Origin of the sequence: Ligilactobacillus acidipiscis (assembly GCF_900116935.1) — a bacterium.
Lineage (GTDB): Bacteria > Bacillota > Bacilli > Lactobacillales > Lactobacillaceae > Ligilactobacillus > Ligilactobacillus acidipiscis.
In genome coordinates this window covers 1,268,772-1,499,457 of sequence record NZ_LT630287.1, presented here as the reverse complement: position 1 = coordinate 1,499,457, position 230,686 = coordinate 1,268,772, and the positions used below count along the sequence as shown (strand labels likewise).

Genomic DNA, 230,686 nt, shown 5'->3' with positions numbered 1-230,686 from the left:
GATTTAGAAACTGTCGAATTGCCAAATGGTAAAAATGCTCAAAGAGAAATTGTCAGACACCATGGTGCAGTCGGAATCGTAGCATTGACACCTGCTGATAAGATGATATTTATTCGACAATGGCGTACGCCTTTAGGTAAAGAGACCTTGGAGATACCAGCAGGGAAAATTGAGCTTAATGAGAGTAACGATCCTTTATTGACTGCCCAAAGGGAAATGAATGAGGAAACTAGATATCAAGCACAAAATTATGAGCTGCTTTCAACTTTCTATAGCTCGCCTGGTTTTTCTAATGAATTGATGTATTTGTATCATGCAAGTGGGTTAAGCCCAGTTAAAACAAAGCTCCCGCAAGACAAAGATGAATTCTTACAAATCGAAGAACTTTCTTCAGCTGAGATCGATTCTGCGATCCAGAATGGCGAGATCTGTGATGCAAAAACAATTATGGCAGTTTTGTTTTGGAAGTTAATGGAGTAAATCGTTATGGATGAAAAAAAGCTCAGTCGTAGAAAAAAAGCACAGGAAAATGAACAACTTCCTTGGTGGAAAAAATTTATTAGGAAGTTTCAGCACACTTCGGACTCAGCACAACTGGAAAGTTCTGAATCTGACCAGCAACAAGACATTTCAGAAACAAACCAGCCTCTTTCACGTAGCCGGACTCGTTTTAATAGGGAGACAACGAATGAGGATGAAAAAAGGAAAAGATTGGGCAGACGTTTGAATCTGGTAATTTTGGTTTTAGTAGTTTTAATAGTCTTAGTCTATCTGTTTATGAGGTTTGTAAATTTTTAAGTAATAGTTTAGGATCGACAAGGGGCGAGCTGGACATCACGGATAAAGGAGAAAGAAATATAATGAAGTATGGCATTATTTGTGCGATGGAAGAAGAAATAAAAGAACTCTTAGACCATCTAGACGGGCGGCAACAGACATCAATTGGCGGTACAGATTTTTATGAAGGAACTATTAGCAATCATCCAGTTGTCCTGGTTCGTTGTGGTATCGGAAAGGTTCAAGCTGCCATTACAACAGCATTCCTAATCGTTAATTTTAAAGTTGATGCGGTTATCAATTCTGGCTCTGCAGGCGGTATCGGTGAAGGGCTGCAGGTTGGTGAACTTGTTTTGTCTACCGGGGCGGCCTATCATGATGCAAATGCTACAGCTTTTGGTTATAAGATGGGGCAATTACCACAACAACCGCAAATTTATCAAGCAGATAAATCATTGGTCGCTAAGATCGGACAAGCGGCCGCTAAGACCGGGCTGAAAACTAAGAAGGGATTGATCGTTTCAGGAGATCAATTTGTTTCTGACAGTCACGAGATAACTCGAATCAAGAAAATTTATCCTGAGGCCTTATGTTGTGAAATGGAAGGTGGAGCTGTTGCCCAAACGGCTTACCAGTTTAAAGTACCATTTGCAATTATCCGCGCGATGTCAGACGTGGGCGATGAAAATGCGGGACAAAGTTTTGATGAATTTATCATTGATGCGGGTCGCCGCTCAGCACAGATGCTTTTGAACTTTTTAAAGTAGGTATAGTTTAGACAGAAATTAGAAGGTGTACAAGAAATTGAAATATATATATCTTGATAACGCAGGTACCACACCTATGGCAACTGAAGTTATTTATAAGATGAAAGAGACAATGAAAGATACATTCGGCAATGCTTCTGCGACTAATTATTATGGCCGGCAAGCCCGGATGGTGTTAGATAATTGCCGACACGTGATCGCACGATCAATTAATGCTCAAAATGATAATGAAATCATCTTTACTAGCGGGGGCAGTGAAAGTGATAATACTGCCATAATAGGAACTGCAGCAGCACGACAAAACGTTGGCAAACATTTGATCACGACTTGTATTGAGCATGAAGCTGTCTTAAAACCAATGCATTTTTTGGAAAGCAGGGGCTTTGAGGTTACTTATTTACCGGTCGATCAAAACGGGGAGATTTCTTTATCCGATTTAAAACAGGCTTTGCGTGATGATACGATCCTGGTTTCAATCATGACAGGAAATAATGAAGTTGGTTCAAAAATGCCGATTCACGAGATCGGTGAAATCGTGGCTGAATCAAATGCTTGGTTTCATACTGATGCAGTCCAGGCGTATGGTCTATTAGATATAGATGTTCAAGCAGATCAGATCGACTTATTATCAACTTCAGCGCATAAGTTGAATGGGCCAAAGATGACGGGCTTTTTATATTGTCGGACAGATCACAACTATGAAGCGTTGATCAAAGGAGGAGACCAGGAATTAAAGCGGCGTGCGGGAACCGAAAATATTCCAGCAATTGCTGGTTTTGCCGAAGCAGTCAAAATTAATTCTTCAGAGAAAAAAGCAGCTCATCGCAAAGCATATTATGCATTTAAGCATCAGTTGGTTGATGGGTTGAGACAAAACGGAATTGAAGTTGAGGTGAATGGGAAAATAGACGAGGGAGAATTGCCGCATGTTTTGAACTTATGGTTCAAAGGAAAAAAATCTGATGCATTATTGACAAACCTTGACTTAAAAGGTATTTCTGCTTCAGCAGGTTCAGCTTGTACTGCTGGATCTTTAGAACCGTCCCATGTCTTGACTGCCATGTATGGTGAAAAGGATCCGCGGATCAGTGAATCATTACGTTTCAGTTTTGGAGCTTTCAATACGTCTGCAGATATTTCTGCCGTAATTCAAGCATTAACTGAGATCATTACAAGATAATAGATTTTGGAGGTAAATAAGACGATGGCAACAACTGACAAGGTACGGATCCAGGGTGATCAACGCACATATGGTTTATCTGAAAATATTAAAAAATATTCGTTAAGAGATGCTGGGTTTACCGAAAAAAAATCAGGGAAATTTCAATTAGAGCGAAATTTAGATCCTAATGTTTCTTCTAATGTTAGCATGAAATTAAAGGTTGTCGTGGATCAAGACTTGAAAAAATTCAAGATGTCCACGACTACAGCCAATGGCTTGAAAGAGGTCAACATCTTTAAAACTGGAGATGTGACAGCACAAAGTGAACAACTGAATTATTTGTTAAACGATTTAGTCGAGCGTGGGATTTTACGACAAATATGAGCTTTGCAGTATTAGAATTTATTGTCTTACGAGATGATGAATTCTTTTTTGTTTTGATTTTAAGAAGTCTAGCTATTTTTCATCACTGAGATCTAAAATTTTTCGGCGGTTTGCTTGTTTTAGAATGTTTCGCTTAATTAGCTTGGACATAACGACAAGAAACACTTGTCATAATGTCCTAAGCTTATTAGTGCTCACTTTTTCTTAGTTTATTTTACCTTGTTTTTTAAGGGGGTAATCTTTAAAAAGTGTTTTGCTTGTGCTAGACTTAAGTTTACTGGATAAAACGACCTTCAAATCGTGTAGATTCAGAATCTAAATGAATGATGGTGATAAAAAATGGCAGATAATAGCCATACCCGTGTTGTTGTTGGCATGAGCGGTGGGGTCGACTCATCAGTTTGTGCTTATTTATTAAAGCAGCAAGGTTATGATGTAGTAGGTGTTTTCATGAAAAACTGGGACGATACAAGTGATAGTGGTGTTTGTACTGCGACACAAGACTATCAGGATGTAGCTAAAGTTGCCAGTGAGATCGGCATTCCATACTATTCAGTTAACTTTGAAAAGGAATACTGGGATCGTGTTTTCACTTACTTTTTAGACGAGTATAAGAATGGACGGACGCCTAATCCGGATGTTATGTGCAACAAGGAAGTGAAATTCAAGGCTTTTTTGGATTATGCATTAGAAATTGACGCCGATTTTGTTGCGATGGGACATTACGCGCAAATATCTAAGGATCAGGATGGCACGATTCATTTGCTCCGTGGAGCTGACGATAATAAGGATCAGACTTACTTTTTAAGTCAGTTAAGCCAAAAACAGTTAGAAAAAGTAATGTTTCCTATTGGTGGGATGCAAAAAACAGAAGTGCGTCGAATTGCTGCTGAAGCTGGTTTAGCAACTGCAAAGAAGAAAGATTCTACGGGTATCTGTTTTATTGGCGAAAGAAATTTCCGTAAGTTTTTGAGTGAATTTTTACCAGCGCAACCAGGAAAAATGGTGACGATCGATGGTGAAGTTAAGGGTGAACATTACGGCTTGATGAACTATACGATCGGACAGCGTCGTGGTTTGGGTATTGGCGGCAATGGTCAAAGTAATGATCCATGGTTTGTGATCGGGAAAAATCTGGATAAAAATGAATTGTTGGTTGGTCAGGGATATGAGAATGAGCATTTGTACGCAACATCCTTAGACGCAACTAAGTTAAACTTTATTGCACCAATTGATGAATATGGGACGGACTTTCACTGTACAGCTAAGTTCCGGTATCGTCAAAAAGACGAAGGAGTTAGTGTGCATTTGAATGACGATTTTTCTAAGGTCATTGTTGAGTTTGACCGCCCAGTACGTGCTATTACACCTGGACAAGAAGTTGTTTTTTATAATGGCGAGGAATGTATAGGTAGCGGGACAATTGATCATGCCTATCAGTCAGATCGAGTGTTACAATACGTTTAAATAAAACAAAAAGGAAAATGGGGGGTATCCCGTTTTCCTTTTTAGGTTAAGCTATACTTTAAGGTGCAGCAAGGCAAAACTCTTTGTTATTTAGAATTTTTAATGAGATAATAGAACTATTATTTTGTAAGGGACGACAAATATGACGAAATTATTTTTTATTAGACATGGAAGAACAAAATGGAATTTAGAGGGCAGGTACCAAGGTGCACATGGTGATTCTCCCTTATTGACTGAAAGTTTACATGAAATTGAAGAGTTGGTAGTTTTTTTAAATCAGTATGACTTTGCTAAGATTTATAGCAGTCCGATCAAACGTGCTAGGGTCACCGCCCAAAAAATTGAAGCACAACTAAATCAGTCTTTGAATATTGTTGAAGATGAAGCTTTTGCCGAATTTGATCTTGGAAAGATGGAAGGAATGTTGTTTAAAGATGTCGAAAAACAGTATCCTAAGGAACTGGATGCTTTTAGACACCATGCAGAACAATACGATCCAACTAGTATCGGAGCAGAATCGTTTCACCATTTGTTTGCCAGAATGACTCCTAAGATCCAGGAGATCTGTCGCAGATATCCTGACAAAAATGTAATCATCGTTTCTCATGGTGCAGCTCTTTGTGCAGAGATCCGATATTTGCAAGGTATACCTTTGGAACGGATCCGTAGTCGTGGAGGGTTGACGAATACTAGTACCACAATTTTGCAGACCCTTGATAAGGGACAGCATTTTAAGTGCCTAGAATGGAACAAAACTGACTATCTATCGCGGAAGCTAACTGAAAATGATACAGTTTAAGAAATCTGACCACCTTTTATGATTGAGCTAGAGGAGGGTTATTAGTGTCAAAAAGAAGAAAATTACAAGATAAAAATACGCAGATCGTTAAAGAAATGGTTGCTGCACTAGATCGAGATCCATATGATCCTAAACGTTATTATGACCTTGGCAGCATGCTGACGACTATGCAAAGTTTTCAACAAGCTGAAGAATTATTTCTTAAAGGGTTGAATGTTTTTGAGAAAGAACAACAAAAACAAGAAATATTACACTATGGTTTAGGAAACGTTTATTATTCGGCCGGCTTATATGAAAAGGCTATCTCTGAATTTTCCAAAGTTAAGGAGCAAAATTTGCATGCGGATGCATTGCTAATGATAGCTCAGGGTTATTTTGCTCAAAATGAATATCAACAAGCAATGGTTTTTGCCTTAACAGCTAGTGAAGAGTTACCTACAGATCTTGCGGCCAAATCTTTATTGGGAGACTGCTTTTTAGCAACTGGAGATTTTAAGAATGCTCAAAAATTCTATGATCAGGCTTTGTCGTTGAAATCGGATAATGTTCACGTAAATTTTCAAAGAGGGTTAACGGCCATGGTTTTGGGGCAGGCTCCTGATGATTTTTTTGCTAAGGTTAAGAAACTAGACCCTGAGTATTTTGAAAAACATAAAGAGCGTTTGAATGATATTGCTTCAGTTGTTAAAGATAAACATGATAAGGAAACTAAGGAGTAAAAATGGTACAACAAAATATTGAGCTCTTTGGCACTCCGCAGCTTCGGGATGAAGCCTTTGTTGTTGGCCAGGTCGCTCAGGTCTTTTTTCAATCTTCAGCAAATTTTTATAAGGTCTTACTTGTTAAAATCAAAGATAAGAATTTTGATTGGTCAGAAAGTACGATCACTGTAACTGGAAATTTTGCAGATATTAAGGAAGAAACTCCCTATCGTTTTAGTGGCAGGTTAGTTAAACACCCAAAATATGGGCAACAATTTCAAGCAGACAACTATCAGACAGAAATCCCCAGTTCCAAGGAGGGGATCGTTACTTATCTTTCTAGTAGCCAATTTCCTGGGATCGGTGAAAAGACGGCTGAACGGATCGTTCAAAAGTTAGGCAATGATGCTGTTAGCGTGTTGTTACAAGATCCTAACAAAGCCAAGAAATTAGGATTAAATGAAAAACAGCAAAAAAGTTTGCTTGATAATTTAGAGGCTGATCAAGGGATCGAACAAATAATTATTGGGTTGAATAGCCTCGGATTTTCAAGTAATATGGCTGCTCGTATTTATTCTTATTTTCAAGAAGATACTTTAAATACGATCCATGATGACCCTTACCAGCTTTCGATCCATATTAATGGTATTGGTTTTTATCGCGCAGATCAAATAGCCGAGCAGTTAGGATTTAAACCAGATGATAGTGGCAGACTTCGAGGGGCGATTTTCCATGTTTTATTCGAATATAGTTCCTCTGAGGGAAATACTTTTGTTCCAGGTAATATTTTACTGCAAAAAGTTCAGCAATTATTGGAAGAAGGACGCAACGTTGAAATTGATCCGAATAAGATAGCTGATGAGCTTATCAAGTTAGTTGATCAAAGAAAACTAGCAGTCGAAAACAATAATTTTTATTTAAAGAAATATTTCTATGGTGAATGGGATATTGCCACCCAATTAGCTCGGCTTATGCAAGAGGACAGCGAGCAGCCGTTAGCAGATGAAAAACAATTAACTGCTGATTTAAGCCAGATTGAAACCCAAATGAATATCGAATATGATTTATTTCAGAGAGATGCGATCACTAAAGCTTTGACCTCTAAAGTATTTTTGTTAACGGGAGGTCCAGGTACAGGCAAAACTACGATCATCAATGCAATTGTAGCTTTGTACGCTTATGAAAACGATATTGACCTAGAGGCAAAGCGCTTACCTATCCTTTTAGCGGCTCCTACTGGGCGTGCGGCTAAAAGGATGAGTGAGATGACTGGGTTACCTGCTAGTACCATTCACCGTTTGTTGGGGATCAATGGGCATGAAGAGCAATTACCTGAAGAAGTGGACGAATTAGACGGAACGTTGCTTATTATTGATGAGACATCGATGGTTGATACTGATTTAATGAAGATATTACTTAAAAGTATCCCGGATGCCATGCAAGTTATTTTTGTAGGAGACCGTCATCAGTTGCCGTCTGTTGGCCCTGGACAAGTTTTTGCAGACATGCTCGCTAGTGATTTGTTGCCTAAAAAAGAATTGACTAAGATTTATCGGCAAGGAGAGTACTCTTCTATTATTTCACTGGCCCATGCAGTCAACCAGGGAGAACTTCCGGTAGATTTCAGTCAACAACAAAATGATCGATCATTTATTCGGTGTACTGCTAAACAAGTTCCACAGGTCATAGCACAGGTGATCGAAGTTGCTTTGAGAAAAGGAAACTCAAAAGATGATATTCAAGTTTTGGCCCCTATGTATCGTGGGCCGGCAGGAATAGACAGCCTTAACGATCTTTTGCAGGAAATAATGAATCCACACCATACGAGACAAAAAGAAATCGAAGTAAGGGGGCATCATTTGCGGATCGGTGACCGCGTTTTACAGTTAGTCAATGATCCTGAAAAAAATATCTATAATGGTGACATTGGAAAAATTGTCACTATTGATATTGGTGATAAAGGGCAAAAGGCTGGACCAGATAGTGTGACGATCTCTTTTGAACAAAATGAAGTAGAAGTTGAAAAGAAAGATTGGAATAATTTAACGCTGGCATATTGTTTGTCGATCCATAAGTCACAAGGGGGAGAATTTCCAATTGTGATATTACCGATGGTCCCACAATTTGCCCGAATGTTTGCGAGAAATCTTTTATATACGGCGATCACGCGCGCTAAAGAAAAATTAATTTTGGTCGGTGACCTTGAATCGTTTCGGCGAAGTATTTCTAAAGTTGCCCAGAACCGGTTAACTACATTGAAACAGAGGCTGGAAACAGAGCTAGGAGACGAAAAACAGGTTGGTGCTAATGATGATAGCACTCAACTGACACAGCCTGCAGTTCAAGTTGAGAGGGATGGCAGCCAGCCGAAAAAAACAAAGCAAGACGGTACTTTGGGTAAGAATACTGCAGAAGAATTTAATCAGCGTCAAGTATTGAATGAATCATATACTTTAACTTTGCAGTTGATCGAATCTCAAAATATTGATCCTATGATCGGAATGGATGGAGTAAGACCCATTGATTTTATGTCTCAAAAATGAATAAATAAAAGGGTCTAAACTTTTTAGTGTTGATGAGCGTTCATCAGCACTATTTTTGTACAAAAAAGGACATCATTTGTCCTCATATGCTACGATTAAAGCGATAAAACCAAATCAAAGCGAGGTATAAATGATGTCCCAAACTGATTCTATCCTAAATTTACTCAATATCCAAGACCCAAATATCAAAATTTCAGCTTGTACTGATTTTTCACAGGCCGGAGTTCACGAAAAACTGCTTTCAGCTACGCTGACTTACCCCGTCGAACGCTGTGTTAATTGTGGTTCCACGAATCTTGTTCAGAATGGGACCCGCCTGACCAAGATGAAACTGCCCAGCCTAGGTGAACAACCGCTCCGCATGAACCTGCGCAAACAGCGTTATCTGTGCCGAACTTGCCACCATACTTTTAGCGCGCAGACGCAGCTCGCTCCGCCTCGGCACTCGATCACCCGCCAAGCAGTCCACGAAATCGCGACTTTAGCTAAGAACTCACTGCCAGTCAAGACGATCAGCCAGGCCGTGGGGATCTCAGCTTCCTCGGTTCAACGGATCTTGTATAAGGATCAGCGGGCTTTAGTAACGCCAAAAGAGCTGCCGACAGCTCTCAGCTTTGACGAATTTCGTTCAACTAAGAACTGCTTTTCTTTTATCTGCATTGACGCAAAAACACATGATTTGGTCGCCTTATTGCCAGATCGTCTCTCGCAGACGATCCGCGAGTATTTCACCAATACTTATACACTTTCTGAGCGTCAAAAAGTTCAACTGGTGACCATGGATCTGAATGCACAGTATCAGACTTTCGTCCGTCGTCTTTTTCCTAACGCACTGATCGTCTTTGACCGTTTCCATCTTGTTCAGTTAGCGGGTCGGGCACTTGACCATGAACGGCTGCGTGTTTTAAAAGGGATCAACGACCACCACGACCGCAACTATAAAGTTTTAAAAAGCAACTGGCGCTTATTCCACTTAGCTGAAAATCAACTTGAGACCTCCCAGGTTAAATATTATCGGGGATTAAATGAATACACGACTGCCCAAAATGTGGTCGATCTGGGACTCAAGAATTTTCCACAGTTCGCAGAAAACTATCAGACCTATCAAACGATCTTAACCTTTATTCGCAACCGCGATCGGGCTACTTTACAACAATTAGTTATGAACTACCGTCCCAATGGTACTGAAATGGATACCGTCATGAGGACCATTCAAAAGAACTACTTAGGGATCAGGAACGCTTGTCTCTATGACTACTCTAATGGGCCGTTAGAGGGGATCAATCGCAAGATCAAAGAACTTAAACGTAGCTGTTACGGATTCAGTAACTTAAGGCATTTCTTTATCCGCATCAAATTGATCCATGCCTAAGATAAAAAATTTAGGTCAACACTGTGGGAGGCAGGTGCGGGCCCATTTCGCTACGCTTCGGACCCGCACCTGCCTCCCAACCCAAACACTTTAATCTAGCTATGGCAGTAAAAAAAGAACCCTACCATAAAGATAGAGTTCTATGGACCATCAACACTATTTGACAAAGTCCCAAATAAAAAAGGTTTCAGTGCTAATGAGTTGGTTGATCGCTACTCGTTGAAACTGAGACCTTTTTTAATGTCTTTCTTTGACAGGGATACTTTGAACATCGACCCAAAATGGATATTTGCTTACTTTAAAAAATAAATCATAATATTGATTAGGCAATTCTTCGCCATCCACTTGGCCAAACTCTAATGAATTAATGACGATATGAATTTCTTTAGCTTTGTAGTGGTGAATTCCTGGGAAACGTAATTGTTTTCTAAAGTAAACTAGGATACCCAAGAGACAAAACTTAAAGAAATTCATGTTATCAGCAACGATCAAATCTAGTTGCCGATCCGTGGCATCTGCTTCGGGAGATAACATAAATCCTCCAGCAAAGTATGGCTGATTTGAAATATTCACGATGTAAGTATGTTGGAAAAATTCATATTTATCGCCGATTCGAAGTGTTACTGGAAATGATTCTTGATCCATGTATGCTTTAAATAATGCTACAAAATAACTCAAAAAACCAAGATGTAATTTTTCAGCTATTTTTGATGGCTTGCGATGGTGGAGCATACTAGTCAGGTAAGCATCTTGTCCCGCACTATAATCATTTAAAAAATAGCCTTGTTTATTATGAGTCATTTCTTGGTAATAACCTACATCATAATGGACAGATTCTTGGGCATTTAAAGTTTGTTTCAAAGCAAAAAGGGGTGCTTTTGCCAAACCGATCCCACGTGCAAAACTGTTGTTATTGCCTGAAGGAATAAAACTGAGTGGAAGGTCCACCGTTTTTGCATCTTTAATACCATTTAAAGTGTCATTTAGTGTGCCATCACCACCAACGACCATAATTACGTATTTACTCTGATCGGATAAAGTTAGTTTAGAAACAAAATTTTTAGCAATTTCTCGTGCATCTTCCGGATGACGGGTCAATTTGAAAGAATATTGAACCTGCTGGGTATCAAGCTCGTTTTTGACTGAAGCCCATATCTTTTTGGCTTTTCCGTGATTCGCATAACAATTAACAATGAGAAAAAATGTCCGCAAACTCATGTCCTCCTTTCATTCAAAAATAAAAACGTTAATAAACAAAAACCGGAAATACCACGAGGTAGTCCCGGTCTTTTTTGGTCAATTTTAGACAGTGACAAACATTGGTAAAATCATCGGATGTCTTTCAGTTTGTTCATATAAAAATGATTGTAATTCTGAAGTTACAGCCTCACGAATCATTGCTTCATTCACATTTTCATCTTTTAAGGTTCGTTTGATCGTTCGGTTTAAAAGACGACGTCCTTTATTGATCAATTCTCCAGATTCGCGCATATATATAAAACCGCGCGATAAGAGATCAGGTCCAGCTAAAACTTGTTTTTTATGCATATCGATCGTTGCTACGACTACTACTATCCCGTCTTTTGAAAGTGTACGCCGGTCGCGTAAAACGACATTGCCGATATCACCAACTCCAGATCCGTCAACATAGACATCACTTGCATCAAAATGACCTGCAATGCGAGCCGAATCTTTTGTTAGTGCAAGCACATCTCCGTTTTCTAGGATGAAGGTGTTTTCCTTAGGAACATCACATTTTTGTGCCAACTCAGTATGAATTTTAAGCATCCTATACTCGCCGTGCACAGGCATAAAGAATTTAGGCTTCATCAAGCGCAACATCAACTTTTGTTCTTCTTGACCACCATGTCCAGATGCGTGAATGTTATTGACTTTTCCGTGAATTACTGTTGCTCCAGCTTCTTCTAATTCATTTATTACTCGGTTAACACTCAAAGTATTACCAGGGATAGGGGAACTGGAGAAGACCACTGTGTCATTAGGTTGAATAGACACTTGACGATGAGTCCCATTGGCAATTCGGCTTAAAGCGGCCATTGGTTCACCTTGAGAACCCGTACATAGGATCATTACTTTATTTGCAGGTAAACGGTTGATTTCTCTAGCGTCTACTATAGCATCATCAGGAATATCTAAATAACCTAATTCTCGTCCGTTTGCGATTGCAGCTTCCATACTACGACCAAAAACTGCAATTTTACGGCCACGGTTAATTGCTGCGGTAGCAGCCTGCTGGACACGTGAAATATTGGAGGCGAACGTTGCAAAAATGACTCGACCATCTACTTTTTCAAAAATTTGTCGGATAGATTTACCGACCCAACGTTCAGATTTTGTAAAGTTAGGAATTTCAGCGTTTGTACTATCTGATAACAAACATAAAACGCCTTCCTCACCTAATCTGGCCATTTTTTGCAGATTAGGCGGTTGATTGGTGATCGGTGTCAAATCAAATTTATAGTCACCTGTGCAAACAATAGTTCCAGAAGGAGTTTTTATTGCCACACCCAATGTGTCTGGGATCGAGTGAGTCGTACGGAAAAAAGAAACACTCGTTTTCCTAAATTTTAAAACTGTATCTTCATTAATCTCGTGCAGCTCTGTCGTTCTTAACAAACCATGTTCTTCTAATTTGCTTTTGATCAATGCTAAAGCTAGAGGGCCTGCGTATACTGGGACGTTAACTTGCTTTAAAAAGTAAGGGATCCCTCCGATATGGTCTTCATGGCCGTGTGTGATCACAAGAGCTTTTATTTTTTGCTTATTAGCTACTAAATATTGGTAATTTGGGATGACATAGTCAATTCCTAAAAGGTCATCTTCAGGAAATTTGATTCCAGCATCAACGACGATGATTTCATCTTGAAATTGGATACCGTAAGTATTTTTACCAATTTCATCCAAACCACCAACTGCAAAAACAGCCGTTTCGTTATTTCTGACATTCAGCTTTTTCATTTACTAAACTCCGTTAATTGGTAGTTTACACTTTGTTGCTCATATTCAAGTGCGGCCCCATCAAGTTGTTCGATAAACTCAATGTTGTGATTTGTTTGTTCTTCGACCAATGCACGTGCTTCAACTTCTGAATCTGCTTCTAGATACAGGCATTCAGTGTTTTCACGACGCGGACTGATCCCTTTAGTTGGTTGATAATATACTTTAAAAATCATTTTAGTATTCTCCTTTATTACATAATCGACTGCTTGCGTTTAGAATAACGCAAAAAATAAAATTCCGAACATGGATCGTTTACACGATATTTAGTACTATCTTAGCATAGAAAACTTATCAAGTATAGAATTGGAAGCTAACGTTTAAGATTAAATTATATTTCACCGATGTTTTGATTATATTAACTACGCGTGGTGCTAGTTCGTAATAATTCTATTTTCTGTAAAATCAAAAAAGCCTAAATTATAAATAAAGACGGTCAATTCGATTTTTAACCAAAAGCCTACCACTGACCGCGTGAGGTTTTTTTCGATCCCATAATCTTCAACTAGGATCGAGAAACGGGATTCGATCGTGCGCCGGAGATCTTTCAAAGCCGGAACATTGTGCTGTTTGGCTCCTTTCATGTTTGAACGGTAAGGTGTCCAGAGCTCATAACCTAGCTCGCCAAAATCTTCTTGTAAGGGCTGTCCCACATAACCGACATCCGCTAAAACAAAGGGACACGGACAGCCTGCGATCAAAGTTGACGCCGCTTGGGTGTCATGTTTAGAGGCCTCGGTGACAGTGTAATTTAAGATATAACCGCTGAGCGAGGTCTCAAAATGAGTCTTAAACCCGTAAAAATACATGTCTTTGGTCGCATTGTAGCCTAGGTCAGCTATGCCGCGGAAAACCTTGGCCCGCTTATTTCTAACTTTTTGGCATAAAGGGTTAGGCAAACTATCAATGATCGCAAACTGTCCTGTTTGCGCATAGTCGCGAGTCAACCCCTGCCGCATGGCCATGACCACTGGGAGAAGACGTTGTGCTCGTCGGTTAAAACGGGAGCGCTCAATGTTCAATTGATGTGGGATGAAGGTCTGTGCCCAGGCAAAGAATTTACGCTGGGAGTGCATCTGTGTAATGACCTGTAAACACAGTAAGGCTAAGATCTGCACATCAGAAACACGAGAATTAGTGGTGTTACGGCGTTGCGAAATATAGCGCGGGCAGTATTTTTGATAAAGCTCAGCACAAAGAACTTTAAGTTGAGCTAAATTGACTTGTAAATTATGTCGTTTTTGTTTAAACTTTAAGTGGTCCAACAAGATCAGGTCTCCTTTGTTTAAGTCACTTAAGAGTCTAACCTTGTTGGGCTTTTTTTGTAAAATTTTGTACTAAATAGTTGAATGTTACGAACTAGCACCACGCGTATATTAACTTAATGAACTATAGATAAGTATATAATTATTGGAAACTATTTAGTATGTTAAAATAATAATGAGACAGAAATTATGCTGTTTAAGCGAATTAAGGGAGCAATTTTTTATGAAAACATTCTTGGGTATTATAGCGCTACTTTTAACTATCGCATTAATAATTTGGGTTATAAAAAAAATACGAAATCGCAGTTTAAAAGCAAAGCAAAAGACATATGAAACGTTAGTGACAGATGCTGTAAAAACAGCTTTGAAGGGAGTGAAATTGTCAGGTTTTGATGGTACAAATGATTCCTTTGGCCCGCTTAAGATCGTTCCAGTGTCAAGGGTGTGGGGGCTAAACGTGGTAGTGTTTGGTTTTTCGTTTTACTTTATCGAACTTGATAAAAAACAGGTTCGTCAAGTTAAAAAAGAAATATCTTACCAATTGAGCTTGTACGCAAAGCAAAAGGGGTTAGTCACTGTTAATGATAAAAGTCCTTTAGTTATTTCAGATATTTGGTTTCGTGAGGGCAAGTTAAATATTGAGATCGCCTATCTTGTTAATCAACAAACTATCGGTTATGTCAATGATATAGAAAAATTAGAAAAATAAAAAAACTGACAAATATTGTCAGTTTTTTTCTGTAAGGCCTAAATTAATGTAGTGTATCTCTTTACCCGATCAAAACTCCACCATCAGGAGATTTAAAACGAGCGTCCTTATTAATATGGTCATAGAATAAGACACCATTTAGGTGATCAAATTCATGTTGGACCACGATTGCTGGATAGTCTTTCAGACGAGAGATATGTTTATTTCCATCTAAATCGTACCAGCGTAATTTGATGCGGTCATGGCGCCAAACATATCCTGGAATATCTTCGTCAACTGAAAGGCAGCCTTCGCCAGTTCCCAGAGCTGCCCCCTGCACAGATTCACTGAGAATAGTAGGATTAACGAGTATTTCTTTAAATGCTGGCGGTTCTTCTTCATAGTCACTTGGTACTAAAACAGCCGCCATACGAGTTGGAGAACCAACTTGAGGTGCAGCTAAACCCACACCGGCACGTAGATGGTATTTTTCAGCTAGTTTTTCATCTTGACTGACTTCCAAGTACTCCATCATTTTTTTACCCATTTCGATTTCTTTATCAGAAAGGGGAAAAGTTAATTCTTTAGCTCGTGAACGTAAAACAGGATTTCCATCACGAGTAATATCGTCCATTAATATCACGTGTATATTGCCTCCAAAAGATAATATAACTTAATCTTAACATAATTAATACTGCCATGGCTAAAAAGATGAGCTGTTTTTATTATATTTACTGGTTTTGCGGGATTTTGAATAAAACATTATTTTACCTTAATTTTCAAATCAAGTGCAACAAGTGTAAAGCTTAAACTATAAGTAAATATGTTAGTGCAGTGAGAAGGCAGGCCAAGAAGCGTAGCGAGTGGCCTGCCTCCTCACTAGCCGCTTATGTTGTTTGGTTTAATTCGTTCGCTAACGCTTCTTTGGCAGAATGATAACCTAGGATGCGGCGATACTTATTATTCAAGGCATCCTCCGCCATTTGGACTTCTGTTGTCGTTACTTGTTTCAGTGAATGTCCTTTGGGGAAGAACTCACGTAAAAGTCCGTTAGCCCGTTCGTTACTTCCACGTTCCCAGGGCGAAGAAGGATGGGCGAAGTAACTGGTGATCTTACTTAATTTACTTTGCTCGGCAAATTCAGCACCATTGTCAAAGGTGACCGTTTTAAAAAGTTCTGGGAATTGCTTAATGGTCCCGTCAACTGCCTTGAGGCAAGTTTGCGCATGGTAATTAGGCAGCTTGAGTATCATTTCATACCGAGTTTTACGCTCAGTTAAAGTTAGTAGGGCGGGCTCACTTGCCCGCCTAACTCCCTTGACCAGATCAGCTTCCCAATTTCCAAAGGTTGACCGCGTCTTAACTTCTGCTGGCCTTTCCTCGATCGACAGACCTAACTTTTTCTGGTTCTGTCTGGTATGCGTGTGGGTGTTGGACTTTGTTCTGCGACGTAATTTTTGCGGCAGATCAATATTCCTTAAGCTCAGCAAACCTTGATCTATATAGCGATAAACAGTCGTGACTGAAGGCACCGGCTTATCGGGGTGGATCCTTTTAAAATAAGCAGTAAAACTCGCCACACTTTGCGCACGAAAGGGTTTCTTTAGCTCTTTCTTGAGCATTGAGAAATACAGCCAGCAGTTGCGTGTCATCGGTTTTGAATGACAGCGGCTCCGATGTTTAAGATAATTTGCTTGTCCAGTCTCAGGAAAATACTGCTGATAAAACAGGTAATTTGAGTGGCGTTGTAAAGTAGTGCCGCGTTTGATTTCACGGCAAATAGTACTAGGCGAACGTCCCAAAATACCTGCGATCTGATTAGCACTCAGGCCAACTTTCAAATAAGCTCCGATCGCTCCTCTTTCTGTTTCTGACAATTGTTTATAATGTTTTCTAGTGCTAGACTGTATTTGAGTCATAAAGATCTGCCTTTCTATATTTTTTGACTGAGACAATTAAGAAAATTTTCAGATATAATAGTTTATGTTAGAATAAAAAGACAGAAATGGTCAACGTTGTTAACGTGGGAGGCGTGAGTATGTCAAGAAACGTTTTGATCTGTGGGAATGATTTGTTAGTGGAAGCAATTTTGCAGCATAATATCGTTCAAGATAAAGAAATTAGTTTTATTTGGTACCAAAAAGATGTTGAGTTTCCGCATTCTGTTCAGGATATTTTGAATTCTGCCGTAATGGCTAAAAATCTACGGCTAACTGCAACGAATACTCCAGAGTGGAATGATATTGATCTTTTGTTGATCGGAAAATCAGAAAGTGCAAGTGAAAAAGATTTGACATTTGAAGAAAGTTTACGTGCTGAAATTCACTGGACTCAACTTCTTATTAATCAGGCTATGGCTAATAATTTTGCCGGCAAAGTTTGCTTTTTAACTGAACACGGTGAGGAACAAGTTTTTTCTGCATTGCGTTTTTCAGGCTTACCTGATAATGCTATTTTTGGTTTAGGGACGTTGCCGTTATCGATGCTGGTTGAAAAAATGATCAGTAATATTTTAAAAATTGATGTGCGTCAGATCCATGTCAGTGTTTTGGGAACATTTGCAGATGCAGTTCCAGCATGGAGTAGAGGGTTAGTGGCAGGAACACCGTTACTGTCTTTGATCGCCCAAGAAAACAGTTTGTTTACTCAAAATGAACTTGCAAAAATCGAGGAGCGACTGAAAGAAAGTTCAGAAAAAAGTTTGTTGCCGGTGATTTTAGCTAGTATCGACTGTGTTTTTGAGGCGCTATTTTCATCTTTTGCACAAATTATCCCATTAACACACCAAGTTCAAGTGGATGAGCAAAAAATTGCGATCAGCGAACCGGTTTTATTGTCAACACAAGGAGTTTCACAACTTCCAACTCTTAATTTGTCGGAAGATGAAAAACAGAAATTGGTAGATATTAAAGATCAGGTTTTAAGCCAGATTCAAAGTTTGATGAGTGGAAGATGAACTAATGAATACAGAAAATTATGAATACCCTTTAATGCCGGAATGGGATATTTCTGAAGTTATTATTGCGACAGATTTTTACCAGGCCGTAGAAAAGCTATATACTATTGGTATCAGTCGCGTTGAATTTTTAACAAAATACCAAAGGTTTCAGGAATTAGAGCCGGCAAAAATGACTCAGAAGCAATTAGACAAGAGGTTTGAGACGGCCTCAGGGTATAGTATCTATGCTGCAAGTCAGTATGTTTTGAAAAACGAACAAAAATTTCAGCGTTTCAAAACAAAAAAGGAATGAGTACAATGACTGAACAACAAAAGGAAATTTATCGACAGGTAACAAAATGGTTTCATGAAGCAAGAAATAGAATTTTGGAAGGAAGAGCACGTGGTCTGGATGTACAAAACAAAACGTCACGGCTTGATTTAGTAACAAACATTGATAAGGAAATAGAACGTTTTTTTAGAGAAAAAATCAACGAGAATTTTTCTGATTCAGCTATTTTAGGCGAGGAAGGTAATAAAGCCGACTTTAAATCGTCAAAGGGACTTTTTTGGGTGATCGATCCGATCGATGGTACAATGAACTTCGTTAAACAAGCGGCTGATTTTGCTAGCATGATCGCAATTTATCAGGATCAAAAACCATTATTAGGTTTTATTTATGATGTTATTCATGATCGCTTGTATTGGGGAGGACCGGGGATCGGAGTATATTGCAATAAAGAGCAGTTGCCGGCACCCAAAAACATTCAGTTAAAGGATGGACTGTTAGGTGTCAACGGACCAATGATGCTTACTAATTATCATAATTTACAGGAAGTTATTCGTAAAAGTGCGGGTGCACGGATCTATGGTAGTGCAGGGATCGAATTTATTCATGTTTTGACGGGTCAGTGTGTTGGCTATTTGTCACATTTACGTCCTTGGGATTATGCAGCAGGAAGTATTTTAGCAGAAAGTCTAAATTTGAGTGTGAAAACGATTGACGGCAAGCTCTTAGACGTGGTACCATCAGAAGATGTACTGGTAGCAACAAAAAATGCTTATATTGAAATATCGGCATTGATGTCTGCCAAATGATAGCCGATGACTGTGGCTTCATTGTCACAGCTTTTTTTATGCCAGGTTATGAAAATAATGTCAAAGTTTTCACAAAATCATGAAAAAACAATGATATTTTACCGTAAAGCCTATGAATGAAAGGGAGAACAAATTTTGAAAACACGTGATGATATTCGTAATGTTGCTATTATCGCCCACGTTGACCATGGTAAGACGACTTTAGTTAACGAAATGTTAAAACAATCCGATACACTTGATGAGCATACTCAGATCGGTGATCGTGCGCTTGATTCCAATGATATTGAAAAGGAACGTGGAATCACGATCTTGTCTAAAAATACTGCTGTTCGTTATAAAGACAAACAGATCAATATTTTGGATACACCAGGACATGCCGATTTCGGTGGTGAAGTAGAACGGATCATGAAAATGGTCGATGGTGTTGTCTTAGTAGTTGATGCTTTTGAAGGGACAATGCCACAGACACGTTTTGTTTTAAAGAAAGCTTTTGAGCAGCATTTGACACCGATCGTTGTTATTAACAAGGTTGACCGTCCAGGTGCTCGTCCAGACGAAGTAGTTGATGAAGTTTTGGATCTCTTTATTGAACTCGGAGCGGATGAAGAGCAACTTGATTTCCCAGTGATTTATGCTTCAGCTATGAATGGGACATCTTCATTAGATTCTGATCTTGATACTCAAAAACACACCATGGATCCAATTTTTGATACGATCATTGATACGATTCCTGCACCAATCGATAATTCTGATGAACCATTGCAGTTCCAAGTTGCTATGCTTGACTATAATGAGTTTGTTGGTCGTGTTGGTATTGGCCGTGTCTTCCGTGGAACTATTAAAGTTGGTGATCAAGTTACAGTTATGAAACTGGACGGAAGTCAGCAGAACTTTAGAGTTACTAAACTTTTTGGTTATTTCGGTTTACAACGATTAGAAATAAATGAAGCTCGAGCAGGTGATTTGGTTGCTATTTCAGGAATGGAAGATATTTTCGTTGGTGAAACTATCTGTCCTGTTGATAAGCCAGACGCTTTACCAATTTTACGGATCGACCCACCTACACTACAGATGAACTTTATTACTAATAACTCGCCGTTTGTTGGTCGTGAAGGTGATAAGGTTACTGCACGTAAATTAGAAGATCGGTTGAAATTACAATTACACACTGACGTTTCGTTGCGTGTTGAAGATACAGAATCTCCAGACACATGGGTCGTTTCAGGCCGTGGAGAACTTCACTTATCTATCTTGATCGAAACTTTGCGTCGTGAAGGTTTCGAATTGGCCGTTTCGCGTCCAAGGGTTATTTTGCGCCAGGTCAATGGCAAGTTATCCGAACCATTTGAAAATGTCACGATCGATACGCCTGATGAATATTCTGGTTCGATCATTGATGCTCTTGCTCAACGTAAGGGCGAAATGACTAACATGGAAACAGGTAACAATGGGCAAACTCGTTTGACATTTTCAACACCTACTCGTGGATTGATCGGCTTTGATTCACAATTTCTTTCAATGACGCGTGGATATGGGATCATGAATCATACATTTGCTGAATACAAGCCAGTGATCCGCAACTGGGAGCCCGGTCGTAGAAATGGTGCCCTTGTTTCTATTAATCAAGGTAAGGCAACCACATACGCTATCATGGGTGTTGAAGGTCGTGGGACTATTTTTGTTGATCCCGGTACTGAAATTTATGAAGGTATGATTATTGGTGAATCTTCTCGTGAACGTGATATTTCAGTTAATATTACTAAAGGTAAGAATTTGACCAACGTTCGTCAATCAAGTAAAGATCAAACTGCTTCTATCAAGATGCCAATTCATTTAACTTTGGAAGAGTCTTTGGAATTCTTAAATGAAGATGAATTGTTAGAGATCACACCAGAATCAATCAGATTGCGTAAGAGTATTTTAAATACCAATGCACGTGAAAAAGAAGCAAAAAAAGCAAAAAAAGAAACTAAATAGTCGTTTTTTAAGAGACTGGAATAATTCCTAGTCTCTTTTTTTGTTTCTAAATAGTGTTAAGTTTTACAAAACGTTTAAGAATTAAAAACGTTGATATATAACACGCGTGGTGCTAGTTCGTAACATTCAACTATTTAGTACAAAATTTTACAAAAAAAGCCCAACAAGGTTAGACTCTTAAGTGACTTAAACAAAGGAGACCTGATCTTGTTGGACCACTTAAAGTTTAAACAAAAACGACATAATTTACAAGTCAATTTAGCTCAACTTAAAGTTCTTTGTGCTGAGCTTTATCAAAAATACTGCCCGCGCTATATTTCGCAACGCCGTAACACCACTAATTCTCGTGTTTCTGATGTGCAGATCTTAGCCTTACTGTGTTTACAGGTCATTACACAGATGCACTCCCAGCGTAAATTCTTTGCCTGGGCACAGACCTTCATCCCACATCAATTGAACATTGAGCGCTCCCGTTTTAACCGACGAGCACAACGTCTTCTCCCAGTGGTCATGGCCATGCGGCAGGGGTTGACTCGCGACTATGCGCAAACAGGACAGTTTGCGATCATTGATAGTTTGCCTAACCCTTTATGCCAAAAAGTTAGAAATAAGCGGGCCAAGGTTTTCCGCGGCATAGCTGACCTAGGCTACAATGCGACCAAAGACATGTATTTTTACGGGTTTAAGACTCATTTTGAGACCTCGCTCAGCGGTTATATCTTAAATTACACTGTCACCGAGGCCTCTAAACATGACACCCAAGCGGCGTCAACTTTGATCGCAGGCTGTCCGTGTCCCTTTGTTTTAGCGGATGTCGGTTATGTGGGACAGCCCTTACAAGAAGATTTTGGCGAGCTAGGTTATGAGCTCTGGACACCTTACCGTTCAAACATGAAAGGAGCCAAACAGCACAATGTTCCGGCTTTGAAAGATCTCCGGCGCACGATCGAATCCCGTTTCTCGATCCTAGTTGAAAATTATGGGATCGAAAAAAACCTCACGCGGTCAGTGGTAGGCTTTTGGTTAAAAATCGAATTGACCGTCTTTATTTATAATTTAGGCTTTTTTGATTTTACAGAAAATAGAATTATTACGAACTAGCACCACGCGTATATATAACCTTTTTAATACAGTTGAATTCAGATATAGTGTATAATAAGTAAGTCAAGTTAATGTTTTTTTAGCAACTATAATTAATTAAACTGAACTTTTTTAAGATATAATTGTATGTGATATAATTGCCCAAGTGGTGAAAGGAGAGAAGAAATGAAGCAGGCGGTAAGTAAAAAAGATGCATTAGCTATTTTACAAGAAAGTGCTGATAGTATTCGTCAGTTGATCGGCAATCAAAAATACGCTTTGTGTTTAACTGATTGTCCCGCGTTTGATGATGTTGCTGACACTCGTATTTATGGTTTTTCTTGTCAGGTTCAATTTGCTGTTTCTTGTGGTTTGTTGACTAATGACGAAGGGGAGCAAATGGTGACCACTTTGGAAAATGACCTCGAGATGATCAAACAAGAAGCTGTCGATCGTTCTGCTCAGTGATAAGTATGAAATGAAAAAAATTAAAGAAAAAATACAATACTTTGATAATTATCTTTTTATCCCATACATTATCCTTTGTGTAGTTGGGATCATAATGGTTTATTCGGCTAGTTCGATCAATCTTTCCTATGGGGGATTAAAAGCGGATTCCTATTTATGGAAACAGTTGATTTTTGTGATAATTGGAGTTTCAGCTTTATTGGTCGTCTGTCATTTGAATCCGCGCTGGTGGGCTAATTCTAAGTTTATATTGATCAGTTATGTTATTTTGATACTTTTGTTGGGATTTGCATTGTTTTTTACAAATCCGATCAATGGCGCTCGTGGGTGGATCAATTTTGGACCTGTTAGTTTACAACCAGCTGAGTTTTGTAAATTATATTTTGCTTTGTTTATGGCTCGCCTGATGTCCTTGCGAGAAAAAGGCTTTGAAAATGGTGTTTATTACAGTACTGGTTCTAAAATCAAACCTTACCTCTTAGTCGGCTTGATGTTGTTCTTCATTTTGGTAGCTCCGGATTTTGGCGGTTTTACTATTAATTTGATGGTTATTCTAGTCATCGCTACAGCATCTACCAATAATGGCCGATTATCGTATAGGAAAAGAACGGCTATTTGGTCTGCAATTGCTCTAGTATTATTGGGTGCAATTCAGCTTTTACGTCTGGGTAATCCTCTTGGCGGTACAAAATATGCGTATATGTACGCGCGCTTCCAAGCTTTCTTTGACCCGTTTTCGGTAGCGGATTCGTCAGGTAAACAACTGGTAAATTCGTATTACGCTATTAGTAACGGCGGTCTTTTGGGGCTTGGATTGGGTAATAGTATTCAGAAACGCGGATACTTACCAGCACCGTATACGGATTTTATTTTGTCAGTGATCAATGAGGAGCTAGGCTTTGTGGGTACCGTAGTGATATTAGGTTTATTATTTTTTATAATTGCAAGGATCTTTTTAATCGGGATCAGGTCACAGAATACTTATAATACTTTGTTTTGTTATGGTATTGGTTCTTTTATGCTGGTTCAGTCTTGCTTTAATATTGGCGGTGTTCTAGGATTATTGCCGATCACCGGTGTTACTTTGCCGTTTATCTCCTATGGGGGTTCAAGTATGATAGTTTTGTCGTTATCCGTTGGAATGGTCATGAATATCGCTGCTAACCAGAATCGTGGCATGGAGATCGATATTACTGAAAAATAGGTAGTTCGCTTGAATGAGTGTCGACTACATGAAAATTTAATTATGAAAGTGGTGGGAATAAATGGAAAAAGTTTTAATAGCCAATCGTGGTGAAATTGCTATTAGGATCATTCGTGCTTGTCACGAACTGAAGTTAAAAACTGTTGCTGTGTATGCCAAGGAAGACGAGTATGGGGTACATAGGTTTAAGGCTGATGAGGCTTATTTGATCGGGGCCGGGAAAAAACCGATCGAAGCCTATCTAGACATTGCTGACATTATCCGTGTTGCAAAGATGACTGGGGCGGACGCTATTCATCCTGGATATGGTTTTTTAGCTGAAAATGAAGAATTCGCACAGAGTTGTCAAGAAGCAGGCATTACATTTATCGGACCGACTGTTTCGCAATTATGCATCTTTGGTGATAAGGTGACTGCAAAACAAATTGCGACTAAGTCTGGACTACATACGATCCCTGGTACGACAGACCCTGTGACTTCTTTAAATGAAGTTGCAGAACTGGCAAGAAAGTTTGGTTATCCGATCATGTTGAAGGCTGCCTTAGGCGGTGGTGGACGTGGAATGCGGATCGTCCATAACGAAAAAGAATTAGAGACCAATTACAATCGAGCAAAAAGTGAGGCCAAACAAGCTTTTGGCAGCGATGAACTTTATGTAGAAAAATATTTAGATCATCCAAAGCATATTGAGGTCCAAATTTTGGCTGATCAACATGGACACGTTATGCATTTATTTGAACGTGATTGTTCTGTACAAAGAAGACATCAGAAAGTGATCGAATTTGCTCCAAGTTTGACTCTTAGTGAGCAAAGGCGACAAGAAATTTGCAATGCCGCAGTTGAATTAATGAAATCTGTTGACTATCAAAATGCGGGAACTGTCGAATTTTTGGTGACAGACTCGGATTTTTATTTTATTGAAGTTAATCCGCGAGTTCAGGTAGAACACACTGTTACTGAAATGATTACGGATATCGATATTGTCCAAACTCAAATTAAAATTGCTGCAGGTCAAGATTTGTTCTCAGAAATCGGTTTACCTCGACAAGAAGAACTGACAATGCATGGTTCGGCTATCCAATGTCGGATCACAACCGAAGATCCAGAAAATAACTTTTTACCCGATACAGGAAAAATTGAAACTTATCGTTCACCAGGTGGCTTTGGAGTGCGTTTGGATGGAGGAAATGCATATGCAGGAGCGACTGTCACACCGTTTTTCGATTCTTTATTAGTAAAGGCCTGTGTTCAGGCACGAACTTTTAAAGATGCGGTTAAAAAGATGACTCGCGTTTTGAATGAATTCCAGATCCGTGGTGTTAAAACTAATATTGGTTTCATGCTTAAAGTTTTGGCCCATCCAATTTTTTATACAGGCCAGGCACATACAACTTTTATTGATGATACTAAAGAATTATTTATTCCTGAAAAAGAACTAAATACAAGTAATATGCTGCTGAAATATGTTGGTGATATTACTGTCAATGGTTATCCAGGAATGCAAAGACACAAAAAAGTATATTTTCCAGAACCTCAACTCGATACTTCTTTGATCACAGGACAACCGCATAAAAATGCTAAAACTGTTTTAAAGACCTCTGGGGCTAGTGCAGTAGTTGATTGGATCAAACAACAGCCCAACTTGTTATTGACTGATACTACGATGCGTGATGCGCACCAAAGCTTATTTGCTACACGGATGCGGACGAAAGATATGGAACCGGTGATTGCTGCTTATGATCAGGCTTTTCCAGATATCTTTTCTGCAGAAGTTTGGGGTGGAGCAACTTTCGATGTTGCTTACCGTTTTTTGCATGAAGATCCATGGGAACGTTTAAAGCTAATGAATAAGAAGATGCCTAATACCTTATTACAAATGTTATTTCGCGGCTCGAACGCTGTGGGATATAAGAATTATCCCGATAACGTTTTGCAGGAATTTATTACGGAAAGTGCTCAGCAAGGTGTTGATGTTTTTCGGATCTTCGATAGTTTGAACTGGGTCGATCAGATGGAAAAAAGTATTCAGTACGTCAGAGATGCAGGAAAAATTGTAGAAGGTACGATGTGTTATACTGGTGATCTTTTAAGTCCTAATGAAGATAAATATGATTTAAATTATTTTGTTTCTTTGGCAAAAGATTTAGTTTCTGCTGGTGCTCAGATCGTGGCTGTCAAAGATATGGCGGGGCTATTGAAACCTAATGCTGCTTATGAATTGATCAGTGCTTTGAAAAATGAAATTGATGTGCCGATCCATTTGCACACGCATGATACAACCGGAAATGGTGTTGCTACGTATTTGCAGGCAACTAGAGCCGGTGTCGATATTGTAGATGTTGCCAGCAGTGCCTTGTCTGGTACGACAAGCCAGCCATCAATGACTAGCTTGTACTATGGGCTGACAGGAAATGAAAGACAGCCGAAACTCGATGTTACAGCTGCCGAAGCTGTTGATCGCTATTGGGCAGGGGTCAAGCCTTTTTATAAGGACTTTATGAAAAACTCAGATTCTGTACAAACTGACATCTATCAGACAGGTATGCCGGGAGGCCAGTATTCGAATTTGCAGCAACAAGCTAAAGCCTTAGGTGTTTCAGATTTTGAAGAAGTCAAAAAAATGTACCGTACAGTAAATGGGCTGCTAGGAAATATTATTAAAGTGACACCGAGCTCTAAGGTTGTTGGAGATCTGGCTTTGTTTATGATACAAAATAAATTGAATGCCGATAATATTTTAGAGAGGGGCCAAGAACTTGATTTTCCACAATCAGTGGTTGACTTTTTTGCCGGAGATATCGGTCAGCCAGTCGGTGGTTTTCCACCAGCTTTGCAAAAGGTCGTTCTGAAGGGAATAAAGCCTTTGACGGTGCGCCCAGGGAGTTTAGCAAAGCCAATCGACTTTGAAGCGATACAAAAAGAACTGGCAGAGGTCATTAAGAGACAACCTAGTCGATTAGAAGTTTTAAGCTATGTTTTATATCCAGATGTCTTTAAAGAGTATGAGCAATCAGCCAAACAATATGGTGCTGTTTACCACTTGGACACTCCCACTTTTTATCAGGGAATGCGTTCTGGTGAGACTGCTGAAATTTCTTTTGGTCATGGTCAGAGCATTATTATAAAACTTGATTCTGTTTCAAAACCAGATGATGTTGGTAATAGGACGCTCTTTTTCTCGGTAAATGGAGAAACTTCCAGGATTTTGATCAAAGATCAGAATTCTGCAAGTTCGAGTGTTACTGTGCCTAAAGCAGAGCCAACGAATCCTGAACATATTGGTGCGACGCTTAGTGGATCGGTACTTGAATTAATGGTTGAAAATGGACAAAAAGTCAACCAGGGTGACGAATTAGTAGTTACAGAAGCCATGAAGATGGAAACGACGATCAAAGCGCCGTTTGATGGCACTATTAAGCATACTTATGTTAAAAAAGGTGATTTGCTTGAGACAGGAGATCTTTTGTTAGAAATCAGTCAAGATAAGCAAAAAGGAGACCGTGAAATGCCTGAAATGTAAGTAATGTATGCAGTGTGAAAGGAGGAGTGCAGTTGCCTTTTGAAATTAAGCAACGCCAAAGTATTGTAGTATATTTGTATCATTTAAAGCAAAGCAAGATATTACGCAAATACGGTACTATTCAATATGTCTCCCGAAAGATGAAATATGTTGTTTTATATCTTGATCAGGATAAAGTGGCAGAAACCATGGAAAAAGTTGCAAAATTAAAGTTTGTCAAAGCAGTCGTCAAATCACCACGCCCAGAAATTAAACGGGATTTTCAAAATGGAGAGATTTATAAGATGACAGAAGAAGATCAAGATAAAAATAATTAATAACTTGGAGAAAAAGATGAGAGTAGTTGCAGGAAATTATAAGGGCAGAAGGCTAAAAGCCGTCAATGGAATGAAGACTAGGCCGACTACCGATAAAGTGAAGGAATCCATGTTTAATATTATTGGCCCTTATTTTGATGGCGGACATGTGTTAGATGTTTTTGCTGGCAGCGGTGCACTTGGGATCGAGGCAGTTTCGCGTGGGGCGGACCACGCGATTTTGATAGATCGTTCTTATCAGGCAATCAAAACGATTAATGAAAATGTTGCACTAACAAAAGAACCTCAGCGCTTTTCTGTAGTGAAGGGCGATTCTTTCAAAATCATAAATTCTTTGGCTGAAAAGCAGGAGAAATTTAGTTATGTTTTTTTTGATCCGCCATATCGTGAGCAAAAGATTGTTAAAATGATCCAGACATTAGTCAAGCTGCAGTTATTAGCGAAGAATGCTGTTATTGTGTGCGAAACTGATCAGAATGCTCATTTGCCAGTTGAATTAGCCGATTTTGATTTACTCAAGCAAGTTGATTATGGAATAACAGAATTGACATACTATGAATATAATGGTGGTGAAGATTTAAAATGATAGCTTTGTTTCCTGGAAGTTTTGATCCTTTAACCAATGGTCATTTAGATTTAATTTTCAGAGCTTCTAAAATGTACGATAAGATCATTGTTGCTATCATGACAAATACCTCGAAGAAACCTTTGTTTTCATCAGACGAAAAGCTGCGTTTGATTCAAGAGGATGTTGCTGAGATAGATAACGTTGAAGTCGTTGCTGTGGAATCAGACTTGACTGTTAACGTTATGCGTCGTTTAAATGCTTCTATTTTGGTTCGTGGTGTGCGTGATGTTAAGGATTTTGAATACGAACGTGAGATTGCTGCAATGAATAGTCGCTTGGATCCAGAGATAGAAACAGTCTTATTGTTGGCTCGACCTGAATATTCGTTTTTGTCATCGAGTATGATCAAAGAAGTCGGTCAATTTAATGGGAACATTTCTCAATTTGTTCCGGCTAATGTTGCTAAGTCTCTTCAAAAAAAGTGGGCTCATGAATAAAAAAATAAAATTTAAACTATGGCATCTGCTTGCTGTGAGCGCGCTTTTGATAGCTCTTTTTTTGCCATTGCCAGTATACATTGATGCACCAGGAGCTGCCCAGGATACTTCTTCTTATGTCAAGGTCAAAGGACACAGAGATAATACGCCAGGAAAGTTTATGTTGGTTTATGTCAAACAAGTTAAGGCAACTCCAGTCACGTGGGTACTTAGTTTTGCCAATAAATATGCCGACAGAGTGCCTGCGCAACAAGAAGTCGGTAATTATAGTGATAAAGAAATGCAACGTATTCAAACTTATTATATGTCATCTTCTATCGCTGAAGCTAAATATCGTTCGTTAACGATGGCAGGGGCTGATGTTAAAAGACGGTATATAGGACTTTACGTAATGTCGGTACTTAAAGATTCGAATTTTGCAGATAAATTAAGAGTCGGTGATGTAGTCACACGGGTAAATGGAAAACATTATAATAATTCATATGAGTACATTCAAGCAATCAAACAAATCTCTCCAGATCAGAAGGTCCGGCTAACTTATCTTCGGGGCAAAAAACAAAAAAATACTGCAGGCAAGTTGATTCGCTTACCGAATAGCAGCAGACATGGTCTGGGGATCACATTAACTGACAGGGTCAAGACTTCAAGTGATGTACCGATCACTGCTAATATGGAGGGGATCGGCGGACCATCTGCCGGCTTGATGTTAACGTTGCAAATGTATACTCAGCTTAGTCACAAAGACTTGCTTAGAGGCAGACAAGTCGCTGGAACGGGTACGATCGAGTCTGATGGCAGCGTTGGGCAAATTGGTGGTATTGAGCAAAAAGTTGTGTCCGCAAATAAAGCTAAAGCAGAAATATTTTTTGCTCCTAACAATCAGAAGTTAGGCAAACAAGATAACTATTTGGTGGCAAAAAAGACTGCGACAGAAATCAATTCTAATATGAAAATTGTTCCTGTTAAAAATGTGAATCAAGCAGTGTCTTATCTGCAAAATAACAAATAAATACGTAGAAAAAAGAGAAATTTGTAGCACAAATTTCTCTTTTTTGCGTATTTATGTTTGGAAAGGACAATGCCTATGGAAAAGATAAATGAAATTTGGGAAGAGCACAAGGACAAGATATTTCTCATAGTTATTAGTATTGTAATTTTATCAGTTTTGTTGTTGCCCAGGATCAAGGCAACTTCGTCCATTAATGGGGGTGACATGCAAGTACAAGGTCAGTCACAATCGAATTATGAACTAGGAGAAAATAGCAGTTCGAGTCAATTGGTATCTACAATGTCGGTTAATGAAGAGACAAATAGTCAACAAAAAATCAGAGTGGACGTTAAAGGAGCGGTAGTTCACCCCGGAGTGGTCACGATCAAGGCAGACCAAAGAGTAGACGCAGTGATTGAAAAATCAGGTGGAGTCACTAAAAATGCTGATCTCGATCAAGTGAATCTGGCTCATAAATTAACTGATCAGATGTTGATTTATATACCTGCTATCGGAGAGCAAGTTCAGGTCAATAGTCCAGTTTTAATTCGACAGAGCCAAGAAAATGAAGTGGATGAAAGTGAGAGATCTGCAGCAGAGACAACCGACGCAAATGAGGATCTTGCTGGAAAATCGGGCTCAAAGGTCAATCTAAATTCTGCGACTAAAGAACAATTGACAGAGTTGAATGGTATTGGAGATAAAAAAGCAGATCAGATAATTGCTTATCGGCAACAAAATGGTAACTTTAAGACAATTGATGACCTAAAAAATGTTTCAGGGATCGGGGATAAGATATTTGAAAGCTTAGCCGATCAAATTACTGTCAACTAATGCTCGTATTTTTAATCAATTTAAAGTGAGATATAAAAAGTTACTTTAAATTTGTCAAAAATTAAGAAGCCGGTATGTTATAATTGTTTCAAAAATAATTAGGAGTGCTTTGCTATGGTTAAAGTTAAAGAGAGGATCCCCTGGGATCAGTATTTTATGACACAGGCTGTTTTGCTATCTACAAGAAGTACTTGCAAGCGACTTTCAGTAGGTGCAATCTTGGTCCGAGACAAGAGAATAATTGCTGGTGGATATAACGGTTCTGTTTCGGGCGATGTACATTGTATAGATGAAGATTGCTATTTGGTCGATGGACATTGTGTCCGGACGATCCATGCGGAAATGAATGCTGTTTTGCAATGTGCAAAATTTGGTGTAGCAAGTGATGGAGCAGAAATATATGTAACTGATTTTCCTTGTTTGCAATGTACAAAGATGCTATTGCAGGCTGGTATTCGTAAAATTTATTATTTACGAAACTATCATAATGATCCATATGCAGTTTCATTATTAGAAAGAAAAAAGGTTGCAGTTCAGCATGTTGAAATCGATAAAAAATACTTGAATGATCTTTTTAATAATGAGCATTTTAACGAGCAGGAGAGTTAATAACGCGCCAGTATTGTTTCTTTCTTTTCAGTCTTGATGTTTTATTTTTGACTTTCGCTTTTTTTGCGCATTCTATTTTATGGTTTTTACTATTACTTTTATTGCAGTACCGAATTTGGAAAACAAAAGTCACAAAAATGTTTGTGTTTAGTCTGATTATTTGCTTGACTTCGTTTTGTTATCTTAATTTGTGGCAACAAAAGATACAGCAGCAAACTGAAAAAGAACAGATCAGTGTAGTAAATTCCAAGTTATTTGTAGAACCTGACGAGTTTACAATAAATGGTGACCTTTTAAAGTTTTCAGCCAAGCGGCTGGGACAAAATCAGGATATTTTAGTCTATTATCGTTTTCATTCCAAAAAAGAAAAAGAGGAATTTGAAAAAATACAAGTTCCTTTTGTGGCTGAGACCACAGGAAATGTAGATTCAATCAAAGGACCCACGAATGAGAATGAATTTGATTTCCGGCGTTTTATGTTAACCAAAAATATCTCAAATGAGTTGCAAGCTAAAAAGATGACTGTCTTACCGGTTTTAGGAAATGTGGGGATCAAGTACAGATTTAGCTCTTACCTACATGTTTTACGTAAAAAAATGATCGACCATTTAGAAAAGATTTCCCAGCCGCTAGGGTGGTTTACTCAAGTTTTATTGATTGGCTATCAAAGTGAAAGCTTCCAAGAGTCCATGGATCAAATCAACAAACTAGGCCTTTTATATTTATTTACTTTGTCTGGGATGCATGTTTACTATTTGGTCAATCTTATCAGATATTTAACTCGAAAGATGAGGGTCACTCAGGAAAACACAGATATCTTATTACTGTTCATTTTGCCGATCTATGGGATCATTGGCGGCGGGTCACTAGGCCTGTTACGGTCACTTTTAATGTCATGGTTACACATTTTTAGTCGTCGCTTTAGCTCGGTACCCTTGACTGGTATTGAAACATGGTCGTTGGTCTTGCTGTTAAATTTAATAGTGACTCCTGCCGCCATTTTTTCACTTGGCGCCCAGCTCAGTTATTTATTGACACTGATATTATTACTTGATCATCATAAAAATCAATTTATAGTTGGGCTAAAAATGGGCGGGTTTACGATCCCATTAGTTTTATGGCACACTTATACTTGGAATATTTGGACAATACCGTTGTCGATCATGATCGGACCAATTTTTGATTGGTTTATTTTCCCAGTTGTTATTATAGGAACATTTTTTTCGCCTTTAAGGGGTGTCTGCAATCAAGCATTGATCGTTTTGCAATGGTTTTTCGGTTGGAGCTCTGATTTACCAGGTACAATAATTTTTGGTAAACCACCGGTTTTATTTGTCTTTATCTGGCTGACTTTGATGCTATTTTATCAAATAACTGAACAAAAAATTAAACTTACTGTCTGTTTAATTTTGTCATATACTATTGCTTTTTGTGTGATTCATTTTCCAATTGAAAATGAAGTTACTTATTTTGATATCGGTCAAGGCGATTGTTCACTAATAAAAACTCGCTTTAACAAACAAATATATCTAATAGATACAGGTGGTAAATTAACCTTTAATACGGAAAAATGGCAAATTAGAAATAGCAGGACGAATGGTGAAACGGTTGTGGTAAACTATTTACACAGTAAGGGAATTTCTCGGATCGACCGACTATACTTGACCCATCAAGATACCGACCATGTAGGTAATTTTCCTAGTATTAGTAAAAATATTACGGTTAAGCAGCTGATGATCCCGGCTGGAATGGAAAAACTGGCTAGTTTTCAAAGACGGTTGCTTATTTCTAACGTTGATCCGCATGTTGTCAAGGCGGTCACAGATCAAGCATATCCAGGAAAAGGGCTAGATTTGATCCAAATTTTACATCCCTTTCAAAGCGGCGCTGGAAAAAACGAGGACTCTCTAGTTCTTTTATATCAGCTTTATGGCAAGAAGTTTTTGTTCACAGGTGATTTGGACCAAAAAAATGAACTAAAAGTTATTCAAAAGTATCCATCGTTAACCGCTGATATTATGAAAACTGGTCACCACGGAAGTAAGACAGCTAGCGCACCAGATTTTATTGAACATTTAAAACCAAAATTGGCTATAATTTCAGCTGGAAGAAATAATAGGTACGGCCACCCAGATCAAGAAACATTGCTTACTTTACAAAAATCTGCGGTACCTTATTTGGTGACTGCTAAAAGTGGTATGATCAAAATCAGAACTACTTTTAAAGGAAATTTTAGTGTGCAAACATTTAATAACAATAATAACGAAGAGAAGAAGGTCAAACATGCAAGTTGAGGAAGCCATTAAAAATATCAGTAATGGGAAAATAGCCCCGGTATATGTCTCCTTAGGAACTGAAAACTATTTACAAGACAAGTTCAAAAACTTCTTATTGAGTTTGATTCCTGCTGATCAACAAGAATTTAATATAGGACGCTATGATATGGAAGTCGTTAATTTATCAGTGGCTTTAAACGATGCCATGTCCTTGCCCTTTTTTGGTGAATATCGGTTGGTGATCATTGATCGACCATATTTTTTAACTGGTATGCGACAAAAGAATTCACTTGATCATGACCTTAATGGATTGCTTAAATATTTGAAAAATCCTGAAACAGCAACCATTTTGGTTTTTACTGTCCCTTATCCAAAATTAGACGAACGTAAAAAATTGACCAAGCAATTACGGAAAGTTGCTGAATTTGTTGATTGTCAGCCTTTAAAAGAAAGAGAGGTCAGGAGTTTTGTCAGTTCTGTTTTACAAAAAAAGGGTTATCAACTGAACTCAGACGCACTTGACCTGTTGTTAGAGAGAACTGGGGCAGAATTGACTTCTATAATGAATGAGCTGCCAAAATTGTTGTTAGCAGCACAAGAAAGTAAAATAATTTCTTGGAGTGACGTTGACGGGTTGGTTGCGCGGTCATTTGAGCAAAATGTTTTTGACTTGGTAGATTTGGTCTTGAAACGCAATGTCAAGGATGCGTTGTCAATGTATCGGGATCTGCTATTGCAAAAAGAAGAGCCTTTGAAGATCAATGCGATTTTAGAAGGACAATTTAGATTGATGCTGCAAGCAATGATTTTGCGTGAGCACGGCTATGATCAAGGTAGTGTTGCCAAAGAGTTAAAGGCACACCCATATCGAGTTAAGTTGGCTTTGCGCAAAAATCGCCAATTCAAGCGAAAAGACCTGCAGGATGCTTATATAGGACTAGTGCATGTTGAAGAAAAAATGAAGTCTTCTTCGATCGACCCAGAATTATTATTTCAACTTTTTTTGTTGAACTTTAGTCAACATCGCAGTGTGGCATGACGGCTGATCAAAGCATATAAAAAACGTTACTCAACTTTGAGTAACGTTTTTTACAGTTTTATTTAGCTAAACGAGCAGCCATTCTTGATTTATCACGGGCAGCTTTATTAGCTTTGATCAAGCCTTTTGAATAAGCCTTATCAACTGCAGAAACTGCTTGGTTGAATAATTCTTCAACATTATCAGCCCCTGCTGTCTTGGCAGTTTCAAACTTTTTAACTGCACTACGCATTTGGCTTAATTGAGCAGAATTACGAACACTAGCTTTTTCGTTTGTTTTAACACGTTCCATTGCGGATTTAATAATTGGCATCGAAGTCACCTCACTTGTTGTGATTCCATTAGGTAATCATTTAAATTTAACATCAATAATTATACAAGGGCAATAAAGACTTTGCAATAAAAATCGTCAATATCAAGTAAAAAACCTTGACAGTCTTTGAATTTTTCAAGAAAATTCGTGGTAAATTATTATTTAAACATACAAAAATAACGTATTTTTTTAGAAAATGACTTGCAAATAAACGGTTTTTTTAGTAAGTTAATAACAGTGCTATTCAAAGCACTTGCCTTGGACTGAGTTTTCACGGTGCTCACCGCCGGTTGACACGGTTTAGGGGATAAAAAAGTGAAAGGTGGGAGATCACAATGGCAATTTCAAAAGACAAGAAAAATGAAATTATGCAGAAATATGCTCGTCATGAAGGCGATACAGGTTCTGCTGAGGTTCAAATCGCAGTGTTAACAGCTGATATCAATGAACTGAATGAACATATCAGTCAACACAAGAAGGACTATGCATCACAACGTGGTTTGCTTAAGAAAATTGGTCATCGCCGTAACTTGTTAGCTTATTTGCGCAATGAAGATATTCATCGTTACCGTGACTTGATCAAGAGTCTTGGTTTACGTCGTTAATATATTCTCAAAGGGTCGAAAATCGTTTTTTGGTTTTCGCTCTTTTTTTGTTCAAAAATTTTTAGCATAAAAAAATAAATCGGCAACATAGACTGCAAAAGCGTTTCCAAAAATGTATACTGTAAGTATAATTTTTATAATTTACTGACTTAAATTTGGGAGGAACTCAAGTATGGTGAAAAGTACATACACGATCAAGCTAGCAGGACACGATTTAACAATTGAAAATGGCGAAGTTGCTAAGCAAGCCGATGGAGCAGTTCTCGTTCGTTTTGGCGACACAACAGTATTGTCGACGGTAGTTAGTAAACCGGCTGCTATTGATGCGGATTTTTTTCCGTTAACTATTTAATTATGAGGAAAAGAAATACGCAGCAGGCAAGATCCCTGGCGGTTTTATTAAACGTGAAGGTAAACCTAGTGACGGCGCAACTTTAATAGCGCGGATGATCGATCGACCACTTAGACCGCTGTTTCCAGAAGGATTTAAAGATGAAGTTCAAGTAACCAATTTAGTTTTAAGTGCAGAGCCCGACTGTTCTCCTGCTTTGGCTGCAATGATAGGTAGTTCGCTTTGTTTGGGTATTTCAGATATACCCTTTGGTGGGCCAGTAGCAGCTGTTGAAGTTGGGCGCGTTGCCGATCATTTTGTTATTGCACCGACAAAAGAACAGCAGGGGGCTTCTGACTTAGATATTACTGTTGCCGGAACTGCAGCTAGTATTAACATGGTTGAAGCTGGCTGTGATCAAGTTGAGGAAAGCGATGTTTTAGATGCTTTAGAATTTGGCGAACAAGAAATTAAAAAACTTTGTGCTTTTCAACAACAAATTATTACTGAAATAGGGCAGACTAAACGGAGTTTCGTTGTCGAAAAACCGGATAAGCAACTGGAAAGTGAATTAGCTGATCAAGCGACAGATGCGTTGAAAGAAGCAATTTTGACGAATGATAAACAAGAACGCGATCAAAATATTGCAGCTGTTAAAAATATGATCTTAGAGCACTACGATGTTGCTGGAGAAGATGAACTCCTAAAAAATGGTGCTGATTTAGCAGAAGTCAGTGATATTTTAGACGATCTTGAAAAGAAAATCGTCAGAAAATTGATCACAGTAGATAAAGTTCGTCCAGACCATCGAGCATGCGATGAAATCCGCCCACTTACTGCTCAAATTGATTATATTCCGCGAGTTCACGGTTCGGGGTTGTTCACGCGAGGGCAAACTCAAGTTTTATCGACGTTAACCTTAGCTCCGATGTCTGAGGGACAAACGATCGATGATTTAGAAGAAGAAAAAATCAAGAACTTCATTCATCAGTATAATTTTCCCCAATTTTCAGTAGGTGAAACGGGTAGAATGAGAGCACCCGGCCGTAGGGAAATCGGTCATGGTGCTTTAGGAGAACGGGCGTTGAAGCCGGTTATACCTGCGACAGCTGATTTTCCATATACGATCCGCTTGGTGGCCGATGTTTTGGAATCGAATGGCTCTTCCTCACAGGCTAGTATTTGTGCGGGCACTCTGGCGTTAATGGCTGCAGGTGTACCTATCAAAGCACCGGTTGCCGGGATCGCAATGGGTCTGATCAAAGACGAACAAGACTATACCATTTTGACAGATATTCAAGGGATAGAAGATCACTTAGGAGATATGGACTTTAAAGTTGCTGGTACTAAACAGGGAATAACTGCTTTACAAATGGATATCAAGGTCGATGGTGTAAATCGGAATATTTTAAGTCAAGCATTACAACAAGCTAAAAAAGCACGCTTAGAGATATTAGATGTGATAGAAACAACGATCCCTGCACCAAGAAAACACCTTTCTTTGTATGCCCCTAAGGTTGAAACCATGCAGATCGATCAAGATCAGATCAAGGTAGTTATCGGTAAAGGCGGCGAAACGATCAATAAGATCATTGATGAAACTGGAGTCAAAATTGATATTGATGAAGATGGTACTGTTCGCATTATGTCAAGCGAACAAAACAAGATCGACCGCACTGAAGACATTATTCGGATATTAACTAAGAAAGTTAAGGTCGGTGAGATTTACGAAGCGACAGTTATACGTATTGAAAAATTTGGAGCAATCGTGGAACTATTCCATAATAAGCAGGCCTTGGTTCATATTTCACAACTAGCAAAACAACATGTTGATAAAGTTTCAGATGTTGTCTCTGTGGGAGAAAAAATGGAAGTTAAAATCACTGAAGTTGATATGCATGACAGGATCAAAGCCTCTCACAGGGCTATTATTGAAAATAAAGCCGTAGCTTCCGATTCTTCGCAACCTAGCAGTCGGCGAGATGTCAGGAATAAAAACAAGCAGTCCTTCCAGCATACTCAACATAAAAAAGCTCCGCAATTTGTAATCAAACAAAAAGATAAGTGATAGGAAACTACGCAGTTTTTTCGAAGAAATCGTTTGTAGTTGTGATTTTGCCCTTTTAGTACAAAGAATGCCTATAAGTATGCTATAATAGGAGCTTAAATAAGACAAAGAGGGGATAACTTGTGACTGGATATAATATTGCTATTGTTGGAGCGACTGGTGCTGTTGGAACAAGGATCATAAAAATGCTAGAACAATCTAGTTTACCAATAGCGGATGTTAAATTGTTAGCCTCTCAGAGATCTGCTGGGAAAGTGCTTAAATTTGCTGTTAAAAATTTGCAAGTTCAAGAAGCAGTTCCGGCTTCGTTTGAGGACGTGGATTTAGCTTTTTTTTCGGCAGGAGGCAGTGTTTCTAAAAAACTGGCACCCGAAGCTGTTAAAAGAGGTGCGGTAGTAATTGATAACACGAGCGCTTTTAGGATGGACCCTTCCGTTCCCTTAGTTGTTCCTGAAGTTAATGAACAAGCTTTGACCAAGCACCAGGGATTGATCGCTAATCCTAACTGTTCAACGATCCAGATGGTCGTGGCATTGGAGCCGCTTCGCCAAGAATTTGGGCTAAAAAAAGTTATTGTTACGACTATGCAGGCTGTTTCTGGCGCGGGTAATCGGGCTATCCAAGAACTGTACACGCAAACCAAGGCAGTTTTAAATGGTGAGGAGCCCAAGGCTGAGATCTTACCTGTCGCAGGGGCAGACAAACATTTTCAAATTGCGTTTAATCCTTTAGCTCAAATCGATGTTTTTGAAGATGGTGGATATACCCATGAAGAATGGAAAATGATCCATGAAACCAAAAAAATCATGGATGATGAGGATATTCAGGTCACAGCTACTTGTGTTAGGGTCCCAGTTGCTATTTCGCACTCAGAATCAGTTTGGTTTGAATTGAAACAGGATGGAGCAACAGTTGCTAAGTTGCAGCAACTGTTGTCTGAAGCACCTGGAGTTATTTTACGCGATGATCCAACAAGGCAGATTTTTCCACAGGCAGTTCAAGCAGCAGGCCAAAAGGAGACATTTGTCGGCAGGGTCCGGGCCGATGGTGAGCAAAAGAACGCCTTTCATCTGTATTGTGTTGCAGATAATTTATTGAAGGGTGCTGCTTGGAACTCTGTTCAAAGTGCAGAGTCGTTAGACCGGATGAATCTTTTGCAGATCCCGCATAATTGAGAGGAAGATATAATGAAAAATTTAAAACTTGCTCAAATTATTACCGCTATGGTCACCCCCTACAATGAAAACGATGAACTTGACACTACACGTTTAAAATCTCTGCTTGAATATTTGTTGAAAAATGGTACACAGGGCGTTTTGATCAATGGTACGACCGGAGAAGGGCCAAATCTGAGCGTGGCTGAAAAAGAAGAAATGATTCAACAAACTATAAAGATCGTTAACGATAGAGTTCCTATCATTGCCGGTGTTGGCAGTAATAGTACTTCCGCAACGGTAGCTGATGTCCAAAAAATATCGAATTATTCAGACTTGTCTGCTCTTTTGGTAGTCGTGCCTTATTATAATAAGCCTGATCAGGCTGGAATGATCGCACATTTTACCATGGTCGCTGATGCAAGTAAGATCCCGATCGTGATTTATAATATTCCAGGGAGAACAGGTGTTAAAATGAGTGTGGACACAGTTCTGAAACTAGCTGAACATCCCAATATAATCGGTGTCAAAAATTGTACGGGAGCAGCTGACCTGGCCGTATTGATCCAAAATGCACCAGAGGGTTTTTTGGTTTATTCTGGTGAAGATGAGGATGCTCTAACAGTCAAGGTTCTCGGTGGGGCAGGTATTATTTCAGTTGCGAGTCATATATTTGGTAATGAAATGGCTCAAATGTATCGGGATGTCGACTGTGGAAACGTTAGTGAAGCAGGCCAGAATATGCGAATTTTAATTCCAAAGGTCGCGGCTCTTTTCCGCCTGCCTTCACCTGCACCCGTGAAAGCTGCCTTGAACGAGCGAAATATTTTGGTAGGTGATCCAAGATTGCCGATTTTACCATTGGATGATGAACAACAAGATTTTTTAGAAAAAGTTTTAAGTCAAGAATAATTAAGTGAGGTGAAAAAATGAGTGAAATAAAGATCTCTGCACTAGGTGGTGTCAGAGAAAACGGAAAGAATATGTATATCGTTGAAATTAAAGATGAAATCTTTATTTTGGATTGTGGTTTAAAATATCCCGAAAATGAATTGCTTGGGATCGATACCGTGATCCCCGATTTCGATTACTTGCGCGAGAATTCAGAGAAAATCGTGGGTGTTTTTTTGAGCCACGGTCATGCAGATGCAATTGGTGCTTTGCCGTACTTTCTGAGTGAATTTAATGTTCCTGTTTTTGGCTCAGAATTTACGATCGCATTGGCTAAGATCGTATGTGAAAATGAGGATAGTTCAAAGAAATTTAATGATTTTCACGTAACAAATGCTGATACTGAAATCGATTTTGAGAACGCAACGGTTTCATTCTTTAGTACCACTCATTCAGTTCCCGAGTCTTTGGGAATAGTTATTAAAACAAATAAAGGAAATATAGTTTATACAGGTGATTTTAAGTTCGATCAAACAGCTACTGACAGTTATCGGACTGATTTTGGCAGGTTAGCTGAAATCGGTAAAGAAGGAGTCATTGCTTTATTAAGTGATTCAGCCAATGCGGAAAATCCATCTGAACCTGTTGATGAACATGTTATTGCTGATTTGATCAGTGAAACGTTCGAATATCACAAGGGGCGCGTAGTTGTGGCTTGTGTCGCATCTAATTTAATGCGTGTGCAACAGGTTTTGGATGCTGCCGCTGCTAATGAACGTAAGGTCACGCTAACAGGATTTGATGCCGAGAAAGTAATTAATACTGCCTTGAAGATGAAGAAGCTCCAATTACCCAAAAAGGATCTATTGATCAAACCTGCTGATATGAGTAAGTATGCTCCTGAGCAATTAGTCATATTGGAGGCTGGTCGTGCTGGAGAACCATTGAAATCCTTGTATCGGATGGCAACTGGTAAATATAAGGGCATCAATCTGTCTGATGGCGACTTAGCGTTTATCACGACAACGCCATCACATGCAATGGATACAAAAGTCGCTAAAACTCGTGATATGATTTATCGTTCTGGCGCAGAAGTAAAGGCTATTTCAGATGAATATAATTCCTCTGGCCATGCAAGTAAGCGTGATCTACAGTTGTTGATCAACTTACTCAAGCCTAAATATGTTGTACCAATTCAAGGTGAATATCGCTTGTTGGTTGCACATGCTGAATCTGCCGAGCAAGTCGGTATCAAGCCACAGAATATATTTCTGCTAAAAAACGGTGATCTTTTGGAGTATGACAAGGGTAAAATGATCATGGCATCGTCTATTGAAGCTGGTAATACAATGATCGACGGCAGTGGAGTTGGCGATATTGGCAATATTGTGCTGCGTGATCGAAAGGTTCTTTCTGACGATGGGATCTTTATAGCTGTGGTCACGATCGACCGTAAAAAGCATCGGATCATTGATACACCTAAAATCACTTCTCGCGGCTTTGTCTTTGTTAAAGCAAGTAAAGACTTAATGACTGAAAGTGGCGAGATTGTTAAAAAGGTAGTCCAAAATAATTTAGATAATAAAGAATTTGATTGGAGCCACCTGAAACAAGATATCAGGGAAAACTTAAACCACTATCTTTATGAACAAACGCATCGCCATCCAGTGATATTGCCAATCATCATGGAGGTTAATCAACACCGTCATTATAAAAAGAAAAAGCAAGCTTCCAAGTAAACGAATGTTTGGGTGACAGAAATTAATGAAGGATGACAGAAAAAAACTGCAAATTCAAGCCGAGACAGCGCTGCATGAAAAAAATTACCAACTTGCAGTAGATCTTTTTTCCAAACTGTACTTGACTAAAAAGTCTGCGCGTGGGAATTTTTTCTTAGTTCAAGCTTTAGCAGGTTTGAAAGATTATTCAGTTGCATTGGAATTTGCACAAGAATATATAAATAGTTATTTAGCTGAAGACGAACGACTGGTTTTTTATATTCACGTGGCAGTTTTTGCTGGAAAAAGTCTTAAGGTCTACCAATTACTTGAAAGCTTAAAGCCTTATTTGACTGCTAGTGAAAGTCAGTTATTCTATTCGACACTATCTTTCGAATTTGAACTTTTTGAGCAACAAGGAATAGTTGATATTGCGCAGTTAAAAAAGCAACTGCATTATTTGGGAGCTTTGGAGCCGCTTAAACAGCGGACTGTGGCAAAAAAGGCAGCTGCATTATCGTATCAAGATTTTGTTGTGGTAGTTAAAGATGTACTAGTAGATAAAAATGTCCATCCAATAGTGCGGACATCGTTTTTAAATGATTTACGTTTACTAAACGTTCGGGAGGAATTTGACTTTCAGTCTTTTTTGAACGGTAAGATGAGGCTTATTCCACAACAGCTTAAGGGTCTTGAGCAAACTGAAGCTTTTCAAAGTTATGCTGCGCTGATATTAGGCGATACTTCGCGTCCAACAAATCTTTCACAGCAGATTTTAGATGAGATAACTTTAAAACTAATGATACTCTATCCTAATTTTTTAGAAGTAGAACAAAAGCAGGACCTTTGGTATCACGTTTTATTAAACGAGCAGCAGTTTTTAAAAGCTACCGAAAGTTATGCACAGATCGCGACAAAGTTAGAAAAAAGTATTGCCGAATGGGGTCCAAGCTCAAAATAATTTAAAAAAGATAAAAAATCTTGAATATTTTCGATTTTTAGTGTTTACAAATAGATATTGTATCTATATAATAATTCAAGGATTCTTCAATATCTTCGGTTGCTAGTGTCTCTTGATGCTTGGAATTAGAGGGAAGAAGTAGTATAATTAAAATCAAAGGATTATCGGCAAATTATTGCGGGTTTTCTTTGTAAAATCACAGGAGGTTCGTATTAATGGCAAAAGAACATTACGAAAGAACAAAGCCGCATGTTAACATTGGTACTATCGGACACGTTGACCATGGTAAATCAACTTTAACAGCTGCTATTACTAAAGTTTTATCTGAATCTGACAAAGGTGTGGCAGAATTCCAGGATTATGCATCTATCGATGCTGCTCCAGAAGAGCAAGAACGTGGAATCACAATCAATACTTCACATATTGAATATGAAACTGAAAAACGTCATTACGCTCATATTGATGCCCCAGGACATGCCGATTATGTTAAGAACATGATCACTGGTGCCGCTCAGATGGACGGTGCTATCTTGGTAGTTGCCGCTACTGATGGCCCAATGCCACAGACACGTGAACATATCTTGCTTGCTCGTCAGGTTGGTGTTGAATACATCGTTGTCTTCTTGAACAAGACAGACCTTGTTGACGATGACGAATTACTTGACTTGGTTGAAATGGAAGTTCGCGATCTTTTGAGCGAATATGACTTCCCTGGTGACGATATTCCTGTTGTTCGTGGTTCAGCTCTTAAAGCATTACAAGGCGACCCAGAAGAACAAAAACATGTTCAAGAATTACTTGACATCGTTGATGAATATATTCCAACTCCAGATCGTCCAATTGACAAACCATTCTTGATGCCTATTGAAGACGTATTTACGATTACTGGTCGTGGTACTGTTGCTTCTGGCCGTATCGATCGTGGCCAAGCTAAAATTGGTGATGAAGTTGAAATCGTTGGTTTAAGAGACGACGTTATCAAGACAACTATCACTGGTGTTGAAATGTTCCGTAAGACACTTGATGTTGGTGAAGCTGGCGACAATATCGGTGCTTTGCTACGTGGTGTTGACCGTGACCAAGTTATCCGTGGCCAAGTTTTGGCACAACCAGGTTCGATCCAAACACACAAGAAGTTCAAGGGTGAAGTTTACGTCTTATCTAAAGAAGAAGGCGGACGTCATACACCATTCTTCTCAAATTACCGTCCACAATTCTACTTCCATACGACAGATGTTACTGGTGTGATTGAATTGCCAGAAGGTGTTGAGATGGTTATGCCTGGTGATAACGTAACATTTACTGTTGAATTGATTTCACCAGTTGCTATTGAAAAAGGTCTTAAATTCACTGTTCGTGAAGGTGGCCATACTGTTGGTGCCGGTGTTGTTTCTGAAATTGACGACTAAAACAGTTTTAAGGGGTTCGGGCATTGCTCGAACTCTTTTTTTGTTTTTAAATGTGGTTAATATTATTACTTTTTGCGTTGAAACATTTACATTTCGGCTTTTGTAGGTTACACTAATTTAGTATGCAATTAACATATTGTACAAACTTATTTGCTCGGAGGGAAAATAATGTCTGCAAAATGGGAAAAAGAAGAAGGCACAAACAATGGTAAACTTACCTTTGATATCCAGCCTGAAAAAATTAAGGAAGGTTTAGATACTGCCTTTAATCGTGTTAAAAAATCTTTGAATGTGCCAGGGTTCCGTAAGGGAAAGGTTCCTCGCCAGATTTTCAATAAAATGTATGGTGAAGAATCATTATATCAAGATGCATTGAATGCAATCTTGCCTGAAGAATATTCAAAAGCTGTTCAAGAAAGTGATATTAAGCCAGTTGATCAGCCTGAAATTAATGTTGAATCAATGGAGAAAGATTCTGCTTGGGTTTTAAGTGCTAAAGTGACTGTTGAACCAGAAGTAGAATTAGGTCAATACAAAGATCTTGAAGTTGCTCCTCATCCAACACGTGTCTTAAAAGCTGATGTTGAAAAGGCTTTGGAAGACAAACGCCAACAACAAGCTGAACTTGTCTTGAAGGAAGATGAACCAGCCGCTGATGGCGACACAGTTGTTATCGACTATGAAGGTTCCGTTGATGGTGTTCCTTTTGATGGTGGCAAGGCTGACAACCAATCATTAGAACTTGGTTCAGGCCAATTCATCCCTGGTTTTGAAGACCAACTTGTTGGTCATAAATCAGGTGACGATGTAACTGCTAAAGTTACATTTCCAAAAGATTACCAAGCAACTGATCTTGCTGGTAAAGAAGCGGTCTTTGCTACAAAGATTCATGAAGTTAAAGAAAAAGAACTTCCTGAACTTGACGACGAATTTGCTAAAGATGTTGATGAAGACGTCGATACTTTAGAAGAATTAAAAGCTAAGATCAAGGAAGATTTGAAGTCCAAAAAGGTTTCTGAAGCTAAGAGTGCTATCGAAGACGAAGCAATTGGCTATGCAGTTGACAACGCTAAAATCGGTGAAATTCCAGATGCGATGATCGAAGAAGATGTTCATCGTCAAATGGATCAGTTTATGTCAAGCATGCAACAACAAGGCATTACTGCTGACATGTATTATCAACTAACAGGTTCTTCTGAAGATGATCTGCATAAGCGTTTTGAAGAAGGCGCCGAAAAACGTGTTAAGACTAATCTCGTCTTAGAAGCTATCGTTAAAGCAGAAGACGTTAAAGCTAGTGACGAAGAAGTTGCTAAAGAAATTAAAGAATTGGCTGATCAGTATGGTTTAGATGAAAAGGCTGTTCGCTCCGCACTTTCTGACGATATGTTACAACATGACATTGCTATCAGAAAAGTTGTTGACGAAATTGCTGATTCTGCAAAGCAAACTCGTAAGCCTGATGACAAAAAAGACGCTGAAAAAGACGAAAAATAATTTTTCGTTTAGTAAACAAAAAATCACGGTGATCCATGTTGGACAACCGTGATTTTTTGGTTATAGTCGTATGAATTTTGGCTATAGGCCAACTATTCGCCTTTTTAACTCAGATTTGATAGAATGGGCGTAACTAGTAAACAAGGGTGATATTTAATGTATGAAAACATGGATGGTAATGGACCAGTAACTTGTTCTTTTTGTGGAAAATCAGAAAATCAAGTTAAGAGTATGATTTCAGGCCCAGGTGTCTATATATGTAATGAATGTGTAGCATTGGCGGAATCTATTATTAATGAAGAAGCTAAATCTGACGTAAAAAATGATTTAGGTGAAGTTCCAACACCGCAACAAATCGTGCAAATGTTAGATGATTATGTGATCGGACAAACAGAAGCTAAGCGAACTTTAGCTGTTGCTGTGTACAATCATTATAAGCGTGTCAGTGCGTCATTGAACGCTGCTGATGACGAAACTGAATTACAAAAAAGTAATATTTGTTTAGTCGGGCCAACTGGTTCTGGTAAAACATTTTTAGCACAAAATTTAGCTAAGATCCTGAACGTTCCCTTTGCAATTGCGGATGCAACAACATTAACTGAAGCGGGTTATGTTGGTGAAGACGTTGAAAACATTTTACTGAAATTATTGCAAAACGCTGATTACGATGTTGATCGTGCGGAGCATGGGATCGTGTATATTGACGAAATTGATAAGATCGCTAAGAAAAGTGAAAATGTTTCGATTACACGCGACGTTTCGGGTGAAGGTGTACAGCAGGCTTTATTGAAAATCTTAGAAGGAACTGTCGCAAGTGTACCGCCTCAGGGGGGGAGAAAGCACCCACAGCAAGAGTTGATACAAATTGATACAACCAACATTTTGTTTATCGTTGGTGGTGCCTTTGATGGTATTGAAACGATGGTCAAGAATCGTTTAGGAGACAAGACTATTGGCTTTGGTGCAGATTCTAAGCAACTTTTCGATGAAAGCAAAAGTTTGATGCAGCAAATTATCCCAGAAGATCTGCTAAAATTTGGTTTAATCCCAGAGTTTATCGGACGTCTGCCTATTTTGACTGCTTTAGAAAAACTGGATCAAGATGATCTTGTACGTATTTTGACTGAACCGAAAAATGCCTTAGTGAAACAGTATCAAAAATTACTAGAACTTGATAATGTTGAATTAAGCTTTGCACCTGCAGCTCTTAAAGAGATTTCGCATCTCGCGATTGAAAGAAACACTGGGGCTCGTGGCTTACGTTCGATCATTGAGGCAACTATGCGTGATGTAATGTTTGATATCCCAAGTCATAAGGATATTAAAAAAGTTTCTATTACAAAAAACACGGTACTTGGAAAAGAGAAACCCAGGATCGAAAAAAAGGATGCTAAAGCATCATAATGCACTACGACCCATAGAATAATGGGTCGTTTTCTTTTTGAGAAGTGTAAGTTATTTGTTAAATTAAAAAAATTTTTGATATTGACCATGTATACTTTATTTAATTTTTCATTTTTGCTATCATTTGAAGGGAACATAAATTTAAGACTATTTAGGAGGCTAAAATGATGGATAAACCACAAATTGGTGTAATCGGTATGGCCGTCATGGGTAAAAACTTGGCTTTAAATATAGAAAGCAGGGGGTATTCGGTTGCAATTTTTAACCGAACTGCTTCTAAAACTGAAAAAACCGCTGCAGATCATCCAGATAAAAATTTAGTGCCATCATATTCACTCAAGGATTTTGCTTCTTCGTTACAGACTCCTCGTCGAATCATTTTAATGGTAAAAGCCGGACAACCGACGGATGAAACAATCAAGAAATTATTACCCTATTTAGAAAAGGGCGATGTTTTGATCGATGGTGGCAACACATTCTTTGAAAATACAATCAGACGTAACAAGGAATTAGAGGATTCTGGTATTAATTTCATTGGCATGGGAGTTTCTGGTGGTGAAAAAGGTGCTTTAGAAGGCCCTTCTTTAATGCCTGGTGGTCAAAAGGAAGCATATGACCTCGTTAGCCCGATCCTTGAACAGATCGCTGCTAAGGCCAAAGATGGCCAACCTTGTGTGACGTACGTTGGTCCTAATGGTGCTGGACATTATGTCAAGATGGTTCATAACGGTATTGAGTATGGCGATATGGAATTGATCGCAGAAAGTTATAATTTAATGCGTAACGTTTTGCAAATGAGTACTGAAGAAATTGCTGATACTTTTAATGAATGGAAACAGGGAGAATTGAGCAGTTATTTGATAGATATCACTGCAGATATTCTTACTCGTAAGGATGACTTAGGTTCTGGTGAACCAATCGTCGACAAAATTTTAGATCGGGCAGGCAACAAAGGAACTGGGAAGTGGAGTTCTCAGAGTGCACTCGAACTCGGTGTTCCTCAGTCATTGATCACTGAATCAGTTTATGCTCGTTATATTTCTGCTTTGAAGGATGAACGTGTTGCTGCAAGCAAAGTTTTGCATGGTCCCTCATTTGATGCTGCAAAGGTAGATAAGAAGGATTATATTGAAAAAATTCGTCAGGCTTTGTACTTCAGTAAGATTATGAGTTATGCGCAGGGATTTGAACAATTACGTGTTGCTTCTGAAAATTACGATTGGAACTTAAAATATGGCGACATGGCTAAGATTTGGCGTGAGGGATGCATTATTCGTGCTCAGTTCTTACAAAAAATAACTGACGCTTTTGAAAATCAACCTGATCTGAAGAATCTGATGCTTGATCCATACTTCAAAGATATTGCAGAAAAATATCAGGGTGCTGTTCGTGACGTTACTTCACTTGCCGTTCAAGCCGGAGTCGCTTCACCTGGTTTTACAAGTGCGATCACATATTATGATCAATATCGTGCAGAAGTATTGCCAGCTAATATCATTCAGGCTCAACGTGATTACTTTGGTGCACACACCTATGAGCGTAATGACAAGGATGGAATCTTCCATTATGAGTGGTATCACGAAGAATAATGGGACTTTGTCAAATAGTGTTGATGGTCCATAGAACTCTATCTTTATGGTAGGGTTCTTTTTTTACTGCCATAGCTAGATTAAAGTGTTTGGGTTGGGAGGCAGGTGCGGGTCCGAAGCGTAGCGAAATGGGCCCGCACCTGCCTCCCACAGTGTTGACCTAAATTTTTTATCTTAGGCATGGATCAATTTGATGCGGATAAAGAAATGCCTTAAGTTACTGAATCCGTAACAGCTACGTTTAAGTTCTTTGATCTTGCGATTGATCCCCTCTAACGGCCCATTAGAGTAGTCATAGAGACAAGCGTTCCTGATCCCTAAGTAGTTCTTTTGAATGGTCCTCATGACGGTATCCATTTCAGTACCATTGGGACGGTAGTTCATAACTAATTGTTGTAAAGTAGCCCGATCGCGGTTGCGAATAAAGGTTAAGATCGTTTGATAGGTCTGATAGTTTTCTGCGAACTGTGGAAAATTCTTGAGTCCCAGATCGACCACATTTTGGGCAGTCGTGTATTCATTTAATCCCCGATAATATTTAACCTGGGAGGTCTCAAGTTGATTTTCAGCTAAGTGGAATAAGCGCCAGTTGCTTTTTAAAACTTTATAGTTGCGGTCGTGGTGGTCGTTGATCCCTTTTAAAACACGCAGCCGTTCATGGTCAAGTGCCCGACCCGCTAACTGAACAATATGGAAACGGTCAAAGACGATCAGGGCGTTAGGAAAAAGACGACGGACGAAAGTCTGATACTGCGCATTCAGATCCATGGTCACCAGTTGAACTTTTTGACGCTCAGAAAGTGTATAAGTATTGGTGAAATACTCGCGGATCGTCTGCGAGAGACGATCTGGCAATAAGGTGACCAAATCATGGGTTTTTGCGTCAATGCAGATAAAAGAAAAGCAGTTCTTAGTTGAACGAAATTCGTCAAAACTGAGAGCTGTCGGCAGCTCTTTGGGCGTTACTAAAGCTCGCTGATCCTTATACAAGATCCGTTGAACCGAGGAAGCTGAGATTCCCACGGTCTGGCTGATCGTTTTGACTGGCAGTGAGTTCTTAGCCAAAGTCGCGATTTCGTGGACTGCTTGGCGGGTGATCGAGTGCCGAGGTGGAGCGAGCTGCGTCTGCGCGCTAAAAGTATGGTGGCAAGTCCGGCACAGATAACGCTGTTTGCGCAAGTTCATGCGGAGCGGTTGTTCACCTAGGCTGGGTAGTCTCATCTTGGTCAGGCGGGTCCCATTCTGAACGATATTCGTGGAACCACAATTAACACAGCGTTCGACGGGGTAAGTCAGCGTAGCTGAAAGCAGTTTTTCGTGAACTCCGGCCTGTGAAAAATCAGTACAAGCTGAAATTTTGATATTTGGGTCTTGGATATTGAGTAAATTTAGGATAGAATCAGTTTGGGACATCATTTATACCTCGCTTTGATTTGGTTTTGTCGCTTTAATCGTAGCATATGAGGACAAATGATGTCCTTTTTTGTACAAAAATAGTGCTGATGAACGCTCATCAACACTAAAAAGTTTAGACCCAGAATAATTAAAATTGAAAAAGAAAGCTAGACGATGGTTTTGCGTCTAGTTTTTTTTATGAACGTTGTTTTTATAAAGAATACCGGCATTTATGATGAACTTCTTTGTTAGATATGTAATTCTAAGGAATAAAATGTTAAAATTGCATTTGTAGACAATTGGAGTTTTAAAAATAAAGTCTGGAGTACCAGATTAGGAGAGTGCGACTTAATGAGTAATATTTTAATTGTGGAAGATGAAAAAAATCTTGCACGCTTTGTAGATTTAGAATTACAACATGAAGGTTATACAACTAAAGTTTGTAAAAATGGGCGTGAAGGACTTGATTCTGCATTACAAGAAAACTGGGATGCTATCTTATTAGATTTAATGCTTCCAGAGTTAAACGGCTTGGAAGTGTGCCGTCGAGTGCGCCAAGTTAAAAATACGCCGATAATTATGATGACCGCTCGTGATTCAGTGATCGACCGAGTTTCGGGATTAGATCATGGAGCAGATGACTATATCGTCAAACCGTTTGCAATTGAAGAATTATTGGCTCGTTTAAGAGCACTATTACGTCGAATTGACTTAGAAAGTGAACAAAACTCTTCCAAACAGACAACAGTCAGTTATCGCGATTTAACGATCGAAAAAGAAAATCGTGTTGTTCGTCGTGGTGATGAGATCATTGAGTTGACTAAGCGTGAATATGAGCTCTTGTTGGCCTTGATGGAAAATGTAAATGTTGTTTTGGCTCGCGATGTTTTGTTAAAAAAGGTCTGGGGTTATGAATCTCAGATCGAAACTAATGTCGTTGATGTATATATCAGGTATCTGCGCAATAAAATAGATCGACCAGGTGAAGATAGTTACATTCAAACGGTGCGTGGAACTGGTTACGTTATGCGATCGTAATGGACGAGCAAATTGTAACTGGCAAAGATGGCGAACAGGGTGTTAAAAACGACAAACGTTTCGTTTCATTAAAAGTTAAATGGTCGGTCGGAATGGGACTTGGAGTTTTAATAATTTTTGCTATTTTTGCTGTTTTGTTATTTCAAAGCTTTTCAAGTATTTTGTTACGACAAGAAAAAACTTATTCTTACAATGCTTTGTCTACTGCTTCCGAACGGTTGGAAAACCAGGATTCTGAATTAGACGCTAAGCATGTTAAACAGGTCTTAAGTTATGATGTGGCTCCTACCGAAGAAAAAGGGCAAAATACTCCTGCTCCTTATACGGACGCGGCGTTTACCTCGTTGGCACGTAAGAATTTAGCTGTTAGTGTATATGACTTATCTGGAGATTTGATTTTTGCTTCACGTAATGTTCCATATCATTTCAAAAAGGCCGGTTCAAATAAAGATGCTGTGATCCGTGATGGTTCACATCATATTTTCGTTACTAGTCGAGCGGTTAGATCGAATTCAACCAACCAGGTGATCGGATATGCGCAGGTCACAAATACTCTTAAAGATTATGATCAAGCCAGAAGCAAGTTTATCCTAATTTTTATTGTATTCGGTATTACTGCTGGGTTAGCAATTGCTCTGCTTAGTTTGGGCCTATCTTCTTGGTTATTAAAACCTATTGAATCTTTAAACGAGGCAATGCGCAAGCTTAGCACAGGAAACGAAGGACGAGCAATTGCAACTGTTAGGGTGCCCCAACTAAAGCAACGGGATGAATTATCAGAATTAAGTGAATTATTTAATGATATGTTAGATCAAATGCAAGGCTATATTGAACAACAATTACAATTTGTTGAGGATGTTTCTCATGAATTAAGAACACCAGTTGCTGTTATCAAGGGGCATATGGATTTGTTAAATCGTTGGGGGAAAGATGACCCAGAAGTTTTAACTGAATCTATTGATGCTTCTTTGCAGGAAATTACACGTATGGAAAGCTTAGTTCAGGAAATGTTGGATTTGTCACGTGCGGGACAAGTCAATGTTCAGTTTGGCAACGAAACTAGTGATATTCGGGAAGTAGCATTACAGGTCTTCTCAAACTTTGAAATGATCCACCCTGATTTTCATTTCAGTTTAGATAATGAACTGAAAGAAAAAACTGAAGTTAAAATGTATCGTAATCATTTAGAGCAAATCATGGTTATTTTGATGGATAACGCTGTTAAGTATTCTCAAGAAAGAAAAGAAATCTACGTTACTTTGTCCAAAACAAATCGTTTTGCAGAATTAGTTGTTCAAGATTTTGGTGCTGGTATTCCTGATGAAGAAGTAAAAAAAATCTTTGGACGTTTTTATAGGGTCGATAAAGCACGCAGTAGAGATCAAGGAGGAAATGGCTTGGGCTTGTCTATCGCCCAACGTTTATTAGAAGGATACCGTGGTAAGATAACTGTAGAAAGTGCGGAGGGGCAAGGTTCACTTTTCAAAGTTTCTATTCCCCTGTATGTTCATAAAACTAACAAACAAGAGCAAAATAAGAATTTAGACTAATTTTGATCATAAAAAAAGCGTGCTGTCTTTGTGAACTTCACATCGACAGTGCGCTTTTTGAAATCATTATTTATGATGTTGTTGTTTGCCGGTGTTACGCTGACGGTTCTTATTATGCATTTCTTGTTGTTGTTTTTCTTTTTGGACAGTTTCTTGTTCAACAACAGGTCTAGGTTTTTTAGCAGGAGCTTTAATAGGATTATCTTTAAGATCCGCTGCGATCTGTTTTTTGATCCGTGGACGCATAAACAAGATGATCAATGTCTGTAAACAAGCAAAGATACCACCGACAAAAAAGTAAAGTCCGAGCCCGGCAGGAGAAATATAAGTGATCCCTGCTGTCATGATCGGGCTGATTATGAGCATGGATTGCATCTGTTTTTTCTGTTGAGGTTCTAACCCGATCAAGGACATATAACCTTGTACCGCATAAATAATAAAGGTTAAAGCAGTTAAAGCAAAACTTCTGTTCCCTAAATTGATCCCAAAGAAATAGGAACTGGATAATTCGGGCGAATACCGAATGGCAGCATACAGAGCAGCAAAAATCGGCATCTGGATCAAAAGTGGTAAACATCCGATTCCACCAGTCATGGAGATATTATTATCCTTGTATAAGGCCATCATTTCTTGATTGGCTTCCATTTGTTCTTCTTGAGTCTTTGCTTCTTTAGAACGTTTCTGAATGTCTGTCATGTAAGGCTGGATCGAAGCCATTTTTTCTTGCTGGATCGTAGACTTACGAGATTGATTTATCATCAATGGCATTAAAATTAACCTGACAATAAATGTGATCAAAATAATTGCCCAACCTAGATTATTTCCTAGCTGTTGTGAGAGCCACATTAACAAATGCTGAGTTGGGACAGCCAAATTGTCATAAACCCAACCATATGGTTTCCCACTTTTAGTTCTTTGGACACAGCCGCTTAGAAAAATAACTAGGACCATAAAAAGGGGAAAAAGCTTGGTTATTTTTTTTCTATTCATTTCTAAGTCCTTTCGCATTGTAAATTACACAATTGATATCTTACCATATTCTAAAAATGTATTCTATAAACACCAAGCTTTTTTTATATTAAATCAAACAAATAAGAAAAGTTTTCCATATAAAAACCACCATACTTTTTTATTATGGTGGTGAAGGTTGTTAATAAACTACAGCAAAGCCATTATAGTTTTTTTGAGGAATTTCAGTAACTTCAACATGATCAACACGTGCTGCAGGGGAAGGGGAATCTTTGATCCCCGCTATGAATTTTTCGAGTATTTCCTTTTCTGCCTGAGCTTCGATATAGACATCACCGTTCATTAAATTGCGAATGATCCCACTTACTTTCAACCGGTCAGCTAGCATTTTGGCGGTGTATCTAAAGCCAACTCCCTGGACCAGGCCAGAAACCGTCATTTTAATTGTTTTCAAACAAGTCACCTCCTAATTGATCATGTTTATTATACTACAAGAATTTTAATGTTTGCATCTTTTGAAATTCGCCAGATAACTTAACCGCCTGATTTACAATCCAAGTGCAACACAAGTCAAAATTAAACAAAAAAGCCATAAAGGCCTAAACTATAAGTGTCTAAACTAAATAGAAAGGCAGACCTTTATGACTCGAATATATTCTAACACGCCAAAGCACTATCAACAATTATCTGCAGCTGAAAGAGGACAGATCGAAGCCTCTTTAAAAGACGGTCTGAGTGTCATGCAGATCGCACAACGTTTAGGTCGGGCACGAAGTACTATTTATCGTGAGATCGCCCGTGGGACGACCTTGCAGCGTAACTCTGATTATTTATTTTACCGCCAATATTTCGCAGAGACCGGCCAGATAAATTATCGGAAAAATCGTAGTCAGTGTCATTCAAAACCGCTGACACGTAATTGTTGGTTATATTTTGCAATGTTAGCAAAAGAGTTGAAGCGACCTTTTCGTTCCCAAAGTGTGGCCAGTTTTACGGCCTATTTCAAACGGATCCATCCTGACAAGCCGACACCGTCGGTAACCACAGTTTACCGTTATATAGATCAAGGGTTATTGCAGCTCAGGAATATTGATTTGCCACAAAAACTCCGGCGGAGAATAAAAACGACAAAACATACCCATGTCAGGCAGAATCAGAAAAACTTGGGCCTCTCGATCGAAAAAAGGCCGGCAGACGTCAAGCAACGCTTGACATTTGGTAATTGGGAAGCTGATTTAGTTAAAGGGGTTAGAAAAGCTAGTGAGCCGGCACTTTTGACTTTAACTGAGCGGAAAACCCGGTATGAAATCGTGCTTAAGGTCCCTAATTATCACGCACAAACTTGCTTAGCAGCTGTGCAAAAGGTTATTAAACAAGCCCCCACACTTTTTAAGACACTCACTTTTGATAATGGAGCAGAGTTTTCGGAGCAAAGTCGTTTAAAAAGAACTACAAGTTACTTTGCGCATCCTTCTTCGCCCTGGGAACGGGGTAGCAATGAGCGTGCGAATGGGCTTTTACGTGAATTTTTCCCTAAAGGACACTCACTGAGGCAAGTCACACCAGAGGAAATACAGCGGGCGCAAAATGCTTTAAATGGCAAATATCGCCGGATTTTAGGTTATCACTCCGCCCAAGAAGCATTAGAAAATGAATTAGCCCAGCCAAATAAGTAGTGGCTAAAGTTCGACAGTGGGAGGCCGGCCATTTGCTACGCTTCCTGGCCGGCCTCCCACTGAACTAACATCTATCTTCACTTATAGTTTAAGCTTTACACTTGTCGCACTTGATTTGACAATTGGGGAGATAACTTAACCTCGCCTAAGCATTATTATTTTTCCTAGTTCTTTGAAAGTAAGGTATAATATTAAGGTCAGTTAAAAAATCAGTGTTTTTTATTTTTAAGTATGAATTAGTGATATTATCTAATGTTGAGGATAAGAATAAATGTTATGAAATAGGAGTTATCTTTTATGAAAATAGGAATCGATAAGATTGGTTTTGCTACATCTCATTTGTATGTTGATATGGCAGAATTAGCAAAAGCCAGAAATGAAGAACCTGGTAAGTATTTAGTAGGGTTGGGTCAAAGTAAAATGGCTGTGATTCCACCTTCTCAAGATCCAGTGACCTTAGCTTGTAGTGCCGCAGCACAGATTTTAACACCTGAAGATAAAGGTGAAATTGGTTTAGTGATTTTTGGTACGGAATCAGGAATTGACAATTCTAAGGCCGCATCTATGTATGTTACTGAGCTTTTAGATTTACCAGAAAACATCAGGTCGTTTGAAATAAAACAGGCGTGCTATGGTGCAACTGCTGGTATTGCCATGGCTAGGGGATACCTAGCTTTGAATCCTAAGAAAAAAGTTCTTGTATTCGGCGCTGATATAGCTCGCTATGGTATTAAAACTCCTGGTGAATCGACTCAAGGTGGAGGAGCTGTTGCTTTACTTTTGAGTGGTGATCCTTCCATATTGGAATTTGAACCGCAAACGTCATATTTAGCACAAAATGCGATGGATTTTTGGCGACCTTTAGGCCATTCTGAAGCCCTAGTTCAGGGAAAATATTCTTCTCAGATTTACTTGGATTTTTTTGAGAAAGTTTATCACGATTATTTAAGTAGGACGCACTTGTCGCTAGCGGATTTTAGTGCTTTGGTTTTTCATTTGCCATATACAAAATTGGGACTTAAAGCTCTTAGAAAAGCCACAGAAAATGCTACTCCAGAACTTTCTGCTAAACTTGAGGCACAATTTGAGGCTTCACGTGAATATAGTCGAAACGTTGGCAATCTTTATACGGGTTCACTTTATTTAAGTTTATTGTCGTTGTTGCAAAACAGTGAGGATCTGGTTGCTGGACAACGAATTGGCCTGTTTAGTTACGGTTCAGGTGCTCAAGGAGAATTTTTCTCTGGAAAATTACAACCTGGATTTAAAGCATTGGCTGCTGATAAGGCAATTTCTGAAATGTTGCTGCAACGCAAGCAAGTTAGCGTGAAAGAATATGAAGAAATTTATCGTTCTTCCTTAGAGATAGCAGATAATGTTTTGATCAAACATGATGATGATCCGGCTTCGTTTGTTTTAACTGGTGTTAAAGATGCACAAAGAAAGTATGCTTACAAGCTGGCACAATAATTACTACAAGTCGTTTTGCAACGGCTTTTTATTTTGCAAATTAAAAATCAAAATCACAATTTTTTTGCGTATTTATGTGTAGCTAGAAAAAAATAGGAGTGAAAAGCACATGGAAATAGCAAAGGAATTTTGTGATTTAAAAATCTATCCGCAAGCAGAACAGATCAAGCAGATCCAAAAATGTTTGGAACTTAGTAGGAATGTGATCCGTGAGTTAGACAAATGTCAATTGAATACCAATGCAGATACCGTGATATTAAAAAAAAGCAGAGAAATTGCCCAGCGTTTTTTTAATAGAAGTAACCATCATTTAAATCGTTTAGCACTGAACACAGTAATTGGTTCACTGTGTCAATATCGTTTTAACTGTAAAGCTTTGGCATGTACTGAAGAACCGCAACAACTTGGATTTTCAGCTGATTTTATAGCTAATTTTGGCTTGTGCTGTTTGTTTACGAAGGAATCAGGTGAAGCATTGTTATTGAACAATTTATTGATGCTGCCTATTTTAGGAACGGTTCCTATAGATTGTCCATGGGATCATTGTTTTAATAAGATCACTTTTATGTTTATTTACCGGTTAGGAAAATCTTACCGTGCAAGGATCTATAGTAACTGGCCTTTTGAAAAGCCCCAAAAGCAGGAAGATTCTTGGTTAGGGCTTAACTTTGGCAAACACAAGCTATTATTCTTGAGTAATGGCAGCAGTTTTTCTTATTATCATTTACTTGATGATAGGAAGAAACAAAACCAACAGTTTAAAAGACTTGATGCATTTATGTATTATAACGAGATTTTTCAAAAATTGTACCAGCCTACTTTAAATGGATTGGTCATATTGCGTTCACAAATACCAACAGGAGTACCTACAAGTGTGTCTCTTTTTGAGAGATATCATTTTTTAATTTTTTTATTGGAAAAAGCTAACTCAGTCGGGTTAAAGGTTAGGATCGCTTCAAAATTTCCAATGGCTGGTAAAAATGATTTTGAAAGGGCGCAATCTATCAGACATGCTCCTGAATCCAAAGAAATCAATGATATAGAAAAAATAATTAAGTTTTTAAGACATAAATTGAGCGATACTTCCAGAAACGGAAAAGCGACACAATTTGTTTTGAATTTTTGATTTTTTTTCGTTGTTTAGTTTTGCAGGCCATAGCTATGATGCTCACATTATAAAACGAAAAAATTTAATTAAATAAGTTGGCGGATTATCAAGCGACCAACAAGGAATCACATTAAGGCTGATTTGTTTTTTTATATAAATATTTAGCTTATTTCAACTTGTCGTTCAGAAAACGCGGGTATATCAACGATTCAATACAGTTGAACTTAAAGAATTTATATGGGAAAATAAAGTCATTAGATTAATGATGAATTATAAATGCATCGTTTTATTAGGGGAGATTAACATGGCGAACACAAATGAATTTGTTTTATCCGATCATGGTGAGGCGACTGCAGCGGTTATTCAGGCCGTAGTCAATAAAAGCCGCTATCTTCAAACGCTTCATGAAGCTCTTGAAGATCAAGATGATCGTTTGGTTTATCAATTGATCAATTCTGAAAAATACGCTCGTGAGGTTCAACAAGCTCGACACATATCGGCTGATCCGGGGAATGAGTCATTAGTTGAAGATCTACATGATCAGTTGAGTGCCTTTTTAAGTCAAAAATTAATTATATTTTTGCGTAATAGGTATCCCTTTTTTTATTTTGAAGAGATTGGCGAGGGACAGTATCAGTTCTATTTTGGAAACTGGTGGGGTCGTCGCTTATTTGGGACCCTTGATGTTTTAAATGTTTCTTTTGATTTTGACGAGGTAGAATATCAAAAATTAGCACGGACATTTGCTTTAGAAACACAGCAAAAAAGATTAAATAGCGATCAAATCGAACAAATCTCATTAGAAAATGATAAATTACAAGAGTTGATCGACTCTCAAGAAGAACGAGATAATCAAAAAGCAGAGCTGCGTTCTCAGATCAAGCAAATCTCCCAAGAAAAAGTCATGCCATGGGAAGCTAATCGCCAAAAGGAAGAAAAACAAGCGTTGATCGATAAATTGACGGAACTAACTGAGATTGATGAATCTTCAAATAATGCTTTCCAGCAGATTAGACAAAATGAAAATCGCATCTTAGAATTGTCAAAGGAAGATACTTTATTGAGTTATGAAAAGCAAAGTATCATCGCAAAATTTGGCAGTTTTGAGAACTTTGAGGCGCAAAATAATGTTTTATATCGTGATTATATTGCAAATTTAATTGCTACTAGAGGGCGGGTGAGCGCTGATGAATAAAGAAAGCCAAAACGAAACGATTGTCTTTCAACCTGATGGAACAAGTACAGGAGTCAAACAAAAAGCAGTTATCAGCACTTCAGCCCGTTTACAAAATTATAATGATCAACTTAAAGAAGGATTGCAACACGGTATTTCTTTTACTAAGTTACTTGATCAAATGGTCAGCACTAATGATCCACATGAATTATTAGATGCTGCTTCAAAATTGATTTCTTTTCGTTTGAACACTGCATTTTTGGTCTTTCCGCAACAATACAGTCAAGCTGATTTTTATTTAATTTTTTTAAGTAGGTTATTGCAACAACATAGTAGTGATCAATTGATTTTGCAATCGAGTGATCGCAACCGGGAGTTATATCATGAATTTCCAGGAATCAATACTGCTGGCTATTTTATTTTCCAAATTGATCCTGTTAATGAAGGTGGAGCTTATTATGTTGAAAAACAAACTGGTGAAAAGCTGTTTTATTTGAATTTTTCAAAGCATATTTTAAAATTTAATGCAGCGGCGATCACATCTCTTTTGGTTGTTAATTACCAAGAAAAATTTGTTTACTCAACTATCAAAAAGTTCATCTTATTACTTATTAAGATAGGAGATTTCTTTAAGGAAGATTATGGATTTGATGTAGACTTTAATATTTTGGATCCTTCTAATTCTGCCGTTTACCCGATCATTAAAACAGATCTTCCGAACGGAGCTTTGGATAAATTGTTTGTTGTGGCTTCTCAGGCTGGTTACATGTTAAAAGCAGGAAGCAACGGAGAAGCTATCTTGGAATTAAAAGCAGATTTGGTGGTTACTTTCGGTGATGAAAATCAGTTGATTGGTAATGGGCGATCTCAATGGGCTATCAATGTTAAGGATAAAGAAGAAGACTTGTCTTGGTTTGACATAATTTTTAATTATGACTTTATCCGTGATTGGTATTTGAATAACTTAGATGTGTTGGAAATTCAAACTGATCGTAGATATTTTAACTAAAGAAGGATATTTTTGTGAAAGTTAATGAAATGAGTGTTATTGCGCGGCATGCAATGTTGCCGTCATATATAAGCATGGCAAATTTCTCGGAACGGGAACGTCAAGCTGCATTGTATACAGATCTGTCATTATCAGTCAGTGAGCTTTTTTTGGAGGTGCAATCTGATAAGTCGCAAGTAATTTTGGACAAATTTTGTAATAGTGTCTGCAGGTTCTTGCTTGTAGCAAGCAGTCAAAACTTGTTAGATAAATTCTTATTAGATAAAATACAATTTGCTCAATTTAAAAATAAGTGGGCAAGCAAGTCATTCAATACAGTTTATTTGATTATGGAGCAGCAAATATTAAATGCTTATTTTAAGCATCAAATGGATGATTTGATTCATGCTTGGCATATGTTATTAAAGTTTGGGGCAGTAGACTTGCGTTTTTCAGAAGAAGAAATCGAGGACAGGTTTTTTCAGCTTTTTTCAAAGTAAAGTTGAAAAATAGTTTAAAAAGGAACTCGAGTCTGTAGATTTGAGTTCTTGTTTTTTAAAACGATCATTCACTATATATACAATCATTCAAAATAGCTCACTCTTCTTTTAGGGTGAGCTATTTTGAATACAAAAACATATAGGATGGTGGATTTAAAAAGCTTTTAATAAGAAAAATAATTGACAAAATTTTTAAAAATATATTTTGTAGTCTGGCAATACAAAGTATTAATCAGTATTAATATTAGCCGATCCAATAGTTGTGTGCAATTTTTTATCTAATAAATTTTATGCTAGTTTGGAAAAAGATGGTTTGGCTCACATTTATAATTTTGATTTAAGCAATCAGTAGATAAAATTATCTTTTTATTTTTACAGAGTATCTTTTTTGTAAGGTCCAGGGTAACTTAGGAGGAAAATATGGAAGAAAAAGAACAATTATTAGCGGAAATATCGGGATTAGAACCTAAAGTTAAAGAATTTATTAACAAAGGTCAAGCATCTGAAGCGGTAAAATGCCAACAGCAAATTTTAAAAAACAAAATGGAATTGGCAAAATTTAAAAGTTTTGAGTCACGTTAGTTAAGAAAGGAACATAATGTTTTCAAAAGGAAAAATGCAAAATATCAGCGGAATTATCGATCGAATTTATAGTGGCGAAGATGGAAGATCGCAAGAAATAATTGTTAATGGTAGAAGAGTTTTACTAAAAAGTGATCAAAATGCACATGACAAAAGATTTATCTTTTCTGGTGTTTTTACTGTTAATGAAAGTGAAAAGAACGATTATGATGCATATATATTTTGTGTTAAAGCAAAGTTGCCTGAAGTTTTCATATTTAGTGGTGACTCTTATCTTACATTAGTAGATACAAACAAAACAGAAGAGTATCAGCCTTATATTTTGGCCGTACTAAAGAAGAGAGTATAAAATAGTTTGTGTAAATAAATAAAATCCTATTGAAAAGGGAATCCCTTCCCCGTATGATTAAATCGTCAAACCAAACCAAAACGGAGGGATTCCCCATGGAACAGTTTACCAAAGATTTAACCAAAACTCTATTATCAAATGGCGATGTTAAAGAACTTTTTCGCCAACAACTTGAAAAAGCTATTAATCAAATCTTACAAGCTGAGTTAACTTCGTTACTCGGTTATGATCCTTATGAACGTAATGGTTTTAAGGCTAACAATTATCGGAATGGTCAATACTTTCGGTTAATTGATTCCGAATATGGTAAGTTGAAAATTGCTGTGCCGCGTGACCGACAAGGCAAGTTTCATAATCATTTACTTCCAGCTTATTCTCGTCGTCAAGATGCTTTAGAAACTACAATTATTCAACTTTACTCTAAAGGTGTTACCACTCGTGAAATCGCTGATTTGATTGAGAAAATGTATGGTTCTTATTATTCAGCTACAACTGTTTCTAACATTACTGCTCAAGTAACTGAGCAGATTGAAGCTTTTCATCAACGAACCATTAAAGCAAACTATGTTTGCTTATTCTTAGATGCAACTTATTTACCTTTGCGTCGTGACACAGTTCAAAGAGAAGCGGTTTATATTGCCTTAGGAATTACACCCACTGGAATTAAGGAAGTTCTTGATTATCGCATTGCACCCAGTGAAAATGCTGAAGTCTGGTCGGAAATGGCAGCAGATCTTAAGCAGCGAGGGCTTAAACAGGTTCAATTAATTATTGCGGACGGAATGGTCGGACTTCAACCAGCGCTGTTACATGCTTTTCCTAAAGCAAAATTTCAAAGATGTTTAGTTCATGTTATGCGTAATATTAGTACACATGTCCGTTTAAAAGACCGTGAGGTCATTTTAAATGATTTCAAACAGCTTCATTCGGTAACTAATAAAACTGAAGCTCATAAAATGCTTGCCGATTTTTATAGTACTTGGGAAAAGCAATACACAAATCTGATTAGTCACATTAGGTCAATTGAAAAGGAATTATTAGCTTTTTTGGCTTTTCCAGCCGCAATACGCCCAACCATTTATTCAACAAATATTATAGAATCGCTAAATAAAAAGATTAAACGCAAGACTAAAGCAAAAGAACAGTTTCCCAATGAAAAATCATTAGACAATTTCATTGGAGTGCAAGTAATTAGTTACAACGAAAAGAACTTTAATCGAATTCATCGTGGATTCGGACAAGTTAAGGATACATTAGAATCACTTTTCGACTGAAAAGATTTAATTTTATGGAGAAAGGGCAATCCCTTTTTACACAAACTTCTTGACACTCCCCTAAAGAAGGATCATTGGTCGACTATAAAGACAATAAAGAAATAGATGTAAGCAAGTTTTATAATAATTGGAGTATTTTACAGGCTTAGGTATTGGAAATTTAGATGATAGATAGAATAACAAAGTTTATGAGGTTGAGGGTAACTGAACTTTTTTGAAAATTGTTGGCTGAAATTCGTTAAATTAATGTGTTGAATAATGAAACATTATTTAATCCTGAATTATTCATACTTTTCCCTTAAGGACTACTTTTTGTTGTTGTCATGCTAGTTCGCATCTTTTTCGTTTTTCACCTGTTGGGTGTACAAAAAGAGCACATCCTGTGCTATTGTAAAGTCGATGAAAACCACAAAGAACAGGAGTGCTCCTTATGTCAACTTTACATCATGAAAAACTTTTATTCAATGACCAGATCAACATTTCTAATGACGGTGGTGAGTTAGCGAACGATGCCGGAACTTTATTAATTGCTGAATTTCTGCACCAAATTCACTTTGACCAGCTCTTAGAAGATAACTTGCATTTTAAAGATGACCGTAAATATTGTACCTTTCCCTTGAACAATTTATTTAAGCAGTTGCTGTTGCAATTGCTGGCAGGATACTGCCAAGATCAGTCGGCTAATACCTTGTCACACGCCGTTGATTTTAAGCTGGTCTTGTCTCAAGCGGTCGCTTCCCAGCCGACACTTTCACGCTTTATCAATCACATTTCAGCGTCTGGGCTCTTTTCAGTCAAATCATTGCTCGGCTCGGTAGCTCACTTTGTTCTTGGGCAGCTAAATCAACATCAGCTGATCCTTGATCTAGATTCGACACATGCCGATACGTTTGGTGACCAAGAAAAGAGTGCTTATAACGGTCACTACCAGACCAACGGTTATCATCCTTTACTAGCCTTTGATGCTTTATCGGGCTGCTTGTTGAATGCTCAATTACGCCCCGGCAATCGCTATACTTCCCAAGGTGCGACTAAATTTTTATTACGGAGCTTACGGGCCTATGACGGATCTTCCCTGGATGTCTTAGTGCGGGGAGATTCTGGTTTCGCAGCTCCAGGGATCTACCATGCGTGTGATAAAAAGCAGGCTAAGTTCGTGATTCGTTTAAAAGCGAACTACCAGCTCCAAAGTCGGGCTGAGCACCTGATCCAAGTGGGTGACCAGGACTTCACCGAAGCTGAAGTCCAATGGCATGTCCTGCGAGACTATTGTCCTCAAAGTTGGTCACGACCTTATCGTGTGATTATTAAATCAACGCGGCCGGCGGGCAACTTTCTGTTTGACCATGAGTTTATCGTGACCAACTTGGAAGAATTAAGCGGTCCACAAGTCTTTGCCCTCTATCACCAACGCGGTTCCATGGAAGACTTGATCAAAGAAGTTAAACGTGGCTTTCACTTTGATAAAACGGACAGTTCTAGTTTTGAGGCCAATGAGTTCCGGATGCTGGTAGCTGGGGTCGCTTATAATATACTGCAAGCCATGAAGAACTTAGTTTTACCAACAAAGCTTAAACACGCTCAGGTCGGGACGATCCGTTTTAAATTACTCCATGTGGCAGCTAAGGTCACGCACCATGCGCGTCAAGTCTGGGTCCATTTATCTCAGACCAATGTGTTCGATAAATTATTTTGGCAGACACTGTTCAAGATTCAAAATCTAAAAATATATCCGCTGTGAACTCACAAAATAAAAAATGTTTTTCTTAGGGAAAGGGTGAAGTCTGTCCTTTTTTAAACAGTCCGACAACAAAACTAACAAAAAGCTGCTTTTTTTACACACTAAAGTAACTTTGCACAAAGTTTTAACTGCAACGAAAAGTATGAATAATTCAGGTTTAATGGTAATTTTTAATCAAAAAGTCTTTTCGAACACTAAGCCATACTACTTGGAAATCGATCAAGCTTGTAAGCGCTTTTTAACTAAGAACATCATTAAATCATCTTAATCCAATTTTTAGTAGAAAAAAATGAATTAACGTTTATAATAATTTTGGGAGAGAGAAATGATCACTATGTTCTCTACATTACACAGGCTTAGCGGCCTGTGTTTTTTGGTTTTACACAATTATCTATCTAAAAAATTTTATGTTAAAGTTAAAAGGTTGGCAACTCCTAGCTAACATAATGTAGTTTGATACATTAGTCACTTGATATCAAGAGGATAGGCTAATTATTTTCATACAGACAAGCTCATTCTTCTGGAATGAGCTTTTTTCAATGTTTGGAGGCAGAATTAAGTTTGATTTAAATTTTTTAACTTATAGTGGAAATGAGGAATCAATGTAGTATTATCAGACAAACTACAAGGAGGTTCAATTATGATATATAGATATGTCAGATTTATCTTAGGTATTTGCCTAATGATTTACGTTGGCCGGATCATTGTTAAAGGGATCGAAAACTTGCCCAAAAGTGGTTCATACATTATCGTAGCACCACATCATCACTTTATTGACGCTATAGTATTTGCCACACAAATCAGAGCTACAGACTTTTTCTTTATTGCAAAAAAGGAATTATTTAAAAATAAGATTTTTTCCTGGTTTTTAGGCAAACTAAATGCTTTTCCGGTCGACAGAAAAAATCCCTCTTTAGCTACTCTTCAATTTCCGATTAAAAAACTGACTGAAAATCAGCAATCATTTGTAATTTTTCCAACTGGTTCACGTTATTCTAGCCAGCTAAAATCAGGTTATCTGTTGATTGCGAAGAGCAGTAAAAAGCCTATCGTTCCAGCAAAATTTGAATTTAACAGTTGGGGTAGATCTAGATTGACTATTGGAAAACCCTATTTTATTGCTAGTGATGAAAGGTTAAGCAAGAAAGAGAAAAAGATTTTGAACGAAGAACTTGAATTGAAATTTGCAGCTTTGTAATTCCAAATAAAATGAAAAATACCCTTTGAATTGTTTAGCAAGAACAAACTAACTAGGAGAGAGTCTGTTAGACTTTGTGGTAGTACGAAAGGATGGTTTTTTCATGTTGTACAAGTATTTATGGAAACAGGTGCATGCTACCATATAATAGTTGGCATTCCCTAGTGTTAACAACTCTATATTTCGTTTTTCAACTGAATAAAATAAGCTCGCTCCCAAATGGAACGAGCTTATTTTTGAAGTCAAATTTGGGTTCGAACTAAAATTGTAAAGATAATGATTAAAATTGTGTTGATCTAGAACTTGCAATAAACGATTTTTAATTTAGTTTGGTGCGGTTAATGCTTGAAAAAAGGTTCTTTTTTACAAGTTACTTATATTCAAAACTATCGCACCCATCATCTTTAAAGTTTTCTACCTATATAGTAGGATAACGAGCAGTGACAAACTATAACAATATTCGTTTAATAAAATGGTAGAAAGCAAAGAACAAAAGAAAGAGTCTGTAAAATGGAACAACGATAATCGGCCACATCGTTCATATTTGTCTGGTCGTAGTCGCAAGCACGCAGTTTTATTCGTAATATGGCTACTGTAGATGACCTAAACGAGTTACAATAGAGTTCATTGATGAAAAAAATTAATCCACAGTTTCGAGTGATCGGAGCTGTTTTTATGTCCATTTTTGTCCATCACTCTAAAAGTTTTTAGTGGTTTTTAATGGTTTTTGTATCAAATCACAAAAAAAGAACGCCGGTATAAAGGCATTCTTACATTTTTGATTCGTTCTAATTTGATATATAATGATTCGGGAGAGATTCGAACTCTCGACAATCCGCTTAGAAGGCGGATGCTCTATCCAGCTGAGCTACCGAACCAACAACAAGGTATATTATAGGCTAGATATGTAGATTATGTCAAATACAATTTTTGCTCTTAATTAAAAGCTTTTTAACGAATAAATATTGACACGTAGTTTCTTTTCTGCTAACATTAACACGTTGTATTTGTGCATGTCACAACTACAACCGCGCGTTTTAAGTTTTTAAGTACTCAGGTAAATTGAGTCACTACATTACGGCGAGTCTAAGTCAATTACAAGGAGGTGCACATTGATGTACGCAATTATTAAAACAGGTGGTAAACAATACAAAGTTGAAGCCGGTGAAGCAATCTACGTTGAAAAGTTAGCTGCAAACGCAGGTGACAAAGTTACTTTTGACCAAGTTGTTCTTGTTGGCGGTGAAAAAACTGTTATCGGAACACCAGTTGTTGATGGTGCTAGTGTTACTGGTACTGTTGAAAAACAAGGCCGTGAGAAAAAGGTTGTTACTTTCAAGTATAAGCCTAAGAAACATTCTCATACAAAACAAGGTCATCGTCAACCATACACAAAGGTTGTTATTGATGCTATCAATGCCTAACCAGATTTAAGGAGTTGCATGTTGCATGATCAAAGCGCATTTTTTGTCTAATAATGATACTTTTTGTGGTTTTTTGTTAAAAGGACATGCTGATTCCGGCGAATTCGGTTACGATATTGTTTGTGCTGCGGTTTCTGTTTTAGCAATTAATACTGTTAATAGTTTAGAACAGTTAGCATCTGTGACACCTCAAGTTGTCTCGGATGACGATAATGGCGGGTATCTTAAAGTTTCACTTGAAAAGGATGAAGCTAAAAAGCCTGCAGTTCAATTATTGTTAAAAAGTTTTAAACTAGGGATCCAAAGTATTATAGATAATTATCGAGATTATATAACTATTGAAAATGAATGATCAACCAGGAGGTGTTCGTGTTATGTTAATGAATTTACAGTTCTTCTCCCATCATAAAGGGGGCGGTTCGACTTCTAACGGGCGTGACTCAAAGGCTAAGCGTTTGGGTGCAAAACGCGCCGATGGTCAAACTATCACAAGTGGTTCAATTTTGTATCGTCAACGTGGGACACATATCTATCCAGGTATGAACGTTAAAATTGGCGGAGATGACACATTATTCGCTACTTCTGCAGGTGTCGTAAAATTTGAACGTAAGGGCCGTGACAAGAAACAAGTTTCGGTTTATCCTACAGCAGAATAATTTTTACGTGCTCAGTGCCGGGATTCCACTTGTGGGGTCCCGGTTTTTTAAACGCAAAATACACACAAGTTAGTTATGATCCGAGTCCAAACCAAATTTAGTAAATGTTCTCTGGACCAACTATTTGCTATACTAGTAGTAATAGTTTTAAGAAAGGTATGATGGTAATGGCTTCGAGTCGAGTAAAAAAGTTGCAGGATAAGTTTTCAGGATTAAAAATTGATGGATTCCTAGTGACAGATCCGTTGAATATATATTATTTAAGTGGTTTTACTGGTGACGCAGGTGTCTTGTTAATTACAGAGGAAAACAAGTACTTAATTACTGATTCTCGGTTTGAAGAACAGATCAAGACTGAAAATCCAGATTGGGGTTCGGTGATCACTAGAAATTATCTAAAGAATGCTTGCGAGATAGTAGCTAAAGAGCATGTAACTGTTATTGGATTTGAAAATACGATCGATTACGCTTCTTACGATTTTTTGGATGAAACTGCACTCTGCGATATCGTTCCTTTCGACGGATTAGTTGAACAATTAAGATCTATCAAAGATGAGCAGGAAATTGCTTTAATAAAAAAGAGCTGTGCATTGGCGGATGATGGTTTTCGTTTTGTCGTGGAGCAGTTACAAGCTGGGCAAACAGAACTGGACATTGCTAATGACTTAGATCATTATATGAAAAAGCATGGGGCCTCAGCTCAGTCGTTCGAAACTATCGTAGCTAGTGGAGAGCATACTACTTGGCCCCATGGTACTGCTACTTCCCGTCAAATTATGACTGGTGATCTGATAACTTTAGATTATGGTTATTTTGTTGATGGCTACACTTCCGATGTTACGCGGACTTTTAGTTTGGGTGAACAAAATGAACAAGTTAAAGAAATTTATCAGTTAGTGCTTGAGTCTCAGCAAGCAACAATTGAAGCAATCAGTGCCGGAGTTAGTGGTGCACATTTAGATGAGGTCGGGCGTTCATTGATAGAAAAAGCTGGGTATGGCAAATACTTTAATCATGGCATGGGCCATGGTATCGGTTTGGATATTCATGAATTGTCCAATGTTGGTCAAAGATTTGTCGATATAATGCAGCCTGGTCAAATTATTACGATTGAACCTGGCGTTTATGTTCCCGGTGTTGGCGGAGTCAGGATCGAAGATGATGTTTTAGTGAACGAAAGTGGTTATGATGTTCTGACACATTCTGATAAGAATTTGTTGGAGCTATAGTTGTTTGTCAACTTGACAAAGCTGTAGATCCACGTGAAAATGAAGTGTAATAACTTTTGATTAAACAAGTATTAACTATGTATACTTTAATGGTATTTGCCAAGGAGGATTATATTAGATGATTTCAGTAAATAACTTTAAGACAGGCTTGACTGTCGAAATTGATGGTGAATTATGGCGCGTTGTTGAATTTCAACACGTTAAACCAGGTAAGGGTTCAGCTTTCGTTCGTTCTAAACTGAAGAATTTACGGACTGGTGCGATTCAGGAAAAAACATTCCGTGGTGGTGAAAAAATCAACCAAGCACAAATCGACCGTAAAAAGATGCAATATTTGTATGCTGATGGTACCAACCATGTCTTCATGGATACAACAACGTATGAACAGTTAGAACTCCCAGAAGAATCAATTAAAGATGAGTTGAAATTCTTGAAAGAAAACACCATCGTCAGTGTCATAATGTATGGCTCTGAGACGTTGGGCGTTGAATTGCCAAACACTGTTGATTTAGTAGTTTCTGCAACAGAACCTGGTATCAAAGGTGACACCGCTTCTGGTGGATCAAAACCTGCGACAATGGAAACAGGTCTTGTTGTGCAAGTTCCATTTTTCGTAAATGAAGGAGATACATTGACTATTAATACGGTAGACGGAACGTACATTTCGCGTGCCTAATTAATAAGGGGGTTTAGTAATGTCTGACGAAAACAATATTGTTTTGACCAGCAACCAGCCAGACCTAGGAGAAATCAAGATCGCACCTGAGGTTGTCGAAGTGATCATTGGGATTGCTGCCAGCCAAGTTGAAGGTGTTTACTCAATGCATGGTTCTATTGCAAATAGTTTTTCGAAATTATTTGGACGTCAAGACCGAAAGCAAGGTGTTAAACTTGCAGCAGCTCAAAATGAGTTAAAAGTTGATGTTAATGTTTTCCTAAATTATGGAGTTTCTGTCCCTAAAGTAGCTTCTGCAATTCAGGATAAAGTTGCACAGCAGGTTTTGTTTATGACTGGTTTGAAATTGGCATCAGTCGATGTTCATGTCCAGGGAGTAGTTCCCGAAAAGGTTGAAGCGACGGTTGACCCAAATAATATTTTTGGAGAAGAAAAAGAGGGTAAGAAGTAATGGCTACTACAAGACATCAGGTACGCCAGGGTGCTTTTCAAGTTTTATTTGCCCTACAGAGCAATTTGGATGCAGATCCTGATTTGGTTTGTCAGCAAATTTCAGAGGAAGAATTCGGGCTTGAAAGCGTTCCAAAATATATGCAAACTTTGGTCCATGGTGTTTTGGAACACCAAGCGGAAATTGATAGTTTTCTAGAAACACATCTTAATTCAAAGTGGTCACTGGATCGTTTGAGCAAAACAGATCTCTTGATTTTAAGAATTGCTGTGTTTGAAATTAAGTTTGAAAGTGAAACTCCCGACAAGGTTGCGCTAAATGAAGCCTTAGAGCTTGCAAAAGCGTTTAGCGACGACAAGTCACGACGTTTCATCAATGGAGTTTTATCTAACCTCTTATAATATTAAAAGTCTGAAGCAGTTATTGTTGCTCAGGCTTTTTAATTTATGTTTGATAAATGATTGGATTAGTTTTGCATTGGGCAATGTGCTAAAATTGAAAGTAAATAATTTCTGTTGTGAGGTAGTAGCATGGTAGTTTTAATGGATGGAAAGAAGCTTTCTCAAAAATTTCAGATATCTTTGTTAAGCCAAACGACTTATCTCAAAGAGCATGGGATCGTTCCAACATTGGCGGTTTTGGTAGTGGGTAATGATCTTGCTAGTCAAATTTACTTTCGGAGTAAGAAAAAACTGGCTAATAAGTTGGGAGTTAATGTTCACGATCGGCTCTTACCTGAGAATTCTTCTGAGCAAGATATTATCAAGATCATTCAAAATTACAATGAAGACCCGCTTGTTCATGGTATTTTGGTCGAATTGCCGCTCCCAAAACATTTGGATGAGAAAAAAATGATAGAGTCGATTTCTCCCGCTAAAGACGTTGACGGTTTTCATCCGTACAACATTGGGAGTTTATTTATGAATGATCCGGGCCCTATTCCGTGCACGCCAGCTGGGATCATGGCATTATTTAATGAATATCACATCCAGCTCGCGGGCAAACAGGTGGTGATAGTTGGTCGCAGTAATATTGTTGGTCGTCCTTTGGCTGCAATGCTACTCAACGCGGATGCCACTGTTACTATCGCGCACAGCAAGACTGTCGATCTGGAAGAGGTCACTAAGAAAGCCGACATTTTGATCGTTTCAATTGGGCAGCCCGAAATGATCACAGCCAAGTATATCAAACCAGGTGCAGTGATCATTGATGTTGGGATCAATCGTTTGTCTAACGGCGAAACTGTAGGAGATGTCAACCAAAACGATGTGAAAAAAGCAGCTGATTATCTGACCCCAGTTCCGGGTGGTGTTGGCCCCATGACAAGTGTGATGCTAATGAAACAAACAATTGGCTTTGCAGCAAAGGAGTTGAAAATTTGACTACAGATAAATATTTAACGGTTACTGCTTTGACACGTTATCTGCACAAAAAGTTTACTGTCGATCCCTATCTTCAAAGAGTGTTTTTGACAGGTGAAATTTCAAATTTTCGTTTACGTCCTAGACATCAGTACTTTAGTATAAAAGATGATAATGCTAAAATAAGTGCGGTAATGTTTCAGTCTAATTTTAAACGTGTGAAATTTATACCTGAAGAAGGCATGAAGGTCTTGCTCGTTGGCCGGATAGATTTATATGAGCCTAATGGTACATATCAAATAAATATTGAAAGTATGCAACCGGACGGTGTAGGTGCTTTATATGAGGCATACGAACAATTAAAGAAGAAACTTGCTGCTGAAGGGCTCTTTTCTGTAGAAAAGAAGAGGATCCCTCGTTTTCCGCAAAAAATAGCTGTGATCACAAGCCCATCAGGTGCAGTCATTCGTGATATTATGACAACTGTTAAACGGCGCTATCCGATCGCTCAACTTGTTTTGTTTCCTGCAGTTGTTCAAGGAGAACAAGCCGCAGATTCTTTGGTCGGCAGATTAAAAGAAGTTACGCAACATGAGGATTTTGATACTGTGATCATTGGTCGTGGCGGCGGCTCAATTGAGGATTTGTGGCCTTTTAACGAAGAAAAAGTTGCACGCGCGATCGCAGCTGTTAAGATTCCAGTGATTTCTTCTGTCGGACATGAAACTGATACTACAATTGCCGACCTGGTGGCTGATTTACGTGCCCCAACACCAACTGCGGCAGCAGAGTTGGCTACACCGCTCCTTTCAGATGAGATATTAAAATTAAAGCAGCAAAGATTACGGTTAGTGCAAGCGATGAAGACAGTCTTAGATCGCAATGAACGTCAAGCAGCACGGCAAATCGATTCATATATATTTAAAACGCCGGCTCGTTTGTACGAAGGCTATTTACAGAAACTTGACTTTTTGAATTCTAAACTTGAAGCAGCTTTTGGACAAGAACTATCGCGTGTTCAGCGAGAACAATTAGAGTTGAATAGTCGTTTGAAAATGGTAGATCCTAAACCGCGTCTTAAGAGATCAGGGTCAATTTTGGCTACAAATAAGCAGCAATTACAGCGAAATATGCAACTTTATTTAGTTGCAAAGAAAAATGAGCTAGCGCAACAGGTGAGCAATTTGGATGTACTCAGTCCTTTATCTGTTATGGGACGTGGATATTCTTATGTCAGTCATGCTGGTAAGATCACTAAAAGTGTTAAAAATCTAGATGTAGATGATAAGGTAGTTTTGCATATGGCAGACGGAATTGCGGATGCGCGCATCATCGATACCAAGGAGGAGCAAGGCAATGAGTGAAGATACAAAAGAACCAACATTTGAAGAAAATTTGGCTGAACTTGAAAAAATCGTTTCTAAATTGGAACAGGGGGATGTCCCTTTAGAGGAAGCGTTAGATTCTTTTCAAAAGGGAGTTAAGCTCAGCAAAAAGTTACAGGGTACTCTAGAAAATGCTGAAAAAACTTTAACCAAAGTGATCGATGAAAATGGTGAGGAACAGGTTTTTGAGCAGGAGCAAGATGATAATGAGTAATAACAGTATTTCAAAGCTGCAAGCAAGTGAGATCAATGAACTAAATCGGCAGATGGAAGCTCGTCTGAATTCCTTGGATAACCAGGACACTTTGCGTGCTGCAATGCGTTATTCAGTAATGGCTGGCGGTAAGAGGATCAGGCCTTTGATCGTCTTTGCAACGTGTGCGAGCTTTCAAACGCCAATTTCTGAGGCTGTCTTTGCTGTTGCTGGCAGTTTGGAATTTATTCATACTTATTCGCTGATTCACGATGATTTGCCTGAAATGGATAATGACGATCTTAGGCGGGGGAAGCCAACTAATCATAAAGTTTACGGTCAGGCTATGGCAGTTTTGGCCGGTGATGCTTTATTGACGGAAGCGTTTGAGTGGTTAACTGAAGCAGGGATTTCACCAGTTGATAATTTGAAATTAGTCCATAAGTTGGCAAAAGCGGCTGGTCCTAAAGGAATGGTCGATGGTCAGTCTCGTGATATTCTCGGAGAAAAGCAGCAATTGACTTTAGAACAGTTAAAAGTCTTACATGCTGGGAAAACTAGTGCTTTGATCACTTACGCTTTTGAAGCGGGAGGAATATTGGCCGGCGTTTCCGACCAACACCAAGCACTATTGCGAGAATTCGGTTTGCTTTTTGGATTAGCTTTCCAAATTTATGATGATATTTTGGATGTAACTTCAACACAAGAAAAGATGGGAAAGGCTGTTCACAAAGATAGTTTGGAGCACAAAAATACTTACCCGGCTTTATTAGGTCTCAACGAGGCTAAACGATCACTTGAACACACATTGTCACAGGCTGGCAATGTGTTAAAACAATTGAATGACTTGGGTGTGCAAACAGAACTGTTTGACGAATTACTAGGATATTTTAAAATATAAGGTAGGAAAATGAAAAAAGAACGAATTGATGTATTATTAGTACAACAAGGCTTGTTTGATAGTCGTGAACAAGCAAAAAGGGCTGTGATGGCAGGAGAAATTTTAGGGGAAAACGAAGAACGTTTGGATAAACCCGGTATGAAAATCGATTCTTCTGTCAAACTTCATTTTAAAGGGACAAAGATGCCTTACGTTAGTCGTGGGGGCTTAAAACTTGCAAAAGCCTTAAAGGTGTTTAAAATTGACCTGACCGGACGTACAGTGCTGGATATTGGGTCTTCTACTGGCGGCTTTACGGATGTAGCCTTACAAAATCATGCGCGCCTTAGTTATGCTCTAGACGTGGGAACAAATCAACTGGTTTGGAAACTTCGTCAAGATAAACGCGTGATAGTGATGGAAAATACTAATTTCCGCTATAGTAAGTTAGCAGATTTTAAAGAGGGACAGCCAAATTTTGCCTCGATCGATGTTTCCTTCATTTCTTTACGCTTGATTTTACCGACCTTGTATTCAATTTTAGAAACTGGACGCGATGTTGTTGCCTTGATCAAGCCGCAGTTTGAAGCAGGTAGAAATAAAGTCGGGAAACACGGCATAGTGCACGATGAGCAGACTCATTTGGAAGTTTTAGATGATGTTTTAGGATTTGCCCAAAAAAGCGGGTATAATGTTAGCGGGTTAGATTTTTCACCGATTACTGGAGGAACGGGTAATATTGAATTTATCGTACATTTAGTGAAGTGTCCTGAAGGTGAGAAGGGACAAAATCTTCTCCAGGTTTCGCCGGTTGAAGTGGTTAAAAAAGCTCACCAGACTTTACTGCATTAATTTTAGGATTTTGAACTGTCAAGCCGGCAGGATTATTTAAAGTGTGGGGTAAGTGGATTATATGAAGAAACATGAACGACATAAATTGTTGAAACAACTACTAGTGGAAAATAATGTGTATCGGCAAGAAGACCTAGTTGATCTCCTTGCTAAACGCGGTATTGAGGTCACTCAAGCGACGATTTCACGGGATATCAAGCAGTTACAGCTTATTAAGGTCCCTTTAAATGATGGTAGTTATCGTTACACCCTTCCTTCTGAAAAAGAAGTAGATGCAGCTGTCAAACTAAAAAAGACGCTGCAAGATGTATATGTGAGTTCAGATATTCACAATGAAATGTGTGTCTTGAAAGTTCAACCTGGTAATGGGCCCACAGTTTCTGGTTTGTTCCAACAAATGAATTATCCTGAAGTTTTCGCATGTATTAGTGACGATGATACGATTATGATCTTCAATCGTTCAACACAAGCTGCAAGTAAGGTACAAGAAAAAATACGAAAGTTGACAAATGAAGATTAAGCAATGAAGCACTTGTTCTTTAACAAGATTCAATTGTCTACATAGATAGACGCAATTAGGTTTCATCGGAGGCGAAAGTATTTGCTAAGTAGTTTAACTATTAAAAATTTTGCAATTATAGATAAAATTCAAATAGACTTTCAACCTAAAATGACGGTACTAACTGGTGAAACTGGGGCGGGTAAATCTATCGTGATCGATGCTTTAGGGTTATTGGCCGGTGGTCGCGGGTCCGCAGACTATATTAGAAAGGGAAAGAAGAAGGCGTTATTACAAGCTCTCTTTATTTTACCCAAAAATGCTCCAGCCTATCGGATTTTAGACGAGGTAGGTATCAGTTACGATGATAATGGGTTGATCTTGCAGCGTGAGTTGTACCGTAATGGGCACAATATTTGTCGGATCAACGGAGAACTGGTCAACTTGACGAATATGAGGCGAGTCGGTGAGACTTTGATCGATATTCATGGTCAAAATGAGCATCAGGAGTTGATGCGTCCAGACAAGCATTTGTCATTGTTGGACAGTTTTGATAATAAGCAGTTGCGAGCACTTAAAGATAAATATTCTGAGAGCTATCAACAATATCGCAAAGAAAAGGCCAGTCTGGAAAAGAAAGAAAAGAATGAAAAAGACTGGGTTCAGCGGTTGGATATGTTGCAATTTCAAGTTCAAGAGATTAAAACCGCCCAGTTACAGCCTGAAGAAGAGGAGCAGTTGGCTGAAGAAAAAGAGCAGCTGGATAATTATCAAGCGATCCATAATGCTTTAGAAAACAGTTATCAGTTACTTTCAGGGGAAGAAAATGATGCTTTAGGACAAGTTGGTTCTGTGATGGAACAAATGCAGCGTGTTGCAGAGTTTTCTCCTGATTTAGGACAAATTAGCCAGCGTATAACGGATGCCTATTATGGTTTATCTGATTCAGTGCGTGATGTTTCAAATCAACTTGCAACGATGGAATGGGATGAAGACCGGTTAGACCAGATCGAACACCGGTTGGATGATATTCATCAACTGAAGAGAAAATATGGGAATTCAATTTCCGAGATCTTAAATTATTATCAAAAGATTAAAAGTGAACTTAAAGGTATGCAACAAACAGATGCGGACTCCGATGAACAAAAAGAGCGCGTAGATGAACTGTTCAAAAAATCTAAGCAAATTGCACGTCAACTTTCCAGTGAGCGGAAAAAATCTGCTGTCCAGCTCGAAAAAGCTGTTCATAAACAACTGAAAGCTTTGTACATGGAAAAGGCAGTTTTTAGTGTTAAGTTTTTACAGGGAACAGATGAACGGCTCAATTCTGAGGGCCTTGATCAGGTTGAATTTTATATTCAAACTAATCCGGGTGAATCGATGGGTCCTTTGGCAAGAATAGCTTCTGGCGGTGAATTATCACGAGTCATGCTGGCGCTTAAGACCATCTTTGCTCAACGTCAAGGTGTAACAAGTATTATTTTCGACGAGGTAGATACTGGAGTTAGCGGACGAGTGGCCCAGGCAATTGCTGAAAAAATCAGTTTGATCGCCCAAAGCTCTCAAGTATTATGCATTACTCACTTGCCACAGGTTGCTGCTGTAAGTGATCACCACTATCTTGTTACCAAACATGTTCAAGATGGTCGGACAGAAACAAGAGTTGAACGACTGAGGCAGTCTGAAAAAATTGAAGAATTGGCTAGGATGCTTGCGGGAACGGAAATTACAGATCTTGCTCGGAAGCACGCTGCTGAATTGTTAAAAATGGGTCATTCTTAAAAACTTAGCAGAAGAACAGGAAAAAATTAAGTACCGTTTGGCCCTGTCATTAAAGTATGTTTTAGCGCAAAGAGATGATGGAATTGGGTCGGCAAAACTCTTTATTTGCTGGAACTTAACTAAAATAGTAAATAAAAAATGGGTCTACACTTTTTAGTGTTGATGAGCGTTCATCAGCACTATTTTTGTACAAAAAAGGACATCATTTGTCCTCATATGCTACGATTAAAGCGACAAAACCAAATCAAAGCGAGGTATAAATGATGTCCCAAACTGATTCTATCCTAAATTTACTCAATATCCAAGACCCAAATATCAAAATTTCAGCTTGTACTGATTTTTCACAGGCCGGAGTTCACGAAAAACTGCTTTCAGCTACGCTGACTTACCCCGTCGAACGCTGTGTTAATTGTGGTTCCACGAATATCGTTCAGAATGGGACCCGCCTGACCAAGATGAGACTACCCAGCCTAGGTGAACAACCGCTCCGCATGAACTTGCGCAAACAGCGTTATCTGTGCCGGACTTGCCACCATACTTTTAGCGCGCAGACGCAGCTCGCTCCACCTCGGCACTCGATCACCCGCCAAGCAGTCCACGAAATCGCGACTTTGGCTAAGAACTCACTGCCAGTCAAAACGATCAGCCAGACCGTGGGAATCTCAGCTTCCTCGGTTCAACGGATCTTGTATAAGGATCAGCGAGCTTTAGTAACGCCCAAAGAGCTGCCGACAGCTCTCAGTTTTGACGAATTTCGTTCAACTAAGAACTGCTTTTCTTTTATCTGCATTGACGCAAAAACCCATGATTTGGTCACCTTATTGCCAGATCGTCTCTCGCAGACGATCCGCGAGTATTTCACCAATACTTATACACTTTCTGAGCGTCAAAAAGTTCAACTGGTGACCATGGATCTGAATGCGCAGTATCAGACTTTCGTCCGTCGTCTTTTTCCTAACGCCCTGATCGTCTTTGACCGTTTCCATATTGTTCAGTTAGCGGGTCGGGCACTTGACCATGAACGGCTGCGTGTTTTAAAAGGGATCAACGACCACCACGACCGCAACTATAAAGTTTTAAAAAGCAACTGGCGCTTATTCCACTTAGCTGAAAATCAACTTGAGACCTCCCAGGTTAAATATTATCGGGGATTAAATGAATACACGACTGCCCAAAATGTGGTCGATCTGGGACTCAAGAATTTTCCACAGTTCGCAGAAAACTATCAGACCTATCAAACGATCTTAACCTTTATTCGCAACCGCGATCGGGCTACTTTACAACAATTAGTTATGAACTACCGTCCCAATGGTACTGAAATGGATACCGTCATGAGGACCATTCAAAAGAACTACTTAGGGATCAGGAACGCTTGTCTCTATGACTACTCTAATGGGCCGTTAGAGGGGATCAATCGCAAGATCAAAGAACTTAAACGTAGCTGTTACGGATTCAGTAACTTAAGGCATTTCTTTATCCGCATCAAATTGATCCATGCCTAAGATAAAAAATTTAGGTCAACACTGTGGGAGGCAGGTGCGGGCCCATTTCGCTACGCTTCGGACCCGCACCTGCCTCCCAACCCAAACACTTTAATCTAGCTATGGCAGTAAAAAAAGAACCCTACCATAAAGATAGAGTTCTATGGGCCATCAACACTATTTGACAAAGTCCCTAAAAAACGAGCAAACTTATCAAAGTTACTCGTTTTTTTATTTATCTGGCTGTTTTTAGCTAATGAAGTCTCGGTATAAGCCCACAACTTTACCAAGTACGGTAACTGAATCTAAAATGATCGGGGCCATTGTGTCGTTTTCAGGCTGCAATCGAAAATGATCTTTTTCTTTGAAGAATCGTTTGCAGGTTGCTTCGTTGTCATCTGTCATAGCGATAATAATATCACCATTATCTGCGGAACGTTGTTGTCTGACGATCACTTCGTCGCCGTCGAGAATACCAATGTTGATCATGCTTTCGCCTCTGATAGTTAACATAAACAAGTCTTGAGCGGAGTCATAATTAGGTGGCAAGGGGAAGTAGTCTGTTGTTTCTTGAACTGTTAAAATTGGATTACCAGCTGTAACCGTTCCTAGAACTGGTATTTTAGCAGCTTTTTCACTGATACCGAGCGCTTCCATCCCAGCAAGGGTTATTTCAAGGGCACGTGGTTTAGTAGGATCTTTGTGAATATATCCGCGCTTTTCTAAACGTGCAATGTGTCCATGGACAGTTGAGGTCGAAGAGAGATCGACTGCTTCGCCAATTTCACGGACAGTAGGCGGGTAACCCTTTTCATGTACACATTCGTAGATGAATTTTAAGACGGAGATTTGTCGTTCTTCGATTATTTTGGACATCACGAACACCTCATTTAATTTTTTATAGTTCAAGCGTATCATATTATTGTTGCTATTTCAAACTAATGTTCGGATAAAATACTTGAGTTTTTAGTATTAATTGTTTAAGATAGTTTGTATTGGAATTAAAGAGTCTCGTTGTATGAAAAGAGGTCGTAGAAGATATGGATAATGGGATCCCACAAAACTTATTAGATAGGATCAACGAACTGGCTCACAAAAAAAAGGCAAATGGTTTAACAAAAGAAGAACAAGAAGAGCAGCAGCGCTTACGTGAAACCTATTTAAGCATGTTTCGCGAAAACTTTCGCAGTCAGATCGAGATGACGCAGGTTTTTGATAAAAAGGGAAAAGAAGTTACCCCTGAAAAGGTCAAAGATATCCAAAGAAAACGTGGTTTACGTGACGATTAAAAGTTAATAAAAAGTGGAGAAGTTTGTGTAATTTTTGACGACCACTTTATTTTTCACAGTTAATTGTGTAAACTTAACTAAGTAAGCAAAAGTTAAGGAAGGGAGTAGTTGATGATGTCCACACCAGTATGGATAATTATCGTCATCATCGCGTTGGTTTTAGGACTCGTAGGCGGTTTCTACGGTGCCCGCAAGTATATGGAGAGCTATTTACAAAAAACCCCGCCAATCAATGAACAGATGTTAAGACAAATGATGTTGCAGATGGGCCAGAAGCCTTCGGAAAAGAAACTTAACCAAATGATGACGTCCATGAAAGCTAATTATGGGAAGAAAAAATAAAGTCATTTTTAAATAAAAAAGCCGGGTGATCACCCGACTTTTTATTTATCCTTATTTTGTTGAATGTTTTGAAACATCAACGTATTTAAAATTAGGATCGACCTGCTGATCCAACTTTTCAAACTCTGCTTCCATTTTTGCAAATAATTTGTTTTGCTTTTCATCAGTCATTTTTGCTTTGCGGTCAAGATAAATCGGGTCACCAAATGCCACTGTAACACGTTTTCGTGAAAAAAGAGATTTGAAAGTTAATGGTCCCTGGTAAACTGTTGGTACGATCGGTACTCCTGAAAGCTTGGCGATCAATGCGACACCGCCCTTCATTTCTTGTGAGTGTCGTGTCCCAGAAGGAAACATGATCAGCGAGATATCTCGCTTACGTAACCATTTGACGGGTGTTTTGATTGCAGAGGGTCCCGGGTGTTCACGATCGACGGGAAAAGCATTTGCGTGATCCAAGATATAGCGGAGAACAGGGTTCTTAAATAACTCCCTTTTAGCCATAAATGAAAAACGTTTCGGGGATGCAGCCAAGGCAAAATAAATCATATCAAACCAGGCACGATGAGGCCCGACTACAATATAGTTGCCTTCAGGAAGTTTTTCTTTGTTAAGGTAGTGGCTGTTGCCATTAATGATAGCAACTACTATTCGAGCCACAACTCGAATAAATGAGTAGAACATCGCAGTGACATTCCTTTCCAAAATAGTATTGTCAAGAATAATATTACATAGTTATTATACCAGTTGCAAGTTTTGATGAAAGAAAGTGTTTAAAATGAAATTTGATCCGCAATTGAAAAGTGGAGAAAGAGTAGACGAATTGTATGCTAATAATATCAAGATCATTCAAAGTGCAGATGTTTTTTCGTTTTCTTTGGACGCGGTCTTGTTGGCGGATTTTGCGCAGCCAATTTTAAAACAAAAAGGAAAGATCATTGATCTTTGCTCAGGTAACGGGGCGGTTGGTTTATTTTTGACTAAAAAAACGAAAGCCCACATTACCCAAGTTGAGGTTCAAACAAGATTAGTAGATATGGCCAGACGGAGCATTGAATTAAATGATCTGAATGAACAAGTTTCAGTTTTAAATATGGACCTTAAAGATATTTTACAAGAAATAAAAAAAGATTCGGTCGATACGATCACGTGTAATCCACCATATTTTGCTGATCAACCATCTAGTAAAAAAAATCCTAATCCATACTTAGCGTTGGCTCGACACGAAAGCACAGCCTCACTGGCTAATATTATAGTAATTATCAGTGCTTTACTGAAAATGGGCGGTAAAATGTATATGGTGCATCGTCCTGATCGACTTCAAGAAATCTTTAGCTTATTGGAAAAAAACCGCCTTGTTCCTAAAAGGATCCGTTTGGTTTATCCTAAAAAAGGACGTGAAGCTAATATGGTTTTGATAGAGGCAATCAAGGATGGTCGCCCCGGGGGATTGAGATTTGTTCCTCCTGTAGTTGTTTATGACGAACAGGATCAATATTTGCCAGAAGTAAGAAGGATTTTATATGGTGAAGAATAAACACTATTTTTTTTATGTACTTTTTTGCGCTGATGGGACCTTGTATGGAGGATTTACAACTGATTTAAAACGGCGCTTAGAGCAGCATAATTCGGGACGAGGGGCTAAATATACGAGGGTCAGAAGACCAGTTAAAATGATCTATCATGAAGAATTTGACAGTAAGTCTCTGGCCCTAAAAGCAGAATATGCGTTTAAACATCAGCCACGTTCTAAAAAAGAAAGCTTTTTGTCGGCTCATGGAGTCGATCTTGAATCAATTAAAAAAAATTAATGAATTTATTTTTGTGTAGTCAATGATGTGTTGTGTCACGTATAATATAAGTCATGCTATATTTCTCTAAGAATTTTAGCTATATAAAACATGAAGGAGTTTTAGTAATATGAAAATGATTGCTTTTTCAGTGAGAGATGACGAAGAACCATTCTTTAGGGAATGGTCAACCAAAAATAATATTCAAGTTGATTTAATTAAAGATCCTTTGACAGACGAAACAATGGATAAGATCAATGGTCATGATGCAGTTTTAGCCTTACAAACTGGCGAGTATCCTAAGTCATTATTTAACAAAGCACAGAGTTTAGGGATCAAAGTTTTTTCGATCCGCAATGTCGGTGTTGACAATGTTGATCTCAAAGAAGCTTCAGCGAATAATATTGCAGTAACTAATGTGCCAGCATATTCGCCGACTGCGATTGCTGAATTTTCTGTGACTCTATTATTGCAATTGCTTAGGAAAATTGATAATTTTAGAAAACGCAGCGAACAACAAGACTTTCGCTGGGAAGGAAACGTTGGCCAAGAAATTCACGATAAAACTATCGGTGTGATCGGAACCGGCCGAATCGGTAAGGCTGCTATTTCTATTTATCGTGGTTTTGGTGCCAAAATCGTAGCTTATGATCCTTATACGGACTCTAAATTAGCAGCAGAAGGTATCTATGTTGACAGTAAAGAGGAATTATATCAAAAGGCTGATATAATCACTTTGCATATGCCAGCTTCGTTAAAAGATAAGCATATGATCGATGCCCAGGCTATTTCAGAAATGAAAGACGGTGTTTATTTGATCAATACTGCACGGGGGCTTTTAATAGACACAGCAGCGTTGATCGATGGACTTAAAAGTGGAAAAGTTGCTGGTGCTGGTCTTGATACCTATGAAAATGAAAGCCCCTTATTCAACCATGATTTGAGGGGAAAAGAAATCAAAGACCCGCTTTTCAACGAATTACGTGAATTAGAAAATGTAATTGTGACACCACACGTTGCATTTTATACTGATACGGCTGTCAAGAATATGGTTAGACTATCTTTGAACAGTGCAAAGTCAGTCATTGAGACAGGTACAGCGGATTCAATCGTGAATGCTGAATAAAAAGAACTGAGCGTCACTGTTCAATTATCCAGTACTAAATAATTTTTAGGCGATCAGGTCAAATGTTATTGCAATTAACAACGTAATCATTTACAATAAAAATGGTGCCTTTTTAGGTGCCTAATTCACACTCTGTATGCTGAGCGAGTGGTGCTTATTAGATATAAGTTCTCGCCAAATGAATGCAGGGGAGGAAAAAAACTATATTCGGAGGTATTTAGTAATGGCAGTTATTACTATGAAACAATTGCTTGAAGCTGGTGTGCATTTTGGACACCAAACACGTCGTTGGAACCCTAAGATGAAGAAGTATATCTTTACAGAACGTAATGGTATCTATATCATTGATTTACAAAAGACAGTTAAGTTGATCGATAAAGCTTATAACTTTATGAAAGAAACAGCCGAAAATGATGGTGTTGTTCTTTTCGTTGGTACAAAGAAACAGGCACAAGATTCGATCGAAGAAGAAGCAACTCGTGCTGGTCAATACTATGTTAACCATCGTTGGTTAGGTGGTACTTTGACTAACTGGAATACTATCCAGTCACGTATCAAACGTTTGAAAGACTTAAAGAAAATGTCTGAAGATGGCACATTTGATATCTTACCTAAGAAGGAAGCTGCTCAGTTGACCAAACAAATGGAAAAACTCGAGAAGTTCCTTGGTGGTATTGAAGACATGCCTCGTATTCCAGATGCAGTCTTTATTGTTGATCCACGTAAAGAAAGAATTGCAGTTAAGGAAGCTCAAAAATTGAACATTCCGATCGTTGCTATGGTTGATACAAACGCTGATCCTGATGAGATCGACGTTAAGATCCCATCAAACGATGATGCTATTCGTGCCGTACGTTTGATCACATCTAAGATGGCAGATGCTATCATCGAAGCAAACCAGGGCGAAGAAAATGATCAAGTTACCGAAGAAACATTCGTCAAAAAAGATGAAAAAGTAGATTCCATCGAAGATATCGTTGAAGCTGTTGAAGGCAACAATGGTCATAAAGATGCTGAATAGTTAATTTCAACTTAGGCTGTCTTAGATGTTGGGTAAGTTTGCCTAATGGTCTGAGGCAGCTTTTTTAAAGAAAATATTTAATAAGGAGGCCATTGAGTTATGGCAAAAATTTCTGCTTCTCAAGTAAAAGAATTACGTGATAAAACAGGTGTTGGTATGATGGACGCCAAAAAAGCATTAGTCGCAACAGAAGGTGACTCGGCAAAAGCCATTGATTTCTTACGTGAAAAAGGAATAGCTAAAGCTGCTAAGAAGAGTGATCGTGTTGCTGCTGAAGGTTTGGCCAGTGTTACTGTTTCAGGCAATACTGCAGTGATCGTTGAAGTTAATGCAGAAACTGACTTCGTTGCACAAAATGCTAAGTTCAAAGACTTAGTTAAGCATATCGGTGAAGTTCTCTTAGAAAGCAAACCTGCTGATGTTAAAGCAGCATTAGCTGTGAAAACAGACAAAGGGACTTTGAACGATGAATTGATCGAAGCAACACAAGTTATTGGTGAAAAAATTAGCTTGCGTCGTTTCCAAATCGTTGAAAAAGAAGATAGTGACAATTTTGGTGCATACTTGCATATGGGTGGTTCTATCGCTACACTGGTAGTTGTTGCCGGTGCCGATGAGTCAACAGCTAAGGATGTTGCAATGCACGTTGCTGCTATCAATCCTAAGTTTGTGAGCCGTGATCAAGTTCCTGAAGAACAAGTTGCTCATGAAAAAGAAGTTTTGACTGAAGAAGCTAAAAATGAAGGTAAACCAGAAAAAATCATCGAAAAGATGGTCAGTGGCCGTTTGAATAAGTACTTTGCGGAAATTACCTTGGATGATCAAGACTTTGTTAAAGACTCAGACCAAACAGTTGCTAAGTATGTTGCATCTAAAAATGGTAAAGTTAAGAGTTTTGTTCGCTTCCAAGTTGGTGAAGGTATCGAAAAGAAGCAAGAAGATTTTGTTTCAGATGTTATGAGCCAAATTAAGTAAGAACCGAAAAAAGAAAGCCAAGCGGCTTTCTTTTTTTTGGGTGCGCCCGGCATGGGCAGTAACTAGGCGGTGTAAGTCCGCTGTGAGCCGTAGTGGCCGGTATCACGAGTCGAAGACAAGGGTGTCTATCGTGAGGTAGAATCTGAAGGAAGTCCTAGACGAAACATCGAATCGATGAACAAGAAGTGGCTAAAAGGCTGGAAACGGTGGGATGAGATTGCCTAACAAATCGAAGTCCCTGACCACTCGAAACCGTCACAGTAAAGCCAACGGTTTGATGCGAAAGCTACTGCTCTTACCCGGGGAGGTCTGTCATGGTAGTTCTCTCAAGCTGGAAGTTATTTCTGGCAGGAACAGGCTCAATAGTAATGTTGAGTTGTCCATGACAGAAGTCAGCCGAGGCCATAGTAGCCAGTAATGGTGAAGGGCTGAACAACAATAATTTTGATTCATCCTGGAGGTGGAAACAATACGACAATCGCAGAAAACAGAAAATAAAGCTGACTACCTGCGGAGGGTAACCCTGGAAGGGTCAGAGCAAACAGGAGCGCGTAGCGTTGTTTCTGGTGAAAAGAGAACTCAAAATGGCTTATTACGTGAGAAGGTCTTAGACCGGAATAATTTAAATCGGGCCTTTGTCCATGTCAAGCGTAATAAAGGGGCTGGAGGAATTGACGGCATGTCCGTTGAGGAACTTGGCCCATACTTGAAAGAGAATAACGTAAAACTAATCGAGGCCTTGCGAACCGAAAGCTATGAACCCCAACCTGTCAAACGAGTTGAGATTCCTAAGCCAGATGGTTCGAAACGTCAGTTAGGAATCCCAACGGTCGTTGACCGTGTGGTTCAACAGGCGTTACAACAGCAACTGTCTCCTATTTTTGAAAAAGTATTCTCAGATAATAGTTATGGTTTTCGACCACACCGCAGTGCACAAAGTGCTGTGAAAAAGGTGGTTGCTTATTATAATCAGGGTTATCACTACGTGGTCGACCTTGATTTAAAGTCCTATTTTGACAATGTGAACCATGATTTACTAATTAAATTTGTTGAAAATTACATTAGTGAGCCATGGGTCTTGCATTTGATTCGTAAGTTCTTGACGAGTGGTGTGATGAATGGTCGATTTTTCGAGAAGTCCGCTAAAGGTACACCGCAAGGTGGCAATATTTCACCATTACTAGCAAATATTTATCTGAACGAGCTGGACAAAGAATTGACCAGAAGAGGACATAAATTTGTACGCTATGCGGATGACTGTAATATCTATGTTAAAAGTAAGCGTGCGGGTGAACGGGTTCTCAAAAGCATCACCCAGTTTTTAGAAAAGGAACTCAAAGTTGAAGTGAATGCAGAAAAGACGCAAGTCGGTTCTCCACTAAGACTGAAGTTTCTAGGTTTTTCTCTGGGTGTGGGACGCAATAGCGCCTACCCGCGTCCTCATCAAAAACCTAAACAGAGAATTAAACAGGAATTGACAAGAATCACCAAGAGAAGCCGAGGCGTCAGCCTTGATAGGATTCTGCATGAAATTAAGCAGAAAATGCAGGGCTGGATCCAATATTATTCCATTGGGAAGATGAAAATCTTTCTCCAACAACTAGACAAATGGTTGCGCTCGCGCATCCGCCAGTATATCTGGAAACAGTGGAAGAATATCGGAACCCGTTATAAAGCATTGATTAAACTAGGCTTGACACCCAAACAGGCGAAAATCTACGTCAATACTCGTAAGGGATACTGGCGCAACGCGCACAGTAAAACACTGTTGATGACCATAACTAATAAAAGACTGGCACAGCGTGGGCTAATAAATCTGTCCAAACTGTACCAGTCTATTCAAGCAAAAGCTTAAGTTGTTGAACCGCCGTATACGGTTCCGTACGTACGGTGGTGTGGGAGGTCGATAGTGTGAACTATCTCCTACCCGATTTTTAAATCGTTAATTCCAAGGAACGTAACCATTTTTGCGGGATCGAATGATCTTGTGCTAAGCTGCGATCTTCTTTCATGATCACTTGGCCGGGATCAATATATGACACGAATTCATTTAGTTCGGCTAATGTAAGAGCGCACAGATGTTTTTGGTAGATCAAGCCAGCAATATTTACAGCATTCGGGTGAAGTAAAGCGGGGTCCAAGAAAGTATTCATATGTTTCAACTGTTGGCTTTGTTCGACCTGAACGATAATACTTTGAGCTGTGGTCGGTAAATTTTTAGCACTAAAGAATTCAGCGAATGGATAAAAAGACTCAAGTAACTGCAGATAATTTTTATCCCAGACGATCGGACGCTGGTTTTGTTTAGCCGTTTTATCATAGCGGTATAGGCGTTCTGGGTCAAAAGGAGATAGTAAGGCGGTTAAAGGCTGGTCTGCTGGATTTTTAGTGATAAACTTCAGCAACATTTCTTGCATCCCGTTTTCTGATAGGATGTTTTTTTGCTCGGAGATCGGCGCAATTTTGGAACCCAAGATCAAGGTGTCCAACTGCTTTTCTCGGAAGGCCTTTTTCCACTTTTTGATTCTTTTTTTGTGATTTCCGTGGCTGTAAAATGAGTCGCAATACCCGATCGTACTATGACTTCCTCTGGCAATTAGAGTGAAACTGCCAAATTGGCCATCGTCATTTTTAAAGGCAGCCATTTGAATACCACCTAATTTCACAGAATAGTTATAAGGTAAAATTTTCAAATTTGCTTGAACTGGTTCCAATAAATCAACTCTGACTAGTTTCTGAATTAATTTAAAAAGCTCAAATGATAAATAAATTGGTTTAGAACCAACATAATTATCTAATAAATCTAAAGTATCAAAATCTATGTGAGTCAATATGATATAGTCATGTTCCCCTAAGTCGGTATCATCAGTCAAGATCGGGTCGCAAAGGATCCGCGTTTGTTCAGAGTTTAAAGTTAGATAATTGTCAGGCAAATGATTCACCACCCTTAATAAAATTTACAGGTTTGCGTCAGTTTTAAAGTTCAAAACTGATAGGTCTGTTGATGCAGTTACTAGTTCGCTGATCAGCTGTTGCATATTTTCCAAGCCTAGTTGCTGCATTTTAATGCTTTGCTGAGTTAGATACTCAGTGCATTTCGTTCCAGTTAATTTCAAGGCTTCTTGGTCGCTGTGGTGCAATAAGTTGCTGAGTGCGATATTTGTATTTTTTTGAGCATCTTTCAAGAATTCTTGGAGTTCGGTATAATGTCCGTCAACTAAGACACCAACAAGTTTATATACCCAATAAGCTGAATCATTGCTATATTTTTGCTGACCGACTTTGTAGGCTGGATGGACATCTGTCGTTCCGGCGTATGTTGGGATGAAAATGCTTTCGGCAGTGACGCCCATAGCCAACCAGTGAATTCCAGCGATTTCAGTAGGAAGCTCAGGACGGAGCTGCAAAATATGAGATTCTTGAGTTTTTGCCAGGCTGATCGGGCGGAATTTATGCTTCTGTTCCTCTGTTCCAAAGCCGAGCGGATCATAAGGCGTATCTTGAAAATGTGAGCCCAAGACATATTTGAAGTCGTCTAGGCCTAATAAGCGGTCAGCTTTTCTAATAAAAGGCAAATCTTGACTCATAGGTTCTTGCTTTATTTCAGGATTGAATACTTTTTGACCATACCACACCCGTGGTGTACTATATATTTCATCTGAAAGATCGTGAGTGCCAAAAATATTGCGAAAATTGAAACTGTTTGGTTGGGGGTTCAAATGATTCTCAGAAACAAATGTCCGTATATTTTTGGCATACATAAAATTATTTGGTTGTGAAAAATCGATTTCTTGGATGGCTAATTGATTAGCCACTATCGCATAAGAATCATCTGGAATTCGTTGTGCGACCCACTGGTGGCCACTCCCTGTTTCGAGATACCAAACTTCATTTTGGTCAGAAAATAAGACACCATTGCTTTCGCTGGTACCATATTTTTCTACTATTTCTCCTAATCGATTTACACCTTCACGCGCAGTGTGGACATACGGTAAAATAACTGTCAGCATAGCTTCTTCACTGATACCGTCCTTAACGAGCGGATCATAGCCCAAAACACGTTCGTTGGCGTAGGCGCTTTCTGTAGCACTCATGGCTACACCGTACTCATTTATTCCATCTTCTTCGAAGACACCAAATTTATCGGTCCACTCCGGTGTCGCAGAATATTTTGCACGAACAGTCGGCAAAGAAAGTTTGAAACCATTGTCTGGTGAAACGAACTTTTGGGGTTCACTATATTCTTTGTGGGCATGGATCTGCATATGCTTAGGCCAAGCACTTTTAGAATCTTCGTTTCTTGCAATAATTGTTGAACCATCGATTGTGGCCTTTTTACCGGCTAGAATGCTGGTACATGCTGAAAAATCATCTTTATTAAATGGCATTATTTTCTCCTTTGATAACTAGTAGGTAGTTTTTGGATGTTTGCAAAAATCTCTTATTTATAGCTATCTTATCATAAATTTTCTTAAATTATAGTAGGCTGGATATCTATTTTTGTTTTTAGATTGGAGATATTGCTTTTTACCGCTACTTTAAGTAAGATACTGATTAAAGAATTTAATTTATTTGAGAATTTGCTATTTAGTGGAGGTCTTTAATTTGCCTGACAATGTACAAAAAAATCAAGCTGGTCACTTACAAATCGGCGGAGTAGACAGTATAGAATTGGCCCAAAAATATGGTACACCAGTAATTGCCTATGATACGAGTGTCATAAAACAAGAAATTGCGGCGTTTAAAAAGACTTTTTTAAATGCCGGCATCAAGCATCGAATTGTGTACGCTAGTAAGGCTTTTTCTTCTTTAGCTATGTATCGTCTTTTGTCAGAATACGATGTTGGTTGTGATGTAGTTTCCGGTGGAGAACTCTATGCCGCGTTAAAGGGCGGAATGGACCCAGAAATGATCGAATTTCACGGAAATAATAAAACACCGGCTGAGTTAGAATATGCCGTCCAAGAAAATATTGGTTGTATTGTTGTTGATAATTTTTATGAGATCGAACTCTTAGATGAGATCTGTTCCGCGCAAAATAAGAAGGTAAGTGTAGTTTTGCGAGTAGCCCCAGGGATCGAAGCTGAGACACATAAATATATTTCAACAGGACAGTCTAACTCTAAATTTGGTTTTGATTTGGATTCTGGTCAAGCCAAAAAAGCATTGACGATGTTGCTGGATGCTGATAATTTAGAGGTGCTGGGTGTTCATTGCCACATTGGTTCACAGATTTTCGCAGTTGCTGGGTTTGAAATGGCAGCCGTTAAAATGGTTCAATTGTTGAAACAGTGGAAAGATGAGTTTAACTTTGATGCACAAGTTTTAAATCTTGGTGGGGGTTTTGGCATCAAATATAATGAAGATGATCATCCGTTAGGACCCGCGCAATTTGTCAAAACTATCGTGCAAACAGTTCAAGCGGAGGCACAAAAAAACGACCTTATGTTACCTGAGATCTGGATCGAGCCGGGGCGTTCATTGGTCGGTGAAGCTGCAACAACTCTCTATACAACTGGTTCGACTAAGAAGGTCCCAGGGATCTGTAACTTTATCGCCGTCGATGGCGGGATGGGGGATAACATTCGGCCAGCGTTATATGGGGCAAAGTACACTGCCTTTTTAGCTGCTGCCCCCAATGCTCGGACTACTCAAAAAGCTACTATTGTGGGTAAGTATTGTGAATCTGGAGATGTTTTAGTCGCTGATCAGGATCTGCCAGAGGTCCATCCGGAGGATATTTTGGCAATACCTTCTACGGGTGCTTATGGATATTCGATGGCTTCTAATTATAACCGAAATGGGCGTCCCGCCGTCGTTTTTTGTGAGAATGGCCATTCACAGTTAGTTCTTAAAAGAGAAACTTATGCAGATATGTTGCATCTAGAAGTTGAATAATGAGTGAAAAAAAGCAAAAACTGCGGAGTTTGTGGAAAACCACAGCTTCGCAGTTTTAAATTAATATTAATTATTGAATAAATCACAACGCAAGATTTTGTTCTAAATATTGCGCAATTCCATCATGATCGTTATCGACCGGTGTGATATTGTCGGCAATATCACGGATCCATGGAGCAGCATTTTGCATAGCAACACCAGTCCCAGCATAACTTAACATTTCAACATCATTTTGTTCATCACCAAAAGCGATGATATCTTCGCGGGGAATGCCGTAGTATTTAGAAAGAGATTTAAGTCCGACTTTTTTATTGATATTTTTGGGTGAAAGCTCCAAGACTGGTGCTGGGCCGCCCCAGACGCTGACTGTCACGTCTGAATCATAAGTCTGTTGAAGCTGATGAGTGATCGTTTCTTTTTTATATGGATCGACTAGCATTGTGATCGCAGACGGATCTTTTGTCAGGTTAATTTGGTTTAATATTTCCTGGGAACGCGAAGCTGCAGGGAAAAAAGGCGAAATTGAACTATCAGTCGAATCTGTTAATGTAAGTCCTTGTCCATGTGCCGCAATAGCTTGGATCCCCAATGTGCTTTTAGCTGCAAGTATTTCTAATACGATCTTTTTTTCAAATGTGATCTCATAAGCATCCTTCCAGTGACGATGCGGCATATGTCCAAGGGCACCATTGAAATTGATCATAGGTGTATCCAAATTTAATTCATCATAATAATCAATGGCCATTTGATCTGAGCGACCAGTTACGATAGTAACGACATGTCCCATATCTGTGGCTTTTTGTAAAATTTGTTTAGTTTTAGGTGAGATCTTTTTGGTGGAAGTCAGGGTCGTTCCGTCTAAATCAAGTGAAATCAATTTTCTTTGCATGTTTTAAGCCCCCTAAATTTAATGGTAATAGGTTAAAATTAGCATAATCAGACAAAATTTGCCAGCTAAAGTTTGAAATGAGCAATTTAGTGGTCCCAAAAGTTTATTTTGGGAAAGGTAATGCGTGGATGCATGCGGTATCAATTAATGGCAGAGACAGCTATGAGAAGAAAGTTTTAAGACCACACAAATTCATGCAGAGTAAAAGTTTAGCTATACTAAAATTTAACGGAGCTTTAAATCAATAAGGATGTATAATCTAGCCTATCTTTGCTATAATTTAGTTTGTTAAGTAATTGGAGGGAATCAGATGATCAGCGTTAGTGAAAAACAGGTTGCTAGTCTACCGGTCTTGGAAGTAGTCGATGCCGTTAGCACCAGCGAAAAGCTGCCTTTAATAGTATTTTATCATGGTTGGACTAATTGCAAAGAAGTCGTTTTAACTCAAGGGTATGAATTGGCCAAGCGCGGATTCAGGGTAATTTTACCTGAGGCTTTGTATCATGGGGTACGGGCTGAAGGAAAAGTTACGGATCATTTCCTTTCATTTTGGGAGGTCCCTTTAAAGTCTGTCCAAGAGTTTACACAACTTATTAATTATTATCGAGAACATGATCTGATACTAAATGATCAAATCGGTGTTGGCGGCTTTTCTATGGGAGGTATCACGACTTGCATGTTGATGGCTGCAAATGATGAAATTAAAGCAGGGGTCGTTTTGTCAGGCACACCACACCCTGTGGAATTTTGTCAACAGATCCTGTCTGCACTGCCAAGTGATGTTGAAATTTCTCCAGCATATAAAAAGAATCAATTGAAATTATTGACAAAATATGACCTCTCGTTGCATCCGGAAAAGATCATGCAACGACCACTACATTTTTGGCATGGTGATGCTGATGAGAAAGTACCATGTGATCTTACTGAAAATTTTGGAAAATCAGTCAAAGATATCCCGGCGGCACAAAATGTGTCGATCCATATTAGTCATGGTGCAAAGCATAAGCTATCGTATGATGTAACACAAGAAATGGTTCAAAAATTTATTAACTATCTTCAATAAAGGAGTCTGAAGGATATGCAAGAGCAAGCAAGAACTACTCAAGAGATCAAAGATGATATTATAGCGCACTTGCAAACAGTGATCGATCCGGAATTAGGAATTGATATTGTTAATTTGGGGTTGATTTACAATGTGGATTTAGAAGATGATGGGACGTGTTTGATAGAAATGACGTTGACAACTATTGGTTGTCCACTGACAAATATATTGGCGGATATGGTTGAATCTGCTTTAAAAGATGTGCCTGAAATTAAAAAAGTCGATGTGGAATTTATTTGGGAGCCGGAATGGACGATCGACCGCATGACACGGTATGCAAAAATGGCTTTAGGTATCCATTAATATTAGAAGGAGTTAACTGATTTGTTTAGAAATAAAACTTTTTTGACATTTTTGAACGCTTGTCTAGCCTTTTTGGCCGTGTTTATTTTTTTTCAGATCCAGCAACGTGACGTCGTAATTAAATTAAATGATCATAATTTGTCAATGGACGCGTATCAAGTTCGGCTTAAAAAGAATTGGACCGCTGCTCAGATCGATCAGAAGCTAAATGATGCAAAAAAAATCGATGACATCCAAGTTCACTATCGACCACGTGGTTCTAAAAAGTTGACCTATTTTTATGGAAAAGGGTCATTCGCGACGCCGCCAATGGTGTCTGGCAACTTTTTTTCTAAAAATGATTTTGTTTCTGATTTAAGTGTGGCTGTCGTTGGACAAAAATTGAATCAAAAGTTATATAAACCCAAGGATCAGCAATATTTAAAACTTAACGGAAGATATGTGCCCGTCATAGGTGTCATGGGCGAAAAGATCAGTTCTAATTTAGATCGGCAAATTTTTATTGCACCTTCACAAAAGAAGTTACAACAGATGAAGGCATCACAGTATGATATTATGATCGATGGCGACAAAAATTTGCAGGCTGCTGAGATCAAAGCCATTTTGCCGATCAGTGAGATTCAGAAAAGCCATTCACAACAGTTTGTAATGACTAGATGGGAATGGGCAACTACGCATTGGCTTGAATTGATAGGTCTTTTGGGAATTTTCGCTGTGATGGCAATTGAGATTTTTTTGTGGCGTTTTTCTTCACACAAATTTTATACTCATATACTCAAAGCAGGTGCTAAGGTCGCACAATTGGCTTTGAATGAATGGTCTAGTTACTCATTGTTTAGCGGATTGGGCATCTTAGCGGGCACTTTTATTGGTTGTTTGACTTTTAGTATTCAAAACTATGCTGCGTTAATTCTTTATTTAATATCATGCTTTGGAGCAGTTAGTTTATTATTTAAATTTTTTGTAAAAAGGGGTATTAAAAAAAGTAAATGAAGTTACCGCAAGAATTTATAGATAAATATCGTAATTTACTAGGTGAGGAATCTGACGCTTTTTTCACTACTTTTGATCAGCCTTCAGAAAAAGGCTTTCGAATCAATCCACTTAAATCAGATCCACAAAAAATTCAATATGCCCTAAATAAACCAGTGGAATATACCAAATATGGCTATTACGGTTCAGTTAGTGGCAAGTCTTTAGAACATCAGAGCGGTTATGTTTACAGTCAAGATCTGAGTGCGATGTATGTTGCAGAAAACGTGACTGTTGCTCCTAAAGCTAGGATCCTTGATCTTTGTGCTGCGCCTGGCGGTAAATCGACTCAGGTGGCTTCATTGATGAATAATCAAGGATTGTTGGTCTCAAATGAGATCAATCATGCGCGAGCTAAGATTTTGGCAGAAAATGTTGAACGGATCGGTGCTAAAAACGTCATTGTTTTAAATGAGTCGCCAGCTAGATTAGCCGAAGTTTTTCAAGATTATTTCGACCAGATCCTAGTAGATGCACCATGTTCAGGTGAAGGCATGTTTCGCAAGGACCATCAGGCAGTCTCATATTGGAATAAGGATTATCCTCAGCAGTGTGCCGGAAGGCAAAAAGAGATCCTTACCTCGGCTTATCAGATGTTAGCCCCCGGAGGCTCGATAATCTATTCAACTTGCACTTTTGCACCAGAAGAGGATGAACAGGTCGTTGAATGGCTGTTAGAGCAATATCCTGCTTTACAGATCCAACCTATAAAAAAGTACCCAGGGATGGATGATGGACGACCGGAATTTGCTGATTCTAACTCAGATCTAAGCGATGCAGTTAGATTGTGGCCCCATCATTTCAAAGGTGACGGCCATTTTATTGCGAAGTTGACTGATACGCGTCCGAAAAAAGCTGCAGTCTCAGTCAAAAAAGTCAAAAAGAAACGAATGAACCAACGACAAAGTTTGACGAAAGAACAACTAGCACTTTGGGAGGATTTTTCTGCTGTTTTGACTGATGGATTTCACTTTTCACTGGCAGACTTAAGATGTTATGGTGATCATTTATACTTTTATCAGCATTCTTGGCCAGACATCTCACATTTGAAATTTATGCGTCCAGGATTGTTATTGGGACAATTTAAAAAGAAACGATTTGAGCCTGCATATACTTTAGCATTAGCGTTGCAGCCGCAAGATTGTAGTCAGATTTTAGAAGTTTCACATGATGATTGGGCGAAGTATGTCCATGGTGAAACGATTTTAGCTGGAGGCTCGTCCTTGAGAAATGGTTGGAAACTACTAGTGTGTGAGGGTAAGCCGTTTGCATTTGGCAAATTAGTTAATGGTACAGTGAAAAATTTCTTTCCTAAAGGATTAAGGTTTGAAGCCTGACTTTTAGTTGTATAATACAAAATATTTAAAAAGCCACAAACCAAGGTAGTTGATTTGTGGCTTTTTGCTATATGCAAATTAATTATAATTGATTTCGAAAAGCTTGTAATTCGGCTGATAAGATGACTTTTTGCTCATGTAGTTCAGCAATATTTTTGCATCCCAGTAAAAGCATTATTTTTGCTATCTGTTTTTTTAAGTCTTTGACCGTTCGATCTAATCCTTCATCACCTTGTTTGATCAAAGTATGCAAAAAGAAACCTGATATGCCGACATTATCTGCGCCCAAAGCTAAGCATTTTACAATATCCAAAGCGGTCCTGATCCCACCAGATGCGGTGATCGAGAAATCGTTGGAAAACTTTTGCGCTGCTAATAATGATTTAGCTGTTGAAAGGCCGACATTTTTTAAAAAAGAATATTCTTTTCTATGGCGACGTTCGTTTTCGATCTCTATAAAGTTAGTTCCACCATAACCAGCAACATCAATATACTGGACTCCGATTTTTTGCAACTTGGCTAGAGTTTTGGGGGATAAACCCATTCCAACTTCTTTAATGATCACGGGAACAGGGCTTTGACGGATCAAACCAGTTAATTGTTCCAGCCAATAAAATTCACGATCTCCTTCTGGCATGACTAATTCCTGAGCAGGATTTAAATGGATCTCAAGTGCTTGGGCTGCTGTCATTTCAATTGCTTTTAAGGCGTCTTCGATACTATGAGATGCGCCTAAGTTCGCAATTATAAAACCTGTCGGGTCATTTTCACGTACAACTTTAAAAGAGTGCACGGCTTCTTTATCATGCAAAGCGACACTTTGCGATCCAGTAGCTAATGCTAAATTATTGACTTGCGCGATTTTTGATAAACGACGGTTGATTTTTCCAGTTTCAGGACTTCCTCCGGTCATTGCGTTTATAAAAAAAGGAGCCGAAATATCTCTTCCGGCTAATTTGGTTGAAATGTCGATCTCCTCAAGAGACAGCTCAGGAAGACTATCCAAGAGCAATTGCACTTCGCCAAGATCATTCGAAGCACTTTCTTGGTACAGCTTTTCGGCGATGATGACATGTTCGTCTTTGCGATGTGCTTGAATATCCATGCTGGAACTCCTTTCAGTCTAATCGACTACGTAATGTACTTTTAAATTTAATGGTTCTATTCCTTCAGCCTGCCATTTATTGTAGACCTTTTGCGGATCGATAACTTTGTTTAGTGCTACGATCCCACAATCGCCGCCTCCGGCACCAGAGGACTTAGCCACACCGCCAAAAGATTCAGCAATTTTGATCAAGCGCTGTAACTTAGCTGTTTCAAGGTTTAAGTTACTGAATTGTGCCATTTTCTGCAAACTTTTATGATTTTGCTGTAAGCCTTCTTGAACCTCTTTGAGGGATCCGTGATGAAAACCGGCAATGATTTTTTGTAGACAAGCGTCACTTTCTTTTAAGAAAAGGTTGTATTTAGCTTTTTTCTCTGCCTTTTTTAGACCAACAACATCGACCAGTTGTGAAGTCGAGGCAGGTGAGCCAGTCCAACCAATTAAAAGATTAAGATCCGTTGGAGGATCTAAGAGTTCAATTTTTAACTGTGGCCATGTTAGCTTTACCAGTTCATTCAATGAATACTCTTTTCGTGCGAGAGTCAACCATTCTCTGTCAAATGAGTGATATGCGATATATCCGCCATAAACACTGGCCGCAATATCGCCTAGTGAGCCATTTCCTTGAACTTCGAAGTGGGCGATAGCCGCTAATTTAAATAGTCCATCCTTTGAAACTGGTAATTCATAAAAAGCACATAATGCTTTAACGGTTGCGACAGTTACAGCAGCCGAAGAACCTAGACCATATTTTTTGCCATCTAGACTGTCAAGTTCGCTGTCGATCTTTAGATGATAGCACTGCATTTTTTTGCCCAAAGTCTGAGCATATTGTTCGGTAATTTTAATTCCAGAAAGAATGTAGTGGAATGGATTATCGCGGTTATCAAATATCATTTGATTACCTTGTCTTTTCCAATACAGAGATTCTTCCTGGTATTGCCGCGAAATAATCGAACCATAGTCATGGCTTTCTTCGACCGACACATGGACGAATTGGTTTAATGCTACTAAAATCGCGGGATAACCGGTCTCAACGACGGCGTATTCACCCGCTAGGTAAAGTTTGCCGGGGGCTTTGACCTTAATCAAATAAATCAGACCCTTTCAGGAAATTATTTCTTAATTGTTTAATAATTCAACTCCAGGCCCAGGTGCTGCCACGAGCAGGTGGTCACTGGGAAAATAACGGTGCAACTGTTCTAATATAACATCAAGATCCTTGTTTTTACAAATGACTTTCACATTTGGACCAGCATCCATCGTGTAGTAACATTGTACACCTTGTGTTCTCATATCTTCTACAGCATTCATTGCTACCAGGCTTTGGGGTTCAAAGTAGTTAAAATGAGGCGAAGCACTCAAATTTAAAGCATGCATTTTCAAAGCATTGCTTTCAGCAATAGTGCCAAATGTTTCAAACGAGCCATTTTTCAGTGCTTTTTTAATATTCTTCAAGTCTTCGTTAGCTGTTTTGACCCACGAATGATAAAAGGGTGAGGTCTCTACCACAGTTTGCATACCTGAACGCGATGAAATCTTTTTGGGACGAGAATCGACGACGATCGCCACCATCCTAATGTCCCAGTCGTTCATTATTTTGACTGGGCGCGCATAAGAGCTTTGATCGTCGTTTCCGGCAACCCATTCAACAAAGTTGCCAAAGACTGAACGTGTGGCAGAACCGGACCCGCGACGTGCAATTCGTGACAGTTCAGTTTTGCTATATATTTTACCTGCGGCTGCAGTCGCTGCTAACGATAAGGCTGCATAGGCGGATGCGGAAGAAGCTAAGCCTGCCGCAGTAGGAACATGATTAGTTGATTTGATTTGTGCGTAGACGTTCAGTCCAGTGACTTGACGAATGAGGTTCATGAAAATTTTGATTTTAGGGTCAACTTTTTGTTTACCATTTAAAAAAAAGATATCTTCATGTAAATTAGGCAAATATTCAACAAAAGTATCTGTATAAAATTTATCCAAAGTCAATGATAGAGAGCTGTTCATTGGCAAAATCAAGTTTTGGTCTTTTTTGCCCCAATATTTGATCAACGCGATATTGGTATGTGCACGAGCAGCAGCTTGCAAATGTTGCATTATAAACCTCCAATTTCAGATGACAGTGGTTGGATCCAACTTTTTGTAACACCGTGCTTTTGTAAAACAGCTGCTAACTTTTCAGCAGTTGCCCGATTTTTGGTCAAATTGATGAAACAACCGCCACGACCACCGCCAGTTAATTTACTGCCAAGTGAGCCATTTTGTAAAGCAAGGTGGATCAGATCTTCCAAGTTTTGGCTGCTGACGCCGATCGCATTCAAATGCTTTTGCGCTGAATTTAAGGATCTGCCTAAGCCAAAAACGTCATTTTTTGCTAATTGTTCCCTGACCTCAATTGACAATTGACCTAAGTGGGCCAGGTGGGCCTTAGTTTTTTGCGGTTCATTAGTCAGATTGTTTTGCACGATCTTGATTGCTTTGCCCGTCTGCCCCTTGACCCCACTGTCGCAAATCAAAATGTAAGCATTCATGGTGATAGGTAATGGCACTAGCTCCTGGTCTCTGATCAGCCAGATCGGATTTTCACTGGCAGCAGTAGCAGCATCCAGCCCACTAGGATTTTTATGGGTGTCAGTTTCGGAGATGTTTGCTAGACGTAGTGTTTGGCTATGTGTTAACTTAAGGCCAAATGCATCATATAAGCAGCGAATGATGGAGATCGCGACCGCCGCCGAAGATCCCATGCCGCGTTCAGCAGGTAATTGACTTCTTATTTTCAAAATAAAACTGCTTTTTTCTTGATGTGCCTGTGCTAAGATATTTTTTAGCAAGTGTGATATTCCCAACATAGCGGGAGGCATCTCGTTAACAGGTCCATCAAAATACGAACTTTGTATAAGTTGTTGGTCATCATTTGTAAAAAACAATTTTGCTTCTGTTTGAATCGTTGTCAAAGGAAGAGCAATTGCCGGCTGTCCGTATACGACCGAATGTTCACCTATCAAAATTATTTTAGCGTGACTATGGCCGATACCGTCTGCTTTTTGTTTCATGGTTAATTAAACTTCCTCTCACTGTTATTTGTAGCAAATTTTTGGTCCTTTTCATTGGACTCCGTGATTAGATTTAATTGCTAAGCAACATAATTATACATTTTAGCACCAAATCAGACAATGAAAATTCTTAGTCGAATCGTATTTTCAAAAAAACAACTTATTCGAACAGCACGAATAAGTGTTTAGTGTAACTAGTAGAAGTGGACAAAAAGCGCCAATACTGGTAATATCAACGATTGTAATATACACTTTTGATTTGATCAATTTGTAGAAGTGGTGAAAAAATGAGTAGTCGAAAAACATATGCCGTGGTGGACCTTGAAACTACGGGAACTGCCATCAATGGGACTAATCGAATCATTCAATTTAGTTGTACTTTCGTACAGCATAAACGGATCGTTAACGAGTTTTCAACGCTGATCGATCCTAAACAACCGATCCCCCCAGAGATTTCGCAATTAACCAATATCAGTGATAAAGATGTCAAGAAGGCCCCAAGCTTTGAAGAAATGGCAGGGACCATTTATTCTTTGTTACAAAATACGACCTTTGTCGCACATAATATTGCCTTTGATTATAATTTTTTGAATAGTGAATTGGTACGTGTAGGTTATCCAGAGCTAGATCTTAAAGGGATCGACACAGTTCAATTAGCACAAATCGTTTTACCGACTTTACCATCGTATAGATTATCAGATGTCAGTCACTTTTTGTCTTTGACACATGAGCAACCGCATAATGCAGCAAGCGACGCGCGAACAACGGCAGCGCTTTTTATTAAACTCCGGGAACGGATCGCTGATTTTCCATTAACATTATTAGAAGAATTAAGTCTTAGAGGAAGGCAGTTAGAGTTAGATACTGTTGATTGCTTTAAAGAAGCGTATGAGCAAAAAAGTAAACAAGAAACTAAACTGCCCGCTGACTTAATGTCTGTTGCCGGGTTGATCATTCAAAGACCGATTTTTTCAAAAGACACTCTGGCTCCACTTGATTATCCATTTGAATTAGTCGAAAAAGAAAAGCTTTTTACAGGCCTGATCGATGTTCGTTTGCAACAAGTAAAAATGATGGATGAAACGTTTGAATTTTTTAACGGCTCAGATTTGGTACGGGTGATAGATGCACCAACAGGGGCTGGTAAGACATTAGGTTACTTGTTTCCCGCTGCTTATCAAACTGGACAGGGAAAGCAGGTAGTGATCAGCACTGCAACCAATGTCTTACAAACTCAACTCCAAGAAAATGCGTTTTCTCTTTTAAAAAAAATACTGCCATTTGGGTGCTCTGTAGTTTCTTTAAAGGGTAACTACCATTTCATCGACTTGGCTCGTTTTGCACAGTCTTTGAAACGCACGCAAAATTCTCACACAAATCTATTACAAATGAGGATCATGGTTTGGCTGATGGAAACAAAAACTGGTGATTTTGATGAGTTGCATTTGACTAAATTACAAGATCCATTGTTTAACGAGATCCACCATCGTGGCGTTGAAGAATTGGATAGCGACAACCCTTTTTATTCCGTCGATTTTCTGAGAAGAAAGAAACTGGCTGAAAAAAATGCTGATTTTGTTTTGACTAATCATGCGTATTTAAGCAGCCATATTGAGGAATTGAGTGGGCCAAACAGCTTATTAGTCGTTGATGAGGCACAGCACTTGGCACCAATGACAATTAAAAATAATAGGAAAACTTTAGATTTTGATGAGATCAAGATCTTAGCAGATTCACTACTTGTCAAAATTAGATCACATGAATCGTATTCCTTCATCGATCTTGTTGGGTCGGGTTTTATAACTAGCTCGGAGTTTAAACATTTGTTGCAAGTTATTAGGGTGATCGATTCGCGGGTACCTCAATTAAGAAATGATCTTGCTGCGACTTTTGTCGGTGGTAATGCTAGTCAAAGTGAGTACTATGAACAATTGTTGCGCCCCAAAAAAATACGTGGTTTTATCAAGGGACACTTAGCTGAGTTTGTAACAGTCGCTAGTGCTTATAGGAAATTAGTCCAGGTTGATCGTGAGCTATATAAGAAATTTATGACACAAAGTACGACATTGCACTTGAGCTCGGTTCAAAATAAATTGTTGAATGATTATTTCACACTAGCTCGCTCTTTGACTAAGGAGCTAAAAAATTGGAAATTATTCGATTTGGATCAGTTGGAAGAATTATTTGAGAGTCAAATAATCTGGTTGACTAAGTCCAATGTGAAAGGCGCTCACTTGCGGATCCATAGTGGTTTAATGGAGACCAAGAACTTTTTGAAAAATCATATTTATGAATCTTTTCAGCATACATTATTAACAGGAGCAGAGCTTTCATTACCAGAAATCAAAAACTTTATTCCAACTAATCTTGATCTACCTGCAAAGACACAGATCTCGCAGTATGATTCATCTTTTGATTATCGAAAGCAGGTCGCAGCTATGGTTGCTATGGATGCTCCTGATGTTGGGGTCGTCGATCAGCAAGAATACTGTAAATATCTGGCAGACACTATTTCTGAGATATGTAGTAAGGTACCACGACAGACTTTGATCTTGTTTAATTCGCTTCAGACAATTGCTGATGTTTATCAGTTGTTACAGCAAAAGGGGCTGACTAGGACCAAGAATGTTTTGGCTCAGGGAATCTCTGGTGGGGTAGAAAAAATTAAAAAACGCTTTTTAATGGATCATGAACATCAGGCTATTTTACTAGGGACCGGTAGTTTTTGGGAAGGTGTCGATTTGCCGCATGATGATCTGGAGTTGCTGGTCGTAACGCGCTTACCTTTCCAAGCAGTTGATTCAGTAATTAATCAGGCCAGGTACCACAAAGCAGAAAAACTAGGAGAAAATCCTTTTTCAACAATAGCTTTACCTGAAGCAGTGATCAAATTAAATCAGGGTTTTGGACGGTTGATCAGAACAAAGACAGATATTGGCGCGTTTGTTTTACTTGATCCACGGATCTTGACTAAAAAATATGGGGTCGTTTTTGAAAAATCATTTCCTGCAGGCGTTAAACTAGAAAGGCGAAAAACAGCCGAACTAGGTGATAATTTACAAAATTTTTTTAAAAACATTTAGCTCAATCTTTAAAGAAGATCGCAGGATTGGTATAATTGATTAGTGTCTGATAAGATTTTTAATGTGTGAGCAAGGAATAGGGTAAAAAATGAGAAAAAATAATGGATCAAAAAACAAAATCATTTGGTCAATTTTGATAGCATTGTTGTTATTGATATTTGTCTTTTTTCGTGGTGCGATGAGGCCATATGAGTCAAACGAGCAAAAAGCAGCTCTGCTAGCTGAAAAATATGCCCACATTACAAAGAAAACGAACTACTTTGAATTTCAACGTGAAGGAAGAAGCTATCGTACCGTTGAAGGTAACAATAAGCAAGGCGAGAGGCTCTATGCGATCATTTCTGGCAATAATAAACGGATCAATGTCTATGCAGCTAACAAGGGGATCTCGGCCAAACAGGCACGTGCTTTGATAGTTTCAAACAGAAAACCTAAGAAGGTCTTAAACGTTGCTTTAGGAATGGATTCGGCCAAAAAACATCCAGTCTGGGAAGTAACTTACTTGAATCAAAAAGGAAACCTTTGTTATTCACTGTTAACTTTTAAAAACGGAGCAGTGATCAAGGAAATACAAAACTTATAATAAAAGGGGGTTATCAAATGAAATTATCGCAACGCGTCCAAAATTTACAGCCTTCTGCAACGATCGCTTTGTCTGATCAGGCTAAGCAATTAGCTGCTTCGGGGGTCGATGTGATCAATTTGACAGCTGGGGAGCCCGATTTTTCGACACCACAGACTATTAGGGACAAAGCAATTTCTGCGATCCAACATGGAAAAGTTGATTCTTATACAGCTGCCAGTGGGATCTTGCCCTTAAAAAAGGCGATCGCAGCTAAAATTAATCAGCAATACCAAACTGATTTCTCAGCCGCTAATGTTTCAGTGACCACAGGTGCTAAATTTGCTTTATATTTATTAGGTCAAGCATTATTAGATCCTGGCGATGAGGTACTTATTCCCGTGCCTTTTTGGGTCAGTTACGGTGAACAGGTCAAACTTGCAGGTGGCAAACCAGTCTTTGTATATCCAACTGCTAAGTCAGGTAAAGTTGGTGTAAATGACTTAGAAAAACAATTAACTGCTCACAGCAAAGTGCTGATCATAAACTCGCCACAAAATCCTGCTGGTCTAGTTTATTCTAGAGATGAGTTATTGAGAATTGCCCAATGGGCTGCTGATAATGATCTAACTTTGATCACTGACGATATTTATCGTGATTTGGTTTACGACCAGACTGAATTTCATTCTGCTTTTGAATTTGACGGCCGTATCAGAGAACATACTGTCTTGGTCAGCGGGTTCTCTAAGTCATATGCGATGACTGGTTGGCGTGTCGGTTTCATTGCTGGTCCTATTCCGCTGATTTCAAAAATCAATGCTCTGCTTGGCCAAACGACAAGCAATTTAACAGCAGTCAGTCAGTATGCTGCACTAGCGGCGATTGAATTATCGGAAAGCGAGATAGAAAAAATGCGCTTGACCTATGAGGAGCGTTTGAATCGTTTCTATCCTAAATTGATGGAAATTCCTGGGTTTTCATTTCCTGTTAAACCACAGGGGGCATTTTATTTCTTTCCAGATATTACTGAAGCTTTGAAACTGACAGGGATAACGTCAACGACGGAGTTTACTAAGCAGTTGTTGGATGAAGTCCATGTCGCTTTGGTACCAGGAGAAGCATTTGGACAATCGGGGTTTGTTCGTTTAACTTATGCTGCCAGTGATGATAGCTTGGAAGAAAGTATTCACAGGATCAAGAAGTTTATGAAATTACATATGTAGGAGGAAAATTCGTGGAAACTATTAGTATTATTGACTCAAAAAATCATGTTGATCAGAAAGTTAAAATCGGTGTCTGGTTGACAAATAAACGTTCGAGCGGAAAGATCGCTTTTTTACAATTACGTGATGGCTCAGCTTATTTTCAGGGAGTAGTTGTCAAAAACAATGTTGAACCTGAAGTGTTCGAATTAGCTAAGGAAGTAAAACAAGAGACTAGCATGTACGTTGTTGGAACGATACATGAGGATTCTCGCTCTCATTTTGGTTATGAAATTGAGATCGAAGATATTACTGTTGTAGGTGAAAGTGAAGATTATCCGATCACCCCTAAAGAACATGGGACTGATTTTTTGATGGATCATCGTCATCTCTGGTTACGTTCCAAGAAACAATTTGCAAACATGCAAGTTCGTAATGAAATTACACGGGCGACCTTCGAATTTTTCAATCAGGAAGGTTTCATCAAATTTGATGCACCGATTTTAACTGGCAGCGCACCGGAGGGAACGACTGAACTCTTTCATACTGAATATTTTGACAAAGATGCCTATCTTTCTCAATCAGGGCAGCTTTATGCAGAAGCTGGGGCAATGGCTTATGGTAAAGTGTTTACTTTTGGTCCGACTTTCCGTGCTGAAAAGTCCAAAACACGGCGTCATTTGATCGAGTTTTGGATGATCGAGCCGGAAATGGCATTTATGTATCAAGAAGAAAGTTTAGAATTACAGGAGCGTTACATTGCTTATTTGGTACAAAGTGTTTTAGATCACTGTGATTATGCTTTGACACTTCTGGGTCGGGATAAAGGATTATTGAAAAATTATACTAAGTTGCCTTATCCTCGTATTTCTTATGATGAAGCTGTTAAATTGTTACAAGATTCCGGTGAATTTGATGGATTAGAATGGGGCGCTGATTTTGGTTCTCCAGAAGAAACTTACCTGGCCAATCATTTTAACCAACCGGTGTTTGTTGTTAATTATCCTAAGGCTATTAAGCCGTTTTATATGAAGCCGCATCCTACACGGGAAGACTTGGTAGTTTGTGCTGATTTGTTAGCTCCTGAAGGTTATGGAGAAATTATCGGTGGTTCAGAGCGTGCAACAGATGCCGCTTACTTGGAAGCTCAAATTAAAAAGGCTGGTCTAAATGAAAAAGACTATCAGTGGTACTTAGACTTGCGTAGATACGGCAGTGTACCTCATTCAGGTTTTGGTTTGGGGCTAGAAAGAATGGTTACTTGGATCACTGGAGAAGAACATATTCGTGAAGCTATTCCATTCCCACGAATGCTTAACCGGATCTACCCGTAAAATATTAATTTAATTAGGAATGGTACCATGATATGATTATGGTTATCATTCTTTTTTGTTTTTGTACTAGCTGAAATTTAGGTGATAAAGAGGATATAATAGAACTGATAATGAAGACGGAAGGAGGACACGATCTTGGACCCAACATTTGCAAAATTTATCGAGCAAGGACAGCTTAGTGTGTCTAATATGGTCTTGCATAAATACTCTCAACTTGGTTTAACTAATGAGGAATTTATCTTGTTTTTACAGATCTCCAGTTGTCTACAAGCAGGTAAAGACTTTCCTGACCTTGAACTGATTGCTGCTCGAATGGGTGTTAAAAACACGGAAGTTTATGATCTTGTTCATCAACTGCTAGCCAAAAAGATGTTAACGATCGTGCCTGTCAGTGATGTTGACGGAAAGAAACATGATCGTTATAGTTTTGAATTACTATATCGTAAATTAACAGCTTTAACAGAAAATGATGAAAAAAAAGAGGTTGACCAAAGTTCTTTGTTGGCAACTGAACAAGTTTATAATTCGATCGAAGAAGAGTTTGGACATCCGTTATCTCCGATCGAAATGGAAACTATCGATTCGTGGCTGAAGGAAGATCATTATGCGCCTGAGTTGATCAATGCTGCTTTACGCGAGGCAGTATTAAGTCGTGCATATAGTTTGAAGTATATGGATAAGATATTGCTGAACTGGGAAAAACAAAACATTAAATCAGCTGCTGATGTGGAAAACTTACAAACAAACCGGCGCAAAAGTTTTACTGGTCGAACTAATGAAACAAAGAAAAAGGGAAATAATAGCAAACCTCATATCCCGTTATATCGTTGGTCAGACAAGCCTGATCCTAAGAAAAAATAATTTTTAACAATAATAGAGGTCAAAATATGTTGAATAAATCTCAAACAGTTGCAGCAATAGAAACGATGATGACTGAATTTCCAGACGTAAAATCTGAATTAAAAGCTGATTCTGACTTTCACTTTTTATTGGCAGTGATCTTAAGCGCACAAGCGACAGATAAATCAGTTAATTCAGCGACACCGGCTTTATTTCGGCGTTTTCCCCAGCCCGAAGATCTTGCTGTGGCAGACGTCAAGGAGGTGGAACAATATATTAAAAATATTGGTTTGTATAAGAACAAAGCGAAGTACTTAGTTGCCTGTTCTCGTTCTTTAATGGAAAATTACCACTCACAAGTCCCGCAAACCATGAAAGAGCTGACTTCCTTGGCCGGTGTTGGCCGTAAAACTGCTGATGTAGTCTTGGCTGATTGTTTTAATATTCCGACGATTGCTGTGGATACTCATGTTGCAAGGATTTGCAAGAGACTAAGGATCGTTTCTCAAAAAGATACTCCTGCCCAAATCGAACAGATCTTGATGAAAAAACTACCACGCTCAATGTGGATCCGCGCTCATCATACGTTGATCTTTTGGGGACGTTATCGGTGTCAAGCACGCAAGCCGTTGTGTGAAACTTGCCCCTTGTTTTCGGTGTGTCAGGAAGGACAAAATCGTTTGAAACAGGATATTAACTAGGACCTAAATTAAACAAATAAAAACCACGAATTCTTACATGCGAATTCGTGGTTTTTATTTGTTTTAAGCTATTATTGATCTTTTGGCGAGCCTTCTTCATCTTTGGGCTTGCTAGGCTGGCTGCTGCTTTGAGTGCTAGTGCTCGAAGATGGCGTCTGTGAAGGAGACTCAGAGCCTTCGGATGAAGAAGGCTGTTCCTCACTACTTGAGCTTGATTCTTCTGAGCTGTTTGAGCTGCTTTGTTCTGAAGAACTTGAACTTGAAGATGAGCTGCTTTCCTCAGAAGAAGTAGATTTGCTTGAGCTGCTGCTATCCTCGCTGTTTTCTTTGACAATGTCTTGATCAGGTGAACCTGCCAGATAAAGCTCACGGACACCGTTGACTTCTTTAGTTAAAACATTACTCGGTCGTGACCAATCTGAATTGGTTTTTCCCTGAGAAATGTAAGACATGATAGCTTTATAAACTAACTGGGATATTCGCTCAGAAGCTGTATCCAGGTAGTTGTTATCTTGATATGGATGGTCATAGCCGGTCCAGACTGAGACTGAGTAATTTTTAGTATATCCGTTGAACCATGAATCCATCGACACGTCGTCTGGAAACTTATCAGCAATATCATCTGGGTATGCATTTGTACCTGTCTTACCAGCCTGATACAGACCAGGGATCTGTGCGCGTGTACCAGAACCCATTGGAGAAGTGATAACACCTTTTAAGACATCAGTGATCATATAAGCAGTTGAAGACTGCATAACATGTTTACCTTTATTAGAATAATCGTTGACCTGGCCATCTGCAGTTTCGATGCGATTGATATAGGATGGCTTGTAATATGTCCCACCGTTTGCAAATGCTGAATAAGCAGCCGCATTTTGCAAAGTTGAAGACGGCAAACCGATCCCATTTTGATATTCTAATTGTTTCTTATAATGAAAACCTAACTTACCAATAAAGTTTTGAGCTTTATTGATCCCCACAGCTGCTAAAGTCTTGATCGCAGGAACGTTTCTTGATTGCACTAAAGCCTCACGCAATGTCATTGTGCCCTTATATTGGTTGTCAAAATCATTCAACTGTGTGTTAGTGCCTGGATAAGTGTATTTTTCATCTTTTAGTGAATGATAAGTTGCCCAGTTCAAATATTCGAACGCAGGGGCATAGTCCATCAAAGGCTTAGCTGTCGAACCGTTAGTTCGATCGGTTTGTACAGCACGGTTCAAACCATACGTAACATTGCCTGTTTTTCTTCCGCCCAACATCGCTACAACTTTGCCGTTATTTGGATTGATGATCGTTGAAGCAACCTGAACCTTATTATCAGGGAAATAGACGTAATTGTCGCCATTTGCAATATTATAGAGCCTCTTTTGGATCCGCATATCAATATTGGTATATATCTTCAGATTGGAAGCGTAAGGATCATATCCCTTTTTTTTGACCTCAGTAATAACTTGCTTAATATATGGATCAGCAATTTTGGCTTTTTCATTTTTTTGTTCATTTTGATGATAGGGAAGCAAACCATCACTGATACTTTGGCTTTGTGCAGCGTCATGCTGAGCTTGTGAGATCTTTTTATTATTTAACATAGCGTCTAAAACTTCATTTCGTCTTGCTAAGGCTAATTTAGGATTAGAGTATGGATTATATTGTGATGGAGCATTCGGGATACCTGCAATCAAAGCGGTTTGCGCCAAGTCTAGATTTTTGACTGATTTGCCGTAGTAGAATTTAGCGGCCGTTTGCATACCGTATGAGCTATAACCCATAAAAACCTTGTTAATGTAAAAAGTTAAAATTTGGTTTTTAGAATAGGTTTTATCCAATTTCCGTGCCAACCAAGCTTCCTGTGCTTTTCTTTTTAACGTTTGATCTGACTTCTTAGTTGAGAAAAATGATAATTTAATTAATTGCTGGTCTAAAGTACTACCACCTTGAAGGCCGGAAGATGAATGGAAAACGTTTGAAAAAGCGGCACCGATCGTTCGTTTAATATCAACTCCTTGATGTTTATAAAAACGCCGGTCTTCGATAGAGATCACGGCATCTTTTAATTGCTGCGGAACTTCGTTTTGCTTTAAAGCTTCAGCATTTTGCGAACCAAGGTCTAAGATCTTATGATCTGAGGAATCGTAAATCTTAGTAGCGCCCGGGTTTTTGAGATTGGACTCATTTAAAGCAGGGGCACTTCTAGCATAAGAAAAGAACAAAGTCGCGCCGCCAGCAATGGCCACGACCAATAACAATACTAGGGACCAAAAAATCTTGGAAAAAACATGACTCTTTTTACGCGGATGTTTTGGTCGTTTATTTTTTTGTTCTTGTTCACGACGATCAACGCGTGAATATTTTGAATCTTGCTTACTCATGATGGACATAAACTCCTTTATTACGGCATTTTTAATTTATTGATCAACTGGTCAACGCCCTTGAGATAAGGAATTCGCGGGTTGATGTGATAATTGATCAAATAGCTTTCCTGTTTGATTTGCTCATATGGAATAGATTTTCTGCCCTTTTCTCGACCATCCCAATAGTGGAATAGTAAGTGTGAAGGCATTAAGTAGGTCTCCTGCCGGACCACAAACTTGACAATCGTAAAACATATTCCCTGTTGTTTTTCACATGCTTTCATATGTTTGATTTGATGGTCATGGAAATTATTGAGCGGGAAAGATGAACGATTGCGAGTTTCTTTTGCTTCAAAGTCGATGTAATGCCCCCGATAGACGCCATTGTAATCTGTTGTGGAAGCTTGTTTAAAATAAGCTTCTTTGATCACAGCCGCACTTCTTTTAGGGTAGCAGACATCAACGATTTGAATTGGGATTGGTTTTTTGTGGATCACAGCTATTCCGGATTCCAAATAATATTTGTTACTGAGATTGATCTCTTGTTCAAGCGACATACCACGATTGCCATAGATGATATTGTCATGTGCAGGAGCAGTGTTAAAGCTTGATTTGTGATCTGCAGTAAATTGTTCCTGAAAGGGAACTCCATTTGGATAGTGTTTGATCATTTTTCTCACACTCCTATGCGCTTAATTATAACAACTCAACTTACTAATGGCAAAGTTTGAAAAAAACCTTTCAGCAGAATATACTAATTTAAAGACTAAAAGTATAAGAGTGTTCATATTAGAAGCAGTAGAACGGGTTTATGAAGTCGTGCTATGTAAAAATCGTTTAAACACCACATATTATAGTAGAATAGTTTAATTTGATAATTTTGAGAGGCGGAAAGTATGCGGTTATGGGTCACGGGTTATCGCAGCTATGAGTTGAATGTATTTAATGACAAGGACCCAAAAAAAGATGTGATCAAAGCGGTCTTAAAAAGTAACTTAAAAACAAGGGCCGATAATGGATTAAGCTGGATAATAACTGGAGGACAATTGGGAGTCGAACAGTGGGCAGTTGAAACAGCCCTAGAATTGAAAAAAGAATATGCAGATTTAAAAGTCGCTCTTATGCTGCCATTTGCCGATTTTGGTCAAAATTGGCAGGAAAATAAGCAGCAGTACTTGTTAAAACTAAAGCAGGCTGTTGATTTTTCTGCATCAGTCAGTAAACAACCGTATCGTTCGCCACAGCAATTGAAAAACTACCAAAAATTTATGTTGGGGCACACAGATGGCGCATTGCTGGTTTATGATCCGGATTACCCAGGCAAAAATAAATTCGACTATCAAGCAATTAAACGACAACAAGAAAAAAGTGAATATGCTACTGAATTATTGGACATGTTCGACTTGCAGGATGCAGCTGCAGAGTTGGCTGAACAGCAAAAAGAACGAAATGATGATGGTGAATGATCAGGGTCATTTGAATAGTTTGTTTTTAAAATTTCTAGGACAAAATTAGATGAATGTAAAAATAACTTGAAATTTCAGGATTAACTGATATAATAGTATTGTTATAATTTAAGTTCCTTTCTTGGATGAGGTGCAATGCAATGGAAAACATAAAACTAACGCCTAAAGATATTGTCAATAAGCATTTTAAGCCAAAGATGCGTGGTTATGATCCGGCAGATGTTGATGAATTCTTGGATGATGTTATTCAAGATTATGAGATGTATGCTAAGGAAAACCAACGTTTGCAGGCTGAAAATGATCGTTTGGTCAGTAAAGTTGATGAATTGACTAAACAGGTGGCAGTTGGTAAATCCGGACAAACATCGCGTCCTGCTTCTAATACGACAAACATGGATATTTTGAAACGTTTGTCCAACCTAGAGCGCCACGTGTTTGGTGCCCAACTTAACGATGATGATCAAAGCAATCAGTTTTAATAAAGAAGTGTAGTTTTCTGGTAATCGCGGTCTGCATTAAGCAGGCTGAGGAAAGTCCAAGCTTACACAAGCTGCGATGCTTGTAGTGTTCGTGCTTGCTGAAAAAATAAGGCAGGAGACCTGTTATTACAGGTTATGGCAGATAAAAGGGCTAAAATTTCGATCATGCCTGAGTAGTCTTGAAAAGTGCCACAGTGACGAAGCAAACAGGGAAACTTGTTTGATGGAACGCGGTAAACCCCACGAGTAGGTAACCCAAATTATGGTAGGGGCGCTTCATGACGGAAATGAACAAATCATGGGGGCGAGTGTTGATTCACTCGGAGATAGATGATTACCACCGATTTCGATTCCTGGATCGAATGACGTACGGAACGTGGCTTATAGAGGACTACATGACAGGGGTCGGGGTAATTTTTAATTATCCCGACTTTTTTAAGTGCGCCCGGCATGGGCAGTAACTAGGCGGTGTAAGTCCGCTGTGAGCCGTAGTGGCCGGTATCACGAGTCGAAGACAAGGGTGTCTATCGTGAGGTAGAATCTGAAGGAAGTCCTAGACGAAACATCGAATCGATGAACAAGAAGTGGCTAAAAGGCTGGAAACGGTGGGATGAGATTGCTTAACAAATCGAAGTCCCTGACCACTCGAAACCGTCACAGTAAAGCCAACGGTTTGATGCGAAAGCTACTGCTCTTACCCGGGGAGGTCTGTCATGGTAGTTCTCTCAAGCTGGAAGTTATTTCTGGCAGGAACAGGCTCAATAGTAATGTTGAGTTGTCCATGACAGAAGTCAGCCGAGGCCATAGTAGCCAGTAATGGTGAAGGGCTGAACAACAATAATTTTGATTCATCCTGGAGGTGGAAACAATACGACAATCGCAGAAAACAGAAAATAAAGCTGACTACCTGCGGAGGGTAACCCTGGAAGGGTCAGAGCAAACAGGAGCGCGTAGCGTTGTTTCTGGTGAAAAGAGAACTCAAAATGGCTTATTACGTGAGAAGGTCTTAGACCGGAATAATTTAAATCGGGCCTTTGTCCATGTCAAGCGTAATAAAGGGGCTGGAGGAATTGACGGCATGTCCGTTGAGGAACTTGGCCCATACTTGAAAGAGAATAACGTAAAACTAATCGAGGCCTTGCGAACCGAAAGCTATGAACCCCAACCTGTCAAACGAGTTGAGATTCCTAAGCCAGATGGTTCGAAACGTCAGTTAGGAATCCCAACGGTCGTTGACCGTGTGGTTCAACAGGCGTTACAACAGCAACTGTCTCCTATTTTTGAAAAAGTATTCTCAGATAATAGTTATGGTTTTCGACCACACCGCAGTGCACAAAGTGCTGTGAAAAAGGTGGTTGCTTATTATAATCAGGGTTATCACTACGTGGTCGACCTTGATTTAAAGTCCTATTTTGACAATGTGAACCATGATTTACTAATTAAATTTGTTGAAAATTACATTAGTGAGCCATGGGTCTTGCATTTGATTCGTAAGTTCTTGACGAGTGGTGTTATGAATGGTCGATTTTTCGAGAAGTCCGCTAAAGGTACACCGCAAGGTGGCAATATTTCACCATTACTAGCAAATATTTATCTGAACGAGCTGGACAAAGAATTGACCAAAAGAGGACATAAATTTGTACGCTATGCGGATGACTGTAATATCTATGTTAAAAGTAAGCGTGCGGGTGAACGGGTTCTCAAAAGCATCACCCAGTTTTTAGAAAAGGAACTCAAAGTTGAAGTGAATGCAGAAAAGACGCAAGTCGGTTCTCCACTAAGACTGAAGTTTCTAGGTTTTTCTCTGGGTGTGGGACGCAATAGCGCCTACCCGCGTCCTCATCAAAAACCTAAACAGAGAATTAAACAGGAATTGACAAGAATCACCAAGAGAAGCCGAGGCGTCAGCCTTGATAGGATTCTGCATGAAATTAAGCAGAAAATGCAGGGCTGGATCCAATATTATTCCATTGGGAAGATGAAAACCTTTCTCCAACAACTAGACAAATGGTTGCGCTCGCGCATCCGCCAGTATATCTGGAAACAGTGGAAGAATATCGGAACCCGTTATAAAGCATTGATTAAACTAGGCTTGACACCCAAACAGGCGAAAATCTACGTCAATACTCGTAAGGGATACTGGCGCAACGCGCACAGTAAAACACTGTTGATGACCATAACTAATAAAAGACTGGCACAGCGTGGGCTAATAAATCTGTCCAAACTGTACCAGTCTATTCAAGCAAAAGCTTAAGTTGTTGAACCGCCGTATACGGTTCCGTACGTACGGTGGTGTGGGAGGTCGATAGTGTGAACTATCTCCTACCCGATTAGTAAATTTTAGGAGTATGAAGCATTTTGTGTTGATTTTAACGGCTTACTTCTTTTTGAATGAATATGGAGGTTCTTTAATAATGGAAGAATACAATTTGATCGCAACCTGTGCTTCGGGGATCGAAGCATTAGTTGGTAATGAGTTGCGTCATTTAGGATATGAAACACAGATCGAAAACGGTCGAGCCAGGTTTAAGGGTACGTTTGAAGATATCTTTTGGACCAACATGTGGTTACGAACTGCAGATCGAATCAAAATCGTTTTGGCGGAATTTGAAGCTAAAACTTTTGATGATCTTTTTGAACAAACAAAGGCGATCACCTGGGATCAATTCTTACCAATGGATGCTGAATTCCCGGTAAATGCCAAATCACAAAAGTCAACCTTGCATCATGTACCAAGCATTCAGTCGATCGTTAAAAAAGCAGTCGTTAAACAAATGTCAGCTGCTTACCACCGGCGCACTAAATTTCCTGAAAGTGGGGCTAAGTTTCAAATCGAAGCAGTCCTGAATAAGGATCATGTGATGTTGTTACTAGATACAACAGGCGATAGTTTGTTTAAGCGCGGTTACCGGGTCGAAAAAGGAGCAGCACCATTAAAAGAAAACATGGCTGCGGCTTTGATATTATTAGCTCGCTGGTATCCAGAAATGCCATTTGTTGATCCTGTCTGCGGTTCGGGTACTTTACCGATCGAAGCAGCATTGATCGGACGTAATATCGCTCCCGGGTCTTGGCGTAGTTTTGCCTGTGAGTCTTGGCCATTATTCCCCCAGGAGATTGCTGAAAAATTAAGAGTCAAAGCCAAAGCCGCTCAAAATAAAGAGCAGCAGTTAGGCATTCATGGTTACGATATCGACGAACAGATGATTTCGATCTCACGGTTAAATGCTAACAAAGCAGGTGTCTTGCATGATATTGAATTTAAGCAACTGGCCGTTAAGGATTTTAAAACCACAGCTAAAAATGGCGTGATAGTAGCAAACCCGCCATATGGAGTACGACTGAGTGACCAAAAAGAAGCCGCAAAACTCTATCAGCAAATGGGCGAGTTATATCGTCCACTGAAAACTTGGAGTAAGTATATATTATCCAGTGATTTGAATTTTGAAAAAGAATATGGGCAAAAAGCCACTAAGCGACGTAAACTTTATAATGGAGCTTTGAGGACAGATCTTTTTCAATATTGGGGGAAAAAAGACAGAAGTATCACTACTGAATAGCAGTTTTAAAAGGCAAGGTGAATTCAAAGGATGGACAAGAAATATTGTTATCAACCTGATGTTGCGACAAGCGTGATTTGTTGGTCATTTACGTTTATGATTTTTTTGTTAAGCATGTTATTATGGTTAGAAATCACTGTACTGCAGCCATGGACTATTGTTACTTTTATTATCTTTATTGTAGTTTTTGCGTTGCAGGTTGGTTCTCGACAAATAAAGTTAGGACCAGACAGATTATTGCTTAATAAAGTGATCAAAACTAATAACGAAAGTATTTCTTACGCAGATATTTCGGCTGTTGCAACAGCAGGACACAGACTGCTGGTTAAAACTAAGCACAATGAATATGAATTATTAATGAAAAAAAGCAATGTTCAAGAAGTTGCCCAACTGCTCAGAAATAAGATTGCTGTAGTGTAACTGAGAAAGAAACTATCGTCATCAAAAAGTGGAGGCTGGTTGTAATGAAAGATATTGAGATCGCACAACAGGCTGAGTTATGGCCAATAAATAAGGTTGCTCAAGATGCGGGGATCCCTTTGGAAAAAATTGAACCATATGGACACTTCAAAGCTAAGATCGCCCTGCCATTAAATGTTAAACGAGTGCCAAAGCGGTCAGGCAAGTTGATCTTGGTCACTGCTGTAAGTCCAACTCCAGCTGGTGAAGGTAAATCAACCATAACTATTGGCCTAGGAGATGCTTTGAAAGCTGCTGGTAAAAAAACAATGATCGCGTTGCGTGAACCATCAATGGGACCTGTAATGGGGGCCAAAGGAGGAGCTACTGGGGGAGGTTTTGCTCAAGTACTCCCGATGGAAGATATAAATTTGCATTTTACGGGAGATATGCATGCTTTAACTAGTGCTAATAATACCTTGGCAGCGTTGATAGATAACCACATTTACCAAGGAAATGAACTAAACATTGATCCACGACGTGTTGTCTGGAAGCGAGCTTTAGATATCAATGATCGAGCTTTAAGAAATATCGTGATCGGTCTTGGCGGTACTACTTCAGGGATCGTGCGCCAAGATGGTTTTGATATTACGGTGGCTTCAGAACTTATGGCAGTTTTGTGTTTGGCGACAGACATAGAGGATCTCAAAGAGCGGATCGCAAAGATCTTAGTCGGCTATACATATGACGGTCAGGCAGTTACAGTTGGGGACCTTCAAGTCCAAGGAGCGATCACAACTATTTTGAAAGATGCACTTAAACCAAATCTGGTCCAAACGCTTGAACATACACCGACTTTGGTCCATGGTGGACCGTTTGCTAATATTGCTCATGGTTGTAACAGTGTTTTGGCGACTAAAACGGCTTTGGAATTAGCTGATTACACGGTCACCGAAGCAGGTTTTGGTTCAGATCTGGGTGCAGAAAAATTTCTTGACATCAAGACTCCGGTTTTAGGGAAAATGCCTGATACTATAGTGATAGTGGCTACGGTACGTGCACTAAAAATGAATGGTGGACTCTCAAAAAATGAATTGAATGAAGAAAACATTGCAGCTTTAAAAGCAGGTTATAGTAATTTGGCTCGTCATATTCATTCTATGCAACGTTATGGTGTGCCAGTGGTGGTTGCGATCAACCGCTTTGTGACCGATACTGATCAAGAATTAGATTGTTTGCAAGAACTATGCCGTACGCAAGGAGTAGTTGCACAATTGGCTAATGTGTGGGAACAAGGGGGCGCAGGTGCACAAAAATTGGCACAGGCGGTTATTGCTAGTTGTGACGAGAAGAGTGAGTTTACGCCGTTATATTCACAGAAAATGACTTTGGCTGAAAAAATCACCACGATCGTTACTCAAATTTATGGCGGCAGTGATGTTGTTTATGCTCCAAAAGCCCGCAAGCAGTTAAAAGAGTTTGCAAAACACGGCTGGGATCAATTGCCGGTATGTATGGCAAAAACACAATATTCATTTAGTGATGACCCCAAGCTTTTAGGCGCACCTCAAGGTTTTTCGATCCATGTTCGTGAATTTGTGCCTAAATTGGGTGCAGGTTTTATCGTAGCCTTAACGGGGAACGTCTTAACAATGCCGGGTTTACCGGCTAAACCAGCTGCTGATCAAATAAATATCGATTATTTAGGGAAGATCTCAGGTCTCTTTTAGTCTGTGTTGGACATAAGGTTTTGTATAACCATTAGGGAGTGAGCAGGCAAATATTAGGTTGATATTTGTTTGTTTTAATTCATATTAGAAATAAAGGACGTCGATTTTATGCCGATTTATGTATTATTAGTTTTTGCTGTTGTCCTACTTGATCAGTCGGTCAAGTTTTTTGTACTAGGTCATATTCCCTTGAATCATAGTGAGGTTTTAGTTAATAATGTTTTTTCACTGGCTCATATACGAAATTACGGAGCGGCGTGGAGTATGTTACAGGGCCAGCAATGGTTTTTTACACTGATTTCGATCATTGCGATCGTAGTAGTGATCTATTATTTCATTAAATTATGGAAGAACTGGGGTTACGCCTTAGGGTTAACATTGATCCTTGGCGGCACTATTGGTAATTTTGTTGATCGGTTACGTCTGGGTTATGTGATCGACATGTTTGAATTGGATTTCATTAACTTTCCGATTTTTAATGTTGCTGATTGTGCTTTAACTGTTGGGGTGATCATAATTTTGATCGTCATGTTAAGGGATGATTCGTTATGAAAAAGTGTAATGTTACAAAGCAAAAGGGTCGCTTAGACCAGGTTTTAAGTGCTGCTTTTCCGGAATTTTCACGTTCTATGATCAAGAAACTGTTACTCGATGGCAAGATTTTAGTTAATGGCCAACAGGAAAAACCGCGTTATCAGGTCAAAGATGGAGATCAAGTTACTATCAACGAACCTGAAGTTCACAAACTCGATTTAGTGGCACAAGATATTCCCTTAGATATCGTCTATGAAGATGATGATGTTTTAGTAGTCAATAAACCTGCAGGAATGGTTGTTCATCCTGCTCCTGGACACCCAGATCAAACTTTAGTCAATGCTTTGCTTTACCACTGTCCGTTGTCTAAGATCAATGGAACATTACGTCCCGGAATAGTTCACCGGATCGACCGGGATACGTCAGGGTTGTTAATGGTTGCTAAAAATGATCATGCTCACCATAGTTTGGCACAACAATTAAAGGATAAAACGACCAGTCGTTATTATATAGCTTTGGTTCATGGGATCATCAAAGAAGATCATGGGACTGTCAATGCCCCATTGGCACGAAGCCCTAAAGATCGTAAAAAGCAGGCTGTTGTTGCTGGAGGTCGTCGAGCAGTGACGCATTTTGAGGTATTACGAAGATATCAGAATTATACTTTGGTAAAATGTCGGTTAGAGACGGGAAGGACCCATCAAATCAGAGTTCATTTGAAATATATCGGGCATCCTGTCGCTGGTGATCCAGTATATGGCCCTAAAAAAACTTTAGCTGGTCCAGGACAATTTTTACATGCTGCAGAACTTGGATTTACTCATCCTGTAACCAAGAAAAGATTAGACTTTAAGGCACCTTTACCGAATTATTTAAAAAAAACTATCGATGACCTTGACAAGCAGAGCAGTAATTAGTAGAATAATTAACAGTTAAGTTCCTTTTAAAACTTAGTCCAGAGAGGCTAGTAAGGGCAGCATTGAAGAAAAGTTAGCAATGCCATTTTTTGGCAAGCTCGACTGTAACCTCAAAAGGCTGCGGTCGGGCTTTTTTAATAAGTTCTTAACTGCACAACTCAGATTTTGTTTTGTTTGGGCCAAAAATTTTAATTCAAAGGAGAACTTTCGATGTCAAAGCAAATTTTTGATGAAATTGCAATGAAAAGGGCACTGACCAGGATCACTTATGAAATTATCGAAAACAACAAGGGTGTCGATAATTTAGTTTTAGTGGGGATCAAGACGCGTGGGGTATTTTTAGCACGTCGCATTGCTCAGCGTTTGAAAGAACTTGAAAATTTTGAAGTTGGAGTAAATGAACTGGATATTTCACTTTATCGTGATGATATTAGCAGTCATCGCCCCGGCGCTGCTAAACAGGTTGCTGAATTCAAAAATGATGTGACCGATAAAAATGTTGTTTTAGTTGATGACGTTTTGTTCACGGGTAGGACTATTCGGGCAGCTCTTGATGCCATTATGGATCAAGGACGGCCACGAAAGATTAGGTTGGCAGTTTTAGTTGATCGGGGACACAGACAGTTACCGATCAGAGCAGATTTTGTCGGAAAAAATATTCCAACTTCTTGGGATGAAAAAGTAGCAGTCTATATGACAGAAGTCGATAATAAAGATGATATCGAGCTGATCTGATTTGTTGAAGCTGCTTTTTAAAAAATAATTATTATTGTAATGAACCATTTAAATGACTCCAGTGAGGGCACAACGGTTTGAGTTGCAGGTTGCAAGTAAGTCTACCAGACTAGTTATTTGCAGCAGTGTATTTGCCTAGGTCATTTAAACGATGACCTAGGCTTTTTTTGTGGAAATTTAACAAAAGCTGCTTTAGTTTTAGTGAATTCCACGCTCTAAAACAAATTTTGTTAATTTTCATAATTGTTTTTGATAATGAAGGGAAGAGATCACAAGTGTCAGATAATAATAACAATGAATTTCGTAATGAAGAGGCTATTTTGGATATCAAAGATAAACCGAAGTTTGGTCAATGGTTAGTCTTGTCGATCCAGCATCTTTTTACAATGTTTGGTGCCACCGTTTTAGTACCATTATTGATCGGCATTAATCCAAGTATTGCGTTATTTGCTTCAGGTGTTGGGACATTGGTTTACATATTATGTACAAAGGCCAAGATACCAGCATACTTAGGCTCAAGTTTTGCTTTTGTTGTTACAATGCAGGCCTTGATGCATCAGTATGGTTATCCTGCAGTGGGCCAAGGTGCGATTGTTTCTGGCTTAGTATATGTAGTTGTGGCCTGTCTGATCTCCAAGTTTGGTTCGGCTTGGATGGATCAAGTTTTACCACCGGTAGTGGTCGGACCGATCATTATCGTTATTGGACTTTCCTTAGCAACCACCGCAGCCAATGATGCAATGTTAAATAATTCGCATTATGACATTAAGTTTTTTGGGGTTGCGATGTTTACCTTATTGATCACGATCATTTTTAATATGTTTCTCAAAGGGTTTTCCAGCATGATCCCCGTTTTATTAGGGATAATTTGCGGCTACTTATTGGCGTTGACAGTGGGTATCGTGGACCTTGAGCCTGTTAAAGCAGCCAAATGGTTCAGTTTGCCCGCATTTAATGTGATGTTTTTGAATTATGATTTTAAATTTTATCCAGCAGCCATCATCGGAATGGCACCGATCGCTTTTGTTACGATGACAGAACATATGGGACATATCATGGTTTTAAATAAACTGACCAAAAGGAACTTTCTAAAAGATCCTGGTTTGCACAGAACACTGCTAGGTGATGGATTATCTACGATCATTGCAGGTTTTGTTGGTGGTCCTCCAACAACATCATATGGTGAAAATATTGGGGTTTTGGCAATGTCCAAAGTTCATAGTGTTTGGGTACTGGGTGGAGCGGCTTTCTTCGCTGTTGTCTTTAGCTTTTGCGGTAAAGTTTCCGCGCTGATCCAAACCATACCTGGGCCGGTGATCGGCGGGATATCATTCCTTTTATTTGGGATGATCGCATCTAATGGCTTACGGATCCTAGTTGATTCGAGGGTAGACTATGAAAAAAAGCGGAATCTGATCATTACTTCTGTGATCTTAGTGATCGGGATCGGTGGAACATATCTCCAACTTGGTAATTTTCAACTAACCAGTATTGCACTTTCAACTGTTTTTGGAATCGTATTAAATCTGCTCTTACCCGCGAATGCTGCAAGTGAAGAAAATTAAACGATTTAAAAGTTAAGTAAGTAACTGTTAAATAATTGTTGTCCAATAAATTCCAAAAATGTAAGGAGATAATTCTATATGACACAATTGATGTCCCAAATATTATTACCACACTTTGTGACTGTTGAAGACTTGAATTCAAAACAAGTTTATAACCTACTTGAGCGTGCAGCGTATTTCAAAAATGGTGGGCGCAAAGAAAACTTCAAACGTCAAATCAACGTTGCAAATTTATTTTTTGAGAATTCTACCAGGACCAAGCTGAGTTTTACGATGGCAGAAAAAAAGCTGGGCTTAAATGTTTTTCCTTTCGCGGCGGAGACCAGCTCCGTTCAGAAAGGAGAGTCTTTGTACGATACCTTATTGACTATGTCCGCTATCGGAATTGATTTAGCAGTGATCAGGCATCCGCAAAATAATTATTATCAGCACATACTTGAACAGCCTGGCTCGAAACTAAATGTTGGTCTGCTTAATGCCGGAGATGGCTCTGGTCAGCATCCTTCGCAGTGCTTGTTGGATTTAATGACAATTCATGAGGAATTTGGTCATTTTAACAAACTTAAGATCGCGATCGTAGGTGATTTGAAAAATTCACGCGTGGCGCGTAGCAACATGCAATTATTAAAAAAGTTAGGTGCCGACATTTATTTTTCTGGTCCTAGCGAATGGTTTACGTCTGAGTTTAATGAATATGGTCAATATTTGCCGCTTGATGAACTGATTCCTAAAATTGATGTTTTGATGCTCTTAAGAGTTCAACATGAAAGACATGAGGAAACAGAGGCCGAAAAAATTTCAGTGAGATCAAATATCATCAGCAATTTGGTTTAACGGTCGCTCGTTACCAGAAAATGAAGTCAAGTGCGATCGTGATGCATCCTGGACCGATCAATCGCGGGGTCGAAATGGCATCTGAATTAGTTGAGGCTCCCCGCTCAAGATTTGTTAGGCAAATGACTAACGGTGTCTATATGCGCATGGCAATGCTTGAAGCTGTGATCAATGGCAGACATATCGGAGGTTGAGGCAATGGAAAAAATCGTTATTAAGAATGGAACAGTGTTGGTCGATGAACGTTTTCTTAGGACGGATGTTCTAGTAGAAAATGGCCGGATCACTGCGATAGGACAAGACCTTTCAGGACAAAAAGAAATCGATGCCGCAAATATGATAGTAGTTCCAGGACTAATTGATGCACATGTTCATTTAAGAGAACCGGGGCAAACTGCTAAAGAGGATATTGCCTCAGGAACTAGAGCAGCAGCACATGGCGGTTATACCACAGTTTGTGCGATGGCTAATGTTTCACCAGTCCCTAATTGTGCCGCGGAAATGAAAAAAATGTGCCTTTTAAATGCACAACATGGTCAAGTCAGGGTTTTACAGTATGCGCCTGTAACTGAAAATTTAATTGGTGAGCGTTTGACCGATTTTAGTAAATTACAAAAAGCCGGTGCCTTCGCGGTAAGTAACGATGGACATGGGATCCAATCTAGTTTGACGACATATCAGGCTTTTAAAAAGGCTACTGCTGCTCACATGATGATCGCTGTCCATGCACAAGATGATGAGCTTTTTGACCATGGCGTGATCAACCAAGGTCCAAGTGCACGAGCATTAAACTTGCGGGGGATCCCAGCGGTCAGTGAGACTTCTCAGGTGGCAAGGGATCTGGCTTTAGCTCAGCAAACTGGGGCCCATTATCATGTTTGCCACGTGTCAACTAAAGAAACAGTGGAATTGATCCGTGCGGCAAAGTCACAGGGAGTTAATGTAACTTGTGAGGTAACACCGCATCACTTGTTATTAAGTGAAGAGGATATCTTAAGCGACGATTCAAATTACAAAATGAATCCTCCTTTACGGTCCAAGGAAGATCAACAGGCGTTGATCGCAGGCTTGTTAGATGGGACGATCGATATTATCGCCACTGACCATGCGCCTCACACTAAAAAAGATAAAGCTGGCGGATTTGCCCAAGCCGCTTTTGGGATCACTGGCAGTGAGACGGCTTTTTCCATGCTCTATACTAAATTAGTGAAAACAAGGCGGTTGACTTTAGAAAAATTGGTACACGCCATGAGTATCACGCCAGCAGACATTTTAAAGATCGATGATGCTGGGAAGATCCTTCCGGGTATGCGAGCTGATTTGGCAATTTTTGATTTGCAAAAAAAGCATGAGTTAATAACGGATAATTTCCTTTCCAAGGCTGTCAATAGTCCTTTTGCAGGGCAAAGTGTGTGGGGTGAAACGGTGTCCACATTGGTCAAAGAAAAAATTATCTATCAACGGTAAGCAAAAAAATATGTGAGAAGGGTGAAAGGCAAAATGAAACGTTATTTAGTTTTAGAAGATGGCACGGTCTCCCAGGGACAAGCATTTGGAGCAGCACGAGTTTCTGTAGGCGAGTTGGTTTTTACAACTGGTATGACAGGTTACCAAGAAGCGATCACGGATGATTCATATGCTGGACAATTGCTGGTATTTACTAATCCCTTATTAGGAAATTATGGCGTTTCTTTGGTGGATAGTGAGGATTTGAATTCATCATGTGCGGGAGTTGTTTGTCGTCAGCTGGCTCGAGTAGTTGATAGTTGGCGTTCGAGTGAAACCTTGGATCATTTTATGCAACGCCAAGGAATTCCAGGCATCAGCGGGATAGACACTCGTGCATTGACAAAGAAATTGAGAAATGCAGGTACGATGCAAGCTGAATTAGTAGATGGATTACCAGCAACAGCGAACGTAGTAGATAATTTAGTTCGCTCTGAAAAAAAAGAGCTGCTGTTTCGTGATAATCAAAAAGCACCGTTCATGATCCCGGGAAGTGGGTTTAACGTCGTCTTAGTTGATTTTGGTGCCAAGCAGAGTATTTTACGAGAATTGATCAAAAGGCACTGTAATATCGTTGTTGTCCCCGAAACAGCTAATGCTGAGGAAATTTTGCGCTTTGAACCGGATGGGGTTTTGCTTTCAAATGGCCCTGGCGATCCGCAAGATCATCCAAATGCGATCAAGATGATCCAAGAGATACAGTCAAAGACCGTCATTTTTGGGATATGTCTAGGACACCAATTATTTGCACTGGCAAATGGTGCCAAAACATACAAAATGAAGTTTGGACATCGTGGTTTTAATCATCCTGTGATAGAGATAGCGAGTCAAAGATCGATGTTTACCTCACAGAATCATGGCTATGCGGTTGCTGCAGATTCGATCGACCATTCAGTCCTAACGGAAACTTACGTTGAATTAAACGACCAAACGGTTGAAGGATTGCGACATAAAAAGTATCCTGCAGCTTCAGTTCAATTTCATCCAGATGCAAGCCCCGGTCCACATGATGCTATAGATGTTTTTGATGATTTTATTGCAATGATCACATCGCAACAGGAGGAAAAAATTGCCAAAAAGAAATGATATCTCTAAAATTATAGTTCTTGGTTCTGGTCCGATAGTAATTGGTCAAGCTGCCGAATTTGACTATTCGGGGACTCAAGCATGTTTGGCTTTGCGAGAGGAAGGATATCAAGTAGTTTTAGTTAACTCTAATCCCGCAACTATTATGACTGACCATGAAATTGCTGATCAAGTTTATCTTGAACCTTTGACTGTAGAAACAGTTACCAAGATAATCAGGCAGGAAGCTCCAGATGCTTTGTTACCGACATTAGGAGGACAAGTAGCGCTGAATTTGGCCGTTTCGTTATTTGAACAAGGTATTTTGCAAGAAATGAATGTTGAATTGTTAGGTACAGGGCTTTCTTCCATTGAGCAAGCAGAAGATCGTGAAAAATTCAAACAACTAATGCAAGACTTGGGTGAACCAGTTCCAGCTTCCAAAACAGTGCAGCACGTCAATGAAGCTCTGGATTTTGCGAATGAAGTCGGTTATCCAGTGATCGTCCGGCCCGCGTTTACTATGGGAGGAACTGGAGGCGGGATCTGCCATGATCAAACTGAGTTATCAGAAATAGTAGCCAATGGTTTAAAATTATCGCCTAGCAGTCAGTGTTTGATAGAACAGTCGATCGCTGGTTTTCGCGAAATCGAATTTGAGGTAATGCGCGATGCAGCTGACAATGCATTAGTCGTTTGTTCGATGGAAAATTTTGACCCGGTGGGTGTTCATACGGGTGATTCGATTGTTTTTGCTCCCACACAAACGCTTAGTGATAGCGAATATCAGATGTTAAGAGACTGTGCCCTAAAATTGATTCGTGCTTTACGTATCGAAGGCGGCTGTAACGTGCAATTAGCTCTTTCGCCACAGAGTATGCAATATTATGTCATTGAAGTTAATCCCCGAGTCTCACGTTCATCGTCATTAGCTTCCAAAGCAACGGGTTATCCGATCGCTAAAATGGCTGCAAAAATTGCTGTTGGATTAAACTTGACGGAGATCAAGAATCCTGTTACTAAAACCACTTATGCTGAGTTTGAGCCAGCCTTAGATTACGTTGTTGTTAAAATACCGCGTTGGCCATTTGATAAATTTACTCAGGCTGATCATTCGATCGGTACTCAAATGAAGGCAACTGGCGAAGTGATGGCAATCGGCAGAAATTTGGAAGAAGCTTTATCAAAAGCAGTTCAGTCTTTGGAAATCGAGCCGCAAGATCTGTATTGGCCCAAAATCAGCCAGGTAGATGATGAAGTGCTAGCTAAATTCTTAGTACATGCTACGGATGAGAGATTGTTTTATATCGCCGAAGCTTTGCGCAGAAATTGTTCGTTAGCTGATGTTGCAGCTTTTACTAAAATAAATAAATACTTCCTAGATGTTGTGCTACATTTGATTGAACTTGAAAAAAAGGTAAGCAGCGGGCTTTTGACGCCGATTACTTGAAAGAAGCAAAATACTATGGGCTTAGTGATATGACTATAGCTCGTTTATGGCAAAGTGATCAGCAAACAGTGAGAGAATTTCGTTTGGAAAAACAAGTTTTACCTGCTTATAAGATGGTCGATACTTGTGCAGCTGAATTTTCTTCAGATACACCATATTTTTATAGTACGTATGGCGAAGAAAATGAAAGTCGAAAAACTAAAAAACAGTCGGTTTTAGTCATTGGTTCGGGGCCGATCAGGATCGGCCAAGGAGTCGAATTTGATTATGCAACGGTCCATTGTGTAAAAGCATTGCGAAAAGCGGGTTATGAGGCAATTGTTATGAACTCGAATCCAGAAACAGTCTCAACTGATTTTTCCGTGTCTGATAAACTTTATTTTGAACCCTTAAATTTAGAAAAAGTTTTGGATGTCGTTGAACTCGAACAGCCATTAGGAGTCATCTTACAGTTTGGAGGGCAAACCGCGATCAATTTGGCTGAGCCGCTTGCCGCTAATGGTGTAAAGATATTGGGGACTAGTTTAGCATCTTTAAATCAGGCTGAAGACCGTGACGAGTTCGATCAGTTGATTAAAAAACTACAACTAAATCAACCTCGGGGTAAGATCGCTTATTCGAAAGACGAAGCAGTAACTGGTGCGTCAGAGATCGGTTATCCAGTGTTGGTTCGCCCCAGCTATGTACTGGGCGGACGTGCAATGCAGATAGTTACCACTGAAGAAGAGTTGTTAAAGTATTTAAAAGAAAATACTTCTCTAGTTGGTCAGCATCCAATATTGATCGATCAATATTTAGAGGGACGAGAATGTGAAGTTGACGCATTATGCGATGGTTCTGCAGTATTATTGCCGGGAATTATGGAACATATCGAACGTGCGGGTGTGCATTCAGGTGATTCGATGGCCGTTTATCCTCCGCAACATCTGAGTGCCAATGTCAAGCAGCAGATCGTTGATATCACAGAAAAACTGGCCCGTGAATTAAAGTGTATCGGTATTATGTATGTTCAGTTTATCGTTGTGCGAGAAAAAGTCTACGTTCTAGAAGTTAATCCGCGGGCAAGCCGTACAGTTCCATTCTTAAGTAAAGTTACGGGCTTAGAAATGGCGCAGATCGCGACGCGAAGTATTTTGGGAGAGTCCCTGAAGAAACAAGGTTTGCAGACAGGATTACAAGCAGAACCACTGACCAAGTATGTAAAAGCACCGGTTTTTTCATTTAATAAATTAAATGATAGTGATAGTTTGCTTGGCCCGGAAATGAAGTCTACGGGTGAAGTGATGGGAAGTGATACCCAGTATGCCAATGCTTTGCTAAAAGCTTTTGTCGGTGCAGGACTATTGTTGCCTCCGAATGGGAATATTTTATTAACGGTTAGCGATGAAGATAAACAAGAAGTTGTTAGTCTCGCTCGTCGTTTTGCTAGGATTGGATATCGAATTTATGCAACATCCGGAACTGCAGACCTTTTAAGACAAACCGGTACTTATCCAATGGAAATTGCCAAGATCAAGGAAGAGCCCGAGCAAAAGAAAGATGGAATTTTGGAAGTGATCTCAGCTGGAAAAGTTGATTTGGTAGTCAATACTATAGGTGAGGATGTAGCTAAGAATTCAGATGGTTTTTTGATCAGGAAAACTGCCTTGGCACACAATGTGCTTTTATTAACATCTTTGGATACAGTCCAAGCCTTGCTTGTTGCTTTAGAAGGACAGTATTTAACCACGGCTCCTTTATAAAAGTAAAATTAGAGTTAACGTTGCTAAGATGTGTTAAAAAAAGGAGAGCTTATGAGCACAAATCGGTTACAAGTAGAATTACCCGGGCTTTCTTTAAGAAATCCTATTATGCCGGCTAGTGGCAGCTTTGGTTTTGGGGATGTTAAGGCTGCTAGGTTAAACGATTTAAACAGATTAGGTGCAGTTGTTTTAAAGACGACAACCAAAATGGCAAAAAAAGGCAATCCTCAGCCACAGATCGTTTCTTTTAAAGAGGGGATCATGAATTCAGTCGGTTTGACAAATCCAGGAGTAGATAAAGTAGTTGAACATAAGTTACCGCAACTTCGAACACATTATCCGAATTTACCGATCATTGCCAGTTTAGCTGGTGCAAGTATTTCAGACTATTGTGTGGTGGCGGAGAAACTAGACAATTCTGAACTGGTTGACGCTTTAGAAGTAAATGTTTCTTGCCCTAATGTTGCTGCCGGCGGGATGCAGTTCGGTGTTGATCCCCTGGTCATTCAAAAGCTGACTAGTGAGATCAAAAAGAGGGTTGCAGTTCCTGTTTATGTTAAACTAACGCCAAATGTGACTGATATCATCGAGTGTGCTCAAGCTGCCAAGGACGGCGGGGCAGAGGGCTTGACAATGATCAATACTCTTTACGGTTTGAGGATCGACCCTCAAACTAGAAAACCAGTTCTAGGTAATAAATTTGGCGGTTGGTCTGGTCCAAGTTTAAAGCCCACAGCTATTCGGATGATTTATCAGGTTGCCCATCAAGTTGATCTGCCTATCATTGGTGTTGGGGGTATTTCAAATGCACAAGATGTGATCGAAATGTACCTAGCAGGTGCAAGCGCAGTGCAGATCGGTAGTGCACAGTTTAATGATCCCGCAGCTTGTTGGCATATTCTAGACGAACTTGAACCTGAAATGGATCGGCTAAATATTGAATCACTGTCAAAATTAATAAATGAAGTAAAAGAGGGATTTCAAGATGAGAGCTGATAGACCAATAATTGCACTGGATTTTCCAGACAAAGCCAGTGTAGATAACTTTCTAACACAATTTCCGAAAAAAGAAAAGTTGTTTGTAAAAATTGGGATGGAACTGTTTTATAGCTGTGGTCCAGATCTGATCAAGGAGATGACTGCACGCGGCTATGATGTTTTTCTTGACTTGAAGTGTCATGATATTCCACACACGGTCGAAGCAGCAATAAAAAGTATTTTAAAGTTAAATGTTACTTTAACTACTATTCACGCAAGCGGTGGTCTTCAAATGATGAAGGCTGCAAAGAGTGGTTTAGTGCAAAGTTCTGCAAACACCAAAATTTTGGCCATCACTCAACTAACTTCAACTTCGGAAGAAATGCTTCAGCAAGAGCAGCTTGTCAAGGCAAGTATGGAGCAAAGTGTGGAAAATTATGCCAAACTGGCAGCACAAGCTGGACTTGATGGTGTTGTCTGCTCTGCTTTCGAGGCTCGCAAAATCAAAGAAGTTACTGGGCAAGATTTTCTGGCTGTCACACCTGGAATTCGCTTAGAAAGTGATGCGCATGACGATCAAAAAAGGGTGGTTTCTCCTGGTCAGGCAGCGCAGTACGGGGCATCTATGATAGTGGTCGGAAGAAGCATTACTCAGGCAAAAGATCCATATCAAACATACCGTGACATAAAAAAATCTTGGAAAGAAGGAATTTAATTGAGAAAAATTGCTGAAGCTCTACTTGACATTGAAGCTGTAAAGTTATCACCTGCAGCTCCATTTACATGGGCAAGTGGGATCAAAAGCCCCATTTATTGTGATAACCGACTAACCATCAGCTATCCTGCTATCAGAAAAGAAATCGCTAATGGGATAGCAGATCTGATCAGACAAAATTATCCGTCTGCGGAAGTGATCGCAGGAACAGCAACTGCTGGTATCCCACATGCTGCTTGGGTTGCAGATATACTTGAATTACCGTTGATTTACGTGCGTTCAAAGCCTAAGGATCATGGTAAAGGGAAACAAACAGAGGGTGTTTTACGAGAAAACCAAAAAGTTGTTTTGATCGATGATTTATTGTCGACTGGAGGCAGTGTACTCAAAGCAGCAACTGCCTTAGAAAATGAAAACGCGGTTGTTTTGGGTGTTGTAGGGATATTTAGTTATGAGCTGAGAGATCTGCAAGAAAATTTTGCGAAAAGAAATTTGACTTTCCATACGTTAACCAACTTTTCTGAACTTATCGAAGCAGCCCAACAAAAAAGTTCATTCACCCAGGCTGAAGTTGACTCGATGTTTGAATGGAAAAAATCACCCAAAAATTGGAAGTAACGGCATAATAAAATAAAAAGATATACCTGTTTTAAAGCTTTGTCTGACAGAGCTTTTTAAAACAGGTGTTTTTAGTAAGATATTTGAAATGTGAAAGTAATTGACTTTTTAGACCTGATTGCGAGACTTTAGATATTTCTTGATCCACGCCAGTCAACAATGAAACCGATATTTGCGAAAAAATCATTTAAAGTGTAAACTTATTGTATGTATCAGATTATCTTTATTTTTACTGGTTATTTCGTGCTAATAAAATGCCGACTCAGTTTTCAAGGATACATTTTTATTAATGTTAGGTTATTATTTTCTTGCTATACTTATAATCAAGGAATAGATATTTTTGCCAGATCAGCAAGGTAAAAATAAGATAATTGTGGGACAACCACTTTTACCTTAAAAACTACACAACCTTTATTTAAAAAAAGTAATTTTTCCGGAGATTTATGGTCTTGGTTTTAAATTAAGTGCGAGCGGGTGTTGTTTACGAAAAATGTTTTAGTTATGCGAGAGAAAACAAAAAGGGGGTCGTATTTATGAAAACACAGCATGAAAGTATTTTTTCATCTAAAACGTTAACTTATTTTCTTCAATTAGCGGAAACTATGAGTTATACTCAAGCTGCTCAAATTTTGGGTATTACCCAACCAGCACTGACTCAACAGATCAAAAAGCTCGAAAAAAATGTTGGGGCACCATTGTTTTACTCGGTTGGGAAAAAATTACATCTTTCTGATGCAGGCTATACAATGTTAGATGCAACTCACCAAATCTATGAAACTTTGAACAAGGCTACCGATGAAATTCAACAATCCACTAGTCCGGATATTGGTGAGATCAACATTGGGATTTTGGCTTCTATTGATACAGGTGTCTTTTTTGATTTTGTGTCTGATTTTTATCAAAGACATCAAAATATTAAATTAACTGTTTATTCTTTGACTCGTAAAGAGATCTGGGAAGGGTTGGAAAATAATCAATTAGATATAGCAATCATGTATCTTCCAGATGAAAATATTAAAAATTGGAAAACATATGAAGCAAAGAAAATATTTACAGAGAGTTTGGTATTCGTTCATCAAAGCGAAAAACTGAAGAAAAGAAGAAAAATCAAGTTAAGAGATACTTTGGCTTGTCCATGGGTCGGATATCCAACTGATTTCTATGTAAATACGCAATTGCGGGAAGCTTACAGAGATGATAACTTGGATTCACCTGAATTTGCGGCACGCTTTACCCAGCCAAACCAATTACTCAAATTTTCAAAGAAGACTGGAAATTATACTGCATTACCAGCGTCTTTCATCACAGCACATGAAAAAGAAACTGGCGGACTGTACACTGCAACGTTTGATCCGGTGATCAGTTTTGAAATGTCCTATGTTTATCGTAAGGGCAAGTCTGAAATTCCTCGGATCGCAAACTTTTTTAAAGAGTTTGAACAATATCTAGTTGAAAAAGACTACATTTCTCGCTTGACAGATTCTACTCTTGAGCAATAAGCTAAGTATATGAATATTTAATTACCCGGTGTTTTAGTTTGTAGTGAGACTAACAAGACTGGTCATTATAAGGAGATATGAATTAACATGAAAGAATTAGTTTTTGGACACAAAAATCCAGATACCGACGCTATCGTCGCTGCTAAAGCATATTCATTTTTGTTAAATCAGCTAGGATCGGATACTGAAGCTGTTGCTTTAGGCGAACCCAATGATGAAACAAAATTTGTACTTAATCATTTTTCAGAACCATATCCTCGTATTATTTCAGAAGCTGGTGCAGAGACGAAAGAAGTCGTATTGGTTGATCATAATGAAGCACAGCAGAGTGTAGACGACATTTCTGATTTAACAGTAACGCATGTGATCGACCATCACAGGATCGCTAACTTTGCAACAGCGGCTCCGCTATATTATCATGCAGAACCAGTTGGCTGTTGCAGTACGATCATCTTTAAGGAATTCAAACAACGGGGAGTTGAAATTCCGCAAAATTTAGCTGGTTTAATGTTATCTGCCATTATTTCAGACACATTATTATTCAAGTCACCAACAACAACTGATGTTGATGTTGCGGTTGGGAAAAAATTAGCCGAAATTGCTGGAGTTGATTATGAAGAGTATGGCTTAGCAATGCTGAAGGCTGGAACTAATTTGGCAACTAAAACTGCAGAGGAGTTAGTTACTTCTGATGCTAAATCCTTTGAAATGGGGGGCAAAACCGTTCGTGTGGATCAGGTAAATACAGTTGATCTTGCTGAGGTATTTGCGCGTGAAGATGAATTGCGTTCAGCTATTGAGGCTCAAAATAAAGATAATGGTTATGATCTTTTCTTATTAATGGTCACAAATATCTTAGATTCCAATACTCGCTTATTAGCGATTGGAGCAGGCCAGGATATTGTTGAAACTGCCTTTGGCCATGGCTTAGAGAACGATAAAATGGACCTTCCTGGCGTCGTTTCACGTAAAAAACAGGTTGTACCGCCGTTGGAAAAAGCTTTCGAATAAAAGATAAATAATATTCTTAAGAGAAAATAGTCTCCTAATATTTGTCAGTAATGGCAATTGGGAGTCTTTTTTTTGCATAGCATAATAATAAGTTACTTTAACTATGGCTTCAAAATCAAAATCAGAAACAAGTGAAAGGTAATCATTATAAATACTTTCAATTACGTATATAAAAACATATAATAAAGATTGAAAACATTATTTTGAGGTGATCAAGTTGAGTCAGGAAAAAAGAATTAAACTTATCAAACAATTATTGGAAGAGCGGCAGGAGCTATCAACTAAAGATATTATGAATGAATTTGGTATTTCACAGGACACAGCACGTAGGGATATTGTCCTTTTGAATAAACGAGGAGAGGTTCGTCGAACTCACGGAGGGATCTTGCCCCTTGATTTTGGCAGAAGTGTCCCTAATTATGAAAGTCGGTTAGCACATTTCACCAAGTCTAAAACCCAAATTGCACTTGAAGCTTTAAATTATTTTAAACCACACCATGTTTACTTTGTTGATTCCTCTACTATTTTATTAAAAACTTGTCAGAACCTAAATATTCCCTTAACAGTGGTCACTCACTCGTTAGACAATTGTATTGCTTTAGCACAAAATAATAAAGTTACTGTTAAAAGTTTGAGTGGGACTTTAGATCATGACAATCGTTTTTTCTATTCTCATTTAGCCATAGAAGAGCTACAAGATATTATGTTCGATACAGCTTTTATAGCTGCTTCTGGGATCGATGAAAATGGTGTTTATCTGTTAGATCAAGATGATGCTGAAATTGTTGGTATGGCGGCTAAGCGTGCGCGTAAGGTTATTTTGGTCGCAGAGCACCAGAAGTTTGTAAATAAATCGTATTACAGAATCTGTTCTTTAGACCAAATCTCATTATTCATTACTGATAAAATTCCAACCAAAGAACAGCGTGAATTATTTTCCCCAGAAACTGAGATCAAGATAGTAAACGGTGATAATAAATAACAATTATTTTGTAAATTTTTATAATTATGATAGCATTACCTGCTTCGTAGTTGGTATAATAATGTCAATTTGATGAAAGGGGCGTGAGAAAATGGTTTTAAAACATAAATTTAATCAAGAAGTAAAACAAGTTGCAATTTCAGATATTCGCCAATTTGACATTGATGTCAGTAATATTCCGGACATCATTAAGTTAACTTTAGGTGAACCGGACTTTAATACGCCTGAACATATTAAACAAGCTGCAGTTGATGCAATAAATGACGATCAGTCTCACTATACGCCTAATCCTGGGATTCCAACTTTGCGTCAAGCAGCGGCAGATTATTACAATTCAAAATATCATTTAAACTATGAACCGGAGCAGGTCATTACAACTATTGGAGCCACCGAGGGGATCGCAGCAGCTTTACAAACCATTTTAAACCCAGATGATGTGGTTCTTGTCCCAACACCTGTTTTCCCGATCTATATTCCAATTACTCAAATCAATCACGGCAAATGCATAACTATAGATACTAATGCTGATGGGTTTCTTTTAACTCCAGAAAGGTTAAAAGAAACTATTAAAAACAATCAAGAACGTAATATTAAAGCGCTAGTCTTGGTTTATCCAAGTAACCCAACTGGAGTAAATTACTCGAGAGAACAATTACGAGAATTGGCTGAAGTGATCAAAGAAAGCGGTATGTGGGTTTTGTGCGATGAGATCTATGCGGAATTGACTTATGGAAAAACACATACCAGTTTAGCTGAGTTTTTACCTGACCAAGTATTGCTTGTTACAGGTTTATCCAAGTCCCATGCAATGACTGGGTGGAGAGCGGGCTTTCTTATGGGTCCAAATGATTTCATCGAACAAGCGATCAAGGCGCATCAGTACTTAGTAACAGCACCAACAAACAATGTTCAGTTTGCTGCACTTGAAGCTTTAACTAATGGACAAGAAGACAGTAAACAGATGAAGAATGAATATATCAAAAGACGGGATTTCTTTTGTCAAGAACTTGAACAATGCGGTTTTGAGGTTGCGAGTCCGGATGGAGCGTTTTACTTATTCGCTAAGATCCCTACCAAATTTGGAACAGATTCATGGAAATTTGTAAGGGACTTGGCACAAAAAGCACAAGTTGCTTTGATCCCAGGTGCATCATTTGGACCTGGCGGAGAAGGGTATGTGCGTGTCAGTTATGCCGCATCCATGGATAAATTAAAAGCTGCTGCTAGCAGGATCAAGGATTATGTCAAAAATAATTAGTTTAAGGTGCAACGGAGGCAAAATATTTTGAATTCTAATGAAAAAACTAGACCTATTGGAGTTTTTGACTCGGGGGTCGGTGGTATCAGCGTTTTAAAAGAATTATACAAATTAATGCCAAACGAAACATATTTGTTTTATGGTGATTCGAAAAATGCTCCGTACGGAGTTAAAGATAAAGAAGAAGTTTTTAGGCTGAGCCATGATATTGTTGAAAAGTTTATTCAGCTTAATGTAAAGGCGATAGTAATTGCTTGTAATACTGCAACTAGTGCGGCCATTGATCGTTTAAGAAAAGAATTTTCAGAAGTTATTTTTGTTGGGCTGGAACCGTCTGTTAAACCAGCTATTCAGCATAAAAGTAATTCTGAGGTTGTAGTTATGGCAACCAAATTAACTTTACGAGAAAAAAAGTTTGCTGAGCTGATCTCGCAGTATGAAGACCAGGCAAATATCATTCGGTTACCTGCGTCTGATTTAGTAGAGTTCATCGAACATGGTGATACAAATAGTTCCGCATTATATAAATATTTAAATGGACTATTGGAACCTTATAAGGGAAATGTTGATTCAATTGTTTTAGGCTGCACTCATTTTCCGTTTGCACGGGCTGCTATCCAAAAAATTGTTGGTCCTAACGTTTTCATCACAGATGGTGCTTTTGGAGCGGCAGCTCACTTAAAAAGCCAATTAGATAAATACGCGCTGCGAAATGATTGCTCAAAAAAAGGAAAGGTCCAATTCTTTAATAGCAATCCAGATCCGCGCGAAATTCAGTTAAGTAAAAAACTCTTTCTTGCTCAATGATACTTATTTAGTGATCGGTAGGGATAAATGTTATGTTACAACTTAGATTGGCAACGTTAAATGATTTACCAGCGGTTATGGAAATTTTTGATCAAGCACGTTTATTTTTAAAACAAAATAGTATACCGCAATGGCAAGATGGTACACCGAACAAGAACACTTTTTTTGAAGATATCAAACAAGAAGACCTGTTTTTATTTGTAAACGAAACAGAAATTTTAGGGATCGCAGCTCTAAAGTTAGGACCGGATCCTTTTTACGATGTGATAAAGCAAGGAGAATGGCTTTCTGATGCTCAATATTATACTATCCATCGTTTTGCGATGAGTTCTAAATATCGTGGAGAGCATTTAAGTGAACCTTTTTTTAAAGAATTGTTTGAAATAATAGTAAAAAGGGGAATCTACCATGTACGTATCGACACTCATCCACAAAATGCCGGTATGCAACATGTGATCAGCAAGCTGGGATTTCAATACTGCGGAATTGTTGAAGTTAAGCAAGAACAAAGTGACCCAATAAGAAAAGCTTATGAATTAAAGATTAAACAGGAGTAGATAATTGACTGATAAAAAATATCAAACATTTATTTTTGATTTAGACGATACGTTGCTCGACTTTAAATCAGCTGAACAACAAGCATTACAATTGTTATTTTCTGATTTAAAGTTGAAATTAGATGAACCAGCTAAGCAAGCATTTAGCAATTTTAATCAAAGTTTATGGAAGAAATTGGAAAAAAAAGCAAATTACTCGTGAGCAGCTTTTTGAAGAAAGATTTCATACTTTTTTCAAAAACTACTATCAGTTGGAAATCAATGGTAACAGTTGTTCTGACCAATATTTGTCATATTTAGCTTATGGTCATGAAGAAGTGGATGGGGCCATAGAACTTTTGACGGACCTATTTTCAGCCAAAAAGTAGTTATATTTAGCAACTAACGGTGTGTTTAAGGTACAAATTCAACGCCTTAAAGAGGCTAAAATGGCTGAATTTTTCGAACAGGTTTTTGTTTCCGAGAAAATAGGCAGTGAAAAACCAGATCCTGAATTTTTTAAGTATTTTTTTAGTCATTCTAACGCTGACCCTGCTCAGACGCTGATCGTCGGTGATTCCCTAAGTTCAGATATCTTGGGAGGTATCAATGCAGGAATCGATACCATGTGGTTTAATCCAGAAAGGACTACCAACTTCTCACAGATAAGCCCAAGTTATCAAATTGATTCTTTAAGTGAAGTAAAGAAGTTTGCTTAGAAGTTCAAGTTGTACAAATTACCTAAATCTTGTATGTACTATTATGTAGTTAAAGTTTTATTGACCTTGATTCAGCAAAAAAAGAATGAAAAATATGTTGTGGTGATCATATGAAAACTTGGAACTTTTGGCTGAAGAGTTTATAATTAAATTGAAGTTAAATCATTAGGTCAAGCTTAACTCTGTGCAAACTTGAATATAGTTAACAGGGAGGTGCAACTATGATCGAGAGTATTCGCTTAAAAAGAAAAGAGGAATCACCGGTTTCTATCGGAGATGTAGTTCAGTATCATGGTGGAACATTTGTAATAATCAATATCTTAGGGATCGATGTCAAATCGTTTCGTGAGAATGATAATAACATTTTTTATTATTGCCTCGGACAACTTTACGGTTCTCCAGATCTGGCTGCAAATTATTTGACCACCGAAAATGAATTAAATTTCTCACCTGATCAATATTACAATATTCCTCAGGTAGGGGATATTTTCTTTGATAATACAATTGGTATCTGGATCAGGATCCTTGAAATCCGCAAGGTCAACTTTAACGATGAAGGTATGCAAGTTCAGTTCAAGTTTTCACCTGTTAAAGAGTGGTCAAGCGAAAAAATTGAAAAAGCATTTACCGCATCAAGAGCACGACATATGAAATTAGTCAAAAATGATTCTGTTGGTTTATAAAAAAAGTCTTCATCTATTCGGCACATACTGCCATTGATAGATGAAGACTTTTTGTAAGTTACACTCTGTTATTTATTTCAATTTTTCTATTTCTTCTTTTTCAGGAGTGACATATATAGTTTTTTGACCTTCATAAATGACAAAGCCAGGTTTTGCTCCGTTAGGTTTACGGATATTCTTTACTGGAACATAGTCAACCGCTACGTTAGCCGAGGATCTGCCTTTAGAAAAGTAGGCTGCAATTTGTGCTGCTTGAGTAAGTGTTTCATCGCTTGGTGAACTACTATGCACAATAACGTGTGAACCAGGAATATTCTTAACGTGAAGCCAAAAATCGCTTTTTTTTGCGATTTTCATGGTCAAATGATCATTTTGTTTGTTGTTTTTACCAACAGAAATTCTAGTTCCATCATTACTGGTAAATTCAGCTGGCTTGCTCAAACTTTTGCGTCTCTTGTTTTTTGCCGCCGGGCTATTTTTTTGCGATTTCAAATAACCTTGTTCCTGTAACTCGACTTTGATCTCTGGAAGGTCGCTTGGATCTGCCAGTTCAATAGTGCTAGCCAGTGATTCAAGATAATTGATTTCTGACTTTGTGTGCCGAATCTGTTCACCTAAATATTTCACAGCATTTTTGAGCTTCTGATAACGTTTAAAATACTTCTGTGCATTTTGTGAAGGGCTTAGTTGATTTGACAAATTGATTTTTTCAGGTTGCTCATTATTATAGTAGTTAGGCAACGTGACGGAGGTCATTCCTCTCTTGACCTTATATAAATAAGTGGTCAGCAGTTCACCTTTGATACGGTAAAAATCAGCATTTTCTGTTGCTTTAAGCTCTTTTTCTTGCTTTTTTAACTTTCTTTCATTTTTACGCAGATTATTTTTGACAACTTTGATCAGATCAGCACCTTGTTGCTTGACTCGGTCGTGTTGGGCTTTTTCTTGGTAAAATTTATCCAATAACTCACTTAAAGTTTCCCAGGTTGATTGAACTTCCATTTGACCAGAGAAAAAGCTGAAATCAATTTTATCATTATGTGTGATAATAACTGGAGTAGGATTTTCAGTTTTTTCGAGGAAAGATTTGTATGCCTCGTTGACAGTTTTATACTCGGCTGAATGTAATGTATCGGCTAAGAGTAAGCCTGACAATTTTGAGAACCCTTGATAAGCTTTCATTAACTCGGAAGCTAGAACATCTCTATTGGGGAATTGCTTATTTAACTCTGAAAAGAAGTCCTGTTCAGAAAAAGGATCTGTTTTTTCTTGCTTTGGTGGAGTTCGATAAGTCGAACCAGGCAGTAGAGTTCTATAACGATCTTGTTGTACCGGGACATGCTTGATCGCGTCTAAAACTTTATTTTCTTGAGAATCAATCAAAATCACATTACTGTGTCTTCCCATGATTTCGATACTTAACAGTAGAGTGATTTGATCTCCAAGTTCGTTTCTACGGGTAAAACTTAAATAGATAACACGATCAGTTTGTAATTGCCAAATATCCTGAATTTTTGCGCCATCAAGATATTTGCGCAACATCATGGTAAAATTCGTAGGAGTTTGGGGGTTCTCATAAGGTATCTTTGTGATCTGTATCCGTGCATAATTAGGGTTTGCTGATAACAACAAAGGATAATTATGGCGGTTAGCCCTAATTGTTAAAATCACTTCATTGGAATAGGGCTGCGATATTTTTGCCACACGACCGCCAACTAGTGTATTTTTTAATTCATTAACCATCGCATGTGCGAATAAACCATCGAAAGCCATTATTGAACACTCCTTTTTATTGTTTACAGTAGTTACATTTTAACCTTTATTTATCTTTTGAGCAAAAGCTATTTGTAGTTTTTCTTTCTGTAATATGTTAAATCCTATACTATACGAAACTTAAACTTGTTTGTTTTTGAGTTAAGTTGTAATATACAATTATAGTTCATTTTATGGAGGTGAAACATTGAAAGCAAGTTTAGACGTCTTGTTAGATGTTCAAAAAAATTATAAGCAGTTATTAAAAAAGATGACTCGCATACATACTTTGACAATTGCAGAATGGCAACTACTTCAAAATGTGTTGGACGGTAATGATACTCAAACAGAACTTGTCAAAAAGACTAAATTAGATGTTTCGACCCTTAGTCGTCAGTTGAGCAAATTGGTTGAAAAGAATTTATTATCTATTAAAAAAATGGGTAAAAAGCCAATGGCTAGAAAAAAATATCTTTATCAAATAACTGATCAAGGTAGAACTGCTCTAAATGAGATGAATGCTGATTTTGAAAAAATGAGTAGTGAATTATTTTCTCAGTGGACAAACGAGGAACAAAATTTACTAAAAATCTTGTTAAATCGTCTCAATACAAGTTTTGAAAGGATCGAAAGCTAGCTAAGGTACCATGAGTATGTTACGATTAAAATCGCAATTATTTTTTAATTAATTTAAGTAAACAATGATCAAAGTAGGTGTAATTTTATGAAAATAGCTGTTGTTACTGATAGTACGGCTTATCTTTCACCAAAACAAATAGAAAAATATAATATTCATGTGATCCCGATACCAGTTATAATTGACGGAAAAACATATCAGGAAGATGTCGACATCACAACCGATCAATTTTTTGAAAAGTTGAGGTCTTCAGAGTCTTTTCCAAGTACATCACAACCTCCGATCGGTGAGTTGGTAGAGATGTACGAAAATCTTGGGGAACAGGGTTATGATACTGTGATCAGTATCCATTTAGCGGCAACAATTTCTGGTCTATATAATACTTTGAAGACAGTTGTTGCTCCACAAGTCAAAAATGTCAATGTTATTCCATTTGATTCGCAGATCACGGTTATGCTAATGGGAAATATGGTGGTCGAGGCTGCTCGAATGGCACAACGTGGCGAAACAAGTCAGCGGATCATTGATCGTTTAGAGCACTTAAGAAAAACAGTCGATGAATATTTTGTCGTCGATGATTTACAAAATTTGGTTCGTGGCGGGCGTTTATCTAATGCATCTGCTTTTATTGGCAGCGTCTTAAAAATCAAGCCGATTCTAACTTTTGATGAGCAGTCAGATAAAATTTTAGCCTTTGATAAAGTTCGTTCTTCTAAACGAGCATTGAAGCGTGTCGAAAGTTTATTTGATGAGAAACTAAAAAATATCGACTATCCTGTAAGAATGATCATTATTCACGCCAACGATAAAGAAGCAGCTTTAAACTGGAAACAAAAACTAGCAAAACAATACCCTGATTATCCAATTGATATTAGTTATTTTGGACCGGTCATTGGGACTCATTTGGGGGAAAAGGCACTCGCTTTAGCATGGATGGAAGATATAGATCAGTAAAAGAGGTAATCTAGAATTTATGATAGATTTAGGACTGAAAGCCAGCACATCAGCTAGTCAAATTAAGGACCGCTTACAGTACCATCCGGATGTTTTTGAGTTTTTTACTGATGAAAATGATTTTACGGCAGAAGGATTGAAACGCTTGGCATATGATATTGAATGGGTCAAAAGTGAAGCAACGGATAAGATCGTGCTTCATCACCCAATGAAATATCGTGGAACTGCAACTGAAATTATCGCGCCAGAACGTAGGTGCCCGAGTTTGTATGCTTTTGTTGAACAATCAGCTTTAGATTTATTACAATTAGCGGATGATCACGAAGTCCAAGTCTTGATTCATGGCGCTTATGCCCGGCAAACACAGCATTTCATTGAGATGTATGCTTCTTTTGCGGAAGCTGAAGCGGCGGCTTTTGCCCGTCTAGACCATTTTCAAGAGCTGGGCGGTCGCCATGTTATGTTTGAAAACTCTATCTCACAACTTTTCGCTTATGGCTTACCAGCAGATGAAGAAAAAATTAAAGAGCATCATTATCGCTTGGCCTTTGATACGTCACACTGTTTCATTAAAGTAAAGGGTAATAATAATGCTTTGATGACTTCTCTCAATAATTTAAAAGATCAGATCGTTCATTATCATTTGGTAGATTCTTTAGGTCAAAAGCATGATAGTTTGCCTGTTGGACAAGGAAATATTAATTGGCAAGAAGTTGTTCCGTTACTGAATCCACAGGCCACTAATATTTTTGAAATACAATTAGCAAATGAAGATGATGCTGCTGAACAGGTAGCAAGTTACCAGTATCTAAAGGAATTGGAATTTTAGTTAAATTTAAATTAAGAACAATTTATCTGCTTTCACTTAACTCTTTTACTTGTCTATAATACTGTTATTGACAGTATTTGAGAAGAGGGGAGCACTATGATCAATCGAGTTCTCAATGTTTGTACTGGAATCATCGGGGTCTTATACATCTTAGTAGATATTGTTTTTCACTTAACTGTTTGGGGCTTAATAAAGTTTAAGAGGATCTCGTACCCGCTAGCTTTCAGACTCGCCGATAACAAGAGCTTATTTTTCAGTATTATCTTGATTTTGACATTTATCATGTCCTTATTAAGTTTAATTGCATTGATCAGTAATCTTATTTTATTTGTTCGGGCAGATTTCATCTTGAGAGTTGTTCTTACTACGAGTGGTTTCTTTTTGCCTTTTGTTCATGGGGAAGCTACCTTGAGCCTGTGCTTCGAGGTTTTCTTTATTAGCTTGTTTTTGATTTATTTATATAAAATAAGTCATCGTAAACAAGATATTTCTGATTCTGAGTTTGAGAATTACAAACAAATGTAAAAGGAGAAATATGAATACAATAAAATCAATTATGAGTTGGTTGGTGCCCATTTTGATCGGTCTATTGGCTGCAGCATTGATCAAGACTTTTTTATTTACTCCGGTAAAAGTTGACGGTTCATCAATGTATCCGAACTTGCAGTCAACTGAACACGTGATGTTGCTTAAACAAGCAGACATCAAGCGTGATTCAGTAGTCGTCTTTAATGCATATGGTGTAGATCACCAGAATCCGGAAATGACCAAGAAAATGATGTATGTCAAAAGGGTCATCGGTCTGCCTGGCGATAAGATCGAATATAAAGACAATGGTGATTTATATGTTAACGGCAAATTTCAATCACAGAGTTATATCACCAAGGCACAGCAAAAACAAGGAACATTGCAGTTAGCAGACAGTTTAAACCCAGCAGCGGATGTGCACTTGGGAACAGGTCAGACATTTACAGTACCACAGGGAAAATATTTTATGCTGGGTGACAATCGACATGAATCTAATGATAGCCGTTATTATGGTTTTGTTCCTAAAGATAAGATACTAGGAGTTGTTAAAGTTACTGTTTGGAATAACAAACGTAACGTAATAAATTCTTTTGCAACAAATTAAAATATCAAGGTTCACTGAAGGTCTGGTAAAAAATTACCAGACTTTTTTTATAAAGAACAAAATTAACAGCGTTGTGCAATAAATAAACTTTGGGGCAAGCTGGGGCGGTTTTTCTTTTTGACCCTACTTTTGATAATGTATATTATGTAAACTAGAATAAAGAGAAAAAAATGACTGACCCCCCTCAGATTTACTGATTTCAAATAACCAACAATGTCTCCAAAACGCTAATTTAAACAACAAAAATAGTAAAATTACTAAATAAAGTCTGTAAAAACTACAGCTTTTTAATTTTCTTGAAAAATTAGTAAACAAGTTATTAATGCTGGTAATTAAATTTATATCATTAATTTGTTATAGCTGATTTTTAGTCAAAAAAATAAGGACAGCTTTTGCAATATCTTAACTGTAAAAGCTGTCTAAATGCTAATTATTGATCGCAACGCAGATGTTTATTTTTGCTGCTTAAACATAGCTGGGTTGAATGCCCAAATCAATTAAATCTTCTTTGGATACTGAATAACGGATAGCTGATTCATCACCATTTTCAACTTTTTGAACCCATTTAGGTTCCCACAAAGATTCGTGGCCTAATGCGACCATATCGAACGATTTACAGGCTTTTTCGGCTTCCTGGGGAGTTTTTTTTACGCTACCAACAACTATTAACGGGAATGCACCAGCTACACGATCTCTGTTGACTTCATTCACGATCTGACTGGAATTTTGATCACGAAGCGATGTCCGCCAAACGTCGCCTTGTGAAACATGCAGATAATCGATTTTAGTTTCTTTTAACCTATCTATAAACTCAAGTGTATCTTCTAAAGTTATTCCTGGTTTTTCAATTTCTTCTGGTGAAATCCGATAGCCGAGCAAAAATGGCTTCTCAGCATATTGCTTGATTACCTGTGTAGCTTCTTCGATGACGGCAAGTGGAAAACGCATTCTCTTTTCTAATGAACCGCCCCACTTATCTGTCCGTCTATTGGAGTGTGGTGAAAATTGGAGTGTGGTGAAAAGAATTGCTGCAGCAAATAAGTATTTGCGCCATGCAACTCAACTCCGTCAAAGCTGGCTTCAATTGCCCTTTTTGTAGCTGCACCAAAATCTTTGATCGTTTGTATGATTTCATCTTCTGAAAGTGCACGCGGTTTTTGTGAATCTGCTCGCAGTGCGGGAATGTCACTGGCACTAACCGGTTGCTTTCCTCTTAAAATCGCACTGCTTGACATCCTTCCAGCGCAAAATATTTGTACGATCGCTTTTGTACCGTTTCGTTGTATGCTGCGAGCTAATTTATTTAAACCAGGTAAAAATCTATTGTCGGCAATGCTTAGTTCACCCTCAAAGCCCTTACCAAGCGAATTCACATTGGCAACAGCAGTAATGAACATCCCCGCCCCGCCGGTATGCTGTGCGTAATATGCTGTTTCATCACTAGTAACAGTACCGTCTTCAAATGACATGCGTTCAGTCATCGGCGGGATCACGATCCGGTTTTTTAACTTGATGTCTTTATTTCTAAAAGTATATGGTTGTAAAAATGTATATTCGGCCATCTGATAACCTCCCTGTCTCATATGATACATAGTACAGTTATCGTTTTAGTTAAAGCAAAAGGCCTTTAAACCTGTGACCTATCTTGTGCTAGCATATAATCGATCGCAACCACTAATCCGACAACTAAGATCTCGTTATTCAACGAATCTTCACTGTCTTGTTGCTCTAAAATGGTTATCTCGTATGCATCACCCCAAGATAATATTTTTTTATGGATAGTTGCAATTTCTTCATTCTTGTTTAAAATAGAAAAATTCATTTCGAAAAGATCGCCTTTAACAGTAATGTTTTGCGGGCTAAATGTATAATGTGGTCTTAGTAAGGAAAGTTCTTTTTTTATTTCAACTGTTGGGTTGTTGCATGATTCAATGATAAATTTAGGTAAAAAGGCAAGAACTTTTTTAGTGATCTGTGCTACTATATTATGCTGTGCGTCTTGAATTTCAAAAGTTTTAGGAGCATTAAATAGACTACCTTTAATGTAATAATGGATTTGGTTGTCAGTGTCTCGCACGGTGAATTTCTCAGCAGCGCTAAAAACTTTTTGTTTAACATATAGTTGTTTCATTTTGATTTCTCCTAAAAATAATAGTTGATTAACTACCTTTAAGTTTAGCACGCAACTCTTTTCAAAAATACCATTATTTAGTTTGCTATACACAAAAAGCTGGGAATATAACATTCCCAGCTTAATTCTTATTTAAATTTCTGTTGAGTCTGAATTATCTTCAACTTTATTTTGTACCCAGACTGGAGTTCCCTGGGTTTCAACATCTAAAACAAATGAACCATTTGAATAACGATCATTGCTTGGATGCTCGAATGGATCAACGGTAATAACTTGATCCTTGTTAGTTGTAATATACAATTTACTATTAGGTTGTAATAACGTCGTCAGCTGAACACGATGAGGATTTTTCTTGAGTTCACGTAAAATTTGAACACCACGTCGTGCCCTTGTTGTTTGGGGAACTTCAGCAACTTTCATTCGTTTGAATGAACCACGTTGTGTGATAAGAGCTAAATCGTCTGTTTCATGAACAAGTGTCACACTAGTCAGGCGATCTTCTCTGAGATCCATAGCTTTAACACCTGCTGCCTTTGTTCCGCTTGTTGGAACTTCATCTAGTGTATAACGAAGTCCATAGCCGCCATAGGAAGCGCAAAGAACTTGCAATGCAGGGTCATCATTTTTTTGATAGGAGATCAAAATTATCTCATCGGACGCAGTCTTTAATTTCATAAACTTGCTGGCACGTGATTTGTAGGATCTTCCGGGTTTTAAATCAGCGAGTTCAGTTTGCTTAATAAAGCCCTCTTTAGTTGCAAAAACAAACTTGCCGCCCTGTTTTAAATCTTTAAAACAATATGCAGAAATGACATACTCATCATTTGCCAGACCGACAGTTTGCGAAAGATGCTCTCCTGTATCTTTCCAGCGAGCTTCTGTTACATCATGAATAGGCCGATAGATGACGTTTCCTTTATTGGTAAACATGAACAGATGATCTAACGTATTGACGGTCGCTGAAAAAATCACTCGGTCTTCATCTTTTAGCCCGTTTTCAGAAGGACCAGAAGCCTTAAACGACCGAAGGGACGAACGCTTGACATAACCATCACGTGAAACTAAGGCTTTCACATCTTCTGCTGCTACCATAACTTCAGTTTCAATGGTCAATGATTCTATCTCTACTTGGATCTCGGTTAACCTTGGAGTTGAATATTTTTTATCAACAGCTTTTAATTCTTTTTTGATCACCTTATCCAATTCTTGTGGATCAGCCAAAATTTTCTGATATTTTGCAATTTGCTTTTCTAATTCTTGTGCTTCTTTTTCTAGCGCAGTCACATCGGTATTTGTTAAACGATATAACTGCAAAGAAACAATTGCTTCTGCTTGATTTTCACTAAAGTCATATTTCGTGATCAAATTTTGCTTGGCATCACGTTTATTTTGAGACGAACGGATCGTTTTAATAACGTTGTCTAAAATAGAGAGAGCTTTGATCAGACCAGCAACGATATGTTCGCGCTCTTGGGCTTTATTTAGGTCAAATTGAGTCCGTTTAGTAGTAACGTCACGTTGGTGATCGATGTATGCTGAAAGGATCGCTTTCAAACCAACATGTTCAGGACGCTTTTTATTGATCGCGACCATGTTGAAATTGTAGGAGATCTGTAAATCGGTGTTTTTAAAAAGATAATTTAAAATACCTGTCGCATTTGCACTTTTCTTAAGCTCGATCACGATCCTCAAACCCTCACGATCTGTTTCGTCACGAACTTCGGCGATTCCTTCAACTTTTTTCAAAAGACGTAATTCATCGATCCGTTTGACTAATATCGCCTTATTAACTTCATATGGGATCTCTGTTACGACGATTTGTTGTTTTCCGCCGCGTAATTCTTCAATTTCAGTCCGAGAGCGTAAAATCGTTTTTCCTCGCCCAGTTTTGTAGGCTTGTTTGATCCCGTCTATTCCCTGTAAAATGCCGCCAGTTGGAAAGTCAGGACCTTTTACAAATTTCATTAGATCATCTAACGTAGCATTTGGATGATCTAATAGGTAAATTGTAGCTTCAATTGTTTCTCCCAAATTATGAGTTGGGATCTCAGTTGCATACCCAGCGGAAATACCCGTAGCTCCGTTGACTAATAAATTAGGAAAACGGGCTGGCAAAACAGTTGGTTCATACTCTGTATCATCAAAATTTAAGACCATTTCAACGGTCTTTTTGTCAATGTCTTTTAGCATGTCACCAGCAATTTCAGATAAGCGCGCCTCGGTATAACGCATAGCAGCAGGTGGGTCACCGTCCATTGAACCATTGTTACCATGCATTTGAATCAGTGGTTCACGTAGTTTCCAATCCTGACTGAGGCGGACCATCGCTTCATAGATCGATGAATCACCATGCGGATGAAAATTACCCATCACGTTTCCGACCGACTTAGCTGATTTTCTAAATGCTTTATCAAAGGTATTGCCATCTTGGTCCATTGCAAACAGGATTCGCCGCTGAACAGGTTTTAAACCATCACGGATATCAGGTAAAGCACGTTCTTGGATAATATACTTAGAATAGCGTCCGAATCTTTCCCCCATGACAGCTTCAAGTGATAATTCCTGAATATTGTTATGTTCTGTAGTCGCCACGTACTTTCACCCCTCTACTTGTTATTTTTGGTTTGAGCTAATTTATCATCAAATAGTGTTTCACTTGTTTCTTCATTCGTAAGCTTTTCACCATGAGCACCTTCTACGGCAACCGTATCTAATAAACTGCCGTCTTCTTCCAGTGAAAATTTCACGTTTTTTTCGATCCATTTACGACGCGGCTCAACTTTATCGCCCATTAATGTTGTGACACGTTTCTCAGCCAAGGCGCCATCATCGATCTTCACACGAACCAAAGTCCTTGTTTCTGGATCCATAGTCGTTTCCCATAATTGGTCAGCGTTCATTTCTCCTAAACCTTTGAAACGTTGGAGTGAATATCCTTTGCCCATTTCTTGGCTGACTTTTTTTAGTTCCTCATCAGTCCAAGCATATTCAATGACCTGTTTTTTCTTAACTGTCTTTTGTAATTTATACAAAGGCGGCAAAGCAATATAAACCCGTCCAGCATCGATCATTGGTCGCATATATTTATAAAAGAAAGTTAACAGCAAGATTTGAATATGAGCTCCGTCGGTATCTGCATCAGTCATGATCACGATTTTGTCATAATTAGCATCTTCCAGGTTAAATTCTGCCCCGACTCCAGCACCGATCGTATAGATCATGGTGTTGGTCTCTTCGTTTTTGACAATATCTTGGAGTTTAGCCCGTTCTGTATTAAGTACTTTACCTCTTAAGGGCAAGATCGCTTGAAATTTGCGATCTCTACCCTGCTTCGCTGAACCACCGGCAGAATCACCTTCGACTAAAAATAGTTCATTTTTCTTAGCATTTTTCGATTGAGCTGGTGTTAGTTTACCTGAAAGAAGCTGGTCTTTTTTACGTCGCTTCTTTCCATTACGACTTTCGTCACGGGCTTTACGAGCTGCTTCACGTGCCTCTCTAGCGCGCAACGATTTTCTCACTAGGTCTTGTGCGAATTCTCCGTTTTCCATCAGATAGTAATTGAGTTGTTCAGCCACGATACCATCGACGATGGTTCGCGCTTCTGGAGTACCTAATTTTTCTTTGGTCTGTCCCTCGAATTGAAGCAACTCCTCAGGTACTCTTACCGAGATCACTGCGGACAATCCTTCACGGACATCGCTGCCTTCCATATTTTTATCTTTATCTTTTAGTAATCCAACACTGCGGGCATAGTCATTAAAAGCTTTGGTCCAAGCAGAACGCAGACCGGCTTCATGAGTCCCCCCATCCTTGGTGCGAACGTTATTAACAAACGACAACACGTTTTCGGAGTACCCATCGTTATATTGTGCAGCTACTTCCACTTCCATACCTTGTTTGGAACCATCAAAGTACATAACGTCACCGATAGTTTCTTTATCTTCATTCAAATAAGAAACAAATTCCTTGATTCCTTCTTCATATAAAAAGATATCTTGCTGGTCGTTACGTTCATCGGTCAATGTGATCTGGACACCTTTTAACAAATAGGCTGATTCTCTCAAACGTTCAGCTAAAACGTCATAGTGATAATGCGTTGTGGAAAAAATTGTCTGATCAGGCTTAAAGGTTACTTTGGTTCCGCTCGGTCGCTTAGTTTTGCCGATTTTACGTAAAGTACCGATTGGTTGACCACCATCTTTAAAATCTTCCTCATATTCGATCCCATCGCGGACCGTATTGACAGTTAAACTGGAAGACAAGGCATTGACGACTGATGCACCAACACCATGCAATCCACCTGAAGTTTTATAACCGCCTTGTCCGAACTTACCTCCGGCATGCAAAACGGTAAAAATCACCTCAACAGTTGGGATACCAGTAGAATGCATCCCAACAGGCATGCCTCGGCCATAATCACATACGGTGATCGACTCATCAGCATGAATCGTCACATCAATTTTTTTACCATACCCTGATAGTGCTTCATCCACCGCATTATCTACGATCTCATAAACTAAGTGGTGTAAACCATGGGTATCAGTAGATCCGATATACATCCCAGGCCGCTTTCTAACTGCTTCCAGCCCTTTTAAGACTTGAATCGAATCATCATTATATTTAGGTTTTGTCATTGAACTTTCAAATCCCTTCCGGTTAAACAAGTAAGATCATTACTTACGATGATCTGACAAACTTTTTCTATCATAACCCATATATAGCTATTCTGTAAAGTAACACTCTTGCTATACAGCCCGAAACGGCGGTCTTTAACAGCAAGGAACATTGTCTAAGTATAAAATAAATTAAGCTCATTTGGGTAATTTTTCTTATAAAAACGGGGTATAATTTAAATTGCTCCAAGCACAATAAACTGCTAGAATTAAAAGGCAAGATAAAGGAGGCAAAAAATGTGGATCTAAATATTATTTGGATGCTCCTAATTGGCTATTTACTTGGTTCTATACCATCCGGTGTCTGGATCGGCAAGATTTTCTTTAATAAAGATATTCGTAATTACGGTAGTGGTAATATGGGAACGACTAATACTTTTCGGGTTTTAGGCAAAAAAGCTGGGGTAGTCGTTTTGTTGATCGACATGCTGAAGGGTTCTGCAACTGCTTTGCTCCCTATGCTATTCCAGTCAAATGCGAATGCCTTATTGATCGGGCTAGCAGCAATCTTTGGTCACGCCTTTCCAATTTTTGCTAAATTCAAGGGAGGCAAAACAGTTGCGACTAGTGTCGGTGTTTTGCTGGTCTATAATTGGCAGTTTTTCTTATTGGCTTGGGCGATTTTCTTGATAACCATTTATTTGACAAGTATGGTCAGTGTCGCCAGCATGATCGGCTTTTCATTGATCACGCTTAGCTCTTTGTTTTATCAAGATTGGATCTTAACTACTGTTGCATTTGTTTTGACTATCTTCGTTTTTGTCAGACATTGGGGGAACATTTCCCGGATCCGTCAAGGCAAAGAAAATATGGTTCCTTTTGGTTTAGGTTATCGGGCTCGCCAGAAACGTGAAAAAGATAATAAATAAAAAGATAAGTTGTGTAGTCACTCGAAAACTTGAGTAGGACTCCAACTTATCTTTTTTGTTAAAAGAGCGAAACTGAAAAGCCGGCCTTAAACTCCTGGTGGGATGCCAATTTATTAATGGCAAACTTGTGGGTCAACTCACCATCGGCATCTTGCGGGTCAGCTAAGCCCCACCATGGTTCGATACAAACAAATTGACCATCTTTAGGATAGGCAGACCAGATACCAACATACTTGGCACCCTTAGTATCAACTTGAATACCATGCTTTTGCTTTGTATCTTGTAAAGTAATTTTTGTCGGTTCTTGTTGCAAGTTGTAGATCAATGCATCGTTTTTAAATAATTCACGGCTGACTGCCAACCGGTTTTCGTTAACATCAAATTCATGCATTGGGTCGGTCAAACTATTTGCCAAAGGAATTTTCTTTCTGGTTTTAGCGGGAGCAAATCTTAATTCGTAGTCTGTATATTTTTCGTTTGGCATCAACGGAGCCTTAAAGGCTGGGTGAGCTCCCAGTGCAAAGAAGAGCTCCTGCTCATCAGCTGGGTTATAAACAGAATAATCCAGCGTTAATGTAGTGTCTTTAACCGAGTAAGTCAAATGCAAACGAAAATCAAAAGGATACTTTTCCTTAGTTGCTGCATTTTGTGTCAGCTCGAAAGTAGCATGTTGGTCATCGCACTCCACCACAGCAAAATCTTGGTCGCGGGCAAATCCATGTTGTGTCATATGATATTCTTGACCATTAAAATGATAACTATCATTTTTTAGTTTCCCTTCGATCGGAAATAATACTGGCGAATGACGTCCCCAATATTTTGCATCACCAGACCACATATAATCGATCCCGGTGCCCTTAGCGATCAAACTACTTAATTCAGCGCCATGTTCATTGATCACTGCGCGAATTTTATCATTTTCAATAATTACTGCCATCTTGAAACCCTCCCGAAATTAGTTAATGATCTCTTTATAAAATATAATGTGCTAAGTCTTTGTCTGCGGCGATCTTGCCGATTTTTTGTTCTACGTAAGCTTCAGTGATCGTTATTTCACCCATTTGCATATCTGGTCCCTCATATAACAAATCTTGTAAGAGCCGCTCTAAAATAGTGTGTAAACGACGAGCTCCGATATTATCCGTATCGCGGTTGACTGCAAAGGCAATGTTGGCAATTTTACGGATAGCTTCGATCGTGAAAGTAACAGAAATATTATCAGTATTGATCAATGCAATATATTGCTTAACCAAAGCATTATCTGGCTCGGTCAAAATCTTGACAAAATCTTCTGCACTTAAATCATTCAACTCTACTCGGATCGGGAAGCGGCCTTGGAGTTCTGCAATCAGGTCACTAGGTTTGCTGTCTTGGAATGCACCAGAAGCGATAAACAAAATATGATCAGTATTGATGAAACCATACTTAGTTTTGATTGCCGAGCCTTCAACGATCGGCAAGATGTCACGTTGAACCCCTTCGCGAGAAACCTCCCCAGAGTTTTGCTTGGATTGGGAAGTGATCTTATCAATTTCATCGATAAAAATAATCCCAGTATTTTCTGCGCGTTTGATTGCAGCATCAGCAAGATCAGCAACATTGACCAATTTTTCAGATTCTTCTTGAACTAAAACTTCTCGGGCATCAGTAACACTCATCGTCCGAGTGACTTTCCTTTTTGGTACAAGGGAACTTAAAGCATCATTGAGATCGATCCCCATTTGATTGAGCATGTCAGAAGAATTGTTATTGTTTTGCGAAGGGTCATCGATTTTAATGGTAACTTCCTCATTTTCTAACTGACCACGTTTAAGCTTTTCACTAACACTTAAACGCTCATTTCTGACCTGATCGTTGACCTCGCCTTCTTCATCTTCTTGGCTGGCAAGGCCTTGAGGCATTTTACCGCTTTGCAAGTCACGCATCATTTGCATAAAGTTTTCTTGCTGATTTTGTTGTGTTTGTTTTCGTTGTGCGGGAACTAGAAGCTTGACTAATCTTTTGTCTGCATTAGCAACCGCTTCACTTCTGACTTCTGCATACAATCTATCTTGTTCCATTTTATAAGCAGATTCAACTAGGTCACGGACCATCGATTCAACATCACGACCCACATAACCAACCTCTGTAAATTTGGTTGCTTCAACTTTAACAAAAGGCGCATTGACGATTTTAGCCAGCCGGCGGGCGATTTCTGTTTTTCCGACACCGGTCGGTCCGATCATCAATAGATTTTTAGGCGTCACTTCTTCTTGCATTTCTTCTGGAAGCTGCATTCGGCGATAGCGATTACGTAAAGCAACTGCGATTGCCTTTTTTGCTTCGTCTTGGCCGATCACATAGCGATCAAGTTCTTTAACGATTTGTTTTGGTGTTTTATCCATTGGATCCATAAAATTAAGCGGTGAAGTTCTTGAATTGCAACTTCACCTTCACTCCTTTCAGACTTTCAGGTTAGTTTAGAGTACTTCTGTGATGACGTTGTGGTTTGTGAAAATATCGATATCTCCTGCAATATGGAGAGAACTTTTAGCGATTTCTTCGGCACTCATCTCTGGGGCGTGGTTAGTTAACGCGATTGCAGCGGATAAAGCATAGTTTCCACCCGAACCGATCGCTAAAACATCATTATCAGGTTCGATCACTTCTCCAGAACCAGACACCAACAATAAATTATCTTTGTCCATTACGACTAATAAAGCTTCGAGTTTTTGCAACTGCTGGTCACCGCGCCATTCTTGGGCTAGTTCCACAGCTGCACGTTGCAAATTACCACTATACTGGTTAAGCTTCTTTTCAAAACGGTCTTGTAGATTAAAGGCATCAGAAACCGTGCCGGCAAAACCGACTGCTACTTTATTATCATAGATCTTTCTGATCTTATGTGCAGTTCCTTTCATAATGACTTTTTCTCCCATGGTGACTTGCCCATCACCAGCCATTGCTGTATGTCCATTATGCCGAACGGCGCAGATTGTTGTCATGAAATAATTTCCTCCTGTAAAAAAGATGATCACGCCCGCGGGAAAAATTTGCGGTAGTTCTCTTGCAGATTTTCCGTGGTAACGTGGGTATATATTTGTGTGGTTGAAAGACTGCTGTGACCCAGTAACTCTTGTACGGCCCGCAAATCAGCACCATTACTCATTAAATGAGTAGCGAACGTATGTCGCAGCTCATGAGGATGGATCGTTGTTTGTAAAGAGCTTTTCTTAACTATCTGATTCAAAACGTAGGTAATACCAGCAGCCGTGATCGGATCACCATAATGGTTAATAAATACAAAATCATGCTCTTTTTGGTATTTTTCCATTACCGGTGTGCGGACTTTTGCAAAGTATTTTTTTAAAGCATTTTCGCAATATTGACCAAAGGGCACATAGCGGTCTTTCCCGCCCTTACCATGTAAAAGCATTGCTCGGTTATCAAAATCAACGACTTGCACCGTTAAACTTGTACACTCGGAAACACGCATTCCTGTTGCATACAATGTTTCTAACAAAGCATTATTCCTCATATCCTTGTTAGAATTACCTGTTGTAGCCTCAAACAAGGCATTCATTTCTTTTTCATAGAAAAAGTGTGGTAAAGCCCGCGAATGACGTTTTAGCTGAACATAGATAAACGGATTACTATTCACATAATCATTTTTCAGTAAAAAACGATAAAATGACCGTAGTCCCGAGATCATTCGTGAAACACTATTTTCTTTATATTCTTGCTCATAAAGATAACTCATATAAACATGAACATCGTTTTCCGTGATCGCTGCAAAAGATGATCCTCCGCCGTTTTCTGTTAAAAAATTGCAAAAATCAGCGATGTCATCTGTATACGCTTTAACGGTTTTTGCGGAATATTGACGTTCATATTTCAGATAATCCTGATATTCTATGATCCACTTACGTTCCATCGTGCCACCTTCAAATCAATGTTTAATTGTATTTTCCTATAATGGTCAAAAATAGTCAAGAATTCTGGAGACTTATTCGACATTTCTTAATTTTTTCACAAGGTATCTTGTAGACAGATCATTTTCACTAAAAAAAGACCCAATTAACATCGGACTTATCTTGATGAGTGAAGTCATTGGGATCTTTTTGTTAGTTACTTTTGTAGTTCTTCTTCATAGTCGCCATTTGGACATTTGACTTGCGCACCTTTTTTCGATTTTTTATAAACCAAGAAATGGTCGCATTTTGGACATTTTCGTCCAACTGGTTGGTCCCAAGAAATGAAGTCACAATCGGGGTAACGTGAACAACCATAGAAAATTCGGTTTTTCTTAGATTTTCTTTCAACCACATCACCCTTACCACACTTCGGACAAGTTACACCAATTTTCTTGACAATGGCTTTAGTATTCCGACAGTCAGGAAAACGGCTGCAAGCATAAAATTTACCATAACGTCCCATTTTGATCAGCATTGGTGCGCCACAGACGTCGCAGTTAAACCCAGCAGGTTCATCTTTGATCTTAACTTTTTCAAGTTTCTGCTCAGCACTGGCGACTTCCTTGGCGAACGGACGGTAAAATTGATCGATCACTTGGACCCATTCTTGTTTACCTTCTTCGATTTGATCCAATTCATCTTCCAAATCTGCGGTAAATGATACGTCCAAAATGTCTGGAAAACAATCCGTGATCATGGAATTGACGATCTCACCTAATTCGGTTGGTTCAAACTTACGTGCTGTGAGTTTAACATAGTACCTTTTTTGAATCGTGCTTAAAGTTGGTGCATAAGTTGAAGGACGACCGACACCGTTTTCTTCTAGGGTTTTGATCAAAGTTGCTTCGGAATAACGGGCCGGTGGCAAAGTAAAATGCTGACTCGGGTCATTTTTTACTAAAGTGACTTCGTCGCCTTCATTTAGTTCAGGTAAAATATTGTCTTTCCGTTTGGATTCGGAATAAACCTTAGTGTATCCAGGAAATTTCATCTTCGAACCATTTGCCCTGAAAGTCACGCCATTTTGAACTAAGTCAGCACGGACGGTATCAACTATTGCAGGTGTCATCTGACTGGCAACAAAACGTGACCAGATCAATGAATATAACTTCATTTGATCCTTAGATAAATATTTTTCCAGAGAGTCCGGTGTTCGCATTACCGAGGAAGGCCGGATAGCTTCATGGGCATCTTGAGCATTTTCAGAAAGCTTACCGGCTCGCGGCTTGGAAGCTGCATATTCACCGCCGTACGTTTCAGTGATAAATTTTGCTGCTTCATGCTTAGCTACCGTAGAGATCCGGGTTGAATCGGTCCGCATATAAGTGATCAAACCGACCGAACCACCGCGGCCAATGTTGATCCCTTCATATAATTGTTGGGCGATCATCATTGTTCTTTGCGTTCTGAATTTTAATGTGTTGTTTGCCGTTTGTTGCATCGTCGAGGTTGTAAACGGCAATGCAGGGAATCGTTTACGTTCTTTTTTGACAACTGCAGCTACTTTAAATGGGTCATCTTTGGAGATTTTTTTCAGGACTTTTTGAACTGCATCATTATTATTTAAAGCTGTTTTTTTACCAGCAAGTCCATAAAAGCTGGCATCAAATTTACTTCGTCCTTTTTGAAATTGCGAGTCGATGTTCCAATACTCTTCTGGAACAAATTCTTTGATTTCTTTTTCTCTTTGAATGATCAAGTTTAACGCAATCGACTGTACTCGACCCGCAGAGAGCCCTTTTTTGACCTTCGACCATAATAACGGAGAAATCGAATATCCAACCAAGCGGTCTAAGATCCGGCGAGCCTGTTGTGCGTCAACAAGAGACATATCGATCGCCCGGGGATTCTTAAATGCATTTTTTACTGCATCTTTGGTGATCTCGTTAAAGACAACACGATTTTTGTCTTTAGGATCTAATCCTAGCAAGTAGGAAAGATGCCAAGCAATTGCTTCTCCTTCACGGTCGGGATCGGCCGCAAGATAAACGTGCGCGGCTTTTTTAGCCTCCTTGCGCAGTTCCTTAATCACATCGCCTTTGCCGCGGATCGAAATATAATGAGGTTCATAATCATTTTCAACATCGATACCCATCTTACTTTTTGGCAAATCACGGATATGTCCTAAACTTGCCATAACTTTATAGCGTGATCCCAAATATTTTTCGATTGTTTTGGCTTTTGACGGAGATTCAACGATCACTAAATTTTTTTTTGTTTTCCTAGTGCTTCTTTTCTTTTTTGTCTTAGTTTTTGGCTGTGTGGAGGTTGGCAAAACGTCCCACTCCTTTGTTTGAATTGTATTTTAATTATAACTATTGCATGTTTAAATTGAGTAATCAAAATCGATAACAATGTTATGCCTTTCAAGTTTGGTTTGTCAAGGAGTTTAAAAAATCTTCAAGAATATCAGTACTATTTAAGACCGGTTTAGCCCCTGCCTGGATCAATTCATTGGTTCCGACTGATAAGTTGCTGTTGATCGGACCTGGGACTGCTAAAATGTTTCTATTTTCTTGTAAAGCAATATTAGCTGTGATCAAGCTGCCGCTATGATGTTTAGCTTCCACTACCAATAGACTTTGACATAAACCGGCAATGATACGGTTACGAAGTGGAAAATGGTATGGCAATGGTTTTTGCCCCAATTCATATTCGGTTAAGACAAGACCTCGGCGTGCCATTAAGGTTTGTAATTCGTAGTTTTTCCTTGGATAAACTTGATCCAGGCCAGTCCCGAGCACAGCGATCGTATCCGAATTGGCATTTAAAACAAGTCGGTGGGCCAAACTGTCGACCCCGCGAGCAGCTCCGCTAACGACCGTGATCTGGTGTGTGCAAATATCAGGTATTAGCTTTTTTAACACGACTGTTGCATACTTCGTCATATTTCTAGCACCAACGATTGCCAGAATAGGTCTTTTAAGCAGTTCTAATCTCCCTTGATAAAACAAAATATTAGGTGGTTCAAATGTTTCTTTTAGTTGCGCTGGATACTCAGGATCAAGAATTGTAAGTATCCCGCCATGGTGCTGATTGATGATCATTTTCTGCGTAGTAGCTTGAGAGTGAAAATCAGTTAAAAATTGCTGTAGATCAATTTTAAGACCAGAAAGCAACTCAGCAAGTTCAATGAGCTGTGGTTGTCGTTTATTTTTTTGCATAAAAGAATAAATTTTATTTTCACCCTTGACTCCGATCCCTGAACACAAATGGATCCGTAATAAAAAAGATCGATCATCCATAAAAACGCCGCCTTTGCTTTTTTATGTAAATACGCAAAAGGCGACGATTTTATTTAATTAATTTTGACTTTATTGGTTCAAAAGTTTGGCGGTGAATGGGTGTGATACCATATTTTTTGAGTCCAGCTAAGTGTTGTTTGGTCCCATAACCGGCATTTTTTTCAAAACCGTAGCCTGGATAGAGTTGCGCATACTCCGTCATCAACTGGTCACGGGTGACTTTGGCAACTATGCTGGCCGCTGCGATGGAAGCTGAGCGTGCATCACCTTTGATCAATTTGCGCTGGGGAATTTTTGTATGCAAGACCATGGCATCGATCAAGAGCTGGTCAGGTTGAGGGTCTAACTGTAAAACTGCTTGTTCCATCGCAAATCTTGCTGCTTCATAAATATTGATCTCATCGATTTTTTGATTATCAGCGACCCCGATCCCAATACTAAGCGCTTGTTCTTTGATCAGCGGAGCTAACTGTGCTCTTTTTTTAATGCTTAATTGTTTAGAATCATTAACTTCGTATAGTGCAAAATCATGCGGTAAGATCACTGCTGCTGCGACAACAGGTCCTGCTAATGGTCCTCTTCCAACTTCATCGATCCCTGCGACTAAATTGTTGCCATTTTGCCAAGCTTCTTTTTCTAAAAGCAGTCTTTTTTCAAAGGAAGCTTTTTTTTTAGCTTGCTTGGCCTGTTTATTTTCCAAGCTTTTCAATAGTTGCCTAACACCTTGCCGTTCGTCATTACGCAACTCATCCATTATTTCAGGTGTTAACGTTTCTGGGTGATTTTCAGATTTTTTTAAAAAAGTTTTGATTTGTACAATGTTCTTTTTCTTATTGTTTTCATTACTCATTAGGGTCCGCTTTCTTTGAATCAGATGCAATAGTTTGTGGTACCGTATCTAAAGTATATCGACCTAGTTTTTGATTACGAATATCTTGAATCAGTCGTTGCGCGCCTCGCTCATAATCACCGCGGAAACCAGCTTTTTTGGTAATGGCCAGCAACGTATCCACATCCGAGGCAGACATTTCATTTTCTGTCAGACTATAACGTTTTTGTAAATATGGGGCTCCATTTTCCTTAAAAAATTCTATCGCATATAAAGCAATATCGTCGTCATGAAATAATTGATCCTTGATCGCACCGGTCAGTGCCAACTTTTGACCTACCAGGGGATCCTCAAATTTAGGCCATAAGATACCTGGTGTATCAAGTAACTGTAAGTTTTTACCGGCTTTGAGCCACTGTTGTTTTTTCGTGACCCCCGGTTTATCACCAACGGAAGCTACATTCTTTTTCACCATATGGTTTAAGAGAGTTGACTTGCCGACATTTGGGATACCAATGCACATCACACTGATCTTTTTTGACTGGATCCCTTTCTCCGCACGTTTAGCTAATTTGTCGGCTAGAACAGTATTGATTTTCTTTTCAATAACTTTCAGAGATCCGTTAGTACTGTTGACGGCTACAGCGGGTTGACCAGATGTTCCATAATAATTTAACCATTTTTTTGTTTGCTTTGGGTCAGCAAGATCCATTTTTGTTAAAACAATAATGGCTGGGTTATTTTCCAAAATACTTTTTAATTCAGGATTTCGCGATGATTCTGGTAAACGTGCATCTACCAATTCTAACACGATGTCGACGGTTTTGAGATTTTCTTTTGCCTGTCGTAAGGCTTTTGCCATATGACCCGGATACCATTGAATGATTGCCATACTTTTCCTCCTTTTTTATCCCGCCTATTGAAACCGATATGTTAATAATAGAGATAAAAACTTTCATCTTGTTATTATACACGGGACTATCTATTTAACCAAATTCGTGAGGAACTATTATGCACAACGTTTAACTTGAAATTTTGTCAAAAAAACAAGTAATAACTCTCAAAAACGAAGAGTATTACTTGTTAATTATCATTTATTGCGCCGCTTTGATCGCTGCATCATAAGCATGATCTGAATGAACGACTAATTGAGCAATTGCTTCTTGAATGCTATTAATTGTTTGCTTATCAGCAGTACCGCTCGGATCTAGATGATGTTCTCTTTGGAATTTTTGTACAGTTGCCTTTGTTTCTGTACTATAATACCCGTCTGTCCGGCCCGGATCATAATCTAGAGCCGTTAAGAAGTTTTGTAGACGAGCAACTTCTTTGGAAACGTCATTTTCTTTATAAGTTTTATTTGTGCTGATCATCGCTTGATAAGCGACCTTAGGATAATCAGCCTTGATTGTCGGCTGCAATCCTTTTTCATGGATCCAAGAGCCATTTGGTGTCAACCACTTGGCAATCGTTAATTTAAGTTCAGTTTTATCTTTGAATGGCATCACATTTTGTACAGTACCCTTACCAAACGATTTAGTTCCGATAAGTTTATCCCCAGCGGATTGGTTCAAAGCTGCGGAGAAGATCTCAGCTGCACTGGCCGAACCACCGTTGATCATCACTACTGTTTTTTCATGAACCTTGAAACCATCGTCATATTTTTTACCTGCTTTATAAACTTCAGGCCTGCTACCGCGTTGCTTGACTTGCATGATCGTTTGCCCATTTTTCAAGAACATGGATGACATTTTAAGAGCCTGGTCCATCAAACCTCCTGGATTATCCCGCATGTCGATCACGAATGATTTTGCGCCTTTTTTTCTGAGTTGTTTGATCGTTTGTTTCATTTCTTTTGCAGTATTATTGGAGAAAGTTGTTACCTGGATATAACCAACCTTTTTATCTTTACCAGCAAGTTTTCCATTAACTGTTTTAACAGGAATAGTATCTCGTTTAAATGATTTTTCAAAAACCGAATCTCCCCGTTTGATCTGGAGCTTGACAGAAGTCCCTTTTTTGCCGCGAATCAGGGAGACTGCCTTATTCAAGGAGTATCCATTCAATGACTTACCATCTATTTTTAAGATAATATCCTTGGCCTTTAAGCCTCCCTTTTGAGCTGGCGTCCCAGAAATCGGGGACACGATCTGGATTTGATCGCCAGATTTACGAACTTCTGCACCGATTCCAGTGAAACTAGAAGAAATAGTTTCATTTAATGACTGTGTTTCAGATTTTGTCATGTATTCTGAAAATTGGTCTCCTAAAACGTTGACCATGCCAGTTATTGCACCATTCTCAAGCTTTTTTCTGCTGATACCTTTGTAATAGTAGCTGTCGAGTGCTTTATAGACAGCATTGATTTTTCCCATAGATTCGCTAGTTTGTTCAGCAGCCTGTAAACGTGAATTCATAAATGCAAAAACCCCGCCACCACCGAGTAAAAGTGCTGCGATTCCTGTGATAATGAGTGTAGTTAGGCTAAAAGATTTCTTTTTATTTGAAGATTTTTTGAACTGCTTATTTTTTTCATCCAAAAATCGGGCCTTCTTTCATATATTCTATTGTATTTTTTCTAAATACTGCTGCCAAGCGTCATCAAAGATTGTCATGGAAGGCAAATAATTACCGTTCATTTCCAAATACTGTGAAAGTTTTTGATAGTTTGTTTGCTGTTTTGGAAATGATTGATCATAAAATGCATTATTGGCAAATTGAACGACCTCATCATAGTCATCGGGATCCCGTAAAGTCATTAAAAATTGGTAAAATGTCATTTCATTGTCCATTATTTTTCCTCCTCTCCGAGTGGAATCAATACTCTAAACCGAATATCATCATTTTTAAGATCCAAGGACTGCCCCTTGACCCGAATACCTTGTTTAGTTTTTACACGGTTTAAGTTCAAAGTGATCTCGGATTTTTTAGGAGAGATTTGAACTGCGCGTCCAGTTTTAAAATGATTCTTCACATAAGTTAAAATAAATTGTTTAGGAGCGTTTAACGAACCAATTGCAACTGATTTTATTTTCAACAAAATATTGCCATCCTTATTAAGAGTTGGAACAGCATATAGCGTGAATGAGACCTTTTCGCCCAAAACCTTGGTAGTTCCGATCAAAATGGCTGACTGATTTAAAATAAACTTATATTTAATATTATTACTATTTTTTTGCTGATGGTTTAAGTAATAATTAAGTACACTGCCTAACTGTTTTTTGTCCATTTTGACATGAATGGAAGTCATCTGATTCGTGGCGGGTTGGACTTTGGCTTCCTGCTGCACTTTTGTACTTGGTGTATATACTTCAACCGCTACAAATGCGACGCTGGCAATGATCATTGCTAATAGAACGGTAAAAGCGATTTTCCATGGGTTTCTGTGTTTTTTATTTGCAACACTACGTTTCTTTTGGGTACTTTTTTTCATTATTGTGTCTCCTTAAACCAAGTTTCTTTATGTTTAAGCATAGTTTTGTACAGCTTTTTAGTCATCAATTGATATCCATCATCATTAGGGTGGAAATGATCTTCTGCGGACAAATAATCATTTTTTTCTTTCGGATCTGATAATAGTTTTTCCAAATTTTTATCATCTGCTTGACTAAGATCGGCATTAGTTGATTTTTTTAAGTTTACTTTTGACTTGCCATAATATTGTCCTTCAGACAATTGCCGCTCGACATCGACAAAATAAGTCGAGTCTAATTGTTTGACTTGTTCAGCCGCTACCTTATTCCATTGTGAGGTATATTTTTGTAAAGCGGTTATTCCTGGAAAATAGACATAAAAAGGGTCATAAACAGAAAATAGGAAAATCGGCGCCTTGCTGTTCGTCGCACGAATATCTTTTAACAAAGCCGTCATGTTCAAACGATAACTGTCCTTTGCTCTTTGCATGCTGTCATTAAAATGGTTGGAAGATATGGTTTGAAAATTATTTTGCAAGACATGCATCAGATCATTTCCACCCGCTGTGACCGTGATCACATCTGCTTTTTTCAGCTGCTGTTTGATTTCAGCTTGAGAATCTTGTCTTTGCTTGATTTGAGTAGTTGTATCTCCGGTTTTGCCAAAATTAAAATCAGTTACACTTTTAGCATCATTTTTAAGTAATTTTTGTTTGAGCAGATAAACATAGCCTCCCCGTTCTTGGGTATCGCCGACACCATAGGTCAATGAATCGCCCAAACCAACTACAGTTAAATCAGTTAGTTTTGTTTCTTTGTGCTTTTTAGCTTCTGTGTGAGCAGTTTGTTCTGGCTGCGATGACTGATCCAGATGTGGACGAGCCAGAAAATAAAAAATTCCAAAGAAAATACAGCTAAGAGCCAACAAAGTTATTAAAAATTTGCTGATCTCAGTTATTTTTTTCATTTATCCCACCCTTATTCAAATAGATCCACGTGCATTTATCATAGCATGATAATTTTAAATTTTATATTCTCTAAACACTATTTTGCAGAATTTATAATTAACTTATTGTTTAACATTAATTGCAAGCTGTTATGAGGAGTTTAATGTTCCAAAAACAAAAAACACCTTTCACCACTTTGAAGAAAGTGAAATAGTGTTTATTAACAGCTTAAACTATTTTTAAACCGCAACTGGAGCTTTGATAGCGGGCCATGATTCATAATTGGTGACCTTAATGTCTGCCATCGTAAAATCTTCAATATGTTTCTTTTCTGGATTTAGCCACAATTGCGGTGCGTCTTTTGGTTCTCGCTGGAGCTGCTCTTTGACTTGTTCCAAATGATTGACATAAATATGAGCATCACCTAAAGTATGAACGAACTCACCAACTTCTAGGCCGGTTTCTCGTGCGATCAGGCTTGTCAGTAAGGCATAACTGGCAATATTAAATGGAACTCCTAGGAAAACATCACCACTTCTTTGATACAATTGACAACTTAATTTACCATTAGATACGTAAAATTGAAAAAGAGTATGGCAAGGTGGTAAAGCGGCTGAGGGCACATCTTCAGGATTCCAGGCGGTTACGATCATCCGGCGTGAGTTAGGGTTATTTTTGATAGTTTCGATCACGTTTTGGATCTGATCGATCGTTTCATGAGAACGAGTCTGCCAGCGTCGCCATTGGGCACCATAGACGTCTCCTAAATCACCATATTTTTTTGCGAAATTATCATCATCAATAATTTTTTGACAGAAAAGTTTCTTTTGTTCCTGATATTCTTGATTAAATTTAGGATCTCGTTGTGCACGTAATCCGAAATCCGCCATGTCAGGGCCATTATATTCAGGACTGTTGACCCATTTCTCAAAGGCCCATTCATCCCAAATATGATTTTTATGTTTTAATAAAAATTGGATATTAGTGTCGCCATTTAAAAACCACAACAATTCGCTTTTGATCAAGCCAAAGGGGACCTTCTTCGTTGTTAATAATGGGAATCCTTGGCTAAGGTCAAAGCGCATTTGATAGCCAAATAAACTCTTTGTCCCCGTCCCGGTCCGATCTCCCTTATAGTGACCATGATCTAAAATATCTCTGATCAATTGTAAATATGGTTCCTCTAACTTAGTCATAACTTTCCTCCAATATTTATTTAGCAGTCTGTAACAAAGTTAATCGACATATTGTCCAAGCTCTTCCCAGCGTGCCATTTTTTCTTCCGATTCTTTTTCTAAGGTCGTCAGTTGTTGCTGTAAATCACCTAACTGCAAATAGTCATCTCCGCTGATCGTCGCCATCTGTTCTTTAACATCTTTTGTCTTTTGTTCGATTTGATCGATTTCTTGTTCCAAATTATCAAACTCGATTTGTTCGGCGTAAGTTAATTTAGTTTTGACTTTAGGTTTTTGAACTGCTGCTTCCGATTTATGAGATGCAGGCAACACTTTCTTAGATGTTACTCTAGTACTTTGTTTTTCTTGTTTCAAGTAATCCGTAAACTGCCCGCTATAATGCTCAATCTTGGCATCACCATCGAAAATCAGCAAACGATCTGCGACTTTATCCAAAAAATAACGGTCATGTGAAACAGTGACGACAGTTCCAGCAAATGTCTCTAAATAATTTTCAAGAATTGTCAAGGTCCCCACATCTAAATCGTTGGTCGGTTCGTCCAAGAATAAAACATTAGGCTGCATCATCAGTAGTTTCAGCAAGTATAGCCGCCGTTTTTCTCCCCCAGATAATTTTCTGATCAATGTTCCATGCATAAAACGTGGGAAAAGAAATTGTTCTAGCAACTGGGTCGTACTGATCCGTTCACCTTCAGTATTAACTACATTTTGGGCTACTTCATTCAAGTAGTTAATAACACGTTTGTCTTCAGGGATCGTCTCAGTCTGTTGCCGATAATAAGCAGCTTTGACAGTTTCACCGATTATTAGTTCCCCAGAGTCAAGCGAAAGCTGTCCAGCTAGAATATTTAGAAAACTCGACTTGCCTGCACCATTTTTTCCGGTAATACCGATGCGATCTCCAGCATTGATCATCGTGCTGAAGTCTTGAATTATTTGATGTTCTCCCAATTTAAGTGAAGCTTCTTTTAATTCAATAACCTTTTTTCCTAAACGTTGCTGTCCTAAATTGATATCGATGTTTTGGTCGACTTGAACTTTGTTGCTCACTTTGTCCGCTAATTTTTCAAAACGGTTGATCCTAGCTTGCTGTTTAGTTGAACGAGCTTTAGCACCAGTTTTCATCCATGCTAATTCTTTTTTGTATAATTGCTGGTCTTTATGCTCTTTTTGCAGTGCTTTTTCTTGTCTTTCAGCCTTTTGTCGGACAGAATCTTCATAGTTGCCTTGATAAGTGTAAAGTTTACCAAAAGACAACTCATAGATTTGATTGGCGACGTGATCTAGAAAATATCGATCATGTGTCACTATCAAAAGAGCACCCTGATAGTTTTTAAGATAATCTTCCAGCCAATCAATAGAATCAAAATCCAGATGGTTTGTTGGTTCGTCTAAAATCAATAAATCAGGGCTTTGAATTAAAATTTGGGCTAAACCGACCCGTTTTTTTTGGCCTCCTGACAGATTTGCGATTTTTTGGTCTAGTTCATCCAAATGCAGCTGAGTCAAAATAGTTTTAACATCATTTTCTGCAGTCCACGCATCTGCCTCGTTCATGCGTTCTTCAGCTTGTGAGAAACGGGTCACTGCATCTTTACGTTCAGGATGCTGTTCAAGCTCACGCAAAGCTTCTTCATAAGCACGAATGATTTTAAAAACTGCAGCGCTCCCCTGAAATACAGCTTCCATAACTGTTTCATCAGCAGCCAATTCAGGATCTTGCCGTAGATAGCCGATCTCATAATCGTTAGCATGAATCAACTCTCCTGAATCCGCCGGATCAGCTCCGCTAATTGCATTAAGCAAAGTTGTTTTACCTGAACCATTTGTACCGATCAAACCAATTCGATCGTGCTCGTTAATAATGAAGTTCAAGTCTTCAAATAAAGTTTTTTCACCATACGTTTTTGTTAAATGTTCTACCCGTAGTGTTTGCAAAATTTTCACTCTTTCATGCAAATGTCATTAAATATCTCTTTTTATAAAATCCTACATTACTGTTTTTGTATAATGCAATAAAGCCTCTTTTTTGTTAGGCAATTTTCCATTTAAAACAAGCTGTTCTATGGAATTAATAGTTTTTCCAATTTGAGGGCCAGGCTTAAATTCCAAGTTTTTTATCAAGTCTGTCCCGGTTAATTGAAGTTCTTTTTTACTTTTAATTGGCAAAGAATTGTACCAGTCGGATAATGTTGCTTCAGGCAATGCATTATTTTCGTACTTTGCTACCTGATTTGCAACTAACAACAATGGCAACCCTGTTTGGTAGAGGACCTGTGGATTTAGAACTGGAAAATGATTCAAGGCTTTTTGCGCTTTAACAACATCAGCGATTATTTCATTGGAACTTTTCCATTCCCGTAACATTTGTCCAGTTTCTTCAGGTTTTAGTCCAAAGAAATGGCCGATCAAAACCCACACCGCAATTTCGGAGTGCAAATTCAAGTTGGAAAGTTGGGCAATCTTTTTTAAACCTTCTTCGTGTTCCTTAAAAGACAGACAGTATTGAAACATTTGAGTCTTAAGAAATTCATTTAACCCTTTTTGTGGATCTTTGCCGAGCATTAATTTGATCCATTCCACATGGATCCGTTCGACTGCTATTTTCGTTAACAACGGTGCGTTTTCTTTGATTGCTAAACGTGTCTGGTTATCTAAAGTAAAGCCTAACTGGCTTACGAAACGAACGGCACGCATCATCCGTAAAGCATCTTCATGGAATCTGGCAGCCGGTTGACCAACTGCCTTAATAGTTTTTGCTTTGAGATCATTTAAGCCGCCAAAAAGATCAATAATATTGCCTTGTGGATCCATGGCAAGCGCATTGATCGTTAAATCGCGCCTTTTTAGATCCTCTTTTAAAGAACGCACAAAGGTTACACTGTCGGGACGCCTAAAATCTTGATATCCGCTTTCGGTTCGAAAAGTAGTGACTTCATACCCCTGTCCGTGGTCCAAGATCATGACTGTCCCATGCTTGATACCTGTATCGACTGTTCTTTTGAAAATATTTTTAACTTCAGCGGGGTACGCACTTGTGGCGATATCAACATCATTGATACTTGTTTCTAATAGGGTGTCACGGACACTCCCACCGACGAAATATGCTTCATAACCATGTTTTTGTAATTGCTCCAATATGGGGCGTGCATCGATAAAATTTTGAGGTAAATTAATTACTTTCATAGGACGTTTTCCAAACCTACTCTCAAGCCTGATATTGTCTGGATCTTTTCAATTGCAAGCGCGACCCCAGTCATGAAAGATGCTCGATCAAATGAATCTTGTCGGATCGTTAAAGCTTCTCCTGGACCGCCGAATAATACTTGTTCATGAGCCACATATCCAGGCAGACGCACAGCATGCAGCCTAATACCATCATATTCGCCACCACGAACACCTTTGAGAATTTCCTTTTCATTAGGTGCTCCTTGATGATGTGACTGCCGTACTTCCGATATTTTCTTGGCTGTATTGAGCGCCGTACCTGAGGGAGCATCTACTTTTTGATCATGATGCATTTCGATAATTTCAACATCTGGTAAATATTTAGCTGCTTGTTGGGCGAATTCCATTAATAATACGGCTGAAATGCCAAAATTCGGCACTATCAAGCCCGAAATATCACTTGCTTGAGCAATTCCCTGTAATTTGGTAATTTGGTCATCAGATAGTCCTGTCGTACCGATCAAAGGATGAATCTTTTTAACTAAAGCCGCTTTGGCATTTTCGTAAACAACTGCAGGTGAAGTAAAGTCTACCCAAATATCTGCGCATCTATCTGGGATCGCAGTAAGTTGAGAATAAACTGGAACTTCGATACCGCCTGTGACTAATGAACTATCCGCTGAATGTGGATCATAAACACCGACTAATTCAAAATCCTTATGTTCTAAAATCATTGTTACTGTTTGCTGGCCCATTTTTCCTTTATATCCAGCAACTAAGATTCTAATCACTGACACCATCCCCTTGCAAAGTCTTGTTCCCATTTTAGCAAAGATATCATTAATTTGGTACCCTAGGTTAAGGAGCAAAAATTCTAGCCGTATTAAAAAGAAATGTATTAAAAAATGTCGGGAAGCAGGCTGATCATTGTTTATTTTTGCTTATTTTGTTAAAGTAAAAGTAACTGATTACTTTAACCTTTAAAGGAGAATAAAAATGAGTTTTCCATACGAAAAACGTTTTAAACGCTATCTGCAAAATGATAAATTGGTTGTTAAAACAACTGAAAACGATGTTTGTCATGATGTTAACGATCTGTTCATATATTTGCGTAATTTTAATGAAAATTATCGCAGGTCTGGTGATTTATCTCTTTTAGAAGAGTCTGATGTTATTGAATACATGATAATGTTGCAAACGAAAAGAAAAATCAAAAATACAACATACAATAAAGTATTGACCCATTTAAACACTTACTTTAAATTTTTATTTAAAAATAAGTTATCGTCCTCCTTACCGACAGTCACCTTACAAGGCCTTAAACGATCGCCAAAGCAAATAGAAGATGTTTATGGGTGGCAAGTTGAGCTTCCTGGCTATTTAAGCTCGCATACTATTTCCAATTATACGAAAATGGTTTTACTTTTATTGGCCCATTTTTATACGATTTCAGAAATAGTATCTCCTGATTTTTATCATGTCTTACAACGTGAGGATTGGCAAAAGTACGAAAAAGATTTTATTGTTCAATTCCAAAACGAGGAATCTGACAAACAGCAAATGCAAAACTGCCATGATTTATTTCTAAAAACACGTCTTGACTTATCTGCGCCCCGTTTATCTCTGGCAGGACTACATAAAGTATTGAAAAAAGACCAGCCCCACTGCTCATTACCGCTAGTTCCTCGTCGATTACGACAGGCTGCGATTGCAGCTTACCTGAACGAACATCAAAATCTGACTGACGGTCAATTGTGCGGGAGCTTGCACCTTGATTTAGCATCTTTAAATTATTATCGGACTATGTCTCGACAACATATTTTATAATCGAAAACGGCTGTTGGTTCAGTGAAAAAGACCAACAGCCATTTTTGGCTAACTTATTCTTCCCCGATTTAAAATTGAAGTGCAACACTTGATAACTAGACCAATTAGACTAGCTTAAAAGGCCATGAAGGCCTATTCTTATTATTAACGACAAAATCAACAGATAAGGATAGGTGTCTTCATGACCCAAACTAAGAATATCATGCCTAAGCATTACCAACAACTCCAATCTTTTGAACGCGGTCAAATTGAGTCCCTGACTCGATTAGGATTTGGCGTTCGTCAGATCGCCAGCCGGCTTCACCGGAGTCCCAGCACCATTTCTCGCGAATTAAAACGCGGGTTAACCACCCAGATTGATTCCCAGAAACATCGGTCATATCAGGGCTACTTTGCCGAGCGCGGGGCGGCTTACTATCGAGAACAGCGGGCCAAGTGTCACCCCAAAGGTTTACTGCAGCGGGCTGCCGTGTTCTTCAAGTCCCTGCCGAAAGCTTTAAAAGCTAAGCCACGAGTTTTCAGTGTCGATACGTATGTCCACTATTTCAAAGCTCATTACCCGGGCTTTCCCTGCCCATCAACGGCTACGGTCTATCGGTATATCGAGGCTGGCAAGCTCCCGGAGCTTCACAACTATGATTTACCCATGAAGCTACGTCGCCGCGTTAAACGCCCGAATCACCGACATGCCCGCCTGAATAAAAAACGGCTTGGACAGTCCATTGAAGACCGGCCCGCAGTGGTTCGGAAACGTCAGGAGTTGGGCCATTGGGAAGGCGACTTAGTGAAAGCCAAACGGGTTGAGTCCGAACCAGCTTTAATGACGTTAACCGAGCGAGTTAGCCGGATGGAAATTATCGTTAAATTGCCTGATTACCGGGCAGAGACTTGCCGGCAAGCCCTCCAAGATACGATTGATGATTACGGTGCAGAAAACTTTCGGACGATCACGTTTGACAACGGCTCGGAATTCGCTAGTTTAAATCAGGTTCAAGGAACGGAAATCTACTTTGCCCATCCATATTCTCCCTGGGAACGGGGCACTAATGAGAATGTGAATGGTCAATTAAGAGAGTTCTTCCCAAAGGGGCATTCCTTTAAAAACCTCTCATTAGTGGATCTGCAGTTGGTTCAAGACACGCTGAATCACCGTCCCCGCCGCTGTTTAAGCTATAGTTGTCCAGCGGATGTTATGCCACAACTGGTTTAACTTTCTAGACCAATTATAAGAATAGGCCATTAGTGTTGCACTTAACTTGACAATTGAGGCTAACTTATTCTTGAATTTCATCCCAAAATTGGTTCATATCTGGGTCGTTTGGATAAAGTGTTAAATATGCTTTCGCACAGTTGATGGCTTGTTGTCTATGACCGGCATTTCGGAAAAATACTGCTGCATCAGACAAAAAATCCGGGGCAGTATTGAGTTCAGCATAAGCTACTTCATAGTCATTGATGGCATCCGAATAATTATCTAAAGCAGCAAAAGAACGTCCTTGATTCCATAGCAATCTAGCATCGGACTGATCTTGCTTTTGATAAGTTTGAATCAAATCTAAGTTTTCTTGATGACGCCCTAAGCGCACTAACAAATTACTCAAATCGATGACAAGCGTTAGGTTATCAGGATCTTGGTCTAAGGCCGTACGGAGATAATTCTCTGCATCTTCATCTTGGCCCAACTTTTGAGCCACTCGGCTGGCATCTTGGTAAAGAGCGATATTATACTGATCGACACTTAAACCATCCTGTAATGTGATCAAAGCATCTCCAAACTGCCCCTTATTTTCATAGATCTTTGCAATATAAGGATAAATAGTGGCATAATCCGGATCAGTTTCTTTTAGCTTATTAAAGTTGCGTAAAGCATCGTCTTCATGGTGTAATTGATACTGAGTCACAGCTAATTGGAAGCGTGTATCAGGATCAAGATCTTTTTCATGAATTTGTTCTAAATAGCCTAACGCTTGTTCAAATTTACCTATTTCTGCGTAAGAAACTCCCAATCTGCCAACAATATTGACTTTAGAATAAGATTGAATCCCCTGTTTGATCAAACTCAAATAATAATTTGCTGCTTTACGGTATTCTTTGATACTAAAATACAGTTCAGCAAGAGCAAATTGGATAACCTCTTCATCAGGGGCTATTTGAGAAGCAGTTAATAGTTTTTGCTCGCTAACTTCAAAAAGCCCCTGTGTTTGGTAAAGATCTGCTTCCACCAACAAGGCTTCCAAGTATGCTGGCGACGTTGCTTTGATCTCACTTAAATAATTTAATGCTTGATCATCTTGTCCTTCGCTAATAGCAATGTCTGCCAAAGCTGGTCGCAATTCATCTTCGTTTGGATACCTTTCTAAAAGAAGGTGATATGTTCTTTTAGACATTGAGCTAAAGCCAAGTGAATATAATTCCTCTGCTAAACTAAAGAGGGTATCGTCATCATCTTTGCGCAGTGCCCAAGCAAACTTTTTCTTTGCTTCCTCTATCTGACCCAGCTCTAAATTAGCAAGCGTTTCTTCAGAATAACTCATTTCATTGCTCCTTTGTTTTGGTGATTTATCATCAGTATAATAGCATATTTTTTATTAAACGGAGGTTAAAAACATTTACTCTAATTAAAAAGGACCAGGATAAGAAAATTCTTACCTGATCCGTTCAATGCAGTTGTCCTTATTTAACAACATCCTTCAGAGCTTTGCCTGGCTTAAATGCAGGGACTTTGCTTGCAGGAATTTGAATTTCTGCACCTGTTTGTGGGTTCCGGCCTTTACGAGCAGCGCGTTCGCGTACTTCGAAGTTACCAAAACCAATAAGTTGAACTTTTTCGCCGTCCTTCAAGAAGTCTTGAATTGAACCGAAAACAGCGTCAACTGCAACAGTTGCGTCCTTCTTTGTCAAACCTGTTTTTTCTGCAACAGTTTCGATCAATTGTGCTTTGTTTGCCATGTGTTTCACCTCCTGAACTAGATCTCAGATATAAAAGATTTTTATATCTATTCTAAGTAATTGGCTATTCACCAAAAACATGAAACAATGACTAACAAAATCATTGCTCAAATAATAAGATAGCACATAAAGCCTAATATAACAAGGTTTTTAGTTTTATTTTGCATTTTTTTTGGCAAAAAGAGACATATATTAAAATATTCTAATGAAAAGCCTTACTTTGCCTATTTTCTACGTCTTTCGATTATTCTGATGGGAGTTCCAGTAAAATCAAAAGCATCTCGAATTTGATTTTCTAAAAAGCGCTCATATGAGAAGTGCATTAATTCTGGATCATTGACAAACAGCACAAAGGTTGGTGGTTGTACCGCAACCTGTGTACCATAATAAACCCGTAGCCGTTTGCCATTTTCTGTTGGCGTTGGATTATGAGCCATTGCATCCATCAAGACATCATTTAAGACAGAAGATGAAACTCTTTGCTTATGATTGTTATAAACTCGTTGAACCAGCTGTGGTAAAGTATTTAGTCGTTGATGTGTCTTTGCAGAAACAAAAACCAGCGGTGCATAACTCAAATATTGAAATTCCGCTCTTACCGCCGCTTCAAATTGCTGCATGGAATGATTACCTTTTTTCAAAGTGTCCCATTTATTAACGACAATAATAACGCCACGTCCAGCTTCGTGCGCGTAGCCGGCCACATGCTTATCTTGTTCACGGATGCCTTCTTCAGCGTTTAAAACAACACAAACTACATCACTTCTATCAATAGCACGCATAGCGCGCAAGACTGAATACTTTTCAGTGTTTTCGTAAACTTTGCCGCGTTTACGGATTCCTGCTGTATCGATCATCGTATATTCTGTCCCATTTTCAGTTGAAAACTTAGTATCAATGGCATCACGAGTCGTTCCCTCAATTCCAGATACAATGACTCTATTTTCACCTAAAATAGAATTAACTAATGATGATTTACCAACATTAGGGCGCCCAATAAAACTGAATTTAATGGTCGAATCTTCATCATTTTCAGTTTTAGCCGGAAACGATGCACAGATCTTATCCAATAGGTCACCAGTCCCGATACCATGTGTCCCAGAAACAGGGATCGGATCCCCTAGTCCCAATGAATAAAAGTCATAGATCTGTGACCTTGCTTCGGGATTGTCAACCTTATTTACAGCTAAAATTACAGGCTTGTCCGATTGATAGAGGATCTGAGCAACCTCTTCATCTGCATCGGTAACACCTTCTTGTACGCTAACGATTGCAACTATAACATCAGCTTCGTCGATAGCGATTTTTGCTTGTTCTGTGATCTGTGTTATCAAAGGTTCATTGCTGATTTCGATACCACCGGTATCAATAATATCAAAGTTTTGGCCGAGCCATTCACTATGGGCATAAATTCGGTCCCTAGTGACGCCGGGAGTGTCCTCAACTATCGAAATACGTTCTCCGGCTATACGATTAAAAATAGTTGACTTACCTACGTTAGGGCGACCAACAAAAGCAACCACTGGATTAGCCATGATCATCCACCTCTTTCTTAAATTATTTTTTTCAAAACTAACAATTAAAAAACCAGTCCAAGAACAAAATACGAGGACTGGTTTCGATTATCGATTTAGATTTGATTTATTTCTTTAAATCGTCACCAATAATATCTCCTAATGTGAATCCTGTTTCTTCATCAGGAAAATTGTTGGAATCATTCTTTTGTGGGTGATGCTTTTCTTCTTTAGGTTCAGCAACCGGCTTATCTTGCAAAGCTTTGATAGACAATGCCAAACGATGATTTTCACCATCAACACTCAGAACTTTAGCCTTAACAGTTTCACCAGAAGTCAAAACTTCATTTGGTGTAGCAATATGCTTGTGTGAAATTTGTGAAATGTGAACTAAACCTTCAACACCAGGAAATACTTCAACAAATGCACCGAAGCTTGTTAAACGCTTAACTGTACCTTCAATGATGTCGCCTTCAGCAACTTTTTCATTGATATTATCCCATGGCTGTGGCAATGTCTGCTTGATAGACAATGAGATCCGATCTCTGTCTGAATCGACAGAAAGAACTTTAACTTTGACATCCTGGCCAACTTTAAGCACATCAGATGGTTTACCAACACGTTCGTAAGAAATTTCCGAAACATGAACCAAACCATCAACACCACCTAAGTCAACGAAAGCACCGAAGTTTGTCAAACGAGCAACTTTACCTTCAACAACGTCACCAGCAGCTAATTTACTCATGATTTCTTGACGTTTTGCTTCACGTTGTGCACGTGCAATTTCTTTATGAGAAAGAATCAAACGATTTTCGCTAGGTTCAATTTCAACGATCTTAAGCTCAAGTTCTTGTCCCTTAAATTGACTTAAATCTTCCACGAAGTGATCAGACACCATGGATGCCGGAATAAAGCCACGAACACCTGCATCAACAACTAAGCCACCTTTAACAACTTGTGTGACAGGAGCAGTGATATTTTCACCAGATTCAAATTTTTGTTCAATTTCATCCCAAACCTTACGTGCTTCAAGTCTACGTTGGGACAACAAGAAACTGCCGCCTTCTTTATCAGAGCCAATTTTTGAGATTACGACCAAGTCAAGGTTGTCACCAACTTTAACTTTATCTTCGATTTCTTCTTCTTTGATACTCAATTCACGCGCAGGCACAACACCTTCAACACCTGTGCCCTCAATACCGACAATAACTTGTTTTGAATCGTCTAATGCCAAAACTTCACCTTTAACGACACCACCGATCTTAACAGGCTTTACACTGTTTAAAGCTTCTAATAAATCCTTGTTTTCTGATTCACTCATGGACTAAGTCCTCCTTAACGACTAACTCTAAGATACATCTTAACTGATTTTACTTAAAATTTCCAGTTAATTTTATTTTTTTCCTTCTCATGGATAAATTTAAGTATTTTTTCCACGACTTGTGTGATATTCAAGGACGTCGTATCCAATAAAATAGCATCACTTGCTTGAGTCAATGGTGATATTTCACGATGTGAGTCTTTATAATCACGTGCTTTTATTTCGTCCTCTAAGGTTTGCATAGAAGTTTCTATACCCTTAGAGATATTTTCCTTGTAACGACGCACTGCCCGTTCATGAACACTGGCCACTAAAAAGATTTTAACTTCAGCTTGAGGCAAGACTGTTGTTCCAATATCTCTTCCGTCCATGACGATGGCACCTGCTGAAGCAATTTCTTGTTGCCGCTTCGTCATTTTTTCTCGGACACTAGGCTGTGCTGAAACCAAGGAAACTTGATTGGTTATTTCTGGAAAACGGATCTGTTTCGTTATGTCTTCTCCGTTGACAATTACTAATTGTTCCGGATCGGCAGGAATAAACTTTAGATCAAACTGTGTCAGCATTTTTTTTAAAGCGACATCATCATCTAATTGTACTCCTTGCTTTAAAGCAGCATACGTAACAGCACGATACATTGCACCTGTATCACAATAAATATAATCTAATTTTTTTGCTACGAGTTTAGCAACGGTACTTTTTCCTGCCGAAGCAGGCCCATCAATTGCAATCTGCATCTTTGTTGACATTATTCTCCTCCGCACTTTTCAAACTAATTATGTATTATGAATTGCCAATGAACTTGAATTGTAGTGATAATTAGTTTTTAAATTATAAAATCCGTTAGCATATTAAAAATATAAATCTAAACAAATAAATAGAGGCCGGTTCATTGAAAACGACCTCTCACTTATATTACTTGATTCGGATCCGTTGTCCCGGATTGATCGTGGAACCCGAAGTCAACCCCGGATTAAGTTGGATCAATTCGTTAACTGAAAGACCATTATTTGCTGCAACACGGTACAAGCCTTGACCTGCATCAACGGTCACATATGAACCATCTTCAGATGATTGCGCCGAACTGCTGCTTTGAGCCTCCGAATCAGAAGACTGTTGTTCAGCAGACTCAGAGATTGCTGAAGAAGTCTCTTGAGCTGCAGAAGATTCAGCCGGGGCATTTTCTTTAACACTGCTGGATTGGGCTAAAGTTTTTGAACCCTTTTCAGCTACAGTCTTTTTATTTGTTTTCTTTTTTGCAGTTTTTGTTTTTTTCTTTGATGAAGAAATTACCTCAACTTGATCATCACTATTTAAAGTTTTATTAGACGAAGTTTTTTGTGAAATGAAATAAAGTGCGATAGTTCCAATAATGATAATCAAAAAAATAACCAACAAAGAACTAGTCAAAACAGTATTACTTTTATTGTTACGCCGTGTTACCGACCGTGAATAATTACCGCTGCTGTCTTTTTCCTCTTCAAAGGTACTTTCCCAAGGTTTTTTTGTATGTTGATCACTTTTTTTGCTCATAGATCACACCCCCTTAAACTGACTCATAAATATTTTACCATAGTTATTTTTTTTTAAAAAGAAATGGGTCGGTAAAAATGATATTAAACAGAAAATAATAAAGCTTTAAACTAAATTAAGAGCCATACATTACTATTGCAGATATTTCTAATAATTATTGAATAATTTTTTTAAAATAGTCTGATAACTTTTCGGACTATCATTTTTCTGATGTTTAATAGGCGATGGCTGAGAACCAAAAAGCAGTCGCAGATCAAGCGACTGCTCCGCTAATTGGCAACACTTATTGTCATGTTTGACATGTTGATCTTCATCAAAATAATTTAGAATAAAATTGCGTTTACAGTTTTCCAAATTTACATATGTTAACATTTGTTGGATCGCCTGTAATTTTTCAGTACGGCGTTGCGCGAAAATATGACTCATTTGCGTAAAATCGATCCCCATTTGTTGATAGCGCAAAACTAACTCAGCACTTTCATTTTCCCGGCTCATTTTTTCTAGCAGTTCGGGAAATTTCTGATAAGTTTCTAATTCATCGGCATTTGGCAAAGAACTGAATGCTAACCTTCTTTGCAAAAACTGGTCATTTTCACTAAATAAGATAATTGCAATACTTTGTTTGCCGTCACGCCCCGCTCTGCCGATCTCTTGCACATAACTTTCGAGATCTTGTGGCATATGATAATGAATCACGAAGCGAATATCACTTTTATTAATTCCCATTCCGAATGCTGAAGTTGCACAGATCAGGTCTAAGCGTCCGCTTAAAAATTGCTGCTGAACTGCATAGCGTTCACTAAAAGACAGTCCAGCATGATATGAACCGACCCTCAAACCAGTCTTATTTTTTAGTAATTCACAGACTTTATCACATTGTTTTTTACTGGAAAAATAAACTAGACCTGGTGCACGTAATTTTTGGACTAATTTGATCAAGTGCTGATTTTTGTCATTCTCGTTGATGGTTTTTTCAGCCGCTAAAAAAATATTAGGACGATCAACTGAGTGTTTGACCACTTGAGCATTAGCGGGGAGTCTTAGTAGTGTGACAATATCTTTTAAGACTCTATTAGTTGCTGTGGCTGTAACGGCTAAAGTTAGCGGGTCCCCTAATCGATGTCTGATTTTGCCTAGTTGCAAATAATCTGGACGGAAATCGGGCCCCCAAGCAGAAATACAATGGGCTTCATCGATTACCAGTAGACCAATCTTAATATGGTCAAAAGCCTTGATCACATCTTCATTACGCAACATTTCAGGAGCTAAATAAATAAATGAGTATTGTCCCAGACTCTTCAATACTTGCTGTTTTTCTTGAAATTTTAAATTAGAATTAATAGCAACAACTCTCTTTTCGCCATTTAGTCGCAACTGCTCAACTTGATCTTGCATCAACGACAACAAGGGAGAAACGACCAGAACAGTTTGCTGGGTATATTTACCAAAAAATTGATAACATAACGATTTACCCGTTCCAGTAGGCAAAACTGCGACCGTAGATCTGGCTTTAAGCAAGTTAGTGATCACGTCTTTTTGTCCCGGTTTAAAAGTTGAAAAGCCAAAAGTTTCTTTCAAATACGCATATAGTTCTTTATTTGTACTCAATTGTTTTGTGACTCCTCTTGATAGCAAACAATCTATATTTAAAAAATGATATCTGATCTTGAAATTGACCAACTAATTTGTACTGCCATTGATCGATATCTGACGGTAATAAATCAGTGAGCTCCTTTTCTTCTGTGGAATTTAGAAATAATGAGTAAGGAAAGTTTTTTTCTATGATCGCGGCATTCAACAAATGTTCGCAAATCGTGCTTTCTTTTAGCTGTGTTTGTTGCGCCATGTCTGCAATACTTACCCCGTTCAAAGCCTGCTTTAATGCAGCGCGGCTTTTGTCAAATAAGGAGTTTTTAATTTTGAAATGTTCAATTATGCTGCATAATGGTGACCTAACCTTGATCAAGTGTAAGGCGAAACGGCTAGACAAATCTAGAAAAATGGTTTCGATCTCAAGTTGTGATAATCCACTCTGCTTAGCAAGTTGTTCCGTAGTAGCAGGGACAGTATTATGGCCTGCAAATTGGGAACAAAAAATCCATGCAGTAAGTGGTTTCTCTTGTTGCAAAAAATTTGTTAATTCTTTGAGCAGATTTTCTTGTAAGAAGTTCATGCTATAATGTTTGAGCCATTTTTTAATCACAACTTGACATTCAAAATTATCTACAGCAACGTAATAGCGTGAATTACCCCAACTAGCTTCTGAAGCGACTTGAACAAGCAGTCGGATCATCCATATAAGATCAGGTATCCTGTACACATTAAAAAGTTCCGGGCAAGTTAAAGTTTGACGCTTTTTTAAGACATCCTTCTTTGCAAGACCTAGTTCAGTCAAAATGACTGTGCCATTATTATTGCGATTTAAGTATTTCTTTTTGCATAAAAGATCTATCTGCCGGTCGAAATGGACTGTATCTAATTGCGGACAAACGTTAATATGATCTAAGATCTGATAACGCATTCCCCAAAAAAGAGCTGAATTTGACAAACGTTTAGTCAGTATCTGTCGAATAACAGCTGGGCGTCTGGCTTGTTTTGCAGAGAAAAAGATCAACCATTCTTCAGCTTTTAATTCTGCCATAAGAGTGCCTCCGATAATTAACCTTTTTATTTTTTAGCGACCATTTTTTTAAGCGCCGTGATCTCCTGATTCGTTAATTTGCGAAAATCGCCAGAAGTTAAACCATCTAGATTTAAGAAACCATAAGTTTCCCGCTTCAATTTTTCGACAGGGTGTCCAACGCTCTTAAGCATCCTTTTGACCTGATGATATCTCCCTTCATGTATGGTCAACGAAACGAGCGCAGTATTTTTTTTCTTGTCGACCGACATCAACTTAGTTTTAGCTGGCGAGCTCTTATGTGTCTTGTCTAGTAAAACACCGTGTCTCAAACGCTCCAACTCATTACTTTCGGGAATACCTTTCACCTTAGCAACATATGTTTTGTTGACATGATATCTAGGATGCATCAATTTATTAGCCAGATCACCGTCATTAGTCATCAAAACTAGCCCAGAAGTGTCATAATCTAATCTGCCGACTGGATAGATCCGTTGTGGAATATCTTGAAAGAAGTCGGTGACTACTTTTCTATTTTTGTCATCTTTAGCTGCTGAGATCACTCCCCGTGGCTTATAGAGAATAAAGTACACTTTTTGGTCACTTTGTTCTAGTAAATGACCGTCAACTTCAACAGCATCTTCTCCGCTAACTTTTACACCTAATTCAGTCACAGTTTTCCCGTTCACACGAACGCGGCCCTCTATGATCATTTTTTCGCTCGCTCTTCTTGAGGCTACACCTGCGTTAGCCATTACTTTTTGTAATCTTTCAGTCATTGTCTTCTTCCCTTTTTCTTGACTCGTCAGAGGCGACGGTCTTTTCAAACAGCCCCATTAAATTGTCGACATTAAAAGCTTTCTCAGGGTCTCCCTGCTTAATTTCAGGTAGTTGCTCTAAACTAGTCAACCCAAAATAGTTTAAAAACTCTTCTGTTGTTCCATATAAAATTGGTCTTCCAGGTGCCTGAGACCTTTCACGTTCCTCTACCAGATCAAAAGCGGTCAATTTTTGCAGCATTCCGCTCGATTGTACCCCGCGGATCTCATCGATCTCAGTTCGCGTAATTGGCTGCTTATACGCAACGATCGCCAATGTTTCAAGTGCCTGAGTCGATAATGTTGTCATCGTAGGTGATTCAAAATAATTTTTGACCAGCGACGCAAAAGCTTTCTTTGTCGTTAACTTGAAATGATCGCCCGTTTGATAGAGTTGAAAACTGCAGGATTTATCACTTGTATATTTTTCTTGCAGTTTATTTAATTGTTCTAAGACAGCGGGTTTCATAATACCACAGAGTTGAGCAAGCTCAGCAACTGTGATTCCTTCATTACCGCTAACAAAAATTAAACTTTCGATTTTTGCTTGATTTGATAGCATTTTTAAACACCACTTACCATTTTGATTTCTTCAAAATTACCATTCTGAGTCATTTGTATCTTGCCCTTCTTAACTAATTCCAGCAAAGCTAAAAAAGTAGTTACATATAATTCGATCTCAAACTCAGAATGGAAAAGTTCATTAAAAATAACTGGTTTACCTGCTTGTTTTACTTTTTGATTCAGGCGCACCATTTCATCTTTGATGGAGTATTTATCGTTGGTGACACTTCTATAGATCGGAGTACTTTTTTCACGCCTGACCAGAACTTTACTAAAAGCTTGAGCCAGTTGCGTTATGTTGGCCGAATGCCCGGAAAGCTTGCCTAATTGAGCATCACTTGGCACAAGCGCAGTATCACGTTCAAAGTGCTGTGACCGTTCTTCATACTTTTCTTGTAGTTGGCCAGCTGCTTTTTGATATAGTTGATGTGTTAGTAATTGCTTGACTAAAACATCACGTGGATCTTCTTCTAAGTCGGTAGCTGCATCATCTATTTCTTCGTCTTCATTATGATGAGAAGGCAAGAGCATTCTGCTTTTGATATTTAACAACATTGCAGCAGTAACAAAATACTCCCCAGCGATATCTAGCTCCATTTTCTTCATGTGATGGAGATAGTCAATGTACTGAGAAGTTATTTCTGTCATTGGAATATCATAAATATCCATTTCATTTTTCTTGATCAGATGCAGTAATAAATCTAATGGTCCCTCAAAATCAGCAATTTTAAAAGTTAATTTATCAAACGTCTGCATCTCTTTTACTTCTTTTTTAGTCTTCATGGTTTTTTTCCCACTTTGTTAGCAAAGGTGCAACTTCAAAACTACCCATCATTTTGTGTTCAGGATAGCGTTGTGCAAGAGCTGAAAACATAGCAAAACTTACACCTTCTTCACGATACTGAGGAGAAACAGCAACATGACGGACCATTATGATCTTATCGTCAATTTCTGCACCAATAATCCCGCAAAAATCACCGTCTTCGTTTTTCCATAAAAACAAGCAACGATCATCTTGAGATTCATACCATTCAACTTCTGTCGAAAGTCGAGATACTTCTTTTAAATTAGGAATAAAAGAAAGTAATCCCATTGCAATTTTCTTATAACCACTTTTATATTTATAAAGCATCTAATTCCCCCGCGCTTTTTTTACATTATATGTCAGACTATCACATTTGATAAAGTAAAACAAATTTCAGAAAATTTAAATATCGCAAGAAATTTTTTACTGTTTGCTCATTTTCAGGTATGAATCTAAGCACGTGGATGTGTCTTATTATAAACTTCGCTTAATCTACGTTTGGACAAATGAGTATAAATTTGGGTAGTAGAGATGTCAGAATGGCCTAATAATTCTTGCACGATCCGCAGATCTGCACCATTCTCTAAAATATGAGTTGCAAAAGAATGACGCAGAGTATGTGGAGTAATATTTTTTGTGATCCCAGCTTTTTGGACTTGTATCTTTAAATTTTTCCAGATTCCTTGGCGTGTCAACTTATTACCATGGAAATTTAAAAACAAAAAATCTGTTCGTTTTTCTTTCAGAAGACTTGGACGTCCGTGCTCCAAATATTCATTGACCCAGTGTGCAGCGGTATCCCCGATCGGCACGATCCGTTCTTTTTGTCCTTTACCGATCGTTTTTATCAATCCGACCGGCAAATGAAGATCAGACAACCTCAAGTTGATCACTTCACTAACACGAAGGCCAGTCGCATACATCAATTCTAAAATTGCACGGTCTCGCACACCTAAAGCACTGCTAACGTTTGGCGTTTTTAATAAAGTATCCACTTCTGTCCGAGAAAGGACCTCTGGCAAATGTTTTTCTTGTTTAGGAGTATCGATCAATGCCATCGGGTCATCAATAACGATATTTTCATGAACAAGGTAGGAATAAAAACGACGTAAACTTGTCACACTTCGAATGATCGTAGAATTCGCTTTTTTGGCACTGGTTTCCAGATGCAAGTACGCTGTGATATCGCTTCTTTTAACTTCAGAAAAACTTGTAAAACTCTGATCTTTCAGATACTGAACAAATTGTTCCAGATCGTTATGATAGCTTGCTACTGTATTTGCAGAAAGCCCCCGCTCAACGGTCAAATAATGTAAATAATCATTAACTATTTCGTTGATGACCTTCATCCCCCATTAGCTGTTCATTCTGACAATCTTTGCAAAGTCCTAAAAAAGTTAACCGATGGTCAGAAACCTTGAAGTGATACTTTCTAAAAACTAATTTTTCGACGTCGTTCAACAGATCCTCGTGGATCTCTATGGTTTTACCACACTGGGTGCATACCAAATGATGGTGAAAATGGTTTGGATCTTCAGTTCGAAGATCGTAACGGGCAACTCCATCTTCAAAGGAGATCTTAGTCAATAGATTAAGATCCGTTAAAATATCCAAGGTTCGATAAACAGTAGCTAATCCAAATGAAAAGGAAGCACGTAAAAGCTCAATATATATTTCTTCAGCAGATAAATGTTCTTGGTGATGATCCAACAACACTTTAACGATTGCTTGCCGCTGTGGAGTCAATTTAAAGCCTGCGTTATGCATACAATTTTGAATTTTAGACATTTCATTATTTGTATCCACTGCAATGCCCCTTTCTCCAACATTAGTCATTCAAATAAATTTTGCCATCTTCTTGCCTAGCAGCACCAGCCTTAAGCAGATGACCCAAAGCACGTTTGAATTGGCCTTTGCTGATCCCAAAATAATCTTTGATTTCTTCCGGACTGCTTTTATCGGAAAAATTCAACACACCAGATGAGTGCTGCAAAGCAGCTAAAATCATTTGTGCATCGTCGCCAATAACTTCATACGCCCTTGGTTTCAATGAAAGGTTGAGCGTTCCGTCTTCTCTGACCCCAATTACTCTAGCATCCAAAACTTGGCCTAATCGTGGTTCTTCGTTCCGTTGTGATGGGTAAATAAAACCAAGACAGTAATCTTTGGTCAAAACACGAGTTCCGACTTTTTTCAGACGGTAGGCAACACACTTCACATCCTGATTGCGCATCGCTGAGGTTGCTTTTTGACTGATCCCTTGAAACATGGTTTCTGTTGCTAAATCACCCCAAAGTCGCCCTTTTTTATCGACTTTTAGTTCGATCATTAAGCGATCATCTTTTTTAGGCCAAATTTCTCGCTGTTCAGGTAAATCATCTAATGACACGACAATATCCTTGTTCGGCAAACCAATATCCACAAAGACACCGAGATCGCGTTGAACTGATACGACTGTCCCCCATGCATAACGGCCAATGCCTGTCTTAGGAGTATTTTTAGTTAATTGTAAATGGTGATTTTCATTTTCATAAGCAAATCCCGTTAACTTGCTCCCAATTTTAGGCAATTTTTTTAGCTCAGATTTCGCAGTTCGAAATGTTTCTCCTTCGATCTGAGAATATATATATTTATCATTTTCATCAGTAACATCAGCGGTCACTATTTTTCCCAGAATATCTTTTTTCATAATGAATTCTTCCCTCATTTAAAACTTAAGCCAAGTAATGTAATAATACAATATGTCATACCACTTGCAATAACAGGACCAGCGGCAACTCCACGCAAGAAGACGACCCCACAAATCGTGCCAAAAACTAACGCAACAGTTACTTGTGGTGAAGCTGAAAGTTGGTCGACACCATACCGCGAAAGAACAGCCACTGCTACACCGGCCGCAATTGCGATCCATCCAGCAGGTGATTTAAAAACACTGATCAAATCGCTAAACTTAATTTCACCAGTGGCGATAGGTACTAAAATTGCGATCGAAATAATAGTAACTCCCCAATTGATACCCTTGCTTTGAATAGTTGGCAACCATTTTGCCGCAAAGGGCAACGCTTTGATAATCATTACCACTCCAGCAGCGATAATCAGCGAGGTGTTTTTCCCCAAAAAAGCAATTGCCAATATTAATAACAAAAATAACCAACTCTCCATTATCTATATCATCCTAACTTTAAAGCTTCTCTTAAACATTGTAACGGATTAACGACTAAAAAGCGAATTCTACTTTGCTATTTAGTCCTTAATGAAAAATATTTTGACCTTAGAGCCCCTTGCACTTTTTGAACAAAAAAAGTGATTCGAAACCAAAAAGTTTCAAATCACTTCTCACAAACATGGTGTTTGTTAAAGTTATTTAATTTTAAAGTGCATTAGAAGCACCATGGTAAACAATTCCACGACGTGAATCAACAGTAACAACTTCACTTTCTGATACTAATGATGTTGCGTTATGAGCACCAACAACAACTGGAATACCCATAGAAATACCAACAACAGCAGCATGCGAAGTTAAACCACCGTTTTCAACGATCAATGCAGAAGCTTTTTCAATAGCTGGAAGGTAATCTTTGTCAGTATTCTTTGTAACAAGAATACAGCCTTCAACAGCCTTGTCATTAGCTTCTTTAGCCGATTCAGCTATAACAGCCTTACCAATAACTGTTTCATCACCAACGCCCTGTCCATCAACGATTTTTGAACCGATCAATTGAATCTTCATCACGTTAGTAGTACCCTTCTCACCAACAGGAACACCAGCAGTGATCAAGATCAAGTCGCCTTCCTTGGCAAAACCTTCAGCCTTAGCTTTTTCAGTAGCTAAAGCAAACATTTCGTCAGTTGAAGCTGGTGTATCAGCTAAGACAGGATGAACACCCCAGTTAATTGATAAACCACGACGTGTCCGTTCGTCAAAAGTTACGGCCAAGATATTTGCATCTGGACGATATTTAGAAATTAAACGAGCAGTATGACCCGATTTTGTGGCTGCAACGATTGTTTTGATGTTCAAGTTGTCTGCTGTTTCAGCAACGGAACGAGCAACAGCCTCAGTTACATCTGTTTTGTCGAAATCGTTGATCGAGAAACTCTTGTGTTGACGCAAAGTGTTTTCTGCCTTAACGTCGATCCGTGCCATTGTAGCAACAGATTCTACAGGGTAATCACCATTTGCTGATTCACCTGAAAGCATAGTCGCATCAGTACCATCAAAAACGGCATTAGCAACATCGGAGGCTTCGGCGCGTGTAGGACGAGGATTCTCTTGCATGGAATCAAGCATTTGTGTAGCAGTTATAACGGGCTTGCCAACAGCGTTACACTTCTTGATCAAACTCTTTTGTACCAAAGGAACATTTTCGACTGGAATCTCAACACCCATGTCACCACGAGCAACCATCAAGCCATCAGAGACCTTTAAAATTTCATCAAAGTTGTCAATACCCTCTTGTGATTCAATTTTAGGGAAAATCTGAACATGCTCCATATGTTTTTCTTCTAATAACTCACGAATATCTAAGACATCTTGAGGCTTACGAACAAAGGACGCAGCGATAAAATTGATCTCATGGTCTAACCCAAACCGGATATCATTGGAATCTTTTTCAGTAATACCAGGTAAATTAATTGAAACGCCAGGAGCATTTACACCCTTTTTAGAGCCTAAAATCCCGTCATTAAGGACTTTACATACAAGTTCCTTATTTTCATCATCCTTTTTTTCAATCTGCATGTCGATCAAGCCATCGTCAAACAAAACATGGCCGCCTTCATGAACATCATCATATAAACCAGGATAAGTTACGGCAATTTTTTCATGCGTTCCTTCAATAGAATCATCCATCGAAATCCGTACTTCATCACCGATCTCAAATGAGAGCTTTCCTTCTTTTTGAGCAGTAGTCCGGATCTCAGCACCCTTAGTATCCAACATACAACCGACCATCTTACCAGTGATCTTTTCAGCCTGTGTAACTAAGTTCATTCTGCTTAAATGTTCCTCATGGTCACCATGGGAAAAGTTAAAGCGAAATACATTAGCACCTGATTCGATCAACTTCACAATTGTATCTAAATCATTACTAGCTGGTCCAAGTGTACTTACGATCTTGGTCTTTTTCATTATAAGTTACCTCTCCTTTGGAAAATAAAGTATTGTAAAATTACTTAAAATAACTAAGAACTCAATAGATTGAGTGTATTAACTATGGTCAGTTAAAATCTGACGCGGTCATTTAACTCTAATAGAGTAAGATCAGTCTGATGCTTATGATTTTCAAGAGTATCAATGATCTCTTTTGCAACAAGCTTGTTGTCATGAACTCCTAGCGCTAAGCCACCCTTTCCCTCGAGGAGCAACCGAACAGCATAATCTCCAAGTTGTGTAGCAAAGACACGATCCTTGGCTGTAGGCTGGCCGCCTCGTTGAACGTGGGCTAGCGTTACTGCACGACTATCAAAGTCACCATGCTTGTCAAGTTCTTCTTTGAACTTCTGAGCCGACATAACACCTTCAGCAATCACGATCAATCCATGACCCTTACCGTTTTCACGGTTCTTAGTCAACTTATCAGCGATCCCCTGAATGTCATATTTATGCTCGGGAATAACAATTGCATCTGCACCAGTAGCGATCCCTGCCCATAAAGCAATATCACCCGCGCCACGTCCCATAACTTCCACAATGAAAGTTCTTTGATGAGAAGTTGCCGTATCATTGATCTTATCGATCGCATCAACAGCGACATTGACAGAAGAATCAAAACCGATCGTAAAATCAGTTCCGGGGATATCGTTATCGATAGTTCCGGGGATACCGATGGAATTGAAACCATGCTGCGTCAAACGCTCTGCTCCGTGATATGAACCATCACCACCGATGACAACTAAAGCATCGATCCCGAATTTCTTTAGTTGGTCAATACCCTTTAACTGGTATTCCTTCTCAGCAAATTCAGGGAAACGTGCTGAATACAAGATCGTACCGCCACGTTTGATGATGCCATCGAGCCGGTCAAGGTCCAAGAGTTCAATATTTCCTTCGACCAAACCTTTATAACCATAATTAATTCCATATGCTTCCAAGCCAGCAAAGTTGGCTGAACGAGCAACCGCGCGGATCGCAGCATTCATACCTTGAGAATCTCCACCACTTGTCAAAATGCCAATGCGTTTCATAGTTTCACCTCATGTAAAGTTTCTATTGTACTACATTCTCCAATGTTCATAGTATCACTTTTCACAGACATTGTCTTGTATATTTCAAAAAAATTATGAATTTTTTCATGTAATTTACATCTATTTTCATTATTTCAAAACAACATTACTTTCGCCTAATAGCTTGATAACTTCCTGTTGTGCTCTATCATCAGTACTGAGCCAAAGCTCTTCACTCAATAGGACCTTACGATTTGAATGTTCATCATAGACGATCACTGGTACTTTTCCATGAAAAACTTCGAGCAATCTTTTCAATTCTTGCTTTTTCTGGACAGAACTCCCGTTGGGTAAGCGAAGAAAGTAACGCTGCTTAATCACATCCTGAGCTAGATTTAGGGAGCTGACTAATAACTGGAGTCCTCGCCGTTCTTCTACTTTACCCTTGACCATCACTACTACACCTTCAGATAATTTAGACCCATACTGCCGAAACTGCTGGGGAAAAACAGTGAGATCGATCGTTCCAGTTTCATCGTCGGCCGTGACAAAAACCATTTGCTCACCTTTTTTTGTTCGGATGGTCTTTATTTTCTTTACATAAACAATAGTAGTAACACTTTGTCCTGCCCGGATCTCGCTAACCTTAGCGGTGTGGTATGTCTGCATTAAATTGGGAAATTTTTCGACTGGATGTCCTGATAAAAAGGCACCTAAATAATAATTTTCTTTGTTAAGTCGTTCTTCTTCCGATAATTCAGGCACAGTTTCTTCAGCCTTAGGCGCTAACATTTCAAATAATTCAACATTAGCACCACTCAATTCAGCATTTTTCAGCATTTTAGGCAATTGGTCAAGCAATTTTGCCCGTGAAGGTTCTAATTCATCAAAAGCTCCGCTATAAATCAACGCCTCAATACCTTCCTGCTTTAAAAACTCTGCTGGGATCCGCTGTAAAAAATTATTAAAAGTGCGATAAGGCCCATGAGCTTTTCTTTCCTGAATGATTGCATGCACGAAATTTCGCCGAACTGTTTTTATACAACCCAAGCCAAAATAAATGGCATGGTTTTTTAAAATAAAATAAATTTCACTTTCATTGATTGCTGGTGCGTGGACTTTGATCTGACGGCTTTTAGCTTCCGTAAGATATGTCTTGATCTTCTTGTCTGAACCGATCACAGAGTTTAATAATGCTGCATAAAAAGCTGCCGGATAGTGGCATTTTACATAAGCTAATTCAAAAGCCATTTTAGAATATGCAACCGCATGAGAGCGATTAAAGCCATAATCACCAAAACGGCTAATATAGTCATAAACTTTCTCAGCTGTTTGAGAGTCAAACCCTTTGCTGGTAGCTCCATTAATAAATTTTTGCTGCATCTCAGAGATCACGTCATGTTTCTTTTTACTCATCGCACGTCGTAAAAGATCGGCCTGACCAAGAGAAAAAGCGCCCATCGCTGAAGCAACTTGCATGACCTGCTCTTGATAAACCATGATCCCATATGTCGGTTCGAGAATTTTTTTCAAAGAAGGATCAGGGTAAGTCACTCGCCTTTGTCCATGCTTACGCGCAATAAATTCATCGATATTATTCATTGGTCCCGGCCGATATAAAGCATTAACGGCTGCAATGTCTTCAAATGAAGTTGGAACCAACTTTCTGAGAACATTACGGATACCATCAGATTCAAACTGAAAAACACCATTCGTGTCTGCCTTTTGAAAGAGGGCCAATGTCGGTGGATCTTTAAGATCTATCTGATGAATATCTAATTTTTGCTGACAGCCAATGGCAATAAAACGCAATGAATTTTCTAAAATCGTTAAGTTACGCAAACCAAGAAAATCCATTTTTAATAAGCCAACTTCTTCCACCTGATCTTTAGCAAACTGCGTAACCAGCATTTCATCAGGTCCCAATTGAACAGGAACTAGGTCTGAGAGTTTTTGTTCACTTAAAATCACCCCAGCAGCATGTAAAGAATAATGACGCGGCAGGCCTTCCAAGTGTGTGGCTGTTCTATAAATCAGTTCGTTTTTTTGACTATCTGCAACTAAGTTCTGTAATCTTTGTGATTTTTGATAGGCTTCTGCAAGTGTAATATGCAAAACTGACGGGATTGCTTTACTCCATTGGTCCATTTCATAAGTTGTTTCACCCATCACACGACCCACATCACGCAGCGCCTGTTTAGCTGCCAGGGTACCAAAAGTAATGATTTGTGCCATTTGCTCGTGACCGTACTTTTTATGAACATATTTTATGACCTGATCACGTTTTAAATCAGGAATATCTAAGTCGATATCTGGCATTTGCACGCGCTCTTCATTCAAAAACCTTTCAAACAGTAGATTATATTGTATAGGATCCACGTCAGTGATCATTAAAGTATAAGCGACTAATGAACCAGCTGCAGATCCTCGTCCTGGGCCGATCATTATTTGATGTTCATGCGCGAAATGAGTAACATCCCAGACTACTAAAAAATAGTCATCAAATCCCATACGCTCAATGACGGCTAACTCATGATCCAAACGTTTTTGGTAAGGTTTTAAATTCCCGATCTGGTTTTCTTGGGCCCTCTTTTTTAATCCAGCTTGACATAATTCTTGCAGGTACTGGGCTGAAGTATAACCTTTAGGTGTTTTGAAACGCGGCAATCGAGTCGGTGGAAACTCAATTTGGATGTCGACTTGGTCCACGATCTGCGTTGTATTTTGAAAGGCATCTTCTAATCCGGACTTCCGATATTCCTGCAGAAATTCTTGCGGAGACTTCAAAAAATGCAGTCCATCCTGTTGATGTGTTAATTCAGAACTAGTCATTTTTTTACCGAGTCTAATAGAGTTCAAGACTGAAACTTCAAAATTTTGTTCTGGTCGTAAATATTTTAGAGGAGAAGCTGCCACAATGTTCAAGTTAAGTTCTTTTGCCAAGGCACGAAGATCGATCACTAACTGATCTTCCATGTGCATACTGACTCCTAAAAATAAACTGTTAGGCTCACAGATTTCTTTGATCTTAGTGAGTTCCGTTTTAGCTCCAGTGAAGTTATGACTATGCAATGCTTCAAGCACTAAACTGTTCTTAGTTGGTGTGATCACAAAAAGTTCATGTAAGAGCGGTGCAATTTCTGTCAATAAAAGACGATCTCCGTTTGGATCATCAGGATCTTTCGTCATTTTTAGGCTCGAAAGTTTCATTAAATTATGGTAACCCTGGTTGTTTTTGGCTAACAAGATCACATCATTGGCCGTTTGCTTTTGTCTTGTATCATTTAATTGCAAAGTTAGGCCCAACAATGGTTTAATATGATATTTTCGACAGGCTTTGTAAAAATCTAAAACGCCATACATAACGTTAATGTCAGTTATAGCTAGGGCTTGATAACCCATTTCACTTGCTTTTTTTACTAAATCTGAAATTTTAAGTGGACTTTGCAGCAAACTATAACAACTAATGACCTGAAGCGGACTAAACATTATGCTTCCCCCTTCCCTTTCTATTTGTTAAATCAATTATACTCAAATTCTTAATGACCTTCAAAAACATTTACCATTTTAGATGCACTAATTTAAGTTTATTGTCCGAATATCTCCTTGTAAGATGCACATGCATTGCACAAGAGCAGGACCAACCAAATTTTGCACTATAATTCTGAAAAGAGAGTCTGTTAGTGCTGTCTACTTGAACCAAAAGTCTGCGCCTACTGTTTTTAAAAAGCTATGTTTATTTTTTTATTTTTGTGCTAAACTACTAGGTAATGAGAGGTGAAGGAAATGCTTAAACAACTCGCTTTGCTCTTTTGGAGTGCAATTTATGGTCTTGTTTTGGGCTATATTGTTTCTGCTTTAGGTGGTGGGGCTTTCAATGTTTCAACCGCTGTTGTGATTTCAATGATTGGTGGTTTTGTTGTCATTAATTTGATTGCACCAATGTTAAAACCAAAAAATTATAAATCGGGTAGGAGATAGTTCACACTATCGACCTCCCACACCACCGTACGTACGGAACCGTATACGGCGGTTCAACAACTTAAGCTTTTGCTTGAATAGACTGGTACAGTTTGGACAGATTTATTAGCCCACGCTGTGCCAGTCTTTTATTAGTTATGGTCATCAACAGTGTTTTACTGTGCGCGTTGCGCCAGTATCCCTTACGAGTATTGACGTAGATTTTCGCCTGTTTGGGTGTCAAGCCTAGTTTAATCAATGCTTTATAACGGGTTCCGATATTCTTCCACTGTTTCCAGATATACTGGCGGATGCGCGAGCGCAACCATTTGTCTAGTTGTTGGAGAAAGATTTTCATCTTCCCAATGGAATAATATTGGATCCAGCCCTGCATTTTCTGCTTAATTTCATGCAGGATCCTATCAAGGCTGACGCCTCGGCTTCTCTTGGTGATTCTTGTCAATTCCTGTTTAATTCTCTGTTTAGGTTTTTGCTGAGGACGCGGGTAGGCGCTATTGCGTCCCACACCCAGAGAAAAACCTAGAAACTTCAGTCTTAGTGGAGAACCGACTTGCGTCTTTTCTGCATTCACTTCAACTTTGAGTTCCTTTTCTAAAAACTGGGTGATGCTTTTGAGAACCCGTTCACCCGCACGCTTACTTTTAACATAGATATTACAGTCATCCGCATAGCGTACAAATTTATGTCCTCTTCTGGTCAATTCTTTGTCCAGCTCGTTCAGATAAATATTTGCTAGTAATGGTGAAATATTGCCACCTTGCGGTGTACCTTTAGCGGACTTCTCGAAAAATCGACCATTCATAACACCACTCGTCAAGAACTTACGAATCAAATGCAAGACCCATGGCTCACTAATGTAATTTTCAACAAATTTAATTAGTAAATCATGGTTCACATTGTCAAAATAGGACTTTAAATCAAGGTCGACCACGTAGTGATAACCCTGATTATAATAAGCAACCACCTTTTTCACAGCACTTTGTGCACTGCGGTGTGGTCGAAAACCATAACTATTATCTGAGAATACTTTTTCAAAAATAGGAGACAGTTGCTGTTGTAACGCCTGTTGAACCACACGGTCAACGACCGTTGGGATTCCTAACTGACGTTTCGAACCATCTGGCTTAGGAATCTCAACTCGTTTGACAGGTTGGGGTTCATAGCTTTCGGTTCGCAAGGCCTCGATTAGTTTTACGTTATTCTCTTTCAAGTATGGGCCAAGTTCCTCAACGGACATGCCGTCAATTCCTCCAGCCCCTTTATTACGCTTGACATGGACAAAGGCCCGATTTAAATTATTCCGGTCTAAGACCTTCTCACGTAATAAGCCATTTTGAGTTCTCTTTTCACCAGAAACAACGCTACGCGCTCCTGTTTGCTCTGACCCTTCCAGGGTTACCCTCCGCAGGTAGTCAGCTTTATTTTCTGTTTTCTGCGATTGTCGTATTGTTTCCACCTCCAGGATGAATCAAAATTATTGTTGTTCAGCCCTTCACCATTACTGGCTACTATGGCCTCGGCTGACTTCTGTCATGGACAACTCAACATTACTATTGAGCCTGTTCCTGCCAGAAATAACTTCCAGCTTGAGAGAACTACCATGACAGACCTCCCCGGGTAAGAGCAGTAGCTTTCGCATCAAACCGTTGGCTTTACTGTGACGGTTTCGAGTGGTCAGGGACTTCGATTTGTTAAGCAATCTCATCCCACCGTTTCCAGCCTTTTAGCCACTTCTTGTTCATCGATTCGATGTTTCGTCTAGGACTTCCTTCAGATTCTACCTCACGATAGACACCCTTGTCTTCGACTCGTGATACCGGCCACTACGGCTCACAGCGGACTTACACCGCCTAGTTACTGCCCATGCCGGGCGCACCCAAATAAAAAAGCGTTGCACTTCTAACAACGCTTTTTGTTTGGCTTTTTTACAAATTTTTAACGTCCCTTATGATTTTGTTTCCACTTTTTCTTGGGAATCAAAAATCAAGTTTTCCTGCTCACCCAAACTAATCTCAACCGTTGAACCCGGCATGATCTTACCAGCTATGATCTGCTTAGCTAACGGTGTTTCAACATAATCAGTGATGAATCTTTGTAGTGGCCGTGCCCCATACGCAGGTTCATAGCCATTCTTTGCTAACCATTCTTTTGCTGGATCAGTAATCGTTAAGTTGATGTTTTGGTCGTCCAAACGATCTGACAATAAGCCGATAAACTTGTCTACGATTTGTTTGATAGCAGTCATTGATAATGGAGTAAACATAATAATGTCGTCTACCCGGTTTAAAAACTCAGGCTTAAAATGTTCCTGCGCTAATTTCATAACTGCAGCATGGGTTTTAGCGGAAATTTTACCATCTTCTGAAACTTGATCTAACAAAATATCTGAACCTAGATTAGATGTCATGATCATGATGGTGTTTTTGAAATCAACTGTTCGTCCTTGACTATCGGTTAACCGACCATCATCTAATACTTGCAACAAAATATTAAAAACGTCAGGATGAGCCTTCTCAATTTCATCTAATAAAATAATGGTGTATGGATTACGACGCACGGCTTCGGTCAGCTGACCTCCTTGTTCATAACCTACATATCCAGGAGCAGCACCAACTAAGCGGCTAACCGAGATTTTATCCATATATTCACTCATATCTAAACGGACCATGTGTTTTTCTGAATCGAATAGGTTTTCAGCCAAGGCTTTGGCTAATTCTGTTTTACCTACACCGGTCGGGCCGAGAAACATAAAAGAACCGAGTGGCTTCGAAGGATCTTGTAAACCAGCACGTGAACGTAAAACTGCATCCGAAACTGCATCTACAGCTTCACCTTGGCCAATGATCCGCTGATGCAAGCTATCTGATAAATGAAGTAATTTTTGTCGCTCGCCTTCCACTAACTTAGACACTGGCACACCGGTCGAACGGCTTACAACTGCCGCAATTTCGTTTTCAGTAACTGACTCTTCCACTAACCAGTCATCGGGGCGATCACTCTTTTCTAAATCTGCTAATTCTTTTTCAAGTCGTGGAATAGTTCCATGTTGTAATTTAGCTGCTTTTTCTAAATCATACTGGCTTTCAGCATCTTCCAACTGATGTTTAGCGCGATCAATCTCAGACTTTTTGTCGCTGACTTTCTTAATATCTTCTTTTTCGCTTTCCCACCGCATTTTTAGCCGGTTGTCTTTTTCGTGTTCATTGGCTAATTCCTGCTGTAGTTCGGCCAAACGTTTTTTCGATGCTTCATCAGTTTCTTTCTTTAGCGCTGCTTCCTCAATTTCAAGTCTCATGACCGTTCGATTGACCTGATCTAGTTCAGTCGGTACAGAATTCATTTCGACACGGATCTCAGCACATGCTTCGTCAACTAGGTCGATTGCTTTATCAGGTAAAAAACGATCCGTAATATAACGATCTGAAAGTGTAGCTGCCGCAACCAAAGCACTATCATGGATCCGCACGCCATGGTGGATCTCATATCTTTCACGCAAGCCGCGTAAAATAGCTATCGTATCATCAACTGTCGGTTCCTGAACAAGGACCTTCTGGAAACGACGTTCAAGTGCTTTATCTTTTTCTAAATTCTCACGATATTCATCCAAAGTAGTGGCACCGATCAAATGCAGTTCTCCTCGGGCTAACATTGGTTTTAAAAGATTACCCGCGTCCATACTGCCTTCTGTTTTTCCTGCACCAACAATATTGTGAATCTCATCGATGAATAAAATGATTTGGCCTTCACTTTTCTTTACTTCTTTGAGAACTGATTTAAGACGTTCTTCAAATTCGCCACGGTATTTGGCTCCTGCTATCAAAGCACCCATATCTAAAGAAAAGATAGTTTTATCTTTTAAATTAGCCGGCACATCATTTTTAACGATCCGTTGTGCTAGTCCTTCAATGATCGCTGTTTTACCAACACCAGGTTCACCGATCAAAACCGGATTGTTTTTGGTTTTGCGTGAAAGGATCCGGATCACATCTCTGACCTCTTCGTCACGACCAATGATTGGATCTTGTTTGCCGGAACGTGCTTCTTTAACTAAGTCAATCCCATATTTTTCTAATGCCTTATATTGTGCTTCCTGGTCTTTAGATGTCACGTGTTCTCCCCCTCGCAAATCAGCAATAACTGCTTGTAACTTTTTCTCAGTAAGTCCGTTTTGCTTTAAAAATTCCGTTAACGGATGATATTTCAATTGCATCAATGCCAAAACAAGTGTGTCGATCGCAATATATTCATCACCCAGCTTTTGTTTTAACTGGTCAGCATTTTGCAGTAAGTGAGCTAAGTTTTGGCTGATTGATTGACCGTAGGTTACATTCCCCGACACCACAGCAATTTTGTCCAGCTCTTGATCGATTTCTTTTTCAAAAGCAGCAACATTAAGGCCTGCCTTTTGATATAAATCAGCTGCAAATTCGCCAGGTTGAATCAGAAATTTAAATAAATGGGCAATATCGATCTCCTGGTGCTTCCGAGTTATCGCTATTTGTTGTGCCTGACCGATTGCTTCTTGCACCGCATTTGTTAAGCTGTCGTTATTCATATCCCTTATCCCTCCTTGTAAATTTTTACTTGTTTTAAGAAGATTTATTTTTGATAATTTAGCAATTTATTTTGCTACTTTCTATTATACAAGATATAAATTTAGATGCTAGCAAAAAGTCTTACCTTCTTTGACCAAATTGTTATATCAGTAATTATAGGGGGTTATACGGCGTGATATTATAATTTTATCTATTCGGGTCAATTGTCTTTACAGGATCGTTCTATTAAAATAATTTTCTTGATGCATAATTGATCCTCGATTTCTTTTCAAATCTAAGAAGTGAATCTCAAAATAACCTTAGCAAATAACATGGTCCCTTACTTTATTTAATATTTACCGATACAAAATACAAACCACACTACATCGACCTCTAGTAAAGTTTATTTGTAAGTTTGTTATGATACCTTCAGCCTTTAAAATTAAATAAAGTTAATTAAATTTAAATGAACAGTATAAACCTGAATTATTCATACTTTTTGTCTTAAATAAAATTTGGCGCAAAATAACCGTGGTCTCAGAAAAAAGCTTTTTTTGTTAGTTTTGCGGTCGTATTGCTTAAAAAAGGGCAGACTTCACCCTTTCCCTAGAAAATATATTTTATTTTGTGAGTTCACAGCGGGTATATTTTAATGTTTTGGATCTTAAACAGTGTCTGCCAGAATAATTTATCAAACACATTGGTCTGGGATAAATGGACCCAGATCTGATGGGCGTGGTGCGTGACCTTAGCTGCCAAATGAAGTAATTTAAAGCGGATGGTCTCGACCTGAGCGTGTTTAAGTTCCGGTGGTAAAACCAAGTTCTTCATGGCTTGGAGTATATTGTAAGCCGTGCCAGCCACCAACATGCGAAACTCATTGGCGTTAAAGCTGGAACTGTCCGTTTTATCAAAATGAAAACCGCGTTTAACTTCTTTGATCAAGTCTTCCATTGAACCACGTTGTTGATAGAGGGCAAAGACTTGCGGACCACTCAATTCTTCCAAGTTGGTCACGATAAACTCATGGTCAAACAGTAAATTTCCCGCTGGCCGAGTTGATCTAATGATCACCCGATAAGGGCGTGGCCAACTTTGGGGACAGTAATCCTGCAGGACATGCCATTGGACTTCAGTTTCGCTGAAGTCGTGGTCGCCCACTTGGATCAAGCGCTCAGCCCGACTTTGGAGTTGGCGGTTCGCTTTCATGCGGATCACGAATTTAGCCTGTTTTTTATCACAGGCACGGTAGATCCCTGGCGCTGCGAAACCAGAATCTCCCCGCACGAGGACATCCAAAGAAGACTGGTCATAGGCCCGTAGGCCCCGTAATAAGAATTTAGTCGCTCCCTGTGAAGTATAGCGATTGCCTGGACGTAATTGGGCATTCAATAAGCAGCCCGATAAAGCATCGAAAGCTAGTAATGGATGATAACCGTTAGTCTGATAATGACCGTTATAAGCACTTTTTTCTTGGTTACCAAATGTATCAGCATGCGTGGAGTCGAGGTCAAGGATCAGCTGATGTTGATTCAGCTGGCCCAGGACTAAGTGCGCCAAAGAGATCATTACAGACTTGACGGAGAAAAGGCCTGTCGCCGAGACGTGATTGATAAAACGTGAGAGCGTCGGTTGGGAAGCGACTGCTTGTTTTAGAGCTAAGTTGAAATCAGCCGCTTGGGCCAAGGTGTTAGCAGACTGATCCTGGGAATACCCCGCTAGTAATTGAAATAACAACTGCTTGAATAAATCGTTCATAGTGAAGGTACAATACTTGCGACCATCTTTGAAACGCAAGTTAGTCTCTAAAAACTGGTCAAAGTGGAGTTGATGGAGAAACTCAGCAAGCAATAAAGTCCCCGCATCGTTCGCTAGCTCACCGCCGTCATTAGAAATTTTGATTTGTTTATTGAATAAAAGCTGTTTATGATGTAAAGTCGACATTAGGAGCACTCCTGTTCTTTGTAGTGTTTAGTCGACTTTACAATAGCACAGGATGTGCTCATTTTGTACACCCAGCAGGTGAAAAAGAAAAAAGGTCAGCAACAGCACGGCAACAACCAAAAGCAGACCTCAAGGTAAAATTATGAATAATCCAGGTAAAAAAACGGTTCTATAATATTTGGTACTGATAGAAAAATCTTCTCTCAGTACCAATTTTGTTTTATGATAAAAAAATAGAGATGAAGACACACTTCATCTCAAAGAAACAATCCCTACACTGAAAGGAATGTCCTACATGAAGAATTGTACACTGGATCTATTGGGAATTAAAGACTCACACCTGGAATTTGATCCAAAATATAAGAATAAAGTGATAGCTGCAGGATTTTACCAGCATAAAAAAGTCCGCAAGATCCATTTGCGGCAATCTTATCCTTGTGCTTGCCCAGTTTGTGGTCAAAAAATGCGCTACAACGGTTTTAAAACCGTTGAGATGCTCGGTTTGCCTTCGGGTGGGATCACAAATGTTTTTTCGATCCGCAAACAAAAATATCTCTGCCCGGCTTCAGCTGCCTGCCCTAAAACTATTACAAAACTTGCGGAGATCAAGGACGTCAAGGCTAACGACCAAATCTCACAAGCCGTTAAATATCAGGCTATTTCTAAATTAGACCAGAATATCTCACAAAAAGATATTGCCGCTGATTTTGGGATCTCTGGAATGACAGTGATGCGCTTTGCGCAAGAGCTCTCAACTTACTTAAGGCCCAATCATCATTTCTTACCGCAAAATATCGCTTTTGACGACTTTAAAGCGGGCAACTTTTCTAGTAGCGGCATGAGTATCATTGTCATGGACATTGCGACACGCCGCACGTTAGATATCGTGCGTTCTCGGCATAATACATACTTACGAAGTTACTTTTTACAATATGACCGTCAAGCTCGCTGGGCAGTCCAAACGGTCACAGTTGATCTGTACTCGCCTTATCGATCCTTGATCCATGAGATCTTTCCGCAAGCGCTGATCATTGCCGACCGCTTCCATGTCGTAACCCAAGCTTATCGGGCCTTAAACTTAGTTCGGACACAAACCATGAAACAGGCGGGACAGGGTTCGCACAACGCACGTGCTTTGAAACATTATTGGAAATCGTTAACTAAAGACTCGACCAAACTTGATTTTAAAACCTATCGTAAAAGCAGAAACTTTCGTAATATGCAGTTATGTGAACAGGATATTGTGGAGCGTTTATTAAACATGTCCTCCGCTTTGCGACAAGCTTACGTTTATTATCAAACACTTTTACAAGCTGTCCATCAGCGAGATCCAAGGCTCTTAGAAAGTCTAACACGTTCAGCTGCAGGCATGCCTGAGCCCATCAAAAAAACTAATCGTACCTTGCGTAAACATCTACAAGAAATCAAGAACAGCTTTCAGACGACCTTTTCTAATGGACCCGTGGAAGGAACAAACAACAAGATCAAAGCCATTAAAAAGACTGCTTACGGTTTCCGGAACTTTGAAAACTTCCGTTTACGTCTTCTCATCGAATTAAAGAATAGTTATGTCAGTTTGAATTTTCATAGTCACAATCGGGTAGGAGATAGTTCACACTATCGACCTCCCACACCACCGTACGTACGGAACCGTATACGGCGGTTCAACAACTTAAGCTTTTGCTTGAATAGACTGGTACAGTTTGGACAGATTTATTAGCCCACGCTGTGCCAGTCTTTTATTAGTTATGGTCATCAACAGTGTTTTACTGTGCGCGTTGCGCCAGTATCCCTTACGAGTATTGACGTAGATTTTCGCCTGTTTGGGTGTCAAGCCTAGTTTAATCAATGCTTTATAACGGGTTCCGATATTCTTCCACTGTTTCCAGATATACTGGCGGATGCGCGAGCGCAACCATTTGTCTAGTTGTTGGAGAAAGTTTTCATCTTCCCAATGGAATAATATTGGATCCAGCCCTGCATTTTCTGCTTAATTTCATGCAGAATCCTATCAAGGCTGACGCCTCGGCTTCTCTTGGTGATTCTTGTCAATTCCTGTTTAATTCTCTGTTTAGGTTTTTGATGAGGACGCGGGTAGGCGCTATTGCGTCCCACACCCAGAGAAAAACCTAGAAACTTCAGTCTTAGTGGAGAACCGACTTGCGTCTTTTCTGCATTCACTTCAACTTTGAGTTCCTTTTCTAAAAACTGGGTGATGCTTTTGAGAACCCGTTCACCCGCACGCTTACTTTTAACATAGATATTACAGTCATCCGCATAGCGTACAAATTTATGTCCTCTTTTGGTCAATTCTTTGTCCAGCTCGTTCAGATAAATATTTGCTAGTAATGGTGAAATATTGCCACCTTGCGGTGTACCTTTAGCGGACTTCTCGAAAAATCGACCATTCATAACACCACTCGTCAAGAACTTACGAATCAAATGCAAGACCCATGGCTCACTAATGTAATTTTCAACAAATTTAATTAGTAAATCATGGTTCACATTGTCAAAATAGGACTTTAAATCAAGGTCGACCACGTAGTGATAACCCTGATTATAATAAGCAACCACCTTTTTCACAGCACTTTGTGCACTGCGGTGTGGTCGAAAACCATAACTATTATCTGAGAATACTTTTTCAAAAATAGGAGACAGTTGCTGTTGTAACGCCTGTTGAACCACACGGTCAACGACCGTTGGGATTCCTAACTGACGTTTCGAACCATCTGGCTTAGGAATCTCAACTCGTTTGACAGGTTGGGGTTCATAGCTTTCGGTTCGCAAGGCCTCGATTAGTTTTACGTTATTCTCTTTCAAGTATGGGCCAAGTTCCTCAACGGACATGCCGTCAATTCCTCCAGCCCCTTTATTACGCTTGACATGGACAAAGGCCCGATTTAAATTATTCCGGTCTAAGACCTTCTCACGTAATAAGCCATTTTGAGTTCTCTTTTCACCAGAAACAACGCTACGCGCTCCTGTTTGCTCTGACCCTTCCAGGGTTACCCTCCGCAGGTAGTCAGCTTTATTTTCTGTTTTCTGCGATTGTCGTATTGTTTCCACCTCCAGGATGAATCAAAATTATTGTTGTTCAGCCCTTCACCATTACTGGCTACTATGGCCTCGGCTGACTTCTGTCATGGACAACTCAACATTACTATTGAGCCTGTTCCTGCCAGAAATAACTTCCAGCTTGAGAGAACTACCATGACAGACCTCCCCGGGTAAGAGCAGTAGCTTTCGCATCAAACCGTTGGCTTTACTGTGACGGTTTCGAGTGGTCAGGGACTTCGATTTGTTAAGCAATCTCATCCCACCGTTTCCAGCCTTTTAGCCACTTCTTGTTCATCGATTCGATGTTTCGTCTAGGACTTCCTTCAGATTCTACCTCACGATAGACACCCTTGTCTTCGACTCGTGATACCGGCCACTACGGCTCACAGCGGACTTACACCGCCTAGTTACTGCCCATGCCGGGCGCACTTAAAAAAGCTGCTCATTCCATTCAGGAACAAGCAGCTTGACCAAGTAGACCAATTGCTTATTATTTTTAATAATTCATTTCATCAGTACCACTTGATAAAGAACCAAAAAAACACCGACCAAATTCTGCTCAGTGTCTCTTAATTCACATATTTATTTTAATAATTTTCAAAAAAAATCCATTAATTTGAATATCGACGATATTTCATTGAAAACCTTAGTATATATCTTATCCTTCACTAACTAATTTTATGATCTGCAAAACAACATCAGTTGCTTGTTCCATTGTTTGTTCCGATACATATTCGAAACGTGCGTGCATGTTTTCAGGACCGGCGAACAAATTAGGAGTTGGTAAACCCATAAATGAGATTTTTGACCCGTCAGTTCCGCCGCGTACTGGAGCAATCAAGGGCTTGATATCAAGATCTTCCATGGCCTTTTTAGCTAATTCAACTACAGTCATGTCCTTTTCAATAACTTCTCGCATGTTGTAGTACTGATCTTTCATATCTAAGATCACGCGGTCTTCATCGAATTGTTCATTCATCTTAGCCACGATATTTCTGACCAATTGCTTTCGTTCTTCAAACTTATTGCGATCATGATCTCTAATAATGTAAGTCATTTTTGCCTCATCAACTGTTCCATTGATACTTAACAAATGGAAGAAACCTTGACGTCCCTCAGTTTTTTCTGGAACTTCAGCACTTGGCAAATGATTTTCAAATTCTACGGCTAATTTTAAAGCATTGATCATGATACCTTTGGCTTCTGATGGATGGACATCCTTACCAATAAAATGAATTGTGGCCTGAGCCGCGTTAAACGTTTCATACTCTAACTGTCCTAAAGGACCACCATCGATCGTATAAGCAATATCTGCACCAAATTCATCCACTTCAAACCGGTCTGCACCTGTTCCGATCTCTTCGTCCGGTCCGAAAGCGACTTCTATTTCACCATGCTTAATTTCTGGATGAGCGACCAAATATTCTACAGCAGTCATGATCTCGGTCACACCAGCCTTATCGTCAGCACCTAATAATGTATTTCCATCAGTAGTGATCAAATTATCACCTTTGTAGTTTTTCAAATTAGGAAATTCATCAATTGTTAAGGAATAACCACTATTTCCAAGTTTGATTTCAGACTGGCCATCATAGTTTTTGATGACTTGTGGCAAAATATTTTTGGCATTAAAATCAGCCGTGTCAATGTGTGAAATAAAACCTACTTTTTTGACATTTTCGTCATTTTGCAAGTTACTTGGAAGCGTCGCGAAAACATAACTGCTTTTCGGAGCAATCCGGACATTAGATAAACCGATCTCGTTTAATTCAAGGACCAGCTCATTAGCGAATTCTACCTGGTTTTGAGTGGAAGGAACAGTAGTTGACTCTTCATCAGAACGAGTCTCTTTACGAACATATTTTAAAAAACGTGGAACTAAATTTTCATATTTTGCCATGAAGGTTTCTCCTTTATTGAATAAAATTGTTAACTACATGAATGTAAATGGATCAGTATTGATCGTGGTTGCGATCACATCGACTGCCCACTCATTTTCTTTAGACCATTTGGTAAAAAGATTTTGCAGCTCTGGCTGACAGACCCATTCAAAGTGGTGGCCCGGGTCGACCACATTTAATCCGCTTGCCAACATATCATGGGCGGTATGGTAACTGACGTCACCAGTTACATAGACATCAGCATTCTTAGCCAAGGCGTCTGTATAAAATTTTGCTCCGCTGCCGCCAAGTACAGCAACTCGTTGGATATTTTGTTGCAGTTCTGAAGATACAACACGCAAAGCCGGTATCTGAAAAGCTTCTTTACACTGAGCAACAAAATCTTTTAATTTCACAGGTTTTACAAGATCACCCACACGTCCCATTCCATATTTTACACCAGAATCTTCAATTTGATAAAGATCAAAAACGATTTCTTCATATGGATGGTTAGCATACATCGCTGCTAAAACTTGGTTTTTATACTTAGCCGGAAAAACAACTTCAACTTTTTCTTCAGCGGCTACCTCTGGTTGATCCACCTTTCCTATATATGGATCAGAATTTTTACCTGGTAAAAAGCGGCCTTTTCCTTGCACTGAAAATGAACAATTAGAGTAATTTCCAAGTTGACCAGCACCTGCAGCAGCTAATCCCTGCCGTAAGTGAGCAGCGTTGTTAACAGGTACAAAAACTGCCAGTTTGTATGTTTTTTCCTCAAACGGTCCTAATAAAGGTTCAGATCCTTGAAGGCCCAATTTATCGGCAAGCCAATCATTCATTCCGCCCTGAGCACTATCTAAATTAGTATGAGCCGCATAAACTGAAATATGATTTTCAATCAATTTCGCATACATTTTGTTTTGGGGTACACTGAGATCAAAACTGTACAGCGGATGAAACATTGCAGGATGATGCGCAAATATGAAATCAACGTCCTGACTAATTGCTTCTTGGACAGTTTCAGGTCTGACATCCAAAGTAACCATCATTTTATGGACCTCTTGATTCAGATCGCCCAGTTGTAAGCCGATCGGGTCACCTTTTTCAGCTAACCACTTAGGTGAAAATTCTTCAAACCTAGACACGATATCATTGACCGTTGTCATGGTATAACACTCCTTTGATTTGTTTGATTTTCTCTTTTACTTCAAGGTATTTGACGGTATTTTCTTTTTTAGCTGTCGTAAGTGCCGAGAAAATTTTCTCTTCACGTCGTAATTCTCTTGTCCATTTTTCAATAAAAGCAGGTTCTTTTCGTTGCATTAAAAACGGTCCAAAAAACAGCTCATCTCGGGACATTTTTTGAACATTTATGACTGATTCAGCAACGATGATCTCATAAATATGCCCTGCCTCACTTAAAATTTCTTCTTGCGTAATTTGATAACAATTTTGTTCCAACCATCCACGTACTGCATCTGTTCCCACGTTAGGTTGTAAAATCAACAGAGGGTGAGTGGCAAGTTTTTCTGGAGCTGCACTTAAAATGCTAACTATCAAGGGTCCGCCCATCCCACAAATTGTGATCGTATCTATTCTGTCTTCCTTAGAGTAAGCCTCCAGCCCATCTGCTAAACGTGAATGAACAACGTCTTGTACATTTTCTTGTTCAATAATTTTTGTAGCATTTTGATAGGGACCTTTGACGACCTCACCGGCAATAGCATAAGAAATACATCCTTTTTTTGCCAAATATACTGGTAAATATGCATGGTCCGATCCAATGTCCGCTAAACGAGCACCTGCCGGCACATGTTGTGCGACGTGAAGTAATCTCTGTGACAATCTATTTGAATCCATTTCTTACTCCTTAATCAATTAATTTCTCTATTATTGTACACCAAATAGAAAGCGTTTTTGTGATGTCTTACTGACTTTTCATCTTATGTAAAGAAAAAGGGCCGAAAAATTATTCGACCCTTTAACATAAATTATCATAAAAAGTATACTGTTTTAATCTAAAAAGTCTTTTAATTGCTTAGATCTAGAAGGATGGCGTAATTTACGCAATGCTTTGGCCTCAATTTGACGAATTCGCTCGCGGGTCACACCAAAAACACGTCCTACTTCTTCCAAGGTCCTGGTCCGGCCATCATCTAAACCGAAACGTAACCGTAAAACATTTTCTTCACGATCCGTCAAAGTATCAAGAACACTTTCTAACTGTTTTTTTAACAATTCATAAGCAGCATGATCAGCTGGACTAGTAGCTTCTGCATCTTCAATAAAATCACCTAAATGAGAATCATCTTCTTCACCGATTGGTGTTTCAAGGGAAACTGGTTCTTGCGCGATTTTCAATATCTCACGAACCTTTTCCGTTGGCATATCCATCTCAGCACCAATTTCTTCAGGAATAGGTTCACGCCCAAGATCTTGCAAAAGCTGACGTTGGATCCGGATCAATTTATTAATAGTTTCAACCATGTGCACTGGAATTCTGATCGTCCGAGCCTGATCAGCAATAGCACGAGTAATTGCCTGACGGATCCACCAAGTTGCATATGTGGAAAACTTGAATCCCTTACGATAATCGAATTTTTCAACGGCTTTCATCAAGCCCATGTTTCCTTCTTGAATCAAATCAAGAAATGACATGCCGCGTCCAACATAGCGTTTAGCGATAGAAACAACCAAACGTAAATTAGCCTCTGCTAAACGTTGTTTAGAATATTCGTCTCCTTGTTCGATCCTTAAAGCCAAGGCAATTTCCTCATCAGCAGTCAAAAGATCAACTCTACCGATTTCTTTCAAATACATTCTGACAGGGTCGTTGATTTTGACACCAGAGGGAGCAGAAACATCTCTTTTGGCATTTTCAGCTTGTTTAGTAGCTGCATGCAAAGCATGTTCGCTTGGTTCACCTTTTTCGTCCACAACGGAAATCCCAGCATCTTCCACTGATTCGATCAACTTATCCATTGCATCTGCATTTAATTGGTAGGGTTCTACTAATTTTTTAGATAACACGGAATATTTGATCTGTTTTTTAGGCTTAAATTCATGAATCAAACTGCGTAATTCTTTTTTATATTGTTTTTCTACATCATTTGTTTTCTTTTTCTCTTCTGCCAAGGCGAGGTCCTCCTTATATTGCTGAAATTCCAGCTTGTTTACGTTGTAATAATTCAATCAATTTAACAGTTAGTGCAACGACAGTGTCCTGATCATTCATCCTTTTAGCACGGGCCAGTTGAATTTTGACAGACTCGATTTGATCTTCAAGAGGTGAGGCTTGCAAAATTAACTTTAAGCAATCGCTTACTTCTTGCTCACTCGTTTGTTTAGCAAAATTATTCATTTCAAGTGAAACTATGATCTCTTGTAAGGCACTTTCTTGCACAAAATCTAAAAAAGCAGCACTATCATAAGCTTGGTGTTGATTAAAAAAGAAACCTTGCGCCAACAGATACAGCGTCTGATAGTTTTCATGAACAAAACTAAACTCTGGAATATTAGCCACTTTCAGCCATGTGCTATGATCATGCAAGATGCGGTATAATAGCAATCTTTCAGCCTGTTCTATTATAGAATAATGGACAGGAGCCTGTAATTTTGGATCTATAGCAATGCTTCGCTTCTGCAAAACATTTTTTTGTTGCTGAAAATTACTTTTTTTGCGTTGTGAAGATCTGATTTCTTTAAGTTGAGCTTCCAGAGCATTCTTATCTAGTTGAAACCTTTGTGCTAATCGATTTAGATACAAGTCAACTTCAATAACATCCGTACTCTGGGCTATTTTTTTCAAAACGTCATCAAGATAAGCCAGCTGATCGTGTTCATTGTCTAAGTTACGTCCCTGCTCATAATAACGCAGGTAAAAAGCCAATTTACTTTCTGGGCTGCTGTGAACTTTCGTATAAAACTTTTCTTCACCATATTTTCTGATATATTCATCAGGATCAAGTTTCTCAGGTAATGAAATGACATTTACCTCAAAACGGTCAAGTGATCCAAGCAGCTCTAAAGCCCTTTTCGTAGCATTTTGTCCTGGTTCATCTCCATCATAACAAATGCTGATTTTCTTAGAAACACGTGCTAAAGTATATACTTGCTGCTCTGTTAAACTTGTTCCCATTGAAGCTACACCATTTTTGACTCCAGCACGGTAAGCAGCCAAAACATCCATAAACCCCTCAAAAAGGATAATGTTTTTTTCTGTACGAACTGAATTTTTTGCTTTGTCAAAATTAAACAAAACATCTCGTTTATTAAACAAATCAGTCTCAGGTGAATTCAAATATTTAGGCTGTGTTTCACTTTTTTGTAATAAGCGACCAGAAAAAGCCACAACTTGTCCGGCGGCATTTCTGATTGGAAACATAACCCTTTCTCTGAAACGATCACTTAAATTTCCATCTCGTAGTTCAACAAACAGGCCTGACTTTCGCAATTTTTGATAATCCGGCTGATGTTCATCAAAGAAAGGCAAGAGCAATTTATTAGCTGGCGCATAACCCAACTGAAATTCTTCGATCAAATCATCCGTTAGTCCGCGACCATGCAAATAGTTTAAAGCCTCTTCACCTAATTGTGTGTTGACTAAAATATGATGATATAGTTCTGCTGCTTCGCGATGATAGTCTTTAAGAACGCTAACATCGGAATTAGCTTCATCATCAGCACCATTAGTATTACCAGTCTTAACATCATCGATATATTCCTGATCAATGGTTACGTTGCCTAGATCTGCCACACGTATTACTGCTTCAGGAAAACTTAAATTTTCGATCTCCATAATAAACTTAAAGACGTTGCCGCCTCGATGACAAGAAAAGCAGTTGAAGATCTGTTTTTGTTCATTGACAGAGAACGACGCTGTTTTTTCCGTATGAAAAGGACACAAACCGAACCAATTTTTTCCTGAACGATGCATTTGAACATATTGTTCAACAATATCTAGAATATTGACCTGAGAACGGACATCATCGATCACCTCTTCGGGGATCCTTCTGCTCACACGACCACCTCAAAATAACTTTGACAACAATGGTTATAAAAGCCGCACCAAAGATGTGCGACTTCACCATGTCTATTTTTACATAATCAATAGTAATGATATAATGAAACTCAAGGTTATGCAAGAAAAAAGCTTATTAATACAAAATTTTCCAGATGTTGTTTCGCTAAAAAATCCAAGTTCCATTAAAGCCCAGAAACACCAATTCAAAAAGGGTCTTTTAGTATTTTAATGAAAAATGAAGCTGGGACATAAATACTGTGTAATTCTAAAAGGACCATCGATCTATCCTATTAAATGGGTTAAATCGACGGTCCTTAATCGTGTTCCAAAAGATTACAGCCTTTCTGTAACAACGATCGCATTACAAATCGGCTTTAAAACATCTTTTGTCTCACTCTCGTTTTTTATTGTCTGTAGTTAAAGTAAAATTTATTCAAAATAAGGTCCATTACTTAACATTTAAATTATCAAGCGAGCCAAAAGAATATGTCAATTTAGCAATATTAGCTAACTGAGTCAACCGATTATTTTTGACCGCCTGATCATCTACCATAACCATAGTTTCATCAAAATATTCGCTGATCGGTTCACGTAAACTTGCTAAAGCTGCGTATTGTTCTTCCAAATCTTCATTTGCATATGATTTTGCAACAGCATTAAAGGCTGTAAACAAATTTTTCTCAGAATCATTTTCAAACAAACTTTCCTTAACTGCCGGTTGGATATCACTTTGACCTTTACGAGCCAAGCGGACAGTGCGCGTTAATGCTTCAATATTTTCTTTAAAGTCTGAATCAGTCTGATGTTTTGTTAAAACGTCTGCTGCTGAAAAGATCTGCTGGAAAGTGTTTTGCGACGACTCAACTACTGTATTTACGATATCATAAGCATAATTCTGATCAGACAATAGCTGATGAACCCGATCCATGATAAATTGCCGCCACTCATTTTTATTTTGTGAAGGTTGCGTATTAGTATATAAGTCTTGTTCCTTTTGATATGAATTATCGATTGCTGCTGCTAAATCAATTACCGATAAATTCCATTCTTTAGCTAAAACGATCCGTACGATCCCCAAAGCTTGTCTTCTCAAAGCATATGGATCATTAGAGCCGCTAGGTAACATCCCAGCTGCAAAGAATGATTGAATACTGTCCAATTTATCTGCCACTGACAAAATAGCACCAACATTTGTCTGCGGTAATTCACTTTCAGAACCAAGAGGCATATAGGATTCTTTGATAGCTACAGCAGTACTCTCATTTTCGCCAAACAACCGAGCATAAATCTCACCCATTACTCCTTGGAGCTCAGCAAACTCACCGACCATTTCAGTTACAATATCAAACTTATAAATTTGGGCAGCACGTTTTAAGTTTTGTAACTCAGTGGCAGTTAGCTCGACCTTTTGTCCCAAAAATTCTGCGATTGAAGTAACTCGTTGCATTTTAGCATAAATAGTCCCAATTTTATCGTGGAACATGACATTTTTTAGACGTTCAACACTGGCAGAAATTGGTCTTTTTTGATCTTCTTCGTAAAAGAAGCGAGCATCTTCTAAGCGAGCCGTCAAAACTTTTTCATTCCCTGCAACGACATTTTCGATAAATTTATCATTTCCATTTCTAACCGAAACAAAATGCGACAGCATCTGGTCATTATGATCGAGAACATAGAAGAAACGTTGATGATCTTTCATCGAAGTAATCAGTACTTCATCTGGTAACGAGAGATATTTCTTGTCAAATGAACCTGCAAAGACTGTTGGATACTCAACTAAGTTATTAACTTCTTCTAGCAGGTCTTCGTCTATCACTATCTGCCAGTCATTTTTGCGTGCAAGTTCTGCGATTTGAGTTCGGATCATGTCTTTTCGCTTTTTAGCATCTGCAATCACCATTTGATCAACTAATTTAGCTGGATAGTCATCTGCCTTAGCAAGTGAAACATCCTGCCCTAAGAAACGGTGACCTGCAGAAATTCGATCTGCCTTGATCTGCAAAATTTGAACTGGGATCACTTGCTCATCTAACAAACATACCAACCAGCGAATAGGACGTACAAATTCAAAATCATTTGTACTCCAGCGCATCATAGTTGGGAAACGCATTGCGGTGATTACTTGATCGATAGCCGTCAGGACCTCTGTAACTGGTTTACCCAAAACAGACTTTTCAACATAAGCATATTCGGTGCCTTTAAATTCCTTAAAATAAATTTGATCAGGATCGACACCTTGGCCCCTGCTAAACCCTTGTGCAGCCTTAGACCAATTACCTTGATCATCAATTGCTATTTTTTTTGCGGGACCTTTTGCTTCTTCTTTAATGTCAGGTTGTTTATCTGCCAGGCCAAGAACTTTAACTGCTAAACGGCGCGGTGTCGAATATGTTTGAATTTCATCAAAGGAGATCCTAGAATCGTTTAAAAAATCTTTCATGCGTGTTGCTAATTGAGCAACGCTTGGAGTTACAACATGTGCAGGAATTTCTTCTAAGCCGATCTCTAATAAGAATGTGTGTTTCATCTTACTTGTCCTCCTCTAATAATTTCGTTCGTAATTTTTCATCCTTGATCAAAGGATAACCAAGTTTCTTTCGTTCGGCGACAAAAACTTTGGCTACAGACTTGGCCATATTACGGATCCGTGCTAAATACCCTGCACGTTCAGTCACTGAGACTGCGCCCCTGGCATCTAACAGATTAAATGTATGACTACACTTCAAAATATAATCATAGGCGGGGTGGACTAAGCCATTAGCGATTTGCTTTTTAGCTTCAGTCTCGTACTGGTCAAAGGCTTTTAACAACATATCCTGATTACTTTCTTCAAAAGAATATTTTGATTGTTCATATTCAGGTTGAGAGAAAATATCACCATACTTAACGCCATCTGCCCATTCGAGATCGAAGACTGACTGAACATCTTGAATATACGAGGATAAACGTTCCAAACCATAAGTAACTTCAGCAGCCACTGGCCAAACCTCTAGTCCGCCGACCTGTTGGAAGTAAGTAAATTGAGTGATCTCCATTCCGTCTAACCATACTTCCCAACCAACACCAGCACAACCCATAGAAGGATTTTCCCAGTTATCTTCCACGAAACGAATGTCATGTTCTTTTGAATCAATTCCTAAAGCGGCCAAGCTATCTAAATATAGATCTTGAATATTAGCAGGAGATGGTTTCATTACAACCTGAAATTGATGATGCTGATACAAACGATTAGGGTTTTTGCCATAACGACCGTCGGCAGGACGCCGCGATGGTTCAACATATGCAACATTCCATGGTTCAGGACCGATCGCACGTAAAAAGGTATAAGGACTCATTGTGCCCGCTCCTTTTTCCGTATCGTAAGACTGCATTAACATACAGCCTTGTTTTGACCAAAACTGTTGTAAGGTCAAGATGATTTCTTGAATACTCAACTTTTTAGACATGAAGTTTTCCTCCTTGAGAATATACAGAACGATAATAATAGGCAAAATATTTGCCGACTTACCATAATCTGTTTGAACAATAAAAACGTTAGCCGAAAAATTCAATCTCAAAATTCCACTATTAAAAGTCAAAAAAAGTCCCTATGCGACAATTCCATGCCACATAGGGACGGTCAGACGATCGCGGTTCCACCCTACTTTCGGTTTATACAACCGACTGCTTTTAAAATTCTGACTAAAGATTGCCACTCGAACAGTTGATGATCTGCTTCCACTCTCCAGACTCGCTAAAACCAACTTGATTCGATCAAATCTCATTTTCGCCAACGTTATTCGAATATTCTAACAATAAGTCAGAAGTAAATATTTGTCAATAACAAATTAATACCGTAATAGCCATTCAAAAATATGATCCATCTGAAGCACCTGAACATTGCTCGCAGACAAAGTTTGCGTTTTTTGTAATTATATTGACAATAAGAGGACAACTTCAGGCACATTAGCATATAAAATACTTGAGTAAATACAATAAGTTCCGGATTTTATATACTTTGAAGAAAATAGACTTACCCCATAATGAATCAGTCATCTATTTTTTTAAAATTTGATCCCAACTTCCCATTTGATCAATAAACTTTTTAGCTTTAACATAGACCCCAACTTGGTCATTATACAAAGTATCGATAGTGTGGCGTAAGTGCTGTTTAGTCACATCCTTAACCTTGATTGAATGCAGTTGTTTAAGATCGATAACAGAAAAAAGTCTCAAATAATAAATTGTCCGTTGGTCTAAATGCAAGCGATGAAGATCTAGATACCAGTGCTGTTGGCATAAAAGTCCGCCATATGTCTCGGAAAAATCAAACGGACCGGAAGAATTACCACAGATCACACAGCTTTCCAAGAATGGTTTCACTCCAAACTGCTCTAAAAGTTGGATCTCTATGATATTGGCGACAATAGCTGCATCAAATCTTTGATCGATCAAATTAATTGCAGTAGCAATATTATCGAACCAAACTCCGGGCAAAGGTTCATCGTTTCCAAAGGCAGCCCCAACGAGTCCTAGAATATACGAAGCATATGCATTCAGTTCGATGTCAGAGTATATCTGCTGGTATTGTTCCAACTCCCTAGTTCCATTAATAAATGAAAGTCCGTGGTCGTTAACATTCCCAAAATATGTTCCATGAGAAAAAGGTAGGATCGCTGACGCTAATTTGAATCCTTTCTTTCGGGCACCTCTGACAAAAAAAGTTTTGATCCCAAATTTATCTGTCAAGATTTTAACTAACATATCTCGTTCTTTATAATCATTACGTGAAATGACGATCCCATGAAAGTCCACTACTTGATGTGATGCCAACTTAACACTTCCCTTCACCAACCAAAACCTTTTAATATTATAAAAAAACAGACCTAGACCAACATGCGCTAGATCTGTTCAAACTTTTAATAGTCATCTTGTTTATAACCCAAAGATTGAAGATCAGTTTTACGGTCTTTCCAATTCTCTTGGACTTTGACCCATAATTCTAGGTATACTTTATCACCCAAAAGAGTTTCAATATCCTTCCGAGCTAAAGTGCCGATCCTTTTCAGCATTTTACCACCCTTACCAATAATGATGCCCTTTTGACTGTTCCGTTCAACTATAATTGAAGCAGAAACTTGAATTTTTTGTTCGTTTTCCCGCTTTACACGTTCTGTGACAACGGCAACAGAATGCGGTATCTCTTCGCGTGTCAACTGATTGACCTTTTCACGGATCAACTCGGAAATAATAAAGCGTTCCGGATGATCGGTAACTTCGTCTTCCGGATAAAACTGGGGTCCCTCTGGTAGATCAGTTACTAAATTATCAACTAACTCAAAAACATTATTTCCTTTCAAAGCAGAGATCGGATAAACTTCTTGGAAATCTAAAGCATGTCTATAATCGTCAACTATTGGCAAGATATCATTAGGGTGGATCTGATCTATTTTATTGATCACTAGATAAATTGGTTTTTTAACGTTTTGGAGACGTTTGATAATAAAGTCGTCGCCCTTACCTCGTTTTTGAGTCGCATTCACCATAAATAAAACCGCGTCGACTTCATTTAGTGTCGAAAGTGCAGAATCGACCATAAAATCTCCCAATTTACTTTGTGGTTTGTGGATCCCTGGAGTATCAATAAAAATAATTTGCGAATCATCTGTAGTATAGATCCCCTGGATCTTATTACGCGTAGTTTGCGGCTTATCGCTCATAATAGCGATCTTTTGTCCGATCACGTAGTTGAGAAAAGTTGATTTACCAACATTTGGTCGGCCAATAATGGCTACAAAACCAGAATGAAAAGTCTTTGTCATTATATTTTCCTTTCTTTATCAAAAGAAACTTAGTCAAATTTAAAATTAAAAAAATAAGTGCCAGATTTTTGGAAGTAAGATCATTGCTGCCGTAAAAACTGCATAAAAAGAAGAAAGCAAAACGGCCGCAGCTGCAATGTCTTTTGCTTTTTTGGCAGGTAATTGATGTTTTGTTCCACAGACTAAGTCCACAATATTTTCAATCACGGTGTTCCATGCTTCATTGGCTAAAACCAAGAATACAGCCAATAATAGGCTACGCCACTCGTTATTAGTTACATGCAAAAGAAAGCCGGCAATGACAACCAACAACCCGGCCCAACAGTCGAAGCGAAAATTTCTTTCATCTTTATAAACTGTTCGTATCCCGTCTGTTGCGTGTTTTAAGGCTTGGATGAAACTATGATTTTTCCATTTAGTAGTGAATTTTCTTTTATCTTTTAAGGCCATAGGCATCTAAAATCTTTCTTTGTAAATCAAACATTTCTTTTTCATCATCCGGCTGCATATGGTCATAACCGTTTAAATGCAGAAAACCATGGACAACCAAAAAACCTAATTCTCTTTTTTCAGAATGACCTAGATATTCAGCCTGCTCCCTAACTTTGTCGAGCGAAACGAAAATGTCGCCAATATTTTTAGGAATATCAACGTCAAGATCATCGGCAAAAATAATCGGTTCTTCCTCACCATCGTCTTCTTCGATTGCAAAACTGATCACATCTGTAGCCTTATCAACACCGCGATATTTTTTATTGATCGCATGGATCTTATCATTATCAACGATAGTCACGGACATTTCTGTGTTAGCAGGTAAGTTAATATAGTTGCCTGCATAATTTAATAATTCATCGACCATAGTCAACCATTCTTGTGACACTTCTTTTGTTTCATCAAAAATCTCTAGATCCATATATTTAATAATCCTCTTTTTCTGTATAGTTATTACGGCAATTTATTGTCAACTTCATCATAAGCGGCAATGATTTCTGAAACCACAGGATGACGAACAACCTCGTTACCGGAAAACTGAATAAACTTAATATGCGGTAGACTTTGTAAAATTTTGCTGGCATCGATCAGGCCACTTTGCTGATGACCTTTTGGCAGATCAATCTGACTGACATCACCATTTACAACCATCTTCGAACCAAAACCCAAGCGTGTTAGAAACATTTTCATTTGAGCACGTGTCGAGTTTTGCGCTTCATCAAGGATCACGAAAGCATTATCCAAGGTCCGACCACGCATATATGCTAAAGGTGCGATCTCAATGACTCCACGTTCGATCAATCTTTCGGTATGCTCAGAACCCAAAATGGCGTACAAAGCATCATAGATCGGACGCAAATAAGGATCAACTTTTTCTTTGAGGTCTCCTGGTAAAAAGCCCAGGGATTCTCCTGCTTCAACGGCAGGCCTAGTCAAAATCAATCTTTCAACTTCTTTTTTCTTAAGGGCGGCAACTGCCATGACAACTGCAAGAAATGTCTTACCAGTTCCGGCTGGGCCAATACCAAAAACAAGATCATTGTTTCTGATAGCTTGAACATATTTACGTTGACCAAAGTTTTTCACCCGCACAGGACGGCCATTATTATCCTTGATCAACGTTTCTTTATAAAGGTCCTGAAAGTAGGTCAAGGTCCCATTTTGCGCCATCTTTATCGCCGAAAGAACATCACTTTCAGAAATGCCGATCCCTTGTTCAACTAATTTTGTTAGTTTTCTGATAATTTCAGTCGCTTGGCCAGCAGTTTCTTGATCTCCTTTAACTTTCACCACATCTCCGAAAGGTCTAATATCTACATTAAGACCCTCTTCAATCAATTTCAGATAGCTATCATTCACACCAAATAAAACTGCCTGTATTTCTGGCTTGCCGACTCGCAGTTCTTTTTCAATTATTTGTTCCTCTGACAATTGAACGTCTCCTTTAAAAGCATAACTAAATATTACTTTAAATATAGCTTATACACTATTTTATTACAAGTACAGCATGCTGAAAACGAATTTTTACTAACAAAAAAGAGCTCGACTTCAATCAGCCGAACCCTTTAAATTTAATTTGAAAGTAAATCTTTAACAGTTGAGTTGACAAGTTTACCATCAGCTTGCCCTTTTAACTTTGGCATTACAGCACCCATGACCTTACCAAAATCGCTTGGCGATTCAGCATGAATATCTGCAATAGTCTCAGCAACGATTTGTTTGACCTCATCTTCGCTGAGTTGAGCAGGCATATAGCTTTCCACAATTTTAATTTCATTTTTGAGTGAAGCAACTGTATCAGGACGATCTGCTACTTCATACTCGCTTAATGAATCTTTGCGTTGCTTAAGCTCACGTGACAAAACGGAAACTTCTTCATCAGAGGTCAAATCATGACCCAAGCTGATTTTTTCGTTTGTCGCTGCAGCCTTCAGCATCCGGATAGTACTTAATTTTTCCTTATCCTTAGCTTTCATAGCTGCAATCATATCTTTTTGCAGTGTTTCTAACAAACTCACAACATGCGCCCCCTTAGGACTTTAGAAACGACGTTTGTTTTTGCGTTTTCTAGCTGCTTCAGATTTTTTCTTACGCTTAACACTTGGCTTCTCGTAGAATTCACGTTTCCGGTATTCTTGCAATGTACCTGTTTTGGAAACGGTACGTTTGAAGCGACGAAGAGCGTCATCAAGAGATTCGTTTTTACGAACGACTGTCTTTGACATGATGTTTTCCCTCCCTCCGAGCTTAAAGTGTAACCGTATAAAATTGCATAATGAAACACAAACTTACCAGTTCCTTATTATTATACATAAACATAAAATACGCGTCAATACGTTATTAGCGCTGAATTACAAATTTTCACATTATTGTGATCGTTTATTTTACTAATTTTCATTTTTTAAAGAAAATCAACTTAATATATTATCGGTTTTATTCGGTTGGCTTAGCATGTATAATAAACAAAAAGACGTCTTACCCTATATTGACAACTCATCTACTACGAGGGGGATTTTATATGCCAGATAATAATAAAATAACAATATTTGTGATTTCCGATTCTATTGGCGAAACAGCTTACAATTTAGTTCAGGCAGTAGTAGTTCAATTTCCAGAAGTTAAGTTCGATATTCAGCAATATCCACTTGTTAGAACATCGTCGTTGCTCAATGGGATCTTAAAACGAGCTAAGCGTGTCAATGCTGTTATTGTACACACTTTGGTTTTAAAAGACCTCTCTGAGCAGATCAAGGAATTTTGTCAGGAAAATTCTCTACAATGTTTAGGAGCATTAGACAAGCTATTGCAAATGTTAGCCGACCGAAGTCAAGTTGCTCCGCAACTAGAAGCAGGAATGAATCACCATACTGATCAGGATTATTTTAAACGAATAGAATGTATGGAATTCGCCGTCACATATGACGATGGCAAAGATCCGAGTGGTTTTACCCAGGCGGATATTGTTTTGCTTGGTGTTTCGCGGACATCCAAAACCCCACTATCCTTGTACCTAGCTAATAAGGGCTACAAAGTAGCAAATCTGCCCTTGGTTCCTAAAACTAAGATCCCTGATGAACTATATGAAATCGATCAGCGTAAGATTTTTGGACTGACCAATGATCCAGAGGTTCTAAATTCTATTCGCCGTCAACGAATGGTAGCGTACGGCTTGGATCCCGATTCCCATTATTCAAATCTTGACAATATCAATAATGAACTGAATTTTTCTCAAGAACTCTACCGTAAGCTTGGGTGTCTGGTTATTAATACGGCTAATAAGTCAATTGAAGAAACAGCGACATTGATTATGGAAAGTTTGAATGATCACCAAAACCCAACTGAATAAACTAGGTAATTTTCTACTCAAACAAAAACGAGCTTTAACATTTACGACCTGTGTCGTTTTAATGTTAAAGCTCGTTTTGATCTTAAACAATTCCTTGAGTCTGGTAGATCATATCTTTTAACTCCGGCTCAAATTCTTGTTTCTTAAACATTTTGATCTCATAACCGTACGGCGCATACTTATGCTTTTTATCGGGACCAACAAATGGTGTTTCTAATATTTTAGGAATATCAGTTAATTGCGGATGATGTACTACATTATTCAATGCAGTAAAACCGATCTTCCCGCAACCAATATTTTCGTGGCGATCTTTATGCGTACCCTGCTCATTTTTAGAGTCATTAACATGAACCACTTTTAGCTTATCTAAGCCAATCACATGGTCAAATTCGTTCAATACTCCATCAAAATCGCGTTCAATGTCATAACCTGCATCATTAGCGTGACAAGTATCAAGCGTCACTGACAAGTGCTCACTCATCTGGCTAAGATCAATAATTTGGGCAATTTCTTCAAAAGAGCGGCCCACTTCAGTTCCCTTACCAGCCATCGTTTCTAAAGCAATCTGCACATCATCATCCAACAGCAAAGCTTCATCTAGACCTTTTGCAATGCTTTTAATTGCCTGATCAGTACCAGCCCCAACATGACTACCAGGATGTAAAGTGATCTGTTTGGCACCTAACGCAGAAGCTCGCTTAATTTCACCACGTAAAAATTGCACCGCAAAGTCAAATTTAGCGGGCTTTGTGGTATTTCCCAGATTAATTATATAGGGTGCATGAACAACAATGCTTGTCAAACGATGTTCTTGCATATATCGGTGCGCAAGAGGAATATTCATTTCATCAATATCTTTACGCTTAGTATTTTGTGGAGCTCCCGTATAGATCATAAATGTATTAGCTCCATAATTGACTGCCTGTTTGGCCGACCCTAACAGCATCTCTTGTCCACGCATGCTGACATGACATCCTAACAACATGTATAAGCCTCCTTGTCGCATTTCAATCAAACACTAATTTTAAAACCAATTCTAATTTCCATAAAAATAATTTTCTAACACATGTGAGATCGCATTACCGTCATTTGCCTTATTCCACAGGTGGTTAAAAACACTGAAATCAGCCGCAGCATCTGGCAAAGGTATTTGTAAAAGCTTTTGCAGATCTGACGCGTTAGAAACCATTTTCCCCGGGAGCCATTCGTTAAAGTCTTTTTGGATACCAACAATTTGAGCATATTTTTCAAAATCATAACAGTAAAAAATAATCTGACGTGCATTTTCTAAAAGAGTGTAGTCAAAAATCACCGAAGAATAATCTGTTATCAACCGTGAACTGACTAATAATAAGTCATCTGTAGTAAAATCATCGACCCAGAAAACATGCGCTAGATGTTGCTTTTTTAGGTGAGAAATAGCCTCTTTGACATGGGGGTGGAGTTTCACTAGCATAACCTGTTCAGCACTTAAATTAGCCAATATTGCTGTAAAGTCTTGTGGTAAATCGAAATATGTTTCGCCTGTTACTGTTTCACGATAAGTAGGTGCGTATAAAATTATCTCTTTTTGTGCTAATTCAGGATATTCAGCAAAAAATTGTTTTCTTTTTTGAGTTTTTTTCTCATTCGAAAATAAACGATCCGTACGGGGATAACCTAAAACTTTCATCTTCTCGATAGGTTGATGATAACTGTTGCAAAACACCTCACCCATTTTAGCAGAACCAACAATAAAATCATCAAATTGATCGTACACTTTTTGAAAGCGTTTTTTCGAACTAGCTGATCTATCTTTTGTTCTGGGCTCTTCCCAGCCAAAAGTTTTAACAGCTCCATTAGCATGCCAGATCTGAACAACTCGAGTCCGGTCATGATCAAACTGACAACCGCCTAAAAAGGCAAAATAATTATCTGCAAATATTAACTTAGCTTGCATAATTGTTTTTAATTGATGTGTCAAAAAATAAAAATTATCTGAAAACTCTCTACATTCGATGTTATGTGCCCGCAGCTCGTGGGCACTTTTGACACAATTAGGACGATACAGCACGACCAGTTTTCCTCCTGGTTCTTGCTTAACACGTTGAGCCAAACGTACGATAAAATTTTCATTTCCCGCAAAGCTCAAAAGATAAACGATTTGGTCAGAATTCGTTTTAGAAAATATTTTTGAACAAAAAGATACTAACCACAAATAAACAGTTTTCAACATTTAATCAAGATACATCTCCGATCTAAAGGTCCGGCTCGTAAAAATGTCCCATAATATGCACATTTTCGGCAATACTAACAAAAGCGTGTGGATCAGCCTCTTGCATGGCACGTTCTAATTCAGGCTGCTCATAGCGTGAGATTATGGTAAATAAAATCGTTTTGGCATCATGTTTATATGCCCCTTCTGCCCCATGGACGATCGTGACCCCACGTCTTAACCTAGTTTGGATAGATTCGATCACGCTATTTGGAGATGATGTTACGATCATGACCTGCATTTTCTTTTGGCGTGTATAAACCATATCCATTACCTTAGCATTAACGAACAGACCTAAGGCGGAATAAAAAGCATAAGGCCAGCCAAACATAAAACCAGCTGCCAAAACAATGAAACCATTAAAAATCATATTGATGGTGCCGATCGATTTTCCGGTATGCTTCTTGATAACAAGCCCTAAAATATCTAGGCCGCCAGTCGAAATACCATTTTTTAGCGCCAAACCAGTTCCAAAACCATTGACGGCTCCCCCGAAAATAGCACAAATAATTGGATCACTTGTCAGATTTATAGGGTGCATAACTTTGATCATGATACTTGAAAAAATAACAGCTAGAAATGTAAAAACACTAAATCGATGGCCGATTTGTTTCCAAGCTACTCCAAATAACGGCACATTTAGTGCGAATAACCAGAAAGCTGTTGTTAATGGGAGCGAGTTATTTTTACTAATAGTGGCTAGCAATTGGGCCAGCCCAGTGATCCCTGACGAATAAATATGGCCCGGTGTCCAAAAAAAGTTCATGGCAACTGAAACTACTATACCATACAAAAAAGCAGTTGAGGCTCTCATGACATATGCATGCCGTTTCCATATCTGCTGCAGCTCATCCATTTTATTTATGTTTCCCCTTTTGTTTGTTTATTTATTGATCAGATCGAACTTCTTTAAAGTAGGTACTTTTATTATAACAATCTGCTTGAAAAATTACCAAGCCCCCTTATTAGGATAAAAAAAAGCCTGCCTTCTATCAAAGCAGACTTTATTAATATTATTCTTCAGGTTTATTGACCTTTGCATCGGCAGGAATTTCTGGCTTAAGGAATAATTCATCAAGCTGTTTACCAGAAACAAAACTGGGCGCGTTAGTCAAAGGTTCAGATGCCTTAGAATTCTTCGGATATGCAATAACTTCACGGATATTGTCTTTGCCGGCTAACAACATTGCAAAGCGGTCTAATCCTAATGCCAATCCTCCATGCGGTGGAAAACCATAGTCAAGAGCTTCCATAAACCAACCAAACTGTTCCTCGGCCTTTTCTTTGGTAAAGTCCAATGCTTTAAACATTTGTTCCTGAATGTCACGACGATGAATACGGATCGATCCACCTCCAAGTTCATACCCGTTCAAAACAATGTCATAACTTTGTGCGTGACACTTATGCGGATCCGTTTTAAGCAAGTCAAGATCTTCTTCATTTGGCATCGTAAATGGATGATGAGCAGCAATGTAACGTTCAAAATCTTCACTATATTCAAACAATGGCCAATCAACGACCCAAATAAAGGCAAACGCGGATTTATCGATCATATCCATTTCTTTTGCAATAGATGTCCGCAAGTAGCCTAACGAATCAGCAACAACTTTACGTTTGTCAGCAACAAGCAAGATCAAGTCGCCTTCATGTGCTTCAGCAGCAGCTTTAATACTACCTGTCTTATCTTTGAAGAACTTAGCGATCGGCCCTTGTAAACCATCTTCAGTAACCTTGACCCATGCTAAGCCCTTTGCGCCGAAGCGTTTGATGTAATCTTGTTTGGCATCGATTTGTTTACGCGAATATGCTTTTGCCCCTTCAGGAACCGCAATTGCTTTTACTTGTCCACCGTTTTCCAAAACAGAATCAAAAACTTTAAATCCGCCATCCTTAACGGCCTCAGACATATCATGCAATTCCATGGCAAAACGAATATCAGGCTTATCTGAACCAAAACGGTCCATCGCTTCATTCCAAGTGATCCGTGGGATCGGATTCTTTAATTCAAAATCGACTGCTTCTTTCATCACAGCTTTTAAGAGACCCTCAGTCATTTCCTGAATTTCTTTTACAGTCATAAACGACATTTCAAGATCGATCTGTGTAAATTCAGGTTGACGATCTCCGCGAAGGTCCTCATCCCGGAAACAACGTGCGATCTGATAGTAACGATCAAATCCAGCACCCATCAACAGTTGTTTAAACAGCTGCGGAGATTGCGGCAAGGCATAAAAGTGGCCTGGATAAACACGGGATGGCACTAAATAGTCACGTGCTCCTTCTGGTGTAGATTTTGTCAGGTATGGTGTTTCAATATCAACAAACTCATTACTATCTAAGTAACGGTGAACAGCTTGTGTGATCCTGTTTCTAATCAACAAACCGCGCTGCATTTCTGGTCGACGAAGATCAAGATAGCGATATTTTAACCTCAGATCATCTGACGCATTAATGTCATCTTGAATATAAAACGGAGGAGTTTTAGCCTTATTCAAAATATTGACTTGATGAACTTCAACTTCGATTTTACCAGTTTTCATGTCAGGGTTAACGGCACCATCGGCACGTGGCACAACTTTTCCAACGGCTTCGATCACATATTCGCTCCGTAAAGTATCCGCACTAGCCAGAGCATCAGCATCAAATTCTTGGCTGAAAACAAGTTGAACAATGCCTTTACGGTCTCTAAGATCAATAAAAATCAAATTTCCTAGGTCTCTTCTTTTTTGGACCCATCCCTTTAAAACAACTTCTTTGCCTAAATAAGACTCATCAACTGAGCCTGCATATGTTGTTCTTTTCATATCTAATTAGTTCTCCTTTTCATCTAGAATTGCTCTTGCCTGGTCAAAATTAGCGTAAATTTTTGGCAACGCAACTGATTCTTGATGACCATCTCTCATATTCTTCAAGTTAGCTTTTTGCTGCTCTAATTCCTCTTGCCCAATAGTTAAGGTGTAAGCTGCATTTGCTTTACTTGCCGCTTTAAATTGCCCCTTGGGTTTTTTATTCAGATAATCACGTTCTGCGCTAAATCCTTGTTGCCTTAACGATTGTACTAATTTAAGGGCCTCAACATCAGCTTGTTCACCGATCCCAACGACATAAACGTCAAGATCATGTTGCTCATTTAGTTCGATCTCTTCAGCGTCTAAGACTAATAACAAACGTTCAACACCTAAACCGAAACCAACACCAGGTGTTTCTGGACCTCCAAGTTGTTCAACCAAGCCATTATAACGTCCGCCCGCACAGATAGTTGTCCACTTGCCGCCAAAGGCTTTAGAGTCAGACATAACTTCAAAAATAGTATGGTTGTAATAATCTAAACCACGAACCATATTTGAATCGATCTCATATGGTATGTGAAGAGCATCCAGATATCGTTTAACTAATTCAAAATGTTTAAACGCTTCAGGTGTTAAATAGTCCAAAATTGATGGTGCATCTGCAACTATTTTTTGGTCGTTTGCATCCTTGCTATCCAAAACACGCAATGGATTTTTATGCAATCTTTCTTTTGAATCTTCAGAAAGCTCTGCTTCATGGGGTTCTAAAAAGTCGATCAAAGCTTGACGGTATTTTTGCCGTGAATCATTATCACCCAAAGTGTTTAAGCTTAGTTTCAAACTGTGTAAACCAACACTGTTCAATAGTGCCATTGCTAGGGAAATAACTTCAACATCCAAGGCTGCTGAATCTGCACCGAATGCTTCGACTCCGATCTGATGGAATTGACGCAATCTACCTGATTGTGGCCGTTCATATCTAAACATTGGCCCCATGTAGAAAGTTTTAAAAGGCTTTGGTACTTCCGGTCCGTACAATTTGTTTTCTACATAAGCCCGCACGATCCCAGCTGTTCCTTCGGGGCGTAAAGTAATATGACGCTCACCTTTATCATAAAAATCATACATTTCTTTAGTAACAATGTCAGATGTTTCACCAGATGTACGAGAAAACACATCAAAACTTTCAAACATTGGTGTCCGCATTTCCTGATAACGATATTTTTTAAATACCTCACGCGCACGGTTCTCGATGGCTGCCCATTTCTGAGCATCGCTTGGCAAAATATCCGCCGTACCCTTTGGACGTTGATATTTCATAATATTCCTCCTCGTATAAAATCACATATCTTGATTGATTCTCCGTTGACTTACACACTTATTTATTCTAGTGTGAATTTGTATTTTTCCATAATGATGAAAATAGGAAGGATCCTATAATCAAAACTATTAAAACATACTTTTATTTGTCTCAATACAAACAAAAAGCCCTTGCCAAGTAACTACTTGAACAAGGGCGCAAAAATGCACGGTACCACCTTAATTTATTACTTCGCAATAACGCTGCGCACGGCATGTTACCATACACCTTAAAAGTGTCTTCATTTATCTAACTTGGCGGGTATCTCAGCTAGCACCCGTTCTCTGACAAGTTCTTTCAAAATTACTATTCTTCATCAACGGCTTTTTTTCAGTATACAAACAATAATAAGCAAAATCAAGACATTTCCTTAAATTTCCGCTAAAAACAAAGCAAAATACTTTTCTCAATTGAATTAACGCAAAAAAATCAACAGCTTTTTCTGTAAAAAATTGTGAAGTCTTGTATAATTAACTCTGTGCATATTATGCATAGGTAATTAAGCGGATGGTGGAATTGATGCAAGAATATAAACATGGGCAACGTATCCCATTGAATAAAGTCATTTTAATTGGAATTATTTTGGCCTTACTTAGTTTACTGATTTATCGAACAACATCTTACTTTAAACAAGTTGAGGTCGAAACAACACAGGCCATGATAAAAAGCGGTCCAGGTATCGAATATAAAGATAAAAACTCTTTAGCGCAGGGTACAAGATTAAAGATCATAAAAACGAAATATCACTGGCTTTATGTTAAAACTGATAAAAATCAGTTCGGTTGGGTTGCTGATTGGATGATTTCTTCATCATACAAAAACCCTATTACTTCTTTATCTAACGCGACGATCGTTCTTGATCCGGGCCATGGCGGCGAAGATTCTGGTGCGCTTTCAAACTCTAATAAAGATGAGAAAACTTATACCTTGCGTTATGCAAAACAAACTGCTAAAAAGTTGCGCGCTAAGGGTGCAAAAGTATATCTTACTCGTGACAATGATTCAACTGTCAGTTTAGGTGCACGACCAAGATTGGCAGAACAAGTGCATGCTGATGCTTTTATTAGTTTTCATTTTGATTCTGCTCCGGAAGCCAACATCGCTTCTGGTTATACGACTTATTACTATAATAAGGGGCCCTCTTTTAAACTGGCAAACACCGTCAACCAACAGTTTAGTCAACTTGGCTTAGATAACCGTGGAGTGGATATCGGCAACTTTTTAGTGATCCGTGACAATACCCGCCCTGCAATTTTGCTTGAAATGGGCTACATTAATTCTGAACGTGATTTTGAAAAAATAACTTCTCGCGGCTATGAAAACAAGGCTACTAGCCAAGTTGTTGCTGGTTTGACTCAATATTTTCACCGTGATTAAAAAAGGACTTTGCACGTAGTGGCAAGGCCCTTTTTGCTATAAAAATAAATTTTTATCTAGCTAACAGAATTTATCATCTCGCTTAGTGAGTGCACTTTAATTTCAGCATGGATCTTTTGATGAGCCATTAAATTATCAGGATCAAACAATGCGCCGGCAATTTTAGCGTTATGCGCTGCTTTGATATCCAAACGACGATCGCCCACCATTATTGCAGATGCCCGTTCTAACTTGAACTTATCTAGCAAATAGTTCAATGAATCAGGTGCTGGTTTCCGTGGAAAATTATCCCTGCCAGTAATACTTCCTGAAATAAACCCTTTCAGATCATCACGTTTTAATAACTCGACAGCCCCATTTGCACGATGTGTCAATAAAAAGTTTTTTCCGCCTGCGGCTGACACTTGTTTAAGTATTTCAGCTGCTCCAGCAAACCGTTTAACTTCACTAAAATGTTTATTTTCAATGATCTTATATTGTTCTCTGATTTCAATTAACTTAGAATCAGAAATATTATATTTCGTCTGATGATATATAAAGGCTTGGCTCAGTGACCTCAAGCGCATTATCTGATAAGCTTCAACTTGAGAAACTTCATATCCAGCATTATGCCACGACTCATGATAAGCAAGCGGCATGATTCGGTAAGTATCATAAAGCGTCCCGTCAAAATCCCAAAAAAAATTGCGGTAATGCATTTGCAGCTTCCTTTCAAGAAAAATTAAATATAGGGTTTGATCCAATCAACGGCAACATTCATTGCCAGGCGACAAGCATCTGTTTTATCTAACTCATTTTTCAATACGAAATCATGAATTGTTCCTTGAACTCTGATTTGCGCCGTCTTAACGTGAGCATCGCGGATCTTTCTAGCCAAAGCTTCGCCTTCGTCCCGCGCAACATCAGCTTCTGCTGTTATGATCAAGGTTTCCGGTAATGCCGCCATTTCAGCCTGTGTCGCTAACAGAGGTGAGTTATACTTCGTTTTACCATCGTTATCAGGTCCCAAAAAATTGCCCCAAGCCCACTTCATCTGTTCCCGCGTCAAATAATAGCCGCCCGCAAAACTAATATATGAAAACGTATCAAAATTATGATTAACCACTGGATAAAACAAAAACATCTTATAAATTTTAATTTTTTGTACTTGTTGCAAAGCCAAAGAAACTGCCAGACCGCCACCGACATCGTCGCCCCCTAGGATCAAACGTCCAAGGTCTAAACCATATTTACCCGCGAAATTGGGCAGTTGCTTGAAAACCGCCAACAATTGTCGTTGTTGTACTGGCGCCTGAGCTTCTGGAGCCAAAGTATACTCAGGAAAAATTAAACACACCCGACTTCTAGCCGCTAATTCACTCACTAACTTATGATAACTTGATTCGTCACCGGCAATAAATTGACCACCGTGAATATAAAAAACTATGGGCAAATGTTCACCTGGCTTTAAATCTGGAGGAAAAAGAAGATGGACTTTGATTTGTCCGAGGTCAGATCCTAAATCTAAAATTTCGGAAGTCACATTCACTTTATGCAAATAAACAGGCGTTCGCTGTTCGAAAGCCAGTCTTTCTCTGATTACATTGATCGTAATCGTTGTAGGAACAAAGTTTTTCGAGCTAGCACGTTCACAAACTTGGCGAGCTTCAGGTTCTAAAGAAATCAATGCCATAACATCACCTCTTCATTTTAAAATCAAAATATTGAAACGGGTTTTACTTCTGCATTTATAGATCTGAATTAAAGTTCTGCTGTATCATAAATAATCGTGACTGGTCCGTCATTTTGTAAGCTGACTTGCATATCAGCCCCAAAAACTCCCGTTTCGACCGTTAAACCAAAATCAGCCAAATATTTATTAAACAAGTCATAGTTTTGCTCTGCGATTTTTGGATCCTGTGCTTTGGAAAAACCTGGACGATTTCCTTTTCTTGTATCTGCATACAATGTAAATTGTGAAATAGACAAAATGCTGCCGCCAACTTGAGCCAAACTTTGATTCATCTTTCCATCAGGATCGCTAAAAACTCTTAACTTAGCGATCTTATTAGCACAGTATTTAATTTCATCTTCTCCATCGCCTTCTGTAAAACCAACTAAGAGTACAAAACCATGGCTGATTTGCCCGACAACTTTTCCGGCTATTTCAACCTGAGCATCTTTACTTCTTTGCACAACTACTCGCAAAAATAACATTCCTTTCAAAACAGTATTAATGAATCACTCTTTTAACAACATATACATCCGAAACCCGCTTAATATTATCGATCAATCTTTGCAATTCAATGGTGTCACGGACTCCAACTGTAATATTGATGATCGCCATCTTATTATTATCCACTCTGCCATTTACTGAATTAAGATTCTTAGTTGAATTATTGACCATTTGCAAAATATCATTTAACAGACCTGAACGATTATAACCTTCGATCTCTAAGTCTGTATCATAAAACGGATGTTCTTCAGGAATATTATTCCAAGATACATCAATTAACCTAGTTCCATTTTTTTCTTCGTTCTTAACATTTGGACAATCCACACGGTGAACTGAAACTCCGCGTCCCTTGGTGATATAACCAACGATGTCATCACCAGGAACCGGATTACAACAATGACTCAAGCGGACCAACATATTGTCGATCCCAGCTATAACTACGCTATCTTCTTTATTTGTAGTCTTCTTCGCTTTTGGATTGCTTTTATGTTCATTATTGAGTGATTTATGCTCTTCAAGAAGTTCTTTTTCTTGTTGCTGGCGCTTTTTTTCTTCTTGTTCTTGTCTAATATTTTCAACTAAAACATTAACGACTCCGATCGGAGTAAGTTCGCCAAAACCGATCGCAGCGTATAAATCATCCACCGTTTTAAAGTGCTTCTTCTCTAAAACGCGAGCAATATTTTCATCATTTAAAACTTCATGTGGATCAAAACCAGCATCCACCAATGAATTTTGTAAAACATCACGACCGGTATCGATATTTTCGGTCCGATCTCGTTGCTTGAAGAAACGTCTGATTTTATTACGTGCTTTATTAGTATGGACCAAATCAAGCCAGTCTTGGCTCGGGCCCGCAGAATTTTGTGAAGTCAAAATATCAACGATGTCACCATTTTTGATTTGATAATTCAAGGGAACTATCTTGCCGTTAACTTTGGCTCCTGTGGTATGGTGACCAATCTCTGTATGGATCGAATAGGCCATATCCAGCGGAACTGATCCCTTAGGAAGCTCGAGAACATCACCTTTAGGTGTAAAAACATAAACCCGATCAGAAAACAGATCCCCTTTGACACTTTCCATAAAATCATTAGCGTCTTCGGACTCATTTTGAAACTCCAAGATCTCTTTGAAAAAGTTTAACTTTTCCCCAGTATCCGTTGAATTGACAGCGTCCTTTTTTCCTTCTTTATATGCCCAATGAGCAGCAATACCATACTCAGCAACTTGATGCATTTCTTCCGTACGGATCTGTACCTCGAAAGGTCGACCTGCCGGGCCCAAAACGGTCGTATGCAACGATTGATACATGTTAGCTTTAGGCATAGCTATATAATCTTTGAAACGCCCTGGCATTGGCTTCCATCTTGTATGGATCGCGCCTAAAACTGCATAACAATCTTTAATGGATTTTACGACCACACGAATGGCTATCAGATCATAAATTTGCTCAAATTGTTTGTGCTGATCTCGCATCTTGCGGTAAATCGAATAAATATGCTTTGGCCGACCATAAATTTCGCAGTTCAAATCTAAATCAGCGATCGCTTTTTTAATTTGCTCGATCACTTGCTCAATGTACTTCAATCGCTCCGTACGCTTAGAATTCATTAAGTGTACTATTCGATAATATTGTTGAGGGTTTAAGTATCTCAAAGAAGTATCTTCTAGTTCCCACTTGATTGTACTAATACCTAGACGATCAGCTAATGGTGCATAGATTTCAAGAGTCTCATTGGCGATCCTTCGTTGCTTATCAGGGCGCAAATGGCTCAGTGTCCGCATATTATGCAGGCGATCAGCAAGTTTAACAATGATCACCCGTAAATCTTGTGACATTGCAAGCAACAATTTACGGTGATTTTCTGCTTGAGCTTCTTGATGAGAAATATACTTGATTTTGCTTAACTTGGTCACACCATCAACAATAATTTGTACGTCTTTGCCAAAAAGTTCACCCACATCACCTAAAGTGACTTCTGTATCTTCAACGACGTCATGCAAAAAGCCAGCACAAACAGTAGCTGGGTCCATCTTTAAGTCTGCCAGAATACCAGCAACTTGAATCGAATGAATAACATAAGGTTCCCCTGATTTTCTAACCTGTTCTTTGTGGACATATGTTGCAAAATCACATGCTTTTTGTACCAAAGCAACATGTTCTTGATTCATATAATCCCGACACATAGAGAGTACATCTTCGGCACTCCAAATTGTTTCTTTTTCCATAATCATTCACCCCAAAATAAACTTCAAATAAAGAACACTTAAAAGTTAACTCAGTATATCCAATTACATGATATAAAAAAATGGGAAAGTGTTCTTTGACCCCGCAAGTTAACAACTTTTTTCTTTAAAATAAAAGCACGCATGTCTACTAACGATAAACAAACGTGCAACTCCTCTTAATCTTTGGTGATCCCATAAGAAAGATAAGTCAGGCCGAGATAGACTAACGTAAAATATAACGCATAGCCATCAAAAAAATACCTGTATCCAATTAAATACAACACTGGAAAAATTAAAAGTACTAGCCATGAAATATTTTTAGCCCCTACGAAGAGCCCTAAAATAATCGAGTAGACAACATTTGTGCCTAATAAAATAAATCCTACCTTCATAATATCATTCAAGTCCAACGTTGCGCCAATAATTGGAACGATAAATGAAAATACCGCCCCAAATGCAATACACCAAAGTGTTTTCATGGTAAACAGTTCCTTGACATTCATAAAAGACACCGCTTTTCAAAATTTCTTATTTAGTATTCTACTCTAGTTCAAGAGCAATTACCAGAGTACATTATTTTAATGTAATTAGCTGTAAATAAGCTACTTGTACACTAATACAATATAAATAGATAGCACCAAATAACATCTTGTGTGGGTCAATTTTTGGGTCAAAACAAGCCTCCGATTACTCGGGGGCTTGTTTATTTTTTAAATTGACAAGAGCGCTATGCATAATTGCACAACGCCCTCTAATTAAAAAATCAAATTTAAATCGTTCCGAAATTCTATTACGCAAATAGAAATAATTCTATCTTTCGTAGTACTACCCCGCCTCTATAATACCGTTACAGCTCCAAGGCTGCGCCCGATCACGCGAAATGTTATCAAATTAAAATCTGTATGGTAAATTACTTAAATTTTTAACTAACAATTAGTATAACACATTACCTATAAACAATATAGTACGTAAGTCGTTTGGGCTTTTGTACCTTTTTGCAGATTTAGTTGTTGTATTTGGCTTCTAAATAGAATATACTGCATTTGCAAGGTTAGAGGAGAAGGCGTTTGGTTTAGATTATTGTTCAGTTACTCGGTGAAAATATTCGCCTATACAAATTTTCTCTTTTTAACCTTGTGGGCAGAGAGAAGAACCATCTTTTGATTCTTCTTTCGCCCCACCCTAGCAGTTTCATAAACTGTAAGGCCTCACATAAAAATGTGGGGCTTTATTTAGAGAGTGTAAAA

The 230,686-nt window shown here is 38.8% G+C and carries 206 protein-coding genes, 1 tRNA gene, 1 other RNA gene, 6 pseudogenes and 1 other annotated feature (1 of these 215 running past the window's edge); of the genes and pseudogenes, 124 read left to right on the top strand and 90 right to left on the bottom strand.

The genetic code is table 11. The annotated features are described in order from the left end of the window. The 10 genes from BQ5903_RS06915 to BQ5903_RS06870 all read left to right on the top strand — a co-directional run. Window positions 1-480 carry the 3' portion of an NUDIX hydrolase gene (locus BQ5903_RS06915; protein WP_010494658.1) on the top strand. 63 nt of this gene lie to the left of the window's left edge, so 480 of the gene's 543 nt are visible here — the last part of the coding sequence; the start codon falls outside the window, past its left edge; it ends in the stop codon at window positions 478-480. A 6-nt stretch (window positions 481-486) separates the two neighbouring features. Further along, the gene (locus BQ5903_RS06910) at window positions 487-798 is read left to right on the top strand and encodes a hypothetical protein (RefSeq protein ID WP_010494657.1); all 312 of its coding nucleotides are present in this window, start codon (window positions 487-489) and stop codon (window positions 796-798) included. Window positions 799-860: 62 nt separating this feature from the next. Further along, window positions 861-1,544 carry a 5'-methylthioadenosine/adenosylhomocysteine nucleosidase gene (locus BQ5903_RS06905; RefSeq protein WP_010494656.1) on the top strand — a complete coding sequence of 228 codons (684 nt, stop codon included), beginning with the start codon at window positions 861-863 and terminating at the stop codon, window positions 1,542-1,544. A gap of 37 nt (window positions 1,545-1,581) precedes the next feature. Further along, the gene (locus tag BQ5903_RS06900) at window positions 1,582-2,724 is read left to right on the top strand and encodes a cysteine desulfurase family protein (protein WP_079579229.1); all 1,143 of its coding nucleotides are present in this window, start codon (window positions 1,582-1,584) and stop codon (window positions 2,722-2,724) included. Between the two features lie 24 nt (window positions 2,725-2,748). Further along, window positions 2,749-3,090, top strand: a complete 342-nt coding sequence (locus tag BQ5903_RS06895) for a DUF1831 domain-containing protein (protein WP_010494655.1) — start codon at window positions 2,749-2,751, stop codon at window positions 3,088-3,090. A gap of 339 nt (window positions 3,091-3,429) precedes the next feature. Continuing rightward, window positions 3,430-4,557, top strand: coding sequence for a tRNA 2-thiouridine(34) synthase MnmA (gene mnmA, locus BQ5903_RS06890; protein WP_010494653.1), 1,128 nt, complete (start codon window positions 3,430-3,432; stop codon window positions 4,555-4,557). A 142-nt stretch (window positions 4,558-4,699) separates the two neighbouring features. After that, a complete protein-coding gene (locus BQ5903_RS06885; protein WP_010494651.1) occupies window positions 4,700-5,356 on the top strand; it encodes a histidine phosphatase family protein in 657 nt (218 codons plus the stop codon). A gap of 44 nt (window positions 5,357-5,400) precedes the next feature. Continuing rightward, window positions 5,401-6,075 (top strand): tetratricopeptide repeat protein, encoded by a 675-nt coding sequence (locus tag BQ5903_RS06880; protein ID WP_010494650.1) that lies wholly within the window; start codon window positions 5,401-5,403, stop codon window positions 6,073-6,075. 2 nt (window positions 6,076-6,077) lie between these two features. Next, entirely contained in the window at window positions 6,078-8,600 is a 2,523-nt protein-coding gene (gene recD2, locus BQ5903_RS06875) for an SF1B family DNA helicase RecD2 (protein ID WP_079579228.1), read from the top strand. Window positions 8,601-8,730: 130 nt separating this feature from the next. Next, window positions 8,731-9,972, top strand: coding sequence for an ISL3 family transposase (locus tag BQ5903_RS06870; RefSeq protein ID WP_079578367.1), 1,242 nt, complete (start codon window positions 8,731-8,733; stop codon window positions 9,970-9,972). Window positions 9,973-10,209: 237 nt separating this feature from the next. Here BQ5903_RS06870 and BQ5903_RS06865 read toward each other — a convergent pair whose 3' ends face one another. The 4 genes from BQ5903_RS06865 to BQ5903_RS06850 form a co-directional block, all read right to left on the bottom strand. Then, window positions 10,210-11,190, bottom strand: coding sequence for a diacylglycerol/lipid kinase family protein (locus BQ5903_RS06865; RefSeq protein ID WP_231920822.1), 981 nt, complete (start codon window positions 11,188-11,190; stop codon window positions 10,210-10,212). Between the two features lie 84 nt (window positions 11,191-11,274). Then, on the bottom strand, window positions 11,275-12,951 hold the full coding sequence (gene rnjA / locus BQ5903_RS06860) for a ribonuclease J1 (protein ID WP_010494638.1): 1,677 nt from the start codon (window positions 12,949-12,951) through the stop codon (window positions 11,275-11,277). Beyond that, window positions 12,948-13,166 carry a DNA-directed RNA polymerase subunit epsilon gene (locus BQ5903_RS06855; protein ID WP_010494636.1) on the bottom strand — a complete coding sequence of 73 codons (219 nt, stop codon included), beginning with the start codon at window positions 13,164-13,166 and terminating at the stop codon, window positions 12,948-12,950. The genes rnjA and BQ5903_RS06855 overlap by 4 nt, the downstream gene beginning before the upstream one ends. Before the next feature lie 198 nt (window positions 13,167-13,364). Beyond that, on the bottom strand, window positions 13,365-14,258 hold the full coding sequence (locus BQ5903_RS06850) for an IS982 family transposase (protein ID WP_079578748.1): 894 nt from the start codon (window positions 14,256-14,258) through the stop codon (window positions 13,365-13,367). 220 nt (window positions 14,259-14,478) lie between these two features. Between BQ5903_RS06850 and BQ5903_RS06845 the strand changes: the two genes are divergently transcribed. Continuing rightward, window positions 14,479-14,964 carry a hypothetical protein gene (locus BQ5903_RS06845; protein ID WP_010494630.1) on the top strand — a complete coding sequence of 162 codons (486 nt, stop codon included), beginning with the start codon at window positions 14,479-14,481 and terminating at the stop codon, window positions 14,962-14,964. Between the two features lie 61 nt (window positions 14,965-15,025). Here BQ5903_RS06845 and def read toward each other — a convergent pair whose 3' ends face one another. Beyond that, a complete protein-coding gene (def, locus tag BQ5903_RS06840) occupies window positions 15,026-15,586 on the bottom strand; it encodes a peptide deformylase (RefSeq protein WP_056972721.1) in 561 nt (186 codons plus the stop codon). A 244-nt stretch (window positions 15,587-15,830) separates the two neighbouring features. Next, window positions 15,831-16,862, bottom strand: coding sequence for an IS30 family transposase (locus BQ5903_RS06835; protein ID WP_079579226.1), 1,032 nt, complete (start codon window positions 16,860-16,862; stop codon window positions 15,831-15,833). Window positions 16,863-16,981: 119 nt separating this feature from the next. Here BQ5903_RS06835 and BQ5903_RS06830 point away from each other — a divergent pair, with 119 nt between their 5' ends. The 16 genes from BQ5903_RS06830 to holA all read left to right on the top strand — a co-directional run bounded on the left by BQ5903_RS06830 (window position 16,982) and on the right by holA (window position 34,356). After that, complete coding sequence (locus BQ5903_RS06830) at window positions 16,982-17,899, top strand: Rossmann-fold NAD(P)-binding domain-containing protein (RefSeq protein ID WP_079579225.1); 918 nt, start codon at window positions 16,982-16,984, stop codon at window positions 17,897-17,899. A gap of 4 nt (window positions 17,900-17,903) precedes the next feature. Continuing rightward, window positions 17,904-18,194 carry a UPF0223 family protein gene (locus BQ5903_RS06825; protein WP_010494612.1) on the top strand — a complete coding sequence of 97 codons (291 nt, stop codon included), beginning with the start codon at window positions 17,904-17,906 and terminating at the stop codon, window positions 18,192-18,194. A gap of 5 nt (window positions 18,195-18,199) precedes the next feature. Next, window positions 18,200-18,979: an inositol monophosphatase family protein gene (locus BQ5903_RS06820; RefSeq protein WP_079579224.1), complete on the top strand. Its 780-nt coding sequence runs from the start codon at window positions 18,200-18,202 to the stop codon at window positions 18,977-18,979. Between the two features lie 135 nt (window positions 18,980-19,114). Next, window positions 19,115-20,956 carry a translational GTPase TypA gene (gene typA / locus BQ5903_RS06815; protein WP_056988028.1) on the top strand — a complete coding sequence of 614 codons (1,842 nt, stop codon included), beginning with the start codon at window positions 19,115-19,117 and terminating at the stop codon, window positions 20,954-20,956. 207 nt (window positions 20,957-21,163) lie between these two features. Further along, on the top strand, window positions 21,164-22,057 hold the full coding sequence (locus BQ5903_RS06810) for an IS982 family transposase (RefSeq protein WP_079579223.1): 894 nt from the start codon (window positions 21,164-21,166) through the stop codon (window positions 22,055-22,057). A gap of 165 nt (window positions 22,058-22,222) precedes the next feature. After that, window positions 22,223-22,504 carry a DUF1507 family protein gene (locus BQ5903_RS06805; RefSeq protein ID WP_010494601.1) on the top strand — a complete coding sequence of 94 codons (282 nt, stop codon included), beginning with the start codon at window positions 22,223-22,225 and terminating at the stop codon, window positions 22,502-22,504. A 10-nt stretch (window positions 22,505-22,514) separates the two neighbouring features. Further along, window positions 22,515-23,708 carry an FtsW/RodA/SpoVE family cell cycle protein gene (locus BQ5903_RS06800; RefSeq protein ID WP_029604896.1) on the top strand — a complete coding sequence of 398 codons (1,194 nt, stop codon included), beginning with the start codon at window positions 22,515-22,517 and terminating at the stop codon, window positions 23,706-23,708. Window positions 23,709-23,769: 61 nt separating this feature from the next. After that, on the top strand, window positions 23,770-27,228 hold the full coding sequence (locus BQ5903_RS06795; protein ID WP_056988029.1) for a pyruvate carboxylase: 3,459 nt from the start codon (window positions 23,770-23,772) through the stop codon (window positions 27,226-27,228). A gap of 32 nt (window positions 27,229-27,260) precedes the next feature. Next, window positions 27,261-27,545, top strand: a complete 285-nt coding sequence (locus tag BQ5903_RS06790; protein ID WP_010494588.1) for a YlbG family protein — start codon at window positions 27,261-27,263, stop codon at window positions 27,543-27,545. Between the two features lie 16 nt (window positions 27,546-27,561). Continuing rightward, window positions 27,562-28,131, top strand: coding sequence for a 16S rRNA (guanine(966)-N(2))-methyltransferase RsmD (gene rsmD, locus BQ5903_RS06785; protein ID WP_056971769.1), 570 nt, complete (start codon window positions 27,562-27,564; stop codon window positions 28,129-28,131). Continuing rightward, a complete protein-coding gene (coaD, locus tag BQ5903_RS06780; RefSeq protein WP_056971770.1) occupies window positions 28,128-28,610 on the top strand; it encodes a pantetheine-phosphate adenylyltransferase in 483 nt (160 codons plus the stop codon). The genes rsmD and coaD overlap by 4 nt, the downstream gene beginning before the upstream one ends. Then, on the top strand, window positions 28,603-29,619 hold the full coding sequence (locus tag BQ5903_RS06775; RefSeq protein WP_056971771.1) for a SepM family pheromone-processing serine protease: 1,017 nt from the start codon (window positions 28,603-28,605) through the stop codon (window positions 29,617-29,619). The genes coaD and BQ5903_RS06775 overlap by 8 nt, the downstream gene beginning before the upstream one ends. A 75-nt stretch (window positions 29,620-29,694) precedes the next feature. Then, window positions 29,695-30,432 carry a helix-hairpin-helix domain-containing protein gene (locus BQ5903_RS06770; protein ID WP_010494574.1) on the top strand — a complete coding sequence of 246 codons (738 nt, stop codon included), beginning with the start codon at window positions 29,695-29,697 and terminating at the stop codon, window positions 30,430-30,432. Window positions 30,433-30,546: 114 nt separating this feature from the next. Then, window positions 30,547-31,041: a ComE operon protein 2 gene (locus BQ5903_RS06765; RefSeq protein WP_010494573.1), complete on the top strand. Its 495-nt coding sequence runs from the start codon at window positions 30,547-30,549 to the stop codon at window positions 31,039-31,041. 137 nt (window positions 31,042-31,178) lie between these two features. Beyond that, entirely contained in the window at window positions 31,179-33,335 is a 2,157-nt protein-coding gene (locus BQ5903_RS06760) for a DNA internalization-related competence protein ComEC/Rec2 (RefSeq protein WP_172823837.1), read from the top strand. Then, window positions 33,325-34,356, top strand: coding sequence for a DNA polymerase III subunit delta (holA, locus tag BQ5903_RS06755; RefSeq protein ID WP_056971773.1), 1,032 nt, complete (start codon window positions 33,325-33,327; stop codon window positions 34,354-34,356). Before BQ5903_RS06760 ends, holA begins: the two co-directional genes overlap by 11 nt. 58 nt (window positions 34,357-34,414) lie before the next feature. Here the strand turns inward: holA and rpsT are convergent, their stop codons facing one another. Further along, complete coding sequence (gene rpsT, locus BQ5903_RS06750) at window positions 34,415-34,669, bottom strand: 30S ribosomal protein S20 (RefSeq protein WP_010494557.1); 255 nt, start codon at window positions 34,667-34,669, stop codon at window positions 34,415-34,417. A 335-nt stretch (window positions 34,670-35,004) separates the two neighbouring features. On the opposite strand from rpsT, the gene rpsO reads away from it, so the two are divergent. From rpsO to gndA, 10 genes and pseudogenes are all read left to right on the top strand, one after another. Further along, window positions 35,005-35,274, top strand: a complete 270-nt coding sequence (gene rpsO, locus BQ5903_RS06745) for a 30S ribosomal protein S15 (protein WP_010494555.1) — start codon at window positions 35,005-35,007, stop codon at window positions 35,272-35,274. Between the two features lie 172 nt (window positions 35,275-35,446). Then, window positions 35,447-37,673 (top strand): annotated as a pseudogene (locus BQ5903_RS06740) (polyribonucleotide nucleotidyltransferase). Window positions 37,674-37,795: 122 nt separating this feature from the next. Beyond that, on the top strand, window positions 37,796-38,848 hold the full coding sequence (locus BQ5903_RS06735; protein WP_079579221.1) for an aspartate-semialdehyde dehydrogenase: 1,053 nt from the start codon (window positions 37,796-37,798) through the stop codon (window positions 38,846-38,848). Between the two features lie 12 nt (window positions 38,849-38,860). Further along, a complete protein-coding gene (dapA, locus tag BQ5903_RS06730; protein ID WP_056971414.1) occupies window positions 38,861-39,739 on the top strand; it encodes a 4-hydroxy-tetrahydrodipicolinate synthase in 879 nt (292 codons plus the stop codon). Window positions 39,740-39,756: 17 nt separating this feature from the next. After that, on the top strand, window positions 39,757-41,457 hold the full coding sequence (locus BQ5903_RS06725) for a ribonuclease J (protein ID WP_079579219.1): 1,701 nt from the start codon (window positions 39,757-39,759) through the stop codon (window positions 41,455-41,457). 25 nt (window positions 41,458-41,482) lie between these two features. Then, window positions 41,483-42,397 carry a hypothetical protein gene (locus BQ5903_RS06720; RefSeq protein WP_056988032.1) on the top strand — a complete coding sequence of 305 codons (915 nt, stop codon included), beginning with the start codon at window positions 41,483-41,485 and terminating at the stop codon, window positions 42,395-42,397. Window positions 42,398-42,612: 215 nt separating this feature from the next. Beyond that, on the top strand, window positions 42,613-43,806 hold the full coding sequence (gene tuf / locus BQ5903_RS06715) for an elongation factor Tu (protein ID WP_010494526.1): 1,194 nt from the start codon (window positions 42,613-42,615) through the stop codon (window positions 43,804-43,806). Between the two features lie 168 nt (window positions 43,807-43,974). After that, on the top strand, window positions 43,975-45,303 hold the full coding sequence (tig, locus tag BQ5903_RS06710) for a trigger factor (RefSeq protein WP_056988033.1): 1,329 nt from the start codon (window positions 43,975-43,977) through the stop codon (window positions 45,301-45,303). Between the two features lie 156 nt (window positions 45,304-45,459). Further along, complete coding sequence (gene clpX, locus BQ5903_RS06705) at window positions 45,460-46,707, top strand: ATP-dependent Clp protease ATP-binding subunit ClpX (protein ID WP_056988034.1); 1,248 nt, start codon at window positions 45,460-45,462, stop codon at window positions 46,705-46,707. 167 nt (window positions 46,708-46,874) lie between these two features. Continuing rightward, window positions 46,875-48,296 carry an NADP-dependent phosphogluconate dehydrogenase gene (gene gndA, locus BQ5903_RS06700; RefSeq protein ID WP_010494511.1) on the top strand — a complete coding sequence of 474 codons (1,422 nt, stop codon included), beginning with the start codon at window positions 46,875-46,877 and terminating at the stop codon, window positions 48,294-48,296. A gap of 174 nt (window positions 48,297-48,470) precedes the next feature. Here gndA and BQ5903_RS06695 read toward each other — a convergent pair whose 3' ends face one another. After that, complete coding sequence (locus BQ5903_RS06695) at window positions 48,471-49,712, bottom strand: ISL3 family transposase (protein ID WP_079578646.1); 1,242 nt, start codon at window positions 49,710-49,712, stop codon at window positions 48,471-48,473. A gap of 330 nt (window positions 49,713-50,042) precedes the next feature. Here BQ5903_RS06695 and BQ5903_RS06690 point away from each other — a divergent pair, with 330 nt between their 5' ends. Both BQ5903_RS06690 and BQ5903_RS06685 read left to right on the top strand, forming a co-directional pair. Beyond that, a complete protein-coding gene (locus tag BQ5903_RS06690; RefSeq protein ID WP_056971407.1) occupies window positions 50,043-50,729 on the top strand; it encodes a response regulator transcription factor in 687 nt (228 codons plus the stop codon). Continuing rightward, the gene (locus BQ5903_RS06685; protein ID WP_079579217.1) at window positions 50,729-52,279 is read left to right on the top strand and encodes a HAMP domain-containing sensor histidine kinase; all 1,551 of its coding nucleotides are present in this window, start codon (window positions 50,729-50,731) and stop codon (window positions 52,277-52,279) included. Before BQ5903_RS06690 ends, BQ5903_RS06685 begins: the two co-directional genes overlap by 1 nt. A 66-nt stretch (window positions 52,280-52,345) precedes the next feature. On the opposite strand, the gene yidC is transcribed toward BQ5903_RS06685, so the two are convergent. Next, window positions 52,346-53,269, bottom strand: a complete 924-nt coding sequence (gene yidC / locus BQ5903_RS06680; RefSeq protein ID WP_056988211.1) for a membrane protein insertase YidC — start codon at window positions 53,267-53,269, stop codon at window positions 52,346-52,348. Between the two features lie 160 nt (window positions 53,270-53,429). Next, window positions 53,430-53,702, bottom strand: coding sequence for an acylphosphatase (locus BQ5903_RS06675; RefSeq protein ID WP_010494497.1), 273 nt, complete (start codon window positions 53,700-53,702; stop codon window positions 53,430-53,432). Window positions 53,703-53,889: 187 nt separating this feature from the next. On the opposite strand from BQ5903_RS06675, the gene BQ5903_RS06670 reads away from it, so the two are divergent. The 12 genes from BQ5903_RS06670 to BQ5903_RS06620 all read left to right on the top strand — a co-directional run bounded on the left by BQ5903_RS06670 (window position 53,890) and on the right by BQ5903_RS06620 (window position 65,308). Then, window positions 53,890-54,924 carry an IS30 family transposase gene (locus BQ5903_RS06670; RefSeq protein ID WP_079578356.1) on the top strand — a complete coding sequence of 345 codons (1,035 nt, stop codon included), beginning with the start codon at window positions 53,890-53,892 and terminating at the stop codon, window positions 54,922-54,924. A gap of 297 nt (window positions 54,925-55,221) precedes the next feature. After that, the gene (locus BQ5903_RS06665) at window positions 55,222-56,394 is read left to right on the top strand and encodes a hydroxymethylglutaryl-CoA synthase (protein ID WP_056971404.1); all 1,173 of its coding nucleotides are present in this window, start codon (window positions 55,222-55,224) and stop codon (window positions 56,392-56,394) included. Between the two features lie 109 nt (window positions 56,395-56,503). Beyond that, a complete protein-coding gene (locus BQ5903_RS06660) occupies window positions 56,504-57,520 on the top strand; it encodes a hypothetical protein (protein ID WP_056988203.1) in 1,017 nt (338 codons plus the stop codon). A 286-nt stretch (window positions 57,521-57,806) separates the two neighbouring features. Further along, entirely contained in the window at window positions 57,807-58,697 is an 891-nt protein-coding gene (locus BQ5903_RS06655; protein ID WP_079579215.1) for an exonuclease SbcC, read from the top strand. Beyond that, complete coding sequence (locus BQ5903_RS06650) at window positions 58,690-59,685, top strand: hypothetical protein (protein ID WP_010494487.1); 996 nt, start codon at window positions 58,690-58,692, stop codon at window positions 59,683-59,685. The genes BQ5903_RS06655 and BQ5903_RS06650 overlap by 8 nt, the downstream gene beginning before the upstream one ends. Window positions 59,686-59,699: 14 nt before the next feature. After that, window positions 59,700-60,164, top strand: coding sequence for a hypothetical protein (locus BQ5903_RS06645; protein ID WP_010494484.1), 465 nt, complete (start codon window positions 59,700-59,702; stop codon window positions 60,162-60,164). A gap of 420 nt (window positions 60,165-60,584) precedes the next feature. Next, window positions 60,585-60,746 (top strand): hypothetical protein, encoded by a 162-nt coding sequence (locus BQ5903_RS06640; RefSeq protein ID WP_154022023.1) that lies wholly within the window; start codon window positions 60,585-60,587, stop codon window positions 60,744-60,746. A 16-nt stretch (window positions 60,747-60,762) separates the two neighbouring features. Beyond that, window positions 60,763-61,095, top strand: coding sequence for a hypothetical protein (locus BQ5903_RS06635; RefSeq protein WP_079579213.1), 333 nt, complete (start codon window positions 60,763-60,765; stop codon window positions 61,093-61,095). 95 nt (window positions 61,096-61,190) lie between these two features. Further along, window positions 61,191-62,369, top strand: a complete 1,179-nt coding sequence (locus BQ5903_RS06630) for an IS256 family transposase (RefSeq protein ID WP_057785074.1) — start codon at window positions 61,191-61,193, stop codon at window positions 62,367-62,369. A gap of 430 nt (window positions 62,370-62,799) precedes the next feature. Next, window positions 62,800-64,110 (top strand): IS1380 family transposase, encoded by a 1,311-nt coding sequence (locus tag BQ5903_RS06625; RefSeq protein WP_079578404.1) that lies wholly within the window; start codon window positions 62,800-62,802, stop codon window positions 64,108-64,110. Window positions 64,111-64,252: 142 nt separating this feature from the next. Further along, a complete protein-coding gene (locus BQ5903_RS12445) occupies window positions 64,253-64,378 on the top strand; it encodes a hypothetical protein (RefSeq protein ID WP_269148721.1) in 126 nt (41 codons plus the stop codon). A 372-nt stretch (window positions 64,379-64,750) separates the two neighbouring features. Next, a complete protein-coding gene (locus tag BQ5903_RS06620) occupies window positions 64,751-65,308 on the top strand; it encodes a lysophospholipid acyltransferase family protein (protein ID WP_010494474.1) in 558 nt (185 codons plus the stop codon). Window positions 65,309-66,112: 804 nt separating this feature from the next. Here BQ5903_RS06620 and BQ5903_RS06615 read toward each other — a convergent pair. Next, window positions 66,113-66,186 (bottom strand) — tRNA-Arg (locus BQ5903_RS06615). Between the two features lie 138 nt (window positions 66,187-66,324). Further along, window positions 66,325-66,406: a sequence feature (ribosomal protein L21 leader region), on the top strand. 17 nt (window positions 66,407-66,423) lie between these two features. On the opposite strand from BQ5903_RS06615, the gene rplU reads away from it, so the two are divergent. The 15 genes from rplU (at window position 66,424) to BQ5903_RS06540 (ending at window position 78,198) form a co-directional block, all read left to right on the top strand. Further along, window positions 66,424-66,732, top strand: coding sequence for a 50S ribosomal protein L21 (gene rplU, locus BQ5903_RS06610; protein WP_029604862.1), 309 nt, complete (start codon window positions 66,424-66,426; stop codon window positions 66,730-66,732). A gap of 25 nt (window positions 66,733-66,757) precedes the next feature. Further along, the gene (locus BQ5903_RS06605) at window positions 66,758-67,084 is read left to right on the top strand and encodes a ribosomal-processing cysteine protease Prp (RefSeq protein WP_010494373.1); all 327 of its coding nucleotides are present in this window, start codon (window positions 66,758-66,760) and stop codon (window positions 67,082-67,084) included. A 22-nt stretch (window positions 67,085-67,106) separates the two neighbouring features. After that, complete coding sequence (gene rpmA / locus BQ5903_RS06600) at window positions 67,107-67,388, top strand: 50S ribosomal protein L27 (RefSeq protein ID WP_010494371.1); 282 nt, start codon at window positions 67,107-67,109, stop codon at window positions 67,386-67,388. Window positions 67,389-67,549: 161 nt separating this feature from the next. Continuing rightward, entirely contained in the window at window positions 67,550-68,617 is a 1,068-nt protein-coding gene (locus tag BQ5903_RS06595) for a M24 family metallopeptidase (RefSeq protein WP_407936226.1), read from the top strand. Between the two features lie 118 nt (window positions 68,618-68,735). Next, window positions 68,736-69,293, top strand: a complete 558-nt coding sequence (gene efp / locus BQ5903_RS06590) for an elongation factor P (RefSeq protein ID WP_010494369.1) — start codon at window positions 68,736-68,738, stop codon at window positions 69,291-69,293. A 19-nt stretch (window positions 69,294-69,312) separates the two neighbouring features. After that, window positions 69,313-69,744, top strand: coding sequence for an Asp23/Gls24 family envelope stress response protein (locus BQ5903_RS06585; RefSeq protein WP_079579209.1), 432 nt, complete (start codon window positions 69,313-69,315; stop codon window positions 69,742-69,744). Further along, window positions 69,744-70,145 (top strand): transcription antitermination factor NusB, encoded by a 402-nt coding sequence (gene nusB / locus BQ5903_RS06580; RefSeq protein ID WP_079579207.1) that lies wholly within the window; start codon window positions 69,744-69,746, stop codon window positions 70,143-70,145. The genes BQ5903_RS06585 and nusB overlap by 1 nt, the downstream gene beginning before the upstream one ends. 129 nt (window positions 70,146-70,274) lie before the next feature. Beyond that, entirely contained in the window at window positions 70,275-71,126 is an 852-nt protein-coding gene (gene folD, locus BQ5903_RS06575) for a bifunctional methylenetetrahydrofolate dehydrogenase/methenyltetrahydrofolate cyclohydrolase FolD (RefSeq protein ID WP_079579205.1), read from the top strand. Then, window positions 71,123-72,469: an exodeoxyribonuclease VII large subunit gene (gene xseA, locus BQ5903_RS06570; protein ID WP_010494361.1), complete on the top strand. Its 1,347-nt coding sequence runs from the start codon at window positions 71,123-71,125 to the stop codon at window positions 72,467-72,469. The genes folD and xseA overlap by 4 nt, the downstream gene beginning before the upstream one ends. Then, complete coding sequence (locus BQ5903_RS06565) at window positions 72,462-72,704, top strand: exodeoxyribonuclease VII small subunit (protein WP_010494359.1); 243 nt, start codon at window positions 72,462-72,464, stop codon at window positions 72,702-72,704. Before xseA ends, BQ5903_RS06565 begins: the two co-directional genes overlap by 8 nt. Further along, complete coding sequence (locus BQ5903_RS06560; protein ID WP_010494356.1) at window positions 72,697-73,584, top strand: polyprenyl synthetase family protein; 888 nt, start codon at window positions 72,697-72,699, stop codon at window positions 73,582-73,584. The genes BQ5903_RS06565 and BQ5903_RS06560 overlap by 8 nt, the downstream gene beginning before the upstream one ends. Before the next feature lie 9 nt (window positions 73,585-73,593). Continuing rightward, the gene (locus tag BQ5903_RS06555) at window positions 73,594-74,415 is read left to right on the top strand and encodes a TlyA family RNA methyltransferase (protein ID WP_010494355.1); all 822 of its coding nucleotides are present in this window, start codon (window positions 73,594-73,596) and stop codon (window positions 74,413-74,415) included. A 61-nt stretch (window positions 74,416-74,476) separates the two neighbouring features. Next, window positions 74,477-74,935: an arginine repressor gene (locus tag BQ5903_RS06550; RefSeq protein ID WP_010494352.1), complete on the top strand. Its 459-nt coding sequence runs from the start codon at window positions 74,477-74,479 to the stop codon at window positions 74,933-74,935. A gap of 81 nt (window positions 74,936-75,016) precedes the next feature. Next, complete coding sequence (gene recN / locus BQ5903_RS06545; protein WP_079579203.1) at window positions 75,017-76,696, top strand: DNA repair protein RecN; 1,680 nt, start codon at window positions 75,017-75,019, stop codon at window positions 76,694-76,696. 260 nt (window positions 76,697-76,956) lie between these two features. Beyond that, on the top strand, window positions 76,957-78,198 hold the full coding sequence (locus BQ5903_RS06540; RefSeq protein ID WP_079578646.1) for an ISL3 family transposase: 1,242 nt from the start codon (window positions 76,957-76,959) through the stop codon (window positions 78,196-78,198). Window positions 78,199-78,426: 228 nt separating this feature from the next. Here the strand turns inward: BQ5903_RS06540 and lexA are convergent, their stop codons facing one another. Further along, complete coding sequence (lexA, locus tag BQ5903_RS06535; RefSeq protein WP_010494342.1) at window positions 78,427-79,053, bottom strand: transcriptional repressor LexA; 627 nt, start codon at window positions 79,051-79,053, stop codon at window positions 78,427-78,429. A gap of 164 nt (window positions 79,054-79,217) precedes the next feature. Between lexA and BQ5903_RS06530 the strand changes: the two genes are divergently transcribed. Both BQ5903_RS06530 and BQ5903_RS06525 read left to right on the top strand, forming a co-directional pair. Next, a complete protein-coding gene (locus tag BQ5903_RS06530) occupies window positions 79,218-79,466 on the top strand; it encodes a DUF896 domain-containing protein (RefSeq protein ID WP_010494340.1) in 249 nt (82 codons plus the stop codon). A gap of 114 nt (window positions 79,467-79,580) precedes the next feature. Further along, window positions 79,581-79,808, top strand: coding sequence for a YneF family protein (locus tag BQ5903_RS06525; RefSeq protein WP_079579664.1), 228 nt, complete (start codon window positions 79,581-79,583; stop codon window positions 79,806-79,808). Window positions 79,809-79,859: 51 nt separating this feature from the next. On the opposite strand, the gene BQ5903_RS06520 is transcribed toward BQ5903_RS06525, so the two are convergent. After that, on the bottom strand, window positions 79,860-80,492 hold the full coding sequence (locus BQ5903_RS06520) for a lysophospholipid acyltransferase family protein (protein ID WP_010494337.1): 633 nt from the start codon (window positions 80,490-80,492) through the stop codon (window positions 79,860-79,862). Between the two features lie 94 nt (window positions 80,493-80,586). On the opposite strand from BQ5903_RS06520, the gene BQ5903_RS06515 reads away from it, so the two are divergent. From BQ5903_RS06515 to ltrA (BQ5903_RS06490), 6 genes are all read left to right on the top strand, one after another. Then, window positions 80,587-81,345: a tRNA1(Val) (adenine(37)-N6)-methyltransferase gene (locus tag BQ5903_RS06515; RefSeq protein WP_056988017.1), complete on the top strand. Its 759-nt coding sequence runs from the start codon at window positions 80,587-80,589 to the stop codon at window positions 81,343-81,345. Beyond that, on the top strand, window positions 81,332-81,619 hold the full coding sequence (locus tag BQ5903_RS06510; RefSeq protein WP_010494331.1) for a GIY-YIG nuclease family protein: 288 nt from the start codon (window positions 81,332-81,334) through the stop codon (window positions 81,617-81,619). Before BQ5903_RS06515 ends, BQ5903_RS06510 begins: the two co-directional genes overlap by 14 nt. A 109-nt stretch (window positions 81,620-81,728) precedes the next feature. Then, complete coding sequence (locus BQ5903_RS06505) at window positions 81,729-82,724, top strand: D-2-hydroxyacid dehydrogenase (RefSeq protein WP_010494329.1); 996 nt, start codon at window positions 81,729-81,731, stop codon at window positions 82,722-82,724. 223 nt (window positions 82,725-82,947) lie between these two features. Further along, on the top strand, window positions 82,948-83,745 hold the full coding sequence (gene rpsB / locus BQ5903_RS06500) for a 30S ribosomal protein S2 (RefSeq protein ID WP_010494327.1): 798 nt from the start codon (window positions 82,948-82,950) through the stop codon (window positions 83,743-83,745). Window positions 83,746-83,844: 99 nt separating this feature from the next. Then, entirely contained in the window at window positions 83,845-84,720 is an 876-nt protein-coding gene (gene tsf / locus BQ5903_RS06495; RefSeq protein ID WP_056971172.1) for a translation elongation factor Ts, read from the top strand. Window positions 84,721-85,189: 469 nt separating this feature from the next. Then, on the top strand, window positions 85,190-86,575 hold the full coding sequence (ltrA, locus tag BQ5903_RS06490) for a group II intron reverse transcriptase/maturase (protein WP_079579310.1): 1,386 nt from the start codon (window positions 85,190-85,192) through the stop codon (window positions 86,573-86,575). Window positions 86,576-86,654: 79 nt separating this feature from the next. On the opposite strand, the gene BQ5903_RS06485 is transcribed toward ltrA (BQ5903_RS06490), so the two are convergent. Next, the gene (locus tag BQ5903_RS06485; protein WP_231920821.1) at window positions 86,655-87,662 is read right to left on the bottom strand and encodes a hypothetical protein; all 1,008 of its coding nucleotides are present in this window, start codon (window positions 87,660-87,662) and stop codon (window positions 86,655-86,657) included. A 15-nt stretch (window positions 87,663-87,677) separates the two neighbouring features. Next, complete coding sequence (locus tag BQ5903_RS06480) at window positions 87,678-89,108, bottom strand: C69 family dipeptidase (RefSeq protein ID WP_056988157.1); 1,431 nt, start codon at window positions 89,106-89,108, stop codon at window positions 87,678-87,680. A gap of 217 nt (window positions 89,109-89,325) precedes the next feature. Between BQ5903_RS06480 and lysA the strand changes: the two genes are divergently transcribed. Continuing rightward, window positions 89,326-90,618 carry a diaminopimelate decarboxylase gene (lysA, locus tag BQ5903_RS06475; protein WP_079579200.1) on the top strand — a complete coding sequence of 431 codons (1,293 nt, stop codon included), beginning with the start codon at window positions 89,326-89,328 and terminating at the stop codon, window positions 90,616-90,618. An 82-nt stretch (window positions 90,619-90,700) separates the two neighbouring features. Here lysA and BQ5903_RS06470 read toward each other — a convergent pair whose 3' ends face one another. Next, a complete protein-coding gene (locus tag BQ5903_RS06470) occupies window positions 90,701-91,507 on the bottom strand; it encodes a Cof-type HAD-IIB family hydrolase (RefSeq protein ID WP_010494315.1) in 807 nt (268 codons plus the stop codon). A gap of 310 nt (window positions 91,508-91,817) precedes the next feature. On the opposite strand from BQ5903_RS06470, the gene BQ5903_RS06465 reads away from it, so the two are divergent. The 4 genes from BQ5903_RS06465 to BQ5903_RS06450 are packed head-to-tail and all read left to right on the top strand — an operon-like array spanning window position 91,818 to window position 95,281. Beyond that, window positions 91,818-92,570, top strand: coding sequence for an alpha/beta fold hydrolase (locus tag BQ5903_RS06465; protein ID WP_010494313.1), 753 nt, complete (start codon window positions 91,818-91,820; stop codon window positions 92,568-92,570). 15 nt (window positions 92,571-92,585) lie between these two features. Then, window positions 92,586-92,912, top strand: a complete 327-nt coding sequence (locus tag BQ5903_RS06460; RefSeq protein WP_010494311.1) for a metal-sulfur cluster assembly factor — start codon at window positions 92,586-92,588, stop codon at window positions 92,910-92,912. A 21-nt stretch (window positions 92,913-92,933) separates the two neighbouring features. Continuing rightward, the gene (locus tag BQ5903_RS06455; protein ID WP_079579198.1) at window positions 92,934-93,905 is read left to right on the top strand and encodes an ABC transporter permease; all 972 of its coding nucleotides are present in this window, start codon (window positions 92,934-92,936) and stop codon (window positions 93,903-93,905) included. Then, window positions 93,902-95,281 carry an RsmB/NOP family class I SAM-dependent RNA methyltransferase gene (locus BQ5903_RS06450; protein WP_079579196.1) on the top strand — a complete coding sequence of 460 codons (1,380 nt, stop codon included), beginning with the start codon at window positions 93,902-93,904 and terminating at the stop codon, window positions 95,279-95,281. The genes BQ5903_RS06455 and BQ5903_RS06450 overlap by 4 nt, the downstream gene beginning before the upstream one ends. Window positions 95,282-95,363: 82 nt before the next feature. Here BQ5903_RS06450 and fni read toward each other — a convergent pair whose 3' ends face one another. Genes fni through mvk form a run of 4 tightly spaced genes read right to left on the bottom strand, consistent with a single transcriptional unit; the run spans window position 95,364 to window position 99,439 of the window. After that, complete coding sequence (gene fni / locus BQ5903_RS06445; RefSeq protein ID WP_010494294.1) at window positions 95,364-96,386, bottom strand: type 2 isopentenyl-diphosphate Delta-isomerase; 1,023 nt, start codon at window positions 96,384-96,386, stop codon at window positions 95,364-95,366. 18 nt (window positions 96,387-96,404) lie between these two features. Beyond that, window positions 96,405-97,478 carry a phosphomevalonate kinase gene (locus BQ5903_RS06440; RefSeq protein WP_010494292.1) on the bottom strand — a complete coding sequence of 358 codons (1,074 nt, stop codon included), beginning with the start codon at window positions 97,476-97,478 and terminating at the stop codon, window positions 96,405-96,407. A 30-nt stretch (window positions 97,479-97,508) separates the two neighbouring features. Next, window positions 97,509-98,483: a diphosphomevalonate decarboxylase gene (gene mvaD / locus BQ5903_RS06435; RefSeq protein WP_079579194.1), complete on the bottom strand. Its 975-nt coding sequence runs from the start codon at window positions 98,481-98,483 to the stop codon at window positions 97,509-97,511. Then, window positions 98,483-99,439 (bottom strand): mevalonate kinase, encoded by a 957-nt coding sequence (mvk, locus tag BQ5903_RS06430; protein ID WP_079579192.1) that lies wholly within the window; start codon window positions 99,437-99,439, stop codon window positions 98,483-98,485. The genes mvaD and mvk overlap by 1 nt, the downstream gene beginning before the upstream one ends. A 287-nt stretch (window positions 99,440-99,726) precedes the next feature. Here mvk and BQ5903_RS06425 point away from each other — a divergent pair, with 287 nt between their 5' ends. The 6 genes from BQ5903_RS06425 to nth all read left to right on the top strand — a co-directional run bounded on the left by BQ5903_RS06425 (window position 99,727) and on the right by nth (window position 107,161). Beyond that, window positions 99,727-102,522 (top strand): helicase C-terminal domain-containing protein, encoded by a 2,796-nt coding sequence (locus tag BQ5903_RS06425; protein WP_056971161.1) that lies wholly within the window; start codon window positions 99,727-99,729, stop codon window positions 102,520-102,522. A gap of 88 nt (window positions 102,523-102,610) precedes the next feature. Then, window positions 102,611-103,105 (top strand): DUF5590 domain-containing protein, encoded by a 495-nt coding sequence (locus BQ5903_RS06420; RefSeq protein WP_079579190.1) that lies wholly within the window; start codon window positions 102,611-102,613, stop codon window positions 103,103-103,105. A 17-nt stretch (window positions 103,106-103,122) separates the two neighbouring features. Next, window positions 103,123-104,307: a pyridoxal phosphate-dependent aminotransferase gene (locus BQ5903_RS06415; protein WP_079579188.1), complete on the top strand. Its 1,185-nt coding sequence runs from the start codon at window positions 103,123-103,125 to the stop codon at window positions 104,305-104,307. An 11-nt stretch (window positions 104,308-104,318) separates the two neighbouring features. Next, window positions 104,319-105,620, top strand: coding sequence for an asparagine--tRNA ligase (gene asnS, locus BQ5903_RS06410; protein ID WP_079579186.1), 1,302 nt, complete (start codon window positions 104,319-104,321; stop codon window positions 105,618-105,620). 135 nt (window positions 105,621-105,755) lie between these two features. Further along, window positions 105,756-106,481, top strand: a complete 726-nt coding sequence (locus tag BQ5903_RS06405) for a DnaD domain protein (RefSeq protein WP_010494271.1) — start codon at window positions 105,756-105,758, stop codon at window positions 106,479-106,481. A gap of 26 nt (window positions 106,482-106,507) precedes the next feature. After that, window positions 106,508-107,161: an endonuclease III gene (gene nth, locus BQ5903_RS06400; protein WP_010494269.1), complete on the top strand. Its 654-nt coding sequence runs from the start codon at window positions 106,508-106,510 to the stop codon at window positions 107,159-107,161. A gap of 71 nt (window positions 107,162-107,232) precedes the next feature. On the opposite strand, the gene BQ5903_RS06395 is transcribed toward nth, so the two are convergent. Further along, a complete protein-coding gene (locus BQ5903_RS06395; protein WP_154022021.1) occupies window positions 107,233-109,533 on the bottom strand; it encodes a transglycosylase domain-containing protein in 2,301 nt (766 codons plus the stop codon). A gap of 20 nt (window positions 109,534-109,553) precedes the next feature. Beyond that, window positions 109,554-110,186, bottom strand: a complete 633-nt coding sequence (gene recU / locus BQ5903_RS06390; RefSeq protein ID WP_010494260.1) for a Holliday junction resolvase RecU — start codon at window positions 110,184-110,186, stop codon at window positions 109,554-109,556. Between the two features lie 225 nt (window positions 110,187-110,411). On the opposite strand from recU, the gene BQ5903_RS06385 reads away from it, so the two are divergent. From BQ5903_RS06385 to BQ5903_RS06260, 27 genes and pseudogenes are all read left to right on the top strand, one after another. Beyond that, window positions 110,412-110,981 (top strand): DUF1273 domain-containing protein, encoded by a 570-nt coding sequence (locus tag BQ5903_RS06385; RefSeq protein WP_056971236.1) that lies wholly within the window; start codon window positions 110,412-110,414, stop codon window positions 110,979-110,981. Window positions 110,982-111,121: 140 nt separating this feature from the next. Then, the gene (gene gpsB / locus BQ5903_RS06380; protein ID WP_010494256.1) at window positions 111,122-111,460 is read left to right on the top strand and encodes a cell division regulator GpsB; all 339 of its coding nucleotides are present in this window, start codon (window positions 111,122-111,124) and stop codon (window positions 111,458-111,460) included. Between the two features lie 12 nt (window positions 111,461-111,472). After that, an RNA gene (gene rnpB, locus BQ5903_RS06375) (RNase P RNA component class B) lies at window positions 111,473-111,849 on the top strand. Between the two features lie 479 nt (window positions 111,850-112,328). Then, a complete protein-coding gene (gene ltrA / locus BQ5903_RS06370; protein WP_079579635.1) occupies window positions 112,329-113,714 on the top strand; it encodes a group II intron reverse transcriptase/maturase in 1,386 nt (461 codons plus the stop codon). Between the two features lie 160 nt (window positions 113,715-113,874). Continuing rightward, entirely contained in the window at window positions 113,875-115,020 is a 1,146-nt protein-coding gene (locus BQ5903_RS06365; RefSeq protein ID WP_056988091.1) for a THUMP domain-containing class I SAM-dependent RNA methyltransferase, read from the top strand. Between the two features lie 30 nt (window positions 115,021-115,050). Then, the gene (locus BQ5903_RS06360) at window positions 115,051-115,440 is read left to right on the top strand and encodes an EbsA family protein (RefSeq protein WP_010494244.1); all 390 of its coding nucleotides are present in this window, start codon (window positions 115,051-115,053) and stop codon (window positions 115,438-115,440) included. Between the two features lie 44 nt (window positions 115,441-115,484). Then, window positions 115,485-117,149, top strand: a complete 1,665-nt coding sequence (locus BQ5903_RS06355) for a formate--tetrahydrofolate ligase (RefSeq protein ID WP_079579183.1) — start codon at window positions 115,485-115,487, stop codon at window positions 117,147-117,149. A 108-nt stretch (window positions 117,150-117,257) separates the two neighbouring features. After that, complete coding sequence (gene lspA, locus BQ5903_RS06350; RefSeq protein WP_079579181.1) at window positions 117,258-117,701, top strand: signal peptidase II; 444 nt, start codon at window positions 117,258-117,260, stop codon at window positions 117,699-117,701. Next, window positions 117,698-118,600: an RluA family pseudouridine synthase gene (locus BQ5903_RS06345; protein ID WP_079579179.1), complete on the top strand. Its 903-nt coding sequence runs from the start codon at window positions 117,698-117,700 to the stop codon at window positions 118,598-118,600. Before lspA ends, BQ5903_RS06345 begins: the two co-directional genes overlap by 4 nt. A gap of 210 nt (window positions 118,601-118,810) precedes the next feature. After that, window positions 118,811-119,335: a bifunctional pyr operon transcriptional regulator/uracil phosphoribosyltransferase PyrR gene (pyrR, locus tag BQ5903_RS06340; RefSeq protein ID WP_010494231.1), complete on the top strand. Its 525-nt coding sequence runs from the start codon at window positions 118,811-118,813 to the stop codon at window positions 119,333-119,335. Between the two features lie 275 nt (window positions 119,336-119,610). After that, window positions 119,611-120,900, top strand: a complete 1,290-nt coding sequence (locus tag BQ5903_RS06335) for a solute carrier family 23 protein (protein WP_079579177.1) — start codon at window positions 119,611-119,613, stop codon at window positions 120,898-120,900. A gap of 78 nt (window positions 120,901-120,978) precedes the next feature. After that, window positions 120,979-121,928, top strand: a pseudogene (locus BQ5903_RS06330) (aspartate carbamoyltransferase catalytic subunit). A gap of 4 nt (window positions 121,929-121,932) precedes the next feature. After that, window positions 121,933-123,201, top strand: coding sequence for a dihydroorotase (locus tag BQ5903_RS06325; protein WP_079579175.1), 1,269 nt, complete (start codon window positions 121,933-121,935; stop codon window positions 123,199-123,201). A 33-nt stretch (window positions 123,202-123,234) separates the two neighbouring features. Then, window positions 123,235-124,326 (top strand): carbamoyl phosphate synthase small subunit, encoded by a 1,092-nt coding sequence (locus tag BQ5903_RS06320; RefSeq protein WP_079579173.1) that lies wholly within the window; start codon window positions 123,235-123,237, stop codon window positions 124,324-124,326. Then, window positions 124,310-127,497 (top strand): annotated as a pseudogene (gene carB / locus BQ5903_RS06315) (carbamoyl-phosphate synthase large subunit). The gene BQ5903_RS06320 and the pseudogene carB overlap by 17 nt, the downstream one beginning before the upstream one ends. Window positions 127,498-127,548: 51 nt before the next feature. After that, window positions 127,549-128,493 carry a dihydroorotate dehydrogenase gene (locus BQ5903_RS06310; protein WP_079579171.1) on the top strand — a complete coding sequence of 315 codons (945 nt, stop codon included), beginning with the start codon at window positions 127,549-127,551 and terminating at the stop codon, window positions 128,491-128,493. Further along, the gene (gene pyrF / locus BQ5903_RS06305) at window positions 128,483-129,190 is read left to right on the top strand and encodes an orotidine-5'-phosphate decarboxylase (RefSeq protein WP_172823835.1); all 708 of its coding nucleotides are present in this window, start codon (window positions 128,483-128,485) and stop codon (window positions 129,188-129,190) included. The genes BQ5903_RS06310 and pyrF overlap by 11 nt, the downstream gene beginning before the upstream one ends. Beyond that, window positions 129,191-129,808: an orotate phosphoribosyltransferase gene (pyrE, locus tag BQ5903_RS06300; protein ID WP_010494208.1), complete on the top strand. Its 618-nt coding sequence runs from the start codon at window positions 129,191-129,193 to the stop codon at window positions 129,806-129,808. Window positions 129,809-130,341: 533 nt separating this feature from the next. After that, complete coding sequence (locus BQ5903_RS06295; protein WP_010494206.1) at window positions 130,342-131,307, top strand: LysR family transcriptional regulator; 966 nt, start codon at window positions 130,342-130,344, stop codon at window positions 131,305-131,307. Between the two features lie 87 nt (window positions 131,308-131,394). After that, window positions 131,395-132,318, top strand: a complete 924-nt coding sequence (locus tag BQ5903_RS06290; protein ID WP_010494203.1) for a manganese-dependent inorganic pyrophosphatase — start codon at window positions 131,395-131,397, stop codon at window positions 132,316-132,318. A 217-nt stretch (window positions 132,319-132,535) separates the two neighbouring features. After that, a complete protein-coding gene (locus BQ5903_RS06285; protein ID WP_079579169.1) occupies window positions 132,536-133,300 on the top strand; it encodes a DeoR/GlpR family DNA-binding transcription regulator in 765 nt (254 codons plus the stop codon). A gap of 91 nt (window positions 133,301-133,391) precedes the next feature. Next, window positions 133,392-134,558 carry a pyridoxal phosphate-dependent aminotransferase gene (locus BQ5903_RS06280; protein ID WP_079579167.1) on the top strand — a complete coding sequence of 389 codons (1,167 nt, stop codon included), beginning with the start codon at window positions 133,392-133,394 and terminating at the stop codon, window positions 134,556-134,558. A gap of 27 nt (window positions 134,559-134,585) precedes the next feature. Then, entirely contained in the window at window positions 134,586-135,365 is a 780-nt protein-coding gene (gene murI / locus BQ5903_RS06275) for a glutamate racemase (RefSeq protein WP_010494191.1), read from the top strand. 32 nt (window positions 135,366-135,397) lie between these two features. Then, on the top strand, window positions 135,398-135,922 hold the full coding sequence (locus tag BQ5903_RS06270) for a GNAT family N-acetyltransferase (protein WP_010494189.1): 525 nt from the start codon (window positions 135,398-135,400) through the stop codon (window positions 135,920-135,922). Window positions 135,923-135,926: 4 nt separating this feature from the next. After that, complete coding sequence (locus BQ5903_RS12235; protein ID WP_231920820.1) at window positions 135,927-136,124, top strand: YjjG family noncanonical pyrimidine nucleotidase; 198 nt, start codon at window positions 135,927-135,929, stop codon at window positions 136,122-136,124. Between the two features lie 187 nt (window positions 136,125-136,311). After that, the gene (locus BQ5903_RS12230; protein WP_231920819.1) at window positions 136,312-136,620 is read left to right on the top strand and encodes an HAD-IA family hydrolase; all 309 of its coding nucleotides are present in this window, start codon (window positions 136,312-136,314) and stop codon (window positions 136,618-136,620) included. A gap of 221 nt (window positions 136,621-136,841) precedes the next feature. Then, a complete protein-coding gene (locus BQ5903_RS06260) occupies window positions 136,842-137,303 on the top strand; it encodes a hypothetical protein (RefSeq protein WP_079579165.1) in 462 nt (153 codons plus the stop codon). 72 nt (window positions 137,304-137,375) lie between these two features. On the opposite strand, the gene BQ5903_RS06255 is transcribed toward BQ5903_RS06260, so the two are convergent. Continuing rightward, window positions 137,376-139,076, bottom strand: coding sequence for an Rqc2 family fibronectin-binding protein (locus tag BQ5903_RS06255; RefSeq protein ID WP_056988057.1), 1,701 nt, complete (start codon window positions 139,074-139,076; stop codon window positions 137,376-137,378). Between the two features lie 187 nt (window positions 139,077-139,263). Here BQ5903_RS06255 and BQ5903_RS06250 point away from each other — a divergent pair, with 187 nt between their 5' ends. From BQ5903_RS06250 to lepB, 5 genes are all read left to right on the top strand, one after another. Further along, the gene (locus tag BQ5903_RS06250; protein ID WP_010494184.1) at window positions 139,264-139,692 is read left to right on the top strand and encodes a MarR family winged helix-turn-helix transcriptional regulator; all 429 of its coding nucleotides are present in this window, start codon (window positions 139,264-139,266) and stop codon (window positions 139,690-139,692) included. Window positions 139,693-139,779: 87 nt separating this feature from the next. Further along, on the top strand, window positions 139,780-140,646 hold the full coding sequence (locus tag BQ5903_RS06245; protein ID WP_079579163.1) for a DegV family protein: 867 nt from the start codon (window positions 139,780-139,782) through the stop codon (window positions 140,644-140,646). 19 nt (window positions 140,647-140,665) lie between these two features. After that, window positions 140,666-141,475 carry a TIM barrel protein gene (locus tag BQ5903_RS06240; RefSeq protein ID WP_079579161.1) on the top strand — a complete coding sequence of 270 codons (810 nt, stop codon included), beginning with the start codon at window positions 140,666-140,668 and terminating at the stop codon, window positions 141,473-141,475. Between the two features lie 96 nt (window positions 141,476-141,571). Beyond that, window positions 141,572-142,000, top strand: a complete 429-nt coding sequence (locus tag BQ5903_RS06235) for a hypothetical protein (RefSeq protein WP_010494181.1) — start codon at window positions 141,572-141,574, stop codon at window positions 141,998-142,000. A 10-nt stretch (window positions 142,001-142,010) separates the two neighbouring features. Then, window positions 142,011-142,607, top strand: a complete 597-nt coding sequence (gene lepB / locus BQ5903_RS06230) for a signal peptidase I (RefSeq protein WP_010494179.1) — start codon at window positions 142,011-142,013, stop codon at window positions 142,605-142,607. A gap of 468 nt (window positions 142,608-143,075) precedes the next feature. On the opposite strand, the pseudogene BQ5903_RS06225 reads toward lepB, so the two are convergent. From BQ5903_RS06225 to parE, 4 genes and pseudogenes are all read right to left on the bottom strand, one after another. Beyond that, a pseudogene (locus BQ5903_RS06225) lies at window positions 143,076-144,169 on the bottom strand (NADH-dependent flavin oxidoreductase); the annotation flags it as partial. Between the two features lie 65 nt (window positions 144,170-144,234). Then, window positions 144,235-144,738: an LURP-one-related/scramblase family protein gene (locus BQ5903_RS06220; protein WP_172823833.1), complete on the bottom strand. Its 504-nt coding sequence runs from the start codon at window positions 144,736-144,738 to the stop codon at window positions 144,235-144,237. A gap of 132 nt (window positions 144,739-144,870) precedes the next feature. Next, entirely contained in the window at window positions 144,871-147,279 is a 2,409-nt protein-coding gene (parC, locus tag BQ5903_RS06215) for a DNA topoisomerase IV subunit A (RefSeq protein ID WP_231920939.1), read from the bottom strand. 65 nt (window positions 147,280-147,344) lie between these two features. After that, window positions 147,345-149,375: a DNA topoisomerase IV subunit B gene (parE, locus tag BQ5903_RS06210; protein ID WP_056988056.1), complete on the bottom strand. Its 2,031-nt coding sequence runs from the start codon at window positions 149,373-149,375 to the stop codon at window positions 147,345-147,347. 278 nt (window positions 149,376-149,653) lie between these two features. Here parE and plsY point away from each other — a divergent pair, with 278 nt between their 5' ends. Beyond that, window positions 149,654-150,283: a glycerol-3-phosphate 1-O-acyltransferase PlsY gene (gene plsY, locus BQ5903_RS06205; RefSeq protein ID WP_010494164.1), complete on the top strand. Its 630-nt coding sequence runs from the start codon at window positions 149,654-149,656 to the stop codon at window positions 150,281-150,283. Between the two features lie 58 nt (window positions 150,284-150,341). On the opposite strand, the gene BQ5903_RS06200 is transcribed toward plsY, so the two are convergent. The 16 genes from BQ5903_RS06200 to dapB all read right to left on the bottom strand — a co-directional run bounded on the left by BQ5903_RS06200 (window position 150,342) and on the right by dapB (window position 167,825). Further along, a complete protein-coding gene (locus tag BQ5903_RS06200) occupies window positions 150,342-151,220 on the bottom strand; it encodes an aldose 1-epimerase family protein (protein ID WP_079579155.1) in 879 nt (292 codons plus the stop codon). Window positions 151,221-151,254: 34 nt separating this feature from the next. Continuing rightward, complete coding sequence (gene hslU / locus BQ5903_RS06195) at window positions 151,255-152,676, bottom strand: ATP-dependent protease ATPase subunit HslU (RefSeq protein WP_079579153.1); 1,422 nt, start codon at window positions 152,674-152,676, stop codon at window positions 151,255-151,257. Window positions 152,677-152,742: 66 nt separating this feature from the next. Then, complete coding sequence (hslV, locus tag BQ5903_RS06190) at window positions 152,743-153,267, bottom strand: HslVU peptidase proteolytic subunit (protein ID WP_010494159.1); 525 nt, start codon at window positions 153,265-153,267, stop codon at window positions 152,743-152,745. A 29-nt stretch (window positions 153,268-153,296) separates the two neighbouring features. Further along, on the bottom strand, window positions 153,297-154,196 hold the full coding sequence (gene xerC / locus BQ5903_RS06185) for a tyrosine recombinase XerC (protein ID WP_010494157.1): 900 nt from the start codon (window positions 154,194-154,196) through the stop codon (window positions 153,297-153,299). Window positions 154,197-154,390: 194 nt separating this feature from the next. Further along, window positions 154,391-156,511 carry a type I DNA topoisomerase gene (gene topA, locus BQ5903_RS06180; RefSeq protein ID WP_079579151.1) on the bottom strand — a complete coding sequence of 707 codons (2,121 nt, stop codon included), beginning with the start codon at window positions 156,509-156,511 and terminating at the stop codon, window positions 154,391-154,393. A 91-nt stretch (window positions 156,512-156,602) separates the two neighbouring features. Further along, window positions 156,603-157,481: a DNA-processing protein DprA gene (gene dprA, locus BQ5903_RS06175; protein ID WP_056971577.1), complete on the bottom strand. Its 879-nt coding sequence runs from the start codon at window positions 157,479-157,481 to the stop codon at window positions 156,603-156,605. A 49-nt stretch (window positions 157,482-157,530) separates the two neighbouring features. Continuing rightward, window positions 157,531-158,331 (bottom strand): ribonuclease HII, encoded by an 801-nt coding sequence (locus tag BQ5903_RS06170; protein ID WP_079579149.1) that lies wholly within the window; start codon window positions 158,329-158,331, stop codon window positions 157,531-157,533. After that, on the bottom strand, window positions 158,324-159,202 hold the full coding sequence (gene ylqF / locus BQ5903_RS06165; RefSeq protein WP_079579147.1) for a ribosome biogenesis GTPase YlqF: 879 nt from the start codon (window positions 159,200-159,202) through the stop codon (window positions 158,324-158,326). The genes BQ5903_RS06170 and ylqF overlap by 8 nt, the downstream gene beginning before the upstream one ends. Window positions 159,203-159,404: 202 nt before the next feature. After that, window positions 159,405-160,850, bottom strand: coding sequence for a S41 family peptidase (locus BQ5903_RS06160; RefSeq protein WP_056971579.1), 1,446 nt, complete (start codon window positions 160,848-160,850; stop codon window positions 159,405-159,407). Between the two features lie 24 nt (window positions 160,851-160,874). Continuing rightward, window positions 160,875-161,102 carry a YozE family protein gene (locus BQ5903_RS06155; RefSeq protein WP_056972156.1) on the bottom strand — a complete coding sequence of 76 codons (228 nt, stop codon included), beginning with the start codon at window positions 161,100-161,102 and terminating at the stop codon, window positions 160,875-160,877. After that, complete coding sequence (locus tag BQ5903_RS06150) at window positions 161,102-161,743, bottom strand: YpmS family protein (protein ID WP_010494127.1); 642 nt, start codon at window positions 161,741-161,743, stop codon at window positions 161,102-161,104. The genes BQ5903_RS06155 and BQ5903_RS06150 overlap by 1 nt, the downstream gene beginning before the upstream one ends. After that, on the bottom strand, window positions 161,743-162,690 hold the full coding sequence (locus tag BQ5903_RS06145; RefSeq protein WP_079579145.1) for an SGNH/GDSL hydrolase family protein: 948 nt from the start codon (window positions 162,688-162,690) through the stop codon (window positions 161,743-161,745). The genes BQ5903_RS06150 and BQ5903_RS06145 overlap by 1 nt, the downstream gene beginning before the upstream one ends. Before the next feature lie 219 nt (window positions 162,691-162,909). Further along, window positions 162,910-163,866 (bottom strand): thymidylate synthase, encoded by a 957-nt coding sequence (locus BQ5903_RS06140; protein ID WP_010494123.1) that lies wholly within the window; start codon window positions 163,864-163,866, stop codon window positions 162,910-162,912. A gap of 39 nt (window positions 163,867-163,905) precedes the next feature. After that, window positions 163,906-165,804 carry an ABC-F family ATP-binding cassette domain-containing protein gene (locus tag BQ5903_RS06135; protein WP_079579143.1) on the bottom strand — a complete coding sequence of 633 codons (1,899 nt, stop codon included), beginning with the start codon at window positions 165,802-165,804 and terminating at the stop codon, window positions 163,906-163,908. 51 nt (window positions 165,805-165,855) lie between these two features. Next, window positions 165,856-167,052: a CCA tRNA nucleotidyltransferase gene (locus tag BQ5903_RS06130; protein ID WP_056972153.1), complete on the bottom strand. Its 1,197-nt coding sequence runs from the start codon at window positions 167,050-167,052 to the stop codon at window positions 165,856-165,858. Continuing rightward, window positions 167,049-167,825 carry a 4-hydroxy-tetrahydrodipicolinate reductase gene (gene dapB / locus BQ5903_RS06125; RefSeq protein WP_010494108.1) on the bottom strand — a complete coding sequence of 259 codons (777 nt, stop codon included), beginning with the start codon at window positions 167,823-167,825 and terminating at the stop codon, window positions 167,049-167,051. Before dapB ends, BQ5903_RS06130 begins: the two co-directional genes overlap by 4 nt. Before the next feature lie 205 nt (window positions 167,826-168,030). Here dapB and BQ5903_RS06120 point away from each other — a divergent pair, with 205 nt between their 5' ends. Continuing rightward, window positions 168,031-168,861 carry a hypothetical protein gene (locus BQ5903_RS06120; RefSeq protein WP_056972582.1) on the top strand — a complete coding sequence of 277 codons (831 nt, stop codon included), beginning with the start codon at window positions 168,031-168,033 and terminating at the stop codon, window positions 168,859-168,861. Between the two features lie 181 nt (window positions 168,862-169,042). Next, window positions 169,043-170,071 (top strand): IS30 family transposase, encoded by a 1,029-nt coding sequence (locus BQ5903_RS06115; protein ID WP_056962141.1) that lies wholly within the window; start codon window positions 169,043-169,045, stop codon window positions 170,069-170,071. Window positions 170,072-170,135: 64 nt separating this feature from the next. Here the strand turns inward: BQ5903_RS06115 and BQ5903_RS06110 are convergent, their stop codons facing one another. The 19 genes from BQ5903_RS06110 to dnaE form a co-directional block, all read right to left on the bottom strand. Next, complete coding sequence (locus BQ5903_RS06110) at window positions 170,136-171,395, bottom strand: tetratricopeptide repeat protein (RefSeq protein WP_079579141.1); 1,260 nt, start codon at window positions 171,393-171,395, stop codon at window positions 170,136-170,138. A gap of 139 nt (window positions 171,396-171,534) precedes the next feature. Continuing rightward, window positions 171,535-171,810, bottom strand: coding sequence for an HU family DNA-binding protein (locus BQ5903_RS06105; RefSeq protein ID WP_017868147.1), 276 nt, complete (start codon window positions 171,808-171,810; stop codon window positions 171,535-171,537). A 224-nt stretch (window positions 171,811-172,034) separates the two neighbouring features. Continuing rightward, the gene (gene der / locus BQ5903_RS06100; RefSeq protein ID WP_029604835.1) at window positions 172,035-173,345 is read right to left on the bottom strand and encodes a ribosome biogenesis GTPase Der; all 1,311 of its coding nucleotides are present in this window, start codon (window positions 173,343-173,345) and stop codon (window positions 172,035-172,037) included. Between the two features lie 106 nt (window positions 173,346-173,451). Further along, window positions 173,452-174,645: a 30S ribosomal protein S1 gene (gene rpsA, locus BQ5903_RS06095; RefSeq protein ID WP_010494090.1), complete on the bottom strand. Its 1,194-nt coding sequence runs from the start codon at window positions 174,643-174,645 to the stop codon at window positions 173,452-173,454. A 53-nt stretch (window positions 174,646-174,698) separates the two neighbouring features. After that, entirely contained in the window at window positions 174,699-175,394 is a 696-nt protein-coding gene (gene cmk / locus BQ5903_RS06090) for a (d)CMP kinase (RefSeq protein WP_056972380.1), read from the bottom strand. A gap of 166 nt (window positions 175,395-175,560) precedes the next feature. Continuing rightward, window positions 175,561-176,178, bottom strand: a complete 618-nt coding sequence (locus BQ5903_RS06085) for an SAG1386/EF1546 family surface-associated protein (RefSeq protein WP_010494088.1) — start codon at window positions 176,176-176,178, stop codon at window positions 175,561-175,563. Window positions 176,179-176,325: 147 nt separating this feature from the next. Further along, window positions 176,326-177,786, bottom strand: coding sequence for a RecQ family ATP-dependent DNA helicase (locus tag BQ5903_RS06080; protein WP_079579139.1), 1,461 nt, complete (start codon window positions 177,784-177,786; stop codon window positions 176,326-176,328). Continuing rightward, window positions 177,773-178,819, bottom strand: coding sequence for a helix-turn-helix domain-containing protein (locus BQ5903_RS06075; protein WP_079579137.1), 1,047 nt, complete (start codon window positions 178,817-178,819; stop codon window positions 177,773-177,775). Before BQ5903_RS06075 ends, BQ5903_RS06080 begins: the two co-directional genes overlap by 14 nt. 26 nt (window positions 178,820-178,845) lie before the next feature. Further along, entirely contained in the window at window positions 178,846-179,577 is a 732-nt protein-coding gene (locus tag BQ5903_RS06070; protein WP_010494082.1) for a pseudouridine synthase, read from the bottom strand. After that, window positions 179,570-180,178, bottom strand: a complete 609-nt coding sequence (gene scpB, locus BQ5903_RS06065; RefSeq protein ID WP_056988042.1) for an SMC-Scp complex subunit ScpB — start codon at window positions 180,176-180,178, stop codon at window positions 179,570-179,572. The genes BQ5903_RS06070 and scpB overlap by 8 nt, the downstream gene beginning before the upstream one ends. Window positions 180,179-180,180: 2 nt before the next feature. Further along, window positions 180,181-180,963, bottom strand: a complete 783-nt coding sequence (locus tag BQ5903_RS06060) for a segregation and condensation protein A (RefSeq protein WP_010494078.1) — start codon at window positions 180,961-180,963, stop codon at window positions 180,181-180,183. Further along, window positions 180,953-181,312, bottom strand: coding sequence for a GNAT family N-acetyltransferase (locus BQ5903_RS06055; RefSeq protein WP_010494077.1), 360 nt, complete (start codon window positions 181,310-181,312; stop codon window positions 180,953-180,955). Before BQ5903_RS06055 ends, BQ5903_RS06060 begins: the two co-directional genes overlap by 11 nt. A gap of 125 nt (window positions 181,313-181,437) precedes the next feature. Continuing rightward, window positions 181,438-182,334 (bottom strand): site-specific tyrosine recombinase XerD, encoded by an 897-nt coding sequence (gene xerD / locus BQ5903_RS06050; RefSeq protein ID WP_010500066.1) that lies wholly within the window; start codon window positions 182,332-182,334, stop codon window positions 181,438-181,440. Next, window positions 182,309-182,821, bottom strand: coding sequence for a Fur family transcriptional regulator (locus BQ5903_RS06045; RefSeq protein WP_172823832.1), 513 nt, complete (start codon window positions 182,819-182,821; stop codon window positions 182,309-182,311). The genes xerD and BQ5903_RS06045 overlap by 26 nt, the downstream gene beginning before the upstream one ends. Next, the gene (locus BQ5903_RS06040; RefSeq protein ID WP_010494066.1) at window positions 182,814-183,674 is read right to left on the bottom strand and encodes a CvfB family protein; all 861 of its coding nucleotides are present in this window, start codon (window positions 183,672-183,674) and stop codon (window positions 182,814-182,816) included. The genes BQ5903_RS06045 and BQ5903_RS06040 overlap by 8 nt, the downstream gene beginning before the upstream one ends. A gap of 14 nt (window positions 183,675-183,688) precedes the next feature. Beyond that, window positions 183,689-184,147 carry a DUF441 domain-containing protein gene (locus tag BQ5903_RS06035; RefSeq protein WP_010494063.1) on the bottom strand — a complete coding sequence of 153 codons (459 nt, stop codon included), beginning with the start codon at window positions 184,145-184,147 and terminating at the stop codon, window positions 183,689-183,691. 208 nt (window positions 184,148-184,355) lie between these two features. Then, window positions 184,356-186,116 carry a pyruvate kinase gene (gene pyk / locus BQ5903_RS06030; RefSeq protein WP_079579135.1) on the bottom strand — a complete coding sequence of 587 codons (1,761 nt, stop codon included), beginning with the start codon at window positions 186,114-186,116 and terminating at the stop codon, window positions 184,356-184,358. A gap of 92 nt (window positions 186,117-186,208) precedes the next feature. Further along, window positions 186,209-187,171, bottom strand: a complete 963-nt coding sequence (gene pfkA / locus BQ5903_RS06025; protein ID WP_010494052.1) for a 6-phosphofructokinase — start codon at window positions 187,169-187,171, stop codon at window positions 186,209-186,211. A 129-nt stretch (window positions 187,172-187,300) separates the two neighbouring features. Then, entirely contained in the window at window positions 187,301-190,639 is a 3,339-nt protein-coding gene (gene dnaE / locus BQ5903_RS06020) for a DNA polymerase III subunit alpha (protein WP_079579133.1), read from the bottom strand. A 297-nt stretch (window positions 190,640-190,936) separates the two neighbouring features. On the opposite strand from dnaE, the gene BQ5903_RS06015 reads away from it, so the two are divergent. Beyond that, window positions 190,937-191,131 (top strand): YjzD family protein, encoded by a 195-nt coding sequence (locus BQ5903_RS06015; protein WP_056988043.1) that lies wholly within the window; start codon window positions 190,937-190,939, stop codon window positions 191,129-191,131. Between the two features lie 61 nt (window positions 191,132-191,192). Here BQ5903_RS06015 and ltrA (BQ5903_RS06010) read toward each other — a convergent pair whose 3' ends face one another. The 3 genes from ltrA (BQ5903_RS06010) to BQ5903_RS06000 form a co-directional block, all read right to left on the bottom strand. Further along, the gene (ltrA, locus tag BQ5903_RS06010) at window positions 191,193-192,578 is read right to left on the bottom strand and encodes a group II intron reverse transcriptase/maturase (protein ID WP_079579662.1); all 1,386 of its coding nucleotides are present in this window, start codon (window positions 192,576-192,578) and stop codon (window positions 191,193-191,195) included. Between the two features lie 498 nt (window positions 192,579-193,076). After that, window positions 193,077-195,686: an ATP-dependent chaperone ClpB gene (gene clpB, locus BQ5903_RS06005; protein WP_056988197.1), complete on the bottom strand. Its 2,610-nt coding sequence runs from the start codon at window positions 195,684-195,686 to the stop codon at window positions 193,077-193,079. 613 nt (window positions 195,687-196,299) lie between these two features. Further along, window positions 196,300-197,610: an IS1380 family transposase gene (locus BQ5903_RS06000; RefSeq protein ID WP_010499943.1), complete on the bottom strand. Its 1,311-nt coding sequence runs from the start codon at window positions 197,608-197,610 to the stop codon at window positions 196,300-196,302. 295 nt (window positions 197,611-197,905) lie between these two features. On the opposite strand from BQ5903_RS06000, the pseudogene BQ5903_RS05995 reads away from it, so the two are divergent. Continuing rightward, window positions 197,906-199,204 (top strand): annotated as a pseudogene (locus tag BQ5903_RS05995) (ISL3 family transposase); the annotation flags it as partial. 78 nt (window positions 199,205-199,282) lie between these two features. Here the strand turns inward: BQ5903_RS05995 and ltrA (BQ5903_RS05990) are convergent. The 15 genes and pseudogenes from ltrA (BQ5903_RS05990) to rpsU all read right to left on the bottom strand — a co-directional run bounded on the left by ltrA (BQ5903_RS05990) (window position 199,283) and on the right by rpsU (window position 216,091). Continuing rightward, a pseudogene (gene ltrA / locus BQ5903_RS05990) lies at window positions 199,283-200,667 on the bottom strand (group II intron reverse transcriptase/maturase). A gap of 658 nt (window positions 200,668-201,325) precedes the next feature. Further along, a complete protein-coding gene (gene pepT / locus BQ5903_RS05985; RefSeq protein WP_010496003.1) occupies window positions 201,326-202,567 on the bottom strand; it encodes a peptidase T in 1,242 nt (413 codons plus the stop codon). 33 nt (window positions 202,568-202,600) lie between these two features. Next, window positions 202,601-203,716, bottom strand: coding sequence for a Nif3-like dinuclear metal center hexameric protein (locus BQ5903_RS05980; protein WP_010496004.1), 1,116 nt, complete (start codon window positions 203,714-203,716; stop codon window positions 202,601-202,603). Then, window positions 203,700-204,410, bottom strand: coding sequence for a tRNA (adenine(22)-N(1))-methyltransferase (locus BQ5903_RS05975; RefSeq protein WP_010496005.1), 711 nt, complete (start codon window positions 204,408-204,410; stop codon window positions 203,700-203,702). The genes BQ5903_RS05980 and BQ5903_RS05975 overlap by 17 nt, the downstream gene beginning before the upstream one ends. A gap of 153 nt (window positions 204,411-204,563) precedes the next feature. Next, window positions 204,564-205,685, bottom strand: coding sequence for an RNA polymerase sigma factor RpoD (gene rpoD / locus BQ5903_RS05970; protein ID WP_010496014.1), 1,122 nt, complete (start codon window positions 205,683-205,685; stop codon window positions 204,564-204,566). 13 nt (window positions 205,686-205,698) lie between these two features. Further along, complete coding sequence (gene dnaG / locus BQ5903_RS05965; RefSeq protein ID WP_079579131.1) at window positions 205,699-207,570, bottom strand: DNA primase; 1,872 nt, start codon at window positions 207,568-207,570, stop codon at window positions 205,699-205,701. A gap of 451 nt (window positions 207,571-208,021) precedes the next feature. Next, window positions 208,022-210,100, bottom strand: a complete 2,079-nt coding sequence (gene glyS, locus BQ5903_RS05960) for a glycine--tRNA ligase subunit beta (RefSeq protein ID WP_079579129.1) — start codon at window positions 210,098-210,100, stop codon at window positions 208,022-208,024. 1 nt (window position 210,101) lies between these two features. Continuing rightward, window positions 210,102-211,019 carry a glycine--tRNA ligase subunit alpha gene (gene glyQ / locus BQ5903_RS05955; RefSeq protein ID WP_010496020.1) on the bottom strand — a complete coding sequence of 306 codons (918 nt, stop codon included), beginning with the start codon at window positions 211,017-211,019 and terminating at the stop codon, window positions 210,102-210,104. A 589-nt stretch (window positions 211,020-211,608) separates the two neighbouring features. Then, on the bottom strand, window positions 211,609-212,403 hold the full coding sequence (gene recO, locus BQ5903_RS05950) for a DNA repair protein RecO (protein WP_010496022.1): 795 nt from the start codon (window positions 212,401-212,403) through the stop codon (window positions 211,609-211,611). A 68-nt stretch (window positions 212,404-212,471) separates the two neighbouring features. Beyond that, window positions 212,472-213,374 (bottom strand): GTPase Era, encoded by a 903-nt coding sequence (gene era, locus BQ5903_RS05945; RefSeq protein ID WP_010496024.1) that lies wholly within the window; start codon window positions 213,372-213,374, stop codon window positions 212,472-212,474. Between the two features lie 45 nt (window positions 213,375-213,419). Next, complete coding sequence (locus BQ5903_RS05940) at window positions 213,420-213,824, bottom strand: diacylglycerol kinase family protein (protein WP_231920926.1); 405 nt, start codon at window positions 213,822-213,824, stop codon at window positions 213,420-213,422. Next, window positions 213,808-214,287: an rRNA maturation RNase YbeY gene (gene ybeY / locus BQ5903_RS05935; protein ID WP_056972468.1), complete on the bottom strand. Its 480-nt coding sequence runs from the start codon at window positions 214,285-214,287 to the stop codon at window positions 213,808-213,810. Before ybeY ends, BQ5903_RS05940 begins: the two co-directional genes overlap by 17 nt. 32 nt (window positions 214,288-214,319) lie before the next feature. Further along, window positions 214,320-215,297 carry a PhoH family protein gene (locus BQ5903_RS05930; protein ID WP_056972469.1) on the bottom strand — a complete coding sequence of 326 codons (978 nt, stop codon included), beginning with the start codon at window positions 215,295-215,297 and terminating at the stop codon, window positions 214,320-214,322. 140 nt (window positions 215,298-215,437) lie between these two features. Continuing rightward, on the bottom strand, window positions 215,438-215,884 hold the full coding sequence (locus tag BQ5903_RS05925) for a GatB/YqeY domain-containing protein (RefSeq protein WP_010496031.1): 447 nt from the start codon (window positions 215,882-215,884) through the stop codon (window positions 215,438-215,440). Between the two features lie 21 nt (window positions 215,885-215,905). Continuing rightward, on the bottom strand, window positions 215,906-216,091 hold the full coding sequence (rpsU, locus tag BQ5903_RS05920) for a 30S ribosomal protein S21 (protein WP_003690207.1): 186 nt from the start codon (window positions 216,089-216,091) through the stop codon (window positions 215,906-215,908). Between the two features lie 293 nt (window positions 216,092-216,384). On the opposite strand from rpsU, the gene BQ5903_RS05915 reads away from it, so the two are divergent. Next, window positions 216,385-217,212: a pyruvate, water dikinase regulatory protein gene (locus BQ5903_RS05915; RefSeq protein WP_010496032.1), complete on the top strand. Its 828-nt coding sequence runs from the start codon at window positions 216,385-216,387 to the stop codon at window positions 217,210-217,212. A gap of 82 nt (window positions 217,213-217,294) precedes the next feature. On the opposite strand, the gene BQ5903_RS05910 is transcribed toward BQ5903_RS05915, so the two are convergent. From BQ5903_RS05910 to hisS, 5 genes are all read right to left on the bottom strand, one after another. Continuing rightward, complete coding sequence (locus tag BQ5903_RS05910; RefSeq protein WP_010496033.1) at window positions 217,295-218,197, bottom strand: deoxyribonuclease IV; 903 nt, start codon at window positions 218,195-218,197, stop codon at window positions 217,295-217,297. Window positions 218,198-218,248: 51 nt separating this feature from the next. Next, window positions 218,249-219,427 (bottom strand): CDP-glycerol glycerophosphotransferase family protein, encoded by a 1,179-nt coding sequence (locus BQ5903_RS05905; RefSeq protein WP_079579127.1) that lies wholly within the window; start codon window positions 219,425-219,427, stop codon window positions 218,249-218,251. A gap of 22 nt (window positions 219,428-219,449) precedes the next feature. Then, a complete protein-coding gene (locus tag BQ5903_RS05900) occupies window positions 219,450-220,322 on the bottom strand; it encodes a YitT family protein (RefSeq protein WP_056971968.1) in 873 nt (290 codons plus the stop codon). A gap of 157 nt (window positions 220,323-220,479) precedes the next feature. Next, complete coding sequence (gene aspS / locus BQ5903_RS05895) at window positions 220,480-222,270, bottom strand: aspartate--tRNA ligase (protein WP_079579125.1); 1,791 nt, start codon at window positions 222,268-222,270, stop codon at window positions 220,480-220,482. Window positions 222,271-222,276: 6 nt separating this feature from the next. Beyond that, entirely contained in the window at window positions 222,277-223,575 is a 1,299-nt protein-coding gene (hisS, locus tag BQ5903_RS05890) for a histidine--tRNA ligase (protein ID WP_079579123.1), read from the bottom strand. A 559-nt stretch (window positions 223,576-224,134) separates the two neighbouring features. On the opposite strand from hisS, the gene BQ5903_RS05885 reads away from it, so the two are divergent. Continuing rightward, entirely contained in the window at window positions 224,135-224,992 is an 858-nt protein-coding gene (locus BQ5903_RS05885) for an N-acetylmuramoyl-L-alanine amidase (protein WP_029605157.1), read from the top strand. Between the two features lie 56 nt (window positions 224,993-225,048). On the opposite strand, the gene BQ5903_RS05880 is transcribed toward BQ5903_RS05885, so the two are convergent. From BQ5903_RS05880 to BQ5903_RS05860, 5 genes are all read right to left on the bottom strand, one after another. After that, window positions 225,049-225,690 carry an HAD-IA family hydrolase gene (locus BQ5903_RS05880; RefSeq protein WP_079579121.1) on the bottom strand — a complete coding sequence of 214 codons (642 nt, stop codon included), beginning with the start codon at window positions 225,688-225,690 and terminating at the stop codon, window positions 225,049-225,051. Window positions 225,691-225,713: 23 nt separating this feature from the next. Next, complete coding sequence (locus BQ5903_RS05875) at window positions 225,714-226,664, bottom strand: alpha/beta hydrolase fold domain-containing protein (RefSeq protein WP_056971077.1); 951 nt, start codon at window positions 226,662-226,664, stop codon at window positions 225,714-225,716. Between the two features lie 68 nt (window positions 226,665-226,732). Then, complete coding sequence (gene dtd, locus BQ5903_RS05870) at window positions 226,733-227,179, bottom strand: D-aminoacyl-tRNA deacylase (protein WP_029605165.1); 447 nt, start codon at window positions 227,177-227,179, stop codon at window positions 226,733-226,735. A 25-nt stretch (window positions 227,180-227,204) separates the two neighbouring features. Further along, entirely contained in the window at window positions 227,205-229,439 is a 2,235-nt protein-coding gene (locus BQ5903_RS05865) for a RelA/SpoT family protein (RefSeq protein ID WP_010496056.1), read from the bottom strand. A 176-nt stretch (window positions 229,440-229,615) separates the two neighbouring features. Further along, complete coding sequence (locus tag BQ5903_RS05860) at window positions 229,616-229,942, bottom strand: hypothetical protein (protein ID WP_010496057.1); 327 nt, start codon at window positions 229,940-229,942, stop codon at window positions 229,616-229,618. Window positions 229,943-230,686: the final 744 nt, after the last annotated feature.

Excerpts from the sequence above, each read along its gene's own strand:
- BQ5903_RS06910 (WP_010494657.1), top strand. The coding sequence starts at position 487 with ATGGATGAAAAAAAGCTCAGTCGTAGAAAAAAAGCACAGGAAAATGAA.
- BQ5903_RS06905 (WP_010494656.1), top strand. The coding sequence starts at position 861 with ATGAAGTATGGCATTATTTGTGCGATGGAAGAAGAAATAAAAGAACTC.
- BQ5903_RS06895 (WP_010494655.1), top strand. The coding sequence starts at position 2,749 with ATGGCAACAACTGACAAGGTACGGATCCAGGGTGATCAACGCACATAT.
- mnmA (WP_010494653.1), top strand. The coding sequence starts at position 3,430 with ATGGCAGATAATAGCCATACCCGTGTTGTTGTTGGCATGAGCGGTGGG.
- BQ5903_RS06885 (WP_010494651.1), top strand. The coding sequence starts at position 4,700 with ATGACGAAATTATTTTTTATTAGACATGGAAGAACAAAATGGAATTTA.
- recD2 (WP_079579228.1), top strand. The coding sequence starts at position 6,078 with ATGGTACAACAAAATATTGAGCTCTTTGGCACTCCGCAGCTTCGGGAT.
- BQ5903_RS06870 (WP_079578367.1), top strand. The coding sequence starts at position 8,731 with ATGATGTCCCAAACTGATTCTATCCTAAATTTACTCAATATCCAAGAC.
- BQ5903_RS06865 (WP_231920822.1), bottom strand. The coding sequence starts at position 11,190 with ATGAGTTTGCGGACATTTTTTCTCATTGTTAATTGTTATGCGAATCAC.
- rnjA (WP_010494638.1), bottom strand. The coding sequence starts at position 12,951 with ATGAAAAAGCTGAATGTCAGAAATAACGAAACGGCTGTTTTTGCAGTT.
- BQ5903_RS06855 (WP_010494636.1), bottom strand. The coding sequence starts at position 13,166 with ATGATTTTTAAAGTATATTATCAACCAACTAAAGGGATCAGTCCGCGT.
- BQ5903_RS06845 (WP_010494630.1), top strand. The coding sequence starts at position 14,479 with ATGAAAACATTCTTGGGTATTATAGCGCTACTTTTAACTATCGCATTA.
- BQ5903_RS06835 (WP_079579226.1), bottom strand. The coding sequence starts at position 16,862 with ATGACTCAAATACAGTCTAGCACTAGAAAACATTATAAACAATTGTCA.
- BQ5903_RS06830 (WP_079579225.1), top strand. The coding sequence starts at position 16,982 with ATGTCAAGAAACGTTTTGATCTGTGGGAATGATTTGTTAGTGGAAGCA.
- BQ5903_RS06825 (WP_010494612.1), top strand. The coding sequence starts at position 17,904 with ATGAATACAGAAAATTATGAATACCCTTTAATGCCGGAATGGGATATT.
- BQ5903_RS06820 (WP_079579224.1), top strand. The coding sequence starts at position 18,200 with ATGACTGAACAACAAAAGGAAATTTATCGACAGGTAACAAAATGGTTT.
- BQ5903_RS06805 (WP_010494601.1), top strand. The coding sequence starts at position 22,223 with ATGAAGCAGGCGGTAAGTAAAAAAGATGCATTAGCTATTTTACAAGAA.
- BQ5903_RS06800 (WP_029604896.1), top strand. The coding sequence starts at position 22,515 with ATGAAAAAAATTAAAGAAAAAATACAATACTTTGATAATTATCTTTTT.
- BQ5903_RS06795 (WP_056988029.1), top strand. The coding sequence starts at position 23,770 with ATGGAAAAAGTTTTAATAGCCAATCGTGGTGAAATTGCTATTAGGATC.
- rsmD (WP_056971769.1), top strand. The coding sequence starts at position 27,562 with ATGAGAGTAGTTGCAGGAAATTATAAGGGCAGAAGGCTAAAAGCCGTC.
- coaD (WP_056971770.1), top strand. The coding sequence starts at position 28,128 with ATGATAGCTTTGTTTCCTGGAAGTTTTGATCCTTTAACCAATGGTCAT.
- BQ5903_RS06775 (WP_056971771.1), top strand. The coding sequence starts at position 28,603 with ATGAATAAAAAAATAAAATTTAAACTATGGCATCTGCTTGCTGTGAGC.
- BQ5903_RS06770 (WP_010494574.1), top strand. The coding sequence starts at position 29,695 with ATGGAAAAGATAAATGAAATTTGGGAAGAGCACAAGGACAAGATATTT.
- BQ5903_RS06765 (WP_010494573.1), top strand. The coding sequence starts at position 30,547 with ATGGTTAAAGTTAAAGAGAGGATCCCCTGGGATCAGTATTTTATGACA.
- BQ5903_RS06760 (WP_172823837.1), top strand. The coding sequence starts at position 31,179 with ATGTTTGTGTTTAGTCTGATTATTTGCTTGACTTCGTTTTGTTATCTT.
- holA (WP_056971773.1), top strand. The coding sequence starts at position 33,325 with ATGCAAGTTGAGGAAGCCATTAAAAATATCAGTAATGGGAAAATAGCC.
- rpsT (WP_010494557.1), bottom strand. The coding sequence starts at position 34,669 with ATGCCAATTATTAAATCCGCAATGGAACGTGTTAAAACAAACGAAAAA.
- rpsO (WP_010494555.1), top strand. The coding sequence starts at position 35,005 with ATGGCAATTTCAAAAGACAAGAAAAATGAAATTATGCAGAAATATGCT.
- dapA (WP_056971414.1), top strand. The coding sequence starts at position 38,861 with ATGAAAAATTTAAAACTTGCTCAAATTATTACCGCTATGGTCACCCCC.
- BQ5903_RS06725 (WP_079579219.1), top strand. The coding sequence starts at position 39,757 with ATGAGTGAAATAAAGATCTCTGCACTAGGTGGTGTCAGAGAAAACGGA.
- BQ5903_RS06720 (WP_056988032.1), top strand. The coding sequence starts at position 41,483 with ATGAAGGATGACAGAAAAAAACTGCAAATTCAAGCCGAGACAGCGCTG.
- tuf (WP_010494526.1), top strand. The coding sequence starts at position 42,613 with ATGGCAAAAGAACATTACGAAAGAACAAAGCCGCATGTTAACATTGGT.
- tig (WP_056988033.1), top strand. The coding sequence starts at position 43,975 with ATGTCTGCAAAATGGGAAAAAGAAGAAGGCACAAACAATGGTAAACTT.
- clpX (WP_056988034.1), top strand. The coding sequence starts at position 45,460 with ATGTATGAAAACATGGATGGTAATGGACCAGTAACTTGTTCTTTTTGT.
- gndA (WP_010494511.1), top strand. The coding sequence starts at position 46,875 with ATGGATAAACCACAAATTGGTGTAATCGGTATGGCCGTCATGGGTAAA.
- BQ5903_RS06695 (WP_079578646.1), bottom strand. The coding sequence starts at position 49,712 with ATGATGTCCCAAACTGATTCTATCCTAAATTTACTCAATATCCAAGAC.
- BQ5903_RS06690 (WP_056971407.1), top strand. The coding sequence starts at position 50,043 with ATGAGTAATATTTTAATTGTGGAAGATGAAAAAAATCTTGCACGCTTT.
- BQ5903_RS06685 (WP_079579217.1), top strand. The coding sequence starts at position 50,729 with ATGGACGAGCAAATTGTAACTGGCAAAGATGGCGAACAGGGTGTTAAA.
- yidC (WP_056988211.1), bottom strand. The coding sequence starts at position 53,269 with ATGAATAGAAAAAAAATAACCAAGCTTTTTCCCCTTTTTATGGTCCTA.
- BQ5903_RS06670 (WP_079578356.1), top strand. The coding sequence starts at position 53,890 with ATGACTCGAATATATTCTAACACGCCAAAGCACTATCAACAATTATCT.
- BQ5903_RS06665 (WP_056971404.1), top strand. The coding sequence starts at position 55,222 with ATGAAAATAGGAATCGATAAGATTGGTTTTGCTACATCTCATTTGTAT.
- BQ5903_RS06660 (WP_056988203.1), top strand. The coding sequence starts at position 56,504 with ATGGAAATAGCAAAGGAATTTTGTGATTTAAAAATCTATCCGCAAGCA.
- BQ5903_RS06655 (WP_079579215.1), top strand. The coding sequence starts at position 57,807 with ATGGCGAACACAAATGAATTTGTTTTATCCGATCATGGTGAGGCGACT.
- BQ5903_RS06650 (WP_010494487.1), top strand. The coding sequence starts at position 58,690 with ATGAATAAAGAAAGCCAAAACGAAACGATTGTCTTTCAACCTGATGGA.
- BQ5903_RS06640 (WP_154022023.1), top strand. The coding sequence starts at position 60,585 with ATGGAAGAAAAAGAACAATTATTAGCGGAAATATCGGGATTAGAACCT.
- BQ5903_RS06635 (WP_079579213.1), top strand. The coding sequence starts at position 60,763 with ATGTTTTCAAAAGGAAAAATGCAAAATATCAGCGGAATTATCGATCGA.
- BQ5903_RS06630 (WP_057785074.1), top strand. The coding sequence starts at position 61,191 with ATGGAACAGTTTACCAAAGATTTAACCAAAACTCTATTATCAAATGGC.
- BQ5903_RS06625 (WP_079578404.1), top strand. The coding sequence starts at position 62,800 with ATGTCAACTTTACATCATGAAAAACTTTTATTCAATGACCAGATCAAC.
- BQ5903_RS12445 (WP_269148721.1), top strand. The coding sequence starts at position 64,253 with ATGAATAATTCAGGTTTAATGGTAATTTTTAATCAAAAAGTCTTTTCG.
- BQ5903_RS06620 (WP_010494474.1), top strand. The coding sequence starts at position 64,751 with ATGATATATAGATATGTCAGATTTATCTTAGGTATTTGCCTAATGATT.
- rplU (WP_029604862.1), top strand. The coding sequence starts at position 66,424 with ATGTACGCAATTATTAAAACAGGTGGTAAACAATACAAAGTTGAAGCC.
- BQ5903_RS06605 (WP_010494373.1), top strand. The coding sequence starts at position 66,758 with ATGATCAAAGCGCATTTTTTGTCTAATAATGATACTTTTTGTGGTTTT.
- rpmA (WP_010494371.1), top strand. The coding sequence starts at position 67,107 with ATGTTAATGAATTTACAGTTCTTCTCCCATCATAAAGGGGGCGGTTCG.
- BQ5903_RS06595 (WP_407936226.1), top strand. The coding sequence starts at position 67,550 with ATGGTAATGGCTTCGAGTCGAGTAAAAAAGTTGCAGGATAAGTTTTCA.
- efp (WP_010494369.1), top strand. The coding sequence starts at position 68,736 with ATGATTTCAGTAAATAACTTTAAGACAGGCTTGACTGTCGAAATTGAT.
- BQ5903_RS06585 (WP_079579209.1), top strand. The coding sequence starts at position 69,313 with ATGTCTGACGAAAACAATATTGTTTTGACCAGCAACCAGCCAGACCTA.
- nusB (WP_079579207.1), top strand. The coding sequence starts at position 69,744 with ATGGCTACTACAAGACATCAGGTACGCCAGGGTGCTTTTCAAGTTTTA.
- folD (WP_079579205.1), top strand. The coding sequence starts at position 70,275 with ATGGTAGTTTTAATGGATGGAAAGAAGCTTTCTCAAAAATTTCAGATA.
- BQ5903_RS06565 (WP_010494359.1), top strand. The coding sequence starts at position 72,462 with ATGAGTGAAGATACAAAAGAACCAACATTTGAAGAAAATTTGGCTGAA.
- BQ5903_RS06560 (WP_010494356.1), top strand. The coding sequence starts at position 72,697 with ATGAGTAATAACAGTATTTCAAAGCTGCAAGCAAGTGAGATCAATGAA.
- BQ5903_RS06555 (WP_010494355.1), top strand. The coding sequence starts at position 73,594 with ATGAAAAAAGAACGAATTGATGTATTATTAGTACAACAAGGCTTGTTT.
- BQ5903_RS06550 (WP_010494352.1), top strand. The coding sequence starts at position 74,477 with ATGAAGAAACATGAACGACATAAATTGTTGAAACAACTACTAGTGGAA.
- BQ5903_RS06540 (WP_079578646.1), top strand. The coding sequence starts at position 76,957 with ATGATGTCCCAAACTGATTCTATCCTAAATTTACTCAATATCCAAGAC.
- lexA (WP_010494342.1), bottom strand. The coding sequence starts at position 79,053 with ATGTCCAAAATAATCGAAGAACGACAAATCTCCGTCTTAAAATTCATC.
- BQ5903_RS06530 (WP_010494340.1), top strand. The coding sequence starts at position 79,218 with ATGGATAATGGGATCCCACAAAACTTATTAGATAGGATCAACGAACTG.
- BQ5903_RS06525 (WP_079579664.1), top strand. The coding sequence starts at position 79,581 with ATGTCCACACCAGTATGGATAATTATCGTCATCATCGCGTTGGTTTTA.
- BQ5903_RS06520 (WP_010494337.1), bottom strand. The coding sequence starts at position 80,492 with ATGTTCTACTCATTTATTCGAGTTGTGGCTCGAATAGTAGTTGCTATC.
- BQ5903_RS06515 (WP_056988017.1), top strand. The coding sequence starts at position 80,587 with ATGAAATTTGATCCGCAATTGAAAAGTGGAGAAAGAGTAGACGAATTG.
- BQ5903_RS06510 (WP_010494331.1), top strand. The coding sequence starts at position 81,332 with ATGGTGAAGAATAAACACTATTTTTTTTATGTACTTTTTTGCGCTGAT.
- BQ5903_RS06505 (WP_010494329.1), top strand. The coding sequence starts at position 81,729 with ATGAAAATGATTGCTTTTTCAGTGAGAGATGACGAAGAACCATTCTTT.
- rpsB (WP_010494327.1), top strand. The coding sequence starts at position 82,948 with ATGGCAGTTATTACTATGAAACAATTGCTTGAAGCTGGTGTGCATTTT.
- tsf (WP_056971172.1), top strand. The coding sequence starts at position 83,845 with ATGGCAAAAATTTCTGCTTCTCAAGTAAAAGAATTACGTGATAAAACA.
- BQ5903_RS06480 (WP_056988157.1), bottom strand. The coding sequence starts at position 89,108 with ATGCCATTTAATAAAGATGATTTTTCAGCATGTACCAGCATTCTAGCC.
- BQ5903_RS06470 (WP_010494315.1), bottom strand. The coding sequence starts at position 91,507 with ATGCAAAGAAAATTGATTTCACTTGATTTAGACGGAACGACCCTGACT.
- BQ5903_RS06465 (WP_010494313.1), top strand. The coding sequence starts at position 91,818 with ATGATCAGCGTTAGTGAAAAACAGGTTGCTAGTCTACCGGTCTTGGAA.
- BQ5903_RS06460 (WP_010494311.1), top strand. The coding sequence starts at position 92,586 with ATGCAAGAGCAAGCAAGAACTACTCAAGAGATCAAAGATGATATTATA.
- BQ5903_RS06450 (WP_079579196.1), top strand. The coding sequence starts at position 93,902 with ATGAAGTTACCGCAAGAATTTATAGATAAATATCGTAATTTACTAGGT.
- fni (WP_010494294.1), bottom strand. The coding sequence starts at position 96,386 with ATGGATATTCAAGCACATCGCAAAGACGAACATGTCATCATCGCCGAA.
- mvaD (WP_079579194.1), bottom strand. The coding sequence starts at position 98,483 with ATGCAACATTTGCAAGCTGCTGCTCGTGCACATACCAATATCGCGTTG.
- mvk (WP_079579192.1), bottom strand. The coding sequence starts at position 99,439 with ATGAAACAAAAAGCAGACGGTATCGGCCATAGTCACGCTAAAATAATT.
- BQ5903_RS06425 (WP_056971161.1), top strand. The coding sequence starts at position 99,727 with ATGAGTAGTCGAAAAACATATGCCGTGGTGGACCTTGAAACTACGGGA.
- BQ5903_RS06420 (WP_079579190.1), top strand. The coding sequence starts at position 102,611 with ATGAGAAAAAATAATGGATCAAAAAACAAAATCATTTGGTCAATTTTG.
- BQ5903_RS06415 (WP_079579188.1), top strand. The coding sequence starts at position 103,123 with ATGAAATTATCGCAACGCGTCCAAAATTTACAGCCTTCTGCAACGATC.
- nth (WP_010494269.1), top strand. The coding sequence starts at position 106,508 with ATGTTGAATAAATCTCAAACAGTTGCAGCAATAGAAACGATGATGACT.
- BQ5903_RS06395 (WP_154022021.1), bottom strand. The coding sequence starts at position 109,533 with ATGAGTAAGCAAGATTCAAAATATTCACGCGTTGATCGTCGTGAACAA.
- recU (WP_010494260.1), bottom strand. The coding sequence starts at position 110,186 with ATGATCAAACACTATCCAAATGGAGTTCCCTTTCAGGAACAATTTACT.
- BQ5903_RS06385 (WP_056971236.1), top strand. The coding sequence starts at position 110,412 with ATGCGGTTATGGGTCACGGGTTATCGCAGCTATGAGTTGAATGTATTT.
- gpsB (WP_010494256.1), top strand. The coding sequence starts at position 111,122 with ATGGAAAACATAAAACTAACGCCTAAAGATATTGTCAATAAGCATTTT.
- BQ5903_RS06365 (WP_056988091.1), top strand. The coding sequence starts at position 113,875 with ATGGAAGAATACAATTTGATCGCAACCTGTGCTTCGGGGATCGAAGCA.
- BQ5903_RS06360 (WP_010494244.1), top strand. The coding sequence starts at position 115,051 with ATGGACAAGAAATATTGTTATCAACCTGATGTTGCGACAAGCGTGATT.
- BQ5903_RS06355 (WP_079579183.1), top strand. The coding sequence starts at position 115,485 with ATGAAAGATATTGAGATCGCACAACAGGCTGAGTTATGGCCAATAAAT.
- lspA (WP_079579181.1), top strand. The coding sequence starts at position 117,258 with ATGCCGATTTATGTATTATTAGTTTTTGCTGTTGTCCTACTTGATCAG.
- BQ5903_RS06345 (WP_079579179.1), top strand. The coding sequence starts at position 117,698 with ATGAAAAAGTGTAATGTTACAAAGCAAAAGGGTCGCTTAGACCAGGTT.
- pyrR (WP_010494231.1), top strand. The coding sequence starts at position 118,811 with ATGTCAAAGCAAATTTTTGATGAAATTGCAATGAAAAGGGCACTGACC.
- BQ5903_RS06325 (WP_079579175.1), top strand. The coding sequence starts at position 121,933 with ATGGAAAAAATCGTTATTAAGAATGGAACAGTGTTGGTCGATGAACGT.
- BQ5903_RS06320 (WP_079579173.1), top strand. The coding sequence starts at position 123,235 with ATGAAACGTTATTTAGTTTTAGAAGATGGCACGGTCTCCCAGGGACAA.
- BQ5903_RS06310 (WP_079579171.1), top strand. The coding sequence starts at position 127,549 with ATGAGCACAAATCGGTTACAAGTAGAATTACCCGGGCTTTCTTTAAGA.
- pyrF (WP_172823835.1), top strand. The coding sequence starts at position 128,483 with ATGAGAGCTGATAGACCAATAATTGCACTGGATTTTCCAGACAAAGCC.
- BQ5903_RS06295 (WP_010494206.1), top strand. The coding sequence starts at position 130,342 with ATGAAAACACAGCATGAAAGTATTTTTTCATCTAAAACGTTAACTTAT.
- BQ5903_RS06290 (WP_010494203.1), top strand. The coding sequence starts at position 131,395 with ATGAAAGAATTAGTTTTTGGACACAAAAATCCAGATACCGACGCTATC.
- BQ5903_RS06280 (WP_079579167.1), top strand. The coding sequence starts at position 133,392 with ATGGTTTTAAAACATAAATTTAATCAAGAAGTAAAACAAGTTGCAATT.
- BQ5903_RS06270 (WP_010494189.1), top strand. The coding sequence starts at position 135,398 with ATGTTACAACTTAGATTGGCAACGTTAAATGATTTACCAGCGGTTATG.
- BQ5903_RS06260 (WP_079579165.1), top strand. The coding sequence starts at position 136,842 with ATGATCGAGAGTATTCGCTTAAAAAGAAAAGAGGAATCACCGGTTTCT.
- BQ5903_RS06255 (WP_056988057.1), bottom strand. The coding sequence starts at position 139,076 with ATGGCTTTCGATGGTTTATTCGCACATGCGATGGTTAATGAATTAAAA.
- BQ5903_RS06245 (WP_079579163.1), top strand. The coding sequence starts at position 139,780 with ATGAAAATAGCTGTTGTTACTGATAGTACGGCTTATCTTTCACCAAAA.
- BQ5903_RS06240 (WP_079579161.1), top strand. The coding sequence starts at position 140,666 with ATGATAGATTTAGGACTGAAAGCCAGCACATCAGCTAGTCAAATTAAG.
- BQ5903_RS06235 (WP_010494181.1), top strand. The coding sequence starts at position 141,572 with ATGATCAATCGAGTTCTCAATGTTTGTACTGGAATCATCGGGGTCTTA.
- lepB (WP_010494179.1), top strand. The coding sequence starts at position 142,011 with ATGAATACAATAAAATCAATTATGAGTTGGTTGGTGCCCATTTTGATC.
- BQ5903_RS06220 (WP_172823833.1), bottom strand. The coding sequence starts at position 144,738 with ATGAAACAACTATATGTTAAACAAAAAGTTTTTAGCGCTGCTGAGAAA.
- parC (WP_231920939.1), bottom strand. The coding sequence starts at position 147,279 with ATGGGGGAAAGATTCGGACGCTATTCTAAGTATATTATCCAAGAACGT.
- parE (WP_056988056.1), bottom strand. The coding sequence starts at position 149,375 with ATGACAAAACCTAAATATAATGATGATTCGATTCAAGTCTTAAAAGGG.
- BQ5903_RS06200 (WP_079579155.1), bottom strand. The coding sequence starts at position 151,220 with ATGGCAGTAATTATTGAAAATGATAAAATTCGCGCAGTGATCAATGAA.
- hslU (WP_079579153.1), bottom strand. The coding sequence starts at position 152,676 with ATGGATCCAATGGATAAAACACCAAAACAAATCGTTAAAGAACTTGAT.
- hslV (WP_010494159.1), bottom strand. The coding sequence starts at position 153,267 with ATGACAACAATCTGCGCCGTTCGGCATAATGGACATACAGCAATGGCT.
- xerC (WP_010494157.1), bottom strand. The coding sequence starts at position 154,196 with ATGGAACGTAAGTGGATCATAGAATATCAGGATTATCTGAAATATGAA.
- dprA (WP_056971577.1), bottom strand. The coding sequence starts at position 157,481 with ATGGATGATCGATCTTTTTTATTACGGATCCATTTGTGTTCAGGGATC.
- BQ5903_RS06170 (WP_079579149.1), bottom strand. The coding sequence starts at position 158,331 with ATGAGTAATGAAAACAATAAGAAAAAGAACATTGTACAAATCAAAACT.
- ylqF (WP_079579147.1), bottom strand. The coding sequence starts at position 159,202 with ATGGCAATCATTCAATGGTATCCGGGTCATATGGCAAAAGCCTTACGA.
- BQ5903_RS06155 (WP_056972156.1), bottom strand. The coding sequence starts at position 161,102 with ATGGACAATGAAATGACATTTTACCAATTTTTAATGACTTTACGGGAT.
- BQ5903_RS06150 (WP_010494127.1), bottom strand. The coding sequence starts at position 161,743 with ATGAAAAAAAGTACCCAAAAGAAACGTAGTGTTGCAAATAAAAAACAC.
- BQ5903_RS06145 (WP_079579145.1), bottom strand. The coding sequence starts at position 162,690 with ATGAAAAAAATAACTGAGATCAGCAAATTTTTAATAACTTTGTTGGCT.
- BQ5903_RS06140 (WP_010494123.1), bottom strand. The coding sequence starts at position 163,866 with ATGACTAAGTTAGAGGAACCATATTTACAATTGATCAGAGATATTTTA.
- BQ5903_RS06130 (WP_056972153.1), bottom strand. The coding sequence starts at position 167,052 with ATGAAAGTAATTAATTTACCTCAAAATTTTATCGATGCACGCCCCATA.
- BQ5903_RS06120 (WP_056972582.1), top strand. The coding sequence starts at position 168,031 with ATGAGTTTTCCATACGAAAAACGTTTTAAACGCTATCTGCAAAATGAT.
- BQ5903_RS06115 (WP_056962141.1), top strand. The coding sequence starts at position 169,043 with ATGACCCAAACTAAGAATATCATGCCTAAGCATTACCAACAACTCCAA.
- BQ5903_RS06110 (WP_079579141.1), bottom strand. The coding sequence starts at position 171,395 with ATGAGTTATTCTGAAGAAACGCTTGCTAATTTAGAGCTGGGTCAGATA.
- BQ5903_RS06105 (WP_017868147.1), bottom strand. The coding sequence starts at position 171,810 with ATGGCAAACAAAGCACAATTGATCGAAACTGTTGCAGAAAAAACAGGT.
- der (WP_029604835.1), bottom strand. The coding sequence starts at position 173,345 with ATGGCTAATCCAGTGGTTGCTTTTGTTGGTCGCCCTAACGTAGGTAAG.
- rpsA (WP_010494090.1), bottom strand. The coding sequence starts at position 174,645 with ATGAGTGAATCAGAAAACAAGGATTTATTAGAAGCTTTAAACAGTGTA.
- cmk (WP_056972380.1), bottom strand. The coding sequence starts at position 175,394 with ATGTCAACAAAGATGCAGATTGCAATTGATGGGCCTGCTTCGGCAGGA.
- BQ5903_RS06085 (WP_010494088.1), bottom strand. The coding sequence starts at position 176,178 with ATGAGCAAAAAAAGTGATCAACATACAAAAAAACCTTGGGAAAGTACC.
- BQ5903_RS06075 (WP_079579137.1), bottom strand. The coding sequence starts at position 178,819 with ATGGCAGAATTAAAAGCTGAAGAATGGTTGATCTTTTTCTCTGCAAAA.
- BQ5903_RS06070 (WP_010494082.1), bottom strand. The coding sequence starts at position 179,577 with ATGACTGAAAGATTACAAAAAGTAATGGCTAACGCAGGTGTAGCCTCA.
- scpB (WP_056988042.1), bottom strand. The coding sequence starts at position 180,178 with ATGCTATCAAATCAAGCAAAAATCGAAAGTTTAATTTTTGTTAGCGGT.
- BQ5903_RS06060 (WP_010494078.1), bottom strand. The coding sequence starts at position 180,963 with ATGAAGACTAAAAAAGAAGTAAAAGAGATGCAGACGTTTGATAAATTA.
- BQ5903_RS06055 (WP_010494077.1), bottom strand. The coding sequence starts at position 181,312 with ATGCTTTATAAATATAAAAGTGGTTATAAGAAAATTGCAATGGGATTA.
- xerD (WP_010500066.1), bottom strand. The coding sequence starts at position 182,334 with ATGAAGGTCATCAACGAAATAGTTAATGATTATTTACATTATTTGACC.
- BQ5903_RS06045 (WP_172823832.1), bottom strand. The coding sequence starts at position 182,821 with ATGACTAATGTTGGAGAAAGGGGCATTGCAGTGGATACAAATAATGAA.
- BQ5903_RS06040 (WP_010494066.1), bottom strand. The coding sequence starts at position 183,674 with ATGAAAAAAGATATTCTGGGAAAAATAGTGACCGCTGATGTTACTGAT.
- BQ5903_RS06035 (WP_010494063.1), bottom strand. The coding sequence starts at position 184,147 with ATGGAGAGTTGGTTATTTTTGTTATTAATATTGGCAATTGCTTTTTTG.
- pyk (WP_079579135.1), bottom strand. The coding sequence starts at position 186,116 with ATGAAAAAGACCAAGATCGTAAGTACACTTGGACCAGCTAGTAATGAT.
- pfkA (WP_010494052.1), bottom strand. The coding sequence starts at position 187,171 with ATGAAACGCATTGGCATTTTGACAAGTGGTGGAGATTCTCAAGGTATG.
- dnaE (WP_079579133.1), bottom strand. The coding sequence starts at position 190,639 with ATGTTTAGTCCGCTTCAGGTCATTAGTTGTTATAGTTTGCTGCAAAGT.
- BQ5903_RS06015 (WP_056988043.1), top strand. The coding sequence starts at position 190,937 with ATGCTTAAACAACTCGCTTTGCTCTTTTGGAGTGCAATTTATGGTCTT.
- clpB (WP_056988197.1), bottom strand. The coding sequence starts at position 195,686 with ATGAATAACGACAGCTTAACAAATGCGGTGCAAGAAGCAATCGGTCAG.
- BQ5903_RS06000 (WP_010499943.1), bottom strand. The coding sequence starts at position 197,610 with ATGTCGACTTTACATCATAAACAGCTTTTATTCAATAAACAAATCAAA.
- pepT (WP_010496003.1), bottom strand. The coding sequence starts at position 202,567 with ATGGCAAAATATGAAAATTTAGTTCCACGTTTTTTAAAATATGTTCGT.
- BQ5903_RS05980 (WP_010496004.1), bottom strand. The coding sequence starts at position 203,716 with ATGACAACGGTCAATGATATCGTGTCTAGGTTTGAAGAATTTTCACCT.
- BQ5903_RS05975 (WP_010496005.1), bottom strand. The coding sequence starts at position 204,410 with ATGGATTCAAATAGATTGTCACAGAGATTACTTCACGTCGCACAACAT.
- glyS (WP_079579129.1), bottom strand. The coding sequence starts at position 210,100 with ATGAAACACACATTCTTATTAGAGATCGGCTTAGAAGAAATTCCTGCA.
- glyQ (WP_010496020.1), bottom strand. The coding sequence starts at position 211,019 with ATGTCTAAAAAGTTGAGTATTCAAGAAATCATCTTGACCTTACAACAG.
- era (WP_010496024.1), bottom strand. The coding sequence starts at position 213,374 with ATGACAAAGACTTTTCATTCTGGTTTTGTAGCCATTATTGGCCGACCA.
- BQ5903_RS05940 (WP_231920926.1), bottom strand. The coding sequence starts at position 213,824 with ATGGCCTTAAAAGATAAAAGAAAATTCACTACTAAATGGAAAAATCAT.
- ybeY (WP_056972468.1), bottom strand. The coding sequence starts at position 214,287 with ATGGATCTAGAGATTTTTGATGAAACAAAAGAAGTGTCACAAGAATGG.
- rpsU (WP_003690207.1), bottom strand. The coding sequence starts at position 216,091 with ATGTCAAAGACAGTCGTTCGTAAAAACGAATCTCTTGATGACGCTCTT.
- BQ5903_RS05915 (WP_010496032.1), top strand. The coding sequence starts at position 216,385 with ATGCCAGATAATAATAAAATAACAATATTTGTGATTTCCGATTCTATT.
- BQ5903_RS05910 (WP_010496033.1), bottom strand. The coding sequence starts at position 218,197 with ATGTTGTTAGGATGTCATGTCAGCATGCGTGGACAAGAGATGCTGTTA.
- BQ5903_RS05905 (WP_079579127.1), bottom strand. The coding sequence starts at position 219,427 with ATGTTGAAAACTGTTTATTTGTGGTTAGTATCTTTTTGTTCAAAAATA.
- BQ5903_RS05900 (WP_056971968.1), bottom strand. The coding sequence starts at position 220,322 with ATGGATGAGCTGCAGCAGATATGGAAACGGCATGCATATGTCATGAGA.
- aspS (WP_079579125.1), bottom strand. The coding sequence starts at position 222,270 with ATGAAAAGAACAACATATGCAGGCTCAGTTGATGAGTCTTATTTAGGC.
- hisS (WP_079579123.1), bottom strand. The coding sequence starts at position 223,575 with ATGAAATATCAACGTCCAAAGGGTACGGCGGATATTTTGCCAAGCGAT.
- BQ5903_RS05885 (WP_029605157.1), top strand. The coding sequence starts at position 224,135 with ATGCAAGAATATAAACATGGGCAACGTATCCCATTGAATAAAGTCATT.
- BQ5903_RS05880 (WP_079579121.1), bottom strand. The coding sequence starts at position 225,690 with ATGCATTACCGCAATTTTTTTTGGGATTTTGACGGGACGCTTTATGAT.
- BQ5903_RS05875 (WP_056971077.1), bottom strand. The coding sequence starts at position 226,664 with ATGGCATTGATTTCTTTAGAACCTGAAGCTCGCCAAGTTTGTGAACGT.
- BQ5903_RS05865 (WP_010496056.1), bottom strand. The coding sequence starts at position 229,439 with ATGGAAAAAGAAACAATTTGGAGTGCCGAAGATGTACTCTCTATGTGT.
- BQ5903_RS05860 (WP_010496057.1), bottom strand. The coding sequence starts at position 229,942 with ATGAATGTCAAGGAACTGTTTACCATGAAAACACTTTGGTGTATTGCA.